Genomic DNA, 225595 nt, shown 5'->3' with positions numbered 1-225595 from the left:
CTCCTTGGAGAAGCGGATCAGGTCGGAGCCTTCGCGCATCGCCGGGGTGATGCCGATCAGTCGCTGGTCGACGGCGGCCATGTCGCACAGCCACTCGCCAAAGACATTGCAATACTTGGGCTTTTTCTTGACCGGCGCGACTGGCTTGCTGCTCGACACCTCACCATTCTTTTCCAGCTTGGTGATGGCATGGTAGCCGATGGGGTCAGCCTCGGCGGGCAGGAAGCCGCGCCCCTTGCAGGTCTTGACGTGCAGGAACTGCGGGCCGTCCAGGTCGCGAATGTTACGCAGGGTCTGGATCAGGTTGGGCAGGTCGTGGCCGTCGAGCGGGCCGATGTAATTGAAGCCCATCTCCTCGAACAGCGTGGCCGGGCTGACCATGCCCTTCATGTGCTCCTCGGTGCGCCTCGCCAGCTCCAGCGCTCCTGGCAAATGCGACAGCACCCGCTTGCCCTCTTCACGGAAGGCAAGGTAGGGCTTGCTGGAGAGGATGCCCGCCAGATAGCTGGCGATGCCACCGACGTTCTCCGAGATAGACATCTCGTTATCGTTGAGCACCACGAGCATGTTGGCATCGACATGGCCGGCATGCGCCAGCGCCTCGAAGGCCATGCCCGCGGTCAGCGCGCCGTCGCCGATTACCGCGCAGACGCGTCGTTTTTCACCACTCGTGGCACTGGCCAGCGCCATGCCCAGCGCCGCCGAGATCGATGTGCTGGAGTGCCCCACACCGAAGGTGTCGTAGGACGACTCGGCACGGCGCGGAAACGCCGCCAGGCCAGCGTACTGGCGAATGCTGGGCATGGCCTCGCGTCGACCGGTAAGAATCTTGTGCGGGTAGGCCTGGTGGCCGACGTCCCACACCAGGCGGTCGTGGGGCGTTTCCAGGGCTTGATGCAATGCCACGGTGAGTTCCACCACGCCCAGGCCGGCACCGAAGTGGCCGCCGCTGCGTCCTACGCTGTAAAGGAGGTAGGCACGCAGCTCGTCGGCTACCTGAAGCAGCTGAGCCTGGGTCATGGCCCGCAGCGCCGCCGGCGTATCCAGCGAGTCGAGCAGTGGAGTCACCGGGCGCTCTGCAGGAATTACGTCATAGAGCTTCATGTGCGATTCGGTCGTCCTGGCTGTCGTGCCATTTGGCGGCTAGTGGTCGCGCTCGATCATGTATCGGGCCAATTGGGCCAGCTGATAACCCGACTCGCCCAGCGGCGCCAGCGCGGCCAGCGCCTCCTCGGTCAGCTCGCTGGCCCGACGACGAGCGCCATCCAGCCCCAGCAGGGCCGGGTAGGTCGGCTTATCGCGGGCGGCATCGGCCCCCGATGTCTTGCCCAGGGTCTGGGTATCGCCGGTAACGTCGAGGACGTCATCGTGTATCTGAAATGCCAGCCCCAGCGCTTCGGCGTAGCGGTCCAGCGCCGCCACGCGAGGGTCCTGGTCGTCGACCGCCGTCAGTGCGCCCAGATGCACCGCCGCGCGGATCAAGGCGCCGGTCTTGTGCGCATGCATGGTGGCCAGTGCCTCGACATCAGGGTGGCCGCCAATGGCCGCCAGGTCCAATGCCTGTCCTCCCACCATGCCGTCACGGCCAGCAGCCGTGGCAAGGGTAAGGATCAGTGCCGGCAGACGCGGATGCGCGGCACGAGCCAGCGTTTCGAAGGCCAGGGTCTGCAGCGCATCACCGGCGAGTATCGCCGTGGCCTCGTCGAAGGCCCGGTGCACCGTAGGCTGGCCACGGCGCAGGTCGTCATCGTCCATGGCCGGCAGGTCGTCGTGCACCAGCGAGTAAGCGTGAATCAGTTCGACGGCAGCAGCGGGGGCATCCAGTGCCTCGTCACTGGCGCCCAGCGCACGTCCAGCGAGGTAGACCAGCAGCGGGCGCAGGCGCTTGCCTCCCACCAGCAGGGCATGATGCATGGCGGCGTCCAGGCGCGGCTCTGCCGACTGCCGCCGCTCGAATGCACGGGTCAGGAAGGCATCGACACGCGCCCGGTCGGCCGCCAGGCTGGTGGCGAGGGCGTCACTGTTCACTCTCATCCTCCGCTGCGGGGGCATCGAAAGGGGCGAAGTCGATACTGCCGTCGGGACGCTCGATGAGGGTGCGCACGCGCAGCTCGGCTTCATCCAGGCGGCGCTGGGCATCGCGGGTCAGGGCGACGCCCTGCTCGAAGGCCGCAAGCGAGCCTTCCAGCGAGAGTTCGCCAGACTCCAGCCGCTCTACCAGTTGCTCCAGTTTCTCTACGGTGGCGGCGAAATCGACCTCACTGCTCTCGCTCACAACCTCGCTCGCCGCCTGTTCGTCACGCTCGGCCATGACACCTCTAGCTCGTCGCCGCTGTTTCCGGAGGCATAGTATACACGCACTGCCCCCGGGGTCGTCTGCCTGGGCCATGCTACGTGCAGCCCGTTCATCTTCGCCACACAGCATTTTCATCTTGCACCGTATCGGCTGTGTTAAGATGAGCGCCCTGTTTCCAGCCTGAAACCGAAGGGCATCGTGCCGTTTCGTCCTCCGGTCTTCCAGCAAGCACGCGGCGCACCAAGAAGGGGTTGATTCGACCATGGCCAAAACGTCCCTGGACAAGAGCAAGATCAAGATCCTGCTGCTCGAGGGCGTCCACCAGAGCGCGGTGGACAATTTTCTGAATGCCGGTTACACCAACATTGAGCACCTGCCCACCTCGCTCGACGAGGCGTCGCTGATCGAGAAGATCAGCGACGTGCATTTCCTCGGCATTCGTTCCCGCACCCAGCTCAACGAGCGCGTGTTCGCCGCCGCCGAAAAGCTCAACGCCGTGGGCTGTTTCTGCATCGGCACCAATCAGGTCGACCTCAGCGCAGCGCTCGTGCGCGGCATTCCGGTATTCAACGCGCCCTACTCCAACACCCGCTCCGTGGCTGAGCTGGTGCTGGCCGAGGCCATCATGCTGCTGCGCGGCATTCCCGAGAAGAATGCCCGCGCCCATCAGGGCGGCTGGCTGAAAAGCGCCAAAAACTCCCACGAGGCACGTGGCAAGACCCTGGGCATCGTCGGCTACGGCAACATCGGCTCCCAGCTCTCGGTGCTGGCCGAATCTCTCGGCTTCAACGTCATCTTCTACGACGTGGTGACCAAGCTCGGCATGGGCAACGCCAGTCAGGTGGCCAGCCTCGAGGAGCTGCTGGCACGCTCCGACGTGGTCAGCCTCCACGTACCCGAGCTGCCCTCCACCAAGTGGATGATCGCCAAGGAACAACTCGCACTGATGAAGCCCAGCGGCATCCTGATCAACGCCTCTCGCGGCAGCGTGGTAGTGATCGAGGACCTGGCCGAGGCACTCGAAGCCGGCCGCCTCTACGGCGCCGCCATCGACGTCTTCCCGGTCGAGCCCAAGGGCAACGAAGAGGAGTTCGTCAGCCCGCTGCGCGGTATCCCCAACGTGATCCTGACCCCCCACGTGGGCGGCTCGACGCTGGAAGCGCAGGAGAACATCGGCATCGAGGTGTCCGAGAAACTGATCACCTACTCCGACAACGGCACCACGGTCACTGCGGTCAACTTCCCCGAGGTGGCACTGCCGGCACACCCGGACAAGCATCGCGTGCTGCACATCCACGACAACGTGCCCGGCGTACTCACCGAGATCAACCGGGTGCTGTCGGAGAGCGGCATCAATATCTCCGGCCAGTACCTGCAGACCAACGAGAAAGTGGGCTACGTGGTCATCGACGTGGACAAGGCCTACGGTGAGCAGGCACTCGAGGCGCTGCGCAGGGTGGAGCATACCCTGCGTGTTCGGGTTCTCTACTCGGAGACCAACTTCGAGGAGTGATGACAGCGCTCACACGCCGGAAACCTTGCCGTCGCGCTCATCGAGTGCGGCGGCTTCGTTTTGGCGTGCATGAAGCTTGCGCGAATCGACGCTGCCGATAGGATGTCACCGATTCCGGAGAGGTAGGCCGCTAAAGGCTCTGGATATCGATCACGTAGCCGATGATCGGATAGCCGGCCTGCTTGGCAGCTTTCTCGGCTTCCAGCTGGGCTTCCAGCTTGGAGATACTGGTGGAGCGGTGTTCGAAGACAGTGTCGGTCTCCAGCTTGCGGGTTCTCACGGCAAGCCGGACCAGGTGTCCCGTCTTGTAGGATTTAGCAGATTGGCCGGCGGCGGCCGGCTTGCCGCCCTTTTGCCTTGCCTCCTTGCCGCTCGTCAGCGGGCGTGACGGCGTTGACTCTTGGCCGGGCTTCATGAAGGCATCAATCTCGCGCTTGATGCTCTGTTCGAACTCGCTCAGTTCGTCGCTCATTCGTCCTCCAGTGAATGTATTTCCCGCCCCGCTCGGACCATAACAGGCCGGCTCGGGCAGCTCCCTTAACGCAGGTTATGGGCGGTATTGACGGGCAGGGCCCCACAAGATGCCAGAGTCTTGCTGCCATTTCACTCTCTTCGGCTCATGGCGCATCATCAGGCACGGCGCTTTCGATGCGAGGGTCGGTTCGACCCGCATCGCTTATTGTGCTAATGGTTTCTTTTCAAAGCACCGCCGCCTACCAAGGATAGACTGCATGCCGACCGCCGCCGCCTACCTGATTGTCGTGTTGGTATGGGCCACCACGCCATTGGCCATCAAGTGGAGCGCCGAGGCAGGGGCGCCGGTAGGCAGCGTGCTGCTCCGCATGGCGATCGCCTTACTGGCGGGGCTTCTGGTACTGGTGGCGTTGCGCCGTGGATTGCGCAGGGACCGGCACGCCATGAGAAGCTACGCAGCAGCGGTTCCAGGAGTGTTCGGTGCAATGGCCTTGAGCTATCACGCCTCGATGACGCTGCCCTCGGGAATGATGTCGGTGATATTCGGCATGGCACCCTTGATCTCCGGGCTGATATTGCAACTGTTGCCCAGCGCTGTAAAGCTGCGCCGCTGGCACTGGATCGGCTGCGTGCTTGGCCTCGCGGGCCTGGGACTGGTCTTCGCCGACAGCCTGGTGCTGGGCAGCGACCAGTTGCCGGCGCTGCTGATGATGCTCGGCGCCGTGACGCTGTTCAGCGCCAGCGGTATCGCCGTGCAGCGAGTGGCGGCAGGCCTCGGCCCACTGGAGCAGACCCTGGGCACCCTGGCCTTGTGCCTGCCGTGCTTCTTCATCCTGTGGCTGGCCAGCAGCGAGCCCATGGCGATACCGCTAAGCACCCGTGGCCTGTGGTCAGTGGTCTATCTGGCGCTGTTCGGTTCGTTGGTGGGCTTTCTCTGCTACTTCCTGATCCTGTCGCGGCTCTCGGCGGCCAGTGTGGCACTCGTCACGTTGATCACCCCGATCCTGGCCCTGGGCCTGGGCATGACGCTGAATCAGGAACAGCCATCATCCTCCATGTTGGCAGGAGCCGTGCTGATTCTGGTGGCGCTCGGTGCCTATCTGTTCGGCGATCGCCTGGCCCGCCTGAAGGATGAGCGCAAGGTTTCCTCTTCAGCCGAACATGAGTCCATCTGACTCAGAAGAAGGTCGGCATCACCTCGATGACCTCCAGCCGCTCATCGACGCGGCAGATCCGCCGCCACTTGTCGAAGGTCAGGCAGGGGTGTGAGGCGCCGAATGCCACGATGTCGCCCACCCGTACCCGGCCGTTGGCGCTGCCGGGCTCCTCTTCCTCCTCTGCCAGCCTGACGAAGGCGTGCTGATCCATCAGCTTGGTCACGCGCCAGCCCGCCACCGGAAGCGGTCGCCGGCGCTCGTCCCCCTCGCGATAGCGCCGCAGCGGCTCGGGCAGCTGGTCGTGGCCGATGTCGCGCTTGCCCAGGCCGACAATGGCCAATCCAGGCTCGGGAAGCGACTGGACCTGGGCAAACACTTCGAGGGCCGGCTGTAACCCACGCTCCAACTCCGGGCGGCGCTCGAGGATTTCATGCTGGGCCTGGCGATAGATGCCGTGGTCGTGGACCACGTAACAGCCGGGGCGCAGTACCGGTGCGAACTGCGGCCCCAGTCGCGCCTCGCGGAATACCTCGGCGATCAGGTCATACCAGGCCGAGCCGGAGGCGGTGATCAGCGGCTCCGGGCTCTCGATCAAGGCATCCTTGTCCAGGGCCTGAGCCGCTTCGACCAGTTGCCAGGCATAGGCGCGCACGGCCCGTTCGGGATCATTGCCATGCACTACCCCCTCGTAGCCCTCGAGCCCCGCCAGCACCAGCGCTTGCTCACTGTCGATACGCTCGGCAAGCGCCATCACCTCATCGGTATCGCGACAGCCGCAGCGCCCACCGGGTACCCCGAGCTCGATCAACACCTGAAGGCGCAGATCACGGGCCGTGAAATAGCGCACCAACTGATCGACGTTGGCGACGCTGTCTACCACGCAGTAGAAGTCGGCGCCGGCCTCGATCAGCTCAGCGACGATTGCCATGTTGGCCTCGCCGATCAGTTGGTTGGCCATGAGCAGACGCTGCACACCATGAGCAAAGGCGGCCCGACACTGCGACGCAGTGGCCAGGGTGATTCCCCAGGCACCTTCGGCAAGCTGGCGTTGAAACAGCGAAGGACACATGGTCGTCTTGCCATGGGGGGCCAGGCGCGCGCCGTGGCTCTCGCAGAAGCGCTGCATCCAGGCCAGGTTGTGGGCCAGCGGCGCTTCATGCACCACGGCGGCAGGCAGACTGACATCCGCCAGCAGCCGGTTTCCGGTTTGCGGCGTACCCTTTTCCAGGGCCTCGAGGTGGGGACGGTCATCGTACATGCTGCGCTCCCGCTGGATGAATGCCTGGCGACTCGACACACCGTCTTTGGTCGCAGGAATGACGAAAAATGCGCGCGACACGCTAGGCTGGTGGCGGGCACGTTTCTACAGGATACGACAATGATGACAAACGTCGACGAGCGTCCGGTGATCCGCCGCGACCAGCACGGCGTGGCCACCCTCACGCTTAACCGTCCGCGCCAGTTCAATGCACTGTCCGAGGAGGTACTCAAGGCCCTGAAAGGCGAGCTTTCCCGCCTGGCCACGGATGACTCGGTGCGCTGCGTGGTCATTGCCGCAGAGGGCCGTGCCTTCTGCGCCGGGCACGACCTCAAGGAGATGCGGGCCACACCCGACAAGGCCTACTACCAGGCGCTGTTTGCGCAGTGCGGGGAAGTGATGCAGCGCATCGTCAACCTGCCGGTGCCGGTGATCGCCCGGGTCCAGGGCCTGGCCACCGCGGCCGGCTGTCAGCTGGTCGCCAGCTGCGATCTCGCCGTGGCAGCCAGATCGGCGCGCTTTGCCGTCTCGGGCATCAACGTCGGGCTGTTCTGCTCCACGCCTGCAGTAGCGCTGTCCCGCAGCATCGGTCGCAAGCGGGCCATGGAAATGCTCTTCACCGGCGAGTTCATCGATGCCGAGCAGGCGCTGGAGTGGGGCTTGATCAATCGCGTGGCCGACGACGAGGCACTGGACGAGGTGCTCAATGCACTTACCGCCAGCATCTGTGCCAAGAGCGCCGTGGCACTGCGCACCGGGAAGGCGCTGTTTCAGCGCCAGCTGCAGATGCCGCTGCGTGAAGCCTACGCCCTGGCCGGCGAGACCATGGCCTGCAACATGATGGCAGAGGACGTCACCGAAGGGATCGATGCCTTCATCGAAAAACGCCAACCCAACTGGCGTCACCGCTGAGGAAGATGCCAGGCCCCTCATGTCAGCAGATAAAGTGGAAGGCATTTCCGCAATCGAGACAAGCCGGCATCGAGGGGGTATCCTGTCGGCAAGCCCCTACGGGAGGGCCAGACAGGTTAACCCAGAAGGAAGAAGCAGGTGAGTGAAGTCAAACGTAGAACGGCGGGCCGCCCGCCCGGTCCCGGCAAGAGTGCCAGTGGTCATAGCCAGTCGCTGGTGCGCGGGCTCAACCTGCTGGAGCGGCTGGCAGCCACACCGGGGGGACTGGCCCTGTCGGAATTGGCCGAGTCTGTCGACCTGGCACCTTCCACCACCCACCGCCTGCTGCAGGCACTGCAAGGCCAGGGGTTCATTTCCCAGGATGCGGAGCTTGGAGTATGGAAGATCGACGTCAAGACTTTCCGCATCGGCAACAGTTTCCTCGAGGCACGCGACTTCGTCGCCACCAGCCGTCCCTTCCTGCGTCGCCTGACTGCCCAGACCGGTGAAACGGCCAACCTGGGCATCCGCGACGGCGCCACCGCCGTGTTCCTGGCCCAGAGCGAGTCGTCGCAGATGATGCGCATGATCACCCGGCTTGGCTCACGCGCCCCCCTTCACGCCTCGGGGGTTGGCAAGGCGCTGATGGCCTGGCTGCCGGATGACGAGTTCGATCGGGTCGTGGCCGAACGTGGCCTGTCACGAGTCACCGAAAATACCCTGCACACGCCGGAATCGCTGCGCGCCAACCTGGCCGAAGTGCGTCGCCAGGGCTTCGCCTGCGACCGCGAGGAGCACGCCATCGGTCTGCACTGCGTGGCCTCCTGCCTGCACGACGAACACGGCATCCCGCTGGCGGCGATCTCGGTATCGGGACCGGTGGCACGCATTCCCGAGTCACGACTCCTCGAACTGGGCGAGCTGGTGCGCGATACCGCCGCCGAAATCACCGCCCGGCTGGGCGGGCGCATCCCCGACGTTACCGAGGCATCGGTAGAAGCATGAATCAGTACAGGGGGTGGGCTTCGCTGCTGGTGGGGATGTCCCTCAGCGGCAGCCTCCTGGCCGCCGACACCCCCTCTTACGACCTGAGCCACGAAGGCCTGGCCCTGGACACGCGCCAGCAGCTGGCCTGGATGCGCTGCAGCCTGGGTCAGCGCTTTGAAGAGGGTCGTTGCCTGGGCGAAGCCGAGCGCCTGAGCTGGAGCGAGGCCCAGGCACGCATCCAGGAGCTGGCGGGGCCCGAGTGCCCCTGGCGCCTGCCCCGCTTCCATGAGCTGCGCGGCCTGATGCAGCCCGCCCCCGGCCGTGACATGGCCATCGACCTGGAGGCCTTCCCCGATACCCCACCGGGCTGGTACTGGAACCAGGCCAGCGCCGGTGGTCACTCACAGCAGGATTGCTTCGTCGATTTCGGCGGCGAAGGGCGAACGCGCTGCAACATGGGCGGGCACTTCCACCTACGGCCAGTGATGCCGGACGCAAAGGCTGCCAGTTGCCTAGGCAACCATTAGCGATACGGAACTAGCAGCCACCCCTTCCACTCCGTAACGAAACATGCCTCAATTTTATCTTGTTCCAGCAGCGACTCGATTAGCTGTGGTATTCTATCTGCACCTGAATTCAGCCTTTTCTGTCCTGCAACAGTATCACAACCTCGGAAACCGGCTCTGACCATGTCCTCCGCTCACGATTGCGTTGTCTCGCTCGTCGACAACTTCCAGAAGCGCCACCCTATTCGTGCCGGCTCGTTGATCATCACGATATATGGTGACTCGATTGCCCCTCGAGGAGGCACGGTCTGGCTCGGCAGCCTGTCGAAGCTTGTCGCCCCCATTGGCATCAACGAGAGGTTGGTCCGCACCTCCGTTTACCGGTTGACCCAGGAAAGCTGGTTGCAGGGCGAGAAGGTTGGACGACGCAGCTATTACAGCCTCAGCGGCCCGGGGCGGCGACGCTTCGAACAGGCCTTCAAGCGTGTCTACCACGGTGCTCAGCCCTCCTGGAGCGGACAGTGGACCCTGGTCCTGCTGTCGCAGCTGGATACCGCGCGGCGCCAGAAAGTGCGCGAGGAGCTCGAATGGCTGGGCTTCGGCTATTTCGCCCAGGGGCTTCTGGCCCACCCCACCCTCAACCGCAGTGAAGCGATGGCAGCGCTGCAGGAAATGGATGCGGCCGACGATACCATCATCCTGCAGACCGAAGCCGTGGAGCCTCTCGCCAGCAAGCCGCTGCGCCGGCAGGTGAGGGAAAGCTGGAACCTGGAAAGCCTGGCCGAGAATTATCAGCGCTTCCTGACCCAGTTTCGCCCGCTGTGGAAGGCACTGGACGAGGAAAATCACCTGGGCGAGGAGGAGTGCTTCATTGCCCGTACGCTGCTGATTCACGAGTATCGCAAGGTGCAGCTACGCGACCCCCAGCTACCCGACGAGCTTCTGCCGACCGCCTGGGAAGGTCGCAATGCCTACCAGCTGTGCCGCAATATCTATCGCACGATCTACCAGCGTGCGGAGCGCTGGCTCGACCAGCACCTCGAGACGGCCGAAGGCCCCCTTCCGGCACCGGGGAACAGCTTCTATCAGCGCTTTGGCGGCCTGGAGTGAGTCTCCCACCTTGCGTGGATCTCGACGTCTATCGACTCCAGGCGGTTCACGCTACCTGGCGAGGGTCTGCTGCTTGGGTTGAGTGTCACCGGCTTTGAGCTTCGGTCGATCGGCATCGAGCTCGGCCAGCGGCTCACAGGGTTCCAGGCTGTCGCGGCAGCGCTCGGTCAGCCGCTGATACTCGCGGGTGCCTTGCTGCTTCCAGGCGAACTCCTGATCACTCAACTCACGCTTGACGCTGGCTGGCGCGCCTATCACCAGCGATTGGGGCGGACACTCGAACCCGGCCTTGACGAAGGCCGCCGCGGCGACGATGGAGCGAGTGCCGATCACGGCGTTATCCATCACCACGGCATTCATCCCCACCATGGCGTCTTGACCCACCACACAGCCGTGCAGCACGGCACCGTGACCGATATGGCCATCCTTCTCCACCTTGGTAACGCAGCCGGGAAAACCGTGCATCACGCAGGTGTCCTGAAGATTGGCCCCCTCCTCCAGCACCAGCTGGCCAAAGTCACCGCGCATCACCGCGCCGGGCCCCACATAGCAGCCCGGGCCAACGATGACATCGCCAATCAGCACCGCGGTGGGATGCACATAGGCGGTGGGGTGAACCACCGGCGTGACTCCCTCGAGTCGATAACAGGGCATGGATGAACCTCCTTAGTTCAGCTGGCCGTGACGGCGGCTCTGCACCACCACGAAGCGACGAGCCACGTAAGCCTGGTCGCACAACGAAGCGTTGGCCGCCGGATTGCCTCCGGTGGCGTGAAAGTCGCTGAAGGCCGCGGACTGGTTGACGAAGACGCCGCCGTCCAGGTTGAGCGACAGCGGGGCCGCCACCTCCATGGCCAGCTGCTCGAACTGCTCGGCCACGGCGTCGTCGGTGGTGTAGGCGCCCAGGGTGATGGCGCCCTTCGCGCCGATCACCTCACGAGCCAGCTGGATGCTGTGGGCGGTGCTGTCGGTGGCGATCACGAAGCTGATCGGGCCGAAGCGCTCCTCGCTGAAGGCGTCGCGCTGCCCGGCGTCCACCTTGAGCAGCAACGGGGTGTGGATGCGCGCCCTGGGGAACTGGGTGTGCTGTCGGGGTTCGCTGTCGAGAAGAATTTCCCCGAGGGCGCGACTCTTATCGATGCGTGCTTCGGTCGCTGGCGACTGGATGGCCCCCAGCACGGCGCAGGCGCGGTCGTTGTCGGAGAGGAACTTCTCGACGGCCTTGGCCAGGGTGTCGGCTACCTCGTCGAAGGAGAGCTGGCCCTCGGCGGTCTTGATGCCCTCCCTGGGCACATAGATCGCCTGGGGAGTCGTGCACATCTGACCGGAGTAGAGGCTCAGGGAGAAGGCGAGATTCTGGGCCACCGGCTTGATCTGCTCGACGCTGTCGATGATCACGCTGTTGATGCCCGCCTTCTCGGTAAACACCTGGGCCTGGGTGGCGTTCTGCTCGAGCCACTCGCCGAAGGCGTTGGAGCCGGTGAAATCGATCAGCTTGACGGCCGGGTCAAGGGCCAGCTCCTTGGTCACCGGAGCTTCGGCCGTGTCGGGCATCAGGCTCACCAGGCAGGGGTCGAAGCCGGCCTCTTCGAGCACCTCCTGGGCGACGCGAGCGGTCATGGCCACCGGCAGGATGGCGGCCGGGTGCGGCTTGAGGATCACCGGGTTGCCGGTGGCCAGGCTGGCAAACAGGCCCGGGTAGGTGTTCCAGGTGGGGAAGGTGGAGCAGGCCACCACCAGGGAGATGCCGCGGGGCACGATATGGTAGCGCTTATCGAGCACCAGGGGGTCATGCTTGCCCTGGGGCTTCACCCATTTGGCCGTCGCCGGTACCCGGGACATCGCCTGCCAGGCATAGGCCACGGCCTCGAGGCCGCGATCCTGGGCGTGAGGGCCACCCGCCTGAAAGGCCATCATCGGAGCCTGCCCGCTGGTATGGGTCACCGCCTGAGCGATGTCCGGGCTCAGGGCGTTGAGGCGCGCCAGGATCTCCAGGCACACCCCCACTCGCGCCTCGGCGCCGACATCGCGCCAGGCCGGCATGGCGGCCTGCATGGATGCGATCAGTGCGCCCTGCTCGGGCTGCGCGTAGGTGATCCCCAGCTCGAAGCCATAGGGAGAAACCTCGGCGCCGACCTGGCCGGCCACCTCGGTCACCTTGAGGGCAAAAGGCTGCTTGAGCAGGGCCTCGAAGCGCTGCGGGGCGCCCTTCACCGCCTCTTCCGGGTACTTCTTGAGGCTCTCCGGGTAGGGGCTCCAGACGCCTCGGGTGGAGATGGCCTCCACGGCCCGGTCCAGGGTTTCACGATGACGGTCGAGCAGCTGCTGGGCTTGCTGGGACATGCATGGCTCCTGCCATATTCGATACGAGATAGAACGAAAGACTATCCATAGCGTAACGAAACATCAAACCAACTGCCCACCGCCTCTCCCGCTGGAGCAGCCCGGGTGATCAACACAAAGCCTATTTCCATGGGCTGTTTATCGAGAATAGCGCCGCAGAATTCGGCAGTTTTCGACCATGGTATAACGCGCCCACGGCGGACCGCGCAAGAACGAGCCAACCCATTGAGCAACCAGCAAAAAACGACCCGGCTGCAATGAATGCGATACACTATTCCAAGACATCTAGATTTGATGCGTATCAAAAAAATTCTATACTCGACCTCATGCTTGCCCGTGACAGGCCGCGGGCCCTTGCCGCGCCAACCCGTGCCAAAGACGAGGAAACCATGCCAAGTCACCTGATCGTCGAGGAGCCGCAGAGAGGGGTGCTGCGCATCACCCTGCACCGCCCGGAAGCGCTGAACGCCCTCAACACCGCCCTGCTGGGAGAGCTGGCCGAGACCCTGACCGCTGCCGAGCAGGACGCCGAGGTCCGCGCGGTGGTGATCACCGGCAGCCAGCGCGCCTTCGCCGCCGGCGCCGACATCAAGGAGATGGCCGAGCGCGACCTGGTGGGCATCCTCGAGGATCCCCGCCAGCGCCACTGGGCCGCCATCGCCCACTTCAACAAGCCGATCGTCGCCGCAGTCAACGGCTTCTGCCTGGGTGGCGGCTGCGAGCTCGCCATGCACGCCGACATCCTGATCGCCGGCGAGGATGCCCGCTTCGGTCAGCCCGAGATCAACCTCGGCATCATGCCCGGCGCCGGCGGTACCCAGCGCCTGGTGCGCGCCGTGGGCAAGGCGCTGGCCACCCAGATGGTGCTCACCGGCGAGCCGATCTCCGCCCGCCGCGCCCTGGAGGCCGGTCTGGTCAGCGAGATCACCCAACCCGAGCTGACCGTTGAGCGCGCCGTCGCCGTGGCCGAGACCATCGCCACCAAGGCGCCGCTGGCCGTGCGTCTGGCCCGGGAGGCGCTGCACAAGGCCGAGGACACCGACCTGGCCACCGGCCTGCGCTTCGAGCGCCACGCCTTCACGCTGCTGGCCGGCACCGAAGACCGCGAGGAGGGCATCCGCGCCTTCCAGGAAAAACGCCCCGCCACCTTCAGCGGCCACTGATACACAGGAAACCGACCATGAGTGAAGCGCCCCTGCTCTATACCGTGGAAGACGGCGTCGCCCGCCTCACGCTGAACCGCCCCGACAGCCTCAACAGCTTCAATGCCGAGCTGCATGCCGAGATGCGCCAGGCCCTCAAGGCCGTGCGCCAGGACAAGAGCGTGCGCGCCCTGCTGCTGACCGGCAACGGCCGTGGCTTCTGCGCCGGCCAGGACCTCTCCGACCGCAACGTGGCCCCCGGCGCCGAGGCGCCGGACCTCGGCGAGTCCCTGGAGAAGCGCTACAACCCCATGCTGCGCGCCCTGCGCGACCTGCCCTTCCCCACCATCTGCGCGGTGAACGGTGTGGCCGCCGGCGCCGGGGCCAACATCGCCCTGGCCTGCGACATCGTGCTGGCGGCCCGCTCGGCCAGCTTCATTCAGGCCTTCTGCAAGATCGGCCTGGTGCCGGATTCGGGCGGCACCTGGAGCCTGCCGCGCCTGGTGGGCATGGCCCGCGCCAAGGGCCTGGCGATGCTGGGGGACAAGCTCAGCGCCGAGCAGGCCGAGCAGTGGGGAATGATCTGGAAGGTGGTGGACGACGAGTCGCTGCAGGATGAGGCCCTGACCCTGGCCCGCCACCTGGCCACCCAGCCGACCCGGGGCCTGGCGCTGATAAAGCGCGCCCTGCACGCCAGCGCCGACAACGACTTCGACGCCCAGCTCGACCTGGAGCGCGACCTGCAGCGCCTGGCCGGCCGCACCGATGACTACCGCGAGGGCGTGGCCGCCTTCATGGAAAAACGCAAGCCAAGCTTCAAGGGGGAGTGAGATGCCCGCCCTCGCAACCAGCGATATCATCGCCGTGATCGGCGCCGGCGCCATGGGCGCCGGCATCGCCCAGGTGGCGGCCCAGGCCGGCCACCCGGTGCGCCTCTACGACAACCGCGACGGCGCCGCCCAGGCCGGCATCGACGGCGTGCGCCGCCAGCTCGAGAAGCGCGTGGCCAGGGGCAAGGTGGCCCAGGCGGAGGTCGACGCCATCGTCAGCCGCATGACCCCGGCCGCCACCCTGGCGGAGCTTGCCGACAGCCGCCTGGTGGTCGAGGCGATCGTCGAGAACCTCGAGGTCAAGCGCGGCGTCTTCGCCGAGCTGGAAGCCCTCTGCGGGCCCGACACCCTGCTCGCCAGCAACACCTCGTCGCTCTCCATCACCTCCATCGCCGCCGGCCTCGAGCGCCCCGAACGCGTGGCCGGCCTGCACTTCTTCAACCCCGCCCCGGTGATGAAGCTGGTGGAGGTGATCTCGGGCCTGGCCACCGACGCCGAGGTGGCCGAGACCCTCTACGCCACCGCCGCGGCCTGGGGCAAGGTGCCGGTCCACGCCAGCTCCACGCCGGGCTTCATCGTCAACCGCGTCGCCCGCCCTTTCTACGCCGAGGCGCTGCGGCTGATGCAGGAGGGCGCTGCCGCCCCCGCCACCCTGGACGCCCTGCTGCGCCAGGCGGGCGGCTTCCGCATGGGCCCCTTCGAGCTGATGGATCTGATCGGCCACGACGTCAACTACGCCGTAACCCGTTCGGTGTTCGACGCCTACTACGGCGACACCCGCTTCGAGCCCTCCCTGGTACAGCAGGCGCTGGTCGAGGCAGGTCGACTGGGCCGCAAGAGCGGCCAGGGCTTCTACGATTATCGGGAAGGGGCCGAGCCCGTCGAACCCGACTTCGCCCCCGCCGTCGAGGCCACGCTGCCGCCCCTGGTGGCCGAGGGCCAGCTCGGCGCCATCGCCCCCCTGGTGGCCCGGGCCGAGGCGGCCGGCCTCGAGGTAGTGTGCCGGGAGAGCATCTCCGGCGAGGCGCGCCTGCGCCTGGGCGGCCTGACCCTGGCCCTGAGCGACGGCCGCTGCGCCGCCGAGCGCGCCCGGGACGAGGGCCTCGAGGCCCTGGTGCTCTTCGACCTCTGCCTGGATTACGAAACCACCAGCGCCATCGCCCTGGCATCAAGCCCAGGCGTCGACGCCGAGGCCCGCACGCTGGCCGCCGCTCTCTTTCAGCACCTGGGCCTGGGCGTCGCCTGGCTCACCGACACCCCCGGGCTTGCGGTGCTGCGCACCGTGGCCATGCTGGCCAACGAAGCCGCCGACGCCGTGCTGCAGTGCGTGTGCAGCGCCCGGGACGGCGATCTCGCCATGCAGGCCGGCGTCAACTACCCCCGCGGGCCGCTGGCCTGGGCCGATGCCCTGGGCCTGGCCTTCGTCCACCGCACCCTGACCCACCTGCAGCAGAGCTACGGCGAGGAGCGCTACCGCCCGTCCTTTCTGCTGCGCCGCAAGGCCCTCGCCGAGGAGAGCTTTCATGTCTGATACCGAGCTGACCGCTCAGCAGCTGGCCGAGGCCTGCGCTGACTCCATGTTCTCCCGGGACAAGGCCAGCCAGGGGCTGGGCATACGCATCGAAAGCGTGGCCCCCGGCCGGGCCGTGCTTACCATGACGGTGCGCGAGGAGATGGTCCAGGGCCATGGCAACTGCCACGGCGGCTTCATCTTTGCCCTGGCCGACTCCGCCTTCGCCTTCGCCTGCAACACCTACGACGAAGCCACCGTGGCCTCCGGTTGCAGCATCGACTACCTGGGCCCGGGCCAGCAGGGCGACGTGCTCACCGCCACCGCCGAGGAGCGCAGCCGCCGGGGGCGCACCGGCATCTACGACATCACCGTGCGCAACCAGCACGGCCACGATGTCGCCCTGTTCCGGGGCCGCTCCTACAAGATCCGCGGCACCGTACGCCGCCTGGAAGAGACTGCCGCAGAGAGCCAAGCATGAAAGACGCACTGATCATTGATGCCATTCGCACCCCTATCGGCCGCTACGGTGGCACCCTCTCCCCGGTTCGTGCCGATGACCTGGGCGCCGTACCCCTGCGCGCCCTGATGGAGCGCAACCCCTCGGTAGACTGGTCTCGGGTGGATGACCTCTTCTACGGCTGCGCCAACCAGGCCGGCGAGGACAACCGCAACGTGGCACGCATGTCGGCACTGCTGGCCGGCCTGCCGGTGGAGGTGCCCGGCACCACCCTGAACCGCCTGTGCGGTTCCGGCATGGACGCCATCGGCAACGCCGCCCGCGCCATCAAGGTAGGCGAGGCGGGGCTGATGATCGCCGGCGGCGTCGAGTCCATGTCCCGGGCGCCCTTCGTGATGGGCAAGGCCGAGCAGGCCTTCTCGCGCAGCGCCAATATCTACGACACCACCATCGGCTGGCGCTTCGTCAACCGCCAGATGAAGGCCCAGTTCGGCATCGACTCCATGCCGGAAACCGCCGAGAACGTCGCTGAACAATTCAATATCTCTCGAGCGGACCAGGATGCCTTCGCCCTGCGCAGCCAGCAGCGCACCGCCGCCGCCATGGAAGCCGGTCGCCTGGCCGAGGAGATCGTCCCCGTCGAGGTACCGCGGCGCAAGCAGGAGCCGCTGGTGGTCGATACCGACGAGCACCCCCGCGCTTCGACCACCCTGGAGCAGCTGGCCAAGTTGCCCACGCCTTTCCGCGAGGGCGGCAGCGTCACCGCCGGCAACGCCTCCGGGGTCAATGACGGCGCCTGCGCCCTGCTGCTCGCCTCGCCGGAGGCCGCCGAGCGCTACGGCCTCAAGGCCCGCGCCCGGGTGATTGGCATGGCCACCGCCGGCGTCGAGCCGCGCATCATGGGCTTCGGCCCGGCCCCGGCCAGCCGCAAGGTGCTCGAGCAGACCGGCCTGACCCTCGACCAGATGGACGTGATCGAGCTCAACGAGGCCTTCGCCGCCCAGGCGCTGGCCGTGACCCGCGACCTGGGCCTCGCCGACGACGCCGAGCACGTCAACCCCAACGGCGGTGCCATCGCCCTGGGTCACCCGCTCGGCATGAGCGGCGCCCGCCTGGTGACCACCGCCCTGCATGAACTGGAACGCCGGCAGGGACGCTATGCGCTGTGCACCATGTGTATCGGCGTGGGTCAGGGCATCGCCCTGATCATCGAACGCCTCTGATACCGTGAAGCGACTATAACAATCCTCCGACCGGAGAAGCCTGATGACACAGACCGTCGAACGCCTCAGCAACTCGGCTCTCGATCAGATGGAACTCGCCAGCATCGATGAACTTCGCGCCGCCCAGGTCAAACGGCTCAGGTGGAGCCTCAAGCACGCCTACGACAACGTGCCGTTTTATCGTCAATCCTTCGATAACGCCGGCGTGCATCCGGAGGATATCAAGCACCTCGATGACCTCGCCAAGCTGCCCTTTACCACCAAGGCCGATCTGCGCGACAACTACCCTTTCGGCATGTTCGCCACGCCGATGAGCGAGATCGTGCGGATTCACGCCTCCAGCGGCACTACCGGCCAGCCTACCGTGGTCGGCTATACCCAGAAGGACATCGACATCTGGGCCGACGTGGTGGCCCGCTCGATCCGCGCCGCCGGCGGCAGCCGCAACGACAAGGTGCACGTGGCCTACGGCTACGGTCTGTTCACCGGCGGGCTGGGCGCCCACTACGGCGCCGAGCGCCTCGGCTGCGCGGTGATCCCGATGTCCGGCGGCCAGACCGAGAAACAGGTCCAACTGATCCGCGACTTCCAGCCGGACATCATCATGGTCACCCCCTCCTACATGCTCAACATCGCCGACGAGATGGAGCGCCAGGGCATCGACCCGCACCAGCTGCCGCTGCGTGCCGGTATCTTCGGCGCCGAGCCCTGGACCAACGACATGCGCACCGCGCTGGAGAAGCGCCTGGGCATCGACGCCCTGGACATTTACGGACTCTCCGAGGTGATGGGTCCCGGCGTGGGCATGGAGTGCCTGGAGACCAAGGACGGCCCGACCATCTGGGAGGACCACTTCTACCCCGAGATCATCGACCCGGTCACCGGCGATGTGTTGCCGGACGGCGAGTACGGTGAGCTGGTCTTCACCACGCTGACCAAGGAGGCGCTGCCGGTAATCCGCTACCGCACCCGCGACCTCACCCGCCTTCTGCCGGGCACCGCTCGCCCCATGCGGCGCATCGACAAGATCACCGGCCGCAGCGACGACATGCTGATCATCCGCGGGGTCAACGTCTTCCCGACCCAGATCGAGGAGCAGCTGCTCAAGATCGACCGACTCTCGCCCCACTACGAGATCGAGGTCTCGCGCCAGGGCAACATGGATATGGTTCACGTGCGGGTGGAGGCGTGCAGCAACGATGTCGCCCGCGACCCCGTCACCTGCGAGCAGTTGGGTAGTGAGCTGCAGCACGCCATCAAGACCTACATCGGCATCAGCACCAGCGTGGAAGTCTGCGGGGTAGAGGAGGTGATGCGCTCGGTCGGCAAGGCCAAGCGAGTGAAGGACTCGCGTTGATGGGTAACCAGGCTGGCAATCCGCAACCGTCAAGGCTCTGACGGAACGCCAGCACCATGAAAGGAACCCGCCTGAAACAAAAGCTTACAGAAACAACCTGAATAGTGATACGAATTGAATATTGGAAATTGATTTTTCGTGTCGCTTTTCGGCGCCTTCTGCTATCCTGCAATGAATAGCAAGCAGTACCGGCTCAACCTGATTGGAGAGCATAACGATGTCTTCTGAAGAGCAAACTTCCCTGCAAGAACAGCAGTTCATGCAAAAGATCAACGCGGAAGAGAAGATCGAGCCCAAGGACTGGATGCCCGAGAAGTATCGCAAAAACTTGATTCGCCAGATTTCGCAGCATGCGCACTCAGAAGTCATTGGCATGCAGCCGGAAGGCAACTTCCTGACTCGCGCGCCTTCCCTGCGTCGCAAGGCGATCCTGTTATCAAAAATCCAGGACGAGGCAGGCCACGGACTTTATCTGTACAGCGCAGCAGAAACCCTGGGGATTTCCCGAGATGAGATGATCGAGGCGCTGCAGAGCGGCCGGGCCAAATACGCTTCAATCTTCAATTACCCGGCCCTGACGTGGGGCGACATGGGAGCGATTGGCTGGCTGGTGGATGGAGCGGCCATCGTCAACCAGGTATCTCTCCAGCGTACCTCTTATGGCCCCTACGCACGCGGCATGATTCGTATCTGTAAGGAAGAGAGTTTCCACCAGCGTCAGGGCTACGACATCATGCTGACACTGGCCAACGGGACTTCCGAACAGAAGGCCATGGCTCAGGACTCCCTGAACCGCTTTTACTGGCCGGCGTTGATGATGTTTGGCCCACACGACTCCGAATCCGCGCACTCCGCCAAATCCATGGAGTGGAAAATCAAGCGTGAGACCAACGATGACCTACGCCAGAAGTTCATCGACCAGACCGCCTCTCAGATCGAGTTCCTGGGGCTCGAACACCCCGACAAAGAGCTTAAGTGGAACGAAGAACGCGGCCACTACGATAGCGGTGAGATTGATTGGGAAGAATTCCACAATGTGATTGCCGGCAACGGCCACTGTAATCGTCAGCGCCTGGAACATCACATCAAGGCCCATGAGGAAGGCGCCTGGGTGCGTGAAGCACTGGTTGCCTACAACGCCAAAAAACAGGCTAAGCAAGCCGAAGTCGCTTAAGGAGCCACCGCCATGCAAGATAACGCTCTGGAACTCTTCGAGGTCTTTATCCGCTCCAAGCGAGGACTCGATCACAAGCATGTAGGCAGCCTGCATTCCGAAGATCACGCCCAGGCGCTGGAGTATGCCCGAGATGTCTACACTCGGCGCAGCGAAGGCGTGAGCATCTGGGTTGTCAAGTCAGCCGATATCTGCGCCTCTCAAGAGGACGATGCTGAGGATTTCTTCGATCCCAATGATGACAAACCTTATCGGCACGCGACTTATTACGTCCTCCCCGATGCCGTTAACAACATGTAGCTGCTGAGGAGACAACGTAATGAGTGACACCATCAAAGACGCCACCATCGAGTATGCGATCCGCCTGGGTGATGACGCCAATGTCCTGGGTCACCGAATCTCCGAATGGGTGAGCCGTGGCCCCTTTCTGGAAGAGGATATCGCCTATGCCAACGTGGCACTGGACTACATTGGGCGTGCCCGCATGTTCTACGGCTACGCGTCGGAGCTAACCAATGATGGACGTACGGAGGACGATTTCGCCTATATGCGCGACGATCGTCAGTACCGTAACCTGCTGCTGATGGAGTTACCGAAGGAAGATTTTGCCTACTCCCAGGTACGCCAGCTGTTCATCGATATCTATTACAGCTTGTTCCTGCCGGAGCTCGTCAAGTCCAAGGACGATACTCTGGCCGCCATTGCTGCAAAGGCGATCAAGGAAACCCGCTATCATCTCCGCCGTAGCCGCGACTGGGTGCTGCGCCTGGGCGATGGCACCGAGGAAAGCCATCGGCGCACGCAGCGCGCGGTCGATAGCTTGTGGGGTTATACCCACGAAATGTTCGAGCTGGACGATACCGAGCAGCTATTAGCCGACAGTGGCATCGGCGTCGATATCACCCAACTGCGAGACGAGTGGCATCGCCAGGTCAGCGCTATCCTCACTGAAGCGACACTGAACATACCTGAGGATGGCTGGGCGGTACGCGGTGGACGCATTGGTTACCACACCGAGAACCTGGGTCACTTGCTGACAGAGATGCAGTTTGTTCACCGCTCCTACCCTGGCTGCCAGTGGTAACCGAGCAAATTGGGTGATTTATCATGAACGAAATCCCATTAATGCCGGAGGAAGAGTACCACCGGTTGCAACAGCGATCCACATCCGAGATGAAGGAGCTGTGGGATCTTCTCGATGAGGTCAAGGATCCTGAAATTCCGGCGCTCAGCATCTGGGATCTCGGGATTCTGCGCGACATTGAGCGTCAGGGTGAACATATTATCGTCACGATCACTCCGACCTATTCCGGCTGCCCGGCGATGGATACCATTACCGAAGACGTCAAGGCCGCCCTGAATGCCAGGGGTTATGAAAGTGTTGAAGTGAAATTGCAATTGTCCCCGGCCTGGAGCTCCGAATGGATGTCGCCGGAGGGGCGTCGTAAATTGCGCGATTACGGTGTCGCCCCGCCGGAGGATGCCGCTGACTCCGAGGATGGCTTGACGCCCGACGCTCATACGCTTTGCCCCCACTGTGGTTCGCGTGACACCCGACTCATCAGCGAATTCGGCTCCACTGCCTGCAAGGCACTGTTTCAGTGCCAAGCATGCAAGGAGACCTTCGATTATTTCAAGAAAATATAGGCCACGTGATGTCTGACACGAATTTCTATACGTTAAGGATTGCCGACGTCCAGCCGGAGACAGATACCGCCATTTGCGTGACCTTTGATGTCCCGGATGAGCTCAAGGAAACATTCGACTTTATCCAGGGGCAGTTTTTGACGCTGCGAACCTGGATCGATAGTGAGGAAGTTCGTCGCTCCTACTCTATCTGCTCAGGCATCAATGACGGCCATATGCGCGTGGGTATCAAGCGCGTCAAGAACGGCAAGTTTTCCAATTACGCCAATGACAATTTCAAGCGCGGCATGGAGATCGATGTCATGCCGCCGCAGGGAAATTTCTATACCCAGCTCGACCCAAATAATGCCAAGCGTTATATGTGTATTGCAGCGGGCTCGGGAATCACACCGACTTTGTCTATCATCAAGTCGGTACTTGATGTTGAGCCAAAAAGCCATGTCACGTTGATCTATGGAAACCGGCGCACGAACTCCGTCATGTTCAAGGATGAGCTCAGCTTCGTAAAAAACCGCTTTATGGATCGCTTCCAATGGATCAACATCATGGACTACGAAGACCAAGGGGCTGACCTTCTCAATGGAAAAATAGACAACAGTAAGGGCTATGCCCTGCAGAAATGCGGATTAATCGACATCAAGAATACAGACGAAGCCTTTATCTGCGGCCCTGAAGCCATGATGGCAGAAGTGTCCCATGGCTTCCGCCTCGAAGGCTTGAGCAATGAGCAGATCCATTACGAACTTTTCGCAAAGTCTGCAGAAGATTCCAAGAAGATGCTCGAGAAAGCGCAGCAGCGTGTTGAGGAATACGGTGAGGAGAAGACCAGCAAGGTGACCGTGGTAGCGGATGGCCGCTCGGTGTTGTTCGACCTGGCCACGGTCGGCGAGAACATACTCGATGCAGGAATCGCCAACGGCATGGACCTTCCTTACTCCTGCAAGGCCGGCGTTTGCTCCACCTGCAAGTGCAAGCTGATCGTGGGCGAAGTGGATATGGACGTGACTCACGGCCTCGAGAAACACGAAATCGAAGCGGGCTATGTGCTGAGCTGTCAGGCTCATCCTCTGTCCGATGAGGTCACCCTCGATTTCGATCAGCGCTGATGATTGGCTGAACCACCTTATCCCTCTCGATGTGCACGCTCAGCATCTTGCTGTGGTCATGCGTGTGCGTCATCAAGCCAAATTTCACTGGGAGAACGCTTGATGCCAGTCCTTCAGAGTTACATTGCCGGTCAGTGGTTGGGTAGCACCGCGGCCAAGGCCCTGCCAAGCGCCATCAATGGCGACATCATTGCCCACACTCATGACGAATCCATCGACTTTTCACAGGTCGTCGACTACGGCCGCCACCAGGGCCTGAGCAGCCTGCTGGCACTCGATTTCCAGCAGCGCGCCGCCATTCTCAAGGCGCTGGCGGCTTATATCCAGGAGCGCAAGGAAGAGCTGTACGAGATTTCCCATCACACCGGCTGCACCCGCGCTGACTCCTGGATCGACATCGAGGGCGGCTTCGGTACCCTGTTTACCTACGCCTCCACCGGGCGCAAGGAGCTGCCTTCCGGCAACGTGGCCCATGAAGGTCCGGTAACCCAGCTGGGCAAGAACAACCACTTCAACGGCACGCACATCCTGGTGCCGCGCCGCGGCGTGTGCGTGCACATCAATGCCTTCAACTTCCCGATCTGGGGCATGTTGGAAAAATTCGCTCCTGCCTTCCTGGCAGGCATGCCCTGCATCGTCAAGCCGGCCACCGCCACCAGCTATGTGGCGGAGGCTGCAGTGCGCATCATCAACGATTCCGGCCTGCTGCCGGATGGTGCGTTGCAGCTGATCATTGGTGGCACCGGCGATCTTCTCGATCGCCTGGAAGAGCAGGATTTCGTCACTTTTACCGGCTCCGCCAATACCGCGCTGAAACTCAAGAGCCACCCCAACATCCTGGCGCGGAGCATTCCCTTCAATGCCGAAGCGGACTCCCTCAATAGCGCCATCCTGGCCCCGGATGTGACTCCCGACGATGAGGAGTTCGCGATCTTTGCCAAGGAGGTGGTCAAGGAGATGACCGCCAAGGCCGGCCAGAAGTGCACCGCCATCCGGCGAGTCCTGGTGCCTGACGAACACGTGGATGCCATGGCGGACAGGATCAAGGAGCGGCTGTCCAGGATCGTCGCGGGGGACCCAAAAGAGGAAGGCGTACGCATGGGTGCGCTGTCCTCCGACGACCAGCTGCGTGACGTCCGCGATGCCATCGGCCAACTGCTGGAGACGAGCGAGTGTGTCTTCGGCCGGAGCGAGGGGTTCAAGCCGGTGGGTAAGGGGGTGGAGAACGGTGCCTTTATCGCCCCTCATCTGTTGATCAACCGTAACCCGCGGCAAGACGGCGGCGCCCATGACATCGAAGCCTTCGGCCCCGTCGCCACCCTGATGCCCTACAACGGCATTGAAGAGGCCCTGCGCCTGGCCGCCAAGGGCAAGGGCAGCCTGGTCACCACCCTCACCACCAAAAACCCCGCCATCGCCGCGGAGATGATCCCGGTACTCGCCGCCCAGCACGGCCGCCTGCAGATTCTTGATGCAGAAGCCGCAAAGGAGTCCACCGGTCACGGTTCCCCTTTGCCCATGCTCAAGCACGGCGGCCCGGGTCGTGCCGGCGGCGGCGAGGAACTGGGTGGCATCCGGGCGGTACACCACTATCTGCAGCGCACCGCCATCCAGGGCTCCCCGACCATGGTGGCCGCCGTTACCCGTGAATACGTGCGGGGTGCCAAGGTCATCGAGAACGACGTCCACCCCTTCCGTCGTCATTTCGACGACCTGCAGGTAGGCGAGTCCCTGCTGACCCACCGCCGCACCGTCACCGAAGCCGACATCGTCAACTTCGGCTGCCTCTCCGGCGACCACTTCTACATGCACTTCGACGACATCGCCGCGCGCAAGACTCAGTTCGGCCAACGCATCGCCCACGGCTACTTCGTGCTATCGGCAGCGGCCGGACTCTTCGTCTACCCGGGGGAAGGTCCCGTACTGGCCAACTACGGCTTGGACACCCTGCGCTTCATTACCCCTGTTGCTCCCGGCGACACCATTCGTGCCCGTCTGACCTGCAAGCGCAAGATCGACCAGGGCCGAGCCTCTCCGGACGGACATCCCCAGGGGGTGGTGATGTGGGACGTTGCCGTGACCAACCAGGAAGACGAGCTGGTGGCCAGCTACGACATCCTGACCCTGGTGGCCAAGCAAAAGTAGCTCTGGCACCGGAGAAAATGAGGGGGCGCATCGCGCCCCCTTTTGCGTCTATTCGCCACGCGGCTCCACCTCGCCGCGATGCCGGATGAAGGCCTCGGCGTTGGGGCAGAAGTCGCGGCATGTCTCGGCATCGGCGTGACTGCGCATCGCCTGCCAGCAGCGCCCCACCGATTCACAGCGGTTGCAGCTAGCTTCCAGCTTTGCAAGCTCATCTCCTTCGATGCTGGCCCGGCTGACCGCGAAGGTCGTCATCATCGCCGGCATCAGCACCTCAGAAGAACGAAAATCGGCAACCCGCCGGTCATCGAGGCTACGTGCCAGAGCCCGCTCCAGCGGTGGGCTCAGCGGCTGCTGCAGGTCGCCGGCCATTTCCTCGAGTGCCTCGGGGGCGTGGCAGCGAAGCTCACGCACCACGCGCTCACCCTGAATATAATCCGATAGCCTTTCCATCTTCTCTCTCTCCGCCCGATATCCTTAATACTCACTTTCAAGATAGCGAAAAGGAGAAAACCCGATTTGACTGGAGTCAAATCGGGCTCACTCTAGACACGACAATTAATTTAGAAAGTATGTTTTTCGTATCATTTTACAGCTTGCCGGGATGAAGCTCGTGCTGTGCGACACTCAGCTCAATAGAGCAGCTGCGGCAGGAACAGCACGATACCCGGGAACACCAGCACCAGCAACGCACGCGCCGTGCCGGCCACCCAGAACGGTGTCACACCGCGGAAGATGGTCCCCGTGGAGACGTCCGGCAGCACCGCTCGCAATACGAACACGTTCATCCCCACCGGCGGCGTGATCAGGCTGATCTCGATCACGATCACCACCAGGATGCCGAACCACACCAGGTCGTAGCCCAGCCCCGCCACCACCGGGAAGAACACCGGCACGGTAAGCAACAGCATCGACATGCTCTCGAACACGCAGCCCAGCACCACGTAGATGGCGATAATGACCAGGATCACCATGAAGGGCGTCACGTCCATGGCGTTGACGAAGGCCAGCAGCTCGCCCGGCAGGCCCGCGCGGTTGATGAAATTGGCAAAGATCAGCGCGGTCAGTACCACGGCGAACAGCATGGCGGTGGTGCGCACGGTGTCCATCAGCACGTTCATCAGCACCTGCGGCGTCAACGCACGGCGGAACAGGGCGATCAGGAAGGCGCCCATGGCGCCGATGCCCGCCGCCTCGGTGGGCGTGAACACGCCCAGGTAGATGCCGCCGATCACCAGCACGAACAGCGCCAGGGTGCTGCCGACGCTCTTCAGCGCCGCCATGCGCTCGCTCCACGGCACCTTCTCGCCGGCGGGGCCGGCGTCCGGGTCGCGCCACATTACCCATTTCACCGCCAGCAGGTAAAGCACGATGCCCAGCATGCCGGGGATGAAGCCGGCGGCGAACAGCTCGCGAATACTGGTCTCGGTGAGGATGCCGTAGATCACCAGCATCACGCTGGGCGGGATCAGGATGCCCAAGGTGCCGCCGGCGGCGATGGAGGCCGAGGCCAGCGAATCCTTGTAGCCGTACTTGCGCATCTGCGGCATCGCCACACGCCCCATGGTGGCGCAGGTGGCAAGGCTCGAGCCGCAGATGGCGCTGAAGCCGCCACAGGCAACGATGGTGGCCATGGCCTGGCCGCCCTTGCGGTGGCCGAGAAAGCCGTTGGAGGCGCGGAACAGCGCGTCCGACAGTCCCGCATGGGAGACGAAGTTGCCCATCAGGATGAACAGCGGAATCACCGACAGCCCGTAGTCCATGGCGGTATCCACCACCCGCCGCGCGGCCATGGCCTCGGCGGCGTTCCAGTTGCCGGTAATGAAGTAGAACCCCAGGAAGCCGACGATGCCCATGGCAAACGCCAGCGGTACCCGCAGGAATGCCAGCAGCAGCAGGGCGGCGAACCCGTACAGCGCTTCAATCATTGTCGCCTCCCCGTTCGGTGGACGGACTCAGCGGACCGCCCTGTTTGATCACCTTGAGCCCTTCCAGCAGGTAGAGCACCGCCCGACCCAGGGTCAGCAGCGCCGACAGCGCCAGCATGGCGGCGATCAGAGCGATCAGGTAACCCCGCGGGATGCGCAGGAACTCGGTCACGTCGCCCCATTCGAAGGCGCGCTGGGCCAGCAGCCAGGCGCGCTGCGCCATGACCCACAGTGCGGCCGTCACCAAGAGATTGACGATCACCTCTCGCACCCACACCAGCCGTGCGGGAAAGATGGCATCGAGCAGGTCGACGCTGACGTGCTCCTGGCGCCAGCACACCACCGGCAAGGAGAGAAACACCAGCGCCGCCAGCATCAGCTGCGTCAGCTCGACGGTGCCAAGGATCGGCGTATTGAAGAAGTAGCGTCCGGTCACGTCCGCCGTGGTCAGCAGCATCATGGCGAAGAGGGTGGCGCCTGCCACCCCCTCCAACGTCAGCTGCATGACCCGGCCGACGCGCGTCGCACGCGTCGCACGCGTCGTCAGGGTTTGCATGGTCGCCCTCCAGGCGACAATCTCGCTTTAACGCAGCGTCTCAGGAACCAGGCTCTCGACGCTCTCGTCCTCGGCGGCGGCAGTGAGCTGCTCGCGGAAGTGCTCGATAGCTGCCATGCCATCAACGCCACGGTTCGCGGAGACCGAATCGGCCCACTCGGAAACCATGCTGTCGCTCATGCTACGCAGCGACTCGAGATCGTCGCCTCCGAGCTCGGTGAAGGTGTGGCCCTGCTCCTCGGCAAAGGCAACACCTCGCACATCCATGGTGTCCATCATGTAGCCGAACAGGCGCGACAGGCGCTCACCAGAAACTTCTTCGATGGCGGCTCGGTCTTCGTCAGAAACCTGGTCCCAGAACATCGGGTTCATGACGATGGTGAAGCTGCCACGATAGAAGCCGCCGTCCACTTTCAATGTGTAGGGAAAGATCTCGGCCACGCGGAAGCTGCGCAGACCCTCGGGCACCAGCATGGCGCCGTCGATGACCCCCTGCGAGCCAGCCTCGTAGACACCGGTGGGCGGCAGCGCAACGCCGGTCAGCTCCAGGGCGTTGGAAAGATCGCCCATCACACCACCACCCACACGAATGCGCTTGCCTCTCATGTCATCGAGGGTCTCGTACTGCTCGCTGCTGAAGATCCAGCCCGGGCCGTGCACGCCGGCTGCTACCACATCGACACCGCGATGCTCGCCGGCGCCAGCCAGGTGTTCCTGATGGGTGCGCCAGTAGGCGGCAGAGGCGTTCTCGGAGGAGAAGTCCTCGAAGGTGGGAAACTCGGGCAGCTTGGTCAGCTGGAAGCGGCCGGTGTTGTAGCCATGGAAAACCCAGGTGGCATCGGCGATGCCGTCGGCGACGATCTCCATCTGGGAGGCGGGCGGCCCCATGTCGTGGACGACTTCGACGGTGACACGGCCCTCGGTGGCCTCCTCGATCCAGGCCTTCCAAGTGGGCCATACCATCGTGTTGATGCCGTGGTTGGGACCCGCCCAGGTGCTGACCGTGATCGTGGTCTGGGCCAGGGCCGAAGTGCTCATGATGGCGGCGGTCAGGGTACCGATTACCAGGCCTGTCTTCTTGTGCATTGTGAGTTCCTCCATTGTCACAGGCGGGTGGCGCGCTTGCGTATGGTTGTTATGGGCAAAACGATACAACAAATGGCTCATCACACATGATATTGGAAACACGTTGGTTCTTACAATGCCTTTCTCTCTACCTCCTTCGCGACATAGACGCGACCATCATCTAACAACACCTAAGTCTAATCATGAATTTATTCTATATATATCAACAAGATATTACATAATTGACAATCCATCTCAAAATCGCCCCCACGCAGAAAAGCCAACCAAGGAAAAAAATCTTGTTACGGAATTTTCACGTCGCAAAAAAAACCGGCAACCAATGTTGCCGGCCTTGGGGAAACAGGGTGAAAGACCAAGTCAGCCAATCCGCTCCAGCTGGCGCTCCAGCTTGCGCATCACGTTGAGCAGGTCGCGGTACTCACCGGCGGTGAGGGTCGCCACCAGCTCCGCCTCCCACGCCTGGGCCTCGGGAATCAGCTTGGTCAGCAGCCGCTGCCCCTCCGGCGTGAGGTGAAGGTCCTGCAGCCGCTGGTCGGTGGGCGAAGGGGTGCGGCTTACCAGACCGCGATCTTCCAGCACCTGAATGGCCCGCGAGACCCGGGCCTTGTCCATGTTGGTGTAGGCGCAGATTTTCTTCGCCGTCATCTCGTCGCAGTGGCTGAGCCAGGCCAGCACCCGCCACTGGGCGATGTTGAGCTGGTAGCGCTCTTGATAGAGCTCGGCCAGCGCCTGGCTGATACGATCGGCCAGGCTGTTGAGCCGATAGGGCAGGAACTGGTTGAGATCCAGCTCCGGCTTGGTCGGCGCATCGGTCAGGCTCTTATCGCCTTCTCCGGCGAGGTCGACCTGACTCTCATCCATGTTCATCTCGATGACTCCTCACCTACGCTTGGCAGCATTCAATAGAGCAGCTGCGGCAGGAACAGCACGATACCCGGGAACACCAGCACCAGCAACGCACGCGCCGTGCCGGCCACCCAGAACGGTGTCACACCGCGGAAGATGGTCCCCGTGGAGACGTCCGGCAGCACCGCTCGCAATACGAACACGTTCATCCCCACCGGCGGCGTGATCAGGCTGATCTCGATCACGATCACCACCAGGATGCCGAACCACACCAGGTCGTAGCCCAGCCCCGCCACCACCGGGAAGAACACCGGCACGGTAAGCAACAGCATCGACATGCTCTCGAACACGCAGCCCAGCACCACGTAGATGGCGATAATGACCAGGATCACCATGAAGGGCGTCACGTCCATGGCGTTGACGAAGGCCAGCAGCTCGCCCGGCAGGCCCGCGCGGTTGATGAAATTGGCAAAGATCAGCGCGGTCAGTACCACGGCGAACAGCATGGCGGTGGTGCGCACGGTGTCCATCAGCACGTTCATCAGCACCTGCGGCGTCAACGCACGGCGGAACAGGGCGATCAGGAAGGCGCCCATGGCGCCGATGCCCGCCGCCTCGGTGGGCGTGAACACGCCCAGGTAGATGCCGCCGATCACCAGCACGAACAGCGCCAGGGTGCTGCCGACGCTCTTCAGCGCCGCCATGCGCTCGCTCCACGGCACCTTCTCGCCGGCGGGGCCGGCGTCCGGGTCGCGCCACATTACCCATTTCACCGCCAGCAGGTAAAGCACGATGCCCAGCATGCCGGGGATGAAGCCGGCGGCGAACAGCTCGCGAATACTGGTCTCGGTGAGGATGCCGTAGATCACCAGCATCACGCTGGGCGGGATCAGGATGCCCAAGGTGCCGCCGGCGGCGATGGAGGCCGAGGCCAGCGAATCCTTGTAGCCGTACTTGCGCATCTGCGGCATCGCCACACGCCCCATGGTGGCGCAGGTGGCAAGGCTCGAGCCGCAGATGGCGCTGAAGCCGCCACAGGCAACGATGGTGGCCATGGCCTGGCCGCCCTTGCGGTGGCCGAGAAAGCCGTTGGAGGCGCGGAACAGCGCGTCCGACAGTCCCGCATGGGAGACGAAGTTGCCCATCAGGATGAACAGCGGAATCACCGACAGCCCGTAGTCCATGGCGGTATCCACCACCCGCCGCGCGGCCATGGCCTCGGCGGCGTTCCAGTTGCCGGTAATGAAGTAGAACCCCAGGAAGCCGACGATGCCCATGGCAAACGCCAGCGGTACCCGCAGGAATGCCAGCAGCAGCAGGGCGGCGAACCCGTACAGCGCTTCAATCATTGTCGCCTCCCCGTTCGGTGGACGGACTCAGCGGACCGCCCTGTTTGATCACCTTGAGCCCTTCCAGCAGGTAGAGCACCGCCCGACCCAGGGTCAGCAGCGCCGACAGCGCCAGCATGGCGGCGATCAGAGCGATCAGGTAACCCCGCGGGATGCGCAGGAACTCGGTCACGTCGCCCCATTCGAAGGCGCGCTGGGCCAGCAGCCAGGCGCGCTGGGCCATGACCCACAGCGCCGCAGTGACGATCAGGTTGACCAGCACCTGGCGGATCCAGATCAGACCCGAGGGGAATACCGAATCGAGCAGGTCGACGCTGACGTGCTCCTCGCGCCAGCACACCACCGGCAGCGACAGGAACACCAGCGCTGCCAGCATCAGTTGCGTCAGCTCGACGGTGCCAAGGATGGGCGTATTGAAGAAGTAGCGTCCGGTCACGTCCGCCGTGGTCAGCAGCATCATGGCGAAGAGGGTAGCGCCTGCCACCCCCTCCAGCGTCAGCTGCATGACACGGCCGACCCGAAACCATAGTGTGGACGAGGTCGGCATGGTCAAGCCTCCACAGGTCGAAGCGGGTTACTGGCGCACGACGCGATCGGCAATGCCCTCGCTCTCGGCGGCCAGGGCCAGCTGCTCGCGGAAATGCTCCAGCGCGGTCTCGGCATCGATGCCGCGATCCGCCACGTCACTGGACCAGTTGGCGATCAGCTCCTCGGTCACGCCGCGCAGCTTCTCGATGTCCTCCTCGGAGACCTCGGTAAAGGTGGCGCCACGCTCCTTGCCGAACTCGACGCCGCTCTCGTCGGAGACATCCATCATGTAGCCGAACAGGCGCGACAGGTGCTCGCCGGAGACGCTCTCGATCGCCTCGCGATCCTCGGGCGAGATCTGATCCCAGAACAGCGGGTTCATGACGATGGCGAAGCTGCCGCGATAGAAGCCGCCGTCGACGGTGAGGGTGTGCGGCGCGACTTCGGCCACGCGGAAGCTGCGCAGGCTCTCCAGGGTGAGCATGGCGCCGTCGACCACGCCCTGGGAGGCGGCCTCGTAGACCCCGGTGGGAGGCACTGCCACGCCGGTCACGCCCATGGCATCGGCCAGGCCGCTCATCACGCCACCGCCCACCCGCAGGCGCTTGCCGCGCAGGTCATCCAGGGAGTCGACCTGACTGCGGGTGAAAATCTGCCCCGGACCGTGAACGCCCATGGCCAGCACGTCGACACCGCGATGCTCGTTGGCCTGGGCCAGGTGCTCCTGATGGGTGTGCCAGTAAGCTGCCGCGGCATCTTCGGAGGAGAACTCCTCGAAGGTGGGGAATTCAGGCAGCTGGGTGGCCAGGAAGCGACCGGCCATGTGGGCATGGAAGATCCAGCTGGCATCGGCGATGCCGTCGGCGACGATCTCCATCTGCGCGGCGGGGGGACCCATGTCGTGCACCACCTCGACGGTGACGCGACCCTCGGTGGCTTCTTCGATCCACGCCTTCCAGGTGGGCCAGACGATGGTGTTGACGCCATGGTTGGGGCCGCCCCAGGTGCTGACGGTGATAGTTTCCTGGGCCTGGGCAGCGGCGCCGAGGCTGACGCCGAACGCCGCCACGGCGCCAATCATGAGGCGATTTGTGATTTTCATTGCGTGCTCCTAGGTCGTCACGGGAGGCGAACTTGCGCCACGTTGAGTCCCTGAATTGTTGTATCGCGGCTTGGCGCTCGACGATGGGAAGTCATGAGGCGTGAGCGCAACCGCCTGATGTATCACGCTGCCACCATGCCCGACAGATAATCTCCCGTGCAACTAATTTGAAGGAGAAATGGATTAGACTTAGGTCGCAAAAAACCCAAAACCCCATGATCCAAGGCAAATTTTTGCCAATCTCTCCCCTCTTGCTTTGCCGTTTGGTCCGTGGTTTGCTGGACATATAGTTTCATTCACAACTATGCTGAACCTCATACGACGACCATCATGGCCAATTGCGGCCAGCGTCGCCCTGCATGCCGACCCTGACGAATCCTGGAGGAACCATGAGCAAGAAGTTCGCTTCCCACGCCGACACCGAAGAGAAGCAGGTCAGCTTCACCCAGCTGGCCGAGGGCCTGTATGCCTATACCGCCGAGGGCGACCCCAACACCGGCGTGGTGATCGGCGACGACAGCGTGATGGTGATCGACACCCAAGCCACCCCGATCATGGCCCAGGACGTGATTCGCCGAATCCGCGAAGTCACCGACCTGCCGATCAAGCACGTGGTGATGACCCATTACCATGCCGTACGCGTGCTGGGCGCCTCGGCCTACGACGCCGAGAACATCTACGCCAGCCAGAACACCTACGACCTGATCGTCGAGCGCGGCCAGCAGGACTACGAGTCCGAAGTCGGCCGCTTCCCGCGCCTGTTCAAGGGCGTCGACTCGGTGCCCGGCCTGACCTGGCCCAACATCGTGTTCCAGCAGGAGCTGACGGTGTTCATGGGCAAGCGCGAGGTGCGCATCATCCATCTGGGCCGCGGCCACACCAAGGGCGACACCATCGTCTGGCTACCCGAAGAGAAGGTGATGTTCTCCGGTGACCTGGTCGAGTACGGCGCCACCCCCTACACCGGCGACGCCTACCACGAGGACTGGCCGGCCACCCTCGACCGCCTGCAGGCGATGAATCCGCAGAAACTGGTACCAGGGCGTGGCGATGCGCTGCAGACGCCCGAGCAGTGCCAGGAAGCGATCCAGGGCACCCGTGACTTCCTCAACGACATGTACGAAAGCGTCAAGGCGGGCAAGGCCGCCGGCAAGCCGCTCTCCGAGTGCTACGCCGAGACCTACGCCAAGCTCAAGCCGAAGTACGGCCACTGGGTGATCTTCGATCACTGCCTGCCGTTCGATATCACCCGTTGCTACGACGAAGCCGGCGGCGAGCATCCCGACCCGCGCATCTGGACCGCCGAGCGCGACACCGCCATGTGGCACTCGCTGCAGGAAGTCGTCGAGAACCAGTAACACCACACCCAACCTTGCCGAAGCCATTACGGCGAGCGGTATCGCAGGCAGGCGCCAAGCGCCTGCCTGCGGCGCAGCCGCGGTCGGAGGAAGCATGCCAACTACCTACAACAATCCCGTCTACCCGTATCGACGCCCGCCGGAGCTCGACCGCGACGACATCCGCCACTGCCCGGTGGTGATCGTCGGCGCCGGCCCTACCGGCCTGGCCATGGCCATCGATCTGGCCCAGCAGGGCATCGAGAGCGTGGTGCTCGACGACAACAATACCGTCAGCGTCGGCTCGCGGGCGATCTGCTTCGCCAAGCGCACCCTGGAAATCCTCGACCGCCTGGGCTGTGCCCAGCCGATGGTCGACAAGGGCGTGACCTGGCAGCACGGCCGCGTCTTCTTTCAGGAGCGCGAGGTCTACGACTTCAACCTACTGCCGGAGGAGGGGCATCGCATGCCCGCCTTCATCAACCTGCAGCAGTACTACTTCGAGGAGTACCTGGTCGATCGGGCCAACCAGCTCGATGGCCTCATCGACCTGCGCTGGAAGCACAAGGTCACCGAGGTCGACGCCCAGGCCGAGCGCAGCGAGGTAATGGTCAGCACCGAGGACGGCGACTACCGCCTCTCCTGCGACTACCTGCTGGTGGCCGACGGCGCCAACAGCAAGATTCGCGACATGCTGGGCCTCGAGAGCCGTGGCCAGGTGTTCCAGGACCGCTTCCTGATCGCCGATGTGCTGATGAAGGCGGACTTCCCCACCGAGCGCTGGTTCTGGTTCGACCCGCCCTTCCACCCCAACCAGTCGGTGCTGCTGCACCGTCAGCCGGATAACGTCTGGCGCATCGACTTCCAGCTGGGCTGGGACGCCGACCCGGAGGAGGAGAAGAAGGAGGAGAACATCCGCCCCCGCGTGCAGGCGATGCTCGGCGAAGACGTGGAGTTCGAACTGGAGTGGGCCAGCGTCTACACCTTCCGCTGCCGCAAGATGGACAGCTACATCCACCACCGGGTGTTCTTCATGGGCGACGCCGCCCACCAGGTCTCGCCCTTCGGCGCGCGCGGCGCCAACGGCGCCCTGCAGAGCACCGAGAACCTGGCTTGGAAGCTGGCCCGGGTGCTCAAGGGCCAGGCTCCCGAAGCCCTGCTCGCCACCTACGACGACGAGCGCCAGCACGGCGCGGCGGAGAACATCCTCAACTCGACGCGGGCCACCGACTTCATCACGCCCAAGAGCCGCGTCAGCCGGCTGTTCCGCGACAGCGTGCTGGAACTGGCCGAGGACTACCCCTTCGCCCGCAGCCTGGTCAACAGCGGCCGCCTGTCCATGCCGTGCCGCTACGACGGCTCGCCGCTCAACGGCCATGAAGCAGAGGGATTGCCCCTGGAACTGCGCCCCGGCAGCCCGGCCAAGGACGCACCGATCGGCCTGGCCGGCGAGCGCGCCTGGCTGCTCAACCAGCTGGGCGAGCGTTTCACGCTGCTGCTCGACGGCCGCGTCGACAGTGCCGCCGCCGAGACCCTGCGTCGCGACCTGGCGCCGCTGCTCGACGGCCAGCCCGACCTCGACCTGCTGGTCGTCGGCCCTGCGCCCCACGCCCTGACCGAGCTGCCGCGCAGCCGCCAGCTCGAGGACGTGGAGAACCTGGTCGGCGAGCGCTACGGCCTCACCGCCGGCACCGGCTACCTGATCCGCCCCGACCAGCACGTCAGCGCACGCTGGAGTCGTGTCGATGCCGCCAGCGTGGGCGAAGCACTGGACTGCGCCCTGGGCGCGCACCTTGCCCCTTCCACCGTTCAGGGAGGCACCCATGCCACGGCTTGAGCTCAACCCCAACTTCACCGACCCGGATGCCTTCTACGCCGCGCTGACCGAGCTTCATCGCGAGCGCAGCGAGGCCGAGAGCGAGCGGATCAACGCCCGCCTGATCCTGCTGCTGGCCAACCACGTCGGCGACCAGCAGGTACTCGAGGAGGCCCTGGCCATCGCCGGCCAGGCAGCCTCGTCGCCAGGCGAGCAGCGTGCCGGCGAGTGATCGCAGGTACCCCGCGACAGGCCAGTGAACAACAAAGCCTCAACAGGACGTTGATAAAGAGGACCCCGACATGACGACCCAAGCGCTCGAGACCATGAGCGGTTTTCGCAACCACTTCGCCACCGAGGCGCTGCCCGGCGCCCTGCCTAAGGGCCAGAACTCGCCGCAGCGCTGCGCCTACGGCCTCTACGCCGAGCAGCTCACCGGCTCGGCCTTCACCGCCCCACGCCACCAGAACCTGCGCAGCTGGCTCTATCGCATCCGCCCCTCGGTGGTGCAGAGCGAGTACCGTCCGCTGGAGAACCCGCAGGTGGCGACCTCGCCGCTGACCAGGCCCGCCGCCGACCCCAACCAGATGCGCTGGGACCCGCTGCCGATTCCCGCCGAGCCCACCGACTTCATCGACGGCCTGCTCACCATCGCAGTCAACGGTGATGCCGGCACCCAGGCCGGCTGCGGTGTGCACGTCTACGCCTGCAACCGCGACATGACCGAGCGCTTCTTCTACGACGCCGACGGCGAGCTGTTGATCGTGCCGCAGCAGGGCACCCTGCGCCTGCGCACCGAGCTCGGCGAGCTGGAGGTCAAAGGCGGCGAGATCGCCGTGATTCCCCGCGGCATCAAGTTCCAGGTGCGCCTGGCCGAGGGCTGTGGCGCCGCCCGCGGCTACGTCTGCGAGAACTACGGCAGCCCCCTGGAGCTGCCCGGCCTCGGCCCCATCGGCGCCAACGGCCTGGCCAACCCGCGCGACTTCCTCTCGCCCGTGGCGGCCTACGAGGATGTAAAGGGCGACTTCGAGCTGGTGGCCAAGTTCTCCGGCCGCTTCTGGTCCACCCGGCTCGGCCACTCGCCGCTGGACGTGGTGGCCTGGCACGGCAATTACGCGCCCTACAAGTACGACCTGGCCAACTTCAACACCATCAACACGGTGAGTTTCGATCACCCTGACCCCTCGATCTTCACCGTGCTGACCTCGCCCTCCGACACCCCGGGCATGGCCAACCTCGACTTCGTGATCTTCCCGCCGCGCTGGATGGTGGCCGAGAACACCTTCCGCCCGCCCTACTTCCATCGCAACCTGATGAGCGAGTTCATGGGCCTGATCCACGGCGAGTACGACGCCAAGGCCGAGGGCTTCCTGCCCGGCGGCGCCAGCCTGCACAACTGCATGTCGCCCCACGGCCCCGACGCCGAAACCTTCGAGAAGGCATCGAATGCCGAGCTGACGCCGCAGCGCCTGGATGCGACCCTGGCCTTCATGTTCGAGAGCCGCTACGTCTACCATCCCACCGAGGCAGCGCTGAACGCCGACATTCGCCAGCGCGACTACGTGGATGTCTGGTCGACCCTGCGCTCGCACTTCGATCCGAAGCAGCCTTGAAGGCCGAGAGACGAAACGCTGAACCGGACGGGGCCGCCGAGCCCCGCCCCTGACGAAAAGGATTGAGACAAGATGAAACTCGCCACTTTGAAAAACGGCCGCGACGGTGAACTGCTGGTGGTCTCCCGCGACCTCACTCGCGCCGTCTCCGCCAGCGATATCGCGCCCACCCTGCAGCAGGCGATCGAGAACTGGGACGCGGTGAGCCCGAAACTGGAAGCACGCTACGCCGAGCTCAACGACGGCAGCGCCGAGGGCGCCTTCGCGCTGGACCAGAGCAAGCTGCACTCGCCGCTGCCGCGCAGCTACCACTGGGCCGACGGCTCCGCCTATCTCAACCACGTCAAGCTGGTGCGCCAGGCGCGCAACGCCGAGATGCCGGAAACCTTCTGGAGCGACCCGCTGATGTACCAGGGTGGCGGCGACAAGTTCCTTGCTCCCACCGAGGACATCGAGGCGGTCAGCGAAGAGCACGGCATCGACTTCGAGGGCGAGATCGCGGTGATCACCGACGACGTGCCCATGGCGGTCACCCCGGAACAGGCCGCCGGCCACATCAAGCTGATCATGCTGGTCAACGACGTCAGCCTGCGCGGCCTGATCCCCGGCGAGCTGGCCAAGGGCTTCGGCTTCTTCCAGGCCAAGCCGGCGTCGAGCTTCTCGCCGATCTGCGTCACCCCCGACGAGCTCGGCGACGCCTGGCAGGAGGGCAAGGTCCATCTGCCGCTGACCGTGCACCTCAACGGCGAGAAGTTCGGCGAGCCGGAGGCCGGCCCCGACATGATCTTCAGCTTCCCGCAGTTGGTCGCCCATGCGGCCAAGACCCGCTATCTGGGCGCCGGCGCCATCGTCGGCTCGGGCACCGTCTCCAACCCCGACCCCGACGGCGGCCCCGGAAAGCCGATCAATGAGGGTGGCGTGGGCTACAGCTGCCTGGCGGAGGTGCGCATGGTGGAGCAGATCCTGCACGGTGCGGCCAAGACCCCCTTCCTGCGCTTCGGTGACCGGGTGCGTATCGAGATGTTCGACCGCGAGGGCAACAGCATCTTCGGCACCATCGACCAGCAGGTGGTGCAGTACCAGCCCAAGTGAATCTGAGGAGTCCAGGCATGACCACGCTATATGGCTATTTCCGCTCCTCGGCGGCCTACCGGGTGCGCATCGCGCTGAACCTCAAGGGCCTGGACTACGCCCAGGCCCCGGTCAACCTGGTCAAGGGCGAGCAGCGCGGCGAGGAGAACCTCGCCCGCAATCCCCAGGGGCTGGTGCCGATCCTCGAGACCGACGAGGGCGCGCAGCTGACCCAGTCGCTGGCGATCTGCGAGTACCTCGACGAGCGCTACCCGGCGCCCGCGCTGCTGCCAGCCGACGCCGTGGGCCGCGCCCGGGTGCGCTCGCTGGCTCAGCTGGTGGCCTGCGAGATTCATCCGCTCAACAACCTCAAGGTGCTCAAGTACCTGGTAGGTGAGCTGAAGGTGGACGAGGAGGCCAAGCTGGCCTGGTACCGTCACTGGATCGCCGAGGGTTTCGCCGCCCTGGAGGCGAGGCTGGCCGGCGAGAGTGCCACCGGTGAGTTCTGCCACGGCGACAGTCCGACCCTGGCAGATCTCTGCCTGGTGCCGCAGCTGTTCAACGCCGAGCGCTTCGAGTGCGATCTCTCGGCGTATCCGACAATCCGGCGTATCGCCGAGCGCTGTCGCAGCCTGGAAGCCTTCGCCAAGGCCGCTCCGGGGGAGCAACCGGATGCCGGCTGAGCATTGCCAGGGTAAATAGGCTATATTAAGCAAGCTAACGACTAGCGGGCGCCGCCCTTCCCTGCTCCAACCAGGAGCGGGAAGAGCGGCGCCCGCTGGTCGTTGTTCGCCCTTCGAGGTGCCCTTCGAGGAGAGTTCAATGTGCTGAGGCTGAAGTCCCCCGCCACGGTAATCACCCTGGCGGCGCTGACCGCGCTGGGCCCGCTGGCCACCGACATGTACCTTCCCGCGATGCCGGCCATGGCCGCGGCGCTGGACACCGGCCCCGACCAGGTGCAGCTGACCCTGAGCCTGTACATGGCCGGCTTCGCCGCCGCGCAGCTGTTCTGCGGCCCGTTCTCCGATCGTTTCGGGCGCAAGCCGGTGATGATTTTCGGCTTCAGCCTGTTCCTGGTGGCGAGCCTGCTGTGCGCCTTCGCGCCCAGCATCGAGTGGCTGCTGGCCGGGCGTTTCCTGCAGGCGCTGGGCGGCGCCACCGGGCCGGTGCTGGGGCGTGCCGCGGTGCGCGACATCTACGGCCCCATCGAGGCCGGGCGCATCCTCTCCTACATGGCCAGCACCATGTCACTGGCCCCGGCACTGGCGCCTATCATCGGCGCCGGGCTGCTGCTGTTCTGGGGGTGGGAGTCGGTTTTCGTGCTGCTGGCGATCTACGCCGCGGCAATGCTACCGCTGCTGATCCTGGCACTGCCGGAGCCACTGCCGCCGGAGCGTCGCCAGTCGATCCACCCTGCGGCGATCCTGGCCAATTTCCGCATGCTGCTCGGCCAGCGCACCTTCATGGGCTATACCTTGACCAACGCGGCGGCCTTCTCGGGGCTGTTCGCCTACCTCTCGGGCTCGTCGTTCGTGCTGATCGACTTCCTCGGCGTCTCGCCCTTCCAATACGGCCTGTTCTTCACCCTGATCGTGGCCGGCTTCTTCGTCGGCACCCTGCTCAGCGGCCGCTACAGCCACCGTCTGGGCCGCGAGCGCCTGGTCGGCCTGGGTAGCCTCACCTGCGCACTGGGTGGCAGCCTCATGCTGATACTGGCGCTCGCCGGGGTATACACCACCTGGGCCGTGGTGGGCCCGCATGTGCTGTTCATGATCGGCATGGGCGTGCTGATGCCGCAGTCGATGACCGGCGCCCTGGCGCCCAACCCGCACTGCGCCGGCTCGGCATCGTCGCTGTTCGGCTTCCTGCAGATGAGCATCGCCGCGGTGGTAGGCAGCACGGTGGCGCAGCTGCACGATGGTACCTCGCAAACCATGGCCATCGTCGTGGCGCTGGGCGGCCTGCTGGCCGTGGCGAGCTTCCTGGGTCTGGTCCGTCCCGCCGAGCGGGCGATGAAGGCGCAGCAGGCCGAGGGGGGCGAACCGTGAGCGCCGCGTCGCCCCCCAGCCGGCTCGTCATCCTGCTGCTGGCCCTGGCCGGCTTTGCCAGCATGGCCTCGATGCGGGTCACCGATGCCATGCTGCCGGCGCTATCGCAGGCCTTCGCCCGTCCTGTGGCCGATGTGGCGCAGAACATCACCCTGTTCGCCATCGCCTACGGAGTGATGCAGCTCGCCTATGGCCCGCTGGGCGACCGCCACGGCACCCTGCGGGTGATTGGCCTGGCCACGCTGGCCTGCGCCCTGGGCGCGCTGGGGTCGGCGCTCTCCGACTCGCTGTCGATGCTGCTGCTGTTCCGCACCCTGACCGGTGCCACCGCCGCGGCCATCATCCCGCTCTCCATGGCCTGGGTGGGCGACAACGTACCCTATGAGCAGCGCCAGGTGACGCTGGCCCATATGCTTTCCGGGGCGGTGATGGGCTTGATCACCGGCCAGGTGGCGGGTGGCTTTCTGGCCGATACGCTGGGCTGGCAGGCCGCCTTCCTCCTGCTCACCCTGCTCTTCCTGGCCGCGGGCGGGTTGCTGCTGGAAGCCCTGCGTCGCCAGCCGGGGCTGTCACCGGCCAAGAGCGACCTGGGTCGCGTTGCCTTCGTCTCGCGCATCCGCGAGGTGCTGCTCATCTCCCGCGCCCGGCGCATCCTGGTGCTGGTGTTTCTCGAGGGTATCGCGGCCTTCGGTGCGCTGGCCTTCGTCGCCACGCATCTCTACGAGCGGCTCGACACCTCGCTGACCCGGGCCGGGCTGATGGTGGCGCTGTTCGGCGTGGGCGGGCTGCTCTTCGCCGCCCTGGCGCGACCGCTCGTCGCTCGTCTGGGCGAGCCGGGCCTGGCCACGGGCGGGGGCGTGCTGATGGGATTAGGCTTCCTCGGGCTGGCGCTGGCGACACTTCCGGCCCTGGCCACCGTCAGCGCCTTCTGTGCCGGCCTCGGTTTCTACATGATGCACAGCACCCTGCAGATCAACGCTACCCAGATGGCGCCCGCCGTCCGCGGCACCGCCATGGCAGTGTTCGCCGGCTGCCTGTTCCTCGGCCAGTCGGTGGGTGTCAGCCTGGGCGGGCTGATACTGCGCCTGGCCAACAGCACCTGGCTGCTGGTCGGCGCCGGGCTGTGGCTGCTGGCTCTGGGACTGATATTCGCCTGGCTGTTGCGGCAGTGGCACGGCAGCCGAGCCGCGGTCTCGCCGGCTTCATGAACCACTGTCGATCAGGTCGCTGCGAAACCCCGCCACCCAGCGCATGGCCTCCTCGAGCTCGCCGTGATGGAACACACGCATCTCGGTCGTGGGAAACAGCTTGTCGGCCAGCTTGGTGGTGTTCTCGATCCAGCGCTTGTCGGCGATCACCGCGGCACGCTTGAAACGGTGGTACTCGCCTAGCTTGCTCACGGCATAAACCAGGTCACGCCACAGGGCGGCGGGGGTCATGTGGTCGAACTCGGCCATGTCGGCCAGCACGCCGATGTGCTCGTTGTGCTCGAGCTTCGCCTCGATGGCCGGGATCAATACGTCGTAGTCCGCACTGTGCAGCGTGCCGGAGATGCGGAACGCGGCGACGTATTCCGGGGCGGGCAGTGTCTCGATCATGGCGGGCTCCTCCTTGGCGGCCAGATTCGGGTCTTGGCCTTCAGGGTAGCTGCCCTCGGTGACGCTGCCTGCCCGGGGCGACCAGCCCGTGCACGGCAGGGCAAGGGGTCAGCGCTGTTTCGATCGTTCCGTCCAGCGCTCGAGCGCCTCGGCATTGGGACAGAAGACCTGGCACTCTTCACGGGAGGCCTCCTGACGCAGCGCCAGCCAGCATCCCGCCACCTTGGGACAGGCGCTACAGACGGTGCGCAGGGAATGAATGGCCGGATCGCGGCCGCAGGTGGCCGGATCGAGGCCGAAACGACGCAGCATCACCGGCAGCAGGGTCTCGGCAGGCGTGAAGCCCGCCAGCTCACGGCCGGCCAGGCAGCGGGCGATGGCCTGCTCCAAGGACGGACTCATGGGCTGGGCCAGGTCATGGATGAGCGCGCTCAGCGCCTTCGGCTTGCAACAGCGCAGCTCGAGCAGGGCACGCTCGCCTTCGAGATAGGCGTCCAGCGCCTTCTCGTCACGCGGCTGACGCGCCTTGCGGGGTGGGCGAGGTCGACTCATCAGGGCATTCCTCTGCAGGCCTTTCTTACCCTAGCGCCTCCGGCTCACCTCGCCTTGATCCCGCTCAATTTAACGCCAATGAAGTGAGCCCTCGCTTACACCAGATCGGCTCTCATCGAGACGTCTCGTCCGTCACGCCTCGCCGGGCCTCCTCGATGGCCGTCATCACCCGCTCGACATCGCCCACGCGGTGGGCCAGTGCTAGCGCCAGTTGGGCCAGGAAGTGGTTCTCCTGCGCCTCGGGCAGGGCGTCGAGGGTCTCGGCGAGGTGCTCGTAGACCCGCTCCAGATCGGCGAAGGGCAATGTGATATCGGTCATGCGGCGTCTCCTCCCAGGGCAAGGGTGAGTGCGGTATCGAGGTCAGCGGGGTCGAGGTGCCTCCAGCGCGCCGCCACGTGGCGATCGGGACGCACCAGGTAGGCGCTGCCCGGCTCGGCGCCGTAGGCAGCAAACAGCTCGCCCGTGCCCTGCAATGCCCTTCCGGCCGGACGTTCGCTGGCAACGACGAGCAGGTCAATGCGCTGACCTTGCGCCCGCAGAGCAGAGAGTTTCGCCTCCAGTGCCGCATCGACTCGGCCATCCCGGCTGAAGGCCAGCAGGGTGAAACCGCTCCCCAGGTGATCGAGCAAGTAGTCGTCCTGGCCCAGGCGGCGGTTGACGAGCGGCGCCCCGGGAATCGGCCCAGCGGTGAAATCACCGGCGTCGGGACGGGTCAGCGGGCTTTCGGCATAGGTGTAGGGCGTGACCTGGCGCGGGTCGGCGAAACCGCTGGCGTAGGCGTTGCGGTAGGCCAGGGCCAGGGCGGCGTTGCGCATGCGCCGGTAGCCGCGGCTCGGCGGGGTCATGAAGCGGGTGCTCTTGCCAGCGTTGGCGAAGACGTCCAGCGTGGCGCCGCGGCGCTCCGGGCTGTAGCTGTCGAGCAATCGATCCGGCGCCAGTCCCTTGAGTACCCAGGCCAGCTTCCAGCCGGCGTTGGCGGCGTCGGCCAGGCCGCTGTTGAGACCGCGCACGCCGAAGATCGGCACCAGGTGGGCGCTGTCGCCGATGAACAGCACCCGTCCATGGCGATAATCGTCGAGGGCCAGGGTGTACGCCTTGTAGAGGCTCCACCACTCCAGCTCCCAGTCGCCGGCTTCGCCCAGCACCTCGCGCACGATCAGACCGACCCGCTCGCGAATGCTGGCCTCCTCCAACGCTTGGTCCGGGTCCTCGCCGGGGCCGAGCTGATAGTCGATACGCCAGATGTCGTCGGGCTGCCGGTGCACCAGGATGGTGGCGTCGGGCAGTGCCCGCGAGTGGAAGAAGGCGCGCCGCTCGGTGGGAAAGTCGCAGCGCAGGCGAATGTCGGCGATCACGTAGCGGCCCTCGTAGGCCTCGCCGTGCAGCGCCAGGTCGAAAGCCTTGCGCACCACGCTGCGTGCACCGTCGGCGGCCAGCAGGTAGTCGCATGCCAGGCGGTAGTCGCCCTCCGGGGTGGCTACCTCAAGGGTCACGCCGCTCTCATCCTGGCTCACGCCGGTCACCGCGCTCTGCCAGCGCAGCGCCACGAGCGGGCTCGCCGCGGCCTTGTCGATGAGAAACTGCTCGATGTACTGCTGCTGCAGGTTAACCATCGGCAGGAAGCGCTCCTGCTCGGAGTGGGGCATCCGGAAGCGGTAGATCTCGCGGTCGCGATAGTAGGTGCGTCCCTGGGTCCAGCCCAGCCCCTTGGCCACGAAGGCATCATCGACGCCGAGCTGCTGCAGGATCTCCAGGCTGTGGCGTGACAGGCAGATCGCCCGCGAGCCGTCGTTGACGCTGGCCTTGTCGTCGAGCACCACGCTCTCGATGCCATGGCGCGCCAGTTCCAGGGCCGCGGTGACGCCTACCGGGCCGGCGCCGACGATGGCCACCCGATGACGCAGCGCCTGCCCATCCAGCTCGGCGGGACGAACGAAGGGGAAATGCGGATAATCGAAATAGAGCGAGTCGGTCTCGGCGCGTCCGGCGGGTCGCATGGGCGGCTCCTGTTGGCGTTGTATCGACTCAGAGCCTAACCCGATAGTGCCAGGGTGGCTGTCCCGCAAAAGCCGGGACAACCCGTACAAGAGGTGAAGCAATGACCGCTATCCACAGCGAACCGCCCGACTGGCCCCGCCTGATGCCGGCCGTGGCCGAGTGCGTGGCGCAGCTGGGCGAGGCGGGCTTCGACGAGGCGCTGCTCGCCCTGCTGCGCCAGGCGGTGGGCATCGAGCAGTGCATGGTGTTCGCCTTCGATGGCCGTGACGAAGTCGACTGTCTGCTGGCCGACAACCGCCGCGCGCCACGGGTGGCCGGCCGCCTGGCCCAGCTCTACACCGGCGGCCTGTTTCGCCAGGATCCCAACTACCAGCGCCTGCGCCTGCGCATGGCGGAGGAGCACGAGAGCGGCGACACTGAAGTCACGCCGATGCAGGCCGACGCCATGCCGGAAGCCTATCGCAGCCATCTGTTCGCCTTCCCCGAGCTGGTCGACAAGGTCTCGCTGACCCTGCCCGGGGCGCAGAGCGTCTACTACCTCAACCTCTACCGCGGCAGCGAGGCCGGCCCGTTCGACCGCGACGACATGGCCCGGCTCGACGCCCTGGCTCCACTGCTGGCCAGCCTGATGCGTCGCCACTACGACCAGGCCCGGCCGCTGGACGCGCGCCCCAGCGCCGAGGAAGCCGCCGTGCTCGCCCCGCTGTCCGAACGCGAGCGCCAGCTCTGTCTCTACCTGCTGCGCGGGCATACCCTCAAGACCGCCGCCGCCGAGCTCGATATCGCCCTGTCCACCGCCGAGACCTACCGCAAGCGCGCCTACGCCAAGCTCGGCGTGCCCTCCAAGGCGCGGCTGGTGGCGCTGTGTCGCCGGCGCTGAGCGGACCGCGCCTGCATGAAGATGTCATCTGCTACGGGTATGATAGGCGCGCTGTCACCCCCTGACCGAGCGGAGAGCCCATGGCATCCCCCCTACCCCACGACGTTTCCTTCCGCGAGGCGGTCCGCGTCTGGCTGCGCATCGCCCTGCTCAGCTTCGGCGGCCCGGCGGGCCAGATCGCCGTGATGCACCGCATCCTGGTGGAGGAGAAGCGCTGGATCGGCGAGAAGCGCTTCTTGCATGCGCTCAACTACTGCATGCTGCTGCCGGGGCCGGAGGCGCAGCAGCTGGCGATCTACATCGGCTGGCTGATGCATCGCACCAAGGGTGGGCTGCTGGCCGGCACGCTGTTCGTGTTGCCCGGCTTCATCGCCATTCTGGCGCTCAGCTACCTGTATGCCGCGCTGGGCAACGTCGGCCTGGTGGAGGGGCTGTTCTTCGGACTCAAGGCGGCGGTGCTGGCAATCGTGGTCAACGCGGTGGTGCGCATCGGCAAGCGCGCCCTGGGCAACAGCGTCATGCTGGGCATCGCCGCGGCGGCGTTCGTGGCGATCTTCTTCTTCGACATCCCCTTTCCGCTGATCATCCTGGGGGCGGCGCTGATCGGCTTTCTCGGCGGCCGGGCCGATTCACCCCTGTTCCACGTCGGCGGCGGCCACGGAAGCAGCGGCGCCGAGGGGCTTGCCGATAGCGACTCGCTGCTGGGGGCCGAGCTGCCCGCCCATGCGCGGCCCAACCGCGCCTGGTCGCTGAAGGTGTCGGCGATTTTCCTGACGCTGTGGCTGACTCCGGTGGCCCTGCTGCTGCTGACGCTGGGCCCGGACAACGTGTTCAGCCAGATCGCCACCTTCTTCAGCCAGATGGCGGTGGTGACCTTCGGCGGCGCCTATGCGGTGCTGAGCTACGTGGCCCAGGCGGCGGTCCAGAGCTATGGCTGGCTGGCGCCGGGCGAGATGCTCGACGGCCTGGGCATGGCCGAAACCACACCCGGCCCACTGATCCAGGTGGTGCAGTTCGTGGGCTTCATGGGCGCCTTCCGCGACGCCGCTCCCCTCGACCCCTGGCTGGCCGCCACCCTGGCGGCGGTGCTCACCACCTGGGTCACCTTCGTGCCCTGCTTCCTGTGGATCTTTCTCGGCGCCCCCTACGTGGAGCGCCTGCGCGACAACGCCGCGCTGAGCGGCGCCATGACCGCAATCACCGCGGCAGTAGTGGGCGTGGTGCTGAACCTGGCGGTGTGGTTCGGCCTGCACGTGGTGTTCGCCGAGATCGGCGAGTGGCGCGGCGCGGGGCTGCGCCTGCTGGTTCCCGACCTTGCCAGCCTCGACCTGGCCGCCCTGCTCCTCACCGTGGCCGCCATCCTGGCGATCTTCCGCTACGGCGTGGGCATGCTCAAGGTGCTGGGGGCATGCGCCCTGGCCGGGATGCTGCTCTCGCTGCTGTGAGCCCGCCCGTAACTCAGGCGGACTCGGCCAGGCGCTCGAAGGCCGCGGCGTTGGGGCAGAAGGCACGGCACTCGTCGACGCCTGCCTCGCGGCGCATGGCACCCCAACAGTAGCCGGCCACCGGGCAGGCATTGCAGTTGCCGCGCAGGCTCTGGTAGCTGACGTGGGCCTCGACGCTGGCCTGCTCGATACCGAAGCGCTGCAGCATGGCCGGCATCAGGGTGTCGGCCGGGACGAAGGCGCGATAGCCGCCGCGATCGAGATGCCTGGCCACTTCACGCTCGAAGGCGGGCTCCAAGGGGATCTTCAGGTCCTGCAGCATCTCGCTGTAGACCTGTGGCGATTCCGCTTCGATCTCGCGGACCAGCCGCCGCGTGGAGGCTCGATAGCTGCCTTCACAGAGACGGTTCCACCAAGAGGTGTTAGGTGCCTGGTTCATGATGTCTCTCCTCGATTATTGCGTTTCCCCCAGTATCGTTGTTCAAGGCAAGCGCTGCTTTGACCGAGATCAAAATAGTTTCAACTGAAACTTATTTCGTGACAGCCGAAAATGCCACGAGCACGGCCGGGGGCCGTGCTCGTGACGGGAGAGCCAGGGAACAATCAGGCTTCGGGGTCGCTGACCTCATCGGCAGACAGCCCCTCTTCGCCCTCGGCCGCTTCGAGCTGTTCGAAGAAGTAGGCGTGAGCAGCCTCACCGTCAACGCCCTTGTCGCTAGCTGCTTCCTTCCACGCACCTGGCAGCTCGGCGGCCATCTGCTGGAAGCGCTCGACCTCTTCGGCCGGCAGCTCGATGAAGGTGTTGCCGCGCTCTTCGGCGAACTCGATGCCACGCACGTCGACCACGTCCATCATGTAGCCGAACAGCTGGGAAAGCTTCTCGCCGGAAACGCTCTCGATCGCCTCGCGGTCCTCGTCGGAGAGCGATGCCCAGGTGTCGGGGTTCATCACCAGCGAAAAACTGCCGCGATAGAAGCCACCCGGCATCTGCACCGTGTAGGGCAGCACCTCGGCCAGGCGGAAGCTACGCAGGCCTTCGAGGGTGAGCATGGCGCCGTCGATGACGCCCTGGGTGGCCGCCTCGTAGGTGCTGGCGGGCGGCAGCGCCACGCCGGTCAGCTCCAATGCGTTGGAGATGTCCGACATCACGCCGCCGCCGATGCGTACCCGCTTGCCGCGCAGATCGTCGAGGCTGTCGATGTTGTCCTTGAGGAACAGCGCCCCCGGCCCGTGCACGCCCATGCCGATCACCTCGACGCCACGGTGCTCACCGGCATCGGCGAAGTACTCGTTGTGGGTGCGCCAGTAGGCGACCGAGGCGGCCTCGGAGGAGAAGTCCTCGAAGGTAGGCAGCTCGGGCAACTTGGTCAGCTCGAAGCGCCCCGGCATCAGGCCGTGGAACAGCCAGGTGACGTCGGCCACGCCGTCGGCGATCAGCTCCATCTGGGCGTTGGGCGGGCCCATGTCGTGCACCACGTTGACGGTCACGCGGCCCTCGGTGGCCTCCTCCACCCAGTTGGCCCAGGTCGGCCAGACGATGGTGTTGACGCCGTGATTGGGACCGGCCCAGGTGCTCACCGTGAGCTCGGTGGCCGCGGCGCTGTGGAAGGCGCCCAGGGAGAGCGCGGTGAACGTGGTCAGTGTCGCGAGCTTGTGCATTTTCATTGTCGTTCCTCGTGAGTCCTGATGGTCAGGGGTTGCGTGCTTTTTTTCATTTGCTTTTGTGATCGGTCGTCGATGGCTGGCGTTAGAGAGCAAGCTTCAGCTTTTTGCCCTTGGCACGCGAGCAACAGCTCATCAGCCGGTCCTGTCCGGCCCGCTCGCTGGCGGTGAGCACCTTGTCGCGATGATCGATCTCCCCCTCGATCACCTCGACCTGGCAGGAGCCGCAAAGCCCCTCCTCGCAGTCGCTGGGCACGTCGACGCCGGCGGCGCGCAGGCTCTGCAGCAGGGTACGGTCCGCCGCCACCTCGACTACCAGCTCGGAGTCGGCCAGCTCCACCTCGAAGGCGTGCTCATGCTCGGGGTCGAGCAGCGCGCCTTCGGCGGTAAAGTGCTCCACGTGCAGGCTGCCTTCCGGCCAGTGCGCGCTGCCGGCCTCCAGCGCCGAGAGCAGGCGCTCGGGGCCGCAGCCGTAGAGCAGCGTCGACTCCCGCGGCGTCGCGAGTAGCGAGGCGAGGTCGAGCCGGGCGCCCTCCTCCTTGGAATAGAGGCGCAGGGCCTCGTCGTGGTCACGCTCGAGCCGCGCGAGCAGTGCCATGCTGGCGCGGGAGCGGCCGGCGTAGTGCAGCTCGTAGGACTTGCCCAGCTGTTTGAGGCGGTCGGCCATGGCGATGATCGGGGTGATGCCGATGCCGCCGGCGACCAGCACGTAGCGGTCAGCCGTCTCGTCGAGGCGAAAGTGGTTCTTGGGCCCGCGCACGCGCAGTTCGATACCCTCGCGCACCGTGTCGTGGACCCAGCGCGAGCCGCCACGACCGGCTTCCTCGCGCAGCACGGCCACCTGCCAGTCGCCCGACGTCGCCGGGCCGCACAGCGAGTACTTGCGTGCCTCGCCACTGGGCAGCACCACGTCGAGGTGCGAACCCGGCGACCAGGCGGGCAGGTCACGGCCGGCCGGATCGGCCAGGGTCACACCGAGCACCCCCTCGGCCTCGGTTTCGGCGCGGGTCACCCGGACCCGGCGCACGATGGTGCGCGCCTCCGGCGCTCCTACGGGGAAGTCGCGCTGGGCCTCGCGCACCGCCGGGTCGCGGCGCTCAGGGTTCTGCGCCGGGTCCCAGCGCACCCACAGCGCCTCGGGGCCGCGAAACGAGGTGTTGGGCAGGAAGGTGAATTCCTGCTCCTCGAGCTCCAGCTGCGGCAGGCGCCGGGTGAACTCCTCGAGGAAGATACGCATCTCCATGCGCCCCAGATTCTTGCCCATGCACTGGTGGCTGCCATAGCCGAAGGTGAGATGATCGACGGCGTTGTCGCGGTAGATGTCAAGCTCGTCGGGGTTCTCGAAGTGAGCCGGGTCGTGGTTGCCGGAGGCGGTGACCATGAGGATCCTGCCGCCTTCGGGAATGGTCACGCCGCCGACCTCGGCGTCGCGGGTGGCGATGCGACGCCAGGCCACCACCGAGCCGGAGTGGCGCAGGCACTCCTCGGCCGCGGCCGGGATCAACTCGGGGTTGTCGCACAGCTCGGCCCACACCGCGGGGCGCGAGAGCAGCTGGCGAAAGGCGTTGGCGGTGGCCAGGGCGGTGGTCTCGTGGGCGGCGACGATGATCGCCATCATCATCGAGTGCAGGTAGCTGTCGGTGACCACGTCCGGCTTCTGCCGGTTCTTCTCGATCATGTCGTACATCCAGCCGTGGCCACGCGGCTGACTCTGCATCTTCCTGAGCACCTGGCCGGAGTACTGCCAGAACTTGCCGACCCCTTCGGCCACCTCGACCTGCTGCTCCGGCGAGGGGCGACCCCAGGTATTGAGGGTGTGGGCCACCGAGAAGCGGCGCAGCTGCTCCATGTCCTCCTCGGGTACGCCGAGGAAGTGCAGCGCCACGGTGAGCGGCACCTCCCAGAACATCTCGGCCACCAGGTCGGCTCGGCCGCGGTCGATGATGGCATCGAGCTTTTCGCGCACGAGTTGGCGCACCATCGGCGCATGCGCCTCCAGCACCTCGGGGGTGAAGGCATCGAGCAGCTCCCGGCGCCGCGCCATGTGGGCCGGCTCGTCCTCGTTCACCAGGGTGCGATGCATGCCGTAGTCGTAGCGTTCGAGCACCGCCAGGGCCTCGTCGCTGGAGGGGGTGATCTTCTCCAGGGCGATCGACGGCGAGAAGGTGAGGTTGTCGCGAAAGATTGCCTTGATATCGGCGTAGCGACTCACCACCCAGTAGCCGAGCCGGGGGCTGTAGAACACCGGCTCCTGCTCGCGGGACCAGCGCAGCGCCTCCGCCGGGTCGAGCTGATAGGGACGGTCGAAGGGGTCGAAGCCCGCCGCCTGCGGCGAGACGGGGCAGCCGTTGGGCGCCACTGGCGGCTCACCGGCGGCGTGGAAGGGACAGCTGCCCGCGCCGCTCTGGTTGGGCTGTGTCGCTGTGGTCATGGGGCCTCCCGCTGGTCGATCGCCTGGAATCGTTGCTGTCGTGAATTGCATGCCTGAACTTACTTTTATCGCACAATCTTTATCTTTTATCGCTACACTTGAGCAACATAGGCAGTTTGTCCGGGGACGTCAATCCCCGCCGGCTGCGTTACCATTCATCGCCACCACCGACACGAGGGAGCCGCTCGATGGCCACCACCCTGCAAACCCTGGATCGCGGCCTGCGCGCGCTGGAGATCATCGCCGAGCACACCGAGGGCATCAGCGTCGCCGAGCTGGCAGAGCAGCTCGAGGTGCACCGCGCCATCGCTTACCGCATCGTCACCACTCTGGAACAGCATGCCCTGGTGGCGCGCTCCGCCGAGGGCCCGCTGCGCCTGGGGGCAGGCATATCCCTGCTGGCTTCACGTTTCGAGCCGCAGCTGCGCGCGGCGGCCCAGCCGCTGCTGCAGGCGCTGGCCAGGGCCACCCGAGCCACCGCTTTCGTTTCGGTGGCCCAGGGCGAGGAGTGCGTGGTGATTCTGGTGGCAGAGCCCGAGGAAGGAATGCTGCGGGTGGGTTACCGGGTCGGCAGTCGTCATCCACTCACGCTGGGGGCGGCGGGTATCGCCATCCTCTCCGCCCGCCCGGCGCGAGCCGACGACAGCGAGGCAGTCCGCCAGGCCCGCGCCGACGGCTACAGCCTGACCCGCGGCCAGCTGCAGCGCGGCGCGGTGGGCGTGGCCAGCCCCGTGGCCACGCCGCAGTTCCGCCCTGGCATCGAGGCCTGCGTGGGGGTGGTGGCAATGGACGACCTCGACACCCAGCGAGCGATCCGCGAAGTGCAGGCACACGCCCGCCAGCTGGCCGAACTGCTCGGCCGCTGAGCGACACGCCGTCGCGGCCCGTGAAGCCCGGCTCCGGTGGCGCTACACTACGCACCACCCTTCGCTGCCACTTTGAGGCCTTCGATGAGTCGCCACCTGCTCTCCGTCGATTCCCTGACCCGCGAAAGCGTCGACCACCTGATGCGCGTCGCCGCCCGCATGGAACCCATCGCCCAACGCCGCCAGGTGACCCGGGTACTCGAGGGAGCCGTGCTCGGCAACCTGTTCTTCGAGGCCAGCACCCGCACCCGGGTCAGTTTCAACGCCGCCTTTTGTCGCCTGGGCGGCAGCGTATGCGACACCACCGGCTTCACCTTCTCCTCCATGGCCAAGGGCGAATCGCTCTACGACACCAGCCGGGTGATGAGCGGCTACTGTGACGCCATCGTCATGCGCCACCCCGACCAGGGCTCGGTGGCGGAGTTCGCCGCCGCCACCCACGTACCGGTGATCAACGGCGGCGACGGCCCCGGCGAGCACCCCAGCCAGGCGCTGCTCGATTTCTATACCATCGACAAGGAGTTCACCCGGCTGGGCAAGCGGCTGGCCGACGCCCACGTGCTGCTCACCGGCGACCTCAAGTACGGCCGTACCGTGCACTCGCTGATCAAGCTGCTGTCGCTCTATGACCCCATGCGCATCACCCTGGTGGCCCCGCCCGGGCTGGAAATGCCCAGTCACCTGATCGACCTGGTGGCCTCGCGCGGACACCGGGTGGAGGAACGCAGCAGCCTGGCCGACGACTACGCCGATGTGGACGTGGTCTACACCACCCGCATCCAGAAGGAGCGCTTCACCGCCGAGATGAGCGAGGGCTTCAGCCTGTCGCGGGACTTCACCGTCGATCGCGCCTTCATGGACAAGCGCTGCGGCCGCGACACCATCGTCATGCACCCGCTGCCCCGCGACAGCCGCGCGGACGCCAACGACCTCGATGTGGACCTCAACGGCGACCCGCGTCTGGCGATCTTCCGCCAGACCGACAATGGCATCCCGGTGCGCATGGCGATCTTCGCCACCCTGCTGCAGGTGGACGAGCTGATCGAGAAAGAGCTGCGCCCGGTGCGCTGGTTCGTGCCCGAGCGGGTGGGAGTCGACGACCCTTCACTGTGACGGTGCAGCCAACGCTCGGCATCGCTATGCTGTTGACGTAAGGCGAGTGACTGAGGCTACCTCCACTCACTCGCCGCCGACCCCATGACGATGCGGCTCCCGGCGAGCCGCACACAGGAATGCAAGCTCGATAACAACAGCCTTGCCGCTAAGGCAACTGGTACAAAGGAGATGCGACGCATGACACTGGAACGCGCATATATTTTGCTGGCCGTATTTTACAGTGCCCTGGTGGCGATCGGGGCCATCGCCCTTCTGGGAGGCGGTGGCCCGGTATGGGCCGTGGCAATACTGCTGCTCGGCGCCCTGGTGGCAGCCGGCCTGTGGGGGCACACCTTGGGCAGGCCAGTGATGAACCCGCGCATGTGGCGCCCTTTGGCGGGCATTCTGGCAGTTGGCTGTCTGCTGCAGCTTTTCGCCGTGTTCACGTTCTCCCTCTCCGGAGCCGAGATTACCTGGCTGCTGACCGGCGCCATCTTCTCGGTGCTTCCCGCCATCCTGCTGTTTCAGTACGGCGAGCGTGACCAGGAGGTGTGGGCCACACCCGAGGAGCGTGAAGGCGGCAAGATGCTTGACGAGCTGCTCGCCAGGCAGCGTGAACTGGTGCTGGAAAAGCAGGAAACCGACCGCCAGGCCACGGTCAAGCTGACCAAGGAGGGCGACACCTACCGCGCCAGCGTTACTCGGGGTCGCGGCGCCCATGTGGAGCGCTTCGAGGAAAAGTTCACCTGCCCCGCCACTCTGACTTTCTTCGTCATCAAGTACACCTGCATCTCGGTGAACGACATCGCCGCTCAGTATGCCGAGGAGCGGGTGTTGACCACCTGAGCCTGCTGCTCTCTCCGCCTGCCTCACCTATCGCTGCGCACGGCCCCCTGGGGGGCCGTGCGCCTCGGCGACCGCGGCAACCCCGCTGCGACAGCCAACGCCTTGTGGTTTTTGGACATCGACAGGTGCGCTGTGACCATGGCGCCGCCACCCTCCCTTGTCAACACTGAGGCTGGCGGGCAAGACACGCCCGACGCCTCGATACCGACAACAACAATCGCGGAGCGCATGATGGCGGAGGCAATCATCGAGACCCGGCGGCTGACCAAGAGCTTCCGGGGCTTCAAGGCAGTCAATGACATATCCATCCGGGTCGAGCCCGGTACCATCCATGCCCTGATCGGCGCCAACGGCGCCGGCAAGACCACCTGTTTCAACCTGCTCACCAAGTTCCTCGAGCCGAGCGCAGGCAGCATCCTCTACAAGGGGCGTGACATCACCCGGCTCAAGCCGGACCAGGTGGCACGGCTAGGCATGGTGCGCTCGTTCCAGATCTCGGCGGTCTTCAGCCAGCTGCCGGCGCTCGAAAACGTCAAGCTGGCGCTGCAGCGCCGGCGCGGCGAGTCCTACGACTTCTGGGGCTCCCAGCGACGGCTCGAGGCGTATCACGAGCGCGCCATGAGCCTGCTCGAGGAGGTGGGCCTCGACGACTGGGCCGACACCCTCTCCGCCGAGCTTCCCTACGGCCGCAAGCGCGCCCTGGAACTCGCCACCACCCTGGCGCTGGACCCCGAGCTGATGCTGCTCGACGAGCCCCTGGCCGGCATGGGCACCGAGGATGTGGGCCGCACCGCCGAGCTGATCCGGCGTGTCGCTGCCGACCGCACGGTGCTGATGGTGGAGCACAACCTGGGCGTGGTCGCCGAGCTCTGCGACCGCATCACCGTACTGGCGCGCGGCGAGGTGCTGGTGGAGGGCGATTACGCCACCGTCTCGCGGGACCCGCGCGTGATCGAATCCTACATCGGGGGAGCGCACCATGACTGACGCCGCCATCGCTCAGGCCGTCGAGCCCATGCTGGCCATCCGCGACCTCCACGCCTGGTACGGCGAAAGCCACGTGCTGCATGGCATCGACCTGGACGTGATGCCGGGCCAGGTGGTCACGCTGCTGGGTCGCAACGGCGCCGGCAAGTCCACCACGCTGAAGTCGATCATGGGCATCGTGCCGCGTCGCCAGGGCCAGATCCGCCTGCAGGGCAGCGACACCATCGCCATGCGCCCCTTCCAGATCGCCCGCCATGGTGTGGCCTACTGCCCGGAGGATCGCGGCATCTACGCCACGCTCGACGTTCGCGAGCACCTCGAGCTGCCGCCCCTGGTCGACGACAGCGGGCTGAGCACCGAACAGGTGCTGAGCCTGTTTCCCAACCTGCGAGAACGGCTGCACAGCCCCGGCAGCAAGCTCTCCGGGGGCGAGCAGCAGATGCTGGCCATCGGCCGCACCCTGCGCACCGGCGCCAGGCTGCTGCTGCTCGATGAGCCCACCGAGGGGCTCGCGCCCAGCATCGTGGAACAGATCGGCGACACCATTCGTCAGCTCAAGGCGCAGGGCTACACGATCCTGCTGGTGGAGCAGAACCTGCGCTTCGCCATGAGCGTGGCCGACCATTTCTACCTCATCGATCACGGCCAGGTGGCCGCCCGCTACGACCGCCAGGGGGTCGAGCAGGATGCCAGCGAGCTGCTGGCCCGGCTGGGCGTCTAGCGATCGGTCGAATGCGACAGGCTGCTACCGGGTCAGCTACGCGAACGATGGCGAAAGTGCGACGGCGAGATACCGTTCATGCGCTTGAAGGTCTTGGAGAAGGCGAAGGCGCTGCGGTAGCCCACTCGCCCGGCGATCTCCTCGATCGGCAGGTCGCTGGTGGCCAGCAGGTGGGTCGCGTGCTGCATGCGCAGCTGGGTGAGCTGCTGCATCGGGCTGCGCCCGAAGACCTGGCGGCTGATGCGCCGCAGGTGCTCGGTGCTGACGTGGGCAATCTCGGCCATCTCCTCGATGGTCCAGTGCCGCTCCAGGGTTGGCATCACCGCCTCGAAGACCGCCACGATGCGGGCGTCCCGCCGCCAGGGGTCGGCGAAGCGCGAGATGTAGTTCTCGATGGTGTCGATCCACATCACGCAGCTGGCGGGGTCGGCCTGGCCGTGGAATACCTCGCTGTAGAGCCCCAGCACGGCGTGCTTCATCGGCCGGGGGTCGAAGTGCTGCATGATCGGGGCGATGGTGCCCACCAGCGAGCGCGGGGCGCTGGGGAGGTAGCGCAGCCAGCAATACTGCCAGCGCTGGTCGGCCACGGCGTGGAAGGCGTGCAGGGCGTGGGCCGGGGCGAAGGACATCATGCCGCCGCGCATGGTGCGCCAGCGTCCGTCGAGCAGCATGCGCCCCTCGCCGCCGAGGGAGCCATGGATGTAGGCGCCGCTGAGCCGGGTACGCACGATGCGGTAGGGCACCGCCGCGTCGCCCACGCCGACATGGGAAATGTGCCGCTGCTCGAGGGCAGCACACTCCTCGGCGCGTACGATCCACTGCCGGGTGTCGTCGCCCACGATGTGGGTTTCGGATAGCTTTTCGTGTTCTGCAGCCATGGCGCGTTCGTCCATGTTGGCTCTAACTGATAAAGGTCCCAACACGATACACCCTGCGAGTCAGAGCAAAACCAACAACAACAGCAAATAGAGGAACAGGAGACATAACAATGCCAGCCAAACCCTCCTTCAAGACCCTTGTCGTTTCTTCCGCCGTGCTGAGCCTGGGCAGCATCGCCAGCGCCATGGCCAGCGACGACTACTCCGACGGCGTGGTGCGCATCGGCGTGCTGACGGACATGTCGGGCATCTACACCGACCTCTCCGGCGAGGCCGCCGTGGAGGCGGTGCGCATGGCCGTCGAGGACTTCGGCGGCGAGGTCAACGGCGTGCCCATCGAGGTCATCTACGGCGACCACCGCAATCGCGCCGACACCGGCGCCAGCCGCGCCCGGGAATGGTACAACAACGACGGCGTCGACATGATCAACGATCTGTCCAACTCCGGGGTGGCGCTGGCGGTGGCGGCGGTGGCCGACGAGCAGCAGCGCCACGCCATCGTCAACTCCTCGTCCAACATCGGCCTGACCAACGACTACTGCTCGCCCTACGTCACTCACTACACCTACGATGCCTACTCCCTGGCGCAGGGCACCGGCCAGTCGATCGTCGAGGACGGCGGCGACACCTGGTTCTTCCTCACGGTGGACTTCGCCTTCGGCATCGGGCTCGAGGAGCAGGTCTCCGAGGTGGTGCGCGACGCCGGCGGCCAGGTCGTGGGGGCGGCGCGACACCCGCTCGACACCACCGACTTCTCCTCCTATGCGCTGCAGGCCCAGGCCTCGGGGGCGGAGATCATCGGCATCGCCTCCACCGGCGCCGATGCCATCAACGCCATCAACGCCCTGGCCGAGTTCGGCGTCACCCCCGACCAGCGCCCGGCGGCCCTGCTGCTGTGGTACGACGACATCGTCAGCCTGGGGCTGGACACCGCCCAGGGGCTGCTGCTGACCAACGCCTTCTACTGGGACGCCAACGACGAGACCCGGGAGTTCTCCCAGCGCTTCTACGAGCGTACCGGCCGCATGCCCAACATGGCACACGCCGGCAACTACTCCTCTACCATCCACTACCTGAACGCGGTCGAGGCCGCCGGCACCGATGCCCCGGACGCGGTTTCCGAGCAGATGCGTGAGCTCGAGATCAACGACTTCTTCGCCTCGGGCGGCTATATCCGCGACAACGGGCGCATGGTCCACGACCAGTACCTGTGGGAGGTGAAGTCCCCCGACGAATCGGAGTACGACTACGACTTCCTGCGCCTGGTCACCACCATTCCCGGCGAGGACGCCTTCCAGCCCCTCGACGAGAGTACCTGTCACCTGCTCAACGGCAACTGATGCCCTGTCGCGCACGCCGGGCCGGGCCCGGCGTGCGCCTCCCCTACTTCGTTAGCCTTGCGAGCAAGTGATCATGGACATTCTCGGGATTCCCCTTCAGGCCCTGCTGGGGCAACTCATGCTGGGCATCGTCAACGGCTCCTTCTATGCGGTGCTCAGCCTCGGCCTGGCGATCATCTTCGGCGTGCTGAAGATCGTCAATTTCGCCCATGGCGCCTTCTTCATGCTGGGCGCCTTCACCGCCTTCCTTCTCGCCCAGTACATGGGGCTCGACTACTGGGTCACCCTGATCGTCGCCCCGCTGCTCGTCGCCGCCTTCGGCATGCTGTTCGAGTTCCTGTTCCTGCGCCGGCTCTACGGGCTCGACCCGATCTACGGCCTGCTGCTGACCTTCAGCCTGGTGCTGGTGCTGGAGGGGGGCTTTCGGGTGGCCTTCGGCTCCTCGGGGCAACCCTTCGCCACCCCCGAGCAGCTGCGCGGCACCATCAACCTGGGCTTCATGATCCTACCGCTCTATCGCGGTTTCGTGATCGTCTCGGCGCTATTGCTGTGCCTGGTCACCTGGTTCATCATCGAACGCACCTCGCTGGGGGCCAGCCTGCGCGCCGCCACCGAGCGCTCGGAGCTGACCCAGGCCTTCGGCATCAACGTGCCGCGCCTGATCACCCTGACCTACGGCGTGGGGGTGGGGCTCGCCGCCTTCGCCGGAGTGCTGGCCGCGCCCATCTTCCACGTCAATCCCTCCATGGGCTCCAGCCTGGTCATCATCATCTTTGCCGTGGTGGTGATCGGCGGTCTGGGCTCGATCATGGGCGCAATCGTCACCGGCCTGGGGCTGGGCGTGGTGGAGGGCTTCACTCGAGTGTTCTACTCCGAGTTCTCCTCCACCATCGTCTTCCTGGTCATGGTGCTGGTGCTGCTGCTGCGCCCGGCCGGCCTCTTCGGCCGGGAGGAGGGCTGAGATGCGCACCCTCTCCTACACCGGCCTCGCGCTGCTGGCGCTGGCGCTGCTGGCCGTGCCCTTCGTGCCCCAGCTGGTCTACTCGGTCTTCGTCATGAAGACGCTGTGCTTCGTGCTCTTCGCCTGCGCCTTCAACCTGCTGCTGGGTCACACCGGGATTCTCTCCTTCGGCCACGCTGCCTTCTTCGGCACCGGGGCCTATGTGACCGGCCAACTGGTCAAGGCGTACGGCGTTCCCACCGACCTGGGCATCCTCGCCGGCGGCCTGGTGGCGGCGGCGCTGGGGGCGCTGATCGGCGCGCTGGCCATCCGCCGCAGCGGCATCTACCTGGCGATGATCACCCTGGCGCTGTCGCAGCTGGTCTACTTCTTCTTCCTCCAGGCCCCCTTCACCGGGGCCGAGGACGGCCTGCAGCGGATCCCCCGCGGCACCTTCCTGGGCGTAATCGACCTGCGCAGCGACACCGCGCTCTACTACGTGGTGCTGGGCATCGTCGCGGCCGGGCTGTGGCTGGTGTGGCGCACGGTCAACTCGCCCTTCGGCAACGTGCTGCGCGCCATTCGCGAGCATGAGCCGCGCGCGATCTCGCTGGGCTATCCCGTGGCCCGCTACAAGGTGCTGGTGTTCACCATCTCGGCCGGCCTTGCCGGTATCGCCGGCTCGCTCAAGGCCATCGTGTTTCAGCTGGCGGCCCTCTACGACGTGCACTGGCACACCTCGGGCGACGTCATCCTGATGACCCTGCTGGGCGGCATGAACACGGTCTTCGGCCCCGCGGTCGGCGCCGCCCTGGTCTCCGCCCTCAACCACTACATGGACCCCTTCGGCGCCTGGGTCACGGTCATCACCGGGCTGGTCTTCATGACCTGCGTGCTGACTTTCCGCCAGGGCGTGGTCGGCGAGCTCGGCCAGTGGCTGCGCTCACGTCGTGCCTCGCCGTCTGCGCCCAGGGCCCGGCCCCGCTCGCCTGCACAGCAACAATAACAAGGAGAACCGCATGTCCTCATTCGACCGCAAGACCCTGATGGCCCGCTTCCAGGAGATGACCACCCGCGGCCAGCCGATCATCGGCGGCGGTGCCGGCACCGGCATCTCGGCCAAGTGCGAGGAAGCCGGCGGCATCGACCTGATCGTGATCTACAACTCGGGCCGCTACCGCATGGCGGGCCGCGCCTCCTCCGCCGGCCTGCTGGCCTACGGCAACGCCAACCAGATCGTGCAGGAGATGGCGCTGGAGGTGCTGCCGGTGGTCAAGCACACCCCGGTGCTGGCAGGCGTCAACGGCACCGACCCCTTCGTGATCATGCCCAAGCTGCTGCGCGAGCTGAAGGAGCTGGGCTTCTCTGGGGTGCAGAACTTCCCCACCGTGGGTCTGATCGACGGCACCTTTCGCATCAGCCTCGAGGAGACCGGTATCACCTACGGCAGTGAAGTGGACATGATCCGCCAGGCCCATGAAATGGACATGCTGACCACGCCCTACGTGTTTTCGGCCGATGAGGCGGTAGCCATGACCGAGGCGGGCGCCGACATCATCGTGGCGCACATGGGCGTCACCGTGGGTGGCACCATCGGCGCCGAGTCGGCCAAGACGCTCGACGAGTCGGTGCGGCTGATCGACGAGTGGGCCGAAGCGGCCCGCCGCGTGCGAAAAGACGTGATCATCCTCTGCCACGGCGGCCCCATCGCCACCCCCGAGGATGCCACCTACGTGATGCGCGAGAGCGAGCACTGCAACGGCTTCTATGGCGCCAGCAGCATGGAGCGCCTGCCCACCGAGGTGGCTCTGACCGAGCAGATCCGCCGCTTCAAGGCCATCGCCTGATCACCCCCAGGAGGACACCATGACCCGAGTCTATGTCAGCGCCGTCATGCCCATCACGCTGGAGCAGGCCTGGCGCGTACTGCGCGATTTCAACGGCCTGCCCGATTATCACCCCTTCTTCGCCAGGAGTGAGATCGAGGGGGGCAAGCCGGCCGACCAGGTCGGCTGCGTGCGCCACTTCCACGACCACGACGGCAACTTCATCCGCGAGGAGCTGCTCACCCTGTCGGACCGCGAGCATCGCTGCTGCTACCGCATCCTCGAGGCCCCCGCGCTGCCGGTCCACGGCTACGTGGCGGAGATGTGCCTCAAGCCGATCACCACCTCGAACCAGTGCTTCGGCGAGTGGTGGGCCGAGTTCGAGGTGGCCGAGGCCGATCGCGAGGATGTCGTGCAGCGCGTCTCTGATACGTTTCGGCTGGCCTTCGAGGGCGCCGCCGGGCACTACGCCCGCTGACGTTCCCGCGGCACGCGTGCCGACGCAAGCCCCCCTGACCTCATGGCCAGGGGGGCGCCGCCGTTGCCAGGCTAGACCGAGACGCCGAGATAGCGGCCCAGAATGGTTTCATCGGCCATCGACTCGCCGTCGGCAGTCTCGTGGACGATGCGGCCTTCGGCCATGAAGTAGGCGCGATCCGCCGCCAGCACGGCGGCCTTGACGTTCTGCTCGATCAACAGCACCGCCACTCCTTCGCGGCTGAGCTCCCTGAGGCTCAGGGCAACGTCCTCGACCACCGCGGGCGCCAGCCCCTCGGTGGGTTCGTCGAGGATCAGGCAGCCCGGGTTGGTGACCAGGGCACGACCGATGGCCAGCATCGAGCGCTCGCCCCCGGAGATCTGGTCGCCGTAGGCCCGGCGCCTGCGCCCCAGGGAGGGGAACAGTTCGAACACGCGGCTGGTCGTCCAGCGCTGGCCTGCCGGCCCCTTGCGGGTGTTGAGCTGCAGGTGCTCATCGACGCTGAGCGAGGGAAACAGGCGGCGGCCCTGGGGCACGTAGCCCACGCCCAGCCGCGCGATGCGATGCGGCGACCAGCCCAGCACCTGCTGGCCGAGCAGCTCCACCGAGCCGCGCGCCTGGGGCGGGTCGAGCCCCATCAGCGCCCTCGCCAGGGTGGTCTTGCCCACCCCGTTGCGCCCCATCACCGCCACGCACTCCCGGCCCACGTGAAGGTTGAGCTGCTGCAGCGCGTGCCCGAGGCCATAGTGGGCCTCGAGCCCCTCGACACGTATCATCGTTTCAGCCATTGGCACGCCCCAGGTAGATGTCGCGCACGCCTTCGTGGGCGGCGATTTCGTCAGGACTGCCCTCGGCGAACATCTCGCCCTGGTGCAGCACGGATATCTGGTCGCTGAGCGCCAGCACCATCTCCATGTCGTGTTCGATCATCAGCAGGGTCACCTCCTGAGGCAGGTCACGCAGGATCCCCTGCAGCACCTGCCGCTCGGCATGGGAGAGGCCGGCGGCCGGCTCGTCGAGCAGCAGCAGCCGAGGCCGCTGCGCCATCACCATGGCGAGCTCCAGCTGGCGCAAGGTGCCATACGACAGGTTGGCCACCGTCTCGTCGAGCACCGGCGTCAGGCCGAGCTGGTCGGCCGTGCTCATCAGGTCGTCGTCCAGGCGCGACTGCCAGGGCTGCCACAGCGACGGCAGGCGGCCGTTGCCCCGGGCCAGGGCCAGGTTCTCCCTGACCGTGACCGAGGGCACCAGAGTGGAGACCTGATAGGTCCGCCCCAGCCCCTTGAGGGTGCGCTGGATCACGCTGTCCTCGCGGATCTCATCACCGAAGAAGTGGATCGTTCCGCGGTCGGGCTTGAGCTCGCCGGCGATCATGTTGAACAGGGTGGTCTTGCCGGCGCCGTTGACACCGATCAGCCCGCGCCGCTCGCCAGGCTGAACCCGCAGGTTAACGTCGCTGGCCACCGTCAGCGAGCCGAAGGACTTGGCCAGGCCGGCGACCTCCAGCGCCGGCACCAGGCTCATCGAGGGCTGAGCTTCAGTCATAGTAGGGATCCGAACAGTCGCCCGGGGGGAAGTCGCGGCTGTCGGGCTCGCCGGCGAGGTACTCCTCGGCGTCGAAGGGCCCGAACTGGCTGACCTCCTCGTAGGTCTTGATCGGCACATTGACCAGCCGGCCGTCCACTTCCTTGACCTCGTTGATGTAGATGTTCTGCACCGGGTTGCCGTACTCGTCGAGGTGGAACGGACCGCGCGGCGCGTCGGGCATCTCGGTCTCGCGCAGGGCGGCAATCACCGCATCGCGATCCCCGCCGTTGGCGCTCTCGAAGGCATTCACCGCCATCTTGAAGGCGACATAGCCGTGCTCGGCCGGCGCCAGCGGCATGACGTCGTCGCCGTGCATGTCCCAGAAGGCGTCGCGGAAGGCCACGAACTCGTCGGTCTCCAGCCCTTCGGCATACTGCAGCGCCGACAGCCCGCCGATGGCCTCCTCGCCCATCTCCGGCAGGTCGCCCACGGCGAAGAAGTTGGAGCCGCCGAGCAGCGGCATGCGCGCATCGATGCCGAAGTCGTGGTACTGCTGGAAGAACGCCAGGCCGTCGCTGCCGGCGCCGTTGTAGAGCACCGCATCGCCGTCCGGCAGGGTCGCCAGGATGGAGCTGTAGTCGGAGGTGCCGGTGGGGTGCCAGATGCGCTCCACCGACTCGCCGCCCGCGGCGCAGAAGCCCTTGAGGAAGCCGCCCAGCTGGTTGTAGGGGAAGGAGTAGTCCTGGCCCACCGCGATGATGCGCTGGTGGCCCAGCTCCTCGGCCACGTACTGGCCGAAGGCGAACATCGGCTGCGCCCCGGTCCAGCCGGCCCGCACCACGTTCTCGGCGCGGTCGCGCATGGTGATGTCCTCGGGCGCCGAATAGGAAATCACCATCGGCATGCCCGAGCCCTTGGCCCACTCCAGCCCGGCCAGGCCGGTGCCGCCCAGTACCGGGCCCACCACCAGGTCGACGTCGTCGCGCGACTCCATGGCCCGCAGGCGGTCCACGGTGGTCTCGGCATCGCCCTGGGAGTCGTAGAAACGCACCTCCAGGCCGAGCGCCTCGAGGCGGTCGGCATACTCCTCCATGGCCAGCTCAACGCCCATGCGCTGCTGCTCGCCGAAGAAGGAGAACACCCCGGTGGTGGGGCCGATCACCCCGACCCGCAGGCCGTCGTCAGCCTGAAGATGGGCGGCGGAGCCCACCGCCAGGGCGGACATGCCGCTGATGATGAGCGTCTTGGCGTGCTTCATGGCTCTTCTCCTCGGGTTGTTGTTGTCACGGAAGCCTGTGGCTTCGACTTGCGCTTGAAATACTGCTCGAACACCTCTGCCAGACCGCGCGGCATGAGGAGTATGGAGAGCAGCAGGACTAGACCGATCACCATCATGTGACGGTCGGTGTACTGGGAGACCAGGGTCTCCAGGGCGATCAGCACGGCCACCCCCAGGGCAGGGCCCAGCAGGGTGCGGTAGCCACCCAGCACTGCGGCGGTCAGCACCCACACGGCGTGCCCCAGCCCCAGCGGCGAAGGCGACATGATGCCCATGTCGTAGACCAGGAAGACCCCCGCCACGCCGCCGATCATCCCGGCCAGCACGAAGGCGGTGAAACGCGCCAGGTAGACGGGGTGGCCCAGGGCGCGCATGCGCTGTTCGTTCTCCTGGATGCCCAGCAGCAGCAGCCCGAAGGGCGAGCGATACAGCCGCCACACGGCGAGGAATATCGCCACCGTAACCGTGGCCACCAGGACGTAGAAAACCCGGGTATCGTTGAGGTTGAGGTCGCCGTAGACCGGCATGCGTACCCCGGCGATGCCGTTGTAGCCGCCGGTGACGTCGACCCACTGGAACGACAGCGCCCACACCATCTGCCCCAGCGCCAGTGTCAGCATCAGAAAGCTCACCTGGCGCGAGCGCACGGTGAGCAGGCCGAAGATGACCGCGCTCACCGCGGTGAACAGCAGCGCCAGGGTCACCAACAGCGGGAAGGGCAGGCCGTAGCGCACGCCGAGGATGGCGATGGTGTAGCCGCTGATGCCGGCGAAGGTGGTCTGGCACAGCGAGAACCAGCCCAGTCGCCCCGCCAGCAGCGAGAAGCTCAGCGCCGCCAGGGCGTAGATCATCGCCCGGTTGGCCTGGGAGACCGCATAGTTGCCCATCAGCAGCGGCCAGGCCACCAGCAGCGCGACGATTGCCAGAATGATCAGGTGCTCACGTTTCATGCGGTCCTCCCGAACAGTCCCTGGGGCCGGAAGACCAGGATCAGCGTCATGGGTAGAAACAGGAAGAAGAGGGCGAACTGCGGCAGATAGCCGGTGGCGAAGCTCGACACCATGCCGGTGATCAGCGCCCCCACGGCCGCGCCCTTGAGCGAGCCCATGCCGCCGATGATGATCACCACCAGCGAGAGCATCAGCACGCGCACGTCCAGCCCCTGGGTCAGCGACATGTAGGAGGTGCCCACCACGCCGGCGATCCCCGCCAGGAAACTGGCCACGGCGAAGACGCCGCCGAACAGCAGCGGCACGTTGATGCCCTGGGCCATGGCGGTCTCGCGGTCGTCGACCCCGGCGCGAATGGCCGCGCCGATGCGGGTGTAGGTCATCACCAGCCACAGCGCGATGCCCAGCAGCACGGCGAAGATCATGATCAGGACCCGGAAGTAGGGGTACATCATGACGCCGAGGTCCACCGGCGCGCGCAGCTCGCGCGGCAGCGGCAGGCTTACCGGCTGCCCGCCGTAGACCACCAGCAGGGCGTCGGCGATGATCAGGCCCACGGCGATGGTCAGCAGCGCCTCGGAGAGGTCCATACCGCGCACCCGCTGCAGCAGGAAGCGCTCCATCAGCAGTCCGCCGACCAGGGCGGCGAGGCCGCCGGCAAGGATGCCCAGCGTCAGACTGCCGGTGTCGCGAATCACCTGGACGCCGATATAGCCGCCCAGCAAGTAGAAGGCACCGTGGGCCAGGTTGACCACCCGCATCAGGCCGAAGGCCAGGGTCAGGCCGCTGGCCATGATGAACAGCAGTGCGGCCATGGTCAGGCCATTGAGGGCGAGAAAATAGAAGGTGTTCATGGGCTCACCTCCCGCTGAGTGGCGTGTGGCGCCGGCGTGCCGTTGTTGTCATTGGTGCACATGGCGGCTCAGCCTCGACGCACGTTCTTGAAGGCACGTGTCTGCTCGGTCAGGGCGCGCTCCGTGGGTAGCCTCTCCATGCTCGAGGCGCCGTAGAAACCATGACAGTGCGAGCAGCGCGCCAGCACGTATTCGGCATCCTCGGGGTCGGCGATGGGTCCGCCATGGCAGAGCACGATGACATCGTCACGCACCGCTCGGGCCGCCGCCGCCCACTCGTTGATGGCCGCGACGCAGTCGTCCAGGCTCATGGCGGTCTCGGCGCCGATGCTGCCCCCGGTGGTGAGGCCCATGTGGCAGACGATGATGTCGGCCCCGGCCTCGGTCATGGCCCGGGCATCCGCGGCGCTGAAGACGTAGGGCGTGGTGAGCAGTCCGGCCTGGCGCGCCAGGCGGATCATCTCCACCTCCTGGGCGTAGCTCATGCCGGTCTCTTCCAGGTTGGCGCGGAAGGTGCCGTCGATCAGGCCCACGGTGGGAAAGTTCTGCACCCCGGCAAAGCCCATCGCCTTGAGCTCGGCGAGAAACGGCTCCATGAAGACGAAGGGGTCGGTGCCGCAGACGCCTGCCAGCACCGGGGTCTTCTGGGTCACCGGGAGCACCTCCCGGGCCATCTCCTTGACGATCTCGTTGGCGTTGCCATAGGGCATGATGCCGGCCAGCGAGCCGCGCCCCGCCATGCGGTAGCGCCCCGAGTTGTAGATCACGATCAGGTCGATGCCACCGGCCTCCTCGCACTTGGCCGATAGCCCGGTGCCGGCTCCGCCGCCCACGATCACCTCACCGCGCTCCACCATGGCCTGAAACTGCGCCATCAGTTCTTCTCGATTCCACTTTCTCAAGGGTGCCTCCTGGGGTCTGTCGCCATGACTTCCTGAAAATGCTCGACCAGGGCGGCGGCAAATTCGGGATCGTTGATATGGAAGGGGTAACGGATCAGCCGACGCTCGGGAGTCTGCACCACGGTCTGCTCCAGCGCCTCGAACAGGGCGGCATCGGCGGCGGGGTCGTGAAAGGGCTGGCCGGGCGCGTCGAGCATCGAGACACCGCCTTCCGGCAGCAGAAAGCGCACCGGCCCCTGGCAGCGATTGAGCTTCTCGCCGATCCAGCGCCCCATGCGTGCATTCTCTTCCGGCGTGGTGCGCATCAGCGTGACCTGTGGGTTGTGTTCATAGAGCAGGCGCTGACGGTAGGCGGCCGGCACCGTGTCCAGGGCGCCGAAGTTGACCATGTCCAGCGCCCCCACCGAGCCGACATAGGGCACCGAGGTGCGCGCGACGACGTCGAGGCGCTCCTCGCCGGCGCTGAACACGCCGCCCATGAACAGGTCGCAGATCTCGGTGGTGGTGACGTCGAGCAGGCCGGCGACCATGCCGCTGGCGGCCAGCTTCTCCATCGATTGCCCGCCGGTGCCGGTGGCGTGGAACACCAGGCAGTCGAATGTCTCCTCGAGCGTGTCGGTGACCTGGGTGACGCACGCGGTAGTGACGCCGAACATGCTCAGGCCAATGGCCGGCTTACCGTCGTCCACTTCGGGTATCCGGCCCTGCAGCATGCCGGCCAGGGCGTTGGCGGCGTTGCCCAGGACCCGACGCGAGATGCGATTGATGCCGGCCACGTCGGTGACGGAGTAGATCATGGCGATATCGCTCGGCCCCACGTAGGGCGCGACGTTGCCGGAGGCTACCGTCGAGACCATGACCTTGGGCACTCCCACGTCCAGGTCGCGCATCGCCGGGGTGATTAGGGCCGTGCCCCCCGAGCCGCCGAGGCCGATGACGCCTCCCACGTCCTGGCGGCTGGCCAGCAGGCGGCGCAGGGCCTCGGCCATGGCAGCGACGGCGCGGCCACGGTCGTTGACGAACACTTCCTCGGGGCCGTCAGGGTGGCTGGCCGCCACGTCCGCGGCGCGGATATCCGCGATGTCGCTGTCCTCGCCTCGTGTGCTGACGTCGACGATGACGGTCTCGAGGCCCGGTGCCTGCAGCAGGCTGCGCACATAGCGCAGCTCGGCGGCTTTCGTATCGCAGGTGCCGATAATGTAAGCTTTCAAGCCCATGGCGTGTCTCCTTTGCAGCCGCCGTCGTGTCGCAGCGGCCTCCTTGTTATTAGCCTGTCTCTTGCAGCAAGCGTGCCAAGTGGCCCAGGCCCTGCGCCAGGCGGGTTTTGGCCCACCAGCCGTTTCACACAACGAGTAACATGGGGTAAGCGAATGCCCAGAATGACTCATAACGACCCATCGAGGTCGACATGACCCCCGCCATCGCCGGCCATCTGGTCGGCAGCCTCGAGGCCGCCTGGGCGCATGGCGGCACGCCCAGTCTGCTCAGCCCCTTCACCGCCCGGCTGCCGGCAAGCCTGGCCGATCTGGCCGGCAGCCTGCCGATCGGCGATGCCAACGGCGAGCTGCTGGCGTCGACCCGCGGCGAGACGCCGTTCCCCGAGCACGCCTTCGCCGGCGTGCTGGCGACCGACCCCTTCCGCCTCGCGGATGACCTGCTCGACATGCTCTCCCGACGCGGCTGCCGTGGGGTGGCCAACTGGCCCTCCAGCGCGCTGCTCGGCGGGACCATGGGCGAGGCGCTGAGCCATTCGAAGCTCGGCCATGACGAGGAGATGGCCTTCCTCGCCCTGGCCGGCGAGCGGGGCTTTCGCACCCTCGCCGTAATCGCCAGCGAGGCGCAGTTGGCTGCGGCACTGCCGGCCAGGCCAAGCCAGCTGCTGGTGGCAGTGAGTGTGTCCGTCAGCAAGAACCCGGCGACGGCGGGGGCGATGGTGGAGAGGCTGCTGGAGAAAGTGAGGGAGGCCGGCTACGCGCCCTGGCTCTACGAGCATGCCGGCGTCAAGGCACTGCTCGAGCCGCTGCAGACCCGGGCCGAGGTGATCCTCCGCCACCCGGGGCCTGGTGAGGTATAGCCTTGCCTAGAGCAGGCCGTAGCGTCGCATCTTGTTGTAGAGGGTCTTGCGCGCCAGGCCCAGCTCGGCTGCCGTGTCCTGGCGCCGAAAGCGGTTGCGCCGCAGCGCATCGAGGATCCAGTCGCGCTCGTTCTCGGGCAGGGCGAGCGGCTCGGCCGACGGCGCTGGGGCCGTCGTCGGGACCACCTCGGCGCGCGGCAGGCTGCCCTGCAGCGCAGGCAGGTCATCGAGGGTGACTACGTCGCGCTCGCACATCACCACGGCGCGCTCGAGCACGTTGCGCAGCTCCCGCACGTTGCCCGGCCAAGGGTGCTGCATCAGCAGGCGATAGGCCGAGGCATCCATCTCGCGCACCCGGGGGTTCACTTCGGCGGCGATGCGCGGCAGCAGGTGGCGCACCAGCAGGGGAATGTCCTCGATGCGCTCGCGCAGGGGCGGCAGGCGTATCTCCACGGCGTTGAGCCGGTAGAGCAGGTCCTCGCGGAAGCGGCCCTCGGCCACCAGGCCGCGCAGCGAGCGGTTGGTGGCACAGATCAGGCGGGCGTCGGTATGGCGCGGCGTATTGCTGCCCAGGCGCTCGAAGACACCATCCTCGAGCACCCGCAGCAGCTTGGCCTGCAGCGCCAGTTCCAGGTCGCCGATCTCGTCGAGCATCAGGGAGGTGCCGTGAGCCTGCTCGAAGCGTCCCACCCGCGCCTTGAGGGCCCCGGTGAAGGCGCCGGCCTCGTGGCCGAACAGCTCGCTCTCGAGCAGCTCACGGGGAATAGCGGCGCAGTTGACCGCCACCAGGCGCTGGTGGCGGCGCGAGCTGCTGAGGTGGATGGCGCGTGCCACCAGTTCCTTGCCGGTGCCGTTCTCTCCGGTCACCAGCACGGAGATGTCGCTCTCGGCCACCTTGCGAATCATCCGCACCACTTCGGTAATCGCCGCGGAGCGGCCGATGAGACCGAACTCGTGACCATCGCCCAGCCACTCGCTCTTGAGGTCGTGCAGGCGGCTCTGCAACTGGGCCACCGCCTTGTAGGCCGAGGTGGTCTCGGCCACTGCGGCTTCCAGCGGGATCCGGTCGATGGTCGAGCCGCCGATATAGCCGTTGGCGCCGGACACCTCCGCGACCTTCTTGGCCTCGTCCGGGGTCGTGATGGGCCCGCCCTCGACGGTACACAGCAGGCCGGGGTAGCGCGCCCTCACCGACTCGCAGATCACCCGCGCATGCTCGGCGGCCTCGTCCAGGCTGAAGCGGCTGGGCACGCCGCTGACACCGCCGGCGTTCCAGCCGTAGTTGATGCACAGCATGTCGACCCCGGCCTCGGCCATCTGCCTGGCCTCATCCAGCTCGCGCACATAGCCGCAGGTCTGCAGGCCGGCCTCGCGGGCCAGCCTCAGAAGCTGCACCTCCCGTCCCAGGCCGACGCCGCTGCGCTCGAGACGCGCGCGCATGGCACCATCGAAGTGGACCGCGGTGGGAAAGTTGCAGATGCCCTGGAAGCCGGCTTCGCCGACCTGGCTGACCAGCGCCTCGAGGTCGCAGCCGGGGTCGAACACACAGGCGCCGAAATAGACCGGCAGGGAGACCCGCGTGAGGATCTCGGCACGGGAAAATTGCATGACGGCACCGTTGTTGTCGGTGATCGGCAGCATGCAGGAGATGGAGGGACCGCCCTGTACACGCAGCCGGCCGGCATTGAGCGCCAGCAGGAAGTCCGCGCCCCCATGGGCAGCGGCCTTGGCCGTCATGCCGGTGCCGATGGCGGCACCCACCAGGAAGCGACGATTGTGGAGAGTCGATGCGTTGGACATGAGTGGCATTAGAGCCCGTCAGCGCCGTCATCACAAGGCTGCGGGAGGCCGGGCGCTCAACGCCCGGGCAAGCCCTCGCGGCGAGCGAACCAGCTCTCCAGGATCAGCACCGCGGCAATGCCGTCGACGCCGTCGTCACGGTAGCTCTTGGCGGGATTGCGCAGCAGCCCGGACTCCCGTGCGATGGCCTTGGCCTCGCGGGTGGAGCCGCGCTCGTCGACCATTTCGCAGGGTTTGCCGTAGCGCCCGTACAGGCGCTTGCCGAACTTGCGTGCCCGGGTGCTCATCGCCGACTCGCTGCCGTCCATGTTGAGCGGCAGCCCCACCACGAACAGGTCCGGCTGCCACTCTTCGACCAGCCGCGTGACGACGTTCCAGTCGGGGATGCCGTCGCGGGCCGGCAGCGGCTCGAGCTGACGGGCGCTGGCCAGCAGCTCGTTGCCCACCGCCACGCCGATACGGCGGGTGCCGAAGTCGAAGGCGAGGATCAGGCGCGTTCCCGCTGGGGTCATTACGAGTGTCCGGCCTCTCGCGACATCAGGTTGAGGTCGATGCCGAGAATGCCGGCAGCGGCGCTCAGGCGCTGCTCCGGCGGGACCTTGAACAGGATGTCCGCCTCCGCCTCGACGGTGAGCCAGGCGTTGTCCTTGAGCTCCTGCTCGAGCTGGCCTGCCTCCCAGCCGGCACAGCCCAGGCACACCAGGAACTCCTCGGGACCGCGACCGGCGGCCAGTGCCAGCAGGATATCCATCGAAGTGGTCAGGGCGATATCGTCATCCACCTGGATGCTGGAGTCCCAGGGTGTGCTGGAGCCACGGTGCAGGATGAAGCCGCGGTCCTTGTGGGTCGGGCCGCCGAAGTAGACCGGCGCGTCGCGATGTGGGCTCTCCTCACCGCCGAGTTCGAGCTGTTCGAACAGCGCTTCCAGGGTGATCTCCAGCGGCCGGTTGACGATCACGCCCATGGTGCCATTCTCGTCATGATCGCAGAGATAGCTGAGGCTGCCGGCAAAGTTGGGATCTTCCAGGTGCGGCATCGCCAGCAGAAAATGATGTCTCAAGCCAAGGTTTTGCACGGATTGCATGGGACTCCCGATGGCGGGTAGCAGGCCCTACCGAACGCCGAAATGATTACCTTGACCGAACCGCCAGACGCGGGTGATGGAGAGGCTGTCGAGATCCCCCATGGTGCTGTCGAAGGGCCGGTAGGGCCCGGCACCATGCACGGTGTCGAGTGCCGCCTGATCGAGTTCGGCATGTCCTGAGGATTGTATCACCTCCGCCTGGCGAAGCTGACCATCCCGTCCGATTACTACACGAATGCGCAGCTGGCCATGCAGATGGCTGGGTGCAGGGTGGACACGGTTGCCATAGTCCTCGACGCGCCGGGTCCAGTCGTCGATGTAGCGTGCCTCGGCGGCGCGCTGGGCCGCCGTTCGCGGAGACTCGTCGCTGGATCCGGCAAGGCTGGCATCGAGCCCCTGCTGGCGAATGCTGCTGGTGGCCTGGGCCAGCAGGTCGCGTCCCGACGCCGAGGATGCCGCAGCGGTGGGCGCCGAGGGGGCCTCCGAGGCCTGGGGAGCGCTTTCACGCGGCTCCTCCAGCGGCTGAGGCTCGCTTGCCTGCTCGGCCTCGGGCGGTGCCTCCAGCGAGGATTCAAGGGGAGCGTCAGACTGCTCGGCCGTCTCGGCCTCCGAGGGGGTGGCAGGATCCACGGCGCTATCCGGGGTCTCGAGGACCGGTAGCTCGTCCAGCGCGGCCGCTCGCTGCTCGGCAGGTTCTGCCTCGGTCGGCTCGCCGGCGGCCTGCTGATCCGCCTCGGCGATGGCCTCGGCCTCGCTTGGCGCCTCGGCCGGGCGTGTCACCAGCACCACGTCCAGGCTCGTGCGCTCGGCCGGCGCCGGGGAGAGCTGCCAGCTCGCCACTACGCCAATGATCAGCAGATGCAGCAGCAGCGCGGCGGACAGCGCCAGCCAGCGCCGATAGGGCCGCGTCACCGGCGCGTAATGGATCGGGTCGCTGATCGAGGCCACCATGGGCGGGAGTATCCCCCAAGAATTTCTCGTCGTTTAACTGCGTTGAGCCAGGCGCCGCGCGATGGCGTCCATCAGCAGGCCGGCGATATCGGTGCCGCGCTGGTCGTCGATCTCGCGCACGCAGGTGGGGCTGGTCACGTTGATCTCGGTGATGTAGTCGCCGATCACGTCGAGGCCGACGAACATCAGCCCCTTCTCGCGGATCATCGGCTGTACCTGCTCGATCAGCCAGTGGTCTCGCGAGGTCAGCTCGCGGCTGATGCCGGTGCCGCCGGCGGCCAGGTTGCCACGGGTCTCGCCGGCCATGGGCACCCGAGCGAGGCCATAGGGCACCGGCTCGCCCTCCACCAGCAGGATACGCGTGTCGCCATCCTTGATCTCGGGAATGTAGCGCTGGGCCATGATCTGGCGCTGCCCGTGTTCGGTCAGCATCTCGATGATGGCACCCAGATTGCGCCCCTCGGGCTGCACATGGAACACCCCGCTTCCGCCCATGCCGTCCAGCGGCTTGAAGATCACGTCCTGATGCTCGGCGTGGAAGTCGCGCAGCACCGGCTCGCTGCACGACACCAGCGTCGGGGTGCAGCACTGCGGGAACTGCTGGGCAAAGAGCTTCTCGTTGCATTCAAGCAGCGCCCGGGTGGGATTGACCACCAGCACGCCCTCGCGTTCCGCAAAACCCAGCAGATGCACGGCATTGAGGAAGTGGGCGTCGACCGGCGGATCCTTGCGCATCAGGACCACGTCGAGCTCGGCCAGCGGCCGGGTTTCCGGCGCTCCCAGGGCGTACCAGTCGTCGGGGTTGCGGAACGCGGTGAGGTCGCGCATTCGCGCATGAGCGCGTCCATCACGTAGGTAGAGGTCCTCCTGCTCCATGTAGTGCAGCGACCAGCCGCGCTCCTGGGCCGCCCACAGCATGGCCAGGGTGGTGTCCTTCTTGTAAGTGAGGTGGGCAATGGTGTCCATCACCACGCCCACCCGCAGGCAGCGTTCGCTCTTCGGTTGGCTCATTCGGCAGCGTTTCCAGAGTGGTACGGGAAGTGAACGCAGTATGACCCAGGGCAGCGGGCAACTCCAAGACGGCTTGACAAGGCCGGGGGCGGGCCTCTATTTTAGTTTCAAATGAAACTAAATGATCATCATCCTCCCACCACCGTGAGCCCCGTCATGATCGATATCCAGCAGATCCACCACGTCGCCTACCGCTGCCGCGATGCCAAGGAGACCGTCGAGTGGTACCAGGACAAGCTCGACATGGACTTCCTGGTCGCCATCGCTGAGGACCGCGTCCCTTCCACCAAGGCGCCCGACCCCTACATGCACCTGTTCCTGGATGCCGGTAACGGCAACATCCTGGCCTTCTTCGAGCTGCCCAACTCCCCCGAGATGGGACGCGATCCTAATACGCCGGAGTGGGTCCAGCACATCGCCTTCCAGGTCGCCGACGAGGCGGCGCTGCTGTCGGCCAAGGCGCAGCTGGAAAGCAAGGGGGTGGAGGTGGTCGGACCCACCGAGCACGGCATCATCCGCTCGATCTACTTCTTCGATCCCAACGGCCATCGCCTGGAGCTGACCTACGTGAAGGGCACGCCGGCACAGATGAAGCAGCTCAAGGAGGTGGCACCGGCGATGGTCGAGGAGTGGTCGAAGACCAAGCGCGCACCCAAGCACGCCGCCTGGCTGCACGAGGAGGAGTTCAAGGCGCTCGACTGAGCGCCTCAATCAACCCGAACTCGGGCCGGATCTGCAGTGGCCCCCGGCGCCAGCCGGATGCCGTGGGCCTCGATGACGATCAGGCGGCGTTTGTAGAGCCGCCCGATGGCCTGCTTGAAGGCGTTCTTGCTCACCCCCAGGCGCGACTTGATCTCGGCGGCATCGCTCTTGTCGCTCAGGGGCAGGTAGCCGCCGCTTTCACGCAGCGCCTTGAGCACCTGTTCGCCCACCACGTCGAGGCGCGCCGCCCCCGGCGGCAGCAGCGACAGGTCGAGTCGACCGTCGTCGCGCACCCGTTTGACGTAGCCCTGAGTGCGCTGCCCGCGACGCAGCGGCCGGGTGACGTCGTCGCGATAGAGCAGCCCCCAGTAGCGGTGGTTCACCACCGCCTTGTAGCCGAGATCGGTGGCGTCGGCGACGATGAGCTCCACTTCGTCGCCCGGCACCAGCCCCGTCGCCTCGTCCTGCACGAAGCGGTCGAGCTTCTGCGAGGCCACCGGACGCCCCTGCTGATCCTCGTAGAGCCGCACCAGCACCCGCTTGCCCGGCGTGGGCCGAAAGCGCTGCTCGCCGAAGGGCAGCAGCACGTCCCGTGGATGGCCCCAGTCGAGGAAGGCGCCGGTCTCGTTGACCGTGACCACCTCCAGATAGGCCACCTCGCCCACCTGCGCCCTGGGGGCACGTGGCCGGCGTTCACGCGGGCCGCTCGATGAGGGCCGTGAAACGGGTGGGTGACCCTGGCGACGGTCGCTGGGGGAAGAGGCCATAATGGAACTCCACGTCGATTTGCGCTTCATTATGGCGCTTGCCGGGGCATGAGCAAGCGCAGGGTCACAGGTCGCCGAAGCGATACTGCAGCAGCGTGAGCGCCACCACCGGGGCGGTTTCGGTGCGCAGGATGCGCGGACCGAGCGAGAGCGGAGAGAAGCCTGCCGCCATGGCGGCCTCGACCTCGGTCTCGGCCAGCCCGCCCTCGGGGCCGATCAGCAGGGCGGCATCGGCGGGCGCCTCACGGCGCTCGAGGGCGCCTGCAGCTGCGGGGTGCAGCACCAGCCGCAGCGCCTCGCTGCGCTCGGCGAGCCACTGGGTCAGGCCGGCGGGGGGATGGACGGTCGGCACCACGGCGCGGCCGCACTGCTCGCAGGCGCTGGCGGCCACCGCCTGCCAGTGAGCCTGCTTCTTTGCCTCACGCTCGCCCTTGAGGCGCACGTCGCCGTGCTCGCTGTAGAGCGGGGTGATGGCGGCCACGCCCAGCTCGACGGCCTTCTGGATGGCGTAGTCCATGCGATCGCCCTTGGAGATCGCCTGCCCCAGGTGCACCGCCAGCGGCGACTCGCCGCGGCCCGCCTCGACCGCCTCGATGCGCGCCACCACCTGCTTGCGGCCGGCCTCGACGAGTCGCGCCCGGGCCTCGCGGCCGGCGCCGTCGAACAGGATCAGGGGCGCGCCCTCGCCCAGGCGCAGCACCCGCGCCACATGGCGTGCCGGCCCTTCGGGCAGAACGACGTCGCCGCCGACGGTGAAGTCGGCGGCGACGTGGATGCGCGGCGCTTTCTTGATGCTCATCACGGCCAGCGGACAGCCCTTACTGGGTGGTCTGCTCGCCCTGCTGCTGGGCCTGCTCGGCCTCGCGCTTCTTCTTCTGGGCGTAGATCGCCTCGAAGTTGACCGGCGCCAGCATCAGGGGCGGGAAACCGCCGCGGTTGACCAGGTTGTCGATGCACTCGCGGGCGTAGGGGAACAGCACGTTGGGGCAGAAGGCACCCAGGGTGTGTTCGAGCTGTGCGCCCTCGATGCCGCTGATACGGAACAGGCCGGCCTGTTCGATCTCGGCGAGGAAGGAAGTGGTGCCCTCTTCGCTGTGGCGGACCTGGGCAGTGACCTTGATCGCCACCTCGTAGAGGTCATCACCCACCTTGCGGCTGCTGGTGTTCAGGTCCAGACCCACCTTGGGCTTGAACGGCTGCTGGAAGACCGCCGGGGAGTTGGGCGCCTCGAAGGAGATGTCCTTGACATAGATGCGCTGCACGGCGAACTGGAGCTGCTGCTTCTGCTGATCTGCCGCGGCCTGGTTGCCGCCGGCAGCGTTCTGGCTGTTCTCTTCGGCCATGGGAAAGCTTCCTTTTTGCGTTCTTGCGTCTTGTGTATTGGCTATTTCTTGACCACCGGCAGGCCATCGCCCTGCCACTGCATCATGCCGCCCTTGAGCTTGAAGACCCGGGAGAAGCCGGCCTTGGCCAGCTTGGCCACGGTGACGCCGGCAGATTGACCGCTCTTGCAGACCACGATGATCGGCTTCTCCTTCTGCTTCTCCAGCTCCTTCATGCGATCATCGATCTTGCTCTGGGGGATGTTGAGCGCCCCGGCGATATGACCGGCCTTGAAGTCACCCGTCTCCCGGGTATCCACCACGACGGCGTCCTCGCGGTTTATCAGCTGGGTTGCCTCGCTGGAGGTCACGCCGCTGGCGGCACTGTTACGGACCTCATAGATGATCCAGGCGGTAAGCACCATGAGAAAAGCGCCCACCAGAAGGGGGTGATTCTGCACGAATTCGAACAGCTGATCGATCATGAGTCCGGCACACTCTTTTTCGGAAATAGCGACAATATCGGTAGGGTAGGGCACCCGGAAGGCGAGAGTATACACCATGCGGCAAGAGCCCGCGGCATGCCTCTCGGCGGCATGTCGGAACCATGACGCTCGCCCGACCGTGCGTTATGATGCCGCAAGCCGACACAAGTCGCGACCCCCGTCGTCCAGGAGCCTGTCCCGAACGGCCTGAAATCGACGCTGGAGCCCGCCGCCGCGCCATCGCCAGGAAGCCAACCGGCGCGGGCAGCCTCCCGGACGGCCCGATGTCGCGCCCATTTCGATCAAGAGGCCCACGATCCCCATGACGACCGAGACACCTCCGCGCCCCGTTGCCCTGATCATTCTCGACGGCTACGGCCACAACCCCGACCCCACCGATAACGCCGTGGCTGCCGCACACACCCCGAACATGGATCGCCTGTGGCAGCAGCAGCCCCACGCCCTGCTGCACACCGACGGCAAGTACGTGGGCCTGCCCGAGGGGCAGATGGGCAATTCCGAGGTCGGTCACATGAACCTGGGGGCAGGCCGGGTCGTCTACCAGGAGCTCACGCGTATCTCGAAGGCGATCGAGGATGGCGATCTCGACGTCATCGCCGAGCTGACCGACGCCATCGACGCCGCCGTGAGCGCCGGCCGCGCCGTGCACCTGCTGGGCCTGCTTTCGCCCGGCGGCGTGCACAGCCACGAGGATCACATCCTGGCCATGGCCGAACTGGCCGCCCGACGCGGTGCCCAGCGCATCTATGTGCACGGCTTCCTCGACGGCCGCGACATGCCGCCGCGCAGCGCTCTGCCTTCCATCGAGCGCACCAACGCCCGGCTCTCGGAGCTGGTCGGCGCCGACAATGGCTTCGTCGCCTCTATCGTGGGCCGCTACTTCGCCATGGATCGCGATAACCGCTGGGATCGCGTGGAGAAGGCCTACCGTCTGCTTACCGAGGGCCTCGGCGAGTATGAAGCCACCAGCGCCGAGGAGGGCCTGCGCGCGGCCTACGATCGCGGCGAGAACGACGAATTCGTCGCCGCCACCGTGGTGCGTAACGGCGAGGGACCGGCAACCATCGACGACGGCGATGCCGCCATCTTCATGAACTTTCGCGCCGACCGCGCCCGCGAGCTGACCCGCGCCTTCGTCGAGGATGGCTTCGACGGCTTCGCGCGCCGCGTACGCCCCCAATTGGCCGGCGGCAGCCTGGTCACACTGACCCAGTACGCCGCCGACATCCCGGCGCCGGCCGCTTTCCCGCCGGCGGACCTGCACAACACCCTGGGCGAGGTGATGGAGCAACGCGGCCTGACCCAGCTGCGCATCGCCGAGACCGAGAAGTATGCCCACGTTACCTTCTTCTTCTCCGGCGGGCGTGAGGCCGAGTTCGAGGGCGAGACCCGGATCCTGGTGCCCTCGCCGCAGGAGGTCAAGACCTACGACGAGAAGCCCGAGATGAGCGCCGTGGAAGTCACCGACCGCCTGGTGGAGGCGATCGACTCGGGCGATTACGACCTGATCGTGTGCAACTACGCCAACGGCGACATGGTCGGCCATACCGGCGACTTCAGCGCCGCGGTGAAGGCCATCGAGGCAGTCGACGCCTGCGTTGGCCGCGTGGTGGAGGCCATCGAGCGCGCCGGTGGCGCCTGCCTGGTCACCGCCGACCACGGCAATGCCGAGCAGATGGTCAACCCCGATACCGGCGTGGCCCAGACCGCCCACACCACCTTCGAGGTACCGCTGATCTACGTCGGCCCCGACTCCGTCCGGCTGCTGGATGACGGCCGCCTGTGCGACATCGCGCCGACGCTGCTGACGATGATGAAGCAGCCGATTCCCGAGGAGATGAGCGGTCGGGTACTGATCGAACCGGCATGACCACCCTTCACGAGCCATCCCGGCCATGAACCGATTCCGCCAGCATTCGCCCCGGGTCCTGCTGGCGGCCCTGCTCCTGCTGCCGGGCCTGGCCATGCTCGGGCCCGGGCTGGGCAGCTCGCAGGCCCAGCCCAGCGAGCGCGAGGCACGCGAGCGCCTCGACGCCATCGGCAGCGAGATCCAGGGACTCAGCCGCCGCCTGGGCCAGACCCGCGAGGCCCAGGACGAGGCCAGCCGCGAGCTGCGCCAGGTCGAGACCGAGCTTGCCGAAACGCACCGCCGGCTGGATGAAATACAGGCCGATCGACGGCGCCTAGGCGACGAGATCGCTGCCCTCGAGGCTGCTCGCAGCGAGCTGCAGACTGAGCGTGCCGAGCAGGTCGAGATGCTCAACGTCCAGCTCGACGCCCTGTACCGGCTGGGCCACACGCCGCAGCTCAAGCTGCTGCTCAACCAGGACGACCCGGCCCGGCTCGACCGCCTGCAGGCCTACCTCAACCATCTGGCCCGGGCGCGCAACGAACGCCTCGATGACATCGCCCGGCTTGATACCGAGCTGAGCGAGAACCGCCGTGAGTTGCAGGCACGCGACGAGCGGATGGATACCCTTGCCGACGAGCTGGCAACCCGTAGCAGCGATCTCGCCAAGCGCATGGCCGAGCGTGAGAGCCTGGTGGCGGATCTCGGTGCACGCTATAGCGACGAGCAGTCGCGTCTGGAGCGCCTGAATCGCGACCGCAGCGACGCGGAGCGCATGCTCGAGCAGGTGCGCGAGGAACTCGCCAGGTTGGAGCGCCCGCCGCCCTCCACTGCCATCGAACGCACCCAGGGCGACCTGCCCTGGCCGGTTCAGGGTAACGTGGCCTCGCGCTATCGGCGCGACGACGGCGTGCACTACAACGGCATCCTGATCGAAGCCAGCGAGGGCACCCCGGTCAAGGCAGTGCATGCCGGGCGCGTGGTCTTTGCCGACTGGATGCGCGGCTTCGGCAACTTGCTGATCATCGACCACGGCGATAACGTCATGACCCTGTATGCCCACCTGCAGCGCTTCGACGCCACCGTTGGCCAGGCGGTCTCGGGCGGCGACACGCTGGGGGCGGTGGGCAACAGCGGTGGCCACACCACGGCGGCGCTCTACTTCGAGGTGCGCCGCAACGGCGACCCCATCGACCCCCAGGCCTGGATCGCACGGAGATGACGATGACAGGGATTTCACAACTCCAGGCCGTCGGGCTATGCTGGACTGCCTCGCCTCGCAACCGCGGAGTTCGCATGTCTTTCCGTTCCATCCGCCGACTGCCCACCCTGCTCGCCGCCGCGCTGCTGACGCTGGGACTCGCCTCACCGCCTGTCGCGGCCCAGGCGACTCCGGACGCCGACACGCTGCCGCTGGAGGACATCCAGACCTTTGCCGAGGTGTTCGAGCGGATCAAGCGGGCCTACGTGGATGAGGTCGACGACAGCACCCTGCTGCGCAACGCCATGCGCGGCATGCTCAGTGAGCTGGACCCGCACTCCGCCTACCTCGACCGGCGCGAATTCCAGAGCCTGCGGGAGTCTACCGAAGGCGAGTTCGGCGGCATCGGCATCGAGGTCGGCCTCGAGGAGGGACGCCTGACCATCATCACGCCGATCGACGACACTCCAGCCTCCCGCGCCGGCCTGCAAGCGCGCGACGTGATCCTGGAAATCGACGGCTCCTCCACCGAACGGCTGTCGCTGCAGGAATCGGTCAACCTGATGCGCGGCGAGCCCGGCAGCCAGATCGAGCTGATGATCCTGCGCAGCGGCGAAGAGGATGCGCTGGAAGTCACCCTCACCCGCGAGATCATCCGCACCGAGAGCGTACGCAGCGAGATGCTGGAGCCAGGCTATGGCTACCTGCGGGTCAGCCAGTTCCAGAGCCGCACCGGCGAGCAGGTCAATGCCGCCATCCGCCGCATGGAGCGCGACGGTGCCCTGCAGGGCCTGGTGCTGGATCTGCGCAACAACCCCGGCGGTGTGCTGCAGGCCGCGGTAGCCGTGGCCGATGCGTTCCTCGACAGTGGCCTGGTGGTGTACACCGAGGGGCGCCTGCCCGACACCCAGATGGAGTTTTCCGCTGGTCGAGAGACGGCCGCCCCGGACGTGCCCCTTGTCGTGCTGATCAACGGCGGCAGCGCCTCCGCCGCAGAAATCGTGGCAGGCGCACTGCAGGACCAGCGACGCGCGGTGATCATGGGCACCGAAAGCTTTGGCAAGGGCTCGGTGCAGCAGGTCATGCCGCTGGGTAACGGCGAAGGACTCAAGCTGACCACGGCGCTTTACTACACGCCGGACGGACGCTCGATCCAGGCGCTGGGTATCGAGCCCGATGTCAGGGTCGAGCGCGGCCGGCTCGAAGTGACCGAGAGCAGCCGCCAGCTGCGCGAAGCCGACCTGGAAGGGCACCTGCGTTCACGCAGCGAGCCACGTGTCTCCGCCGCCATGGCCGAGCGCCTGCGTGAGGATTACCAGCTCGGCGAAGCGCTCAATCTGCTCAAGGCGCTCAACGTCCTGGATCGGCGCGACCGCTGACGCTGCGTCTCGGCTCACTGCCGGCACACAGCGTCAGCGACAGGATGCCGGCAGCCGCCCCCGCTCGCCGATTGCCTGGCACATCAGCAGCCGCTTGATCGGTACCAGCCGGTCGACGCCGGAGAGCCCCAGATTGCGCGTCAGCGTGACGAGAGGGTTAGGCGTGCCGAACAGCAGGCGGAAACCATCCATCAGTGCCAGCATGGCGGCATTGTCACCGCGCCGACGCCTGGCGTAACGCTCCAGTATTCGCGGCTCGCCCAGGCCGATGCCACGCTGCCGCGCCGAGACCAGCTCCTCGGCCAGTACCGCCACATCCATGAGTCCCAGGTTCACGCCCTGGCCTGCCAGTGGATGAATGCTGTGCGCCGCGTCGCCCACCAGGGCAAAGCCGGGCTTGGTGTAGCACTCCGCATGCCGCTGGGTCAGCGGCACCGCCAGCGCCCGATCGACGACCGTCACTGCCCCCAGGCGCGCTTCGAAGGCCGTCTGCAGCTCATGTGCCAGGGCCTCCGGCGCCAACGCCGTGAGCCTCTCGGCCTCCTCGGGCGAGGTCGACCAGACGATCGAACAGAAGCGTGAGTCGCCCTCCACCGTCAGCGGCAGGAACGCCAGCGGACCGCTCTCACGAAATACCTGGCGCGCCACACCACCGTGCTCGAGTTCGGTGTGCACCGTCGTGACCACCGCGACATGTCCCGTCTCGCGGGCACGTACGGCAATACCCGCCATCTCGCGCAGCGGCGAGCGCGCGCCATCCGCCGCCACCACCAGCGGCGCCGACAGGCGGCGGCCATCGTCGAGTTCCACCACGCAACCCTCGGCGGCCTCATGCAGCGCGTTCACCCGGGACCCCAGCTGAACGGTCACCGTGGGCAGCTCGTCCAGGCGCCGCTCCAGCGCCGCAAGCACCACGTCGTTCTCGACGATATGACCGAGCAGCGGCACACCCGCCTGTTCGGCGGAAAAGTTGACCTCACCGCTACCTTCGCTGTCCCACACCTGCATATATCGATAGGGCGTCACCCGGCGCGCCGCCATCCAGGGCCAGACGGCCAACCGCTCCAGCAGGCGCTGGGAGACCGGGGTCAGGGCGCTGACCCGCATGGCCGGCTGGCCCTTGCCCACCTCATCGGCCGCCAGCGGCTCGGGGCGTGCATCGAGCAGGGCCACGGCCACTCCCGCCTGGCCCACCAGCGCCCCCAGCGCGGCACCTACCATGCCGCCTCCGACCACGATGACCTCGAAGTGCGATATCGGCTGTGCCGTTTCCGTCATGGCTCGCTCTCTCGTAACTGGCTGATTCCATGCCACTCTCCCGCGGCACAGGATTTTTGATCCATTGGGTCTCTGCCTTCAGCGCTCCAGGCCCATGGCACGGCGAGCCAGCCCGCGGCGCAGGGGACCGCAAAGGTTGAGCCCCACCAGGCCGGCCGCTCGTGCATGCGCCAGCAGGGCATTGTCGATGCCGAACAGGCGTACCAGGCCGTCGCTGAAACGAATTACCTGATGTCGGTCGACGATACGCCTGGCCTCGAAGTCACGCAGGGTCAGCATGCTACCCAGCGGCTCGCCCTCGGCAAGCGCCTGCTCCAGCGCAGCCACCAGGTCGGTCACACCACGCAGGGCGAGATTGAAGCCCTGTCCGGCCACCGGGTGGAGCGAATGGGCGGCATTGCCCAGTACCGCCAGGCCCGGCCGCACCGCCTCACGCGCCGTCACCAGGGTCAGAGGATAGGCATGACGACTGCCGACACGGCGAAAACGTCCGGCGCGATCGCCGAAGGCACGCTGTAGTTCAGCGAGAAAATCGCCGTCCCCGAGCCCCAGTCGGGCAGCTTCCCGCCCGACGGCATGGGTCCAGATCAAGGCCATCTGCTGTCCCGGCAGCGGCAGCAAGGCAATGGGCCCTTCGCGGGTGAAGCGCTCGTAGGCGACCCCATCGTGCGGGTGGCTCATCTCAACGTTGGCGATCAGCGCCACCTGATCGTACGGCGTCGCATCGCTGGCAATACCCAACTGCTCCTTGAGCCCGGAGCGCCCGCCATCGGCCAGCACCGCCAAGCCTGCCTGAAGCGTACAGCCATTGGAGAGAGCGAGTCGATAACCTTCACCCTCGGGAACGATGGATTCCACGTTGGCGGGGCAGTGCCACTCGATGGGCAGTTCGGCCAGACGCCGATGCAGCACACGCCCAATCCAGGCATTGGGAATGACATGACCCAGCGCCGGCTGGCCGAGCTCGGCAGCAGTCAGTCGAGTCACGCCCAGGCGACCCTTCTCGCTGACGTGGATGCGCTGGATCGTCGCAGCCTGCTCGGCCATTGCGTCCCACAGCCCCATGGCACGAAAACGCTCCGCCGAGCCCTGGGCAATGGCACTGGAGCGTGCATCGAAGCTGGGCTGCCAGGGTGTTGCCGCGACATCGAGCATGGGAGCGACTTCGACCACTGCCACAGACAGGCCATGGCGCTCGATCAGCGGTGCCAGGGCACAGGCCAGGCTGGCGCCAACCAGCCCGCCGCCGACGATGGCGACGTCCACCTGACGCGAGCTGACCGCCGTCATGAGGCCATACCCGTACTACAAAACGTCATTATGTAATGTAAATTACGTAATTTCATAGAAGCAGCATCCCTCACTGGTTACTCCTTAGCCATCAGCGCCTCGATCTCGGCCATCCGCTTGGGCACGTCGCCGGTCAGTACCTCCTGTCCCTCGGATGTCACCGCGACGTCATCCTCGATGCGGATGCCAATGCCGCGATACTGCTCGGGGATATCCTCATCGGTCGGGGTGTAGAGCCCGGGCTCTACCGTCAGCACCATGCCCGGCTCCAGCGGTCTTGGCTTGCCCTCGATGCGATAGTCCCCCACATCGTGCACGTCGAGCCCCAGCCAGTGGGAGGTCGAGTGAAGGTAAAAGCGCTTGTAGCTTTCGTCCTCGATGCGCGCTTCCACCTCGCCTTCGAGCAGTCCCAGCCGGATCAGGCCGGCCGTGAGGTCGCGCACCACGCCGTCATGAACCTCGACCAGGGTCACGCCGGGGCGAACAGCGGCCACGGCGCGCTCCTGGGCAGTCAGCACCACCTCGTACAGGTCGCGCTGGGCACCGCTGAAGCGACCACCCACCGGGAAGGTACGGGTGATGTCGCCGGCATAGAGCTCGAACTCAGCCCCGGCATCGATCAGCACCAGCTCGCCCTCACGTAACGGCTTGTTATTCTCGATGTAGTGCAGCACACAAGCATTGCCGCCGCCACCCACGATGCTGGCGTAAGCCGGGCCACTGCCGCCGTGCCAACGAAACTCATGCTCTAGCTCGGCCTGGAGCTGGTACTCGCCAAGCCCAGGGCGGGCGGCGCGCATGGCGCGCCGATGTGCCAGCGCCGAGATCCTCGCTGCGTGACGCATCAGGGCGAGCTCCCCCTCGCTCTTGAGCAGGCGCATCTCATTCAGCAGCGGGGCTAGATCGACATAGCGCTGGGGCGGGCAAGCGCCACGACGCACTCGCCCGGCCAGACGCTCGCGTACCTCTTCGGCCAGCGCCAGGCTCTCGGCGTCGCCGAGCATCAGGTACAGACTGGTCCGACCGTCGAGCAGGGTTTCCAGGCATTGATCACGTTCGGCATTCTCGAAGGCCTGATCGACACCGTGCTCGCGTATGGCGCCCTCGGCCCCCAGGCGGATGCCGGTCCAGGCCTCGAGGCTTGGATCGCGATCCTGGCAGAACAGCACGCTCTCGCCTTCGTCACGCCCCGGAAGCAGCAGCAGCAGGGCATCGGGCTCGGGAAATCCGGTGAGATAATGAAAGTCGCTGTTCTGACGGAAGGGGTGGTCGCTGTCACGCGAGCGGGTTACCAGGCCGGCACCGGGCAGCAACACGGCGCTGTGTGCCGGAAGCTGCTGCATCAGCGCCGCCCGGCGGGCGTGGTATTCGTCGTTGCCGATCGGCGCGGGGCGGGGCAGGGGGTCGGGCAGCATCATGGCTCCTTGTGTACTCCGGGTAAGGGGGGAGGGCGCAGCCTAATGGTGGGTCGGCTCGCTTGATTCCACCTGCGGCCGGCCGGGATGCTGCTCCGTGTATAGCAGCATGGCGGCCATGCGTGCATGTTCGGTCAAGGCGAAGAGATCATTTTCGTTCTCGGCATTATCGTCGAGGTCGGTCTCGATGGCAGTCAGGCCACCCAGGTCCTCAATGGCCTCGCGCAGCGCCTGGGACCAGCGTTCGCGCTTGGCCTCGCCGGCGTCGTCGATGACCTCGAGAAAACCGAGCGTCCACTCCTGCAGCCCCCGGGCCCGCTCGGACAGCGAGAAGAGTTCATCGGGCAGCAGCGGCTCGTAGTTGAGGCCGCTGTCGGCGAGCGCCTCCAGGGCCTGGCGACGCCAGCCCAGCAGGGTCTCGGCGCTGGCGCGGTCACGGGGCTGCTCGACGCCGAGCCCCAGGCAGACCTCTTCCAGCCAGGCCTCGGCGGCAAGGTCCTGCAGCGCCAGCTCGGCGCACAGCCGACCATCGAGAAAAGCCGGCGACTGCATGCTGCCATGGGAGAGGAAGAGGTCGGCCAGGGTGGAAAAGTCCAGTCGTTCGTCGATCGAAGACATGCGGGGAACCCCTATCGGTTACGGTGATGGACCTCTCGCCGACGGCGCTGCGTTGACCGCCTGCGAAAGGCTCTCTTATAGTGGATGATTGAATTGATGTGTCTTGTTTGGCTGGATGGTAACGCATCGGGACGACAAGCCAACACCGGAGCCCAGCATGAGCGATGACGCCACTCGCACCACCGCACAGGTGACCCTACTGGGAAGCCATTATGTATTCGCCTGCAAACCGGGCGAGGAGCGCAAGCTGGAGCGGGCCGCTCGCTATCTCGACCGCGCCATGCAGGGTATCCACTCGCAGAACAACCTGCTCGGCGGCGAACGAGTGGCGCTGATGGCCGCCCTGAACATCGCCCATGAACTGCTCGAAGTGCTGGATACACGGCGTGACGAGGAGCGCCAGCTGAGCCTGCTCAGCGAGCGCCTGGAGCAAGCCATGGCCAGCGCTGCACGCAGTAACACAACTCCTGCCGAATGAGATTGGACCTACCCCCCGCCTCTGATAGGATGAAGATGTTCCCTGGGGTGTTGGCCAGTCGTTGAAGTCCCTCGAGCCTATGAGCAATACCCAGGGCGGCCATTAGCTAGCCGGACCCGTGTGCATGTCCGTGCGTCGGAAAGCCTGACGGTTCGGCTGCGGCCACCCACCTTGAACCAAGGGTTCAAGGGCCAGAACGACAGCGGCACTCTGGGGAACCTTAGCGTATCATGCCTCTACTGCCCGACGCTCTTGTCGCCGACGACTTCGCTTCTCGCCGCCAGCTTCGCCAGGCTCTGCGCCAGCGACGGCGGTCCTTGAGCCCGAGCCAGCGCAAGCAAGCCGACCGTGCCCTGTGTCATCGCCTGAGGCAGCTGCCCGAGCTGCACCGCGCCAGGCGAGTCGCGCTATACCTTCCCAACGACGGCGAGATCGACCCCCGCCCGCTCATTCCCTGGCTGACCCAGCGCGGCGTACGAGTCTACCTTCCCGTGTTGAAGCCGCTTTCCGACAATACCCTGTGGTTCGTGCACTACCACCCGGGAACGCCCATGCGCCGCAACCGCTTTGGCATCCCTGAACCGCAGACCCGCCATGGCGCCCATCGTGCACGCCGGCAGGCAACCTGGGCACTGGACCTGATCCTGCTGCCCCTGGTCGGTTTTGACGACCAGGGCCAGCGCATGGGCATGGGCGGCGGTTTCTACGACCGCAGCCTGGCGTTCACCCGGCGACCGGGACCGCGGCCGACACTGATCGGGCTGGCCCACGACTGCCAGCGGGTAGACTGCCTGCCGGCGGCCCCCTGGGACGTACCGCTCGACGCCATCGTCAGCGACTCGCGGGTCGTGCGTCCCTGAGCCTCGCGATCTGCATATAAAAAAACCGGTCGAAGCCTGGCTTCGACCGGTTCCATCGCTTATCTGATCATGGCACTGCCTGCCGACTCAGCCGCCTGCCAGCGCCTGGGCGTAACCGGTGACGACGACGCCAATGCCAAATGCCAGCACCAGTGCCATGACCAGATCGGGCTTACGCTTCATTGTTACCAACTCCTGACGTTCCCGTGATTGAACCGTGACGGCGGCAGCCGTGACAGCGCCGACTATAGGGCTTGGCAGGCGTTGATGACAACCGCTGGAAGCGACGATTACAAAAAGAAACCCATGCCAGTTCTCGCCTTTGCCGTAAGTCAGCGCTCACCCATGGTTTTCGGGCGTCAGGCCATGAACAGCCGATAGGCGTCGTTGTCCGACTCCTTCCAATAGCGATAACCGATATCGTCGAAGTACTCCTCGACGTGGGAGCGATCACCGTTGGGAATCTGCATGCCGACCAGCACGCGACCGAAGGCGGCGCCGTGGTTGCGGTAGTGGAACAGCGAGATATTCCAGTCCTGGGGCAGGTGGGTGAGGAAATTCATCAGCGCTCCGGGACGCTCGGGGAACTCGAAGCGATACACCTCCTCGTCGAAGTGCTCCTTGGGCCGGCCTCCGCCCAGATGGCGAATATGCAGCTTGGCCAGCTCGTTGTCGGTAAGATCGACCACCGGATAGCCAGACTCGCGCAGCTTGTCGATTACCGCCTGGCGGTCCTCGCCGCCCGGTTTGACCTGCACGCCGACGAAGATGTGCGCTTCCTCGGGGTCGGCGTAGCGATAGTTGAACTCCGTCACCATGCGCTTGCCGACGATGCGGCAGAACTTCTTGAAGCTGCCGGGGCGCTCGGGAATGGTCACGGCCAGGATCGCCTCGCGCTGTTCGCCCAGCTCGGTGCGCTCGGCGATATGCTGCAGGCGGTCGAAATTGGTGTTGGCCCCCGAGTTGATGCACAGCAGGGTCTGCCCCTCGACGCCGGTCTGCTGGATGTATTTCTTGAGTCCGGCGAGCGACAGCGCCCCGGAGGTCTCCGACACGGCACGGGTGTCGTCGAAGATGTCCTTGACCGCCGCGCACATTTCGTCGGCATTGACCGTGATGACGTCGTCGATCAGGTCGCGCACGATCTTGAACGGCACCTTGCCGATCTGGGCGACCGCCACGCCCTCGGCGAAGACGCCGACCTGGGAAAGCGTCACCCGCTTGCCCGCCGCAAGCGCTGCCTTGAGACAGGCGCTGTCCTCTGCCTCCACGCCGATCACCTTGATGTCCGGACGCAGGTACTTGACGTAGGCCGCCACGCCGGCGATCAGCCCGCCGCCGCCCACCGGCACGAAGATCGCATCCAGCGGCCCGGTGTACTGACGCAGGATCTCCACCGCCACCGTGCCCTGGCCGGCGATGACGTCGATGTCATCGAAGGGCGGGATGTAGGTGTAGCCGTGCTCGGCCATCAGCTCCTGGGCATGCTCGGCGGCGGCGGCAAAGGCGTCGCCCTTGAGTACCACCTTGGCCCCCCTGGCACGTACTGCCTGGACCTTGATCTCCGGGGTAATGCGGGGCATGACGATGACTGCCTTGACGCCCATCAGCTTGGCCGCCATGGCCAGCCCCTGGGCGTGATTGCCGGCCGAGGCGGCGATCACGCCTTTGGCCTTCTGCTCCTCGGAGAGCTGGGCCATCTTGTTGTAGGCACCGCGAATCTTGAACGAATAGACGGGCTGCAGATCCTCACGCTTGATCAGGATCTGATTATTGAAGCGCCGTGAAAGGAAAGGTGCCGGGGAGATGGGTGTTTCGCGAGCAGCCTCATAGACATGAGCCTGGAGGATCTTCTTGACGGTGGCTTCGAGCATCCTGATTTCCAAGGGTGGCGCAATGGGGCCGCAGCGTTTGCTGCAATGCAGAGCGAACCCCTATAGGTAGCATTTCTGGCCCCTTGGCGTCCAGCGAACGCGTCGGCATCGCGCCCCTTCCTGGCTTATAATGGCGCGACATTCGCCACCCACTCACAGTGAGCAAGTGATGACCCAGGACGAACTCAAGGCCGCCGTGGCCGCCGCTGCCATTGCGGAAATCGAACCATGGCTCGAGCGCGATACCATCCTCGGCATCGGCACCGGTTCCACCGCCAATCTGTTCATCGACCGGCTGGCCCGGTTGCGAGATGACTTCAAGGGTGCCGTGGCCAGCTCCGACGCCAGCGCCGAGCGCCTGCGGCGTCATGGCATCGAGGTATTCGAGCTCAACGAAGTGGGCACCGTGCCTTTCTATATCGATGGCGCCGACGAAGTGAACGCTCACTTACACATGATCAAGGGCGGCGGCGCTGCGTTGACCCGTGAAAAGATCGTGGCGGCCTGCGCCGAGCGCTTCATCTGCATCGCCGACGGTTCGAAGAGGGTCGAGCGCCTGGGAGCCTTTCCGCTGCCGGTGGAGGTCATTCCCATGGCTCGCTCCTACGTGGCCCGCGAGCTGGTCAAGCTGGGCGCCGACCCGGTCTATCGCGAAGGGGTGGTGACCGACAACGGCAACCAGATCCTCGACTGCCATGACTTCATGATCGATGATCCGGTCACCATGGAAGCCCGCCTCAACGCCATCGTCGGGGTGGTCACCAACGGCCTGTTCGCCGCGCGCGGTGCCGACGTGCTGCTGCTGGGAACCGAGCAGGGTGTCGAGCGGCTGTCCCCGGCCTGACAGGTCAGCGACCGCTCACTTCACAGGAAGCAACCGCTCCAGGCCGTCCATGGTTCGCGCCAGCGCACCGCGATTGGCGGCCACCACGGCCAGGCCCGCCTCGGCCAGCCGGTGGCGCTCGCTCTCGTCGAGAAAGAGGGTGACCAGGGTATCGGCCAGGGCCGCACTGCTGGGCACCTCGACCAGAGCCCCGCCATGACGCAGCGTTTCGGCCACATCGACGAAGTTGGCCAGCTCGGGCCCGGTCAGCACCGGCACGCCCATGGCGGCCGGCTCGAGAAGGTTATGCCCACCTACCGGGACCAGGCTGCCGCCGACAAAGGCCAGGTCGGCGGCACCATAGAGGGTAAGCAGCTCGCCCATGGTGTCACCCAGGTAGACCGCCGTGCGCTCGCCGGGCCACTCGCCGAGCGAGCGGCGCGCCAGCGAGAAGCCGCGTTCACGGCACAGCTCGGCGACTGCCTCGAAGCGCTGGGGATGGCGTGGAACCAGGATCAGCAAGGCGTTGGGGTAGGGCTGACGCAGCGCGGCATGGGCCTGAAGCAGCGCTTCCTCCTCACCGGGGTGAGTGGAGCCGGCTACCCACACGGGACGTGAGCCCAGGCGTGTGCAAAGGCGCTTGCTGTCCGCGCAGGACGCCTCGTCCGGCGTCAGATCGTACTTGAGCGAGCCCACCACATCGGTCTGCGTGGCCGGCATGCCCAGGGCTCGGTAACGCTCGGCATCGCCTCGTGACTTGGCGGCCAGCCAGTCGACCTGCCCCAGGGCCTCGGCCATCAGCGGGCGAAGCCGGCGGTAGCCACGAAAGGCTCGAGGCGACAGACGGCCGTTGACCACCGCCGTGGGCACGCCGCGACGCCGGCAGGCGGCCAGCAGGTTGGGCCAGATCTCGGTTTCGAAAAAGATTGCCAGTGCAGGCGACAGGCGCGCGACGAAGCGGTTGGCAGCGCCAGGGTAATCGAGCGGTACGAATCGATGCACCAGGCGTTCAGGCTCGCCTGCCTGACGCCGTGCCTCCATCAGCGCGTGGACCCGCTCGGCGCCGGTGGCGGTCATGGTGGTGACCACCAGCTGGTGGGACGGATAGCGCTGCAGCAGCGCTTCGACGAGCGGGCGGGCGGCCTGTACTTCACCGACCGAAGCGCAGTGAAGCCACAGCCGGGGCGACTCGGTGGCAATGCGCGGTATCAGTCCAAGCCTTTCACGCCTCAGGTTAGTGAGCGCATGCTCACACCACACTCGCCTCCAGACGAAGGGGGCCAGCAGATAGAGCACCAGCGAATAGAGCCAACGAGGCCAACCCCGAGCTGCCCTGACCATCAGATCTCGCGATCGAGGATGGTGGCGATCATGGCGGTGGTCGAGACGCCATCCTCGAAGCCCAGCACCTTCACCTCACCGCCAGCGGCGCGGACGGCTTCGCCACCCGCGATCTCCTCCACGCGGTAGTCGCCGCCCTTGACCAGCACGTCGGGCAATACCGCCTCGATCAGGCGCTGCGGCGTGTCCTCGCCAAATGGCACCACCCAGTCCACCGCACCCAGGCCGGCCAGTACCTGCATGCGACGGGAAAGCGGATTGATCGGCCGCTTGGGCCCCTTGAGCCGGGCAATGGAGGCGTCATCATTGACCGCCACCACCAGTCGGTCGCCGAGCCGGCGCGCATGCTCAAGATAGGCCACGTGGCCGGCATGCAGGATGTCGAAGCAGCCATTGGTCATGACCACCCGCTCACCGCGCAGCTGCGCGGCACGCACTGCCTCGATCAGCGGCAGCTCGTCGATGACGCCGAACTCGGCCAGCTTGTCGCCGTGCACTGCGGTGTAGAGTTCTGCGATGGAGAGCGTGGCCGTGCCGGGCTTGGCCACCACCAGCCCGGCGGCCAGGTTGGCCAGGGTCATGGCTTCGGGGAAACCGTGGCCGGCCGCCAGCGCCAGCCCCAGCACACCGATCACGGTGTCGCCAGCGCCGGTGACGTCGAATACCTCGCGGGCACGAGTCGGCAAATGCAGCGGCTCGTGATCGGTACGAATCAGGGTCATGCCCTTCTCGCTGCGAGTGATCAACAGCGCCTCGAGCTCGAGTTCGGTGCAGAGTGCGGCGCCCTTGGATGCCAGCTCTGCATCATCGCGGCAGTGACCGACCACCGCCTCGAACTCGGTCAGGTTGGGCGTGATCACGCTGGCCCCGTGATACTTGGAGAAATCGCTGCCCTTGGGGTCGACCAGCACCCGCTTGCCCGCGCCGCGAACCAGCGCGATCAGCTCCTCGACCCGATTGAGCGTTCCCTTGCCGTAGTCGGAGAGGATCACCAGGTCGCAGTCGGCCAGCCCCTGCTCGACGCGCGCCAGCAGCCCTCGGGTATCGAGTTCACCCAGGCCATCCTCGAAATCGAGCCGAATCAACTGCTGGTTGCGACTCATCACACGCAGCTTGGTGATCGTGGGAATCCCCGGGCTGCTCTCGAAGTAGGTATCGACACCGGCCGCCTCCATGCGACTGACCAGCCGGCGGGCGTTGTCATCGTCGCCCACCATGCCGCTCAAGGCGGCATGGGCTCCTAGCGAGGCGATGTTGAGGGCCACGTTGGCCGCTCCGCCGGGGCGGTCTTCGCACTCCTCGACGCGAACAACCGGCACCGGGGCCTCAGGCGAGATACGTGAGGTGCCGCCATGCCAGTAGCGGTCGAGCATCACGTCCCCCACCACCAGCACATGCGCCTGCTCCAGCGCGGTCAGGTCTAGCTTCATCGGATCATTCCTTTTCCTTGTGGCTGTCGCGGCGCGCCAGCAGGGCATCAAGACGCTCGACCACGTCATCGATACGGATCAGCGACATGGCATCGGGATGACGGACACGCTCGCCCCAGGTGATTTCGTCGGGCTCGCGGTGCATGTAGGTACGCACCGCATCGGAGTAGCGATTCACCACGTAGTCGCGCCACAAATAGGGGGCCGCGCGATCCGGGTTGGTCGTGGCATACAGGCCGACGACCGGGGTGCCCATGGCGTTGGCCATGTGCACCGGCCCGGAATCCGGCGCTATGACCACCTGAGCGCGACCGATCAGCGCCAGCAAGCCCTTGAGCGATGTGGCGCCGATGGCGTCGACGACTGCCGCCGGCTGGCTCAGTGCAGCGATGCGCTCGCCCATTTCCCGCTCCAGGGTGCTGCCGCCGCCGGTGAGTACCGTTTTCAGGCCATACTGAGCCCAGGCATGCTCGATGACGGCGGCGTAGCCCTCCGCCGACCAGTTGCGGAAATTGCGCAGTCGTGGATTGGCACAGGGACTCATGAGCAGGTAGCCCGCCTCTCCGGTCAATGCCGCGGCCTCCTCGAATGCCGCATCGGGCACCGCCAGGTCCCAGGCCAGCGACAGGTCCTCCACTCCCAGCAGGCGGGCAAAGTCGAGGTAGGATTCCAACACATGCGCGTGCGGGTGCGGAGCCAGCTGCCGCTGGGTGAACCAGTGCTGGGCATCCTTGGCCCGAGCCTTGTCGTAGCCTACCCGCACATCGGCCTTGAGCCCCAGTGAAAGTACGCTGGCCCGCAGCGCCTGCTGCATGTGCAGCAACACGTCGAAACGGGTATCGCCGAGTTCGCGCCACAGCCGGCGCATGCCGGCCAGCCCCGTGGACTTGTCGTAGACCACGAACTCGACCCCCGACAGGCCGGCCAGTAGACTGTATTCCGCCTTGCCGACGATCCAGGTGATACGAGCGCCTGGCCACTGGCGCTGCAGCGCGCGAACGGTGGGCACCAGGTTGCATACGTCGCCGAGGGCGGAGAGTCGCAGCACGGCGATGTGGCGCGGTTGGTCAGGCAGAGGATGCTTCATGCACTTGGCAACATGTCAGACGGGAAAGACGTTCATTCTATATGATGCGGACAGTGTATGTGACGCCGAGTCGGCGCCACAAATCGCCCCGTCACTGTTCGCCCCGGACCACTGGCGTCAGGCAGGACGCGTAATCGGCGAAGCGCCGGGGCGTGGCAGCAGCCTGTTCCTCGACGCTGGCGGCGCGCAGTGGGTACTGCGGCCCTATCGCCGCGGCGGCTTGGTCGCCAGGCTCAGCGAGAGCGACTATCTGTGGACCGGCGTCGAGCGCACCCGCGCCTTTCGCGAAATGCGACTCACCGCCCGCCTCCATGAGCAAGGGCTGCCGGTGCCCAGACCGGTAGCCAGCTGCGTCACTCGCCGCGGCATCACCTACACGGCCGCCTTGATCACTGTACGCATTCCCGGCGCAAGCGCCCTCGCCGAGCGCCTCGTCGAAGCCGAGGCAACACTCCTCGAGCGGGTCGGCGCGGCCATACGCCGCTTCCACGAGGCCGGTCTCGACCATGTCGACCTCAACGCCCGCAATCTGCTGGTCGATGGCGCCGGGGAGGTGTGGCTGATCGACCTCGATCGCTGTCGGCTGCGCCGCCCCGGTCCGTGGCGAGAAGCCAACCTTGCGCGCCTCGAGCGCTCCCTGGCCAAGTTCGGCCACGCCGAGAAGATGGCGGCGGTCCGTCGAGGCTACAAGCCGTCCTCATCCGATGGGCGAGGCAGCTCCCGTTCCGGATAGAGCCGCAGCAGCAGCTCCTCCAGCCCGTGCAGAATATCCGCCTTGCCTGGCGTCGCCCCGTCACGCAGGAAGACGGCTTCATGGAAGTTCTCGTAGCGCGGCCAGTAGCGATACGGCAGGGTGCGAAAGAAGATTCCCAGGGTCGGCGTATGGGTTGCCAGCGCCAGGTTACGCACGCCCGTGTCTCCGCATACCAGCACCGAGACCCGAGTCATCCACTCGGCGAGGCGCTCCAGGTCCATGCGCGGCTGGACGCTGACATTGCCTTGCCTGGCCACGACTTCGGCAAGGAATTCGCCTCCCTCTTCCGCCTTGTGCCCTTCCAGCAGCACGTGCTGATAGTCGACATGTGTGCTTGCTGCGGCCTCGATGAGCTGCCGCCAGGCATCGAACGAGAGCGACTTGTCCGAGCTCGAGGCAAAGGGAAAGTAGGCGATGATGCGCTCGGCGTCGCTCCCCAGGTGGCAAGGCATGGCGAAATCGAGAGGATACCTTGGCTTGTGGCCCATCACCTTGAGGAAGTCGAGCAGCACCTCGGCTTCGTAGTGGTAGTTGGTGCGTCGCAGCCCGACATCGTAGAGCAGGCGATTGGAGAGCGAGCGGTAAGGAAAGCCGAGCTTGATCGAGGCGGAGGTCATGAAGGTCAGCAGCCGCGAACGGGCCGTGTCGGCCAGGTCAAACAGCATGTCGAAGGGAGTCAGGCTGCGCAACGAGCGCCACTGTGCGCCAAGGCCACCCTGCGTCTCCTGCACGAAGAGCTCGTCGATGAGATCCTCGGGCACGGCGTACCGATAGGTGCTCACCGTCGCCAGGGTGACATGGGCACCTGGAAACAGGCGACGCAGCTCGACCAGGAAGGGCCGCGTGGCCATGTAGTCGCCAAAGGCGCATTGTCGTATCACCAGGATACGCTGGACCTCACGCGACGGTGCGCGCTCCAGCCACTCACGCCCTCTGCGGCTCAGGTAGGCGCACTTATCCGTCCAGACTTTCATCGTTCCGTTGTCCTGAATACTCCTCGACCAGCGCTGTTACATGGCGGGAAATGGCAAATGTCGTCTCGGCGCGCTGCCTGGCAGCCTGACCGAGACGGGCTCGTAGCGCCGCATCCTGCCCCTGCTTGGCCATGGCATCGGCCCAGGCCAGCGGCTTCTGGGGGTCGGCAAGGTGCCCGCTGCCCGCCTCGAGCAGCTCGGGAATCGCTCCGCTGTCGGCACCGATGATCGCCTTGCCGGCGGCCATCGCTTCGACCACGGTCAAGCCAAAAGCCTCGTTTCGCGAAGGCACGCAGACGATATCCAGCGCCTCGAACAGGCGCGGCAGATCGGCGCGAAAGCCGGCGAATGTCACTCGACCTTCCAGCCCGAGCTCGGCCACTCGCCTGCGCAGTTGGGCCACATAGGCCTCATCGCTTCCCTCCCGGGCCGTCAGGCCGCCGATCAGCACACCGTGCCAGTCAAGTCCTGGCGCCCTCTCGTGCAGCAATGCCAGCCCTTCCAGCCACACCTCGTGGCCCTTGCCGTCGGTCAATCGCCCAGGCAGACCGATGGCCACCTGGCCGGGGGCAACGCTCAGCTCCCTGCGCTGGGTCTCGCGGGCCGGCTCATCCAGCCGTGGAGCATAGGGCGTCAGGTCGATGCCCAGGTAGAGCCGCCGGATGCGCTCGGGCGGCAGCGGGAAGGCGGCCAGGTTGCGCTGCCGGGTGGCTTCGCTGATGGAAAAGAGCCGCGTGACCCGGCCGTAGGCCCAGCGGTGATAGAGGTCCTTCTTCGGCCGGGTCACGCCCATGTGATCGGTGAAGAAAAGCTTGAGCCCCGGGCGCAGCGCTGCCAGCAGCGCTGCCAGGCGCAGATCACTGGACTTGTGACAGTGCAGGACATCGATGCCATGACGCCTGAGGTAGGCCAGGATACGACCCGCCTGCAGCAGCGCACGTCCACGTGAGGGTGTCGTCAGCGGTTCCACGCCGGCGACCGCCATGCTCTCGGCCACCCTGGAGCCGGCAAGGGCCAGACCGTGGGCTTCCCACCCCTGGCGTTGCAGCTCGGGTATAATCCGCGCAGGATACATTTCGAGGCCGCCCCAGCCATCCGAGAGGCAAATATGCATGACCTTGTGCGACAAGGCTGTCTCCTTCGTCGGTCAAGCGGGGCTCGGGAGCCCAGATGACGTCTTCTTCCACCGTGGCATGCCGCCACGCCAGGGATCAAATGCTGCGCATCCTGGTGGTGCGCAACGACAAGCTCGGCGACTTCATGCTCGCCTGGCCGGCACTCGCCTGTCTCAAGGCGACCGTCCCGGCTGCCAGGATCAGCGTTCTGGTGCCGAGCTACACGGCGCCCCTCGCACGCCTATGCCCCTGGGTCGATGAAGTCATCATCGACCCAGGCACCGGCAAGGCGGCGAAACAAGCGCTGCTCGACCGTCTGCGCCGGGAGCGCTTCTCGGCCATGCTGACCCTCTACTCCACACCCCGCATCGGCTGGCTGGGCTGGCGTGCAGGAATTCCCTGTCGTGTGGCGCCTGCCACCAAGTGGGCGCAGCTATTCTACAACCATCGGGTCATCCAGCGCAGGTCACGCTCCGCCAAGCCGGAATACCTCTACAACATCGAACTCGCCGAGGCGCTGCTCACCGCGCTGGGCCATACGCTCAAACCGCGCCCCAGCCCGCCCTTCTGGCCGCTGAAACCTGATAGCATCGAGGCCCAGCGAGAGGAAATTGCCAGCGAACTCGACCTCGATGCCTCGCGTCCCTGGCTGTTCCTGCATGCCGGCAGCGGCGGCTCGGCCGTCAACCTGAGCACGGCCCAGTATGCCAAGCTGGCCGCGGCGATTGATTCGCGGCTCACAGCCACGGGTATCCAGGCACACTGGGTGCTTACCGCTGGCCCCGGTGAAGAGCAAACCGCACTGTCACTCAGTAACACCCTGAGTACCGCCGGGCTGCACGCCGCGGTGCTGCCGTCACGCCAGCGCCTGGAGGATTTCGCCCTGGCCCTGGCCGCCGCCGACCTGTTCATTGCCGGCTCCACCGGGCCGCTGCATATCGCCGGCTGCCTGAACCGTCCAACGGCGGGCTTCTATCCTGCCCGCCGCTCGGCCACCTCGCTGCGCTGGCAGACATGCAACGAGGAAGCGTGCCGCCTCGCCTTCAGCCCGCCCGAGGGTGCCGGGGAGAGCGAAATGTCAGCCATCGACCTCGAGACCGCGGCCGCAACCATCAGTGACCTTGTGCGTCGTCGGGCGGCGGAGACGTGCGCGTCCTGATCCACAGGTCGGCATACTTGGCGAAGGTGGAGTGCGCCGAGAGCAGCGCCAGCAGCAGCCCCTGGCGGCCGTCGAGAAAGCCCGCCTTGAGAATGTACATGCGCAAAAAACACCCCAGGCCATGGACGATCCCGTCCAGCAGGCTGCCTTGCTTGCCTCGAGCGGCACGCTGCTCGGCCCATGCCTGGGCATAGTGGGCCGATTTCTCCAGGTAGTGGCGCAGGTCACGATAGGTATAGTGCAGCAAGTCCCCCTGCAGCGCCCTGACGGGCAAACCGTGCGGGTTCTGCAGCTTCTCATGGACCAGGGACGCGTCGTAGCCCGCCTTGCCTCGGGGATAGAGACGCGCGACGCGATCGGGATACCAGCCGGAGTGGCGGATGAAGTCGCCGAAGCACCAGGAAAGTCGTGGCAGGGTATGGATGGCCGGCTCGCCCGCGGCAACGGCAGCCTGGATGCTGGCACGCAGCTCGGGCGTCACCCGCTCATCGGCGTCGACCATCAGGATCCAATCACTCTCCACCATGGCCTCGGCCCGCTGGCGCTGCACGCCAAAGCCCTGCCAGTCGGATCTCACCGCCACCCTGTCGGTAAACTCGCCTGCGATATCGCAGGTGGCGTCGGTGCTGCCGGAATCGAGTACCACGATCTCGTCTGCCCAGCTCAGGGTCTCCAGGCAGGCGTGGAGATGGTGGGCCTCGTTCTTGACGATCAGTACCGCAGCCAGGCTCATCGGCATTTCCTAGTCGGTTCGTCGGCTGGCCAGTTTACTGGTGACCCATCAGGCCAGCAAATCGACCACCTGCAAGCCACTGGCCTATGCTTTTTGGTGCCAGGCGGGAAACCCTTGGTAAGCTAGCCAATGAACTCAAGGAATGATTCAGACCCATGCCAACTCCTACCAAGCTGTTCGAACTGGTTCACCCACGCTGGCTGTCACTGCTGGTCATCGGCTTATGCATTGGCTATGCGGTCACCTCCTTGACCCGTCTGCCGACCTGGGGCCTGCCGCTGATTGCCGCAATATGGATGGTCCCGGGAGCCTGGTTCAACTGGGGGGCTCCTCGAAATCAGATCAGAGCCCCGCGCCGCTGGCCCTGGAGCCTGTTGCCCATCGCCCTGTGGGGGCTCTATATCTACCTCTCCGAGAGCTTCGGCATCGTCGACCTGGCCGCGGTGTTCTTCCATCTCCAGGCCGGCATGGCCGACCATGGCGGGATCAGTCGCATCTGGGCGGCCACCGGCTATACCCTTTCCATGGCAGCGCTGCTGCTCTCGCTCACCTGGCTGGTGCGCAATGATCAACGCTGGCGCCGCGGCGAGCCCTTTCTCGCTCTGGTCCTGCTGGCCAGCAACCCCCTGCTGTACGGGGTCACCCAGCGCGGGGCGGCCATCGTCACCGATGATGGCGCCTGGCTCGACCGCCAGTACGTGCCACCCGTCATCCTCGAGGCCCCTGAGGAACCTCCCAATCTGCTGCTGTTGTATCTGGAGAGCATCGAGCGAACCTATGCCGATCGCGAGCGCTTCGGCGATGCCTACGCGGACCTGGATGCCATCGGCGAGCATGGTCTGGTCTATGAGGGCGTCTACCAGATCGACAATACCGGCTGGACCATGGCCGGCATGATTGCCAGCCAGTGCGGAAGCCCACTGATGCCCGCCGGCCTGCTGCACGACCGCCAGTTTTCGCCGCTGGAAAAAGTGGTGCCCGGAGTCGACTGCCTGGGAGACCTGCTCTCCGAACAGGGCTACCGGCTGAGCTACCTGGGTGGCGCCAGCACCGCCTTTGCTGGCAAGGGCATCTTCTACAAGGATCACGGCTTCGATACCGTGCTCGGCCGGGAGGACCTGCAGCCGCTGCTGGACGACCCCGAGTACGTCAACAACTGGGGGCTGTACGACGACTCGCTGTATGACTTTACCCTGGAAGAGATGCGCCGACTCGACGAGCAGCCAGGCCCCTGGGGCGTGGTCAATCTGACCATTGCCGGCCACGCCCCGCGAGGCTACCCCGCTCAGCGCTGCATCGACCGCCAGGGGGAGTTCGACGGCGTCGATATCCTCTACTCCGTAGAGTGTTCAGCCTGGCTGGCTCGTGATTTTCTCGAACGCGCCGACGCCGAGGGCCTGCTCGACAATACCGTGGTGATCATCGCCAGCGACCACCTGACCATGCGCGTGTCGGAATGGGAGCAGCTGATCCAGGGCGAGCGTGACAATACCTTCATGCTGCTGGGCCCCGGGATTCCCGTTGACCGCCAGACCCGGGAGGCTTCGATGGTGGATGTATTCCCCACCATCCTCGAGGCCATGGGGTTCACCATCGACTGGCACCGGGCCGGTCTGGGGGTCTCGCTGCTATCCGACGAGCCGACGCTGATCGAGGAGCACAGCATGACCGCCATCAATGCCCGTATGCGCGAAGAGAGAGCACTTCAGGAGCGCTTGTGGGATGGCCTCGCCCCCGAGCCGCAAACGGCTCCCGAAGAGGAGCAGGAGAAACAGGACCAGGTGCTGGAAAACCCAGTGGACGCCACCGGCGAGGAGCCCGCCACGGTACAGTAACGCCACCTGACACAAGCTTAGCTGCGTCCCCCTGCGCCGCCGCCGGCATTCGCCAGCACGGCTGCCAGGACTCGCTGGGGAGAAAGCTGTACCAGACAGTGGGTATGTCCCAGAGGACAGCTGCGCTCGAAGCAAGGCGAGCAGTTGAGCGCCAGGTAGTGAATCTCGGCGCTGGCGGTGAGTGGCGGCGTATAGGCCGGTGACGACGAGCCATAGAGCGCATGTACCCGGCAGCCAACCCCCGCAGCCACGTGCATCAGCCCGGAATCGTTGGTTACCACCTGCTGGCAGTCGGCCAGCAGATCCACCGCATCGGCCAGGCGGGTCTGCCCACAGAGGTTGTGCACTCCTGCCTGGCCCTCGGCAATCGCCGAACCGGCCGCGGCATCCTTGGGGCCGCCCAGTACCCGGACCTCGAACCCTTCCGCCGCCAGGCGTCCGGCCAGCTCGCGAAAGTGACCCAGCGGCCACTGCTTGGCCGGGCCGTACTCAGCGCCCGGCATCATGCCGATGGCGGGGCACGTCGCCAGCCCCAGCCGCTCGCGCTGTTGGGCCTGGTTGTCGGGATCGACCCTCAGTCGTGGCCGAGGAATGGAAAAGTCGCCGCGCCGCGCCGTTTCGGCATCGAGCCCCAGTGCCACGAAGCGCTTCACGGTCTGATCCAGCGCCGCCTTGTCGAGCGAACGCCGGTCGTTGATCAGGCCATAGCGCTGCTCGCCGGTAAAACCTGTACGTTGCGGAATACGGGCCAGAAACGGCACCAGGGCCGACTTCCAGGAGCGAGGCAGCACGATGGCCCTGTCAAAACGGCCGCGCAGCTCGCGGGCCAGGGCTCGGCGAGTCGACCAGCCGAACTCGCCATGGCCGACTTCCAGGCTGGCCACTTCATCGACCTCTTCCATGCGCTCGAGGATCGGCTTCGACCAGCCCGGCGCGACCACGCCAATCCGGCTGCCCGGCTCGCGCTGTTTGAGGGTCTTGAACAGGCTCTGGGCCATGACCATGTCGCCGACCCAGGAAGGACCGACGACAAGAATGCTGGACGGCGACGAGGCCGCCTGGCTCACCCCCTCGCTCCGCTCAGCCACGCCAGGTAATCCTTCACCCCTTCCGCCACGGTACGAAACTCGCGCTGATAGCCCGCCTCGCGCAGGCGCGAGATATCGGCACGCGTATAGCTCTGGTAGCGCCCCTTTAGCTCGTCGGGGAAGTCGATGTACTCGATCCGGCCGCGGCCGTGGAAGTCGATCACCGCCTCGCCGATGGCCTTGAACGGCTCGGCACGTCCTGTGCCTAGATTGAAGATGCCTGACTTGTCGGGGTTGTCCAGGAACCAGAGGTTGACGTCCACGACGTCGCCGACATAGATGAAGTCGCGGCTCTGCATGCCGGCCTCGTAGCCATCCCAAGCGCCGAACAGGCGCAGGTCCTGCCCGGCGGAGACCTGAGTGTGGTTGTGGTAGGCGACGCTGGCCATCTTGCCCTTGTGCTGCTCCCGTGGGCCGTAGACGTTGAAATAGCGGAACCCCACCACCTGGCTGGTCAGTTGGTCCCAGTGCTGGCGCACGTACTGGTCGAACAGCAGCTTGGAGTAGCCGTAGACATTGAGCGGCTTCTCGTGCTCGGGCTCCTCGCGGAATACCTCGCTACCGCCATAGGTGGCTGCCGATGAGGCATAGAGAAACGGGATACCCTGCTGCTGGCAAAAGTGCAGCAGCACCTTCGAGTACTCGAAGTTGTTATCCAACATGAAGCGGCCGTCCCACTCGGTGGTGTCCGAGCAGGCGCCCTCGTGAAAGATCGCCTCGATCGGCGGCAGGCGGGACGGCTCACCTCGCAACGCTGCCTCGACGCGCGAGCGGAACTCCTCCTTGTCGAGGTAATCGCCCAAGGTGCAGTCTGCCAGGTTGATAAACTTGGTGCCGTCGCTCAGGTCGTCGACCACCATTACCTCGTGCCCGCCGCGCTCGTTGAGGGCCTTGACCAGATTCGAGCCAACGAAGCCGGCACCGCCTGTCACTACGATCATTGTGAACCTCACTGGGGGCGCGTTGCTGCGCCTATAACCGATGTGTCTGTGATTGTATACTTGACGCCTTGTGAATTCATGGCCAACGGTGCATCGCAATGACTCTCTCGACAACCCCGTCGCCCTCAGGGTCGACGATAGACGTGAAGACCTTCCAGGGTTTGATCCTCGCCCTGCAGCAGTACTGGGCCGAGAAAGGCTGTGTCGTGCTCCAGCCGCTGGATATGGAGGTCGGGGCCGGCACCTTCCATCCCGCCACCTTCCTGCGCGCCATCGGTCCTGAGACCTGGAACGCCGCCTATGTGCAGCCGTCCCGCCGGCCCACCGACGGCCGCTACGGCGAGAATCCCAACCGCCTGCAGCATTATTACCAGTTTCAAGTGGTGATGAAGCCATCGCCGGCCGACCTGCAGGAACTCTATCTGGGCTCGCTCGCACGTCTCGGTATCGACCCGCTGGTCCATGACATTCGCTTCGTCGAGGATAACTGGGAGTCTCCCACCCTGGGCGCCTGGGGGCTTGGTTGGGAAGTCTGGCTCAACGGCATGGAGGTGACCCAGTTCACCTACTTCCAGCAGGCCGGCGGACTCGAGTGCTACCCGGTAACGGGCGAGCTGACCTACGGCCTCGAGCGTATTGCCATGTACCTGCAGGACGTCGACAGCGTCTACGACCTGATCTGGGCCGTTGCACCGGATGGCTCCAAGGTCACCTACGGGGATGTCTACCTGCAGAACGAACGCGAGCAGTCCGCCTTCAATTTCGAACATGCCGATGTTCCGGCCCTGTTCAATGCCTTCGATCATCAGGAGCGCGAATGCACCAAGTTGCTCGAAGCCGGCTTGCCGCTGCCGGCCTATGAGCAGGTGCTCAAGGCCTCGCACACCTTTAACCTGCTGGATGCCCGCCACGCCATTTCCGTGACCGAGCGCCAGCGCTTCATCCTGCGCGTTCGTACCATGGCCCGCGACGTGGCCCACGCCTACTTCGCCTCGCGCAAGGCCGCCGGTTTCCCGCTGGCCCCCGAGGCGCTGCGTCAGGAGCTGTTGGCCAAAGAGACTACCGCCGAACAGGGAGACACGTGATGGCTGCCAATACCCTCTTGATCGAACTGGGCGTCGAGGAGCTGCCGCCGGGCGCCATTGATTCGCTGGCCGATGCCCTGGCCGAGGGCCTCCGCCGCGGTCTCGCCGAGGCCGAGATTGCCTTCGGCGACATTCGCGCCTACGCCACGCCTCGCCGCCTGGCAGTGCAGGTTGCCGAACTCGCCGACAAGCAGCCCGACCGCGAGGTCGAGCGCCGTGGTCCCGCAGTGGCTGCCGCTTTCAAGGAGGGTCAGCCGACCAAGGCAGCGGAGGGCTTCGCCCGCTCCTGCGGCGTCGAGGTCAGCGAGCTGATTCACCTCGAGACCGACAAGGGCACTTGGCTGGGCTACCGTGAGCAGCAGCAGGGCGAAGCCACGACGAAGCTCCTGGCTGCCATCGTCGATAAGGCCATTGGCGCCCTGCCGGTACCCAAGAACATGCGCTGGGGAGCCTCCCGGGTGGAGTTCTCTCGCCCCGTGCACTGGCTGGTAATGCTCTACGGTAGCGACGTGGTCGAAGCCGACGTGCTGGGGCTGAAGGCCGGGCGCACCACTCGTGGCCATCGCTTCCATGCGCCGCAGCCCATCGAGCTAGCTCATGCCGACGATTACCTCGGCGCCCTCGAACAAGCCTGGGTTCTGGCCGATCGGCAGCGGCGCCGAGAGCGAATCCGCGAGCAAGTCCTGGCCGAAGCCGAAGTTCAGGAAGCCGAGGCGGTGATCGACGAGGAGCTGCTCACTGAGGTCAGCGGCCTGGTGGAATGGCCGGTGGCGCTGTCCGGCAGCTTCGATGAGCGCTTCCTCGACGTGCCGGCGGAGTGCCTCATCTCGTCGATGAAAGCCAACCAGAAGTACTTCCACCTGCTCGACGAGCAGGATCGGCTCAAGCCACGCTTCATCACCATCGCCAACATCGACAGCAACGACCCACAGCAGGTGATCGAAGGCAACGAAAAGGTGATTCGTCCACGCCTGGCCGATGCCGCGTTCTTCTACGACACCGACCGCAAGAAGCCTCTGAGCGACCGCATTGCGTCGCTCTCCGGCGTAGTCTTCCAGAAGCAGCTCGGCACTCTGGCGGACAAGGCCCATCGCAGCGCCGCCGTCGCGGCCTTCATCGCAGGCCGTATCGGCGGCGACGTGGCTCAGGCACGCCGTGCCGCTGAGTTGGCCAAGTGTGACCTGGTCACCGAGATGGTACTGGAGTTCCCCGAGCTGCAAGGCATCATGGGCCGCTACTACGCCACCCATGACGGCGAACCCGCAGAGGTCGCCCAGGCCCTCGAGGAGCAGTACCTGCCCCGCTTCGCCAGCGATGCGATCCCGGCCTGCCGCACCGGCCAGGCCCTGGCACTCGCTGATCGTCTCGACACTCTTACCGGCATCTTCGGCATTGGCCAACGTCCCACGGGAACCAAGGATCCCTTCGCCCTGCGCCGGGCCGCGATCGGCGTGCTTAACATCATGATCAAGGGCGAGTTGGATCTCGATCTGCGTGAGCTGCTCGAGCTGGCCGCCGCACAGCACCAGGAGCTGCCCTACGCCGAGCAACTGGTCGACGAAGTGCTAGGCTACATGCTCGATCGCTTCCGCGCCTGGGGGCAGGACGAAGGCATCCCCGCCGAGGTCTACCTGGCCGTCAGGGCTCGTCCGGTCACACGACCGCTGGACTTCGCCCGCCGCCTGCGTGCAGTGCATGCCTTCACCCAGCGTGAGGAAGCCGCTGCGCTGGCCGCTGCCAACAAGCGGGTCTCCAACATCCTGGCCAAGCAGGAAGGTACCACCAGCAGCCAGGCCGAAGCATCCTTGTTGCAAGAGCCGGCCGAAAAGGCGCTGCACGAGGCCCTATCAGCCAGTCATGACCTCGTCATGCCGCTGTTCGCCGAAGGGCGTTATCGCCAAGCCCTCGACCGCCTGGCCTCCTTGAGATCGCCGGTAGATGCCTTTTTCGATGACGTGATGGTCATGGCCGAGGATCCGGCAATACGCCAGAACCGCCTGGCCCTCCTCGCCGGACTGCAGGCGCTGTTTCTCGAAGTGGCCGATATTTCCCTGCTGCAGCAGTGAGCAGGTCATATCGAAGCCGGCCGGGGTGCTCCCGGCCGGCTTTTTCACGCCTGCTTTGCTGTGTTATCCAGGCGGCATCGCGCCAGTGTTTCACGTGAAACATCCCTCCCCCACGAGCATGCTTGGCATGGGGTGTTTCACGTGAAACACTTCCCCTTCACTCTTATTCTGCTCATGGTGCAAGATGCCTAACGCACCCCGTGTCGTGATTCTCGACCGCGACGGCGTCATCAATCACGACTCCGACGCCTACATCAAATCTCTCGAAGAGTGGATCCCCTACCCCTCTTCCATCGAAGCCATAGCCCGGCTGAGCCGAGCCGGCTGGCAAGTTGCCATCGCCACCAACCAGTCCGGTATCGCACGCGGCTACTATGACGAGGCCACCCTGGCCAAGATGCACGGCGAACTCGAACGACTGGTGGCCGCCGCAGGAGGCGAAATCGCCCATATCGCCTACTGTCCCCACGGTCCGGACGACGGCTGCACCTGCCGCAAGCCACTACCCGGCCTGCTGGAAGAGATCGGCACTGCACTGGGGCTTGATAGCCTGGAAGGCAGCTGGATGGTGGGCGACAGCCTGCGCGACCTGCAGGCGGGGGAGGCGATGGGCTGTCGTTCCGCCCTCGTGCGCACCGGCAAGGGCAACCATACCGAGGCGAAAGCGACGGGATTGGAAAACGCAAAGGTTTTCAATGATCTGGCTGCATTTGCCGATTGGCTGCTGGATCAGGCCTAGACGCTTTTCGTAAAAGCGTCGGGACAGCCCTACTGATCTGGGCACCCCGCATGAAAAAGCCGACCTTCGAAGGGTCGGCTTTTTACGCACTGCCAAGCAGCGCGGCGATGTTTCACGTGAAACATCACCGCGTTCTCATCACACGTCCAGATTCGCGACCAGGGCATTGCTTTCGATGAAGGCGCGACGCGGCTCGACTTCGTCACCCATTAGGGTGTTGAACATCATGTCCGCAGCCACGGCATCCTCAATCGACACACGCAGCAGACGCCGTGTTTCAGGATCCATGGTGGTCTCCCACAGCTGATCGGGGTTCATCTCACCAAGGCCCTTGTAGCGCTGGACCGACAGCCCGCGCTGTGCTTCAGCCATCAGCCACTCCAATGCCTGATAGAAAGTTGCCACCGTCTTCTGGCGCTCGCCGCGGGCGACATAAGACCCTTCCTCCAGCAGGCCATCCAGTGTCTCGCCGAGAGCCGCCATGGCGCGGTAGTCAGCGCTGGTGAAGAAGTCGATGCCCCAGACATAATCCGAACTGACACCATGGGCGGTAAGAGTGACTGCCGGAAGGAATAGCTCACGCTCGGTATCCTCCTCGAGGCGGAAGGTATAGCGCGGGCCACCCTCATAGGCGACCAAAGCGTCCATCTCCTGTTGGAGATAGGCGATCCAGTTCTGCATTGTGCCGCGATCCTTGAGGCTCGCCTCCCCCTCCAGACGAGCGGCATGCACCACTTTGCGCAGCACCTCGTTGGGATAAACCCGCGAAAGGCGATCGATTCGCTTCATGACGTCGCGATACTGGTTGACCAACGCCTCGAGCTGGGCGCCGGTTACCGGAGGCGCATCAGGGTTGACGTAGAGTCGGGCCCCATCCATCGCCGTGGTAGTGAGGTAATCGATCAGCGCCTGCTCGTCCTTGAGGTAGGTCTCCTGCTTGCCTCGCTTGATCTTGTACAGCGGGGGCTGCGCAATGAAAACATGCCCACGCTCGATCAGCTGCGACATCTGACGGAAGAAGAACGTCAGCAACAGCGTGCGGATGTGAGAGCCGTCGACGTCCGCATCGGTCATGATAATGATCGAGTGGTAGCGCAGCTTGTCGGGGTTGAACTCCTCACGTCCGATTCCGCAGCCGAGCGCGGTAATCAGCGTTCCCACTTCGGCGGAAGAGAGCATCTTGTCGAAGCGAGCTTTCTCGACGTTGAGGATCTTTCCCTTCAGCGGCAGAATCGCCTGGGTGCGGCGATCCCGGCCCTGCTTGGCGCTACCACCGGCCGAGTCGCCCTCGACCAGGAAAAGTTCTGAAAGGCTGGGGTCCTTTTCCTGACAATCGGCCAGCTTCCCGGGCAGGCCAGCGATATCGAGCGCGCCCTTGCGCCGCGTCATGTCGCGGGCCTTGCGCGCCGCCTCACGGGCTCTGGCGGCATCCAGCATCTTGTTGACGATGGCCTTGGCCTCGTTGGGCTTCTCGATCAGATAATCCGAGAACAGCCGCCCCATCTCCTGCTCTACCGCCGTTTTCACTTCGGACGAAACCAGCTTGTCCTTGGTCTGGGAAGAGAACTTGGGATCAGGCACCTTGACCGAAATAATGGCCGTCAGCCCTTCTCGGGCGTCATCACCTGAAGTGGCTACCTTGGTCTTCTTCAACAACCCTTCGGATTCGATATAACCGTTCAGGGTGCGGGTCAGCGCAGCACGAAAACCGGCAAGGTGCGTACCACCATCACGCTGCGGTATGTTGTTGGTATAGCAGAAGATATTCTCGGCAAACGAATCGCTCCACTGCATCGCCACCTCGACGACTACCCCATCCTCTCGCTCGGCCTCGAAGTGGAACACCGGGTTGAGCACGGTCTTGTTGCTGTTGAGGTGGTTGACGAAAGCCTTCAGGCCGCCTTCGTAGTGGAACAGCTCCTCCTTGCCACTGCGTTCATCGATCAGTCGAATCGCTACGCCGGAGTTCAGGAACGATAGCTCACGCAGGCGCTTTGCCAGAATGTCGTAGTGGTACTCGATATTGGCAAAAGTGTCAGGCGAAGGCTTGAAGTGGACCCGAGTACCGCTCTTCTCGGTCTTGCCAACGACTGCCAGCGGCGCCTGGGGCACCCCGTGATGGTAGACCTGTTCATGCACCTGGCCAGCCCGCCAGATAGTCAGTTTGAGCTCTTCCGAAAGCGCATTGACCACCGAGACCCCAACGCCGTGCAGCCCTCCGGACACCTTATAGGAGTTGTCGTCGAACTTGCCGCCGGCGTGCAGTACCGTCATGATCACTTCCGCCGCCGAGACTCCCTCCCCTTCGTGTATGTCGGTGGGAACGCCTCGACCATTATCACTGACGGTGATGGATTCATCGGGGTGGATCACGACACGTATTTCACTGCAGTATCCGGCCAGTGCCTCATCGATGGAGTTGTCCACCAGCTCGAACACCATGTGGTGCAGACCTGTCCCGTCATCGGTATCGCCGATATACATGCCGGGACGCTTGCGCACGGCGTCAAGGCCCTTCAGGACCTTGATGCTCGATGAGTCGTAAGCTTGCTCGCTCATTGACTACTCCGTCGTGAAGTCTATCTGTGCCTCAGGCACTAGCTGCCCGGCGCCGGAGGCGGATTGTTTCACGTGAAACATCGCCAGCGGCGTGTGGGACTTCCATGGCCCCACGAGGGCATCGTGTTCGACACTTGTGATGAAAGCCTGGCTGCCCATGGATTCCAGCAAGCGGCAAAAAATGCGGCGGTGCTCGATGTCCAGCTCTGCAGGCAGGTCGTCGACCAGGTACAGACAGCTGCGCCCCGTCGACTGCTCGAGTAATCTTCCTTGTGCCAGCTTGAGGGCACTCACTACCAGTTTCTGCTGCCCTCGCGACAGCACCTCTACGGCTGGACGCTTTCCCAGCCGAATGCGAAGATCGCCGCGCTGGGGCCCATGTTGGGTAAAGCCCATCTGGAAGTCAGTCGCCCGACTTTGCTCGAGGATTTCCAGTAAAGGGCGCTGCTTGTCCCAGCCACGGGAATAGCGCAAGCGTAGTTCCGGCAATGCGATCAACCGATCTAGCGTTTCCTCGAATACAGGAACGAAAGCTGCCATCCACTCCCGTCGCAGATCATCGACTCGCTCGCCCCAGTGGGCCAGCTCTTGCTCCCAGACGGCCAAGTTGTTGGCATCCATTCTATCATGCCTGAGAAGAGCATTCCGATGCTTCAGCGCGCGCTTGGCGCGACGCCAGGCGTCGAAGAAATCGTGTTTCACGTGAAACACGCCCCAGTCGAGAAATTCTCTCCGCCCTGCCGGAGCACCCTCCAGGAGCCGGAAGGCATCGGGGTTGATCAACTGAAGGGGAAGCGCTTCGATCAACTGCGCCAGGCGCGACACTCTCTGCCCGGCCAGGCGCATTTCAAGCTCAGCGGTGTCGCGTGCACGGCGTATTCCAATTGGCAGCGGGGGATCGCCATTGAGCCGTGCAAAGAGCGTAAGCTCGTCTGTTTCGTGGCCAATGGCATGTTTCAACTGGCGCGTGCGAAACGAACGCCCCATGCCAAGGATGTGTATACCCTCGAGAAGACTGGTTTTACCACTGCCGTTGCGGCCAACGAAAAGGTTGATGCCGGGGCATGGGGAGAAATCCAGGGCTCCCAGGTTTCTCAGGCCGGAAAATGCCAGACGGTCTATCAGCATGGGGCGACGTGATTGACGTGACCATACTCGTCCGCAGCGGGATGCGGACGAGTGCAGGCACAGAAGGTGAAGTCATACGGCGCCGCCAGAATGCAGCGATCATGGCGGCATACCCGGTGAAACGCAGACATCGGCGCCGAGCTCTCTTCGCTAGAGGCGCATCGGCATGACCACATAGAGGGCATCACCTCCGCCCGGCTCTTCCAGCAAGGCACTGCTGTTGGAATCGGCGAGCGTCATCTGCACGCGATCCTCGCCAATAACATTAAGCACATCAATGAGATAACCAACATTGAAGCCAATTTCGAGCGAGTCTCCGCCGTACTCTACCGCTACGTTTTCCTCAGCCTCTTCCTGTTCAGGATTATTGGCCATGACCTGAAGGTTGCCTTCCTGAAGGTGCAAGCGAACGCCACGGTACTTCTCGTTGGAGAGAATGGAGGTACGTGAGAGGACCTGGCGCAGTTCAGCGCGATCGGCAATGAAGACCTTGTCGCCGCCACGCGGAACCACGCGCTCGTAGTCGGGAAACTTTCCGTCGACCAGCTTCGAGGTAAAGGTGAAGTCACCGGTATGAGCTCGAACGTGGCTGGCACTCAGGGTCAGCGTCACCGGCTCGTCGCTGTCGTCGAGCAGGCGTACCAGCTCGAGCACGCCCTTGCGCGGGACGATCAGCTTGCGCGATGGCTCTACCTGTATCTCTGCCGGGCGCGAGCAGACCGCCAAACGGTGCCCATCGGTCGCCACGGTGCGAACCAGGTTGGAGCGCAACTCAAGCAACATGCCATTGAGGTAGTAGCGCACGTCCTGCTGGGCCATGGCAAAGGAAGTCGCATCGATCAGATGCTTCAGCGTTCCCCGTGGCAGGCTCAGCTCGACGTCCCCGGCGCTATCCTCGATATTGGGAAACTCGGCTACCGGCAGCGTCGACAGGGTAAAGCGTGAACGGCCGCTGCGCAGCACGGCTCGCCCATCCTCAAGACTGAACTGAAGCTCGGCCTGATCGGGCAGCGACTTGCAGATGTCCATCAGCTTACGCGCTGGTACGGTAGCGGCGCCTGGGACCTCCACCAGAGAGGCGGCCGTGCGTCCGATGAGTTCGACCTCGAGATCGGTTCCGGTGAGGGCCACCTGATCCTGGTCGACCTGAATCAGCACATTGGACAGCACCGGCAAGGTTTGACGGCGCTCGACCACACCGGCCACCAGTGCCAGCGGCCGTAGCAGCGCTTCGCGGGAAATGGAAAATCTCATGTCGGCTCCACGTCTAGTCCTGTAGATGGGTGTCGGGCATTGCTGACGTTCTGTGTACCTGCATCAGCTAGTCAGCAATCGCAGCAGGTTCTTGTAGTCCTCGCGGATATCCGCGCTCTCTTCCTGTAGCGCCTGAACCTTGCGGCAGGCATGCAGTACCGTGGTGTGGTCGCGCCCGCCGAAGGCGTCCCCGATCTCCGGCAGGCTGTGGTTGGTCAGCTCCTTGGCCAGGGCCATGGCCACCTGGCGAGGCCGCGCCACCGAGCGCGAGCGGCGCTTGGAGAGCAGGTCAGCCAGCTTGATCTTGTAGTACTCGGCGACAGTGCGCTGAATGTTGTCGACCCCCACCTGCTTGTCCTGGAGCGCAAGCAGATCCTTCAGTGACTCGCGGATGAAATCCTGGGTGATCGGCTTGCCCATGAAATGGGAATCGGCAATCACTTTCTTCAGCGCCCCCTCCAGCTCACGCACGTTGGAGCGGATTTTCTGGGCAATGAAAAAGGCCGCATCGTGAGGCAGGTCCACCTTGGCCTGGTCTGCCTTCTTCATCAGGATGGCGACACGCGTTTCGAGTTCGGGGGGCTCGATGGCCACGGTCAGTCCCCAGCCGAAGCGGGACTTGAGACGCTCCTCGACCCCGCTGATTTCCTTCGGATAGCGGTCCGAGGTAAGGATCATCTGCTGGCCGCCCTCGAGCAGGGCATTGAAAGTATGGAAGAACTCCTCCTGGGAGCGCTCCTTGCCGGCAAAGAACTGGATATCATCGATCAGCAGGGCATCCACGCTGCGATAGAAACGCTTGAAGTCATTGATGGCGTTGAGCTGCAGCGCCTTCACCATGTCTGCCACGAAGCGCTCCGAGTGCAGATAGACGACGCGTGCGTTTTCGCGACGTGACGCCAGCGCGTTGCCCACCGCGTGCATCAGGTGAGTCTTGCCAAGCCCTACCCCGCCATAGAGGAAAAGCGGATTATAGGCGCCACCGGGATTCTCGGAGACCTGTCGAGAAGCCGCCCTGGCAAGCTGGTTGGACTTACCCTCGACAAAGGTTTCGAAGGTGAAGCTTGGGTTGAGACCGCTGTTGTGCTTGAGACTGCCTTCAACCTGCACCTCGCGATCACTGCGGCGTGGAGAGGCGCCCTCTTCGCGCATCTGGTCGATTTCGCGCTCGTCACCGATATCGCCCCGCGGCGGCACCTGCACGGCGGGGGCCAGCGGGGAGTGAGGGTTCGCTGACACCGGGGCGCCCAGCTCACGCGGCTGTGGCTTGACCGCTGCCGCCTGGCGACTTCCGACCGTCAATACCACCCGGGGAGGCTTTGTCGGCGAGAGCTCTCTAAGCAGCTCGTTGATACGTTTGGCATACTTGTCACCCACCCAGTCGCGCACGAAGCGATTGGGCGCCAGCAAGCGCAGCTCGTTGGCTTCCCCTTCCTCGGCTTGGAGCGGACGAATCCAGGTGTTGAACTGCTGGGCGTTCAACTCGTCCTGCAGGTAATCCAGACACTGTTGCCAGAGAGCAAGAGACACTCGACCTCACCATACCCGTTGATGCGTGACCGGCCATTGTATCCTTCGACAGGCGGGTTATCCACACGCCCTTCACCACTCCGCCATCCTGTGGAAAACGTACGGACACCAGCAAGCCGGCCCGCGTTACCGGCTTTCCCTCCCAACGCCGGGATAGCCGGTGGCTCAGCGGAAGGGCACTGCTTGCAAACGGTTTTTCCACAAATCAGATATTCTATTACCCTGTTGTTTTATATGTATTTATGGAAGTTATGCACAGACACCATCCCCAGCATTGATCACAAGTAGGGCTAGTAAAGAAAGCCTTGTTGGAGTAGGACCCTCACGAACCCGGCCACGAACGACGCGCGTAATAATTGCGTCGGGAAGACGAAGTCTCTACAATTTCCGGTCTTGAACCGAATCTGCCCTTGGTTCCTCCCGGGAGCCAAGGCATTCCTGTAAGACGCACCGTCAACAAACCACGTGGGAATCGAGTGTTATGAAACGTACTTTTCAACCCAGCGTTCTGAAGCGCAAGCGTGTTCACGGCTTCCGTGCGCGCATGGCCACCAAGAATGGTCGCGCCGTTCTGGCTCGCCGCCGTGCCAAGGGCCGCAAGCGCCTGAGCGCCTGATAGCGGATCGCGCGTGTCCGGTCATGGTTTCTCCAAGCAGTTGCGCTTGTTGGCTGCGGGAGATTATCGATACGTTTTCGATCACGCTACATTCAAGGTACATGGCAAGGGGCTGATGGCCCTGGCGTGCCCCAATGGACTGGACCACCCCCGCCTTGGCCTGGTCATCAGCAAGAAGAACGTCCGCAAGGCCGTGGACCGCAACCGCCTCAAGCGGTTGGCTCGTGAATCCATTCGTCTCCAGCAATGCTCGCTTCCTGCCGTCGACATCGTCCTGCTGGCAAGGCGAGGCGCGAGCGAGCTGGACAAGGCCACGCTACATCGTCAGCTTCACGGCATGTGGCGTCGCCTTGAGCGTGATGTACGAAAAACGATGACCTCCTGACCGGATACGGTGCCTGTCGCCGCCTCGTCAGCCTGTCCCGACAGGCTGACGCCCTCTTTCACATGGCAGCGGATTTCGTTCCAGCGGCATGTTCACTACCCACCGGGCAGAACCCTCATGGACGTAAAACGACTCCTATTGCTGATTCCACTGGCCGTGCTGACCTATCTGCTGGTCGTGCAGTGGAACCAGGATTATGGCCAGGTTGCTCCTGAGCCAGAGGCTCCGACCATCACCGCACCGGCCGTCGACGACGCCCAGGCGCCTGATGACGATGACCTGGCGGTGCCCGCCGCACCCCAGGCGGAACAAGAGATGGCTGGTGAGATGCCGGCCGAGCCGGAGCAGCCGACGGGGACTCGCGACCTGATCGCGGTAGTCACCGATGTGCTCGACCTGCGCATCGACCCTCAAGGGGGCGACATCGTCTATGCTGCCCTGCCCCAGCATCGCATGAGGCTGGACTCCGACCGCCCCTACGTCCTGCTCTCGGACAATGAGACCCGCAGCTACGTGGCTCGATCGGGCCTGCAGGTCGATGGCCATGGGGGGCGTATTGGCTTCACTTCGGAAAGCACCAGCTATCGGCTGAGCGATGACGAGAGCCGCCTGGACGTCGACCTGCATGGCGAAGTCAACGGCATCGACGTGATCAAGCGTTTCTCCTTCGAGCGCGGCAGCTATGCGGTCGAGGTCAACTATTACCTGGCCAACAATACCGAAGCGCCTGTCACCGCGCGCTTCATCGGCCAGTTGGCTCGGGACAACAGTCCCGATCCCTCCACCGGCGTCGCCTTGGGCATGAGTTCCTACCTGGGTGCCGCCTACTCCTCACCGGACGAGCGCTATCAGAAGGTCGATTTCGACGACATCCAGCGCGGTCGCTTCAACAACCGTGACTCCCAGGGTGGCTGGGTCGCTATCCTCCAGCACTATTTCGTTTCGGCCTGGGCGCCACCGCAGAACCAGCAGACCCTGCAGTACGCCACCACCGATTCCCGCAATCGCAACGTGGCGGCCTTCGCCGGGCCGGTCACTACGGTGGCCGCCGAAGGGGAAGCCCGCCTCGGCGCGACGCTCTACATGGGCCCCAAGGTTCAGGATTATCTCGAGCAAGTGGCGCCCCACCTGCGCCTGACCGTGGACTATGGCTGGCTGTGGTTCATCGCCAACCCATTGTTCTGGCTGCTCGATCAGATCCATAGCGTGGTGGGCAACTGGGGCTGGTCCATCGTACTGCTGACCGTACTGGTCAAGCTGGCGATGTGGCCGCTCTCCGCCAAGGCCTACAAATCGATGGCCCGCATGCGCAAGCTGGGCCCGGAGATGCAGCGCCTCAAGGAGCAGTACGGCGACGATCGCCAGAAAATGTCCCAGGAGATGATGAAGTTCTACCAGAAGGAGAAGATCAATCCTCTGGGTGGCTGTCTGCCGATCCTGGTGCAGATGCCGGTCTTCATTGCCCTCTACTGGATGCTGCTGGAGTCGGTGGAGCTGCGCCACGCGCCCTTCATGTTCTGGATTCAGGACTTGTCGGTAAAGGATCCCTTCTTCGTGCTGCCGATCCTGATGGGCGTATCGATGTACATTCAACAGTTGCTCAACCCGACGCCGCCGGATCCCATGCAGGCGAAGATCATGAAGATGCTGCCGATCGTCTTCACCTTCTTCTTCCTGTGGTTCCCGGCCGGCCTGGTCATCTACTGGGTGGTCAACAACATCATCTCGATCGCACAGCAGTATGTGATTACCCGCAGGATCGAGAACGACCCCAGTGTTGGCAAGGGCTTGAAGACGAAATAAGCGTGAATCTCTGCGCAACGTACCCGGACCCCTGCCTCGGCAGGGGTCTGGCGTTTATGGCCAGCGAAACAGACAATCCTGCCTACCGAGCTTCCACCGCGAGAGAGCATGCTCATGCCTGACAGGCTGTATCACCAGGACACCATCGCCGCGCTTGCCACCCCGCCCGGGCGCGGCGGTGTCGGCATCATTCGTGTCTCGGGACCGCTGTGCGCGGCTGTTGCCGAGGCTGTGGTGGGCCAGTGCCCCGAGCCAAGGCACGCCCACTACGGCCCCTTTCGCGGCGCCAGCGCAGTGATCGATGAAGGCATCGCCCTCTACTTCGCCGGGCCTCACTCCTTCACCGGCGAGGATGTGCTGGAGCTGCAGGGCCATGGCGGTCCGGTGATCATGGACCTGTTGCTGGAGCGCTGCATGCAACTCGGCGCTCGCCTGGCCAGGCCGGGCGAATTCTCCGAGCGCGCCTTCCTCAACGACAAGCTCGACCTGGCCCAGGCCGAAGCCATCGCCGACCTGATCGAGGCAAGCTCCAGGGCCGCCGCCGAGAACGCCCTGCGCTCATTGCAGGGAGAGTTCTCGCGTCGGGTGGAAGCGCTGGTACAGCGGCTGATCGAGCTGCGCATGTACGTGGAGGCGGCCATCGATTTCCCCGAGGAGGAGATCGACTTCCTCGCTGACGGCAAGGTGGCCGAGATGCTTGCCGCAGTGCAGGCGGAACTCGCCGAGGTTCACGCCGCCGCGGGCCAGGGCGCACTGATGCGCGAAGGCATGAGCGTGGTGATCGCCGGACGTCCCAATGCCGGCAAGTCGAGCCTGCTCAACGCGCTTACCGAGCAGGAGACCGCCATCGTCACCGATATCGCCGGCACCACCCGAGACGTGTTGCGCGAGCACATCCACCTGGATGGGATGCCCTTGCATGTGATCGATACCGCCGGGCTGCGTGACACGCCGGATGCCGTCGAGCAGATCGGCGTGGCTCGCGCCTGGGCAGAGATCGAGAAAGCCGACCGAGTGCTGCTGCTGGTGGATGCCGCCACTACCGAGGCCACCGACCCCATGGCGATCTGGCCCGAGTTCGTCGAGCGTCTGCCCGATCCTGCACGCCTGACCCTGGTGCGCAACAAGATCGACGCCAGCCACGAAGCAGCGGACGCTGAGTTGTCCACAACCCCACCGGTCATCCGGCTTTCGGCGCGTACCGGTGAGGGTGTGGATAACCTGAAGGAGCACCTCAAGCGCGTGATGGGGTTCACCTCCACGACGGAGGGACGCTTCTCGGCCCGACGCCGCCACCTGGATGCACTCGACAGGGCGCAGCAAGCGCTCACTAACGGCGAGGCTCAGCTGTCTGGCTATGGTGCCGGAGAGCTGCTTGCCGAGGATCTGCGCGACGCCCAGCAGGTGCTGGGCGAAATTACCGGGGAATTCAGCGCCGATGACCTGCTGGGTGAAATCTTCGGGAGCTTTTGCATCGGCAAGTGAGGTGCCTCCCTGCCCGCCGCCGCTGCTACTCCTCCACCCACCAGTCGGCACGATAGCGACTGGCTTGACCCAGCAGCGGCGTGACCCGTGCCATGGCCGTAGCGAGGCGCTCACCAAGCCCCCAGGGAGGGTTGACCACCAGCATGCCGCTGCCGTACATGCCGCGCTCCTCCCCCGGCTCGTGCAGCGTCAGCTCGCTGCGCCAGACCTTGCGCAGACCGCCATCGCGCAGCCGCTCAAGCAGCTCGTGATGCCGCCCTGCGGGCAATAGCGGGTACCACACCAGCGCCACGCCGTGACGCGCCTTGCGCATCGCTGACAGCACGCAGTCCGCCACCTCGGCGTACTCGGCCTTGCGCTCATAGCTGGGATCGATCAACACGCACAGCCGCGGTGTCGCCGCAGGCAGGCTGGCGAGCAAGCCCGCCAGGCCGTCGGCGTGGATGTGCCTGACATTATCCGCAAGAGCCTGTCGGGCCAGGTAATCATGCTCTCCCGGGTGCAGCTCGAACAGCTTCAGCCGATCGTCCCGGCGCAGCCGCTGGCCCAGCCACCAGGGGGAGCCGGGGTAGTGCACGAGCCGCTGCGGATCGGGCTGCACACCGGTGATCGCTTCGAGCCAGCTTGCCAACAGCGGCTCGTCGGACAGATCAAGGCGCGCCTCCCAAAGCGGCAGCACACCCTGTCGATATTCAGCCAGGCGCTGGGTCTCGCTGGCATCCAGCGGGTAGAGGCCTCGCCCGGCATGGGTATCGACGAAACTGATCGGCGAAGCCTTGCGCAGCAGGTGATCGATGACCGCATGCAGGGTGAGATGCTTGTGGACATCGGCAAAGTTGCCGGCATGGTAGGCATGCTGATAGGAGAGCATGGCAGGTCAACCCAAGATTCATGGCCAGGAGCGAAAAGCGACGGGCCCGCCACAGCGCGGGTGGCGGGCCCTTGGGTAACGCCCTGTGCTTACTGGAACTGCGATTCGATCGGAGACAGCGTGATTTCCACACGACGGTTCTGGGCACGCCCCTCCTCGGTGGCGTTGGTCGCTACCGGCTGGCTCGGGCCGTAGCCGGTCATGTAGAGCCGGTTGCGGGCCACGCCGGCCTCGGTCAGGTAGTTGCCCACCGATTCGGCACGGCGCTCGGAGAGGCGCTGGTTGTAGCTCACGCTGCCGGTACTGTCGGTATGTCCGGCTATGTTCACCCGAGTGTCGGTGTACTGTGTCAACACGTTGGCCACGTCATTGAGCGCATTGCGCGCCGGCATGGTGAGTTCGTAGGAATCGAAGCCGAAGGTCACGCTGCTGGGCATGTTGAGCACGATGTCATCGCCGCGGCGCTCAACGTCAACGCCGGTGCCACGCATGCTCTCGCGCAATTGCTCCTCCTGACGGTCCATGTAGGCGCCGATACCGGCCCCTGCCGCAGCGCCGACAGCGGCACCGATCAAGGCACGGTCGCGCCGACTGGTGCTGCCACTACCAGACAGCGCCCCGGCGGCTGCGCCCACGGCCGCACCCACGCCGGCACCGGTCATGGTGCTGGAACGCTGGGTCTGGCCCGAATAAGGGTCCGTCGTTGCACAACCGACGAGCAGGACAGCGGCTGCCAAGGGGGCAACGAGTCGAGACGCTTTTAACATGGACACTCTCCGAATCAATACAGTCATTCCGAACTGGGCTCGCTGATGAGCGCCAGCAGTTCGTTCAAGAATAATAGACCTCGGGGCGAAGCCTGAAGCCTTTCTGCATCTTCCACGAGAAGTCCTTTATTGCGTGCCGCACCCAGCCGTTTTTCCAGCATGTCCCGCGGACGACCGGTATGGGCCTGCCAGTCGCTCATGCTCACACCCTCGACCAGGCGCAGCGCGTTCATGGCGAACTCCAGCGGCAGTTCATCCTCGTCGATACGCCCCCGTCCGGCAACGAACCCCCGTGGATCCTGTCGGCGGCGCAGATAGGCCTCGGGCTGGCGAGTCTTCCAGCGACGCTCGATAGACAGCCGCCGGGAATCATCGAGCGCACTTAGCTTGCCATGACTACCGGCACCGATGCCCAGGTAGTCGCCGAAGCGCCAGTAGTTGAGGTTGTGCCGTGAACGGCGTCCTGGTCGAGCATAGGCAGAGATCTCGTAGCGCGACAGCCCTGCCGCCTCGAGCCGCTCGTGACCCAGATCCTGGATATCCCACAGGATCTCTTCTTCAGGCAGCGCGGGTGGCCGGGCATGAAATTCGGTATTGGGCTCCAGGGTCAGCTGATACCAGGAGAGATGTTCCGGCGCCAGCGCCAGGGCCTGCTCCAGATCGGCCAGCGCGAGCTCGGGAGTCTGGCCAGGCAGGCCGTGCATCAGATCAAGGTTGAGATTGTCGAACCCCGCCGTTCGCGCCTCTTCTACCGCGGCGATTGCATCCTCACCGCTGTGGATGCGGCCCAGGGCCTCAAGCTGGGCCGACTGAAAACTCTGTACGCCAAGGGAGAGACGGTTGATGCCGGCCTGGCGGTAGGCATGAAAGCGTCCCCGCTCGAGCGTGCCCGGGTTGGCTTCCAGGGTGATCTCGATGTCATCGGCAAAGGAGAGCCGACGTAACAGCTCATCCAGCAAGCGCTGATAAAATCCACCCGACATCAAGCTAGGCGTACCGCCACCGATGAATATAGTGTCAAGCGGCCGGCCGGCCGCCAGCGGCAAATCGGCATCGAGATCCGCCAGCAAGGCATTCAGGTAGGCTTCTTCAGGCAGCTCGCTGCGACCAGCGCCATGCGAATTGAAATCGCAGTAGGGGCATTTGCGCACGCACCAGGGCACGTGCACGTAGAGCGCCAGAGGGGGCAGCACCGGCATCAGTGCTGCCGAGTCTCGCGCAGGGCGGCCAGCATGGCCTGCAGGGCTCGCCCGCGGTGGCCAAGGCGGTTCTTCTCCTCGGCAGAGAGTTCGGCCACACTCTTGCCAAGCGACGGTAGCCAGAACAACGGATCGTAGCCGAACCCACCCTCACCTTGCGGCTTCTCGAGAATCACTCCATCCCAGCGGCACTGGACGATGAGCGGCACCGGATCGTCGGCGTGACGCAGATAGACCAGCGCACACCAATAGCGCGCACTACGCCGGTCGCCCTCGACCCCCTCAAGGGATTCCAGCAGCTTGGCATTGTTGCGCGCATCGCTCTTGGGCTCGCCGGCAAAGCGCGCCGAATAGATGCCCGGCTTCCCCGACAGGGCATCGACCTCCAGCCCGGAGTCATCGGCCAACGACGGCAATCCGCTGATGCGGCTGGCCTCGCGAGCCTTGAGCAGCGCATTCTCGACGAAGGTGAGCCCGGTCTCCTCGACCTCCACTACGCCAAACTCGGATTGGGCCTTGATCCGTAACCCTAGGGGAGCGAAAAGTTGGCCAAACTCCCGAATCTTGCCGGGGTTGGCGCTGGCCAGAACCAGCTCATCTGTAGGGGACACGACAGCTCCTTGCGCTGCATTATGCATACCGACATGTTACACGAGCCAGAGGTCTGGCTGAACTAGTCCCGCCCTGGGAAGCAAGCGTATCGAAGCTGAAGAATGTAACCGGAATGCTGCCATCACACGATTGGGCACACTTCCAGAACGGGCTTGTTGAGAACCTTATTGTAACCTATCTTTACAACTTGCCACATACGCTTGAAACTCAAGTGGCGCGTTCAGCTGCAAGACACGGAGAGAGGCACCTTACCCTATACAGCAGAAATTAAATTAGAGTTTGGTGTTGATCAAGCCTTCTCGCAGAGAGCCAAAATCAGTGAATGGATTGATACTGAATAAAATTCACAAGGAAACGAATCCAGGTAAATAATGCAACTCATTGTTTTACTCTAAAGGGGTTCGAAAGGGATGCGGAAAATGGAGAATAAGGCAAGGCTCTTGATGGTTGGATCGATTCAAGGAAACCAGCAAGACTTCGTTGGAGGAATGGAAGACAGGGGATGGAAAATAAGCCCTGCCAAGGACCTCGTCCAGGCCACAGCCATGCTTGCCGATGCCGAGCACGATGCAGGTATTTACTGTCTCTCACAGGGTCGCACGAGCGACCTCAAGGCAATGGAAAAAATGATCATCCACTCGGATATGGAGTGGATGGCACTGGTCGACGAGGCTGAGCTTGAAGACCCAAGACTGTGCAAGTCGCTAAGCAAATTGTTCATGGCCTTTCAATCCAGGCCTGTCGAAATCGACCAGATAGACTGCTTGATGCAGCATGCAGCTGCCATGAAACAACTTCGGAAAGAGGGATCGTACTCAGCCCCCCATCAGGAGGCAGAATTCGAAATGGTTGGCACCGTGCCAGTCATGAAAAAGCTCTTCGATACCATCCGTCGCGTTGCCTCGGTAGATGCGCCAGTGTTCATCAACGGTGAGTCGGGAACGGGCAAGGAGCTCGCTGCCCGAGCCATTCATGAGCGCTCTCAACGGGCTTCTGCTCCCTTCGTCGCCGTCAACTGTGGTGCTCTGCCCAACAATTTGATCCAGTCCGAACTGTTTGGCCATGAAAAGGGAGCCTTCACTGGCGCCAGCCAGCAAAAAATCGGTCAGATCGAGGCGGCTGCAGGTGGAACGCTGTTCCTGGACGAGATCGGAGACCTGCCCCTGGAGCTACAGGTCAATCTGCTGCGTTTTCTGGAAGAGAAGACCATACAGCGTATCGGTGCCATCGAAGAAATTCATGTCGACGTTCGGGTGCTCTCGGCAACGCACGTCGATCTCGAGAAAGCCGTCGAGGAGGGCCGCTTCCGCGAGGACCTCTATCACAGGCTCAATGTGTTACAGGTCAGCATTCCCCCGCTTAGGGAAAGGCAGGAGGATATCGAGGTGCTGGCAAAATTCTTCTTCGACAAGTTCATTGAAGATAAATCGACCAACGTACGTGGATTCAGCCAGGACGCCCTCACGCTCATGCGGCAATATCACTGGCCAGGCAACATACGTGAACTGATCAATCGGGTACGCCGTGCCATGGTCATGTGTGACCAGCGACTGATCAAGCCCACCGATCTCGGGCTGGAACGCCGCTCCTCGAACCGTAGCATCATTACCCTGGAGCAAGCGCGTAACAACGCCGAGAAGGATGCGCTGATCAGCGCATTGTGCCGCAACAAGCACAATGTCAAGAAAGCAGCAGACGAACTGGGTGTTTCTCGCGTGACGCTTTATCGTCTGATGGAAAAGCATGAGCTGACGCGCAAAGGCGAGCAGACCGTGTCGCTCTCCACAGCATGATGAAGCTTGCGAGTTGACCCTCGCTCAACGTCATGCTGCCAGATCCAATGCCCACACCCTGGGAAGAGACAAGGTGTGGGCATTCATCAACTTACATCTGGAAAGGAAGGCGGAAGTTCAGAGCAATGTCCGGGGCATCATCGGTCAGCCCCACGCCGACGCTAGTCACTAGCGAAATGCGATCGGACATGGCGTAGGTAGCACCGAGATTCAGCGAGGCCGCGTTGGCTCCACTTCCGATCAAAGTACGACGCTCTTGGCCTTCTTGCGTAATTTTCGAATCGAAGGCGTGCTGATGACTGTAGGAGAGCGAGAGGCTAAAGCGTGGGTTGAGAGCAAAAGCCGTGCCGAAACCGAAGCGGATGGAGTCGCCCAGATCCACCTTACCGGGAATCTCACCTTCGTCACTGGAAATGTCGGAGAAGCTGCCCTCGAAGTTATGTGTATAGCCAAGATTGGCGAATACGATAGCAGGATCGAGAGTCTTCAGTACGGAAAAGCCCGTCGAAAGCCCCCAGACGCCGTTGCCTGTAGGTAGCGTCTCGGGAATGGAAAGATTCCCATCGGGTTCATCGACAGTGCGTACTGTAATGCCGTAGGGGTGCCTGCCGGTAGGAGCCCGGACGCCGACGTTCCATACCACATCGGGACGCTGCGCGGTTTCAGGCAACAAGCGATAATAGAGCGAACCGCTGATGTCACCGAGACGAGACTGGCTGACGCTCGCTTCGAGATAGTCTTCGGTGGAGCCGCCGGCCCCGATGGTCTGGTAGGTACTCGAGCGATACAGGTAAGGGACGTTCAGCTCCAGCTCCATACGATTGGAGAGGCCATAGCGAACACTGACATCAAAGGTGGTCGTATGACTCTCCACGGTGTCGACACTGATATCTCCAAGGAAGATGGCGTCGAGTATCAGGAACCCGCTAAGGGCCAGCTGGCTGCGATCGGAGTAAGTGTAGGAAATTCCAGGCTCTATTGTCAGGCGATCAGAAAAAAGGGTGTGCTCTTCGCGTAACACATCTCTTACACTCTGGCTGGGCTGGGCATCCGGATCTTGCTGAATGGGTGCCGTTTGCGCCAAGGCAGCCCCGCCGGGGGCGGCGACGAGCAATGCCAGCAGCATTCCCATGCTGGCCGGCATGAGTGCTGTTTTCCGTTCGTCGATGACCATTCTTTTCTCCTAGCAGCATCCCGCGCGAAATCTCGAACTCATGAACCTACTCACCTTACAAGGGTTTCGAACGAAAAGAAACGTAACAACGGGTCATCTAATACGATCCAAACCTTTCGCCGACTCTACCGCACGCCGCAGCCCCCCCGCTGAAATGGAACGAGCTTGTTGCTGGTTCAATTGAACATGCATTTCAGTCCGGTTTATCACTTCCTGGCGACTTCCTTCCAACCGTACGGCTTGATGCAACCCTTTACCCGAAACGACGCCTTGACTCACCTCACCCTGGCCAGGTACGGAAATACGCATTCCTAGCCCGCCCGAATTGCCATGAATGGACAATACCGCACCGGAGTCGGTACTCAGCTCCCGAGGGCCATGATCGGGGGCAGTACCAATGGAGTAGCCGTTATTGATATCCAGCTGAAAATCGTTGACTACAGAATTGTCATCTCCAGCTGCCTGAACGACCTGGACCACGCCTCGAGCATTGCCGGTACCCGCGTCTACAATGGCCGTACCACTTCCCGAGGGCCGCTGCTCGCGGTTATCTCGTACAGTAAGATTTGGAGTAAAGGTAACGACCGGTGAAGATCTAGATAGGTCGACCTGCAAGTCGACACTAGCGTATGCTTCGAAATCCCGGTAGTCCGATGAGAAATCCTGGTAGCCCGATGACCACTCTGTGGTCATCCTCATACCGAACAGCATGACCTTGTTACCCGAAACGAAACGTCCCCTTATTCCGGCCAGATCCTGTTTATCGAGAAGCCGAAAGTCACGGCTCTCGGCCGCCTGCTCGAATTGAGGCAACGCGGATGCTGCCATGACGGTCCCTGACATGAAACCGCTAAGCAGTAGGGCAAGACCGCCTGTGAATATGTGCGGTTTGCATACGCTCGGTGTTGAGCAAAACATGTCCAGCCCTCCTTGCAGCCATGCGCCACAGGTCAGAAGACTTCAGAGTGTCGGAACCCAAAGTCAAGTAGTTGTTGTTTGGGCACCGGTGAAAAGACGTCCGTCAAGCGACGTGCCGTCAACGGCTGGGCAGGATCGAGAAGTACCGTGGAGGGATCGAAGCCTTCCCCCACCACGGCAAATATGATGTCGTTCCAGGAATCCAGGAACTCATCCCGGTTCATCACCTTGTTGCCAAGGGCGGGATCGCCGATATAAACCCTGTCGCCAACCGCCTTTTTCATCACGACGAAATGGGAGTAGCCATCCAGATCGAGCAACACGATGACGGGTATCGAGACCTCATCGAGCATTTCCGGCTCAATCTCGTAGCCACGCCCCCTCAAGCCGATCTGCTCGACATAATTGCTCAGGTCCAGCAGGGAAAAGCCCAGCTTCATCACCTGCTCCTTGTCGACCACCTCCATCAAGCCTGCCAGCACCTTCTCTTCGGTGACGTCGGTCCAGCCATAGGCATATTTGAGGATGGTCGCCAGCGATGCCGCTCCGCAGGAATAGTCGGTCTCCTGCTCGACCAGGTGTTCGAATCGTCTTTCGCGAATGGACTGCACTTCCTTGGTCACCATCGTCCCCGGCACGACACCGCCGAACCGAACAGCAGCCGCTTCTGCAGCAGGTAGACCTGGCACTGCGAGAGCAGCCAGGCTTGCGCAAAGGCAGAGATTTCGATGAAACATGGTGGAGACCCCATCCCATCCCGAGGAACCCGGCCCAGAGGGCCGGGTTTACGTCTTGCCAAAGGCTAGTTACATGGCGCTACGGCCTGCCGCGACGGCCAGGCTGTTACGCTGCTGGTTGTTGTTGCCGGATGCCACGTTGGCCCCGATGTTGCCACTGGCGCCGCGCAGGGCGCTGCCATCGATGGAGGCCGTATTGTTCTGCATCTGGCTCACGGTGGTAGTCACCGATTGGGCGCCGGCACTCGAGCTAGCCATGGCCGATGCGCTGGCCGCTGCATAGGCAGGGTGGGACTTGGCTACAGCGCTGGAGGAGGAGGAGCTGGAAGACGAAGAGGTCAGAGTCGTCTCGGTGGTTTCAATGTCACCCGGCGCATTGTAGCTGAAGTTGCCCGAGGAACTCTGAACGCCACCGCCGGTAGCCGCGGCTGAGCCGTTGTTGGACACGGTCGCGGCAAAGCTGTTCTGCTGAGAGTTGCCCGCACCAGAGGCGACGTTGACACCGATGTTGCCGCTGGCACCGCGCAGCGCGCTGCCACCGAGGTTGGCATTGTTCTGCGTACCAGTGTTCACAGCAACATTGTTGGAGGACGACTGGGCTGAGTAAGCAGAGGCCTGTCCGAAGACGTGCTGAGCATCGCTGACGGCCAAGGCAGCGTCATTGGCCTGCTGATTGTTGTCGCCAGAGGCCACGTTGGCGCCGATGTTACCGCTGGAGCCACGCAGCGCACTGCCACCGACAGAAGCATCGTTCTCCACCAGGTCGTTGATCACGACATTGCCGTCCTGGAGCTGCTTGCTATCCACCGTGGCACCCGCATAGTTCCTGTTCTTGAACCCGGTATAGCCCCTGATGTGGAAGTTAGCGTCGGTGCTGACATCATGCTCCAGCGAGACATCGATGCTGTTATCGAAGGTGGAGTCGATGGTGCTGTTGGTCTCGAAGTCGTTCGAGGAACCGCCGCCCGCAGCAAGTGCATAGCCAGAGGCAAGCAGAGTGGCAAGGGCCAGGGCGATCGGTGCTTTCTTGAATTGTTTCATCTTCTTTCTCCTGAATGAACCAAACAGTCTCTGCGTTTACGAGGCTCACGCTCAGTCAGTTCGTCCCCATACGGAGGCCGAAACTGTTGCTTGTTGCGTTGCCAGTTCCTGCGGACTGGTTGACCTGAACGACTCCTGACGTGCCGCGAAATGCGGAGGATTCGACCTCTATCTTTCGCTGCGACGACCTGGAGCCCTCCGAGTCTTCCTGGGGCCCGCTACTTCCGGAAAGCACCTGACTGAGGTTGTCACTGGTCAGTGAGCTTCCCCGCACGCCCAGAGCAACGCTCATGCTGTTGCTCTGAACATTCTGTGACCCTGCTGCCTGGTTGATAGATATCCAGCCGCTCGCCTGGCTCAGGGCATCATCCCTGATCCTCACGCTGGTTCTATCAGGCTCAAGGTCGTTGTCTCCTCTTGTCTGCTGCACGACGATGTTATTGCCAAGGGCATGCGAACCGATGGCGATTGCGCCTGAGTTGCTTTGCAAGTTGTTATCACCCGCAGCAATGTTGATATTCACCACGCCGGTTACGCCTCGCAGTGCCTCTCCGCCAATCGATGAAGCTGCGCTGTAGGTCGTGGTGAATACCTGTTGTCGTGCCTCCCGGTCATTAGCTATGGACTGCGCCATGGCCAGGGGAGCCAGGATCAAGCCACCGAGCACGATACAAGCCGCCTTTGAAGAAAAGCCTGGCCATGAACTACGTGTCGCTCTGCTAATACTGATGGGCATGACAATCACCTGACCGTTGTAGTGCTCATGGACTGACGCTGCTGGTTGCTACCGGTTTGCGTCTGAGACGTTCCGGCTCCACTGCCGGTATGACTTCCCTTGCCCTCGTCCCAGAGAATGACTCCCCATGGCCTGTCCAGGTCGAGTTCCGCTGCTGATGCATAGCGCCCACGAACGTCATCCAGACGGTTCTCATCGAGCTGGCGCAGGCGGCCATCGGCAACACCCTCTGCCGTGAACAAGTCCAGACGCGGATCCTGCAGGTGAGCTTCCCCCGCCTGTGCTACATCAAGGCCATGCCAGGCCACACTGAGCAGTAGAAGGCTGAAGGGATGACACAAGGCTTTCAGGGCCCGGCCTTCTCTCCCGGTGCTGTTTCCTGCTGCCTTGCATGGCTTCATGGCATCACCCTCATCACGACTCGCCCTGAACGTAGCAAGAGGCATGCCAGTTTTATAAGTACTTGTTTCTAGTACTCTTTTAAAGAAGATCTATTAAGAAGGTTGTAAAGCGTGAGATACAAGACGGATAGCCATAGCGCGTAAAAAGCACGAATATCACACCAAGCAGTCGGTAACTTTCTAATACCATTAGAAAAAGAAGGTAACTGGAAACTTTGTGATACATTTATTTGGAACAGATCGCCCGGCGCACTCTAACTCATTGTTTTAAATAACATTTATTAGAAATGGAGAGAGTGAAAACAGCCAGCCCTGCCTTTTAACATGGATGACGAACCGCACTCCCGACATGAGGCGTTAGAACTGGATAGAATCAATCCCTCACTACTAATGCAAAGATGGTATTAACAAAACCGACACTTTTGTTCGAGACTAGTCATGGGTAGTTTTACACTTCTTTACATTTGAAAACATGAATAAAAGGAGGAGGGGAACATGGAGAGTAGGGAGACACGAGTTCTTCTCGTTACCGATATCAATCCGCAGTCCAAGCTCTTCATTGAACATCTTCAGCAGCAGCTTGGTCATGAAGTCGTTTCAGTCGATACAGGGATGATGCCGTCCCTGACGAATGAAGAAGCCATATTAGTGATTCTCGACCTGGACCACCTGAGCGAGGCCGAGATGCAGAAATGGCAGGAGGCCGTGGACGGCAAGGATAATATCAGCCTTGCCGCCTTCAACGTACGTGGTGAAGACCATGCCGTGGAGCTGCTTTCCGCACTGAACTTGCAGGGCATCTTCTATCGCAATGACAGCGTGGAGCTCATCTGCAAGGGGATCGATGCGCTGCAGAGCGGAAGCTTATGGATGTCACGAACCTTGATGTCAAGAATGATACAGCTTTTGCGGCGCCAGCAGATGAACTCTTATCGTCCTGCCTGTGGCTTGACTCAGCGTGAGCTCGAAATCATCGGTCTGCTGGGCACGGGCGCGACAAATTCCGAAATCGCAGAGAAGCTATTCGTCAGCGAGCACACCGTCAAGTCCCATCTCTACAACATTTTCAGGAAAATCAAGGTACATAACCGGCTCCAAGCCATGAACTGGGCAAGACGCAACCTGTTCAGTGTTCCTCCCAGTTATAAACGGGACGCGCGCCATTGAATTGACCAGGAGCGGTACTTTTCTGCAGCGCATCCATAGGGAATGTTGTCATGGAGACGCCACCCAACGTCATGCTGCTGGACCGTACTTTCGCAAAATCCAGCTGGCTGAGAGATGAATTACATTCAGAAGGCTATCTAGTATCGCTGTGTAAGGATCTAGAGCAAGCATTCGAACTCAAGGAAAGAAAGCATTTCGATGTAGGCGTCCTGATCATGGCAAAGAGCCTGCCGCCTTTGCTGGAGCTGGAGAGATTCATTCTCGACTGCAACTTCGACTGGGTAGCTCTACTCGAGCCGCAGCATTCCATGAGCGCGGAGATTCGGCATATGCTTGGGCAGTTGTTCCACAGCGTGGTCGACCCGAACCATCTTCCCGTTTTTTACTGCCTGCTCGGACATGCCGCCAGACGTCAGGCAATCGGCCTCGCTTCCAAGCGGAACGTCATGCTCAGTGTCAATGGCAAAAGGGTGATCAGCAGTTCGCCTTGCATGCAACGTATGGTAGAGCGGCTGGAAATCGTCGCCGACGTCGATGCGCCCGTATACATCAGCGGCGAGTCGGGCACGGGCAAGGAGCTTGCCGCGCGTGCCATCCATGAGTGCTCAGCTCGTGCCAAGGCACCCTTCATCGCCGTCAACTGCGGAGCCATCCCGACCAGTCTTATCCAATCCGAACTGTTCGGATACGAAAAAGGAGCCTTCACGGACGCCCACCGCCGCCGTACAGGAAAGATAGAGGCAGCAGATGGCGGCACATTGTTCCTGGACGAGATCAGCGAGCTGCCCTATGAGCTCCAAGTCAATTTCCTCAGGTTCATCGAAAGTCGCAGTATTTCTCGCCTTGGGAGTCATCGAGAGATCCTTGCCGATATACGAATCATTTCCGCATCAAACAAGCATATTGCTCAGCTCGTCGAAGACGGACGGTTCAGGGCCGATCTTTACTATCGGCTCAACGTACTGGAAATCAGAGTTCCACCATTACGGGAACGCAAGCAGGACATCGAGCCGCTGGTAAGGCTCTTTTTCGAACAGCTCAAACAGTATCAGCCACCCGGCCTCAAAGGGATCAGCCCCCAGGCGATGTCACTGCTGCATGAGCATGATTGGCCAGGAAATATACGTGAGCTGATGAATACCCTTTGCCGCGCCATGCTGATGTCGAACGGGCCATTCATCGAAGCTGACGACCTCCCTTTCGGCAACACAGACGAGCCACACCGACCACCAACCCTGGAGGAGATCCGACAGCAGGCGGAGCGTAGCACCATCATCAGTGCCCTGAAGAGAAACAGGTACAACGTAGCACGGGCATCGCGGGAGTTGGCGGTTTCCCGTGTCACGCTCTATCGCCTGATGGAGAAATACGACATCCAGCGTCTCGACAATTTTCCAGGACTTTCGCGGTCCAGCTCAACCTGACTTCCAGGGGAAATAACATGACGATGAGAAAAAAGGACCTGCTGTTGACTACCGCACTCGGCCTGGTACTGAGCCAAGCCGCCATTGCCCAGGAAACCGGCGCGCCGGCTGGCATCACGTCGCCGGTGGGACAGGCGCCGGTCGAGGAGCCACCCCAGCAGCCTGAGGTCCAGGCCATCGCCGATATCGGAGGTGTGCTGACACCCCGCGGTCGCCTGGTGCTCGAGCCTTCACTGCAATACTCCCATTCGGGTGTCAATCGCCTCACCTTTCGAGGCATCGAGATTCTCAGCACCTTGCTTATCGGTGTCTTCAGCGCCGAGGAGGCGGAGCGCGATATCTGGACAGCTGCGCTGACCGGTCGCCTGGGGGTCACCGACCGCCTCGAGCTGGAGCTGAAGGTACCTTACGTCTATCGCGATGATACCATCAGAGCGACAGTACCCACAGTGGGAGACGATAGCTTCGATATCGACCGTGACCTGTCTGGCGACGGTCTTGGAGACATTGAGGTCACCGCACGCTACCAGTTGAATCGCGGCCAGGACGGCTGGCCCTTCTTCGTCGGCAACCTGCGCTACAAGAGCACCACGGGAGATGGCCCCTTCGATATCGCCCGCGACTCGGACGGCATCGAACAGGAGCTGGCCACCGGCTCCGGCTTCCAGGCCATCGAGCCCAGTATTACGGCGCTGTTCCCCTCCGACCCGGCAGTGTTCTTCGCCAACCTGGGATATCTCTACAATATGAGCGACAACGTCAATACACAAATTACCGATGAGCTGCGTATCGGCAAGGTCGACCCAGGCGATGCGATTCGGCTCAGCTTTGGCATGGCTTATGCCATTAATCCGCGCGCTTCCTTTACTCTCGGTTACAAGAACGATTTTATCGAGAAGACCAGAACCGAATACTTCGGGAACACTGGCCAGACTACCCAAAGCTCCCGAACATTGAACGTCGGCTCGATGCTGCTGGGCTGGTCCTACCAGCTCAACCCCGATGTATCGGTCAATCTGGGATTGGAGCTGGGGATAACGGATGATGCACCAAATACCGTGCTGACACTGCGTGTGCCCTTCGGTATGAATGCCTTCTGAACCTGGCTGAAATAGAGGGGACGGATCGGTGCCAAGGCACCGATCCGTTGGAATACCAGCTCGACCGCTAGCGTGCCAGGGATTCGGTGATCGCGTGGCGCTGCTGTGCCGCTCTCATCGCCGGCATGTTGTTCACCTGCACCCCGATATTGAGCTGATGCTGGATATCCCGATCCGAGGCGTCGCTGACCACGCTGCCCAGGATGGCATCGCGAGTTACCGTGTGGAATACCGAGGTGAAACCCTTGCTGTCGTTGACCACCAGCCCTGAAAAGTCCTTCATGCCGGCCAGATTGATCCCGTTCGGCGTCAGTTCCATGATGGTCTGTCCACTGCCCTTGCCTACCTGACTGATTACCTGACCCTCGATCGCCGCCAATTCAGTCACCGTCTGCGAGACGATATCCGTTCCGCCTCGGTGGATAACGAAGACGGTATCCATGCGCACGTTATCCACCAGGGTCTGCAGGGTCGCACCAAAGCTCATGTCGAGTCCGGCGATCTGGAATCCCCCTCGCAGCGCTTCCATCTCCACTTCCTTCAACGGGTCCAGATGCGCGAAGTCGGCAGCATGCAGGCTGGCAGTGAACGCCACCAGCGACACCGCACACATTCGGCGAAGCAACCTCCCGACACACCTGTGCCTTGCTTCAAGATGCTCGCGGTAGGTAGGTTCTGACACAATATTTCGGCATGTGCTCATCTCTTATCGCCCCAGTTCATTGATCGCCGGCAGCTGCAGCAGCATGGAGGCCATATCGGTACGGTTGATCGCACTGCCGATCGGAGCCGAGGGCCGAATCCGCCAGTCACGCTCATGATTGAAATTGGTCTTGGCTAGCTCGGAATATGCGCGAGCCCCCAGCACCGTGCCGCTCCAGATCGACTCGAAATGTGCCTTGGGTACCGCCACGGTGCCCACGGCCGGATCGCCTACCAGCACGTCGCCGCGATCGATCCCCTTGATGACGACGAAGTGGCGATAGCCGCCGGTATTGATCAGGGTAATGGCAGGGATACCGATTCGAGCGAGATCATCGAGCTGCACGCGAAATCCGTCGGTCTGGAGTCCCTGGGCATCCAGGTACTGTTTCATGTCGAGCATGGAGAAGCCGAGCTCCTTGATCTGCTCGACATCTCCGGCCTGGATCATCCATTCGAAGACTTCGGCCTCAGTGGTCGGCCTGCCATAATGGTAGGTCAGCAGAGTCGCGACCGCCGCCGCGCCACAGCTATAGTCGTACTGCTGGGGCACCACGCCTTCCCAGCGCAGCTCTTCCACGCTCCTGGCCGGCACCGACACGCTGCCGAAGCCACCGTTAAGGGCAATCGTCACGCTTGATGCATAAAGCGGCAGTGCCTGCAGGCCAAACGCCAGGCAAACCGCTGAAACGACTGCCCTTTGCTTGCTTCTAGTCATACATCCCCCAGTAACATCAAGACCCAGGAATTGGCCCGGGACAGGTCTTTCCCGGGCAGTTCATTCGTTACTGAGGGGCGTAGATACTGATGCTCACTCCCGTCGAGACGGCATTGGCATGTCCCGTCATGAGATTCATCAAGGTAATACCGGAGATACGGTCCATGGCATTGGCCTCGATGTTGATATTCCCCGATATGATGGTCCCAGCCGTAAAGGACGCCCCCGTAGCTGCGGACTCCAGATTCTGGATACTTTGTACGTTGATCAGGTTCTTGAAGCCCTCCCGACCATGGATCGCTTCGAGCTCCCCGACTTCGACACGCTGGTAATCGTCGAACCCCACCATTGCCGGCTCTCCTGCCAGCGCCAGTGAGCACACACCACCCAGACCCACCAGCCAAGCCGTGCAAACCACCTGCCTCATACGTTTCATGGCACCGCTCCTTCGTTTCGGCTGCCTTTATTCGGTTCAAGGGATCGAGCAGGGCCGGTGGTCACACCACCGGCCCTCGGAGCTCAGCTCACGCCAGCAGCATCAGTTGCCGATGTGGACGTTGCTGTGTGCCGCCACGTTGGTACCTGCCAACTGGGAGTTGTAGATACCGGTGGAGAGGTTCATGTTGGCAATACCGCCAAAGGTGCCGGCGCCTGCCGCCATGGAGGCTCCGCCAGTAACCAGAGAGGCATTTCCACCCGCGCCCCCGTTACCGCCGTTGCCGCCATCGCCAGCGTAGGCATAGGCATTGCCGCTGGTGCCAGTGCCGCCACCGCCGCCACCGCCATTGCCAGTGGAGTTGCCGCCGTTGCCTGCCATGGCATCACCACCTGCGCCGCCATCACCGCCAACACCGGTACCGTTGCCGGTACCGCTGCCGGTACCGCTGCCATTGCCGCCAGTACCGCCGGCTACAGTGGGCGAGGCGTGCGCATTCCCGCTGCTGCTGCCACCTGCGTCGGCAGAAACACCGTTATTGTCGTCGATATCGTCCCCGGCGAAGTTGCCTGCCAAGCCACCGCTGGCATTGCTGCCGGCACCACCGCTCTGATTGCTGCCATTGGCATCACCGCCCTCGCCGGCCCCCAGGCCCAGGCCAAGGCCAAGCCCGGTGCCATCACCACCGTCGTCACCGTCGCCAGCATTCGCCATGGATTGGCCTCCGGTTCCGCCAGAGCCGGTACCGCCGCCGCCACCCACGCCAACGCCTGCACTGATGGCAAAGGCATCACCGCCATCGCCACCGCTCCGGCCGCTGGCACCATCACCTGCGTTGATATAGATACGTGCACCCGTCACGGTGGATTGCAGGTCCTGGATTGCCACTACGCTGGTGCTAGTATTGTAGGATTCGCTCATGGCCCAGGCATCGCCGCCACGGCCGGCAGGGCCGCCGGCGCCACCCGCACCGCCTGTGCCAGTACCACTCCAGGCATTGCTTTCAGCCTGCACGTTGTTGTCTTCGTCATCGATCTCGCCGAACAGATTGCCGGCCTGGGAGCTGGCATTGCTGGTACCTGCGCCGCCGGCGCCACCGTAGCTGCTGCCTCCGGTGCCACCAATCGCCATGGCAGTCGAGTTCACTTCCTGATCGACGGTTCCGGCCGCACCGGAGCTGGGGTTGGCATGGGCATGAGATATGGCCAGTACCAGTGCCAACAGCGAAGACCCTGCAATTACATAATGCTTTTTCATGTCCTTCTCCCTAATCATGCATGATGATTTATTCCAGAGAATGACCCTTGATGTCTCACAGTTATCGCCGGAATGTGGCCAGGAAATTCCTTCTTTTCTACCACCCCTTTCCTGACGATAAGCGAAGCATAACGGTCACAATGGATATGGCAGTGTTTGTGCCAATCATCTAATATTTATATAATTTACAATGAATTGCAGACGCCACTAGAGGAAGGAATCATAGATTTTGTAACAATAGGAAAAGAAAAAGGGCAAAAAAGGAAAGGAAAAGTATCGCCACATTTACAGCATGTTTTTTCCTTGTCAGTCGACAAAAAAGAGACAATGATTTCGATGACTTATAAAGATCCCATCTGTCTCTAATGTGTAACACATCATTTGGCAGAGCCGGTATAGCCACTATGAGACACACCGTTCTGGCTCGAATGTGACGAGGCAATGAAGTGTTCAGGGAACAAACACGCGCTGCTGAATCAACAAGGCCAGGGTGTCGGTGGCATTCTCAGCGGTGGTATCGAGGCGCAGCAGGTGCCGACGCTCCTCGTCGCTGAAGTCCTCGAACTGGGAACACTGGCGGTTCAGCACGGCAAGGCTTGCAGCAGGTTCCATGCCCTGTCGCCTGGCCCGCTTGACGATGCGCGCCTCGAGGGTCCTATCATCGGCCTCGAAGCTGACGATCAGAACAGGCAACCCTCGGGCCTCGCCCTGCTGGCGCAGCAGCTGGCGCTGCTCCCGTGTCAGACAGGTAGCATCGATACAAGTGGGAATACCCGCATTGAGCAGCACGCCGGCTAGATTGGCCAGGCAGCGATAGGTCTGCTTGGTGGCCTCTGCACCAAAGATATCCACAGGCGCTTCCGGTTCGACTGCCTGTGTATGAATTCCAAAGAGCCGGCGCCGCTCGGCGTCGGAGCAAAGTCGCACGGCCCCCAGCCGCTCGACAAGTTCGGCCATGAAGCGACTCTTGCCGCTGCCCGATACCCCAACGCCAATGATCAGCGGTGGGAAGCGGAAATTTGAGACCCGTTCGGCCAGGTCGAGATAGCGTCGACACTCCGTCATGACCTCGGCCAGGCGAAAGGAGGTGCCGCGCTCGGACTCCCAGCGCTGCAGGGCACGGCGTGCACCGGCCAGGCAGCGGCAGACGGCGAACACCGAGATGAGCCGGGAGAGAGAGTAGTCGCCTGACAGGCGCAGGTAACGATCCCACGCATAGTGCGCCAGGCGTGTCTCATCACGCACGTAGAGTCCCACCAGTAGCGACACCACGTCGAACCCAGGGTCGAGGCAGCGTTTGGCCAGCGGATCCCCGGGATCGAGGTCAAGGGCACTGGGCATGACGAGGCGCTGACGATCACACAGCGGTACCACCGGGCGCCCCACGACCCAACTGGGGCAAGGCTCACCGCGCTCCTCGAACCAGGGTGCGAGGCGCACCATTTCCTGTTCCAACCAGTCCTCCAGAAGGGACAAGCGCTTGCGATCCTCCTCGCCAGTCAGGCGCGAGTCGAGCTCGCCTATCTCATCGACGACCAGGCCCCGGGTGGAGGCCAGGCAGCCCGAGCTGCCTGAACAAGGCAGCTCGTCGACGAAGGAGCGGTGGGACGCCACCAATGAATCGATCAGTTCATCCAGGCCCAGGGCGGTGGAAGAAGCGCTCGTGCAAGTTGCTGAAGTGGCGTCCATGATCACTCCTGTTGGCGGTTGAGCCTCGTCAAGGCTGGTGCAGTTGGCCAAAGGCCTTTTCGGCAGCGTCCAGCGTCAGTTGAATGTCTTCCGGCGTATGGGCACTCGACATGAAGCCTGCCTCATACGCCGAAGGCGCCAGGTAGACGCCCTCGTCCAGCATCGCCGCAAAGAAACGACGGAAGGCATCGGCGTCACAGGCCGTAGCCTGGGCAAAGTTGTCGACCCGAGATTGCCCGGTGAAGAACAGCCCGAACATGCCTCCGGCGCGCTGGGTGAACATGTCCACGCCGGCTGCATCGGCACGCTCCTGCAGCCCATGACAGAGCGTCTCCACGCGTTGCGCCAAGGCATCATGGAAGCCGGGCTCACGCAGCTTGGTCAGCAGGGCGATGCCCGCAGCCATGGCCAGCGGGTTACCCGACAAGGTTCCCGCCTGATAGACCGGCCCCAGCGGCGAGATCTGCTCCATGATCTCGCGCTTGCCGCCGAAGGCCCCGACCGGCATGCCGCCACCGACGATCTTGCCCAGGCAGGTCAGGTCGGGCTCGATGCCGTAATGGGCCTGGGCGCCCCCCATGGCAACGCGAAAACCGGTCATCACCTCATCAAAGATCAGCACACTGCCGTGCTCGGTGCAAACCTGCCTCAGACACTCGAGAAATCCGGGCTGCGGGGGAATGCAGTTCATATTGCCCGCCACCGGTTCGACAATGATGCAGGCAATCTCGCTGCCGATCTCTTCGAAGCAGGCCTCCACGGCATCGAGATCATTGTACGACAGGGTAATGGTGTGCTCGGCCAGTGACGCCGGCACCCCGGGTGAGCTTGGTTCGCCATGGGTCAGGGCACCGGAGCCGGCCTTGACCAGCAGCGAGTCGGAGTGACCGTGGTAGTTGCCCTCGAACTTGACGATCTTGTCACGCCCGGTGAAACCACGCGCCAGGCGAATCGCCGACATGGTGGCCTCGGTCCCGGAGTTGACCATGCGCACCAGCTCGATCGTCGGAATCATCTTGCAGATGAGGTCGGCCATGGTGGTCTCGATCGCCGTCGGCGTGCCAAAGGAGAGACCATGGTCGAGCCGACCGCGTACGGCACCCAGGACATCGGGGTCGGCGTGGCCGGTGATCATCGGACCCCAGGAGCCGACATAATCGACATAGCGCTTGCCTTCCACGTCGAACAGGTAGGCACCCTGGGCACGCTCGATGAATACCGGCGGCCGGTGCAAGCCCTTGAAGGCACGCACCGGTGAGTTGACGCCACCGGGGATATGGCGGCAGGCCTGTTCGAAGAGCGTTGCGGAAGTGGTCATGTGAGCCTCTTTGCTGTCACGAATATGAGTTGAACCCGTCATGGGAGCTGCCAGGCTCATCCGGCCCGGTCTGTGGATAACTTCTTGGATAACCTTGGAGTCGCTAGTGAAGATACGGTGATCTTCGCTTATCGTCCCGCCTCGGGTCACGCCCGGTTCACCATCAGGCTGTCCGCCTCCGCGCAGCCAGCGGCAGGGCAAGGCCTGGCCGATGCCTGGCTGCCAGGCGGCTTCCAGAGCGTTCCAGGTGAAGCGCTGGGCCTGCACGCAGGCCTTGTGGAGCAGCTCACCGGCAGCGAGTCGCGCTGCCAGCGCTGAAGCGAGAGTACATCCCGAGCCGTGATAGCTGCCTTGAAGCCGCGGCCAGCGCCAGGCAAGACGATCTTCGCCTTGATAAAGCACCACCTCGACGACATCCTCAGGAACCTCTGTTTCCGGATCATCGCTGCCCGTCACCAGTATGGCCTTGCAGCCGTAGGTCATCAGCCGCCTGACACGCTCGCTGTCATTCTGCGCATCATCCCCGGCGAGGCGCGCCAGCTCGAGCCGATTAGGTGTCAGGATATCCACAAGGGGAAGCAGCCGAGATCGGTAGGCTTCCCTCAGTGCATTTGTGGATAACTCCTTGCCGCCACCTGCCTTGAGCACCGGGTCGACGACCACCGGTATGCCCGGATGCGCCCGAATGATATCGACCACCGCATCGAGGGACTCCCGGCTGGTTACCAGCCCGACCTTGATTGCCGCCAGGCGAAATCCCGACAGCCGCGCTGCCATTTCGCGTAGCGTCTCGACAGGCACCGGCACCACTCGGTGGACATTTTCACAATCCTGAACCGTCAGCGCCGTTGGCACTGTCAGCGCCCAACCTCCGCAGGCCGCCACAGCCTCGCTGTCGGCAAGGATGCCTGCGCCTCCCGTGGGATCGTGCCCGGCCAGCACCAGCACTACCGGGAACTGTCGTTGAGTATCGCTTGGCATGGTCAAAACGGCTTGAGCACAGCGAGGATAACGATGGCAAGCAGCGCGATTACCGGCATTTCATTGAACCAGCGAAAGAAGACGTGGCTGCGACGACAGCGGTCATCGGCGAATTGCTTGAGGTAGACCAGGCAGACATGGTGATAGGCCACCAGCAGCACGACCAGCAGCAGCTTGACGTGCATCCAGCCCATCCCGAGCCAGTGCGGCATCAGGTAAAGCAGCCAGATGCCGAACACCAGTACCGCGATCATCGACGGGGTCATGATGCCGCGATAGAGCTTGCGCTCCATCACCTTGAAGTAATCGATGGCCTGCTGCTCCCCCTTGTCGCGTGCCATGGCATGGTAAACGTAAAGACGCGGCAGGTAGAACAGCGCCGCAAACCAGGTCACTACGGCGACGATATGCAGGGCCTTGATCCAGAGATACATGCAGTCTCCTCAGGAGAAGAAAGGCGACTCGACCTGATCGTGGGCCGGTCCCTTGAGCAAATTACTTCAGCGAATAGTAGCGCTCGATGGCACCGCGCGTGATGATACCGGAAATCCGCTGAGGCTTCGGCGAGCGACCATGCTCGACGTACAGCGCGTCGACGGCCTGATCGTTGAGTCGTTCAAACGCTTCCGAAAGCGTCGCTTGCAGGTGGATCGGCGCCATCTCCAGACGCAGACCCGGCACCTCGAGCAGGTCGATCAACCTCTCTTCGCCTTCGATCAACGCCTCGTCTCCTTCCGCGACAAGGGCGCGGGCCAGGTCCGCCGCCTTGAGCGCCAGGGTAGGCTTGTCATCGCTGGAGCGCAGGATCAGGATCCAGCTCGGTCTGGCATCCAGCAGCGTCCAGGCCTGATCGCGGGTCACCATGCGCGAGGTGGTGATGAAGCTGCGCTCCATCACCGCCGGCACGGAGATCCGTGACAGCGCCTGCATCAGAGGCTGCTGCAGGGGATGCAGCCCGTGGCGGGTGACGCTGATAAAAAAACCGTCGCAGCGGCACAGCTGGCGCGTAGTGAGCCCCGATACCACCACGGCCAGCATGCCCGGCAGGATGATGTTGGGGTTGTGGGTCAGCTCCAGCAGGGCCATCAGCGCCGCCAGGGGAGCCTGCAGCACCGCCCCCATCATCGCGGCCATGCCGAGCATGGCATAGAAGCCGGGCTCGGCATCGAGCTGGGGAAACAGCCTGACGCCCACCAGCTCCGCCAACGCACCAGCCGCCGCCCCGACCACCAGTACCGGACCGATGATGCCAATGGGAATGCCGCTGGCAACGGTCATTGCCGTAAGCAGCAGCTTGGCCACCACCAGAGCCAGCAAGACTTCAGCGGCCAGGTTACCCACCAGTGCTGCCTCTATGCTGTCATAGCCGATACCCTGGACTTCGGGATACCACCATGCCACCGCCGCGGTGGCGATAGCCACCAGCGCCAGGCGCAGTACCACCGGCAGACCACGGATCCGCTCGCTTTGCGCCACATGGATGAACAGCCCCGCCAGCAGCCCGATGAACAGCGCCGTGACCACGATCCACGGCAGCTCCATCAGCGAGCCGAGGCTGACGCTGGGCACCTGGAACGCCGGCTCGGAGCCATAGACCAGCATCGCCACCAGCGCCCCCATGGTGGAGGCCAGGATCACCGGCATGAAACCGGCAATGGTGTACTCCATCATCACCACTTCCATGGCGAAGATGACGCCGGCAATGGGTGTATTGAACGAGGCCGAGATACCCGCCGCCGTGCCGCAGGCCACCAGCACCCGCAAGCTGTTATGCGGCAGTCGCAGCCGCTGACCCAGACCACTGGCGGCAGCGGCGCCAAGGTGGATCGCCGGACCCTCGCGGCCGGCGGAAAGCCCGCCCAGCACCGAGACTACCCCGACCCACCACTGGTTGATCCAGTTACGCAGCGGAAAGCGGCCTTGATGATAGGTAAGGCGCTCGATGACATGAGCGACACCCAGTTTGCGCGCGGCAGCCGGCTGCCGCCAGAGGAAGACGCCGATGATGGCAACGGCCAGCAGCGGCAGGCTCGAGCGCACCAACGGCGGCAGCCCCTCGAAGGCTTCATGATCTCCGCCGGGCATGAACAGCACGCCCCCCAGCTCCAGCAACAGCCGAAAGGCAACCATCACGGCACCGGTAAGCAGCCCCGATACCACGCCCAATACGCATAGTTGGGGCAAGGCATCGACGCTGGCCAGCTTGCGACGAAAACCCTCCAGGCTGAAGGTAAAAAGCGTGAAGCGTGGCACGGCAATTTCCTGTGGGTCCGTTGGCTTGATCACGATGGCATGGCGTTTGGGTCGCCACCCCCTCTCTTGTGTATCATATCCGGAAGGGACGGTCCCGTTGGCGGACCCATACCCTGCCTGGCAAACTTTGGAGGAGTCGCATAGTGATCAAGGTCGGAATCGTCGGCGGCACCGGGTATACCGGCGTCGAACTGCTCAGGCTGCTGGCCCAGCACCCCGAAGTCGAAGTCGAGGCGATCACCTCGCGCTCCGAGGCCGGCATGGGCGTCAGCGAGATGTACCCCAGCCTTCGCGGTCACTACGACAGCCTGGCTTTCAGCGAACCCGACGCCAACCGACTGGGCGCCTGCGATGCAGTATTTTTCGCTACCCCGCACGGCGTCGCCCATGCCCTGGCCGGCGAGCTGCTGGAAAAAGGGACTCGGATCATTGACCTCTCTGCCGACTTCCGCCTGCGTGACGCCAAGGAGTGGGCCGAGTGGTACGGCCAGCCTCACGGTGCCCCAGAGCTGCTCGAACAAGCCGTCTACGGTCTACCCGAGATGCACCGCGAGCGCATTCGCCAGGCGCAGCTCATTGCCGTACCCGGCTGCTACCCCACCGCGGTCCAGCTGGGTCTGCTGCCGCTGCTGGAAGCCGGCCTGATCGATGCCGACCACATCATCGCCGACTGCAAGTCGGGCGTCACCGGCGCCGGCCGCGGCGCCAAGGTGCCCTCGCTGCTGGCCGAAGCCAGCGAATCGATGAAGGCCTACGGCGCCAGCGGACACCGCCACCTGCCGGAAATCAGTCAGGGCCTTCGCGATGCGGCCCGTGGGCCGGTGGGCCTGACCTTCGTGCCGCACCTGACACCGATGATTCGCGGCATTCACGCCACTCTTTACGGGCGCTTGACCGGCGAGCCCGGCGATCTACAGGCGCTGTTCGAGCAACGCTTCGCCGACGAGCCCTTCGTCGACGTGATGCCCGCCGGCAGCCACCCCGAGACGCGCAGCGTCAAGGGCGCCAACGTCTGCCGCCTGGCCGTGCATCGCCCCGGCAACGGCGACACCGTGGTGGTGCTCTCGGTGATCGACAACCTGGTCAAGGGCGCTTCCGGCCAGGCGGTGCAGAACCTCAACCTGATGTTCGGATTCGACGAGCATTTTGGACTCGCCGCCCCTGCACTGATGCCCTGATGATTTCACCCGGGAGTATTGGGGCGCCTGAATAGTTGACCCTTTTGCTAGGAATTGAAGATAATCGACTGTTACTCATTCATTCGGCTCACGGGAGGATGCCCATGAGCGGCGCAGAATCTTTCGTTCCCACTCCCATGATGCTCTCTGATGCCGCCAGGAAGCGGCTCCAGGCGCTGATTGCGGAGGAGAACAAACCCGACCTCAAGCTGCGCGTCTACGTGACGGGCGGTGGCTGCTCCGGGTTCCAGTACGGCTTCGACTTCGCCGATGACATCGGCGAGGACGATACCGTCATCGAATTCGGTGATGTAGGTCTGGTAATCGACGAACTCTCCTACCAGTACCTGGTCGGCTCTACCGTCGATTATGAGGAAGGCTTGGCCGGAGCTCGCTTCCTGGTCCAGAACCCCAACGCCACGACCACCTGCGGTTGCGGCGCCTCCTTCATGGTGTGATTTCAGGCTTGCCCCACCGCAACCAGCCTTGTTCCAAGCCCTGTCGGCCACGACAGGGCTTTTTTTTGCTTGTGGATAACATTTTTCCACTTAGTGCCTATAATCCCTTCCCGGCCGCGCAGTGAGCGCCTCTGAGCTCGCTCACCACGGCTGTTCACAGCCATGGTGACAAGCCGGGTAGCCGGCAGTGGAAAAACGGTGTAGCGTTTGCTCTGTGGAAAAAGGCTGGTTTCATCCACAGCCTCGACACCGTTCGCCCTCAGCTCGCCCGCCGTTTCTTACCACAGGCATCAACAATCCATCCCATTGGAATTAAAGCTAATTCCTGGCTTATCCACTGTTTTTGTCCACACCAATAGTCACAACCACAACAGAACTTCTCTCTTTTAATCATTCTGTTTTGTTTAGTGACCAATGAAGATGCGGCTCGTGGCGGACACGGTGTGGAAAACCCCTGACGCTTACCCACAGGCGGTTTATACTGCCAGGCTGTTTTTCATCCCTTAGGCAATATCCGCGCGCAAGCGCAACGAGGTGTACCTTGGAGTATCCCGACCGCTTTGACGTCATCGTCATCGGCGGCGGCCATGCGGGAACCGAAGCCGCCTTGGCCTCCGCCCGCATGGGCTGTCAGACCCTGCTGCTGACCCACAACATCGAGACCCTGGGCCAGATGTCCTGCAATCCCGCCATTGGCGGGATCGGCAAGAGCCATCTGGTCAAGGAGATCGATGCACTGGGCGGTGCCATGGGCCTGGCCACCGATCTGGGAGGCATTCAGTTTCGCGTACTCAATGCCCGCAAGGGGCCGGCGGTTCGCGCCACCCGAGCGCAGGCCGATCGCGTGCGCTACAAGGCCGCCATCCGCAGCATGCTGGAAAACCAGCCGAACCTGACGATCTTCCAGCAGGCGGCCGGCGATCTGATCGTCGATGGTGACAGCGTGCACGGGGTAGTGACTGAAACCGGAATTCGCTTCCTGAGCGAAACCGTGGTGCTGTGTACCGGCACCTTCCTCGGCGGGGTGATTCACATCGGCCTCGACCGGAGCCGCGGTGGGCGCGCCGGTGACCCGCCTTCCAATGCCCTCGCCGAGCGGCTGCGCGCGTTGCCCTTCCGGGTCGACCGACTCAAGACCGGTACACCGCCACGACTGGACGCCAAGAGCGTCGATTTCAGCGTGCTCGAGGAGCAGCCCGGCGATTCGCCGACGCCGGTGATGTCGTACCTGGGCAGTCGTGACATGCATCCACGCCAGGTGAGCTGCCACATCGCCCACACCAACGAGCGTACCCACGAGATCATCTTCGCCAACCTGGACCGCTCGCCGATGTACTCCGGGGTGATCGAGGGCGTCGGGCCTCGCTATTGCCCGTCGATCGAGGACAAGGTGCACCGCTTCGCCGACAAGGCAAGTCACCAGATCTTCATCGAACCCGAGGGGCTGGAGACTCATGAGCTCTACCCCAACGGGATCTCGACTTCGCTCCCCTTCGACGTGCAGCTCGAGGTGGTGCGCTCGATCAAGGGGCTGGAAAACGCCCATATCACCCGGCCCGGCTATGCCATCGAGTACGATTTCTTCGACCCGCGTGACCTCAAGCACTCGTTGGAAACCAAATTTATCCACAACCTATTCTTTGCCGGTCAGATCAACGGCACCACCGGCTACGAGGAAGCCGGTGCCCAGGGGCTGCTGGCCGGGCTAAACGCCGCCCGTCGCGCCAAGGGGCTCGAGGCATGGTGGCCACGGCGCGACGAAGCCTACCTCGGCGTACTGGTCGACGACCTGATCACCCTGGGGACGAAAGAGCCCTACCGCATGTTCACCTCGCGGGCCGAGTACCGCCTGCTGCTGCGTGAGGATAACGCCGACCTGCGCCTCACCGAGGCCGGCCGTGAGCTGGGGCTGGTCGATGACGTGCGCTGGACTGCATTCAGCGTCAAGCGCGAGGCAATCGAGCGCGAGAGCGCCCGGCTCAAGGCCAGCTGGGTCCATCCCGGGACTGTGTCTGCCGCAGCCATCGAGGAGAAAACCGGGAAACCGTTGACCCGCGAATACAGCCTGCTCGACCTGCTCAAGCGGCCCGAACTCGGCTACGCCGACGTGGCACACCTCGCAGGCGAGCCGGTGAACGACGACGCGGTGGCCGAGCAGGTGCAGATCCAGGCCAAGTACCAGGGCTACATCGACCGTCAGCAGGACGAGATCGACAAGCTCAAGCGTCACGAAGCCACCCCGTTGCCGGCGGATCTCGACTATGCCCAGGTCGAGGGGCTGTCCCACGAGATTCGCCAGAAGCTCGCCGACGCGCGGCCCGATACCCTGGCTCAGGCCTCACGGATCTCCGGTGTGACCCCCGCAGCGGTGTCTATTCTTTTGATTCACTTGAAGAAACGCCGACTCCTCGACGATACGAAGGTGGCCAACGGATGAGGGAAACCATCACGGCCGAGGTGGAAGCACGTCTCGATGAGGGCCTGGCAGCACTGCAGATCGGCATCGATGCCGGACGCCGCGAACAGTTGCTGCGACTGGTTGCGTTGTTGCACAAGTGGAATCGCGCCTATAACCTCACCGCGATACGCTCACCGGAAGAGATGGTGGTCAGGCACCTGCTCGACAGCGCCGCCGTGCTGCCCTTCGTCGGCGATGGGCCGCTGCTCGATGCAGGGGCAGGCCCCGGTTTTCCAGGGCTGGTCCTGGCGATACTCGAGCCTCGGCTTGCGGTGACACTGCTCGACAGCAACGGCAAGAAGGTCCGCTTCCAACGGCAGGCCGTGATGGAACTCGGCCTGACCAATGTCACGCCGGTCCAGGCTCGGGTCGAGGCGTTTGGCGGCCCGCCGCAAGGTTACGCCCAGGTGATTTCGCGAGCCTTCGCCAGCCTGGCGGATTTCGTGCGGCTGACGGATCACCTGCTGGCGTCCGGCGGACACTGGCTGGCCATGAAAGGGCCGGCAGCCGAGGAGGAAGCGGCCGCGCTGGAACCCGGGATGAGCATACGCGAGCGACATGCTCTCGATGTACCGTTCACTCCTGAGGGCCGTCAGCTCTTGATTGTCGAGCGAACCGATTCCAATCCAGGCCGCCATTGAGCGTGCCTTCCATGCAAGGGAAGTCGCCTGTGAGCCAAATCATCGCCTTGACCAACCAGAAGGGCGGCGTGGGCAAGACCACCACCGCCGTCAACCTGGCCGCCAGCCTGGCGGCGCTGGATCGCCGCGTGCTGCTGGTCGACCTCGACCCCCAGGGCCATGCCACCATGGGCAGTGGCATCGACAAGCACCAGCTCGAGGGCAGCGTGCTCGACCTGTTGCTGGGCGACAAGAGCGCCCTCGAGGTGATGCTCGACTGCCCTACCGCCGGCTACTCGCTGTTGCCCGGCAATGGTGACCTGACCGCTGCCGAGGTGGAATTGCTCGACCGGGCCGAAGGCCGCGAGCGCAGCCTGACCGAGGCCTTGGCCAGCGTTGCCGCTGAGTACGACGTGGTGCTCATCGACTGCCCGCCCTCGCTCAACATGCTCACCGTCAACGCCCTGACCGCCGCCGATGGGGTACTGATCCCGCTGCAGTGTGAATTCTATGCCCTGGAAGGGCTTTCGGCGTTGCTCGACACCGTGGAGCAGATCAAGGACAGCGTGAACCCCGAGCTGGCGATCTATGGCATCCTGCGCACCATGTTCGATGGCCGCAACAGCCTGACCCGGGACGTCTCCAAGCAGCTGCGTGACTATTTCGGTGAAGCGCTGCTCAAGACCACGATTCCGCGCAACGTGCGGGTGGCCGAGGCACCGAGCCACGGCCTGCCGGTCACCAAGTACGCGCGCTTCTCGCGCGGCAGCCAGGCCCACCGGGTGCTGGCCAAGGAACTGATTCGTCGCCTGTCGCTCTAGTGCAGCGGGTGAAACCGTCTGTCGTGACCCGCTCGTCGTGATGAGGGAATGCTGATGACGCGAAAACGCGCCCTGGGCCGCGGCCTGGATGCCCTGATCGGTGCCGGCGCCCGCCGCCGCGAGAATCTCGAGCTGCCGGAAGTGGCAGCCCTGCCCGACGAGGCGGGCGAACCCGCCGAGACGGCCACCGGGGCTGCCGAGGAGCGGCTCGAGCGCCTGCCGCTGGGTCAGCTGTCGCGCGGCAAATACCAGCCACGCCGCGATATCCAGCCCGAAGCGCTGGAGGAGCTGGCCGACTCGATCCGTGCTCAGGGCGTGATGCAGCCCATCGTGGTGCGGCCCACCGGCGATGACCGCTATGAGATCATTGCCGGCGAGCGGCGCTGGCGTGCCGCCCAGCTGGCCGAGCTCGATACCATCCCGGCGGTGATTCGCGAGGTCAGCGACGAGGTTGCCCTGGCCCTGGCCCTGATCGAGAACATCCAGCGCGAGAACCTTAATCCGGTGGAAGAGGCGCTGGCGCTGAAGCGGCTTCTCGACGAGTTCGAACTCACCCAGCAGCAGGTGGCCGATGCGGTGGGCAAATCACGCGCCCAGGTGGCCAACCTGCTACGTTTGCTGGCGCTGGACCCGGAAGTGCAGACCCTGCTCGAGCGCGGGGATCTCGACATGGGTCATGCCCGTGCCCTGCTTGCCCTCTCCGGGGCCAAGCAGCGCCGTGCAGCACACGAGGTGGTCAACAAGGACCTCACCGTGCGTGATACCGAGGCCTTGGTGAAGCGCCTGGCTCAGGGCGAGCCGAAAAAGGCCGCTGCCGTCGCTCCCAGTCCTGACGTCGCGCGTCTGGAGACCCGCCTGGGCGAGCTGCTGGGCGCTCCGGTCAAGATCCAGCACGGCCGCGGTGGCAAGGGACGGGTCACCATACGCTATTCGAGTCTCGACGAGCTGGACGGCATTCTCGAGCACATCCGCTAAGCGATGTGACCCAGAATGTCGACAATGGCTTCCGCCTTTGGTCGCATAGCGACGTCCAATCGTAGCTAAAAGCGTCCTGGCTGGTTGAAGGGCCAAGGGCGCTTCCCTATAATCCGCCGTTGTTTGCCTGAGTGTCACGCTCGGCCAAGCCGGCACCCCAAACCCTGCCGAAGCAGGGCAGGAAATGTCGACAGGATGCACAGACACGCTGCCATGAGGCGCCGGCGCCCGGATTTCACCCGCCTCTTTCTGGCTCAAGGCGTTGCCACCTTGCTGGTAGCGCTGCTGGCTGGCCTGCGGCATGGCCATGAGGGGGTGTTGTCTGCCCTGATGGGGGGCCTGGTCAGCCTGCTGCCCACGCTCTACTTCGTCTGGCGCGGTATGCGCGTCAGGGATGGTCGGCGGCCCCGAGTCAGCGTGATGAACCTCTATCAGGCAGCGATGGGAAAGTTCGGTTTGACGGTGGCACTGTTCGTGATCGTGTTCATCGTAGCGCCCCCCTCAAACCCGGCTTTCTTCTTTGTCGCATATGTGGCGGCGCAGCTCATGCACTGGCTGACACCCTGGCTACTGCGTGACCGGCCGACCCAACGAACCTGAGGTAGCAGCGTATGGCAGCAGCAGATAATGAAATAACCGCCATTTATTACATACAGCACCACCTCCAAAACCTGACGTTCGGCAACCACCCCGAGCTCGGCTGGAAGTTCGCCAGTACCTCTACCGAGGCGGCAGAAATGGGCTTCTGGGCGATCCACGTCGACACCATGGGTTGGTCGATCGCCATGGGCGCACTGTTCCTGTGGCTGTTCCGCAAGGCCGGCCAGGTGGCGACCACCGGTGTCCCCGGCGGGCTGCAGAACGCCGTCGAGATGGTCATCGAATTCATCGAGAACCTCACCCGCTCCACTTTCCACGGCAAGAATCCCCACATCGCGCCCATCGCGCTGACGCTGTTCATGTGGATCCTGCTGATGAACACGCTGAAGATCATTCCGGTCGACTACTTCCCGGAGCTCTTTGGCCGCCTTGGCTTCGAATACATGAAGATCGTGCCGACCACCGACGTCAACGCCACCCTGGGCATGGCGCTGGGGGTGTTCTGCCTGATCGTCTACTACAGTTGCAAGGTCAAGGGTGTGGGCGGCTTCGCCAAGGAGCTCTCCCTGACGCCGTTCAACCATTGGCTGCTGATCCCGTTCAACCTGATCCTCGAAATCGTCGGCCTGATCGTCAAGCCCATCAGTCTCGCGCTGCGTCTGTTCGGCAACATGTTCGCCGGCGAGGTGATCTTCATCCTGATTGCGCTGCTGCCGTTCTGGGCGATCTGGGTGCTGGACGTGCCGTGGGCCATCTTCCACATCCTGGTGGTATCGCTGCAGGCCTTCATCTTCACGACGCTGACGCTCGTGTACCTGAGTGCCGCGCACGAACACCACTGAACCAAGCAACCCTTGCAAACGAAGTACTCAAACTGACCTCAACCTGACCTACTAGGAGCAACATCATGGAAATCGTTTACCTTGCCGCCGCCATCATCATCAGTGTCAGCGCCCTGGCTACCGGCATCGGCTTCGCCATGCTGGGCGGCAAGCTGCTCGAGTCCACTGCACGCCAGCCGGAGCTCGGTGACCAGCTGCAGACTCGTACCTTCATCATGGCCGGTCTGCTCGACGCCGTGCCGATGATCGGTGTCGGTATCGCGATGTACCTGATCTTCGTCGTTGCCGGTTAATGACAGCACCGAGCGCTGAGGCGCTCGGTTCGCTTCTATCCGGTTGCCACGAACCCGTCAGAGGTACATACCCGTGAATATCAACATGACGCTTATCGGGCAGACGATCGCCTTCGCGATCTTTGTCTGGTTCTGCATCAAGTACGTGTGGCCGCCGATCAGCACTGCGCTTCACGAGCGCCAGAAGAAGATCGCCGATGGCCTCGACGCGGCCAGCCGGGCTTCCCGCGACCTCGAGCTTGCTCAGGAGCAGGCCGCCCAGACGCTGCGCGAAAGCAAGGAGCAGGCCTCTCAGATTCTCGAGCAGGCCAACAAGCGCTCCAGCCAGATGATCGAGGAAGCGCGCGAGCAGGCCCGTGCCGAAGGCGAGCGTCTGGTGGCCAGCGCCCGTGCCGAGATCGATCAGGAAATCAATCGCGCCAAGGAAGAGCTTCGCGCCCAGGTGGCGAAACTCGCCATCGTCGGGGCCGAGCGTGTTCTGGAAGCCTCCATCGACGAGAAGGCACACCGCAAGCTGCTCGACAAGCTTGCCGCCGAACTGTGAAGGAGGTGACCCATGGCGGAAACGTCAACCGTCGCACGACCCTACGCCAAGGCGGCTTTCGAGTTTGCGCGTGACCACAAGGCGCTGGAAGCCTGGTCGGACATGCTGGTCAAGCTCGGCCAGGTCGTCGCGGAGCGTGATGCTCAGAAACTGTTCGCGAGCCCCAAGCTGACCGGCGAGCGCAAGGTCGAGCTGCTGCTCGAGCTGGCCGAGGCCAAGGTGGATGACGCCGGGCGTCGCTTCCTCGAGTCGCTGGCCGAGAAGGGGCGTCTGCCGGCACTGGATGCCATTGCCGAGCAGTTCGAACGCCTGCGCGCTGACCATGAACAACGTGTCGACGTCACCGTGGTCACGGCCTTCGCGCTCGACGACAAGCAGCAGAACAAGCTCGCCGGCGCGCTCAAGAAGCGCCTGAATCGCGAAATCTCCATTACCACTCAGGTGGATCCGAAGCTTATCGGGGGCGTCATCCTGCGCGCCGGCGACACCGTCATCGACGGGTCGGTGCGCGGTCGATTGAACCGCCTCTCCGAAGCCCTTACCGCCTGAGTCTGAGGGACATGGCATGCAGCAACTGAATCCTTCCGAGATCAGCGACATCATCAAGCAGCGTATCGAAAAGCTGGATGTCGCATCCGAAGCCCGCAATCAGGGCACCATCGTCAGCGTCTCCGACGGCATCGTGAAGATTCACGGCCTCGAGGACGCGATGTTCGGTGAGATGATCGAATTCCCCGGCAACATCTACGGCATGGTGCTCAACCTCGAGCGCGACTCCGTGGGCGCCGTGGTACTAGGCGACTACCTGCAGCTGGAAGAGGGCATGACGGCCAGCTGTACCGGCCGCATCCTCGAGGTGCCGGTGGGCCCCGAGCTGGTCGGGCGCGTGGTCGATCCGCTGGGTACCCCCATCGATGGCAAGGGCGACGTGGGCGCCAAGCTGAGCGATGCGGTGGAAAAGGTCGCTCCGGGCGTCATCACCCGCCAGTCGGTCGATCAGCCGATCCAGACCGGCCTCAAGGCGATCGACGCCATGGTGCCGATCGGTCGCGGCCAGCGTGAGCTGATCATCGGTGACCGCCAGATCGGTAAGTCGGCCATCGCCGTCGACGCCATCATCAACCAGAAAGGCAAGGGCGTCATCTGTATCTACGTGGCCATCGGTCAGAAGCAGTCGACCATCGCCAACGTGGTGCGCAAGCTCGAGGAGCACGGCGCGATGGATCACACCATCGTCGTTGCCTCCGGCGCCGCCGACCCGGCCCCGATGCAGTTCCTGGCACCCTACGCCGGCTGCACCATGGGCGAGTACTTCCGCGACCGCGGCCAGGACGCGCTGATCGTCTATGACGATCTGACCAAGCAGGCCTGGGCCTACCGTCAGGTATCCCTGCTGCTGCGTCGTCCGCCGGGCCGTGAAGCCTACCCGGGTGACGTCTTCTATCTCCACTCGCGTCTGCTCGAGCGCGCCGCGCGCGTCAACGCCGACTACGTCGAGAAGTTCACCAACGGTGAGGTCAAGGGCAAGACCGGTTCGCTGACCGCCCTGCCGATCATCGAGACCCAGGGTGGCGACGTTTCCGCGTTCGTTCCGACCAACGTGATCTCGATCACCGACGGCCAGATCTTCCTGGAAACGGACCAGTTCAACGCAGGTATCCGCCCGGCCATCAACGCCGGTCTGTCGGTATCCCGGGTGGGTGGCTCGGCCCAGACCAAGATCATCAAGAAGCTCGGCGGCGGCGTGCGTCTGGCACTCGCCCAGTACCGCGAGCTGGCGGCCTTCTCCCAGTTCGCCTCCGACCTGGACGAAGCCACCCGCAAGCAGCTGGAGCACGGTCAGCGCGTCACCGAGCTGATGAAGCAGAAGCAGTATTCGCCGCTGTCCGTGGCCGAAATGGGGGTGTCGCTGTATGCCGCCAACGAAGGCTTCCTGGATGACGTCGACGTGAGCAAGGTGCTGGACTTCGAGCGTGCCCTGCACGAGTACATGAAGTCCGAGCATGCCGAGCTGCTCGACAAGATCAACCAGACCGGCGACTACAACGACGAGATCCAGCAAGGGCTGAAGCAGGGTCTCGAGCAGTTCAAGGCCACTCAGAGCTGGTAATTCCGCCGGCCCGCCCGGCAAGGGCGGGCCCTGGAGCTTTCTGAGGGCCACGAACGGAGTAGATCGCTATGGCAGCTGCAAAAGAGATACGCACCCAGATCGGGAGCATCAAGAATACGCAGAAGATCACCAGCGCCATGGAAATGGTCGCTGCGTCGAAGATGCGTAAAGCGCAAGATCTGATGAAGGCCAGCCAGCCTTACGCCCGGCAGATCCGCAACGTGGTGGGCCATATCGCCGACGCCAACCCCGAGTACAAGCACGACTACATGGTCGAGCGCGACGAGGTGAAGCGAGTCGGTTACATCGTGGTCTCCACTGATCGCGGCCTGTGCGGCGGTCTGAACGTCAACCTGTTCAAGGCCGTCATCAAGGATGCCATGGTGTGGCGCAACGAGGGTGCGGAGCTCGACTTCTGCGCCCTGGGCAGCAAGGCCGGCGCCTTCTTCCGCAACTACGGCGGCAACCTGGTGGCAGCCAAGAGCGGCCTGGGCGAAGCGCCCGAGGTCGAGGCTCTGATCGGCAGCGTCAAGGTGATGCTCGACGCCTACGACGAGGGGCGGGTCGACCGCCTGTTCGTGGTGTACAACGAGTTCGTCAACACCATGACGCAGAAGCCGGTGGTTCGTCAGCTGTTGCCGCTCTCTCCCGACATGGGAGCCGATGCGGATGACGAGGACAACAAGCGTCCCGGTAGCTGGGACTACCTGTATGAGCCGGATGCCAAGGCGCTGTTGGATAGCCTGCTGGTTCGCTTCATCGAATCGCAGGTGTATCAGGCGGTGGTCGAGAACGGGGCCTGCGAGCAGGCGGCCCGGATGATCGCCATGAAGAACGCCACCGACAACGCCGGCGGACTGATCGACGATCTGGAGATGGTGTACAACAAGGCCCGCCAGGCCGCCATCACCCAGGAAATTTCCGAGATCGTCGGCGGTGCCGCCGCCGTATAGCGCCCGGGGAGAGCGACCGCGCTCTCCCGGCAAACAGGTTTCATTTGCAGGTTTTTGAGAGGATCGCAAGATGAGCGGACGTATCGTACAAATCATCGGCGCGGTGATTGACGTCGAGTTCCCGCGGGACTCGGTTCCCAAGGTCTACGACGCGCTCAACGTCGCCAACTCCGAGACCGTGCTCGAAGTCCAGCAGCAGCTGGGCGACGGCGTGGTGCGTACCATCGCCATGGGCTCCACCGAGGGCCTGAAGCGCGGCTTGGAAACCACCAACACCGGAGCACCAATCTCCGTACCGGTGGGCAAGGAGACCCTGGGTCGCATCATGGACGTGCTGGGTCGGCCGATCGACGAGGCTGGCGATATCGGTGAGCAGGAGCGCATGCCCATTCACCGTCCGGCACCCACCTATGCCGAGCAGGCGGCTTCCAACGAGCTGCTCGAGACCGGCATCAAGGTCATCGACCTGGTTTGCCCGTTCGCCAAGGGCGGCAAGGTCGGCCTGTTCGGCGGCGCCGGCGTGGGCAAGACCGTCAACATGATGGAGCTGATCCGCAACATCGCCATCGAGCACAGCGGTTATTCCGTGTTCGCCGGCGTGGGTGAGCGGACTCGTGAAGGTAACGACTTCTATCACGAGATGACCGAGTCGAACGTTATCGACAAGGTATCGCTGGTTTACGGTCAGATGAACGAGCCGCCGGGCAACCGTCTGCGCGTGGCCCTGACCGGCCTGACCATCGCCGAGAAGTTCCGTGATGAAGGCCGCGACGTACTGCTGTTCGTCGACAACATCTACCGCTACACCCTGGCCGGTACCGAGGTATCCGCACTGCTGGGCCGTATGCCCTCGGCGGTAGGCTACCAGCCGACCCTGGCCGAGGAGATGGGCGTTCTGCAGGAGCGCATCACCTCCACCAAGGTGGGCTCGATCACTTCCGTACAGGCCGTCTACGTGCCCGCGGACGACCTGACCGACCCGTCGCCGGCCACTACCTTCGCCCACCTGGACGCCACCGTGGTACTGGCGCGTTCGATCGCCGAACTGGGTATCTACCCGGCCATCGACCCGCTGGACTCCACGTCGCGCCAGCTCGACCCGCTGGTCGTCGGCGAAGAGCACTACAACACCGCTCGCGGCGTGCAGAACGTGCTGCAGCGCTACAAGGAGCTCAAGGACATCATCGCGATCCTGGGCATGGACGAGCTGTCCGACGAGGACAAGCAGACCGTGGCCCGCGCGCGTAGGATCCAGCGCTTCCTGTCGCAGCCGTTCTTCGTGGCCGAGGTATTCACCGGTGCACCCGGCAAGTACGTTTCGCTGAAGGACACCATTCGTGGTTTCCAGGGTATCCTCGAAGGCGAATACGACAACCTGCCGGAGCAGGCCTTCTACATGGTGGGCAGCATCGACGAGGCCGTCGAGAAAGCCAACCAGATGAAGTAAGGCCGTCCACCAGGGGGACTTCGCTATGGCGAACAGCTTCAAGTGCAATATCGTCAGCGCCGAAGAGGCGATCTTCTCGGGTGAGATCGAGCAGCTCGTCGCTTCCGGTATCATGGGTGACCTGGGCATTCTGCCCGGGCACGCCCCGCTGCTGACCGAGCTTCAGCCAGGTCCGGTCCGCGTCATTCGGGAAGGCGGTACGGAAGAGAACTTCTACGTCTCCGGCGGCTTCCTCGAAGTGCAGCCCGACGTGGTGACCGTGCTGGCTGACGCGGCCTCCCGCGCCGGCGACCTCGACGAGGCCGCCGCCGAGGAAGCCCGTCAGCATGCGCTGAAGGCGTTCAACGAGAAGTCGTCGGAGCTGGATTACACCCGCGCCGCCGCCGAACTCGCGGAAGCCGTGGCCCAGCTGCGTACCATCCAGCAGCTGCGCAAGAAGGCCGGCAAGGGCTGATCCTGCCCTCGATCTACGGTCGCAAGGCTAGCGACGCCCCTCGAACAGTGTTCGGGGGGCGTTTTCGTATCTGTTAAGCTGATAGCCAGTCTACTTCGGTCGACCCTGCGTCATCGTCGACCTCATTCAACCATTCTGCGGCGTCAGGAGGATGCCATGTCCTTGAACGAAACCCTGATCGAACAGAAAGACGCCCTGTTGGCGGCTCATCAGGCCGATGATCGCGAACGGCTCGAGTTACTCTTACCTGAGCTGAGGGCGGCAGACATTGCCGAGATCCTCGAGCAGATCGCCGAGGAGCAGGACCATCAAACCGTATTCGGCCTGCTGGATCGGTTACCGCTGGACCGACGTGCGCATATCATCGGCTATCTCCCCGAAGACCTGCAGGAAGAGCTCGCCCGGGAAATGAGCGACGAGTCGCTGCTGAGCGTGTTCGAAGAGATGAGCGCCGACGAAAGGGCGGATCTGTTCAACCTGCTCGACGAGGATCGTCGCGAGGGGTTGCTGCGGCGCATGGCGCGGCAGGAGCGCGAGGATCTCAAGCGCCTGGCAAGCTACGAGGAGGGCACGGCGGGGTCGATCATGACCTCCGACTACGTTGCCATTCCCAGCGGTATGACGGTATCCCAGGCGATGATGCGGGTGCGTCAGACCGCGCCGGATGCCGAAACCGTCTACCAGCTGTATGTTGTCGACCCCGAGGGTAAGCTGGCGGGCACCCTGTCGCTGCGTCAGCTGATGGTGGCCCGTCCCGGCGCCCAGGTCGATGACCTGATGATCAAGGACGTGATCAGCGTACCGGTGGACGAAGAGCAGGAGGAGGTCGCCCGCCTGGTGGCCCGCTACGATATGCTCGCCGTACCGGTCACCGATCATGAAGAGCGTTTGATCGGCATCATCACCCACGATGACGCCATGGACGTGGCCGAGGAGGAGGCCACCGAGGACATGCACAAGGGCATGTCGATCGGCAAGATCGAAGGCGGGCTGCGTAGCGCCAGCCTGTTCGACCTCTATCGCAAGCGGGTGGTGTGGCTGGTGCTGCTGGTGTTTGCCAACATCTTCTCCGGCGCCGGCATCGCCTACTTCGAGGAGACCATCGAGGCCTACATCGCACTGGTGTTCTTCCTGCCGCTGCTGGTCGACTCCGGCGGCAACGCCGGCTCCCAGGCCGCCACTCTGATGGTGCGCGGCATGGCCACCGGCGACGTGCGCAGTCGCGACTGGGCCAAGCTGCTGGGCCGGGAAGTGGCGGTGGCCATTGGCCTGGGCCTGACCATGGCGCTGGCGGTATCGGTGGTGGGGATCTTCCGCGCCGGGACCGAGATCGCCATGGTGGTGGCGATGAGCATGGTGCTGATCGTGATCGTCGGCAGCCTGATCGGGATGCTGCTGCCGTTCATTCTCAACCGCATCGGCTGGGACCCGGCCACCGCCTCGGCGCCGCTGGTGACCTCGATCGCCGACGCTTCGGGGGTGCTGATCTACTTCGCCATCGCCACCGCCGTGCTGGGCCTGCCAGGGGGCTAGGCGTGACCAGCGCTCAGGGTGCCGCGACGTGAGCAGCCCGCTGTGGCAGCGGTTACGTGAAGATCGGCTGCTGCAGGTGCTGCTGGTAGCCCTGCCACTGCTGCTGCTGGTCATGCCCGAGCAGGCCGGCAATCTGCACCGGATGGTGCACTGGGAGACGCTTGCCGCGCTTGCCGGGCTCATGGTGCTCTCACGCGGCCTTGAGGATAGCGGCGCCCTGACCCGAGCCGGCCGCCATCTGGTGGCGTTTGCCAGCAGCGAGCGCAGCCTGGCGGCAGTGCTGGTACTGTTGGCGGCCGCCCTATCGGCGGTGGTGACCAACGACGTGGCGTTGTTCATCGTAGTGCCGCTGACGCTGGGCCTGCGCCTGGTGGCCACCTTGCCGGTGGGGCGGCTGATCGTGTTCGAGGCGCTGGCGGTGAACGCCGGCTCGGCGGCAAGTCCCATCGGCAACCCACAGAATCTATTCTTGTGGCAGCAGGCGGAAGTTGGCTTCCTGGCCTTTCTGGGCGCCATGGCCCCCTTGTCCATCGCCCTGCTGGCCCTGCTGCTTGCTACCATTCCGCTTGCCTTTCCCGCCCATGCCATCCGTCTGGTGCCGGCTGGCTCCACCCCGCCGCTCAAGTCGGGATTGGCGGGATTGTCGCTGGCGTTATACCTCCCCCTGCTGCTGTTGATCGATGCCGGTCAGGCGCTGCCCGCGGCCCTGGCGATCGTAGGGCTCTACCTGGTCTTGCATCGGCGCGTGGTGCGCTACGTGGACTGGCTGCTGCTGCTGCTCTTCGTGCTGATGTTCATGGTATTGGGGCTCGCCGCGAGTCTCGATCCCGTAGTGACTCTCGTCGACTACCTGATGACCTGGCCTGGCGGAATACTGACGGCGGGCACGCTGCTGTCTCAGGGTATCTCCAACGTGCCGGCGGCCATCCTGCTGGAAGGCTTCACCGATGATTGGCGCACCCTGGCCTGGGGCGTCAACGTGGGGGGCTTCGGTCTTGCCATCGGTTCCATGGCCAATATCATTGCCCTGCGCCTGGCAAGGGAGCCTGGTCTGTGGCGCGATTTCCACCGCTGGTCGCTCCCCCTACTGCTGGTGAGCTGGGTGATTGCACTTTTGTTGATAAATATTTAAATATCGTCGTTGTTCTTGTTGACATGGAGTAGGGGCTGATTTAAGGTTCGCCGCGTAGTCAAACATTCACCCAGGCAAGGAAGAAGGCCATGGAAGATCCCAGTAGTCGATTATCCAAGCGCGGGACTTTTCGCCTGGCGGAGATGACCCAGCTTCCCCCCTGCCTGTAAAACCTGCCTCTTCGGATGCAGTCTTTCCAGGCAGAGTGAGCCTGGAATCATCGCACTTCCCTCCAAGCGTCTATCCTCGCGCCATTCGTGGCCTTGCGAGGCGTCGTCGTGTCTGCGATACGGCCTGACCCGCCCTGCATGAGCGCCACTGACAATCTGCTGTCATCGAGACTTTAATAGTTAAAGTCTCGTGGGTTCTTGTTGCCGAAATAAATCTTTATTTATTTCGGGTATGGCACTCTTTTGCCTGAATAAAGCAAAAGGAAAAGACGATGGCGACTCAAGTTCTGACATTGGAAAAAGCAGCTGGCGGTGAAAAGTTGGTTCACCCGATTTCCAACTCCATGCGCCAGACCTTCCTGCGGGTCAATCGCGCTACGCCGGCAACCGACGTGCTGGACATGGTCAAGTGGTCGGAGCTGCCGGAGGAGATGCTGAGCCTCATCTTCGTGCATGGCGATGACGGCAAGCACCTCGGATTCGTGCGGCTGACGGCGCTGCTGCGCGCCAAGCCCGATCTGCCGGTCCACTACCTGCTGCAGGGCGAGTCCCTGTTCGCAAGCGAGACCACTGACCAGGAGGAGGCCGCCCGCCTGCTGCAGAAGCATGACATCGCCCTGCTGCCGATCCTCGGCGAGAGCGGTGCCATGCGCGGCGTACTGACCTTCGACGACGCCATGGATATCCTCGATGAGGAAACCTCGGAGGACATCTACTGGAAGGCGGGGGTCGGCGACGTGACCCATCTCCAGGACGCCGTGCGCAGCGAGAAGCTCACCTCCGGCGGCATCGGCTATCCGGTCAAGGTGCGGCTGATGTTCCTGATGGTAACCCTGGCCGGCGGCATGCTGGTGGGTGGGGTGATCGACCACTTCGAGGGCGTGCTGGAGTCGCTGGTGGCGCTGGCGATCTTCATTCCGCTGGTGATGGACATGGGCGGCAATGTCGGCACTCAGTCCACCACCATCTTTGCCCGCGGGCTGGCGCTGGGCCATATCGACCTCAAGCAGTTCTTCCGCAAGCACCTGCTGCGCGAGCTGCGCGTCGGCCTGGTCATGGGCGTGCTGTTGGCAACCCTGGCCGGGATCATCGCCTGGGCCTGGCAGGGGGCGCCCAACGGCATTCCGATGCTGGGAGTCGTGGTCGGTGTGTCACTGTTCGTCTCGGTGGTCACTGCCAGCGTGCTGGGCTTCCTGCTGCCCTACATCATGCTGAAGATCGGCGTCGACCATGCGCCGGGTGCAGATCCCTTCATCACCACCATCAAGGACTTCACTGGCCTGGCCGTGTACTTCCTGATGGCCGGCTGGCTGCTGGGCATTTCGGGCTGAGGCGTTACCGTGGCGTCCGGCAGGACGCCACTTTCCGCTCGCGTCTGTCCACCTCCCTTCGATCACGAGGTGACCGTCATGAACGACTCTATCCACAACCCCGCAGTGCTGCTTCGTGCCGCCAAGGCCGCCAACATCCAGGGCCGTTGGGATGCCCGCCGTCGCTGTCTCGTGCGCCATGGCGAGCATGGTGAAGCGCCTGGCTGGCAGCCCCTGGAAGACGGCAGTGCCGCCAGCCAGCTCCAGGCCCGCCTGGGCCTGCGGGTCAGCCTCTGCAAGCGTGTCCAGCGAGTGCGCGTCGAGGAACCCGCCCTGCTCGAGCCGCGTTTCGTCGAGGTCGACTACGACGACGCCACCCTGGGGGCCGCCACTCGCAAGGCCATCGTGTTGATGGCAGCGCGCCTGGCCGACCCAGAATCCTAGAGCTGGAAAAGAAGGGAAGTAAAAAGGAGACGGCTTCGTCAGCCGTCTCCTTTTTCTTGGGAATCAGAAATTGCGCGAGTTTCCCGCTTGGGCTTGGAAGGTATCAGTTTCTGCGCTGAAAGAACGAACGAATGGCGACGAACAGGATGACCGTCAGCAGCAGCGAAAAGGGAATGAGAATGAGGGATACGGCGGGCACGATCATGTCGGCGGCCATGGCTGACTCCTGTATGGATCTGCAAGGGGGAGTGCCGGCACGGGGGCGTCGAGCAGGGGGTATTGTCGTACAGGCTTTTAAGCCTCTTATTGTAGGCGCTTCACTACCCGCACGCCACCCAGCCAGTCGATATCGGCAATTCGGTCGTCGAGCTCGGTGGGCAAGCGGCGCAAGGCAGTGTCATCGATATTGTGATCGACATGCACCTCGATCAGGATGGTGCCCTCGAGGTAGTGCAGCCGGTACTCTGCGAGGTGTTCCCAGCCGGGCAGGTCGGACCAGCGTTCAGCCAGCACTCGATCCACCTCGGGGCGCAGCGGCAGGCCGGGGAAGCGGCTGGGATCGCCTTCACCGGCATCGTCTTCCGGGTCGATATGAAAGGTCACGTCACTGAGAGAGGGATAGGCCCGGCGTAGCCGGCGGCTCACTTCGTTGCCAATCTCGTGGGCCTCGGAGACGCTGATGCGCGGACCCACCACCACGTGCAGGTCAACGAAGGCATGGCCCGCCGACTGCCGGGTGCGCAGGTCGTGGACACCCTCCACGCCGGGGACCTCGAGCGCCACCTGGTGCATGCGCTGCTGGGCGTCGGCCGGCAGGGCGGTATCGACCAGCTCCCGGGCCGAATCCCACAGCAGGTCCCAGCCCACCTTGCCCACCAGCAGGCCGACGATCACCGCGGCGATGGCGTCCAGCCAGCCGGCACCGAACTGGGCGCCAAGGAGTGCCACCAGGACCACGGCGGTGGAGAGCACGTCGGTGCGCGAGTGCCAGGCGTTGGCCTCGAGCAGCTTCGACTTCACCCGTTTGGCAATGCGCATGGTGTAGTGGAACAGCCACTCCTTTGCCAGCAGGGCGGCCAGTGCCAGCAGCATGGCCCAGACCCCGGGCGCGCTGATCTCGGTACCGCCGAGCAGCCGCTGCAGGCTCGACCAGGCGATGGCGCCGGCGACGAAGATCAGCACGCTGCCCAGCATCAGGGTGGCCAGGGTCTCGATGCGACCGTGGCCGTAGTGGTGGTCATGATCGGGGCCCTGGCGGCCGTAGTGGGTCGCCGCCAGCACGAAGCCGTCGGTGACCAGATCGGAGAAGGAGTGGATGCCGTCGGCCACCAGCGCCGCTGAGCCCACCAGGGTGCCGACGACCACCTTGGCCAGCCCCAGCACCCCGTCGAGCCAGGCGGCGATGTAGGTGGCGCGCTTTGCATCGCGGCTGTGTACTGCCTGATCGTCGGTCGAGATCATGGTCGTTCAAGCTCCCAGCATCCAACTGTTATATGTTCTCATTTACACCGAGCCAGTTGAAGCGCCTAGACCGGCAGGCCCAGCACGGCGGTGGCAATGGCAAAGTAGATCAGCACCCCTGAGGCGTCGGCGATCGAGGTCACCAGCGGCGCCGAGGCGGTGGCCGGATCCCAGCCCAGTCGGTTGAGAATGAACGGCAGAATCATGCCGATCAGGCTGCCGACGATCACGATCAGCACCATGCTCATCGCCACCACCATGGCGATCTCGGTCCCGGCGCGAAACACCCCCACCACCGATACCGCTAGTGCCATGGTCAGGCCCAGGCCGATGGCCACCGCCACTTCCCGGCCCAGCAGCTTGGCCCAGTCGCGGGTGCGCACGTCGCCGGTGGCCATGCCGCGTACCATCAGGGTGGCGGCCTGGGAGCCGGCGTTGCCGCCGGAGTCGACCAGCAGCGGCAGGAAGAACACCAGTGCGATGTAGGCCTCGATGGTCTCCTCGAAGTAGGCGATGCCGGCGCCGGAGAAGATATTGGCGAACACCAGCAGCACCAGCCATACCACCCGCTTGCGGTAGAGCTCGAACAGGCTGGCGGTGCGCAGGCTGCCACCGAGTTTGCCGATCGACATGCCCTTGTGCATGTCCTCGGTGGCCTCCTCCTCGGCCACGTCCATGGCATCGTCGTAGGTGATGATGCCCACCAGCCGTTCGCCTTCCAGAACGGGCAGGGCCAGTAGATCGTAGCGCGCGATCAGTCTGGCCACCTCTTCCTGGGGCGTGTCGACGGCGACCCAGATGACCTCTTCGGTCATCAATTCGGCAAGCTGTGTGTCGCTGCTGGCCAGGATCAGTTCGCGCAGCGACAGGGTGCCGAGAAAGAGACCCGAGGTGTCGATGCAATAAATCTGATAGATGGTTTCGACGTCGGCTCCCTTGAGCCGCAGCGTCTGCATGGCTCGCGCCACACTGTAGTAGGCGGGAATGGCCATGAATGATGAGGTCATCATGGCCCCCGCTGTGCCTTCCGCATGGCGTGCCAGTTTTTTCAGATCGTCGCGCACTGCCGACGGCAGCGCCTTGAGCAGTGGCTGCTGGCGGTCCTTGTCGAGTCGCTTGTAGTAGTCGACACGCTCATCGGCGCTCATGTGAGCGACCAGCTCGGCCAGTTCTTCCACGGGCATGTCGGCGGTAGCAGCCAACTGCTCCTGAGGCTCCAGGTAACCCAGCGTAGCGGCCCGCTTGTCGAGCGGCAGGCATGATAGCAGCGATGCCAGCCTGGTATTCGGTTCATGCCCGCCGATCAGGGCGATATCGGCCGGAGTGAGTTCGCTGGCCAGGGTCTGGACCAGGTCGGTGTCCTGGTCCAGCAGGGCCTTGTGCAGTTCGGCGGCGATGATGCTGTAGCTCATGGCAGCTCTCCCGAAAAGCCAGGGCCGAAGCCTCTGGCTGTGGTACCGCGGGTTCATTGAAGGGAGATGGCACCGCTGGCGACGGCCAGCGGGCATGGCTAGATCGTCGGCAAGCCTAGCACCGCGGTGGCGATGGCGAAGTAGATCAGCACGCCCACGCCGTCGGCGATCGAGGTCACCAGCGGCGCCGAGGCAGTGGCTGGGTCGAAGCGCAGGCGCTGGAGCAGGAACGGCAGCAGCATGCCGATCAGGCTGCCCATGATCACGATCAGCACCATGCTCATCGCCACCACCATGGCGATCTCGGTCCCGGCGCGGAAGATCCCTACCACCGATACCGCCAGCGCCATGGTCAGGCCCAGGCCGATGGCCACCGCCACTTCCCGGCCCAGCAGCTTGGCCCAGTCGCGGGTGCGCACGTCGCCGGTGGCCATGCCGCGTACCATCAGGGTGGCGGCCTGGGAGCCGGCGTTGCCGCCGGAGTCGACCAGCAGCGGCAGGAAGAACACCAGTGCGATGTAGGCCTCGATGGTCTCCTCGAAGTAGGCGATGCCGGCGCCGGAGAAGATATTGGCGAACACCAGCAGCACCAGCCATACCACACGCTTGCGGTAGAGCTCGAACAGGCTGGCGGTGCGCAGGCTGCCACCGAGTTTGCCGATCGACATGCCCTTGTGCATGTCCTCGGTGGCCTCCTCCTCGGCCACGTCCATGGCATCGTCATAGGTGACGATGCCCACCAGCCGTTCACCGCCATTGATCACGGGCAGTGCCAGCAGGTCGTAGCGGGCGATCAGCTTGGCCACTTCCTCCTGGGGGGTCTCGACATTGGCCCAGACGATTTCCTCGGTGATGAGGTCGCGTACCAGGGCGTCCGGTGCGGCGAGAATCAGCTCGCGCAGGGAGATGGTACCGATCAGTCGCTCGTCTTCGTCGACGCAGTAGATCTGATAGATGGTCTCGGCGTCGGGCCCCTTGGTGCGGACCTGGTTCAAGGCCTCCGCGACCGGGATGCCGACCGGCACGGCCATGTAATCCGAGGTCATGACTGCCCCGGCGGTTCCCTCTTCATAGCTGGCCAGCCGGCGCAGGTCCTCCCGCTCTTCCTTGGCCAAGGTACGTAGCAGGGCCTGCTGACGGTCGTCATCGAGCAGCTTGAACAGATCCGCCCGCTCGTCGGCGTTCATGTGCTGCAGCAGCTCGGCGAGCTTGCTGTCGGTCAGCGTGGCGGCAATCTCTTCCTGCAGCGCCACGCTGAGGTAGCCGAACGCCACCGCACGCTGATCGAGCGGCAGGTGCTGTAGGAGGGAGAGCACGGTGTCGGTGTGCTCGTGCTGGACGAATTCGGCCAGGTCGGCCGGCTGCATTTCGGCGATCAGGCGCTCGATGGCTTCCTGGTCGTTGCGCTGCATGGCGCTGCGCAGGGAGGCAGCAAGGATGGCATAGCTCATGGTCGGTCTCCTGGGCGCGCTTCGGGCACGGCGCGCAGGAGCCGGGACCTAGACCTGAGGTGTCAGGTAGGGCACGGGTCGTTGCGCGCAGGTGAAGGCTGCGCCGACGGTGAAAAAGTGAGTCGTGCTAGGTCGACTTGGAGGTTCCATATCGTCCTCGGGTCATGGGTAGCGCCACCATTCGGCAGCGGGCGCATTCTAGGCTTGACGTCGCTGCCATGCAACAACCGGATGCGACTGACACCCAATTGTCACCTGACGCGGCGGACAACGGGAAAGGGGCCGTGTATCCTCATTTGCGTCCTGTCGTGCCCCGCGCACGCCCCGTGTTTTTGTTGGAGAGCGCCATACATGGATTGGCTGCAGGTCGTCGTGCTGTCGGTGGTCCAGGGCCTGACCGAATTCCTGCCCATTTCGAGTTCCGCCCACTTGATCCTGGTGCCGGTGCTCACCGAGTGGGAAGATCAGGGGCTGACCTTCGACGTGGCGGTTCATCTTGGCAGCCTGATTGCCGTGATCCTCTATTTTCGGCACGACCTGCGGCGCATGGCGGCCAGCTGGACCCTGTCGCTGCGCAATCGTTCGCTGCATCAGGGGGGCGATGATCCCGATGCCCGCCTGGCCTGGTGGGTACTGCTGGCCACGATTCCGGTGTGCGTCATCGGCTTCGCCTTGCATGAAACCATTAGCGTGAGCCTGCGTTCGCCGGTCCTGATCGGCTTTTCCCTGATCGGCTTTGGCCTGGTGCTTGGGTATGCTGACTGGCACAAGCGCGAGGGGCGAAGCGAGTACCAACTTACCCTGCGTGATGCACTATTCATTGGCCTGGCCCAGGCACTGGCGCTGATTCCGGGGACTTCGCGCTCCGGTATCACCATTACCGCAGCACTGCTGCTGGGAATGAGCCGTGAAGGCGCAGCGCGCTTCTCCTTCCTGCTGTCGATCCCGGTCACTGCCCTGGCTTCGGGCCTGGAAATTCATGGTGTGCTGCAAGCGCCTCAGGAGATCGACTGGCAGGCGATGGCCGTTGGCGTGGTGCTATCGGGGGTGAGTGCCTACCTCTGCATCCACTACTTCATCGCTTTCATCAAGCGGATCGGCATGCAGCCCTTCGTTGTCTATCGTATCGTTCTTGGGTTATGGCTGCTTTGGATCTTCTGGTGATCACGCTGGCATGCAATATTCGTTCAAGGAGTCCTGATATCATGATCGCTGTCCCACGCCCGGTAGTGGCTGTCGTACTGAGCCTGGGAATTCTGCTGGCCGGCTGCTCAGAGAGCGACCGCCCGCTGGATTCACCGGTGCGCTTCGAAGGTGCCATCTTCGGCTCCTACTATCAGGTCACCATTGCCGACAGCCTGACCCAGGGCCAGGCACAAGAACTCGAGGAAGGTGTGCTCGATGCACTCGAGTCGGTGGATGCGGCGATGTCGATCTACCGTGAGGACTCTGAGCTGATGGCCTTCAACCAGTCGCCGGTGGGAGAATGGCAGCCGCTCTCCAATGAGCTGATCGAGGTGCTGGCGATAAGCCGGTCGGTTGCCGAGGCCAGTAACGGGGCCTTCGACGTGACCATTGGTGGGCTGGTGAACCTGTGGAGCTTCGGCTCGGAGGCTCGGCCAAGGGAAGTGCCCGACGAGGAGACCTTGCAGACGCGGCTTGCCGAGGTCGGCCCCGACAGCATCGAAGTGGATGAGAATGCCATGCAGGCGCGGCGGCTGCGCGATGTGTTCGTCGATCTTGGTGGCGTTGCCAAGGGGCACGCCACCGACCGTGTCGCCGCCTTCCTGGATGGCCAGGGCATCGAGCATCATCTGGTCAACCTGGGCGGCGACCTTATCGCACGCGGTTACCGTGATACCGAAAGCGAGCCCTGGCGCATCGGCATCGAGGCACCGCTCGACGATCGGCAGGAAGCCACGCAGGTCATCCCCGTGCATGACGTCTCGGTGGCGACTTCCGGCGATTACCGCAACTATTTCGAAGCCGAGGGGCAGCGTTATTCGCATACCATCGACCCGCGCACCGGCCGTCCCATCGAGCATCGTGTCGCTTCGGTGACGGTGGCACATCCCTCCAATGCCTGGGCCGATGCCTGGGCCACGGCAATGCTGGTGATGGGAGAGGAGGAGAGCCTGGCACTGGCCCGTGAGCAGGGCCTCAAGGTCCTGCTGCTGGTACGTGAGGATGAAGGCTGGAGTAGCCTGGCGAGCCCGGCCTTCGCGGATCACTTCGGTGGGGAACTGATAGAAGAGATGGGCCTGGAGGTGCGTTGAGCCTCGCCAGTGCATGGCCCATGTAAAGTTAGCGGGCGTGCCGCACGGCCCCCGAATGAACTGGAGCCAATCGAATGGACAAGGAGTCTTCGATGACCCTGGATGTGGTGATCCTTGCTGCCGGGCAGGGGACGCGGATGCGCTCGACCCTGCCCAAGGTGCTGCATCGCCTGGCCGGCAAGCCGATGGTGGGCCATGTGCTAGATACCGCCCGCAAGCTCGAGGCGGAGCGACTGCACGTGGTGGTCGGGCACGGCGCCGAGCGGGTACGTGAGGCGCTGGCCGACTTTCCCGTGCGCTTCGCCCTGCAGGCCGAACAGAAGGGCACCGGGCATGCCGTGGCCCAGGCGCTGGAGGGTCTGGGAAACGGCAAGGTGCTGGTGCTGTATGGCGACGTGCCGCTGATACGACGCGAGACACTCGCCAAGCTGCTGGACCAAGTCAGTGAGTCACGCATGGGCCTGCTCACCGTGGTCTTGGACGATCCGACCGGCTATGGACGCATCCTGCGCAACGCCGAGGGCCAGGCTGTTGCCATCGTCGAGCAGAAGGATGCCAGTGAGCGGGAGTTGGAAATCCGCGAGTGCAATACCGGCATCATGGCCATGACCGCAGCCCAGCTTAAGCGCTGGCTGCCGCGGCTCTCTGCCGACAATGCCCAGGGCGAGTATTACCTGACTGACGTCATCGCCATGGCGGCTGCCGAAGGGATCACCATTGCCACCGCCCAGCCCGGCGACGCGATGGAGGTGGAAGGGGTCAACAACCGGCTGCAGATGGCCCGCCTGGAGCGTGCGTATCAGTCGCGAATCGCCGAAGAGCTCATGCTTCAGGGGGTGGCGCTGATCGACCCGGCACGCATCGACGTGCGCGGCAGCCTCACCTGTGGGCACGACGTGGAGATCGATGTCGGCTGCGTGTTCGAAGGCGAGGTGGAGCTGGGTGAAGGGGTGCGCATCGGACCCCACTGCGTGATACGCGATAGCCATATCGGTGCCGAGACCGTCATCGAGCCCCACAGCGTGATTGAGGGCGCCGTAGCGGCCGGTCACAACCGCATCGGGCCCTTTGCCCGGCTGCGCCCCGGAACACGCCTGGCAGTTGGCGCCAAGGTGGGCAACTTCGTCGAGACCAAGAATGCCGAGGTGGGCGAGGGCAGCAAGATCAACCATCTGAGCTATGTGGGCGATGCGCGACTGGGTCGTGGCGTCAACGTCGGCGCCGGCACCATCACCTGCAATTACGATGGCGCCAACAAGCACCGTACCGAGATCGGTGACGACGCCTTCATCGGCTCCAATACGGCCCTGGTGGCGCCGGTCAGCGTGGGGCGTAGCGCTACGGTGGGGGCCGGTTCGACCATCAGCAAGGACGTGCCCGACAATGCCCTGGCCGTTTCCCGTGGGCGCCAGATCGGCAAGGCCGATTGGGTGCGCCCGACCAAGAAGACCCGAGACTGATAATCGCGCGAGGAATCGTCATGTGTGGAATCGTGGGCGCCGTTGCCCAGCGCAATGTGGAAGGTATCCTGCTCGAGGGCCTCAGGCGGCTGGAGTATCGCGGCTACGATTCGGCCGGCATGGCCGTCATATCGCCTTCCGGCGAACTGCAGCGTCGCCGGGCGCTGGGCAAGGTGGCTGCGCTCGAGGCCATGCTCGATGAGTCTGCCCTGCCCGGGCGCTGCGGGATTGCCCATACGCGCTGGGCCACTCATGGTAAACCGAGTGAAGATAATGCCCACCCCCATCAGTCGGGAAGCCGGCTGGCGCTGGTACACAACGGCATCATCGAGAATCATGAGCCGCTGCGCCGCGAGCTGGAAGCCGACGGCTATGTCTTTTCATCACAGACCGATACCGAAGTGGTGGCACACCTGCTGGAAAGCGAGTACCGCCAGGGCGGCGGCCTGCTGGCCGCCGTACAGCGAGTGCTCGCTCGCCTGGAAGGTGCCTATGCCCTGGCCGTGGTACATGCTGACGAGCCCGATGTCGTGGTGGGTGCGCGCAAGGGCAGCCCGCTGGTGGTGGGGGTGGGAATCGATGAAGCCTTCCTCGGCTCCGACCCGCTGGCGCTGCTGCAGGTCACCGACCGTTTCATCTATCTGCAGGAGGGTGACGTGGTCCGGCTCTCCGATGGTGGCCGGATCGAGATCCACGATGCTCAGGGGCAAGCCGCGCAGCGTGAGACGCATACCTTCGAACATGGCGACGGCGCCGCCAGCAAGGGCGAATACCGTCACTACATGTTGAAGGAGATTTTCGAGCAGCCTGCGGTGATTGCGGCTGCGCTGGAAGGGCGCCTGGGCGAGCGCGCGGTACCGGTCGAGTGCTTCGGTCCCGATGCCGAGGTGCTGTTCGAGCGGGTCAAGCAGGTGCATATCGTCGCCTGCGGCACCAGCTATCATGCCGGTCTGGTGGCGCGCTACTGGCTGGAGCGCTATGCCGGCATCCCCGTACAGGTGGAAGTCGCCTCGGAGTACCGCTACCGTACGGTGGTGGTGCCGGACGACACCCTGTTCGTCACGTTGTCGCAGTCCGGCGAGACGGCCGACACCCTGGCGGCGCTGCGTTTCGCCCGCGAACGGGGCTATCTCGGCAGCTTGGCCATCTGCAATGTGCCGGGAAGCTCCCTGGTACGGGAGTCCGACCTCTCCCTGATGACCCAAGCCGGCCCCGAGATCGGCGTGGCCTCGACCAAGGCCTTCACTACCCAGCTCACCGCCCTGATGCTGCTCACGCTGGCGCTTGGGCGGGTCAAGGGGCTGGCGGCCGAGACCCAGGCAGAGCTGGTGGCCGGGCTGCGTTCGTTGCCGCAGCTGGTGGACCAGGTGCTGAAACTGGATGACGCCATCGAGTGGCTATCGACCGCTTTTGCCGAGAAGCATCATGCCCTTTTCCTCGGCCGTGGGGCGCACTTCCCCATCGCGCTGGAGGGTGCCTTGAAGCTCAAGGAGATCTCCTATATCCACGCCGAGGCCTATCCCGCCGGCGAACTCAAGCATGGACCATTGGCGCTGGTCGACAGCGAGATGCCGGTCATTTCCGTCGCTCCCAACGATGAACTGCTCGATAAGCTCAAGTCCAACCTGCAGGAGGTGCGTGCTCGTGGCGGCGAGCTCTTCGTCTTCGCCGATGAGCAGGTCGGTATCGAGGAGGAAGACGGCGTCAGGGTGTTGCTGTTACCCCACGTGCACGACGCTCTGGCGCCGATCCTTTATACCGTACCGCTGCAGCTGTTGAGTTATCACGTGGCGGTACTCAAGGGCACTGACGTCGATCAGCCGCGTAATCTGGCCAAGTCGGTAACGGTGGAGTAGCGACAGCCGGTGGAGCGCTCAGCGCTCCACCCAGCCGCGGCGGATCAGCGGGGCGAACAGCAGGCGGTAGAGCCGCATGGCCACGTGGTGGTAGAAGGGCAGGATCAACCAGCTACGGCTGGCGCCGACCAGCGTGGCCATGGCCGCGGCCAGCAGCAGGGCGCCAAGCATGTCCTGGGGGAAATGCACGCCGAGAAAGACTCTGGCCCAGGCCACAGGCAGCGCGAGCAGCAGCAAGTAGCGTCCGATGCGACGGGTTCCGGCATGCAGCAGCAGGCTAAAGGCCATGGTCAGCATGATCGTGGCATGATTGCTGGGAAACGCCGGGGTGGGGGCATGCTCCAGAAAGGTCTGGCCGACCGGTATCATGAAAGGGCGCGGCGTTGGCCATAGCCATCCCATCATCCAGCTTGCCGCCAGGGCCAACATGGTGGCGATGAATGCTTCAAGCAGCGGGCGCTTCAGGCGCTCGCTTCCGCGCAGCCAGCCAATCACCAGTAGAGCCGGCACCAGCCAGATCAGGTAGACGGCAAGGATTTCCGCCATCAACAGCATTCGAGGGTCGCTGTCAGGTGCTGCATTGAGCTGGGCGAAAAGGGCAAGATTGAGGCTCGTTTCCATGGGTGCAGCACGCCCTGTGGCGCGTCTTCCTTGTTTCGTTGGGGAGAACGCAATGCTGCCATTGACCAGGCAGGGTTTCCGATGAATTTTGTTACATTAAGATGACAGGCTTGTCTGGAGTGTATCTGGGTTTGCCCATGTGGGCCAATCCCGAGTGGTGTGGCTCACTTTACCCCCCGTACGGTAGTCAGCAGGGCTTGTTGGCCGACTATGCCCGGGTCTTTTCCGCGGTGGAGGGAAACACGACCTTCTATAGCGGTGCGCCCAAGCCCGAGACGGTGGCCGGCTGGGCGCGCCTTGCGCCGCCTGATTTCCGGTTCTGTTTCAAGCTTCCGGCCAGCTTGACCCATGAGTTACGGCTTGAGGGAATCGAAGCGGCCTTCGATGCCTTCGTCGAATCGCTCGCGCCGCTGCATGATCGACTGGGCCCTCTCATGGTTCAGCTGCCACGGGATTTCGGCTATGCCGAACTGCCCCGCCTCGAGGCGCTGCTGGCGCGCTGGCCTGTCGGATTGCCATGTGGCGTGGAGGTGCGCCATCCCGAGTTTTTCCACAAGGGGATGGCCGAAGTTGCCTTGAACCGCCTGTTGATAACTCACGGCGCCAACCGCATCCTCCTCGATGTACGCCCGCTGTTCTCGACCTCTTCGGTAGGCAGCCCGGCCCTGGCACATGCCCAGCGTGAAAAGCCGAAATGTCCGTTACACGTGCTTTCCACGGGCGACCAGCCGCTGGTTCGCTTCATTGGCCATCTTGATGAAGTGATCAATCGTCATTACTTCCAGCCCTGGATCCCTCAGCTCAGACTGTGGATAAAACAGGGGAAAACCCCTTTTTTGTTTGTGCATACCGCGGACAACCGACAAGCCCCTCAGCTTGCCCGGAAGCTCTACCAGGCGCTTGCCGACGACAGCGACCTGCCGGCTCTTGCAGCGTTCCCGGGCGAGTGCCAAGTATCGCTTTTCTAAGGTCGGGCATCTTTACGCTGTGGCCTCCCAGTTCGTAGGAGATATGTTTCAGCTTGGTGTTGTTGCTGGCCATCGAGCCTATGATCGGATAGATTTCCCGGCATTCAGGTCAAGATCCATGCAAACTGCTGCATTTTTGACTTGAGCCAGCTCAACAATCGGATACACAACAACAGGTGATGCATGTCTAAACTCGTCCACGCGCAGTGGTCATCGAAGATGACCTTCGTGCTTGCGGCCGCCGGTTCGGCCGTGGGGCTAGGCAACATCTGGCGTTTCTCCTATATGGTGGGAGACAACGGTGGTGCCGCCTTCGTACTTGTCTACCTCGCCTGCGTGGCGCTGGTAGGCCTTCCCGTGCTGGTCGCCGAGTGGTTAATCGGTCGTCGCGGACAGAAAAACCCCATCAATGCCATGGCGGAACTTGCCGCCAATAATTCCCAGCCAAAAGCCTGGGCCCTGGTAGGCGCTAGCGGGGTGCTGGCTGCGTTTCTGATCCTTTCCTTCTATAGCGTGATTGGTGGCTGGTCGCTCTCCTACACCCTGAACTCCGTCACCGGCACCTTCACCGGGCAAGATGCCGATGGCGTGGGCGCCATCTTCGAGGGTCTGCTGGGCAGCCCTGGCCTGCTGCTGCTGTGGCATACGGCTTTCATGGCACTGGTGGTGTGGATCGTGGCCCGTGGCGTGACCAAGGGGTTGGAGGGTGCGGTACGCACCTTGATGCCGGCGCTGGTGGTGCTGATGGTGGTGCTGGTGGGCTACGGCATGACCACCGGTCACTTCGGCGAGGCGCTGGCCTTCATGTTCCGTCCCGACTGGGGTGCGCTCTCCGGCGATGTGGTGCTGGCCGCCATGGGGCAGGCCTTCTTCACCCTGTCGCTGGGCATGGGCATCATGATGGCCTACGGCTCCTATCTGGGCGAAGACGTCAATCTGCTCGGCACCGCGCGGACGGTGATCATCCTGGATACCGGCATTGCACTGCTGGCCGGTCTGGCGATCTTCCCCATCGTCTTCGCCAACGGGCTGAGCGCCGGTGAGGGCCCGGGGTTGATCTTCGTTACCCTGCCGCTGGCTTTCGGCAACATTACCGGTGGCATGCTGCTGGGGCTGATGTTCTTCCTGCTATTGACCTTCGCCGCCCTGACCTCGGCCATCTCGCTGCTCGAGCCGGTGGTGGAGTTCGTCGAGGAGCGCACTCCGCTGACGCGGGGCATGGCCACCCTGGCGAGTGCGGCGGCGGTGTGGCTGCTGGGTATTGCGGCGCTGATGTCGTTCAACGTCTGGCCCCAACCCGTGATGCTGGGCCTCAACGTGTTCGACCTGCTGGATACCTTCACCAGCAAGATATTGCTGCCACTGACCGGCCTGGGGGCCATCGTTTTCGTGGCCTGGTGCCTGGATCGACAGAGCGTGGCTGCCGAGCTGAATGTCTCGGGTACCAGCGAGCAGCTCTGGCTCGCGGTGGCTCGCTACGTGGCCCCGCTGGGCGTGATATTGGTCTTCCTCAACACGCTGCTGGGTTGAGGTCCCGACAAGCCTCGCCCTGCGGGGCTTGTGTTCTTCTGAGCCGGCCGCGTCGCGGCCGGCTCAGTGTTTTTCGTCGTCGAGCAGGTCGGCGATGTTGCGTTCCAGCTCCTTGAACTCCTGGTGTAGCTCGATGCCGCGACGTGCGCGCAGGTTACGCTGGGCAGCACTTCGCGAGCGCTTCTCGTGCTCGGCGACGTTAATGCCCATGAAGATGTCGAGAAGTTCGTTCTTGACCGAAGTGACGCGTTCGACCTTGCTCATGATCGACTCTCCCTTCTTCTCTTCGTTTCGTTACCGGGCCCTCGCCCGGCAAATCACATCCGGTTTCAATGTGTCGTTGTTCAGGCCGCATGGCGACGCTGAATTTTTACTATACCCTACTTGACAGAAATATGACGATGTGGGCTATTCCACGGTGACGGGGAAACTCCCCCAAACCGAACGGGATCAGGCATACTGAGTACCAGCGTTCCTCAACCAAGGAGTCCAGCGTGAGCCGCGCCCTGTTCGATGAAATGAGACGCCGCATGGAGCATTTCCGCCGCTCCGAGCAGAAAGTGGCGCGCTTCGTGCTGCGTAATCCCGAGGAAGTCATCCACATGCGTATCGTTGACCTGGCTACCGAGGCCAAGGTCAGCGAACCGACCGTAGTGCGGTTCTGTCGTGCCCTGGGTTGCAACGGCTTCCAGGACTTCAAGCTCAAGCTGGCTCAGATGCTGGCCTCGGGCAGCCAGTTCGCTCAGTTCTCGATGAACGACGACGACTCCGTCGCCGAGTTTTCCCAGAGTATCTTCGACTCCACCGTGGGGACCCTGCTCTCGGTGCGCGACCGCCTCGACAATGACGCCTTGAGCCGGGCGATCCAGGCCCTGGCCATGGCCAATCGGGTCGAGTTCTACGGCTTCGGCGCCTCCGGTGCGGTGGCCTTCGACGCCCAGCACAAGTTCTTCCGCCTGCAGATCTCTACCGCGGCCTACGCCGACCCTCACATGCAGAACATGTCGGCGGTGACCCTCAAGGAGGGCGACGTGGTGGTGGCGATCTCCCAGACCGGCCGCACCCGCGCCCTGGTGGCCAGCGTGCGCCTGGCCCGCGAAGCCGGCGCCACGGTGATCGGCCTGTGCCCCAGCGGTTCGCCGCTCGCCGAGGAGGTGTCCCTGCCGCTCTACATCGACGTGCATGAGGACACCGAGATCTATACGCCGATGAGCTCGCGCATCGCCCATCTGGTGCTGATCGACGTACTCGCCGTGGGTGTGGCCAAGACCCGCGGACCGAAGCTCGCCGAACAGCTCAAGGCGGTCAAGAAGAGCCTGACGCCATTGAGGTTTCCCGAACAGGAAGGCAAACCCTGAGGAAAGGCTGATTTATTGCTGCGCTCGGGCCCTTGTGAAGACAGCTGGCCGCCGCTCATGTCGAGGCGGGCGGATATGCTAAGCTAGGCGCTCATTTTTTCCAGCGGCAGACCCCTTCCATGGATGACGTCACGGCGATTCTCGACCAGTTGAACCCGGCCCAGCGCGAGGCGGTGAGCGGCCCCCAGGGCAACATGCTGGTGCTGGCCGGAGCCGGCTCCGGCAAGACCCGGGTACTGGTACATCGCATCGCCTGGCTGATGCAGGCCGAGGGGCTCTCGCCTTATGCCGTGCTCGCCGTGACCTTTACCAACAAGGCGGCACGCGAGATGCGCACACGCCTGGAGGCACTGCTCGGGCTGTCGCTGCGCAACGTCTGGGTCGGCACCTTCCACTCCATTGCCCACCGCCTGCTGCGTACCCACTGGCAGGATGCGCGGCTGCCGCAGCACTTCCAGATCATCGACTCCGACGACCAGTTGCGTCTGGTCAAGCGCCTGCTCAAGGATCACCAGGTCGACGACGAGCGTTACCCGCCGCGCCAGGTGCAGTACTTCATTTCCGGCTGCAAGGAAGAGGGGCTGCGCCCGCACCAGGTCGACGTCCAGGGCGATGCCTACATGGCCCAGATGGTCGAACTCTACGAGCGCTACCAGCTCACCTGTGAGCGCGGCGGGCTGGTCGACTTCGGCGAGCTGCTGCTCAGGAGCCTCGAGCTGCTGCGCGACAACCCGGCGCTGCTGGCCCACTATCAGGAGCGCTTCGCTCACGTGCTGGTCGACGAGTTTCAGGACACCAACACCCTGCAATACGCCTGGCTCAAGCTGCTTACCGGCATGAAGACCCCGATGACCGTGGTGGGTGACGACGACCAGTCGATCTACGGCTGGCGCGGGGCGCGGATCGAGAACATCCGCCGCTTCGAACAGGAATTTCCGTCCACCCATACGGTACGGCTGGAGCAGAACTACCGCTCCACCAGCGCCATTCTCGATGCCGCCAACGCCTTGATCAGCCACAATGCCGAGCGCATGGGCAAGGAGCTGTGGACGGCCGGCGCCCGCGGCGAGCCGATTTCGGTCTACGCCGGCTTCAATGACCTCGACGAGGCGCGCTTCATCGTCGACACCATCAAGGAGAAGGTCGATGAGGGCTACCGTCGCTGCGACGTGGCCATCCTCTACCGCTCCAACGCCCAGTCGCGGGTGCTCGAGGAGACCCTGATCCGCCAAGGCATGCCCTATCGCATCTACGGAGGACATCGCTTCTACGAGCGCCTGGAGATCAAGAACGCCCTGGCCTATCTGCGCCTGTTGCTCAACCGCGACGACGACGCTTCGCTGGAGCGCATCATCAACGTGCCGCCGCGGGGCATCGGTACCCGTACCGTGGAGCAAGTGCGCGAGCGGGCGCGTGTGGCCGGCGTCTCGCTGTGGCAGGCGCTTCACGACGGCCTGGTGGATGGCTCGCTGAAGGGCCGTGCCGGTACGGCGCTGCAGGCGTTCGCCGACCTCGTCGAAGGGCTCGATAACGACACCGCCGGCCTGTCGCTGCACGAGATCATCGATCACGTGAACGAGCGCTCCGGCCTGGTCGAGCATCATCGCAACGAGAAGGGCGAGAAGGGTCAAGCCCGGGTCGAGAACCTGGAAGAGCTGATCAACGCCGCCCGCGCCTTTACCCAGGGCGAATCCTTCGATCCGCCCGAGGCTGGCGAGGGCGCCGTGGCGCTGGAGGCTTTCCTGGCCGAGGCGGCGCTCAACGCCGGCGAGCACGAGGCCGACGAGTTCGAGGACAGCGTGCAGTTGATGACGCTGCACTCGGCCAAGGGGCTGGAATTCCCGGTGGTGTTCATCGCCGGGGTCGAGGAGGGGTTGTTTCCGCACAAGATGTCGATGGAGGAGCCCGGCCGACTCGAGGAGGAGCGTCGGCTCTGCTATGTCGGCCTGACCCGCGCCATGCGCAAGCTCTACCTCACTCACTCGGAGATTCGCCGCCTGCACGGCAAGGAGACCTTCCAGCGGCCGTCGCGTTTTCTACGCGAAATTCCCGCCGAATACCTCGAGGAGGTGAGGCTGCGCGGGCAGATCTCGCGCCCGGTGACGGCCACGCGTCCGGCCGTGGGACTGTCGCGTCAGCCCTCGGTCGACGGCGGCGAAGACCTGCCCAGCTTGAGCCTCGGCCAGCGGGTGCATCATCCCGTCTTCGGCGAGGGGGTGATTCTCAATGCCGAGGGAGAGGGCGCTCGCGCGCGGGTACAGGTCAGCTTCGAAGGCGAGGGTGACAAGTGGCTGGTGCTTGGGTTCGCCAAGCTCACCCCTCTCTGACCCTACGTTGACGTCTACGTCAAAAGGCGTGCTTGCTGGCTAAATTACCATTCCGCATACTCTCTGGCGGACACATCGCATAGTGACAATCTGCGACACAGAATAACCACCTGGAGTCATGCCAGCCATGCAACGCCGTAAATTCCTCAAGACCGTCGGCATCGGTGCCGCCGGCGTCGCCGCCGCGCCTTTCGTTTCCACTGCCAAGGCGCAGGACACCATCACCTGGGACATGGTCACTTCCTGGCCGACCAATTTCCCGGCTCTGGGTACCGGGGCCAACGACTTCGCCCAGCGCATCGAACAGCTCTCCAACGGTCGCATGCGCGTTCGTGTGCATGGCGCGGGCGAGCTGGTACCCGCCATGGAAGTCTTCGATGCCGTGGCCGCCGGCACCGCCGAGATGGGGCACTCAGCCGCCTACTACTGGCGCGGCAAGGTGGCCGCCTCGCAGTTCTTCACTGCCGTGCCTTTCGGCATGAACACCACCGAAAAGAACGCCTGGCTGTATCATGGCGGTGGCCAGGAGCTGTGGGACGAGGTCTACGCCAAGCACAACCTCAAGCCGTTTGCCGTGGGCAACACCGGTGCCCAGATGGCTGGCTGGTTCAAGAAGGAGATCAACTCCCTGGCCGACATGCAGGGCATTCGCCTGCGCCTGCCGGGCCTGGCCGGCGAAGCGATGAACGGCATCGGGGTGACCACCGTCAACATGCCGGGTGGCGAGATCTTCACCTCCATGCAGACCGGTGTGCTCGACGCCGCCGACTGGGTTGGCCCCTACAACGACATGGCCTTCGGCCTGTACCAGGTGGCCGACTACTACTACACCTCGGTGTGGAACGAGCCGACTGCCGTGCTTGAAGGCACCGTCAACCTGGACGCCTGGAACGCCCTGCCGGACGACCTCAAGGATGTGGTGCGCGAAGCCGCCAAGGCTTCCAACCTGGCCATGATCAGCGAATTCGCCTACCGCAACGCCCAGGCGCTGGAAACCCTGGTGGATGAGCATGGCGTGCAGCTGCGTGAATTCCCTCAGGACGTCATGGAGGCCCTCTTCGAATCGTCCAAGCAGGTCATCCAGGAGCAAGTCGACCGCGACCCGGAATCGGCCAAGGTCTACGAGTCCTACCTGGCGTTCCAGAAGCTGGTTCGCCCGTTCAGCGACATCGGCGAGTATGCGTACCTGAAGGGACGCGATAACGTCGGCGCCTGATTGGCTTGGGCCAAGAGTGCAACAGGGGCGCCGTATGGCGCCCCTGTTGCTTGCAGGGGATTTGCACCTCAGCTCGTCTGGCGCACTGCGCGGATGCGCCCCTTGTCGTCGAGGGCCACCATCACGAAGCGAGCCTCGGTGACCTTGTGCAGTTCACTGGATTCGCGCTCGTGAGGTTGGCGAATCCATACCTCGACGTCGATCTTGACCGAGCTGTGGCCGATTTCGCGTACGGCCGTGAAGATGTTGACCATCGAGCCGACGCGTACCGGAGACAGGAAGTCCATGGTCTCGATGGCGACCGTCGCCGTGCGGCCGTGCGCCTCGCGGCCTGCTGCCAGCTCGGCGGCCTGGTCCATGTGACGTACCAGCCAGCCACCGGGGATGTCGCCGTACAGGTTGGTATCCTGGCGGTTGGCCAATAGCTTCAGGGTAAGTTGACCCTGGGGGGAGGGAACATCGTCGAGGTCAGTCATGAAATTCCGTAAGCTCGGCTTGTTGTTGTGAGTGGTGATATTGCATTGCAGCGCCTGCTGGGGCCATCTTATACATCAAGGCTGGCCCTCACCAGCGCTGCGACAAGCTGTCACTCGAGAGTTTAGCTTCAGCCACTTCAAAGGGGCCGCATGATCACTTGGGGTAATTCACCTGGCTGGCATCGGCTAAGGCAGGCGTGCCTTGGCGTGATTCTGGTGCTGCTGGCAGCGTCGGCCCGCTCGGAGATGCCGGCCGGAACCTTGGGTATCGTGGGTTCGGACACCATGGCCGGGCTGATGCTGCGCTGGGGGGAGCAGCTGAGCGACCGCCATCCCGGCATCCGCCTGCAGCTTCAGGCCAGCGGCTCCGCCAGCGCAGTGCCGGCACTGACGGCTGGCACCACGCGGCTCGGGCCGATGTCCAGACCCATGAGTGAAGCGGAACGCAGGGCCTTTCAGGAGCGCCATGGCTATGCGGTGGTGGAGGTCGAAGTGGCGCGGGATGCCCTGGCTGTCATCGTCCATCGCCACCTTGAGCTGGCGACACTGAGCCTGGAAGCGCTGGATGCGATCTTCTCCACCACCCGACACTGCGGCGCGAGCCAGGCCATTACCCGCTGGGATCAATTGGGGGTAGCGAGCCGGGTCGGTCGTATCGAGCTGCACGGGCGCAACCCCGCCTCCGGTAGCCATGGGCTGTTCCTTCAACGCGCCCTGTGCGCAGGGGAATACAGTCCACGTCTCAATGAGCACCCCGGCTCGGCTGCCGTGGTGGCTGCGGTGACGGAGAACCGCGCGGCGATCGGCTATGCGGGCCTCAATCATCTGACTCCCGGGGTGAAGGCGATCGCCCTCAAGGACGAGTACGGGCAGCGGCACGAGCCCGATGCCGAGCAGGTTCGTGGCGGTGACTACCCGCTGAGCCGCTCGCTGTTCGTCTACGTCAACCTGCCCCCGGGCAAAGCGATTACCGGGCCGGAGGGCGCCCTGCTCGACCTGATCCTTTCGCCCGAGGGGCAGCGTACGGTGGCGGGACAGGGCTTCATTACCCTGGCGGATGAGGTGCTTGCCGCTCAGCGACAGCGCCTTGGTCTCGACGTGGCAGCGCCGTGATGCTGTCATCCAACTGTCATCAAGGTGTTCTACGCTTCAGGCCATGATAGAGCCCCCCCATCCTTTTTCCCCTTCCCGGTCCCGCTGGCGCCGTCAGCGTGATCGGTTGGCCACCGGGCTGATTGCGTTGGGTGGCATCGTGGTGGTGCTCGCGGTATTGGCGATCGGTGTGTTCCTGGTGGTGGAGGTTCTGCCCGCGCTGTTAGGTGGGCAGCTGGACACACAGCGGGTTTTCGCCTCGCTCACGCCCATGGCCTGGGGTACGCTCAAAGCGGCCTTGTGGGCCATGCTGTTTTCCGTGCCCCTGGCCCTGGGGGCGGCCATACACTCCTCGATGTTCATGTCGCAGCGCTTGCGCAGCCGGATGAAGCCGACGCTCGAGCTGATGGAAGCACTCCCGGGCGTGGTCGTCGGCTTCATTGCCGGCCTGGTCATGGCCCCCTGGGTGGAGCGACACCTGGCCGGTACCCTCACGCTGCTGCTGTTACTGCCGTTGGGGGTACTGCTCGCCGGCGGGGTATGGCGTCGCCTGTCGCCGGCGTGGCGGCGCTGGTTCTCCCTGTCGCGTGCGGGACTGTGGCTGGTGCCCTGGCTGGCGCTGCTGGTCATGGCGGCCTTCGCGCTCTCGCCCTGGTTGGAGCGACTGCTCGTCGACGGAGACCTGCGGGTCTGGCTGGACCGCGAGATGGGCATCGACTATGCCTCGCGCAATGCCATGATCGTGGGCGTGGCCATGGGCTTTGCCGTGATTCCCAGCATCTACGCCCTGGCCGAGGATGCACTTTCCGGGGTGCCCGGTGGGCTGGGCGAGGGTGCACACGCCCTGGGTGCGACGCGCTGGCAGACCCTGTGGAAGGTGGTGCTGCCGGCCGCTGCCCCGGGTATCTTCGCGGCGGTAATGATCGGTGCCGGGCGTGCAGTCGGCGAAACCATGATCGTGCTGATGGCCAGCGGCAATACGGCCTTGATGAGCCTGAGCCCGTTTGAGGGCATGCGCAGCATGGCGGCGGGCATCGTCGTCGAGCTGCCCGAAGCCGTGCCGGGTAGCGAAGCCTACGTGATGCTGATGCTGGCGGCCCTGCTGCTGTTCCTTTTCACCTTCCTGGTCAATACGCTGGCCGAAGTGGTGCGTAGCCGATTGAGGCGCCGCTATCGCTGGCTTGGGGTGGCGCCATGACGGGGGCGGCGTCGTGAGTGCCTGGTCCGAGCTGGCGAGCCAGCGCCTGCCGCGCTCGGAGGGCCCCTGGGCCTGGCTGGCCGCCGGCAGTGTGGCACTGTCGCTGCTGATGCTGGGTGGACTGCTGCTGCTCATCGCCGTACGTGGACTGGGGCATTTCTGGCCGGCAGGCGTCGTGCAGCTGGAGCTGGAAGACGGCCGGGCGCTGGCCGGGCGTGTCGTGCGTGAGCTGCCGCTGGAGCAGGGCGAGCGTGAGCGACTTTATTACACCGCCAACCGAGATCTCGACGGCCAGGTGTGGCACTGGCTGGCGGTCTCCGACATCGTCGCCAGCGAACGTCCACGGGACCTGCTGGTACTCGAGCGCCGCTTCCACGGCGAGTTCATCGGCCGGCTGGTGGAGGTGGGAAGTGTCGACTTCCCCGATCCGACATCAACGGCGACGGCGGACTGGAACGCGCTTCAGGCAAGTCTGGCGGAGCTGCAAGCGTTGCGCAGCGAACGTGATCGACTGCGGCGCGAGCAGCTACGGCCGCTGATCCAGCAACTGGATGCCGATCCTCGGGACGCGCAGGCTCGACGAGAACTGGCGGCGGTCAATGAGCGGGTGCGAGCCCTGCAGCACGCCATGCAAGGCAAGGTGGCGATCCTCGAAAGCGCCGATGGGCGACGCCTGGTCCAGCCCCTTGACGAGATTCTGCGTGCCTGGCGGCCCAACGCGATGACCACTGGCGAGAAGCTGACGGCCTGGGCACGGGGCGTGTGGCGCTTTCTCTCCGAGGGACCGCGGGACGGCAATACGGCAGGCGGCGTGTGGCCGGCGATCTTCGGCACCGTGCTGATGGTGCTGCTGATGTCGCTGCTGGTCGCCCCCTTCGGGGTGCTGGCGGCGGTCTACCTCAATGAGGTGGCCCACCAGGGCCGGCTGACGAACCTCGTGCGTATCTCCGTGCGCAATCTGGCGGGGGTGCCTTCCATCGTCTACGGTGTGTTCGGCCTTGGAGTGTTCGTCTATGGAGTCGGCGGCTCGCTTGACGAGTGGTTCTTCAGCGATGAGCTACCCTCGCCCACCTTTGGCACCGGGGGATTGCTTTGGGCATCCCTCACTCTGGCGCTGTTGACCCTGCCAGTGGTGATCGTGGCCACCGAAGAGGGCCTGGCGCGGATACCGGTGCAGCAGCGGGAGGGTGCCCTGGCGCTGGGCGCCACTCGATTCGAGACACTGACCCGGGTCATCCTGCCGATGACGGTACCCGCCATGCTGACCGGGGTCATCCTGGCGATTGCCCGTGCCGCCGGCGAAGTGGCACCGCTGATGCTGGTGGGCGTCGCCAAGCTGGCGCCCCAGGTGCCGGTGGACGCCGAGTTTCCGTTCCTGCATCTTGAACGTAAGTTCATGCATCTGGGCTACCACATCTATGACACGGCCTTCCATGGCAACGATGTCCAGGCGGCACTGCCGCTGGTGTATGCCACGGCCTTGCTGCTGATAGGGGTGATCCTGGTGCTTAACCTGACTGCCATATTCCTGCGTCATTATTTCCGTACGCGTCACGGCTATGTGCCGCGTCAGTAATGAGGTCGACGTTGCCGATATCCATACCGTCCCGATTCCAACCAGCCGCTTCGGGCTCGATCATCGACTTTCCCGCTGAGGCCAGCTGCTTCCAGGTTGAGGCGCTAAGCCTGGCCTACGGGGGAAAGCCGGCGCTGCAGGAGATTTCTCTGCGCGTGCCGCGTCACCGGGTCACGGCCTTCATCGGCCCTTCCGGCTGCGGCAAGTCGACCCTGCTGCGGGCGCTCAATCGGCTTCACGACCTCAACGAGAATGTCAGCCACGAGGGGCGGATCCTGCTTGAAGGGCAGGATATCCACGCCCCGGAAGTGGCGGTGGACGAGCTGCGTCGTCGCGTCGGCATGGTGTTCCAGGTGCCCAACCCCTTCCCCATGTCGATCTACGAGAACGTGGCCTTCGGCCTGCGTCTGCAGGGGGGGCTGACGCGACGACGCATGGACGACATCGTGGAGTGGGCGCTGCAGGCCGCGGCGCTGTGGGATGAGGTGAAGGATCGCCTGCGTGCCTCGGCCTGGTCGCTCTCCGGTGGCCAACAGCAGCGCCTGGTGATCGCCCGCTCGCTGGCGGTGCGCCCCGAGGTGCTGCTGCTCGACGAGCCGGCCTCGGCATTGGATCCGATCTCGACGCTGAAGATCGAGGAGCTGATTCGTGGGCTGAAATCGCAGCTCACGCTGATCCTGGTAACCCACAACATGCAGCAGGCGGCGCGGGTTTCCGACTACACCGCTTTCCTGCAGGAGGGTGAGCTGGTGGAGTACGCCCCCACCGACATCCTGTTCACCAACCCCACGCTGCGGCGTACCGAAAACTACATTACCGGCCGCATGGCCTGACGGGCTGGCCTGAGCGGCCCGAGGAGAGAACGATGGAGATCACCAGCGAGACCCACAGCCAGCACATTTCCCGCCAGTTCAACCAGGAGCTGGAGGCGCTGAAGACCCACTTGATGACCATGGGAGGACTGGTCGAACAGCAGGTCCAGGAGGCGATCCAGGCGCTGCTCGAAGGCGACAGCCGCCTGGCAGAGAAGGTGCGTGACCGCGATCGCGACGTCAATGCCATGCAGCTCAGGATCGACGACGAATGCACCCGGGTCCTGGCGCGCCGCCAGCCGGCCGCCTCCGACCTTCGGCTGGTGCTGGCGGTGATTCGCGCCACCGCCGACCTGGAGCGCATCGGCGACGAAGCGAGCAAGATCGCGCGCAATGCGCTGACCTTGATCGACAACGGCAACAACGTTCGCGGCCTGGTCGAGGTGCGCCACATCAGCGAGCATGTTCGGCGCATGCTGCGCGACGCTCTGACCGCTTTTGCCCGCTTCGACACCGAGCTGGCGTTGCGTGTGGTGCACGAGGACGAGTCGGTGGACGACGAGTACGGCAGCGCCATGCGTTCGCTGATGACCTTCATGATGGAGGATAGCCGTGCCATCGGCCCGGTGCTCAACGTCATGTGGATCCTGCGTGCGCTGGAACGCGTCGGCGACCATGCTGACAACCTCGCCGAGTACGTCATCTATCTGGTCAAGGGGCTCGACATCCGCCACATGGACACCGACCAGCTCGACGAGGAAGCCCTCACTCGCAAGGAGTGACACCGAGAGCTACGGAATCCCTTTTCGGCACTCACCCGCGGGACACGGCTGGTCTACCGCCGCGGCCTGCGGGGCTACTTCCCTGGATCTACCATGGCGAGTGGGGTCTTCCCGGCGGAAGGGAGTCAGCCGGTGGCTTGTTCGATTCCGGGATGGGTCACCAGCCGCGAGGCAGGAAAGACGCAGCGGAACAGGGCACCGCGGCCCGGGAGGGATTCGATCTCCAGATGCGCGTCGTGGCGCAGCAGCACATGCTTGACGATGGCCAGTCCCAGACCGGTGCCGCCGGTCTCGCTGCTGCGGCCCTTGTCGACGCGGTAGAAGCGCTCCGTCAGCCGGGGGATGTGGGCGGGGTCGATGCCTTCGCCGTCATCTTCCACTTCCAGGCAGGCTCCCTTCACGTGCGGCTTCCAGCGCAGCGTGATGTGGCAGCCTTCGGCGCTGTAGCGCACCGCATTGGAGGCGAGATTGGAAAGCGCGCTGTGGACCTCCGGGTCGCTGCCCAACAGCCAACGGTTTTCGTCGACCTCGATGGCAATTCGATGGCGCCCCGCGGAGAGCGCCTCGGCGTCCTGGCGGACTTCCTCGAGGATGGATGTCATCTCCAGCGCACAGTGATCATCGCCGCCCTGGTCGATCTCCAGCCGCGAAAGCAGCAGCAGGTCATTGACCAGGTTCTGCATGCGCTGGGTCTGCTCCTGCATGCGGGCAAGTCCCCCGGCCAGGCGCGGCGGCAACTGCTCGGCATAGGTGGCGTAGGTCTCGAGGTAGCCTGCCAGTACCGTCAGCGGCGTTCGCAGTTCATGGGAGACATTGGCGACGAAGTCCCGGCGCATCTCCTCCAGGCGATGCAGGCGAGTGATGTCGCGGGCCATCAGCAGCCGCTCGTCGTCGCCGTAGAGGGTGATCTGGAACTGCAGCACCTGATGTTCGTCCACCGGCGAGGGCAGCGTGAGCGGCTCGCGGTAGTCGCGGGCGGTGAAGTAGGCGACAAAGCGCGGGTCGCGGATCAGGTTGGTGATGTGCTGGCCGCGATCATGTGCAGCCTCGAGCCCCAGCATGCGCTCGGCGGCACTGTTCCACCACTCCAGGTCGCCCTGCTGGTCGAGCATCACCACGCTGTCGCGCATCGCCTCCGAAGACTCCTGGATGCGCTTCAGCGTTGCCTGCAGCCGCTGCTGGGTCTGGCGCTGCCCTTTCTGGTAGCGATACAGCCTGTCGAATAGCTCACCCCACAGCCCCTGGGCAGCGGGCGGTTCGTCATGCGGGTGGCGCGTCAGCCAGCGGCGCAGCGCGTGGAGCTGCTTGAGATGGTAGGCCAGGCGCATGGCAAGGGCGGCGGCGAGGCCCAGGCCGGGGGAGCCCAGCAGCCAGCCGAGCAGGACGCCGGCGGCGATGAGCAGGCCGAGGCGCCAGAGTTCATGTCGCCAGGCGCGCACGTCAGCCCTTGTTGGAGAAGCGGTAGCCGGTGCCGCGCACGGTCTGGACCAGGTGCTGGTGGGCGTCGCCCAGGGCCTTGCGCAGGCGGCGGATATGCACGTCCACGGTACGTTCCTCGACGTAGACATTGCCGCCCCAGACCTGGTCGAGCAGCTGGCTGCGGGTGTAGGCGCGCTCCTGATGGGTCATGAAGAACTGCAGCAGCCGGTACTCGGTGGGGCCCATCTCCAGCGGCGCACCGTGGGCGCTGACCCGGTGGCTGATGGGATCAAGTACCAGTCCATCCACCTCCACCGGCTCCTCGACGCCCTTGGGGGTGGTGCGGCGCAGTACCGCCTTGAGCCGGGCCACCAGCTCGCGGGGCGAAAAGGGCTTGGTGATGTAGTCGTCGGCGCCGGCTTCCAGGCCCTGGATCTTGTTGTCTTCCTCGCTCTTGGCGGTGAGCATGATGATCGGCAGCTCGCGAGTGGCTTCCTCGCGCTTGAGCCGGCGTGCCAGTTCGATGCCGCTAGTGCCGGGCATCATCCAGTCGAGCAGGACCAGGTCAGGTTGGTGGTCGACGATGATGGCGTGGGCGCTCTGGGCATTGGCGGCCTCGAGCACACGATAGTCGGCCATCTCCAACGCCACCGCGATCATCTCGCGGATCGGCGCTTCGTCATCAACGATCAGAACGGTCTTGGCGGTCATCCCGAAGCCTCGCGGTCAGTAACGGGTCGGTGACGATCTGACCACGACATGATGACAGTTGCGTGACATGGCCGCCATAGCGCCTTCAGGCACCGACCTCCGGCCACAGGCTCAGGGCGATGCCGGCGAAGACCAGCAGGCCAGACCAGTGGTTGTTGAGAAAGGCCTGGAAGCAGGGCTCGCGCTCACGAGAGCGAATCAGAAACTGCTGATGGATGAAGGTGGCCGCCATGCCTGCCAGGCCCAGCCAGAAGAACGCGCCAAGGCCCAGGCGCACACCGACCCAGCCCAGTAGGCCAAGGGTCACCAGCTGGAGTATGCCGATGGCGATCTTGTCGGCGCGGCCCAGCAGCACCGCGGTGGACTTGATGCCGATCTTGAGGTCGTCGTCGCGATCGACCATGGCGTACTCGGTGTCGTAGGCCACGGTCCAGGCCACATTGGCGGCGAACAGCAGCCACGCCTCGAGGGGGATGTGGCCAAGCACCGCGCCGAAGGCCATGGGAATGGCCCAGGAGAAGGCTGCGCCGAGGAACAGCTGCGGCAGGTGGGTATAGCGCTTCATGAACGGATAGATGAAGGCCAGTGCCACGCCCACCAGTGACAGCATGACGGTGAAGAGGTTGGTGAAGAGCACCAGCACGAAGGCGCTTGCGACCAGGCTGGCGAACAGCACTTTGGCCTCTTGCTCGCTGATGCGTCCGGTGGCCAGCGGGCGATGCTTGGTGCGTTTCACATGCCCGTCGAAGTGGCGGTCGGCATAGTCGTTGATCACGCAGCCGGCGGCGCGCATCAGGTAGACACCCGCCACGAAGATCAGTACCAAGTGTCGCTCGGGAATACCGGCAGCGGCCACCCACAGCGCCCAGAATGTGGGCCACATCAGCAGCCAGGTGCCGATGGGACGATCCAGGCGCATCAGCTGCAGGAAGTCGGGCAGACGTGCCAGCCCCTTGGGGCGCATCAGCGAGCGATCCATCGGTATCTCCTCATTCGATGGGGTCCATCCTAGCGTGATGGCAGGCCCAATTCATCCGTCATGGTATCGAGGAAGAACTCCTGCACCAGCACCGCGAAGCGGCCGTGACGGAACACCGAGCGACGGCCCCAAGGGCCTGCCAGGGGGTGGAAGGGGGCCGGAGTGGCCGTGACTTCGATGGGGCTGCGCTCGAGGTCGGGCTGGCGAAACAGCCAGCTTCCCAGTGAGCGCTCGCCTAGTCGCTCGAGGCGCTGGCCGCGCAGATGTGCCAGCGGTGCCACCGAGCGGGCCACCACCCAGGGCCGTTCGTCCAGGCAGAGGGCCACTTCGCGCAGCCAGGCAAGGCGGTCGAGAGGCAGCCGCAGGGCGTGAGCCTCGTCGGCTCGCGGTTTACCCAGGCCCTGGCCGAGCAGGCGAACGCGAAAGGTGCGGCCGGTTCCGGCCGAAATCAGTCGTGACGTGAGCGAGTCCCGCGAGGCGACCCAGCTCCACCAGGCCGGGCTCATCGCGGGGCGTCCCGCGGCCAGGGGGCGCCAGGTGGGGGTATGGGGTGGCTTGGCTTGGCGCTCCGCATGGTTCCGGTTCACCGGCACTCTCCGGGTCTCACTTGGGGCGCATAGTGTAACATGCTGAACTGACCTACTTCTTCGTGCCGGCAGGCGAGTTTCCGCCTCTTAAGGGAGTCTCATGAGTCGACCTCTCACCATTATCGGTTCAGGTATGGCCGGCTTCGGCCTGCTCAAGCAGCTGCGTCAACGGGATGCCGAACGTCAGGTGACCCTGATCACTGCCGACAGCGGTGACGACTATTCCAAGCCGATGCTCTCCTCCGGCTTTGCCAAGCGCCTGGCGCCTGAACGCCTGGCGATGCGCTCTGCCCTCGAACTGGCCGATCAACTGGGCGCGGTGGTGCGCACTCATACCCGGGTTGATGCCATCGACACGCACGCGCGATGCCTGCACATCGGTGAGGAGAGCCTGCCTTTCGGCGAGCTGGTGCTGGCCACGGGGGCCGCCCCCAGCGTGCCGTTTGCCGTTCCCGAGCCGCTTGCGGGCCGTGTCTTCAGCGTCAACGATCTGGACGACTATCGGCGCTTTTCCGCCGCCCTCGAGTCCCTTGGCCGGCCAGCCCGCGTGGCCATCGTCGGTGCCGGACTGGTGGGCTGCGAATTCGCCAACGACCTGGCGGCAGGCGGCCATGCGGTGACTCTGGTTGCTCCCGAGGATGCCCCGCTCCCCCGGCTGTTGCCGGAGCCGCTGGGGCGTGCCCTCGGCGACGCCTTCGCCGAGGCCGGCATCGCGCTGAATCTGGGACGCAGCCTCCTGCGTCTGGAAGAAACCGGTGGCGACATCGGCCTGTCGCTCGACGATGGCCGCCAGCTCGAGGCCGACCTGGTGCTCGTCGCAACCGGCCTGCGTCCGCGAACCGAGCTGGCCGAGGCAGCCGGGCTGGCCGTGGGCTCTGCCGGTATTCACGTCGATCGCTATCTGGCTGCCTCCGTACCAGGCATCCACGCGTTGGGGGACGTGGCCTGCGTCGATGGGGTCAATGCCATGTACGTGCAGCCGCTGCAGGCTAGCGCCAAGGCGCTGGCCTGCACGCTGGCTGGCACGCCTACTCAAGTGAGCTACGGTGCTTGGCCTGTGCTGGTCAAGACGCCTCTGCTGCCGGTGGTGGCACTGCCCCCGCTGCAGGCGCCGGTGCGCTGGCGCATCGAGGGAGAGGGATGGAACCTGAGTGCTCTTGCCGAAGATCGAGACGAACGTTTGATTGGCTTTGCGTTGACAGGAGGCCGCGTGAAGCGGAAAGTTGAGCTGGCGCGGGCAATGCCGCCATTGCTAGGCTAGTCACGTCATCGTCATGACCGGCTTCATCAGCATGGGGTACGCGGTGATAACCGCGCTTGAAGCTTCAGGAGCAAGGGAAGAACCCAGTCAAGGGGACGGGCTCTCCCGGGGAAGAAGTGACAGGCGATACCTTCGTGATTCGTTCATGATAACAACTCACCGGCTTCGTGGCCGGGATAAAAGCCAATACCAGGAGGGCTGTATGCGTAAGCCAGAACTCGCCGCGGCAATTGCCGAGCGTGCGGAACTTTCCAAGGACAAGGCCAGCCAGGTGCTCAACGTCATTCTCGACGAGATCACCGGCAGCGTGGCCCAGGGGCAGGATGTCTCCCTGATCGGTTTCGGTACCTTTACCGTGCGCGAGCGCGCCGCGCGTACCGGCAAGAACCCGCAGACCGGCCAGCCGCTGGCCATTCCGGCCAGCAAGACCGTTGCCTTCAAGCCGGGCAAAGGGCTCAAGGACGCCGTCGGCAAGGGCTGACCGTCGCTGTGACCCTTCGTGGCGCGGCCTGCACTGTCAGGCCGCGATACCCTTCCACCTGATCGAATCGGACTCGACATGAAGCTGCGACTCATGCTGTGGCTGCTTGGGTGGATGCTCAAACGCGCCCTGCGCCGCAAGCCTGCCTTCCGTGAGACCCTGTCGGAGATACGCCGTCTCGACTGGGGTATTGCCACGGAAGATCTTTCCATTGCCCGCCATTACCTGATGTCGCCCCAAGGGATTCAGGCCGGCGCCGGGTTGCCGGTGGATCTCGACCTGGAGCTGCGCTTCGATGACGAGGCCACTGCGATAAGAGTACTGCGCAAGCCGACCCAGCAGGCCTTTCTCGACGGCATGATGGCCGGCAAGGTGCGCCTGGTGGGCGATTCGGGCGATCTGCAGAAGCTGCAGAAGCTGCTCAAGCATCTCTGAGTCCGCACCATTTCACGAATTATCATGCCTTTAGTCGGCGGAATAGGACGTGGACATACCCCACCAGCGTCTGGTCTATTTCAGAGTCACCCTGGAGTCGGGCTCGGTGCGCCAGGCCGCCGCTCGCCTCGATATCGCGCCGTCGGCAGTGAGCCGGCAACTCAACCTGCTGGAAGAGGCTCTGGGCGCCACGCTGCTTGAGCGCAAGCGGACGGGGATCCGGCCCACGCCGGTGGGCGAGATGCTGCTCGAATACTGCGAGCGCCGCGGCGCCCTGGACGAGAGTTTCATTGCTTCGCTGGAAGCCTATCAGCGGATGGAGACCGGCACCGTGGCGCTGGTGGTGGGCGAAGGCTTCGTCGGCGACCTGGTGGCCAAGCCGCTGCGTGAATTCACCGAGCGATATACCGGTATTCAGATCGATATCCACCTGGCCGGTACCTCGGGCATCATCGAGGCAGTCATCGATGAGCAGGCGCATATTGGCCTGATGTTTCATGAGCGGACCCATCACCAGCTGCGTTTCTGGGTTTCGAGCCCGCAGCCGCTGATGGCCATATTGCCGCCCGATCATCCTCTGGCCGAAGAGGCTCAGCCTCTGACCCTGGCGCAGCTGAGCGAGGCGCCCATGGCGATGTGGGACCCCAGCCATCAGGTGCGCCACATGGTGGACGAGGCATTTCTGCAGGCCCGGCTGCGGCCGCGCATGGCCATGAACACCAACTCCATGGCCATCCTGGCCCAGTACGTGCGCAGCGGCATGGGCATCACTCTGCTGCCGGCCTTTGCCGTGGCGGGTGACCTGGCCGAGGGGCGACTGGTGGCTCGCTCCGTTGACGACCCGCTGTTCCAGCGCTCCCAGGCGCACATGGTGACCCGCATCGGCCGCCAGCAGCCCAAGGCCAGTATCCTGCTCCTGCGCCACCTGCAGCGCTGGATGCAGGCCTTCCAGAACGTCGATTCGACCTCTATCCGTTAACCCACGCCGCTGCCGTAGCCCATGGCCACGCTGGCTTCGCTGGCGGTCTCTACCCATACGCTCTGAGGCAGGGTGTACTCGCGCAGGCCGTCGAGGCCGCTGGAACGGCCGAAGCCGCTGTCGCCGAAGCCGCCGAAGGGCGACATCACGCTGATTGCCTTGTAGCCGTTGATCCACACCGTGCCGGCGCGCAGCTGAGCGGCCACCCGATGCGCGCGGGCCGGGTCCTGGGTCCACACCGCACCGGCCAGGCCGAAGCGGGTGGCGTTGGCCAGGCGTACGGCATCCGCCTCGTCGTCGAAGGGCATCGCCACCAGCACCGGGCCGAACACCTCCTCGCGGGCGATCTCCATTTCCGGGGTGACGTCGACCAGTACGGTGGGGGCCAGGAAGTAGCCCTGTGCCTCCTCGGGCAAGCCTGCCGGGCGGCTGCCGCCGACGATCACCCGCGCGCCGGCGGCCACGGCGTCCTCGATCATGCGCGTCACGTGTGCGTACTGGCGGGCGTTCTGCAGCGGCCCCATGCGGGTCGCCTCGTCGGCGGGCAGGCCGACGGTGATCTCGGCTGCGGCACGCGCCAGCCGCTCGGTCACCTCCGCGAAGGCCTCGCGCTGGACCAGCAGTCGCGAGCCGGCCACGCAGCTCTGTCCCGCCGCGGCGAAGATCGCCGCCTGGGCGCCTGCCACGGCGGCGTCGAGGCTGGCGTCGGCGAAGACGATGTTGGCCGACTTGCCGCCCAGTTCCAGCACGCTCGGCACCAGGCGCCGGGCGCCGGCCTCGGCGATCAGGCGCCCGCTCTGGGGCGAGCCGACGAACACCAGCTTGCTGATGCCTTCGCTGCCGGTGAGCGCCGCGCCGGTGCTCGGGCCCAGGCCGTTGACGATGTTGACCAGCCCCTTGGGCAGGCCGCCCTGCTCCAGCAGCCGGGCGATCGTCACCGAGGTGAAGGGGGTGAGCTCCGAGGGCTTGAGCACCACGCCGTTGCCGGCGGCGATGGCCGGGGCGAGCTGCCAGGCACAGGTGAACATCGGCGCGTTCCACGGCGTGATCTGGCCCACTACCCCATAGGGCACGTGGCGTACGTAGTTGAGGTGGCTGGTGGGTACCGGGATCACCTCACCGTGCTGCTTGTCGCACCAGCCGGCGTAGTACTCGAACATCTCGCGCACCTTGCCGACCTCGCCGCGGCAGTCGCGGATCGGCTTGCCGGCTACCACGCTCTCGAGCTGGGCCAGCGCCTCCTCGTGGCCTTCGAGGCCGCGCACGGCGGCGTTCATGCGCCGGCCGCGCTCGCTGGCAGTGAGCGCCATCCACGCCTGCTGTGCCCGGGTGGCGGCGGCAACGGCGCGCTCGACCGGAGCCGGGCCGGCGTCGCGGTAGCCGAGCAACGTCTCGCCGGTGGCGGGATCGATCAACGTGATCGCCTCGCCTTCGCCCGGGCAGGGCGCGCCGTCGACCCAGTTGGACAGCGGCGTTGCGCCCTGCAGGCCGAAGCCATCGAGCAGCGCCGAGAGATGCTCCCGGGCCTGGTTATTGAGGTGGTTCATGATGCGTTCTCCTCGGTAGCAGCGGCCAGCAGCGCACCGGCGATACGGTTGAAGTCGTCGCTATCAGCGGGGGACTCGGGATCGGCGTGCCACGCCTCGACTACGGCTTGGAGCAGGCCCGGCGGCATGTCGAGGCGCTCGGCGGCGTCGCGGGCCAGGCGTAGGTCCTTGCGCATCAGGCCGGTGGTGAAGCCAGAATCGAAGCGCCCGGAGAGAATCCACTCGGGGAAATTGACCTCGCTGACCGCACTGCGTCCCGAACCGCTGTTGAGCCCGGCCAGGCAGGCCGCAGGATCGACCCCGGCTCGAGCGGCCATGGCCACTGCCTCGGCGGTGGTCAGCAGGTGGGCGGCACAGAGATAGTTATTGGCCAGCTTGACCACATGGCCACTGCCCGGCCCGCCGACGTGGGTGTAGCGGGCCGACATCGCGTCGAGCATCGGTGCCAGACGCTCGATGGTGGCCGACTCGCCGCCGAGCAGCATGCCGAGCTTGCCCGTCGCCGCCCCCTTGGGGCCGCCGCTGACCGGGGCGTCGAGCCACGCCAGCCCGGCGGCCTGAACCTTGGCGGCCAGCTCTCGACTGACCACCGGATCCGAGGTCGAGGTATCGACGATGACGCTGCCCTTCGGCGCCAGGCCGAGCAGACCGGGCGAAGTTTCGATCACCTCCCGCACCTGTGCGGAGGTGGGCAGCGACAGCAGGTAGACGTCGCACGGCGGCAGCTGGTCGGGGGCGACCGCCGGCAACCCCTGCTCCGCCAGGCACAGGCGGGCGCTGTCGAACAGGTCGCTGCCGGTGACGTCGAAGCCGGCGGCTTGCAGGGTCAGGGCCATGTTGCCGCCCATCTGGCCGAGGCCGATAACGCAGATTTTCATGGTTGTTCCTCAAGAAGATGCAGAATGTCGTGTCTGGCAGGCGCGTCGATCCGGACCGCAGCGACGCTGCGGCCATGGAAGCCGTGGCGAAAAGCGCCGTCAGTCGTCGAGCAGGGTCGTGACCAGCGCCTGCCAGTACGCCACGCCTAGCGGGGCGATGGCGTCGTTGAAGTCGTAGAGTGGATTGTGCAGGGCGGCGCTCTCGACTCCGTTGCCGAGCCAGATGTAAGCGCCGGGGCAGGCCTCGAGCATGAAGGCGAAGTCTTCGGAGGCCATGCTGGGCGGCAGGTCGCGATGTACGCGGGTGATACCCGGCAGCGTCTCGAGCACCCCGGCGCAGCGTGCCGCATGCTCGGGTGCGTTGATCGTGGCGGGGTAGCGCGACTGATAGTCGAGCTCGACCCTGAGGTCGTGGAATCCGGCCAGCGCCTCGATTGCCTGGCGCAAGCGTCGCTCCAGGTAGGCGCGCAGCTCGCCGTCGAAGCAGCGCAGGGTGCCGCGCAGCTCCACCGTCTCCGGGATCACGTTGAAGGCGTCGCCGGCGTGGAACTGGGTGATGCTGAGCACCGCGCTCTGGTGTGGCGGCGTTTCGCGGCTGATCAACCCCTGCAGCTGGCTGGCCAGCTGACAGGCGGCCAGTATGGTGTCGCTGCCCAGGTGGGGCATGGCGGCATGACAGCCGCGCCCGCTGAGCTTCAGGGTGAAGACGTCGAAGGCGGCCATCACTGCGCCGTCGTGTACCGCCGCCTCGCCCACGGCGAGCCCCGGCCAGTTGTGCAGGCCATAGACGGCTTCCATGGGGAAGCGCTCGAAGAGCCCCTCCTCGACCATCACGCGGCCGCCGCCCTCGCTCTCCTCCGCCGGCTGGAAGATGAAGTACACCCGCCCGGCGAAGTCCGGGTCGGCGGCCAGCGCATAGGCCGCCCCCAGCAGCATGGTGGTGTGTCCATCGTGGCCGCAGGCGTGCATCTTGCCCGGCACCTGGGAGGCGTGGGCAAAGCGGTTGGCCTCCTCGACGTCGAGCGCATCGATGTCAGCCCGCAGCCCGATGGCATGCCCGGGGCCGCGCCTGCCGTCGAGAATCGCCACTACACCGGTACCCCTCCCCAGCCCGGCGACGACCTCGAGCCCGGCCTGACGCAGCAGCTCGGCAATACGGGCGCCGGTGCGGTGCTCCTCGAAGGCGGTCTCCGGGTGGCGGTGGAAGTCGTGGCGCCAGGCAGAGAGGCGTTCCGGCGTCGGCAGCAGGCTGTCATCCATGAGCGGCTCCTCAGATAATCAAATGGGCAATGAATGCCGAAGCGACGAAGGTACCGGTGAAGACCAGCAGCGAGACGATCACCAGTTTCCAGCCGGTCTGACGGAACATGGTGAACTCGCGGCCGGTCAGCGCCAGGCCGGCATAGGCCAGCACCGGGGTCACCACGGCGAGAAAGTTCACATGGGAGAGCTGGCCGACGATCCAGCCATTGCCGGGAAAGAAGGGCAGCGTCATGACGATGCTGATCAGCGAGACCCAGGCCACGCTAGGCAGGTAGAACGGCGCGAAGCGACCGATGAGCAGGCCGATCATGACCATGACGTAGAGCAGCACCATGCCGGGCAGCGCCTGGTGCAGCGGGGCGCCATGCACGATGTTGGCGATCCACGCCGCGACGCATACCACGGCCAGCAGCAGAGCGGTCTTGCCGAGCTGCTGCTCGGGCCGCAGTTCCTGCAGGGCGGAAGCATCGAAACCGTTGTCGGGTGCAGTCGTATCAGAGGGTTTCATTGTGGGCCTCCTTGAGCTTGGCGCCGCCGAGGCGCTTGTACAGCCACTCTGCCGTGGGCAGGGCGATGAACAGGGAAACGTAAAGACCGGTGGCGTAGGTCAGCAGATTACTGGCGCCGGAGAAGGCCAGCAGGTCGTCGCGCAGGTGCGGAGCGGCTTCGGCCAGGGCACCCGAGCAGGCTGCAACCATGCTGCCGCTGCCTACGCCGCAGGCCATGGCCAGGGCACGAATGTCGATGATGTCCAGCGAGGCGAGATAGCCGGCCATCAGCGCGAAGTAGAGGGTGCCGAACATGGTGCCCACCACGTAGACGCCCATGATGCCGATGCCCTCGGGGCTTCTCAGGCCGTACTTGTCCGAGATGATGGCGATGTTGGGCTCGCGGGCGATGGAGTAGGTGGCGCCGATGGCCTCGCGCCCCATGCGCAGTACCAGCACGGCGAAGGGCAGTGCCAGCAGCATGGTGCCGAGATTGCCCAGCTCCTGCAGGATCAGTGCCGGCCCGGCGGCGATGATCTGCTCGATGGCCGGTCCGATGGTGGAGCCGAACTTGGCGATGAAGGGCAGGATCGAGATCATGATCAGCGGTCCGGCGGCGTTGCTGACCGGCTTGGGAATCACCCGCTGCATGCTCGAGAACAGGTGCGGGTTGAACAAAACGCCAATGATGAAGGCGTAGAACAGCGGCAGCAGCAGTAGCGTGCCGGGGCCGAGGGGAATGCGCAGAATGCCGATCCACTCGGCGAGAAGCGACGCTAGTATCACCGTCAGGTGCAGGCGCCAGTTGAGCAGCAACTTCATGTCCATTGGATTGTCCTTGTCGTGTTGGGGGACATCTTGAGTATCGAAATGAGGGTGTTCCAATGATAGGCGCTAGGTGTTCTGCTTTTTGCTACGCAGGCCGTGATGCCGCACCCTGCGGGGCGCCACGAGATGTCGGTTTCCGAAGGGAGGTTTGGCTTTATACGAAAGTCTAATGTCAGTAGACTGAGCATGTCTCACCAACAATAAGCCGAACACCATGCCGACCTCGCTCTCCCTGTCGCTGCGGCGCTTGTGGACCCTGGACAAGTTCGCTTACAGCCTGCGCGTCTTCCTCGCCTTCAGTGGCGCATTGCTGCTCAGCTGGGTGGCCGGGGACATCGCGCTGATGATCCCGCTGTTCCTCGGCATCATCGCCAGTGCCCTGTCGGAAACCGACGACAGCTGGCAGGGTCGCCTGCAGGCGCTCGTGGTTACGCTGATCTGCTTCGCGGTGGCCTCTCTCGTGGTGCTGTGGCTGTTTCCCTGGCCGTGGCTGTTCGCTGCAGGGCTTGGTGTGGCCACCTTCGTGCTGATCATGCTGGGCGCCGTGGGGCAGCGCTACGCCACCATCGCCTCCGGCACCCTGATCCTCGCCATCTATACCATGATCAACATCGAACACCATGGAGGCGTGCCGCAGGAAGGCGATTGGAGCCAGACGCTGCTGATCCTGTCGGGTGCGGCCTGGTATGGTGCGATCTCGGTGGTCTGGTGTGCTCTCTTTTCGCGCCAACCGCTCAAGCAGAGCATGGCCGAGCTCTATCGTGAACTGGGCAAATATCTGATACTGAAGGCCACGCTGTTCGAGCCACTGAGAGGGGTGGATATCGAGGCGCGGCGCCTGGCGCTGGCGCGGCAGAACGGCAGGGTGGTGGGTGCGATGAACCAGGCCAAGGAGATGATCTTTCGCCGGCTCGAGGGGCAGCGTGGCAGCCGCAAGCTGAACCGCTACTTGCGGATCTACTTCATTGCCCAGGACATCCATGAGCGGGCCAGTTCGTCTCACTATCCCTATGCTCAGCTGACCGAGGCCTTTTTCCACCACGACGTGCTGTTCCGCTGCCAGCGCCTGCTCGACCAGCAGGGCCTTGCGTGCAAGCGGCTGGGCAAGGCGCTATTGCTCAATCGCTCCTTCGAGCATGACCAGAGCGAACAGGCCCTTGCCGACCTGCATGCCTCCATCGCCAACCTGCGAGACATGCGCAACCCAGCGTGGCGGGAGCTCTTGCCTGCCCTTAACGCACTGGCCGATAACCTCGCCAGCCTGGAGGAGCAGTTGGCCACGGCACACAATCCCGATGCCGCCGACGAGGCCCCGGGTGATACCAGCCTGTTCGACCGCTCCCCGGGCAGCTTCAAGGAGGCGTGGGAACGTATCCGGCTCAACCTGACGGTGACGTCCCCCACCTTTCGGCATGCCGTCCGACTGCCCCTCGCGCTGCTGGCTGGCTACGGGTTGCTTCACCTGCTGCCACCCGCCCAGAGCTTCTGGATCCTGCTCACCACGCTGTTCGTGTGCCGTCCCAACTTTGGCGCCACCCGGCGCTTCCTCAGCCAGCGTATCGTCGGCACCGTGCTGGGCCTGGTGGTCGGCTGGGCCTCGATCACGCTGTTTCCCGGTGCCCTGCTGCAGACGGCAATCGCGGTCATTGCCGGGGTGACCTTCTTCGCCACGCGGGAGCGGCATTACGTGATCGCCACTGCGGCGATCACGCTGCTGGTGCTGTGCAGCTTCAACCAGATAGGGGACGGCTTCGACCTGATCTGGCCGCGGCTCTTCGATACGCTGATCGGCGCCCTGGCCGCTGGCCTTGCCGTCCTGGTGGTCCTGCCCGACTGGCAGGCAAGGCGCCTGCATCGCCAGGCGGCCAGCACCCTGGCGGCGAGCCATCGCTACCTGCAGGAGATCCTGCACCAGTACCGCAGCGGCAAGCAGGACGACCTGGCCTATCGGCTGGCGCGGCGCAACGCCCACAATGCCGATGCCGAGTTGTCGACGGTGCTCTCCAACATGCTGCAGGAGCCCCATACGTATCGTCGCCGGGTGGCCGACGACGGCTTTCGCTTCCTGGTGCACTCGCACACGCTGCTGAGCTATCTCTCGGCGCTGGGTGCCCACCGGCAGCGCCTCGAGCCGAAAGAGAGCGACTGGCGCCTGCTGACGGCGGCGGAGGGCATCGCCGACTACCTCAAGCGGCTGGCCGACTGCCTGGCCCGGCGTGAACCGCTGGCGGGGGGAGCCGCCGCCCGTGAGGCGCTGCAGGCGGAGCTGACGGCACTACCGCCGGTGTGGGAAGAGGAGGGGGCAGGCCTGCATACCCAGCTTGGGCTGATCGTGCGACAGCTGGAGCCCTTGACCGAGGCCGCCAGCCGCCTGGCGGGCGCCCCGCTGGCACCGGGTGAGCCGGGCGCCGGGCCGGCCGCGGCCTGAGCCGCGCTCACACCTGGCCGTAGCGCCCGGCTTCCTCGCCCAGCCAGCGGCGGATCAGCGGCCGGCTCGCCTCGGGGTGGCGGGCCAGCAGGGCCTCGGCCAGCGGGGCCACTCGCTCGAGCAGATCGGCGTCGCGCTCCAGGTCGGCGATCTTCATCTGCGCCAGCCCCGTCTGACGGGTGCCGAGTACCTCGCCGGGGCCGCGCAGCTCGAGATCCTTCTCGGCGATGCGAAAACCGTCGTTGGTTTCGCGCATCACCGCCAGCCGTTCGCGGGAGTGGGCCGACAGCGGCCCGTGATAGAGCAATACGCAGAAGCTCTCGCTGGTGCCGCGCCCGACCCGTCCGCGCAGCTGGTGCAGCTGCGACAGGCCCAGGCGTTCGGGGTTCTCGATGATCATCAGGCTGGCGTTGGGTACGTCGACGCCCACCTCGATCACCGTGGTGGCCACCAGCAGATCGAGTTCGCCGCTCTTGAAGGCATCCATCATCGCCGCTTTCTCGGCAGGCTTCATGCGCCCGTGGACGAGGCCGATGGCCAGCTCCGGCAGCGCCTCGGTGAGCTCGTCACGAGCCGCCTCGGCGGCCTGGCACTGCAGCGCGTCGGACTCCTCGATCAGGGTACAGACCCAGTAGGCCTGGCGCCCCTCGGTGCAGGCGTGGCGGATGCGCTCGACCACTTCGGGACGGCGCTCGTCAGGCACCACCACCGTCTTCACTGGCGTGCGCCCGGGGGGGAGCTCGTCGATGATCGAGACATCGAGGTCGGCATAGGCGCTCATCGCCAGGGTGCGTGGAATCGGCGTGGCGGTCATCACCAACTGGTGGGGCGTGAGTCCGCCTGCCTCGCCCTTCTCGCGCAGCGCCAGCCGCTGGTGCACGCCGAAGCGGTGCTGCTCATCGACGATGGCCAGCCCCAGACGCTGGAAATGCACGTCACCCTGGAACAGGGCATGAGTGCCCACCACCATGCGAGCACGGCCATCGAGGATGGCGGCCTTGGTGTCGAGCCGCGCCTTGCCCTTGAGCTTGCCCGAGAGCCATGCCACCTCGATCCCGAGCGGCTCGAACCATGCCTTGAGCGTACGGTAGTGCTGCTCGGCAAGTATTTCGGTGGGTGCCATCATCGCCGCCTGGCAGTCGCCGGCAATGGCTGACAGGGCAGCCATGGCGGCCACCACCGTCTTGCCCGAACCGACATCGCCCTGCACCAGGCGCAGCATGGGCAGCTCGCGGCCCAGGTCCGCTGCGATCTCGTCGAGCACGCGGCGCTGGGCGCCGGTCAGCGAGAACGGCAGCTGGGTCAGAAAGCGCGCCTGCAGCCCGCGCCCGCTGGGCAGTGCCGGGGCGCCGTCCTCCTGAATCTTCAGCCGCACCTGCTGCAGGCTGAGGCGATGGGCAAGCAGTTCTTCCAGGGCCAGGCGTCGAGCCGTCGGGTGCATGCCGCTGGCGAGGCGCTCGGGGTCGACATCGGGGGGCGGCTGATGCAGTACGTGTAGGCAGTGGTGCAGCTCCGGCAGTTGGAAGCGCTCTCGCAGGTCGGGGCCAAGCCAGTCGGGTAGCGCTTCGGGATCTTCGTCGAGGCGGACCAGGGCCTGCTCGATCAGCGCCCGCAGGCGTGCCTGGTTGAGGCCCTCGGTGGTGGGATAGATCGGCGTCAGGTGATCCTCCACCGGCGGGGCGTCGGCGCTGAGCAGGCGGTATTCGGGATGGTAGATCTCGAGCCCGGTGGCGCCGGCGCGCGCCTCGCCGAAGCAGCGCACCCGCGTGCCGGGACGGAACTGCTGCTGCTGGGCCGGGGAAAAATGGAAGAAGCGCAGGCTGATGATGCCGGAGCCGTCGCGCAGCCTCACCAGCAGGCTGCGCCGGCGCCCCTTGACCACGTCGCTGGCCGAGACCTCGCCCTCTACCACCGCCTCGTGTCCGGCCCGCAGGGTGCCGATGGGAGTGATGCGGGTGCGGTCCTGGTAGCGCAGCGGCAGGTGAAATAGCAGATCGGCCACGCTGTCGACGCGCAGCCTTGCCAGCTTCACCGCAACCGCTTCCCCGACGCCCTTCAGGGAGGTGACCGGCGCGTCGAGCTCATTCATGCCGGTTCGGGAAGCGCCTCATGACACTGGGCGATGGCTTCAGTCACCGCATCTATCGCCTTGGGCCGCGGGAAGCTGGCCCGCCAGGCAATTGCCACGGTGCGCGAAGGGGCTGGGGACTTGAACGGCCGGCTGGTGAGCAGCCCGCTTTCGTAGTGTCCGGTGCCGATGGCCGACTGCGGCAGCACGGTGATGCCCAACTTGGAGGCCACCATGTGACGGATGGTCTCCAAGGAGCCCCCTTCGGCGGTGAGGGTGTTGTGCGGGCTGTTGAGCTGATGGCTGATGGCGGGGCAGGCCTCGAGGATCTGGTCGCGGAAGCAATGGCCTTCGCCGAGCAGCAGCAGGCGCTCCTTGAGCAGGTCCTCCTTTTCGATGAATTCCCGCTCGGCCCAGGCGTGATCGGCCGGGATCAGCACCTCGAACTCCTCTTCGTAGAGGGGTTTGGTGACCACATCTGTCTCGGTGAACGGCAGGGCGATGAGGATGGCATCCAACTCGCCGCTGCGCAGCTTGCGTCGCAGGTTGGCGGTGAAGCCCTCTTCGATGTAGAGCGGCATCTGTGGCGCGCTGCGCGTCAAGGCCGGCACCAGATGCGGGAAAAGGTAGGGGCCGATGGTGTAGATGGCGCCGATGCGCAGGGGGCTGGCGAGCTGGTCCTTGCCGGCATTGGCCAGCTCCTTGATCACGCTGCTCTGCTCCAGCACGCGCTGGGCCTGCTCGACGATCTTCTCGCCCAGCGGTGTTACCTGCACGGTCGACTTGGAGCGCTCGAACAGCGCCACGCCGAGCTCCTCCTCGAGTTTCTTGACGGCGACCGACAGCGTGGGCTGGGAAACGAAGCAGCGCTCTGCCGCTCGGCCGAAGTGGCGCTCCTGCGCCAAGGTTACGATGTAGCGAAGTTCTGTTAGAGTCATGTCTGGTGCCCCGTGGGCATCCTCTCGGACGATAGATGACTTTCAATAGGGACTTTTTATCAGGGGGCGAGAGAAAGGTGAAGAAAACCACACTAATTCTGGGCTGCGGCGACATCGGCATGGTGCTGGGCAAGTTGTTGCTGGAGGCCGGCCATCGGGTGATCGGTGCCCGCCGAAGCGTGGCGGCACTGGAGAATAGCGGTATCGAGCCCTTGCCGCTGGACCTGAACGACGAGGCCGCACTCGCGGCATTGCCCGACGCGGACTACGTGGTCTATATCCTCAGCGCCGATCGTTTCGACGAAGCCGCCTATCGGGCCGCCTATCCCGATGGCCTCAAGGCCGTGCTGCGTACCTACGAGGCACGGGACGCCACACCGAAACGGCTGATCTTCGTCTCTTCGACCAGCGTCTATGGCCAGAAAGAGGGCGAGCAAGTCGATGAGTCGGCCGCTGCCGAGTCCACCGGCTTTGCCGGCATGCTGCTGCGCGAGGCCGAACGGGCGCTGTGGGACAGCCCGCTGACGGGCACGGCGGTACGCTTCTCCGGAATCTACGGTCCGGGTCGTGATCGCTTGATCCGTCAGGTACTGGAGGGACGTATCGCTCCCAAGACCCCGCCGATGTACTCCAACCGCATCCATCGCGACGACTGCGCAGGCGTTCTGTCCCACCTGATCGGCCTCGATGTGGCAGGCAAGGCCCTCGAGGCGCTTTACCTTGCCAGCGACTGTGCACCGGAGCCGCTGCACGATGTCATGGCCTGGCTTGCCAGCCAGCTCAAGGTGGAACCGACCGAAGTGATCCAGGCCCCGCTGCGCAAGCGCTCCAGCAAGCGCTGTGACAACTCCCGCCTGCTCCAGACGGGCTACGACTTTCGCTATCCCAGCTATCGAGAGGGCTATGCCCAGGTCATGCAGGAGGGGGGCTTTCTCGCCGAACCGGTCTGAAGCCTAGAGTGCCGAAACGGCCAGGCTACGGTAGCATGCGCCATTTTCATCGGTGATCGAATGGATCAGTTCGATGCGCTGATACGGCCATGTGAGCTTGACCTGTGGAAGTTCCTCCAGGCATAGCCTGGCCGCGCGCCGCAGCAGGGTGACATGCGGAATGAACCGGGCAGGAGCCGGCCCCAGCCCCAGTGGCTCGAGGGTATCCCAGACCTTGCCCTGCAGCCGCTCCAGGGCAAGGTCGGGTTCCTGGCCACCGATCCAGATGATGCCGGGGCGCCGAAAGCTGCCCCAGCTGTCGGGGCGCCATTCGCCGGGCTGGATGGCCAGGTCCTGGACCCATGCGGCGAGCTCGGTGGCCTTCGCGGGCTCCACCTCGCCGAGAAAGGCCAGCGTCAAGTGCAGGCTCTCATCGGGCATGCGGCGCCCGCCGCAGCGGGCGTGGGCGGCATCCGCCAGCGATCCGAGCCGCTCACGCAGCTCGGGGGGTGGCATCAGCGCCAGGAACAGTCGCACGCTCCCCTCAGTCTCCTATTACCATGACGGCTTCCGCCTCGAACTGGGCGCCCTTGGGTAGCGCCTTGACGCCCACCGCAGCACGGGCCGGGTAGGGCTTGGCGAAGAACTCCTCCATCACCTTGTTGACCACCGCGAAGTTGTCCAGGTCGACCAGGTAGAGGTTGAGCTTGACGATCTCACCCAGCGAGCCGGCGGCTTCCTCGCAGACAGCCTGCAGGTTGGTGAAGACCTGGCGCGCCTGTGCCTCGAAATCGTCGGAGACCAGCTCCATGGTGGCAGGATCGAGAGGGATCTGGCCGGAAAGGTAGACGGTATTGCCGGCCTTGATGGCCTGGGAGTAGGGGCCGATGGCGGCAGGTGCCTTGTCGGTACTGATGACGGCCTTGTTGCTCATGACGGTCTCCTTGCGCTTGTTGATAGGTAACCAGGTTCAATGAAAGGCCCGTTCGCCGCGGCGGGCGGCGAACGGGCCGTTGACGGGTTCAATTGCCGACGCGATTGATCTTGCCGACGTGGGACAGGTTGCGGATGCGCTTGATGATGCGTGCCAGGTGGACACGGTCGCGCACTGCCAGGGTCAGGTGCACGATGGAGAGCCGAGCATCGCGCTCCTCGATGCCGATGCGCTCGATATTGGCCTCGGCATCGGTAACCAGGCTGGCGAGCTCGGCCACCAGCCCGCGACGACTCTCGATCTCGATGCGCAGGGCCACCGGAAAGTCTTCGGCGATTTCCTCGGACCACTCGAGGGCAAACAGCTTGTCGGGGTCGCCCTTGAGCTCGTCGAGATTGCGACACTCGGTGCGGTGAACCACGATGCCTTTGCCCACCGACAGGTGGCCGACCACAGGATCGCCGGGCAGCGGATGGCAGCAGCGGGCAAACTTGATCACCATGCCCTCGCCGCCGCTGATGACGATGGGGCCCTGGGGAGCAAGCTCACGCTCGCTGGGCTCGGCCATGTCGCCATGCAGGAGGTCGATCAGGCGCCGGGCCACTACGTGGGCCACGCGGGTGCCCAGGCCGATCGACTCCAGCAGGCTCTCCTCGTCCTTGAGCGACAGCTCGTCCAGCAGCTCCGGTAGCACGGTGTCCGGCAGCTCCTCCAGGCTGGTCTCGAAATCGGCCAGGGCTTTGTTGAGCAGCCGTCGGCCGAGCTGAACCGCCTCGGTCTGCTGCTGATGCTTCAGTGCGTGGCGGATCGCCGAGCGCGCCTTGGCGGTGACCACGAAGTTGAGCCAGGCCAGGTTGGGGCGTGCCCCGGGGGCGGTGATGATCTCCAGCGTCTGGCCACTCTCGAGGCGGGTCGAGAGGGGGGCCAGATGGCGGTCGATGCGACAGGCGATGCAGCTGTTGCCGATGTCGGTGTGCACGGCGTAGGCGAAGTCAATCACCGTCGCGCCCTGAGGCAGCTCCATGATGTCGCCGCGGGGCGTGAACACGTAGATATCGTCGGGGAACAGGTCGTTCTTGACGTGCTCGATGAACTCCAGCGAGTCGCCGGCGTGGCGCTGCATCTCGAGCAGCCCCTTGACCCACTCCCTGGCCCGGGCGTGGCTGCCTTCGGCGATGGGGTGATCGGTCTGACCCGCCTTGTAGAGCCAGTGCGCGGCAATGCCGTTGTTGGCCATGGCCTCCATCTCGCGGGTGCGAATCTGCACCTCGATGGGCATGCCGCCGCTGCCGAACAGGGTAGTGTGCAGGCTCTGGTAGCCGTTGGCCTTGGGAATGGCGATGTAGTCCTTGAAGCGCCCCGGCACCGGCTTGTAGAGGTTGTGCACCACGCCGAGGATGCGATAGCAGCTGTCGACGTCCTCGGTGATGATGCGAAAGCCGAACACATCCATGATCTCGGCGAAGGGCTTGCGCTGGTCGCGCATCTTCTTGTAGATCGACAGCAGATGCTTCTGGCGACCGACCACGGTGCCGGCCAGGCCTTCGTCGTCGAGGCTCTTCTGCAGCGTGGTCTGGATCTGGCGAATCGCCGAACGGCGGTGGCCGCGGGCGCTGGAGACGGCGCGCTTGATGCGCTCGGCGCGCATCGGGTGCAGTGCCTGGAAGGAGAGATCCTCGAGCTCCACGCGGATGGTGTTGATGCCCAGACGACTGGCGATGCGGGCGTAGATCTCCAGCGTCTCGCGGGCGATGCGACGCTTTTTCTCGGGACGCAGTGCACCGAGGGTGCGCATGTTGTGCAAGCGGTCGGCGAGCTTGACGATGATGACCCGGATGTCCCGGGACATCGCCAGCACCATCTTCTGGAAGTTCTCGGCCTGGGCGACGGCCTTGTCCTCGAAGGTGATCTGGGTCAGCTTCGAGACGCCGTCGACCAGCTCCGCTACCGGCTTGCCGAACTGCTCGGCGAGGGCTTCCTTGGAGACGCCTGTATCCTCGATCACGTCATGCAGCATGGCGGACATCAGGCTCTGATGGTCCATGTGCATGTTGGCCAGGATGTTGGCTACCGCCAGCGGATGGGTGACGTAGGGCTCGCCGGAGCGCCGCTGCTGACCGTCGTGGGCCTGCTCGGCGTAGTAGAAGGCGCGCTTGACCTGCTGAATCTCGTCGGGAGGAAGGTAGCCGCCCAAACGGTCGGCCAGGTCGTCGATGGTGAACATGAGCGCGCCTTGAGTGACAGCCTTACTCCTCGATGGCGATACCTGGCTCGCCTTCACGGCGAATCCTGACCGGCGCCTCGATCGGCTCGTCCAGCACACTCTCGTCGACCAGGCCGGCGGCGATTTCGCGCAGCGCCATCACGGTGGGCTTGTCATTCTCCCACGGCAGCTGGGCGTCGCGGGAGCCACGCGAGAGCTGACGAGCGCGCTGGGTGGAAATCATCACCAGCTTGAAGCGGTTTTCGACATTATCCAGACAATCTTCGACGGTGACACGCGCCATATGGGGTCTTCTCGAAAGCGTTTGGGGAATTCCGCCAAGGGAATTCCGAGTGGAACAGGACAGTCTAGAGTACTCGACGTCCGGCAGCCGTGACAAGCGCCCGCGGCCGGGGCAGGACCCTGGTCAAGGCCCTGGATTCAAGACAGCAGCCCTTGCAGCAAAGGGCCATGGGCCTCGCGCATCCGCTCCAGGCTCAGGCGTCGACTGATCACCAGCGACTGCAGCTCGCGCAGGGCGGTGGTGAAGTCGTCGTTGATCACCAGGTAGTCGTACTCGTCATAGTGCGACATCTCGCTGACCGCGTCTCGCATGCGCCGGGCGATGATGGCGTGTTCGTCGGTACCGCGGCTGGCCAGGCGCCGCTCCAGCTCGTCTCGCGACGGCGGCAGGATAAAGATCGACACCGCGTCGGGCATCTGCTCGCGCACCTGGCGCGCCCCCTGCCAGTCGATCTCCAGGATCACGTCCTGGCCGGCACCGAGCAGGGCTTCCACTGCCGGCCGCGCGGTGCCGTAGAAGTTGTCGAAGACGCGCGCATGCTCGAAGAATTCGCCGCGGGCAATCATCGCCTCAAACTCGGCGACCGCCACGAAGTGGTAGTTGACGCCGTCCACCTCGCCCTCCCGCTGAGCCCGGGTGGTATGCGACACCGAGACCTGGATGCCGTCGAGACTCTCGATCAGCTCGCGTACCAGCGTGGTTTTTCCGGCACCGGAGGGCGCGGAAACGATGAAGAGGGTACCTTGGGGCATGGTCGGCATCCCAGTTGACAGCTTTACGAAGCGGCGTGGGCCGTAGAAAGCGCGAAGTATCGCATGAATTAAAGGCGCGCTGCAGGGGAGATCATCCTCACCAGCGATAGCACCCCAATATAGCCCTCGGCACCACTCCTCCGGCTTGGTGGACATCAGCTCGTCATAAAAGCTGCATATGCTGCTTGTCAACGTCACTTAAGCTCACGGCGTGTCATGTCGCCGAGGGTGGGTCATGCTGCAGCGGGGGGAGGCCATGCCGGAACAACAGAGTGCCATGGAGGAGAAACGAAGCCAGGAGACGATACCGGCAGCGCTCCCCGAGCCTTTGACGCCCGCCGCCGAGACGCCTGACGAACCACTGCTGCGGGTCAATCACACCCGTACCGGGGTCCGGGCCAAGCCGACCTCTGCCACATCCGAGCTCGATCTGAAGACTCCCAGCCTCTACTTCAATCGCGAGCTGTCGACCCTGCAGTTTCATATCCGCGTGCTCGAGCAGGCGCTGGACATGTCCCACCCGCTGGTCAATCGATTGATGTTCCTGCTCATCTTCTCTGCCAACCTGGATGAGTTCTTCGAGATTCGCGTGGCGGGTATCCAGCGGCATATTGCCCTGCATCCCGACGAGGTGGGGAGCGACGGCTTGCGACCTACGGAGCTGCTCGACGAGATTTCTCGCGTAGTGCATGAGCAGGTGGAGCGTCAGTACCGCATTCTCAACGAGACGCTGATTCCTGAGCTGGCCCGGCAGAATATCTTCTTCCTGCGCCGTGAGAGCTGGACCGCACCCCAGCGGGAGTGGGTCAGGGAATATTTCGACGAAGAGATCATGCCGGTGATCAGCCCGATCGGGCTCGATCCCTCCCACCCTTTTCCTCGCCTGGTCAACAAGAGCCTGAACTTCATCGTCGAGCTGGAGGGGCAGGATGCATTCGGCCGCGAGGGCGGACTGGCGATCCTGCCCGTACCACGACCGCTGCCGCGCCTGATTCGCTTGCCCGCGCACCTGAGCCGTCCGGGCTGCGACGAGTTTGTCTTTCTTTCCTCCATTGTCCATGCCCATGCCGAGGAGCTGTTTCCCGGCATGAAGATCATCGGCTGTTATCAGTTTCGTCTGACCCGCAACGCCGACTTCTCGGTGGATACGGAGGAGATCTCCGATCTCGCCTCGGCCCTCAAGGGGGAACTTCTGGCGCGACGCTACGGCGATGGTGTGCGCCTGGAGGTGGTCAACGACTGCCCGGCCCATCTCACCGACTTTCTGCTCAACCAGTTCAACCTCGCGCCCCGTGACCTCTACCTAGTGGATGGCCCGGTCAACTTGAGCCGGTTGATGACGCTGCTGGGAGATTTCGAGCGCCACGATCTGCTCTACAAGCCCTTCATTCCCGGGCTGCCCAAGGTGCTCAACAATCGCAATGAAAGCCTGTTCAGCCTGATCGCTCAGGGCGATATCCTGCTCCACCATCCCTTTCAGTCGTTCACGCCTATCGAGAGCCTGCTGGCCGAGGCGGCCAACGATCCCGGCGTGCTGGCCATCAAGCAGACGCTGTATCGTACTGGTGCCGACTCGGCCATCGTCAGTGCGCTGGTCGAGGCCGCTCGCAATGGCAAGGAGGTCACGGTGGTGATCGAGCTGCGCGCGCGCTTCGACGAGGCGGACAACCTATTGCTCGCGGCCAGGCTCCAGGAGGCGGGGGCCATCGTGATCTATGGCGTGATGGCCTACAAGACCCACGCCAAGATGCTGCATATCGTGCGCCGCGAGAAGGGGGGGCTGCGCTATTATGCCCACCTGGGCACCGGCAACTATCACTCGCGCACGGCCAAGCTCTACACTGATTATAGTCTGCTGACCGCTAACGAGCGGCTGTGCGAGGACGTGCATCTGGTCTTCCAGCAGCTGTCGGGGATGGGCAAGCCGAGGGTGATCGAGACCCTGCTCCATGCGCCATTCGTGCTCCATGACCGGCTGGTGAAGATGATAGAGCGCGAGGCCAGGCACGCCGAGAAAGGCAAGAAGGCCCATCTGATCATCAAGTGCAATTCGCTGACTGAGCCTCAGCTCATCCGTGCGCTCTATCGTGCCTCGCAGGCGGGGGTGCGCTGTGACCTGATCATTCGCGGCATGTGCTGCCTGCGGCCCGGTGTGGCGGGCGTCTCGGAGAACATCCAGGTGCGCTCGATCGTGGGGCGCTTCCTGGAGCATACCCGAGTCTTCACCTTCCACAACGATGGCAAGCCGGAAGTGTGGGCCTCGAGCGCCGACTTCATGGAGCGCAACATGTTCCAGCGCGTGGAAACCTGCTTCCCCATCCTCGACAAGAAGCTGGCCCAGCAGGTACGCAAGGACCTGGAGACCTACCTGGTCGACAACTGCCAGGCCTGGGTGCTGACCACCGACGGTCGCTACGTGAAGCAGGTGCCCGCAGAGGACGTCCCGGCCATCAGTGCCCAGGAAACGCTACTCTATGCCTATGCGGCCAAGGCCTGAGCGCCCATTACCTTAGCCGGTGGACACCGTGCCCAGCACCACTTTTCCTGCCTGCTCCGGCAGGCTTCTGAAGGAAGGATGACCGCAGCGACCTATGATCACATCGACTCATGACGAGCCGCGACGCCTGGCGGCGATCGATCTGGGCTCCAACAGTTTCCATCTGCTAGTCGCCAACTATCAGCACGAACGTTTCCAGGTGACAACCAAGTTCGGTGAGAAGGTACAGCTGGCCGCCGGGCTCGACGGCGACCTCAGGCTGAGCGACGCGGCCATGCAGCGCGCCATGGAGTGCCTGGCCCGGTTCGCGCCGTTCGTTGCCGACATTGACCCCAGGCACCTGCGTATCGTCGGTACCCATGCTCTGCGCATGGCCAGCAACGGCCAGGCGCTGCTCGCCCGTGCCGAAGCCCTGCTCGGCCATGAGGTGGAGATCGTTTCCGGCCGCGAGGAGGCTCGCCTGATCTATCTGGGCGTGGCTCATTCGCTGGCCGACGTGCATGGCCGCCGCTTTATTCTCGACATCGGCGGTGGCTCGACAGAGTTCATCATCGGTGAGCGGTTCGAACCCCAGGCCCTGGAGAGTTTGGAGATGGGCTGCGTCTCCTATACCCGGCGTTTCTTTGCCGAGGGCAAAATCGACGAGCGTCGCTTCCGCCAGGCCGAAACCGCAGCGCTGTACGAAATGGAGAGCATCCGCCAGCCATTCCTGCAGTTGGGCTGGTCGGATCCGGTGGGCACCAGCGGTACCATCCGCAACGTGGCGGCCATCCTCTCCGCCGAAGAGATGAGTGATGGCATCATTCGTCGCGATGCGCTGTTTCGGTTGCGCCAGCAGTTGATAGACTATGGCCATCTCGACCAACTCGCCGTGGTTGGGCTCAAGCCTGATCGCGCCCGGGTGTTTCCGGCTGGCGTGGCGGTGCTGTGCGCGGTTTTCGAAGCCTTCGAGCTGCCGTTTCTGCGCTATTCGGACGGCGCGTTGCGTGAGGGTATACTCTACGATCTGATCGGCCGTAACACCCCGGAGGATTCGCGGCTGAAAACGCTCGATGGTCTGGATCTGCGCTATGTCACCGACAGGCGCCAGGCTGGCAATGTGGTTGCAAGTGCCATGGCGGCCTTCGACCAGGTGGCCGAGGCCTGGCAGCTCGGCGACGAACAGCGCCAATTGCTGGCTTGGGCAGCCAGGTTGCACGAGATAGGATTGGCCGTTTCGCATAGCCAGTTCCATCGGCATGGCGCCTACCTGCTCGAGCATTCCGACCTGCCGGGCTTTTCGCGCACGGAGCAGCGCGGCCTAGCTTTCCTGGTGCGGGCGCACCGGCGCAAGTTCCCGATCAAGGAGCTCAAGGAGCTCCCGGCGACGGTACGCCAGCGCTATGCGCGGCTGGCGCGACTGCTGCGTCTGGCGGCGATACTCAACCACTCCCGACCTGAAGCGCCGCCCGATGGCGTTACTCTGGGCGTCGAGGGCGACGTTCTCCGCGTGAGATTGACCGGCGACTTGCCCGGTGACGCCCTGCTGTTCGGTGCCTTTGAGCAGGAGAGAAACTATCAGCTCGCCGCCGGCTATCAGCTAGATGTGATCAAGAAAGCACGCTGACGTCCAGCGGGTCGCGTCAGCGTCGGTGGTTTTCCTAGGGGCAGGCCTATTCGATGTTCTGGATCTGCTCCCTCATCTGCTCGATCAGCACCTTGAGCTCCACCGCGCAGCGGGTGGTGCTGGCCACCGCCGACTTGGAGGAGAGGGTGTTGGCCTCGCGGTTGAGCTCCTGCATCAGGAAGTCGAGGCGGCGCCCCTTGGGGCCCTTCTGGCCGAGCTGACGCTCCACTTCGCCGACATGGGCCACGAGCCGGTCGAGCTCCTCGTCGACGTCGGCCTTCTGCGCGAGCAGCACCAGCTCGGCCTCCAGGCGCTGGGGATCGAGTTCCGCCTTGACCGCTTCCAGGCGCTCCAGCAGCTGGGCACGCTGACGCTCGAGGATGGTCGGCATCAGGCGGCGGACTTCGGCGACCTGCTCTCCAACCCCGGTCAAGCGCTCACGGATCAGCCCCGCCAGCTTCTCGCCTTCACGAGCGCGAGCCTCGATCAACTCGTTCAGGGCGGCTTCGAACAGGGCCGTGGCCTCGGCCTTCACCACGTCGAGATCGACACCCTGGGACTCGAGCACGCCGGGGTGGTCCAGCAGTGACAAGGCGTCGGGCATGGCGACCTGGGGCAGCGCCTCGCGGACTTCTCCCAGCGCTGCGGCGAGGGCGGTCAGTCGGCTGTGGTTGACGGCCAGGGTCTCGCTGACGTCGGTGGGCTCGAAGCGCAGGTGGCACTCCACCTTCCCCCGTGCCAGGCGCGTGCGCAGCGCCTCGCGGAAGGCGGGCTCCAGATCGCGCAGGGCCTCGGGCAGCCGGAAGAAGGGTTCCAGGTAGCGCTGATTCACCGAGCGCAGCTCCAGCTGCAGGCTGCCCCAGTCGTCCTCACGGCTCTGGCGGGCAAAGGCGGTCATGCTGTGAACCTTGCTTTGGTCAACCATGGGAACTCCTTGTTGGGTCGTCGGCACTTCAGGCAGCGCGGACAGGATGTGAGACAAGGAGTTTAACCGATTACCCGCCCCGACCGTGTAGAATGGCCAGCCATTCGACGCCGATGCCCGGGCTGCCAGCCCGCCCCGGCGTCACCCAGTTCGTATCGATTCGAGAGGTAACATGGCTTCCGACCTGAAACGCTCGAGCGGGCGCCGCCCCGACCAGCCCCGCGAAATTCGCCTGACCCGTGACTACACCCGGCACGCCGAGGGCTCGGTGCTGGTGGAGTTCGGCGACACCAAGGTGCTGTGCAACGCCAGCGTCGAAGCCGGCGTGCCGCGCTGGCTGCGCGGCAAGGGGCAGGGTTGGGTCACCGCCGAATACGGCATGCTGCCACGCGCTACCCACACCCGCGGCGGCCGTGAGGCGACCCGGGGCAAGCAGGGCGGGCGCACGCTGGAGATCCAGCGCCTGATCGGCCGCTCGCTGCGGGCGTCGGTCAACCTCAAGAAACTGGGCGAGTTCACCATCACCGTGGACTGCGATGTAATCCAGGCCGATGGCGGCACCCGCACCGCCTCGATCACCGGCGGCTGCGTGGCGCTGGTGGATGCCATTCGCTATCTGCAGCGCAAGAAGCTGATCAAGGCGGATCCATTCGTGCAGCTGGTCAGCTCGGTCTCGGTCGGGCTGTTCAAGGGCGTGCCGGTGGTAGACCTCGACTACCCCGAGGACAGCGGCGCCGATACCGACATGAACGTGGTGATGGCCGAATCGGGCGGGCTGATCGAGGTGCAGGGCACCGCTGAGGCGGGGGTAATCTCCCGCGAGCAGCTCAACGCCATGCTGGAGCTGGCCGAAAGCGCCGGCGCCCAGCTCTTCGATCACCAGCGCGAGGCCCTGGGTATTCGCCGCTGAACCAAAACGCAGTGCGCCGGCATCAATGCCGGCGCACTGCAGCCCGAGTCGGGCGCGACGAAGGGGCGTGCTTACAGCGTCAGGTCGTACTCGACGAACAGCGGGGCGTACTCGCTGAAGGTGGCGTCGTAGTCGATCCAGGCGTCGACCACGTGGCGACGCAGGTTGGGTCCGACGATCTGATAGTCGATCCGCCAGCCCTCCTGGCGTGAGCGCGGTACATCCTGATCGAGTTTGGGCCAGTAGGTGTACTCACCAGCGTCGCGGTTGATCTCGCGGAAGGTGTCGATGAAGCCGGTGGGGCCGAATACCTGGTCCATCCAGGCCCGCTCTTCGGGCTTGAAGCCCGGCGTGGTCTGGTTGTCGGCCCAGTTCTCCAGGTCGATGGTCTTGTGGGCAATGTGCCAGGTGCCGCAGATGATGTACTCGCGACGCTTGCGTGCCATCTTGTTCAGGTATTCCTGATACTGGGCCATGAAGGCCTGCTTGGCGGCGTAGTCGCTGCCGTCGGGCATCAGGAAGCTGGCGATGCTGAAGCGATCGTAGTCGGCCTGCAGGAAGCGAGCCTCATGGTCGCACTGGGGGAAGCCGAGGCCGTACATGATCGCCTTGGGGATCTTGCGGCAATAGATTCCCACGCCGGAGAAGCCGTCCTCTTCGGCGTCGAGGAAGTAGCCTTCGTAGCCCTCAGGGTACAGAATGCTGTCGTCGAGTTCGAAGCTCTTGGCCTTGAGGTTCTGAACGCAGATGACATCGGCGTCCTGCTCGGCCAGCCAGTCGAGGAAACCTCGCCCGACGGCTTCGCGGATGCCGTTGACATTGATGGTGGCAATTTTCATACATGGTCCCTTTGTCGTCGCGCGTGTATGATACCCGACGTTTCGACGTTTGGGTAAATGGCCCGCATGGATATTCGTGTTAGTTACACGCTATTCGATCTCCATGAAGCCTATGAATAGCAGGGGGAGCGCCGTGTCGGCCAGCATGCAAGCCTACCAGCGAGAGTTCATCGAGTTCGCTATCCAACAGGGCGTGCTGAAATTCGGCAAGTTCACCTTGAAGTCGGGCCGTGTCAGCCCCTATTTCTTCAATGCCGGCCTGTTTCGTACCGGCGCTGCCCTGGCCCGCCTCGGCCGCTTCTATGCCGATGCCATCGAAGCCAGTGGATTGCCGTTCGACGTGCTGTTTGGCCCCGCCTACAAGGGCATTCCGCTCGCGGCCACCACCGCCGTGGCACTTGCCGACCAGCATGGCCGCGATCTGCCCTTTGCCTTCAACCGCAAGGAGGCGAAGGATCACGGCGAGGGCGGACACATCGTCGGCGCCGAGCTTGCCGGGCGTATCCTGATCATCGACGACGTGATTACCGCGGGTACTGCCATCCGCGAGGTAATGACCCTGATCGAGGGTGCCGGGGCCGAGGCAGCGGGCGTGGTCATTGCACTGGATCGCCAGGAGCGAGGCCAGGCAGGGGACGATATCAAGCGCCAAAGCGCGATTCAGGAGGTCGAGTCGCGCTATGGCATGCCGGTGATCAGCATCGTCACGCTGGACATGGTGCTGGACTATCTCGAGCAGCAATCGAACCAGGAATTGCAGGGGCATGCGGCAGCCATACGCGATTATCGCGCCCGCTATGGCATCGCTGCCGAGTGAATTGTGAAGCGCGCTTCAAGCGCATCTGTTGAGGAGTCGTCGATGAATACCCTTGGACACTTCGCCAAGGCCGCGCTGGCCGCCGGCATTCTCTTCGCTGCCACCGGTGCCCATGCGGCGGGTAGCCTGGATCTCAACCTCGGCCCGGACGCCGTGCAATTCGAGGCGGCCGGTGAGATCGCCCATGGCGTGGCCCTGGGCGGCGGCGTCCTGCACAGCGACTATCGCCGGGACGCCACGATCTATCATGCCCAGCTGCTCGGCACCCAGCGCACCCGCGAGCGCGACGTGGGCATCGGTGCCCGCTGGACCCAGTTCGACACCGACTACGGCAACGGCGGCGGCCTGGGCCTGGGTGGCTATGGCTACGTCTACCTGCCCCAGGCGCCGGCCGTCTCCGTGGGCGGCTACGGCTTCTATACCCCCGGCGTGGTGACCAGCGGCGACCTGGACGATGGCTACGAGTTCGGCGTGCGCGCCCGCTACGCCTTCACGCCCAACGTCGACGGCTACGTCGGCCTGCGTCAGGCGGCGGCCGACTTCGACAACCGCCATGGCAACCGCACCCTGGATCGCGGCGCCCAGGTCGGCGTCCGCCTGAGCTTCTGATCGCTCGTTCACCGAGCCAGCGGGCCCCTGCGGGGGCCCGCACGCGTTCCAGCAGGCCACCCCATGCTTGACGTCGTGCTGTTCGAACCCGAGATTCCGCCCAATACCGGCAACCTGATCCGGCTGTGTGCCAACAGCGGCTTTCGTCTGCACCTGATCGAGCCGCTGGGCTTCGTGCTCGACGACAAGCGCCTGCGCCGCGCCGGGCTCGATTACCATGAGTGGGCTGCCGTGCGGGTGCACCGCGACTGGCCGGCCTTCGTCGAGGCAGCCAAGCCAGAGCGCGTGTTTGCCGTCTCGACCCGGGGCCGCACCGGCTACCACGAGCCCAGCTACCGCCCCGGCGACGTGCTGCTGTTCGGCCCCGAGACCCGCGGGCTGCCCCAGCCCATGCTCGACGCCCTGCCGCCGGAGCAGCGCCTGCGCATCCCCATGCTGCCCGATAGCCGCAGCCTCAACCTTTCCAACGCCTGCGCCATCCTGGTGTTCGAGGCCTGGCGTCAGCTGGGCTTTGCCGGTGCGGCAGAGCTCGACAGGCCAGCCGAGGCACGTCCATGAGCATTCAGCAGCGCCTGGCCAAGCTCAACCCCCGTCAGCAGGAGGCGGTGCGCTACATCGACGGCCCCTGCCTGGTGCTAGCCGGTGCCGGCTCCGGCAAGACCAGCGTGATCACCACCAAGATCGCCTACCTGGTGCAGGTCTGCGGCATGAGCGCCCGGCGCATCGCCGCGGTGACCTTTACCAACAAGGCGGCCCGCGAGATGAAGGAGCGGGTGGGGCAGATGCTCAAGGGCAAGGAGGGCCACGGGCTCACCGTCTCGACTTTCCACACCCTGGGGCTGAACATCATCCGCGGCGAGCTCAAGGCGCTGGGCTACAAGCCGGGCTTCTCGCTGTTCGACCCCGAGGACGCCAAGGCGCTGCTGCGCGACCTGATGAACAAGGACGCCCAGGTCGACGCCGAGCAGATCAATGCCGTGCAGCACCAGATTTCGGAATGGAAGAATGACCTGGTGCTGCCGGGCCAGGCGCTGTCCCACGCCGGCAGCGACGACGAGCACTACGCCGCGCGCGTCTACGAGGCCTACGTGCGCCACCTCAAGGCCTACAACGCAGTAGACTTCGACGACCTGATTCTGCTGCCGGTGGTGCTGCTCAAGGACAACCCTGAGGTGCTGGCGCGCTGGCGGCGCAAGATCCACTACATGCTGGTGGACGAGTACCAGGACACCAACGTCTCCCAGTACCTGCTGGTCAAGCTGCTGATGGAGGAGCGCAGGACCTTCACCGTGGTGGGCGACGATGACCAGTCGATCTACGCCTGGCGCGGCGCTCGTCCCGAGAACCTGGTGACCCTGGGTGAGGATTTCCCGCGCCTCAACGTGATCAAGCTGGAGCAGAACTACCGCTCCACCGGCACCATCCTGCGGGCGGCCAATACGCTGATTGCCAACAACCCCCACGTCTACGAGAAGACCCTATGGTCGGAGATGGGTCAGGGGGCGCCGATCCGCGTGGTGGTCAACCGCCACGAGGAGGCCGAGGCCGAGCGGGTGGCCAGTGAGATCCTCACCCGGCGCATCAAGGAGCGGACTGAATGGCGCGACTTCGCGGTGCTCTACCGCGGCAACTTCCAGGCCCGGCTGCTCGAGCTCAAGCTTCAGCACTACCAGATTCCCTACAAGCTTTCCGGCGGTACCTCGTTCTTCTCGCGTAATGAGATCAAGGACGCCATGGCCTACCTGCGCCTGCTGATCAACCCGGCCGACGATAACGCCTTCCTGCGCATCGTCAACGTGCCGCGCCGTGAGATCGGCCCCGGCACCCTGGAGAAATTGGCCAACTACGCCACCCAGCGCGGCGTCTCGCTGTTCGACGCCTGCCACGAACTGGGGCTAGCCGAGCAGCTGCCGGCGCGGGCGGTGGAGCGGCTGTCGCGTTTCACCCACTTCATTGACGGCGTGCGCCGGCGCATGGACCAGGGCGATTCCCTGGCGGCGATCCGCGGCATGTTGCACGAGATGGACTACGAAGCGTGGCTCTACCAGAACGCCAGCGCGCCGACCATCGCCGAGCGGCGCATGGCCAACGTCTGGACCCTGATCGACCAGCTCGAGAAGTCGATGAGACGCGACCCGGAGGAGGTCGAAGCCGAAGAGAGCGCTGAGGCCGACGACGTGGAAGCGGCCATCTCGCGGCTGGTGCTGCGCGATATTCTCGAGCAGCAGGCCGAGGAGGACGACACCGACCGGGTGCAGCTGCTGACCATGCATGCCTCCAAGGGGCTGGAGTTTCCCCACGTCTACCTGATGGGACTGGAAGAGGAGCTCTTGCCTCACCGCAACGCCATCGAGGCAGGCACCGTGGAGGAGGAGCGGCGCCTGGCCTATGTCGGCATCACCCGGGCGCGCCAGACCCTGACCCTGACCCTGGCGCGCCAGCGCAAGGCCTTCGGCGAGCTGATGGACTGTGTGCCGAGCCGCTTCCTCGACGAGCTGCCGCCGGATGATCTCGAGTGGGAAGGGCGTGCGGACAAGGAGGATCCCGAAAGGAAACAGGCGCGTGGCCAGGACGCCATTGCCGGGCTGCGTTCATTGTTGGGCTGAGGGCTCTCTGCTGGGCTGAAGGCTCTCTATTTTAGGCTGAAGGCTTTCCTCTGAGCTGAGGGCTCCTGCCACCAACGCAAACGGGGCGCCAATGGCGCCCCGTTTGTATTACCGCGACTCTTGAATCAGCGAGTCGGCTCGACCAGGTAGTCGGTCGCCGCACGCACCTCGTCGTCGGAGAGGTTGGCGTGGCCACCCTTGGGCGGCATGGCGCCAATGCCGGTAATGGAGTTTTCGTAGAGGGTCTCCATGCCCTTCTCCATACGCTCGGCCCAGTGGTCATCGTTGCCACGGATCGGTGCACCGGCAGCGCCGGTCATGTGGCAGGCCATGCACGCCTGGTTGTAGATCGCCTCGCCGTCGATATCGGCCCATGCCGGCTCGTCATCGGTAGCAGCTGCCTCTTCGGTAGCCGCCTCTTCCACGGCTTCGTCCTCGACCGCTTCTTCGGCCGCCACGGCCGCCGCTTCGGCTTCGTCTTCCACCGGACCTTCCTCGGTCACGGCTTCTTCGTCGGCCGCAGCTTCCTCGGCGGGGGCTTCGTCAGCTGCGGGCTCTTCCTCGGCTGCCTCTTCGCCACCAACCTCCGGTACATCCATCACCGGTTCGAGCAGGTAGGCGGTAGAAGCGGCGACTTCCTCGTCGGAGAGGTTAGGGTTGCCACCGCGGGCCGGCATGGCGCCGATGCCGTTGATGGAGTTGGCCAGCAGTTCGTCCCAGCCCTTGTCGATGCGGTCGGCCCACTCATCTACGTTGCCGTGGCGCGGAGCACCGGCGGCGCCGGTGTCGTGGCAAGCCATGCAGACACGCTGATAGATAGCACCGCCATCGATGCCGTTGGCTTCGGTCTCGGCGACGTCATTGCCGTTGGCTGCCGCTGCAGCAGTCCCGCAGTCTTCACCCACCAGGCAGAGCTGGCCGATGGGCTTGATGCGCTCGGCGATGGCATCGCGGTCCACTTCGGCCTGAACGGACGTAGCGCCCGCGGTCAGGCCCATGGTGGCCAGACACCCCAAGATCAGTTTGCTGGATTTCACTCTCACCACCTCTCGACGGTCCTGTAATCGTAATCTTCTGGCGACGCCGGCACGCGACAGTCGTAGCGCCATGATCCTTGCAATGGGCAGTAGTATACCGATATCACCAAGCGCTGGAAAACGCCGTTGCGCACGCCTTTGGCATGAAGGCCGGTCGGCTGGCTGGCAAGCCCATGGCGCCAAGAGTATCGTATTGACGACCCTCCGGTGTGTTTCCCTGGCGACGCGAGGCCCGCGTGTACGACTTCATCATCCTCGGTGGCGGCATTCTCGGCCTTTCCACCGCCATGCAGCTCATCGAGCGCTATCCCGACAAGAAAATGCTTCTGCTGGAAAAGGAAAGCGGCCCCGCACGGCATCAGAGCGGCCACAACAGCGGAGTGATCCATGCAGGGGTCTATTATGCACCGGGCAGTCTCAAGTCGCGCTTCTGCCTCGAGGGTAATCGAGCCACCCGAGAGTTCTGCGATCGTCACGCCATACCCTACGAAATTTGCGGCAAGCTGCTGGTAGCAACCAGCCAGCAGGAAATGCAGCGTATGCAAGCGCTGTGGGAGCGAACGGGAGCCAATGGGCTCGAACGAGAGTGGCTTTCCAAAGATCAGCTCAAGGAGCGCGAGCCGCACATTTCCGGAATCGGCGCCATCTTCGTGCCTTCGAGCGGTATCGTCAGCTATGCCCGAGTGGCCGAGGCCATGGCCGGCGAGTTCCAGTGCCGTGGTGGCCAGATTCGCTACGAGCATCATGTCACCGGCATCGATGAGCGTACCGGAGAGGTGATCCTCAGCACATCGCAGGGCGAACTCGCCAGTCGCTATCTGGTGACCTGCTCCGGCCTGATGGCCGACCGTATCGTGCGCCTGCTGGGGCGCGACCCCGGCTTCACCATCTGCCCGTTCCGCGGCGAGTATTACCGTCTCCCCGATCGTCACAGCGAAATCGTCAAACATCTGATCTACCCCATTCCCGACCCCTCGATGCCGTTCCTGGGAGTGCACCTGACCCGCATGATCGATGGTTCGGTCACCGTCGGGCCCAATGCCGTGCTGGCTTTCAAGCGCGAGGGGTACCGCAAGGGGGACATTTCACTCATCGACATGGCGAGAATGTTCAGCGACCCCGGCATCCTCAAGGTGCTGGCTCGCAACCTGAGGCCGGGCCTGCATGAGATGAAGAGCTCGCTGTGGCGTCGCGGCTACCTCGAGGAGGTACGCAAGTACTGCCCCAGCCTGACGCTGGACGACCTCGAGCCGTGGCCAGCCGGGGTGCGGGCCCAGGCGGTCTCCCGCGATGGCCGTCTGGTTGATGACTTTCTCTTCGTCAACACTCGGCGTACCGTCAACGTTTGCAATGCACCCTCGCCAGCGGCCACCTCGGCGTTGCCCATAGGCCGGCATATTCTGAAGAAAGTCGGTGAAATGGTGCAGCCAAGCTGATCCCAGCCCTATGCGCTGGTATCGCGATATCTGACGACCCCGGAGCAGCGGGGCAAGGCCATGGCCATGCGAATTCTCCTTGGATGGTGTCGTGATCGGTACGGGCATGTCGCTCTCGCCACAGGCCTACTGGCGCTATGGTCTCTGCTGGGGCCAGGCCTTGCCGCGACTCTGTTGCTGCCGGCCTGGGTGATTGCGGCACAGTTGATCTTTACCGGCAGCTTCGAGGCGGCACGTTTGCGCCGACGTGCCTGGCTGGGGCAGTACCTGCTCGTCGGCTCGCCCTGGCATTGCTGGCTACGTGGCGGTCTACTGATGGTGCTTTGGCATCAAGGTCTCGCCATCGTTCTGGCGCTGCTGTTGCTGGTGAAACTACGGCTTCTCTCGCTGGTCTATTGGCCTGTACTGCTGGTGTCCCTGGCGATGCTGGGGCTGATTCAGCTCGCCCTTCACCGGCAGGTGCAGCGTAATGTCATTGCCGAGTACTCAGCCGCTCTCACACGGCGGCTGCTGGTGTGGCCGGCGGGCGCGCTGCTGGCGATCATGCTGGTGCTCTTCGCACTATGGCTCCCGCAACCCTACCTGGTTGGACTGGGCTGGGAGGAGGCCCTGACTCGTCACATCTCGACGGCATCCGGTGACAGCCTGTTGGGAGGGTTCGAGCGCTTTGGCCAGGCCCTCGAACTGACCCAGTACTGGGCCATGCAGAATGCCCTGGAGCAGAGCGGGATCGGCCAGGGGCTGGCGCTGCTGGGCTGGCTCCTGTTGCTGTTCACTCAGTGCGCTTTCGCCTGGGCTTTCGTCAGGCTGGTGATCGGCGCCGATGCCCTGCGCGATGCGGTCGGACGCTTTCGCAACGCTGGATGGAAGGATTCACCATGACCCGAATAGGGGAGACCCTGCGGCGTTATCCAGCCTTCTCTTGGGGGCTGACCCTGCTGCTTGTGCTGCTGCTGATGGTCGCTCTCGGCTATGGCTATCGACAGCTGCAGGAGCGCAGCGAAGCACCGCTTTTCCGGGTCGTCATCAATGGCGAAGCGCTGGTTCTGGACGGCGAGAGCCATGCTGCCCTGGGAAAGGAGTTCAGCGTGCTCGCCGGCAGGCTCGATCTCTATCTGCGTGACGAGATGCAACCGTGGCTGGATGCGCGTCTCGATACGGCTTTTTCACCGCTCCAGGCCGCCATACCGGACTACCTCGACTGGCACTTTTCACTGCGCGGCAGCTATCTTCGTCTGGCAGTGGCGCTGGGTGGCGATCTCGACGAGTGGCTCGAGGCACAGCTGACCGAAAGGCTGATCGAGCGTAGCGGAATTGCAGCGTCGCTCGAGGCGCTGGAGTCCGACTTTGGCGTGCGCCTTGAGCAGGTACAGCAGCGAGTCGTCACGGAAATCGGTAGCAAGCTGCATTCGCGCTACGCTAATCGCCAAACCACGGTGGCAAGCGGGACTGAGCTGCCCACCATCGACCTCGATCTGTTACTCGAGCGTACACTGCAGGGGCACTGGGACGAAGCGCGCTGGGGGTCGTCGGGGGCCGGTGGGGTCGTCGGCTTCGCCGCCGGGCGCGCACTGACGCAGCGGCTGGTGGCCGGCACGGCCATGCAGGGCTCGCGTGCCCTGATGGCCCGTATCGCGCCACGCCTGGGCATGCACGCGGCTCGCTCGGTGGGAACCGGTGCGGCAACCACGGCTGCAACAGCCCCCACTGGCCCTGCAGCGCTGATGGCCGGCACTGTTGCGGCGGGAATGACGCTGGCCGGCTTTGCCGGCACCGAGTATGCCCTCCTCAAGGCCGAGGAGAGCCGCTATCGCAATGACATGCACGCTGAACTGGAGGTCGAGCTGACCCGGGTCAAGGCCGAGGTGCGTCAAACATTCGAGACCGTCGCAACCGACAGGGCACAGGCCCTGGAGAGGGAATTTCAGGCGGGTATGCGGCATGCCGAAGACTCGGGTCAGGTGCCGTCGCAGTACCGCATCCTGGGTGGCCGGTAAGCACCGCCCGGGCTGGACAGCCAGGGCGGTGACGGTTACGATGTTGGCCGCTTCTCAGCAAGCAAAGCGCCCGTAGCTCAGTTGGGCGTAGCCGGATTAGCAGAAGCGCAGCTTCTGCCCGGCGAAGCGACCGGTGCTATGCAGCGCACCGGGCCGGACCCGTAGGCGAAGCCGAAGGGGAGTGTTGTGCAGCGCAACGCGCTGCCGGTAGGCGGAAGCCAAAGAGGCTAGCGTAAACCACCCAAAGCGCCCGTAGCTCAGTTGGATAGAGTGTTGGCCTCCGAAGCCAAAGGTCGCAGGTTCGAATCCTGCCGGGCGCGCCATGATTTCAAGGGCTTACGACACTGTCGTAGGCCCTTTCTTATTTCTGTGACCATTCTGTGACCATAGTGTGGCCATGATGAGTTGCTGAAGAATTAAATCTGTCATTGCTAAATGACAGGTGGCCAAAATTGGACTCATTTTTGGTCACAGATAGCAGCTAACCATCACCGAGCGCGACCGGGACCGCGGTCAGGCCGGCGATCGTGAAACCAGTCCAGCCAGTCAACTTCGAAAGCGACCGGCCCCGTCTCACCATCAACGACAGGCATGGCTGCGCCACGTAAATAGCGCATGAAGTCATCCTGATACATTTCCGGGATGTCTCGAATCCGCACATAAGGCGGCCCTGTTGATGTATGGTGCACTTTGACGTTTGGCTCACCTTCTTCGCGTGGTGCTTGACGCAGCGTGCGTCGACCATCACCCAACGTCTTTTGCATTTCCCAGAGTTCATGTGCAATAGCGAGCATGGCACGAGACGCATTAGGATCCACAGCTTCCAGCCGTAAGCCGTGCTCTTGCAACAAAGAGGCATGATCATTGAGATCATCAACTAGGATCTGGATGTCATGATCGGAGAAGACAACCATCAGATACTCCTAAGCTATTTGCTATTCAGCGTCATGAGAATTCGCCGCATTCGATTTTTCCCAATGCCTCGCGTATCGCCTGTCGCCCTCTAGATGAACCGAGCAGATCCAAGGGCCGCGAGTCAGATAGCGCCGGCGCCTCGCAGTGCAGCCACTCGCGAGCGATGTCGGCATCCTCGAACACTTTAGCGGCGTAATCCAGCACAGCCTGAGCATCGAGCACCTCAGCGACGGGGTGGCCACGTTCGGTCATTTGCTTGATGGCTTCGACCTTGAATTCTTCCGTGTTTCGTTGACGGCTCATGGGACCTCCTGGGTGCCTTCAGTATAAGACCTGGAGGTGACCACGAAACTCGGGGCGATTCAGCGCCGTGGAATCCATAGAAACTGCGCCGTGGAATCCATAGAAAAGCAGCCCCTAGACTTCTCGCCCCACAGACGGCGCATCCTGCCATGATCGCAGCTCTTCCAGCTCGGGCGCGTCAGGATCGCACTCTGCCAGCAACTGCTCGAGCTTAGGATGGTTTGCAGCCTTGGCTAGGCCTTCACGCTCCAGGGTCCGCTCCCGGATCAGGCTATGCTCGAACTCCGCCAGTGCCCCGAAGATGTGGAACACCAGCTTGCCGCCGGCGCTTGTGGTATCGATCGCCTCGGTGAGGGACCGGAAGCCCACACCGCGCTCGTTCAGCTCATGGATCAGCTCTACCAGGTCCTTGAGCGAGCGAGCCAACCGATCGAGCTTCCACACCACCAGGGTGTCGCCGTCACGCAGGGCTCGCAGGCAGGCCTGCAGTTCGGGGCGTTCTCGCTTGGTGCCAGTGACACGCTCCTCGAAAACCTGCTCGCAGCCAGCCTCCTCGAGGGCATCACGCTGCAATTGGGGATTCTGGTCCTGGGTACTGACGCGGGCGTAGCCGATGATCATGCGCTACCTCCCGACGTGTCCGAGTCATCCTCAAGGTTCAGCGCCTCCCAGTCCTCGATGCCCACCGGCTCGAACGGTGCGATGTACTCGCTCACCGAAGCCCTTAAGCGCTCCAGAGGGCCGCTATCGGCAGCCCTGGGCGCCTGTTCTTCACTTGCTCCTGTCATCGTGCCCCCTTGTCACCCACCACTCTCAGCCACGCCCTCAACGGATGTCAGGTCAGGTATGAACTCCATGCTCGATCCTGCCTATCAGGTCCAGCACCTGCTGAGGGTCTGCGCGCATCACGTCGACGGGGCGCTTCCCTCCAAGCCCCACAACAGCGATCCGCCGCTGCGCGATCCCCCTCAAACAACCCGATAGCCGCCCGCCAGACAGCGACCGCATGGTGCTCCTCTGGATCAACGGTTTCAGGCATTGGCAGCCTCTCATGCGGCGTATCGCTTCGCCTGGTCATTACCGCCTCCATTGATCAATGAAAAACGCTGGTTTTCTTGACATCATGATCTCAAGTCAGTGGCCATGCCAGAGGGGCTGTGACAAATTTCCCCGAGTAGGCCCGGCCGGAAAGTCTGCTGTTCCGAGTCGCCGAGGGCCGTCAGGTGTCATACTGAGTACAGCAACCTCTAATCGTCGGTAGAGGTCAATTACCGGAGGCGCACCATGGTTGAGACATCAGTGACGACCCAGTCCGTAGTCCGCCTCGCTGAAGAAACCTTTGAGGAAAGGGACAAGGCTATCACTTGGCTGACTCGGCCCAATGAGGCGCTAGGAGGTCATCCGCCAATCATGCTCTGTGGTACAGAGCCTGGAGCCAAGCAAGTCAAACGCATCCTTCGGGCTCTTGAGTGGGGCGGGGTCGTGTGATGGAGATGCTGAACCAAGACAAGGCCACCACGGGACTACGGGTCGCCGTCACGATCTTAGATAAGTGGGATGCCACCGTTGAGCAAGGTACAGCCATCTTGCGTGTCTCACCTGAGACCTATGTGCGTGCCCAGCGGCACGATTCAAAATGGCAGGTGTCTTTGGATGAAGACCAGCTCACCCGCATCAGCTACGTGCTGAACATCCACGCAGCGCTCCGTGTGATCTTCGATAATCCCGAGAACCTGTATGGTTTCATGAGAATGGCCAATTACAACGAAGGCTTCGATGGTCGGTCACCGCTGGAAGTCATCGCTACCGGCGACATTGGTACGCTACGCGAGACGTGGCTGCGCGTGAACATGGAGCGCCCGACGGTCATCGGTGATGAAGGTCGGGTAAGGCTGTAGCCCTTCTCCCGCCTGACCTTGACCCTCGCCAGGCCATCGACGATAGGCGCTTACGCTTTGTTCGGCATCCTCTGGAGGGGCCAAGCCGTGATGGCCACCCCCCGTTGTGAGGTCAGGGCGACGATCGAACTTGACCTGCCGTCCGTCACCTAGGCTTTTCTGAACCTCCCAAAGCTCCTGCGCGACAGCCAGTGCGGTGATAGCCGTTTCGGGGCTGTGTCCATCAGCCGAAGCCTGCCGGTGGCCGTACCCAGGTTAGGTGTGAGCTCCATGAGCTTCTCAATCCAGGAGTATCCCATGACAGAACCCAGCGCTATCGAGGAGGACACAGCGGCAGTACTGGACGCCGCTGAGTGGGTTTGCGGCTCGAGGGACCAAGCCCGCACCTGGTTCCACAACGAGCCAATTGACGTTTTTGACTACCAGACCGCCGAGCAGCTGGTGAGCGCTGGGCGCACCAACGATCTACTGCGCTATCTGCGGTCACTGGAAGCAGGCCCAGCCGGCTAGCGGATGCACGAAAGAAAACCTTGGTTTTCTTTACATAGTGAGCCAAGTAGATGTCCCGGCCAAGGGTGGCAGTACACAGCGCCACCAAGAAGAACCGAATTTATGTGAGAGAGGGGCTAGAATGAAAAATCTATCACTCTGTGAATTTTTGTAAAAAAAAGGTAGCCTGGAAGGAAGCGTCGCTCCAGCAGGCTAGGGAAGGATCACGATGAAGCCAAAGATGGTAAATGAACTGATTTTGATGGATCACCACCATACTATAAAAATCACAAAGCATCAAAAAGGCGCTGCATTAATTGTGGTGCTTTCACTACTAACTATTACATTAGCGCTAGGCTTTTCAGCATTTAATATTTCTCTAACCAGCGAACGTCTGGCAGGAAATTACAGACTTCAGGCGCAGTCTGAAATGAACTCAGAGTCTGCTGCTTCAAAAATGTTGAATTTCATTGTTGATAACAACAGGTTTGAAACTAGCTTCTCTAGCGATGAATTTATCGACTGCCCCAGATGGGTTGATTTCGAACAGATTAGTAAAAACAACTTAACAGACTGCCAGAAATACCAGATCAGTACCCAAGGAAATGTGGGTGTTGCGTGTCATATGAATGTGACTAATGGGTTGTGTGGTTTGGAAAGCGGGAGGTACATACTCTCGATAGGAGCAGTTGTAGACGGGGGGGGCGCGCTCTCCGAAGGGAGCCTAGTCGCCGTTGGACTAACAAATAGCAATGGTTATACACCTCATGAGCCTGTACACGGCTGTGAAGGGGTGAGCCTGACAGGAAGTACAACAATCACTGGTGGAGTGGTGTCTGGTGGGGACATAACAATATCCGGCGGTGGAGTTCCACCAGACAATGCTAGAGCGCATGGTGCGGTTATATATCCTGACTGGTGGATATGGGACAGTGGGAAAATGGAATATGTGGAAAACTATGAAAATAACATTGATTACAACCATGATCTTTCCAGCCCTAACTCTTCATGTGATCCGCTAAGGGTCGATGATATTTATCAAAGAGTAAACAATTTAACTTCTGAAGCGATGTCAAGAGATGTTAGAATTGGATCATGGCCAAGGGTCAATGGAATTATTGACCACAGAGGTGTTTCTGTAGAAAATTTGGCAAATGGTGAGACTGAAATTTTAGCAGATGCAGTGGACGTGAGCCCAGTTTCAGGCATAGAAGGAATGGATGACATTTCGTTTCACATCATTAGAACAGGAGATTTTAATGATCATAATGGCTCTATAAGGGTTACTGGAAATAACGATTACTTGCTTTTTGTTGATGGTGATCTCAGTCTAGGTGAGGGTGGTCATGGGAGTCTTATGATAGAGGAGGGCAGCACATTAACGATTATCGTTTCAGGTAAAACCTATATGCATACTTCTCTTGACATGCTCGATACTCCTCTTACCACGAATGGAAAGCCGACTTTTTCGATTTATTCAACTAGCCGAGACACGGCAGGCCAAAGTACATTTGAAATATCTGATGGCACTCATGTTACCGGGAATTTTTATGCCCCATACTCCAACATCAAAATAACCGGCTCCAGTACAAAAAGAGGAGCAATAAGAGGAAAGACTATCTCCATTTCAGGAGGCGGCCATATCACTAATGAAAGCAATAGCATGGAAGATGAACCGAAAGGCGAAGATAATACAGTTACATCTTGGATTTTGAAACCATAATCAGCAAATGTCTGCAGGATGCAAGACTCATCGCATCCCGCTTGATAGCACCAAGTCTGAAAAACGCGCTTTCATTTTAATCAGTAGATTACGATTATAACTGTCAAGCCAGGTGGAGATAGATCAATGTTTCTTTGGTTGGCGGTCTCAATGACCAAGTGCAACACCTGACCCATCAGGTATCGTGTTGCCATGCCTCATTGCTATCGCCACCTCA

Annotated in this window: 216 protein-coding genes, 1 tRNA gene, 1 other RNA gene and 1 pseudogene (1 of these 219 cut by a window edge); 115 read left to right on the top strand and 104 right to left on the bottom strand. The window is 64.1% G+C overall.

The genetic code is table 11. The features are described 5' to 3' along the window. The 3 genes in view from dxs to H1D44_RS03615 are tightly spaced (at most 39 nt apart) and all read right to left on the bottom strand, a layout consistent with a single transcriptional unit that may run on beyond the window. On the bottom strand, window positions 1-1104 hold the 5' portion of the coding sequence (gene dxs, locus H1D44_RS03625) for a 1-deoxy-D-xylulose-5-phosphate synthase (protein ID WP_181513478.1). It extends 804 nt beyond the left edge of the window; only the first 1104 of its 1908 coding nucleotides appear in the window; the start codon lies at window positions 1102-1104; its stop codon lies off the left edge, out of view. Window positions 1105-1143: 39 nt separating this feature from the next. Beyond that, complete coding sequence (ispA, locus tag H1D44_RS03620) at window positions 1144-2034, bottom strand: (2E,6E)-farnesyl diphosphate synthase (protein ID WP_181513477.1); 891 nt, start codon at window positions 2032-2034, stop codon at window positions 1144-1146. Then, window positions 2018-2311 carry an exodeoxyribonuclease VII small subunit gene (locus H1D44_RS03615; RefSeq protein ID WP_181513476.1) on the bottom strand — a complete coding sequence of 98 codons (294 nt, stop codon included), beginning with the start codon at window positions 2309-2311 and terminating at the stop codon, window positions 2018-2020. The genes ispA and H1D44_RS03615 overlap by 17 nt, the downstream gene beginning before the upstream one ends. 247 nt (window positions 2312-2558) lie before the next feature. On the opposite strand from H1D44_RS03615, the gene serA reads away from it, so the two are divergent. Next, window positions 2559-3809, top strand: a complete 1251-nt coding sequence (gene serA, locus H1D44_RS03610) for a phosphoglycerate dehydrogenase (RefSeq protein ID WP_181513475.1) — start codon at window positions 2559-2561, stop codon at window positions 3807-3809. A gap of 130 nt (window positions 3810-3939) precedes the next feature. Here the strand turns inward: serA and H1D44_RS03605 are convergent, their stop codons facing one another. Next, window positions 3940-4281 carry a hypothetical protein gene (locus tag H1D44_RS03605; RefSeq protein ID WP_181513474.1) on the bottom strand — a complete coding sequence of 114 codons (342 nt, stop codon included), beginning with the start codon at window positions 4279-4281 and terminating at the stop codon, window positions 3940-3942. A 259-nt stretch (window positions 4282-4540) separates the two neighbouring features. Here H1D44_RS03605 and H1D44_RS03600 point away from each other — a divergent pair, with 259 nt between their 5' ends. Then, window positions 4541-5458: a DMT family transporter gene (locus tag H1D44_RS03600; protein WP_181513473.1), complete on the top strand. Its 918-nt coding sequence runs from the start codon at window positions 4541-4543 to the stop codon at window positions 5456-5458. Window position 5459: 1 nt separating this feature from the next. Here H1D44_RS03600 and H1D44_RS03595 read toward each other — a convergent pair whose 3' ends face one another. Next, on the bottom strand, window positions 5460-6698 hold the full coding sequence (locus H1D44_RS03595) for an amino acid deaminase (RefSeq protein WP_181513472.1): 1239 nt from the start codon (window positions 6696-6698) through the stop codon (window positions 5460-5462). A gap of 120 nt (window positions 6699-6818) precedes the next feature. Between H1D44_RS03595 and H1D44_RS03590 the strand changes: the two genes are divergently transcribed. The 4 genes from H1D44_RS03590 (at window position 6819) to paaX (ending at window position 10192) form a co-directional block, all read left to right on the top strand. After that, entirely contained in the window at window positions 6819-7610 is a 792-nt protein-coding gene (locus H1D44_RS03590) for an enoyl-CoA hydratase (protein WP_181513471.1), read from the top strand. 138 nt (window positions 7611-7748) lie between these two features. After that, on the top strand, window positions 7749-8594 hold the full coding sequence (locus H1D44_RS03585; RefSeq protein WP_181513470.1) for an IclR family transcriptional regulator domain-containing protein: 846 nt from the start codon (window positions 7749-7751) through the stop codon (window positions 8592-8594). Continuing rightward, entirely contained in the window at window positions 8591-9103 is a 513-nt protein-coding gene (locus H1D44_RS03580) for an Lcl C-terminal domain-containing protein (RefSeq protein WP_181513469.1), read from the top strand. The genes H1D44_RS03585 and H1D44_RS03580 overlap by 4 nt, the downstream gene beginning before the upstream one ends. 162 nt (window positions 9104-9265) lie before the next feature. Then, on the top strand, window positions 9266-10192 hold the full coding sequence (gene paaX, locus H1D44_RS03575) for a phenylacetic acid degradation operon negative regulatory protein PaaX (protein WP_181513468.1): 927 nt from the start codon (window positions 9266-9268) through the stop codon (window positions 10190-10192). A gap of 51 nt (window positions 10193-10243) precedes the next feature. Here paaX and paaY read toward each other — a convergent pair whose 3' ends face one another. Both paaY and paaN read right to left on the bottom strand, forming a co-directional pair. Further along, window positions 10244-10846: a phenylacetic acid degradation protein PaaY gene (gene paaY / locus H1D44_RS03570; RefSeq protein ID WP_181513467.1), complete on the bottom strand. Its 603-nt coding sequence runs from the start codon at window positions 10844-10846 to the stop codon at window positions 10244-10246. Window positions 10847-10858: 12 nt separating this feature from the next. Further along, window positions 10859-12535 carry a phenylacetic acid degradation protein PaaN gene (gene paaN, locus H1D44_RS03565; protein ID WP_181513466.1) on the bottom strand — a complete coding sequence of 559 codons (1677 nt, stop codon included), beginning with the start codon at window positions 12533-12535 and terminating at the stop codon, window positions 10859-10861. A gap of 389 nt (window positions 12536-12924) precedes the next feature. Here paaN and paaF point away from each other — a divergent pair, with 389 nt between their 5' ends. The 12 genes from paaF (at window position 12925) to paaZ (ending at window position 25129) form a co-directional block, all read left to right on the top strand. Next, window positions 12925-13698, top strand: a complete 774-nt coding sequence (gene paaF, locus H1D44_RS03560; RefSeq protein WP_181513465.1) for a 2,3-dehydroadipyl-CoA hydratase PaaF — start codon at window positions 12925-12927, stop codon at window positions 13696-13698. A 17-nt stretch (window positions 13699-13715) separates the two neighbouring features. Then, window positions 13716-14507 carry a 2-(1,2-epoxy-1,2-dihydrophenyl)acetyl-CoA isomerase PaaG gene (gene paaG / locus H1D44_RS03555; protein ID WP_181513464.1) on the top strand — a complete coding sequence of 264 codons (792 nt, stop codon included), beginning with the start codon at window positions 13716-13718 and terminating at the stop codon, window positions 14505-14507. 1 nt (window position 14508) lies between these two features. Then, complete coding sequence (paaH, locus tag H1D44_RS03550; RefSeq protein ID WP_181513463.1) at window positions 14509-16038, top strand: 3-hydroxyacyl-CoA dehydrogenase PaaH; 1530 nt, start codon at window positions 14509-14511, stop codon at window positions 16036-16038. Beyond that, on the top strand, window positions 16031-16498 hold the full coding sequence (gene paaI / locus H1D44_RS03545) for a hydroxyphenylacetyl-CoA thioesterase PaaI (protein ID WP_181513462.1): 468 nt from the start codon (window positions 16031-16033) through the stop codon (window positions 16496-16498). The genes paaH and paaI overlap by 8 nt, the downstream gene beginning before the upstream one ends. Next, window positions 16495-17700 (top strand): 3-oxoadipyl-CoA thiolase, encoded by a 1206-nt coding sequence (pcaF, locus tag H1D44_RS03540; RefSeq protein WP_181513461.1) that lies wholly within the window; start codon window positions 16495-16497, stop codon window positions 17698-17700. The genes paaI and pcaF overlap by 4 nt, the downstream gene beginning before the upstream one ends. 43 nt (window positions 17701-17743) lie before the next feature. Continuing rightward, entirely contained in the window at window positions 17744-19057 is a 1314-nt protein-coding gene (gene paaK / locus H1D44_RS03535; protein WP_181513460.1) for a phenylacetate--CoA ligase PaaK, read from the top strand. A 217-nt stretch (window positions 19058-19274) separates the two neighbouring features. Continuing rightward, complete coding sequence (gene paaA, locus H1D44_RS03530; protein WP_181513459.1) at window positions 19275-20231, top strand: 1,2-phenylacetyl-CoA epoxidase subunit PaaA; 957 nt, start codon at window positions 19275-19277, stop codon at window positions 20229-20231. 12 nt (window positions 20232-20243) lie between these two features. Beyond that, complete coding sequence (paaB, locus tag H1D44_RS03525) at window positions 20244-20531, top strand: 1,2-phenylacetyl-CoA epoxidase subunit PaaB (RefSeq protein WP_181513458.1); 288 nt, start codon at window positions 20244-20246, stop codon at window positions 20529-20531. A 19-nt stretch (window positions 20532-20550) separates the two neighbouring features. After that, a complete protein-coding gene (paaC, locus tag H1D44_RS03520) occupies window positions 20551-21315 on the top strand; it encodes a 1,2-phenylacetyl-CoA epoxidase subunit PaaC (protein WP_181513457.1) in 765 nt (254 codons plus the stop codon). Between the two features lie 23 nt (window positions 21316-21338). Then, a complete protein-coding gene (gene paaD / locus H1D44_RS03515; protein ID WP_181513456.1) occupies window positions 21339-21878 on the top strand; it encodes a 1,2-phenylacetyl-CoA epoxidase subunit PaaD in 540 nt (179 codons plus the stop codon). Window positions 21879-21886: 8 nt separating this feature from the next. Next, window positions 21887-22984 (top strand): 2Fe-2S iron-sulfur cluster-binding protein, encoded by a 1098-nt coding sequence (locus H1D44_RS21140; protein ID WP_181513455.1) that lies wholly within the window; start codon window positions 21887-21889, stop codon window positions 22982-22984. Window positions 22985-23086: 102 nt separating this feature from the next. Beyond that, window positions 23087-25129 (top strand): phenylacetic acid degradation bifunctional protein PaaZ, encoded by a 2043-nt coding sequence (gene paaZ, locus H1D44_RS03505; protein ID WP_181513454.1) that lies wholly within the window; start codon window positions 23087-23089, stop codon window positions 25127-25129. 48 nt (window positions 25130-25177) lie between these two features. On the opposite strand, the gene H1D44_RS03500 is transcribed toward paaZ, so the two are convergent. From H1D44_RS03500 to H1D44_RS03465, 8 genes are all read right to left on the bottom strand, one after another. Further along, complete coding sequence (locus H1D44_RS03500) at window positions 25178-25579, bottom strand: DUF6455 family protein (protein WP_181513453.1); 402 nt, start codon at window positions 25577-25579, stop codon at window positions 25178-25180. A gap of 179 nt (window positions 25580-25758) precedes the next feature. Then, window positions 25759-27054, bottom strand: a complete 1296-nt coding sequence (locus H1D44_RS03495; protein WP_181513450.1) for a TRAP transporter large permease — start codon at window positions 27052-27054, stop codon at window positions 25759-25761. Then, window positions 27047-27610, bottom strand: coding sequence for a TRAP transporter small permease (locus tag H1D44_RS03490; RefSeq protein WP_238984406.1), 564 nt, complete (start codon window positions 27608-27610; stop codon window positions 27047-27049). Before H1D44_RS03490 ends, H1D44_RS03495 begins: the two co-directional genes overlap by 8 nt. Window positions 27611-27637: 27 nt before the next feature. Beyond that, the gene (locus tag H1D44_RS03485; RefSeq protein WP_181513452.1) at window positions 27638-28696 is read right to left on the bottom strand and encodes a TRAP transporter substrate-binding protein; all 1059 of its coding nucleotides are present in this window, start codon (window positions 28694-28696) and stop codon (window positions 27638-27640) included. 357 nt (window positions 28697-29053) lie between these two features. Continuing rightward, window positions 29054-29563 (bottom strand): MarR family winged helix-turn-helix transcriptional regulator, encoded by a 510-nt coding sequence (locus tag H1D44_RS03480; protein WP_181513451.1) that lies wholly within the window; start codon window positions 29561-29563, stop codon window positions 29054-29056. A gap of 32 nt (window positions 29564-29595) precedes the next feature. Continuing rightward, entirely contained in the window at window positions 29596-30891 is a 1296-nt protein-coding gene (locus tag H1D44_RS03475) for a TRAP transporter large permease (RefSeq protein WP_181513450.1), read from the bottom strand. After that, on the bottom strand, window positions 30884-31438 hold the full coding sequence (locus H1D44_RS03470) for a TRAP transporter small permease (RefSeq protein ID WP_181513449.1): 555 nt from the start codon (window positions 31436-31438) through the stop codon (window positions 30884-30886). The genes H1D44_RS03475 and H1D44_RS03470 overlap by 8 nt, the downstream gene beginning before the upstream one ends. A gap of 27 nt (window positions 31439-31465) precedes the next feature. Next, window positions 31466-32521 (bottom strand): TRAP transporter substrate-binding protein, encoded by a 1056-nt coding sequence (locus tag H1D44_RS03465; RefSeq protein WP_181513448.1) that lies wholly within the window; start codon window positions 32519-32521, stop codon window positions 31466-31468. Window positions 32522-32910: 389 nt separating this feature from the next. Here H1D44_RS03465 and H1D44_RS03460 point away from each other — a divergent pair, with 389 nt between their 5' ends. The 8 genes from H1D44_RS03460 to H1D44_RS03425 all read left to right on the top strand — a co-directional run bounded on the left by H1D44_RS03460 (window position 32911) and on the right by H1D44_RS03425 (window position 41614). Continuing rightward, window positions 32911-33879: an MBL fold metallo-hydrolase gene (locus H1D44_RS03460; protein WP_181513447.1), complete on the top strand. Its 969-nt coding sequence runs from the start codon at window positions 32911-32913 to the stop codon at window positions 33877-33879. A gap of 94 nt (window positions 33880-33973) precedes the next feature. After that, window positions 33974-35695, top strand: a complete 1722-nt coding sequence (locus H1D44_RS03455) for an FAD-dependent oxidoreductase (RefSeq protein ID WP_181513446.1) — start codon at window positions 33974-33976, stop codon at window positions 35693-35695. Beyond that, window positions 35682-35906, top strand: coding sequence for a DUF2783 domain-containing protein (locus H1D44_RS03450; protein ID WP_181513445.1), 225 nt, complete (start codon window positions 35682-35684; stop codon window positions 35904-35906). The genes H1D44_RS03455 and H1D44_RS03450 overlap by 14 nt, the downstream gene beginning before the upstream one ends. 70 nt (window positions 35907-35976) lie before the next feature. Beyond that, the gene (hmgA, locus tag H1D44_RS03445; protein ID WP_181513444.1) at window positions 35977-37287 is read left to right on the top strand and encodes a homogentisate 1,2-dioxygenase; all 1311 of its coding nucleotides are present in this window, start codon (window positions 35977-35979) and stop codon (window positions 37285-37287) included. Window positions 37288-37359: 72 nt separating this feature from the next. Continuing rightward, window positions 37360-38379: a fumarylacetoacetate hydrolase family protein gene (locus H1D44_RS03440; protein ID WP_181513443.1), complete on the top strand. Its 1020-nt coding sequence runs from the start codon at window positions 37360-37362 to the stop codon at window positions 38377-38379. Window positions 38380-38396: 17 nt separating this feature from the next. Then, window positions 38397-39041, top strand: coding sequence for a maleylacetoacetate isomerase (gene maiA, locus H1D44_RS03435; protein WP_181513442.1), 645 nt, complete (start codon window positions 38397-38399; stop codon window positions 39039-39041). A 141-nt stretch (window positions 39042-39182) separates the two neighbouring features. After that, on the top strand, window positions 39183-40406 hold the full coding sequence (locus H1D44_RS03430) for a Bcr/CflA family efflux MFS transporter (protein WP_181513441.1): 1224 nt from the start codon (window positions 39183-39185) through the stop codon (window positions 40404-40406). After that, window positions 40403-41614: an MFS transporter gene (locus tag H1D44_RS03425; protein WP_181513440.1), complete on the top strand. Its 1212-nt coding sequence runs from the start codon at window positions 40403-40405 to the stop codon at window positions 41612-41614. Before H1D44_RS03430 ends, H1D44_RS03425 begins: the two co-directional genes overlap by 4 nt. On the opposite strand, the gene H1D44_RS03420 is transcribed toward H1D44_RS03425, so the two are convergent. From H1D44_RS03420 to H1D44_RS03405, 4 genes are all read right to left on the bottom strand, one after another. Next, complete coding sequence (locus H1D44_RS03420) at window positions 41609-42004, bottom strand: SpoIIAA family protein (protein WP_181513439.1); 396 nt, start codon at window positions 42002-42004, stop codon at window positions 41609-41611. The two genes, H1D44_RS03425 and H1D44_RS03420, sit on opposite strands and share 6 nt — an antisense overlap. Window positions 42005-42112: 108 nt before the next feature. Continuing rightward, window positions 42113-42556 carry a hypothetical protein gene (locus H1D44_RS03415; protein WP_181513438.1) on the bottom strand — a complete coding sequence of 148 codons (444 nt, stop codon included), beginning with the start codon at window positions 42554-42556 and terminating at the stop codon, window positions 42113-42115. 112 nt (window positions 42557-42668) lie between these two features. Then, a complete protein-coding gene (locus H1D44_RS03410; protein WP_181513437.1) occupies window positions 42669-42875 on the bottom strand; it encodes a DUF2783 domain-containing protein in 207 nt (68 codons plus the stop codon). Beyond that, the gene (locus H1D44_RS03405; protein ID WP_181513436.1) at window positions 42872-44554 is read right to left on the bottom strand and encodes an FAD-dependent monooxygenase; all 1683 of its coding nucleotides are present in this window, start codon (window positions 44552-44554) and stop codon (window positions 42872-42874) included. Before H1D44_RS03405 ends, H1D44_RS03410 begins: the two co-directional genes overlap by 4 nt. A 101-nt stretch (window positions 44555-44655) precedes the next feature. Here H1D44_RS03405 and H1D44_RS03400 point away from each other — a divergent pair, with 101 nt between their 5' ends. Further along, window positions 44656-45435 carry a LuxR C-terminal-related transcriptional regulator gene (locus H1D44_RS03400; protein ID WP_181513435.1) on the top strand — a complete coding sequence of 260 codons (780 nt, stop codon included), beginning with the start codon at window positions 44656-44658 and terminating at the stop codon, window positions 45433-45435. An 80-nt stretch (window positions 45436-45515) separates the two neighbouring features. Continuing rightward, window positions 45516-46880 (top strand): chromate efflux transporter, encoded by a 1365-nt coding sequence (gene chrA / locus H1D44_RS03395; protein WP_181513434.1) that lies wholly within the window; start codon window positions 45516-45518, stop codon window positions 46878-46880. 13 nt (window positions 46881-46893) lie between these two features. Here the strand turns inward: chrA and H1D44_RS03390 are convergent, their stop codons facing one another. The 3 genes from H1D44_RS03390 to H1D44_RS03380 form a co-directional block, all read right to left on the bottom strand. Further along, window positions 46894-47319, bottom strand: coding sequence for a hypothetical protein (locus H1D44_RS03390; RefSeq protein WP_181513433.1), 426 nt, complete (start codon window positions 47317-47319; stop codon window positions 46894-46896). A 164-nt stretch (window positions 47320-47483) separates the two neighbouring features. After that, on the bottom strand, window positions 47484-48539 hold the full coding sequence (locus H1D44_RS03385) for a TRAP transporter substrate-binding protein (RefSeq protein ID WP_181513535.1): 1056 nt from the start codon (window positions 48537-48539) through the stop codon (window positions 47484-47486). Between the two features lie 88 nt (window positions 48540-48627). Next, window positions 48628-50973, bottom strand: coding sequence for a cytochrome P450/oxidoreductase (locus H1D44_RS03380; RefSeq protein ID WP_181513432.1), 2346 nt, complete (start codon window positions 50971-50973; stop codon window positions 48628-48630). A 188-nt stretch (window positions 50974-51161) separates the two neighbouring features. Between H1D44_RS03380 and H1D44_RS03375 the strand changes: the two genes are divergently transcribed. The 5 genes from H1D44_RS03375 to H1D44_RS03355 all read left to right on the top strand — a co-directional run bounded on the left by H1D44_RS03375 (window position 51162) and on the right by H1D44_RS03355 (window position 55488). Then, a complete protein-coding gene (locus tag H1D44_RS03375; RefSeq protein WP_181513431.1) occupies window positions 51162-51839 on the top strand; it encodes an IclR family transcriptional regulator in 678 nt (225 codons plus the stop codon). 84 nt (window positions 51840-51923) lie between these two features. Further along, entirely contained in the window at window positions 51924-52952 is a 1029-nt protein-coding gene (gene pyrB, locus H1D44_RS03370; RefSeq protein WP_181513430.1) for an aspartate carbamoyltransferase, read from the top strand. Between the two features lie 180 nt (window positions 52953-53132). Continuing rightward, entirely contained in the window at window positions 53133-53780 is a 648-nt protein-coding gene (locus tag H1D44_RS03365) for a hypothetical protein (RefSeq protein WP_181513429.1), read from the top strand. Between the two features lie 228 nt (window positions 53781-54008). Beyond that, window positions 54009-54767, top strand: a complete 759-nt coding sequence (locus H1D44_RS03360) for an ABC transporter ATP-binding protein (protein ID WP_181513428.1) — start codon at window positions 54009-54011, stop codon at window positions 54765-54767. After that, complete coding sequence (locus H1D44_RS03355) at window positions 54760-55488, top strand: ABC transporter ATP-binding protein (protein ID WP_181513427.1); 729 nt, start codon at window positions 54760-54762, stop codon at window positions 55486-55488. Before H1D44_RS03360 ends, H1D44_RS03355 begins: the two co-directional genes overlap by 8 nt. Before the next feature lie 32 nt (window positions 55489-55520). On the opposite strand, the gene H1D44_RS03350 is transcribed toward H1D44_RS03355, so the two are convergent. Beyond that, entirely contained in the window at window positions 55521-56381 is an 861-nt protein-coding gene (locus tag H1D44_RS03350) for a helix-turn-helix transcriptional regulator (RefSeq protein ID WP_181513426.1), read from the bottom strand. Window positions 56382-56476: 95 nt separating this feature from the next. Between H1D44_RS03350 and H1D44_RS03345 the strand changes: the two genes are divergently transcribed. From H1D44_RS03345 to H1D44_RS03325, 5 genes are all read left to right on the top strand, one after another. Beyond that, on the top strand, window positions 56477-57706 hold the full coding sequence (locus tag H1D44_RS03345; RefSeq protein ID WP_181513425.1) for an ABC transporter substrate-binding protein: 1230 nt from the start codon (window positions 56477-56479) through the stop codon (window positions 57704-57706). A gap of 73 nt (window positions 57707-57779) precedes the next feature. Further along, window positions 57780-58667, top strand: a complete 888-nt coding sequence (locus tag H1D44_RS03340) for a branched-chain amino acid ABC transporter permease (RefSeq protein WP_220127951.1) — start codon at window positions 57780-57782, stop codon at window positions 58665-58667. Between the two features lies 1 nt (window position 58668). Further along, window positions 58669-59652, top strand: a complete 984-nt coding sequence (locus H1D44_RS03335; RefSeq protein WP_181513424.1) for a branched-chain amino acid ABC transporter permease — start codon at window positions 58669-58671, stop codon at window positions 59650-59652. A gap of 13 nt (window positions 59653-59665) precedes the next feature. Beyond that, window positions 59666-60493 carry a phosphoenolpyruvate hydrolase family protein gene (locus tag H1D44_RS03330; protein ID WP_181513423.1) on the top strand — a complete coding sequence of 276 codons (828 nt, stop codon included), beginning with the start codon at window positions 59666-59668 and terminating at the stop codon, window positions 60491-60493. 19 nt (window positions 60494-60512) lie between these two features. Continuing rightward, on the top strand, window positions 60513-60950 hold the full coding sequence (locus tag H1D44_RS03325) for an SRPBCC family protein (RefSeq protein ID WP_181513422.1): 438 nt from the start codon (window positions 60513-60515) through the stop codon (window positions 60948-60950). A 71-nt stretch (window positions 60951-61021) separates the two neighbouring features. On the opposite strand, the gene H1D44_RS03320 is transcribed toward H1D44_RS03325, so the two are convergent. From H1D44_RS03320 to H1D44_RS03290, 7 genes are all read right to left on the bottom strand, one after another. Beyond that, complete coding sequence (locus tag H1D44_RS03320) at window positions 61022-61738, bottom strand: ABC transporter ATP-binding protein (RefSeq protein ID WP_220127950.1); 717 nt, start codon at window positions 61736-61738, stop codon at window positions 61022-61024. Continuing rightward, on the bottom strand, window positions 61731-62495 hold the full coding sequence (locus tag H1D44_RS03315) for an ABC transporter ATP-binding protein (RefSeq protein ID WP_220127949.1): 765 nt from the start codon (window positions 62493-62495) through the stop codon (window positions 61731-61733). Before H1D44_RS03315 ends, H1D44_RS03320 begins: the two co-directional genes overlap by 8 nt. Next, window positions 62488-63735: an ABC transporter substrate-binding protein gene (locus H1D44_RS03310; protein WP_181513421.1), complete on the bottom strand. Its 1248-nt coding sequence runs from the start codon at window positions 63733-63735 to the stop codon at window positions 62488-62490. Before H1D44_RS03310 ends, H1D44_RS03315 begins: the two co-directional genes overlap by 8 nt. Further along, on the bottom strand, window positions 63732-64706 hold the full coding sequence (locus tag H1D44_RS03305) for a branched-chain amino acid ABC transporter permease (RefSeq protein ID WP_181513420.1): 975 nt from the start codon (window positions 64704-64706) through the stop codon (window positions 63732-63734). Before H1D44_RS03305 ends, H1D44_RS03310 begins: the two co-directional genes overlap by 4 nt. Next, entirely contained in the window at window positions 64703-65560 is an 858-nt protein-coding gene (locus tag H1D44_RS03300; RefSeq protein ID WP_181513419.1) for a branched-chain amino acid ABC transporter permease, read from the bottom strand. The genes H1D44_RS03305 and H1D44_RS03300 overlap by 4 nt, the downstream gene beginning before the upstream one ends. Window positions 65561-65628: 68 nt before the next feature. After that, window positions 65629-66462, bottom strand: a complete 834-nt coding sequence (locus tag H1D44_RS03295; protein ID WP_220127948.1) for a phosphoenolpyruvate hydrolase family protein — start codon at window positions 66460-66462, stop codon at window positions 65629-65631. Then, on the bottom strand, window positions 66459-67679 hold the full coding sequence (locus H1D44_RS03290; protein ID WP_181513418.1) for a Tm-1-like ATP-binding domain-containing protein: 1221 nt from the start codon (window positions 67677-67679) through the stop codon (window positions 66459-66461). The genes H1D44_RS03295 and H1D44_RS03290 overlap by 4 nt, the downstream gene beginning before the upstream one ends. 191 nt (window positions 67680-67870) lie before the next feature. Between H1D44_RS03290 and H1D44_RS03285 the strand changes: the two genes are divergently transcribed. After that, window positions 67871-68536 carry a phosphoenolpyruvate hydrolase family protein gene (locus H1D44_RS03285; RefSeq protein ID WP_181513417.1) on the top strand — a complete coding sequence of 222 codons (666 nt, stop codon included), beginning with the start codon at window positions 67871-67873 and terminating at the stop codon, window positions 68534-68536. A 6-nt stretch (window positions 68537-68542) separates the two neighbouring features. Here the strand turns inward: H1D44_RS03285 and H1D44_RS03280 are convergent, their stop codons facing one another. Genes H1D44_RS03280 through gshB form a run of 5 tightly spaced genes read right to left on the bottom strand, consistent with a single transcriptional unit; the run spans window position 68543 to window position 73382 of the window. Beyond that, window positions 68543-70345, bottom strand: coding sequence for a phosphoenolpyruvate hydrolase family protein (locus H1D44_RS03280; RefSeq protein ID WP_181513416.1), 1803 nt, complete (start codon window positions 70343-70345; stop codon window positions 68543-68545). Between the two features lie 47 nt (window positions 70346-70392). Continuing rightward, window positions 70393-70848: a Holliday junction resolvase RuvX gene (gene ruvX / locus H1D44_RS03275; RefSeq protein ID WP_181513415.1), complete on the bottom strand. Its 456-nt coding sequence runs from the start codon at window positions 70846-70848 to the stop codon at window positions 70393-70395. Beyond that, window positions 70848-71420: a YqgE/AlgH family protein gene (locus H1D44_RS03270; protein ID WP_181513414.1), complete on the bottom strand. Its 573-nt coding sequence runs from the start codon at window positions 71418-71420 to the stop codon at window positions 70848-70850. Before H1D44_RS03270 ends, ruvX begins: the two co-directional genes overlap by 1 nt. Before the next feature lie 27 nt (window positions 71421-71447). Continuing rightward, entirely contained in the window at window positions 71448-72371 is a 924-nt protein-coding gene (locus H1D44_RS03265) for a TonB family protein (protein ID WP_181513413.1), read from the bottom strand. Window positions 72372-72404: 33 nt separating this feature from the next. Further along, entirely contained in the window at window positions 72405-73382 is a 978-nt protein-coding gene (gene gshB, locus H1D44_RS03260; RefSeq protein WP_181513412.1) for a glutathione synthase, read from the bottom strand. Window positions 73383-73538: 156 nt separating this feature from the next. Between gshB and H1D44_RS03255 the strand changes: the two genes are divergently transcribed. Next, window positions 73539-74084: a VOC family protein gene (locus tag H1D44_RS03255; RefSeq protein WP_181513411.1), complete on the top strand. Its 546-nt coding sequence runs from the start codon at window positions 73539-73541 to the stop codon at window positions 74082-74084. A 5-nt stretch (window positions 74085-74089) separates the two neighbouring features. On the opposite strand, the gene H1D44_RS03250 is transcribed toward H1D44_RS03255, so the two are convergent. The 4 genes from H1D44_RS03250 to H1D44_RS03235 all read right to left on the bottom strand — a co-directional run bounded on the left by H1D44_RS03250 (window position 74090) and on the right by H1D44_RS03235 (window position 76658). Continuing rightward, window positions 74090-74851: a CvfB family protein gene (locus H1D44_RS03250; RefSeq protein WP_220127947.1), complete on the bottom strand. Its 762-nt coding sequence runs from the start codon at window positions 74849-74851 to the stop codon at window positions 74090-74092. A gap of 64 nt (window positions 74852-74915) precedes the next feature. Further along, complete coding sequence (locus tag H1D44_RS03245; RefSeq protein ID WP_181513410.1) at window positions 74916-75650, bottom strand: 16S rRNA (uracil(1498)-N(3))-methyltransferase; 735 nt, start codon at window positions 75648-75650, stop codon at window positions 74916-74918. A 19-nt stretch (window positions 75651-75669) separates the two neighbouring features. Continuing rightward, window positions 75670-76194 (bottom strand): protein-export chaperone SecB, encoded by a 525-nt coding sequence (secB, locus tag H1D44_RS03240; protein ID WP_181513409.1) that lies wholly within the window; start codon window positions 76192-76194, stop codon window positions 75670-75672. A 41-nt stretch (window positions 76195-76235) separates the two neighbouring features. Continuing rightward, window positions 76236-76658: a rhodanese-like domain-containing protein gene (locus H1D44_RS03235; RefSeq protein ID WP_181513408.1), complete on the bottom strand. Its 423-nt coding sequence runs from the start codon at window positions 76656-76658 to the stop codon at window positions 76236-76238. Window positions 76659-76980: 322 nt separating this feature from the next. Here H1D44_RS03235 and gpmI point away from each other — a divergent pair, with 322 nt between their 5' ends. The 3 genes from gpmI to H1D44_RS03220 all read left to right on the top strand — a co-directional run bounded on the left by gpmI (window position 76981) and on the right by H1D44_RS03220 (window position 81108). Further along, window positions 76981-78549: a 2,3-bisphosphoglycerate-independent phosphoglycerate mutase gene (gpmI, locus tag H1D44_RS03230; RefSeq protein WP_181513407.1), complete on the top strand. Its 1569-nt coding sequence runs from the start codon at window positions 76981-76983 to the stop codon at window positions 78547-78549. Between the two features lie 25 nt (window positions 78550-78574). Further along, complete coding sequence (locus H1D44_RS03225) at window positions 78575-79750, top strand: murein hydrolase activator EnvC family protein (protein WP_181513406.1); 1176 nt, start codon at window positions 78575-78577, stop codon at window positions 79748-79750. 74 nt (window positions 79751-79824) lie between these two features. Next, on the top strand, window positions 79825-81108 hold the full coding sequence (locus tag H1D44_RS03220; RefSeq protein WP_181513405.1) for a S41 family peptidase: 1284 nt from the start codon (window positions 79825-79827) through the stop codon (window positions 81106-81108). A 33-nt stretch (window positions 81109-81141) separates the two neighbouring features. On the opposite strand, the gene H1D44_RS03215 is transcribed toward H1D44_RS03220, so the two are convergent. The 4 genes from H1D44_RS03215 to H1D44_RS03200 form a co-directional block, all read right to left on the bottom strand. Then, complete coding sequence (locus H1D44_RS03215) at window positions 81142-82386, bottom strand: UbiH/UbiF/VisC/COQ6 family ubiquinone biosynthesis hydroxylase (RefSeq protein WP_181513404.1); 1245 nt, start codon at window positions 82384-82386, stop codon at window positions 81142-81144. A 78-nt stretch (window positions 82387-82464) separates the two neighbouring features. Then, entirely contained in the window at window positions 82465-83676 is a 1212-nt protein-coding gene (ubiH, locus tag H1D44_RS03210; protein ID WP_181513403.1) for a 2-octaprenyl-6-methoxyphenyl hydroxylase, read from the bottom strand. A 77-nt stretch (window positions 83677-83753) separates the two neighbouring features. Continuing rightward, on the bottom strand, window positions 83754-85091 hold the full coding sequence (gene pepP / locus H1D44_RS03205) for a Xaa-Pro aminopeptidase (protein WP_181513402.1): 1338 nt from the start codon (window positions 85089-85091) through the stop codon (window positions 83754-83756). Between the two features lie 42 nt (window positions 85092-85133). After that, on the bottom strand, window positions 85134-85709 hold the full coding sequence (locus tag H1D44_RS03200) for a UPF0149 family protein (RefSeq protein ID WP_181513401.1): 576 nt from the start codon (window positions 85707-85709) through the stop codon (window positions 85134-85136). A gap of 157 nt (window positions 85710-85866) precedes the next feature. Between H1D44_RS03200 and H1D44_RS03195 the strand changes: the two genes are divergently transcribed. From H1D44_RS03195 to H1D44_RS03185, 3 genes are all read left to right on the top strand, one after another. Then, entirely contained in the window at window positions 85867-86187 is a 321-nt protein-coding gene (locus tag H1D44_RS03195; RefSeq protein WP_181513400.1) for a cell division protein ZapA, read from the top strand. A gap of 36 nt (window positions 86188-86223) precedes the next feature. Beyond that, window positions 86224-86408, top strand: a non-coding RNA gene (gene ssrS, locus H1D44_RS03190) — 6S RNA. A 9-nt stretch (window positions 86409-86417) separates the two neighbouring features. Continuing rightward, on the top strand, window positions 86418-87047 hold the full coding sequence (locus H1D44_RS03185; protein ID WP_181513399.1) for a 5-formyltetrahydrofolate cyclo-ligase: 630 nt from the start codon (window positions 86418-86420) through the stop codon (window positions 87045-87047). A gap of 359 nt (window positions 87048-87406) precedes the next feature. Here the strand turns inward: H1D44_RS03185 and ilvA are convergent, their stop codons facing one another. Continuing rightward, a complete protein-coding gene (gene ilvA, locus H1D44_RS03180) occupies window positions 87407-88921 on the bottom strand; it encodes a threonine ammonia-lyase, biosynthetic (protein WP_181513398.1) in 1515 nt (504 codons plus the stop codon). Window positions 88922-89090: 169 nt separating this feature from the next. Here ilvA and rpiA point away from each other — a divergent pair, with 169 nt between their 5' ends. Continuing rightward, window positions 89091-89765: a ribose-5-phosphate isomerase RpiA gene (gene rpiA, locus H1D44_RS03175; protein WP_181513397.1), complete on the top strand. Its 675-nt coding sequence runs from the start codon at window positions 89091-89093 to the stop codon at window positions 89763-89765. Window positions 89766-89780: 15 nt separating this feature from the next. Here rpiA and waaA read toward each other — a convergent pair whose 3' ends face one another. The 3 genes from waaA to H1D44_RS03160 are packed head-to-tail and all read right to left on the bottom strand — an operon-like array spanning window position 89781 to window position 93602. Beyond that, window positions 89781-91085, bottom strand: coding sequence for a lipid IV(A) 3-deoxy-D-manno-octulosonic acid transferase (waaA, locus tag H1D44_RS03170; RefSeq protein ID WP_181513396.1), 1305 nt, complete (start codon window positions 91083-91085; stop codon window positions 89781-89783). Then, window positions 91085-92515: a bifunctional D-glycero-beta-D-manno-heptose-7-phosphate kinase/D-glycero-beta-D-manno-heptose 1-phosphate adenylyltransferase HldE gene (hldE, locus tag H1D44_RS03165; RefSeq protein ID WP_181513395.1), complete on the bottom strand. Its 1431-nt coding sequence runs from the start codon at window positions 92513-92515 to the stop codon at window positions 91085-91087. Before hldE ends, waaA begins: the two co-directional genes overlap by 1 nt. 4 nt (window positions 92516-92519) lie before the next feature. Next, window positions 92520-93602, bottom strand: coding sequence for a glycosyltransferase family 9 protein (locus H1D44_RS03160; protein ID WP_181513394.1), 1083 nt, complete (start codon window positions 93600-93602; stop codon window positions 92520-92522). Here H1D44_RS03160 and H1D44_RS03155 point away from each other — a divergent pair. Next, window positions 93601-94335 (top strand): 3-deoxy-D-manno-octulosonic acid kinase, encoded by a 735-nt coding sequence (locus H1D44_RS03155; RefSeq protein ID WP_181513393.1) that lies wholly within the window; start codon window positions 93601-93603, stop codon window positions 94333-94335. The two genes, H1D44_RS03160 and H1D44_RS03155, sit on opposite strands and share 2 nt — an antisense overlap. Here H1D44_RS03155 and H1D44_RS03150 read toward each other — a convergent pair. After that, on the bottom strand, window positions 94287-95330 hold the full coding sequence (locus tag H1D44_RS03150) for a glycosyltransferase family 9 protein (RefSeq protein ID WP_181513392.1): 1044 nt from the start codon (window positions 95328-95330) through the stop codon (window positions 94287-94289). The two genes, H1D44_RS03155 and H1D44_RS03150, sit on opposite strands and share 49 nt — an antisense overlap. Continuing rightward, the gene (locus tag H1D44_RS03145; RefSeq protein WP_238984405.1) at window positions 95311-96459 is read right to left on the bottom strand and encodes a glycosyltransferase family 4 protein; all 1149 of its coding nucleotides are present in this window, start codon (window positions 96457-96459) and stop codon (window positions 95311-95313) included. The genes H1D44_RS03150 and H1D44_RS03145 overlap by 20 nt, the downstream gene beginning before the upstream one ends. Window positions 96460-96500: 41 nt before the next feature. Here H1D44_RS03145 and H1D44_RS03140 point away from each other — a divergent pair, with 41 nt between their 5' ends. After that, window positions 96501-97604 carry a glycosyltransferase family 9 protein gene (locus H1D44_RS03140; RefSeq protein WP_181513391.1) on the top strand — a complete coding sequence of 368 codons (1104 nt, stop codon included), beginning with the start codon at window positions 96501-96503 and terminating at the stop codon, window positions 97602-97604. Here the strand turns inward: H1D44_RS03140 and H1D44_RS03135 are convergent. Beyond that, on the bottom strand, window positions 97558-98337 hold the full coding sequence (locus H1D44_RS03135; protein WP_220127946.1) for a glycosyltransferase family 2 protein: 780 nt from the start codon (window positions 98335-98337) through the stop codon (window positions 97558-97560). The two genes, H1D44_RS03140 and H1D44_RS03135, sit on opposite strands and share 47 nt — an antisense overlap. A gap of 155 nt (window positions 98338-98492) precedes the next feature. Here H1D44_RS03135 and H1D44_RS03130 point away from each other — a divergent pair, with 155 nt between their 5' ends. Beyond that, a complete protein-coding gene (locus H1D44_RS03130; RefSeq protein WP_181513389.1) occupies window positions 98493-100172 on the top strand; it encodes a sulfatase-like hydrolase/transferase in 1680 nt (559 codons plus the stop codon). 17 nt (window positions 100173-100189) lie between these two features. Here the strand turns inward: H1D44_RS03130 and waaF are convergent, their stop codons facing one another. Together waaF and rfaD are read right to left on the bottom strand one after the other, a co-directional pair. Continuing rightward, window positions 100190-101260, bottom strand: a complete 1071-nt coding sequence (gene waaF, locus H1D44_RS03125) for a lipopolysaccharide heptosyltransferase II (protein WP_338073461.1) — start codon at window positions 101258-101260, stop codon at window positions 100190-100192. Then, complete coding sequence (rfaD, locus tag H1D44_RS03120) at window positions 101236-102201, bottom strand: ADP-glyceromanno-heptose 6-epimerase (protein ID WP_181513388.1); 966 nt, start codon at window positions 102199-102201, stop codon at window positions 101236-101238. Before rfaD ends, waaF begins: the two co-directional genes overlap by 25 nt. Before the next feature lie 98 nt (window positions 102202-102299). Between rfaD and glyQ the strand changes: the two genes are divergently transcribed. The 3 genes from glyQ (at window position 102300) to gmhB (ending at window position 106091) form a co-directional block, all read left to right on the top strand. Next, window positions 102300-103286 carry a glycine--tRNA ligase subunit alpha gene (gene glyQ, locus H1D44_RS03115; protein WP_181513387.1) on the top strand — a complete coding sequence of 329 codons (987 nt, stop codon included), beginning with the start codon at window positions 102300-102302 and terminating at the stop codon, window positions 103284-103286. Then, the gene (glyS, locus tag H1D44_RS03110) at window positions 103286-105352 is read left to right on the top strand and encodes a glycine--tRNA ligase subunit beta (RefSeq protein ID WP_181513386.1); all 2067 of its coding nucleotides are present in this window, start codon (window positions 103286-103288) and stop codon (window positions 105350-105352) included. Before glyQ ends, glyS begins: the two co-directional genes overlap by 1 nt. 184 nt (window positions 105353-105536) lie before the next feature. After that, the gene (gene gmhB / locus H1D44_RS03105) at window positions 105537-106091 is read left to right on the top strand and encodes a D-glycero-beta-D-manno-heptose 1,7-bisphosphate 7-phosphatase (protein WP_181513385.1); all 555 of its coding nucleotides are present in this window, start codon (window positions 105537-105539) and stop codon (window positions 106089-106091) included. 138 nt (window positions 106092-106229) lie between these two features. Here gmhB and gyrB read toward each other — a convergent pair whose 3' ends face one another. The 4 genes from gyrB to dnaA all read right to left on the bottom strand — a co-directional run bounded on the left by gyrB (window position 106230) and on the right by dnaA (window position 112562). Continuing rightward, the gene (gyrB, locus tag H1D44_RS03100) at window positions 106230-108650 is read right to left on the bottom strand and encodes a DNA topoisomerase (ATP-hydrolyzing) subunit B (RefSeq protein WP_181513384.1); all 2421 of its coding nucleotides are present in this window, start codon (window positions 108648-108650) and stop codon (window positions 106230-106232) included. Between the two features lie 3 nt (window positions 108651-108653). Next, window positions 108654-109778, bottom strand: a complete 1125-nt coding sequence (recF, locus tag H1D44_RS03095) for a DNA replication/repair protein RecF (RefSeq protein WP_181513383.1) — start codon at window positions 109776-109778, stop codon at window positions 108654-108656. Between the two features lie 150 nt (window positions 109779-109928). Then, entirely contained in the window at window positions 109929-111032 is a 1104-nt protein-coding gene (gene dnaN / locus H1D44_RS03090) for a DNA polymerase III subunit beta (protein WP_181513382.1), read from the bottom strand. A gap of 63 nt (window positions 111033-111095) precedes the next feature. Continuing rightward, window positions 111096-112562, bottom strand: a complete 1467-nt coding sequence (gene dnaA / locus H1D44_RS03085; RefSeq protein ID WP_181513381.1) for a chromosomal replication initiator protein DnaA — start codon at window positions 112560-112562, stop codon at window positions 111096-111098. A 481-nt stretch (window positions 112563-113043) separates the two neighbouring features. On the opposite strand from dnaA, the gene rpmH reads away from it, so the two are divergent. The 4 genes from rpmH (at window position 113044) to mnmE (ending at window position 116851) form a co-directional block, all read left to right on the top strand. After that, window positions 113044-113178 carry a 50S ribosomal protein L34 gene (gene rpmH / locus H1D44_RS03080; RefSeq protein WP_010626003.1) on the top strand — a complete coding sequence of 45 codons (135 nt, stop codon included), beginning with the start codon at window positions 113044-113046 and terminating at the stop codon, window positions 113176-113178. A 13-nt stretch (window positions 113179-113191) separates the two neighbouring features. After that, the gene (gene rnpA / locus H1D44_RS03075) at window positions 113192-113563 is read left to right on the top strand and encodes a ribonuclease P protein component (RefSeq protein ID WP_181513380.1); all 372 of its coding nucleotides are present in this window, start codon (window positions 113192-113194) and stop codon (window positions 113561-113563) included. A 117-nt stretch (window positions 113564-113680) separates the two neighbouring features. After that, window positions 113681-115366 carry a membrane protein insertase YidC gene (gene yidC / locus H1D44_RS03070; RefSeq protein ID WP_181513379.1) on the top strand — a complete coding sequence of 562 codons (1686 nt, stop codon included), beginning with the start codon at window positions 113681-113683 and terminating at the stop codon, window positions 115364-115366. Between the two features lie 114 nt (window positions 115367-115480). Next, a complete protein-coding gene (mnmE, locus tag H1D44_RS03065) occupies window positions 115481-116851 on the top strand; it encodes a tRNA uridine-5-carboxymethylaminomethyl(34) synthesis GTPase MnmE (protein WP_181513378.1) in 1371 nt (456 codons plus the stop codon). A 25-nt stretch (window positions 116852-116876) separates the two neighbouring features. On the opposite strand, the gene H1D44_RS03060 is transcribed toward mnmE, so the two are convergent. The 4 genes from H1D44_RS03060 to rdgB form a co-directional block, all read right to left on the bottom strand. Further along, window positions 116877-117722, bottom strand: coding sequence for a 23S rRNA (adenine(2030)-N(6))-methyltransferase RlmJ (locus H1D44_RS03060; protein WP_181513377.1), 846 nt, complete (start codon window positions 117720-117722; stop codon window positions 116877-116879). Window positions 117723-117811: 89 nt separating this feature from the next. Then, a complete protein-coding gene (locus H1D44_RS03055; RefSeq protein WP_181513376.1) occupies window positions 117812-118489 on the bottom strand; it encodes a YiaD family glycine zipper/OmpA-like lipoprotein in 678 nt (225 codons plus the stop codon). A 23-nt stretch (window positions 118490-118512) separates the two neighbouring features. After that, entirely contained in the window at window positions 118513-119688 is a 1176-nt protein-coding gene (gene hemW / locus H1D44_RS03050; RefSeq protein ID WP_181513375.1) for a radical SAM family heme chaperone HemW, read from the bottom strand. Next, entirely contained in the window at window positions 119688-120299 is a 612-nt protein-coding gene (gene rdgB / locus H1D44_RS03045) for an RdgB/HAM1 family non-canonical purine NTP pyrophosphatase (RefSeq protein ID WP_181513374.1), read from the bottom strand. Before rdgB ends, hemW begins: the two co-directional genes overlap by 1 nt. A 420-nt stretch (window positions 120300-120719) precedes the next feature. On the opposite strand from rdgB, the gene H1D44_RS03040 reads away from it, so the two are divergent. Beyond that, complete coding sequence (locus H1D44_RS03040; protein WP_181513373.1) at window positions 120720-122093, top strand: sigma-54 dependent transcriptional regulator; 1374 nt, start codon at window positions 120720-120722, stop codon at window positions 122091-122093. Window positions 122094-122184: 91 nt separating this feature from the next. Here H1D44_RS03040 and H1D44_RS03035 read toward each other — a convergent pair whose 3' ends face one another. The 6 genes from H1D44_RS03035 to H1D44_RS03010 form a co-directional block, all read right to left on the bottom strand. Then, window positions 122185-123267 (bottom strand): transporter family protein, encoded by a 1083-nt coding sequence (locus H1D44_RS03035; RefSeq protein WP_238984404.1) that lies wholly within the window; start codon window positions 123265-123267, stop codon window positions 122185-122187. Window positions 123268-123360: 93 nt separating this feature from the next. Then, window positions 123361-124095, bottom strand: coding sequence for a hypothetical protein (locus H1D44_RS03030; RefSeq protein ID WP_181513372.1), 735 nt, complete (start codon window positions 124093-124095; stop codon window positions 123361-123363). A gap of 122 nt (window positions 124096-124217) precedes the next feature. Then, window positions 124218-124922, bottom strand: a complete 705-nt coding sequence (locus tag H1D44_RS03025) for a C39 family peptidase (protein ID WP_181513371.1) — start codon at window positions 124920-124922, stop codon at window positions 124218-124220. 69 nt (window positions 124923-124991) lie between these two features. Further along, window positions 124992-125963: a heme utilization protein gene (locus H1D44_RS03020; RefSeq protein ID WP_181513370.1), complete on the bottom strand. Its 972-nt coding sequence runs from the start codon at window positions 125961-125963 to the stop codon at window positions 124992-124994. Window positions 125964-126018: 55 nt separating this feature from the next. Continuing rightward, window positions 126019-126699, bottom strand: a complete 681-nt coding sequence (locus H1D44_RS03015; RefSeq protein WP_181513369.1) for a hypothetical protein — start codon at window positions 126697-126699, stop codon at window positions 126019-126021. A gap of 5 nt (window positions 126700-126704) precedes the next feature. Continuing rightward, window positions 126705-127100 carry a hypothetical protein gene (locus tag H1D44_RS03010; RefSeq protein WP_181513368.1) on the bottom strand — a complete coding sequence of 132 codons (396 nt, stop codon included), beginning with the start codon at window positions 127098-127100 and terminating at the stop codon, window positions 126705-126707. Between the two features lie 495 nt (window positions 127101-127595). Here H1D44_RS03010 and H1D44_RS03005 point away from each other — a divergent pair, with 495 nt between their 5' ends. Genes H1D44_RS03005 through H1D44_RS02995 form a run of 3 tightly spaced genes read left to right on the top strand, consistent with a single transcriptional unit; the run spans window position 127596 to window position 130791 of the window. Continuing rightward, entirely contained in the window at window positions 127596-128267 is a 672-nt protein-coding gene (locus tag H1D44_RS03005) for a LuxR C-terminal-related transcriptional regulator (RefSeq protein WP_181513367.1), read from the top strand. Between the two features lie 50 nt (window positions 128268-128317). Next, window positions 128318-129691 carry a sigma-54 interaction domain-containing protein gene (locus H1D44_RS03000; protein WP_181513366.1) on the top strand — a complete coding sequence of 458 codons (1374 nt, stop codon included), beginning with the start codon at window positions 128318-128320 and terminating at the stop codon, window positions 129689-129691. Between the two features lie 17 nt (window positions 129692-129708). Further along, on the top strand, window positions 129709-130791 hold the full coding sequence (locus tag H1D44_RS02995) for a transporter (protein WP_238984403.1): 1083 nt from the start codon (window positions 129709-129711) through the stop codon (window positions 130789-130791). A 67-nt stretch (window positions 130792-130858) separates the two neighbouring features. Here H1D44_RS02995 and H1D44_RS02990 read toward each other — a convergent pair whose 3' ends face one another. The 9 genes and pseudogenes from H1D44_RS02990 to H1D44_RS02955 form a co-directional block, all read right to left on the bottom strand. Next, window positions 130859-131404: a hypothetical protein gene (locus H1D44_RS02990; RefSeq protein WP_181513365.1), complete on the bottom strand. Its 546-nt coding sequence runs from the start codon at window positions 131402-131404 to the stop codon at window positions 130859-130861. 93 nt (window positions 131405-131497) lie between these two features. Next, entirely contained in the window at window positions 131498-132127 is a 630-nt protein-coding gene (locus tag H1D44_RS02985; RefSeq protein WP_238984402.1) for a C39 family peptidase, read from the bottom strand. 151 nt (window positions 132128-132278) lie between these two features. Continuing rightward, on the bottom strand, window positions 132279-132647 hold the full coding sequence (locus H1D44_RS02980; protein ID WP_181513363.1) for a hypothetical protein: 369 nt from the start codon (window positions 132645-132647) through the stop codon (window positions 132279-132281). Between the two features lie 102 nt (window positions 132648-132749). Beyond that, window positions 132750-133904 (bottom strand): hypothetical protein, encoded by a 1155-nt coding sequence (locus H1D44_RS02975; protein WP_181513362.1) that lies wholly within the window; start codon window positions 133902-133904, stop codon window positions 132750-132752. Window positions 133905-134354: 450 nt separating this feature from the next. Beyond that, window positions 134355-135593 carry a P-loop nucleotide/nucleoside kinase family protein gene (locus H1D44_RS02970; protein WP_181513361.1) on the bottom strand — a complete coding sequence of 413 codons (1239 nt, stop codon included), beginning with the start codon at window positions 135591-135593 and terminating at the stop codon, window positions 134355-134357. A 28-nt stretch (window positions 135594-135621) separates the two neighbouring features. Beyond that, on the bottom strand, window positions 135622-136911 hold the full coding sequence (gene hemL, locus H1D44_RS20800) for a glutamate-1-semialdehyde 2,1-aminomutase (protein WP_220127963.1): 1290 nt from the start codon (window positions 136909-136911) through the stop codon (window positions 135622-135624). A 219-nt stretch (window positions 136912-137130) separates the two neighbouring features. After that, window positions 137131-137892 (bottom strand): annotated as a pseudogene (thiD, locus tag H1D44_RS20795) (bifunctional hydroxymethylpyrimidine kinase/phosphomethylpyrimidine kinase); the annotation flags it as partial. 2 nt (window positions 137893-137894) lie between these two features. Further along, window positions 137895-138326, bottom strand: coding sequence for a protoporphyrinogen oxidase HemJ (gene hemJ / locus H1D44_RS02960; protein ID WP_181513359.1), 432 nt, complete (start codon window positions 138324-138326; stop codon window positions 137895-137897). Between the two features lie 61 nt (window positions 138327-138387). After that, window positions 138388-140145, bottom strand: a complete 1758-nt coding sequence (locus H1D44_RS02955) for a chloride channel protein (RefSeq protein WP_181513358.1) — start codon at window positions 140143-140145, stop codon at window positions 138388-138390. 143 nt (window positions 140146-140288) lie between these two features. On the opposite strand from H1D44_RS02955, the gene argC reads away from it, so the two are divergent. The 19 genes from argC (at window position 140289) to H1D44_RS02860 (ending at window position 158487) form a co-directional block, all read left to right on the top strand. Continuing rightward, window positions 140289-141323, top strand: a complete 1035-nt coding sequence (gene argC, locus H1D44_RS02950) for an N-acetyl-gamma-glutamyl-phosphate reductase (RefSeq protein ID WP_181513357.1) — start codon at window positions 140289-140291, stop codon at window positions 141321-141323. 104 nt (window positions 141324-141427) lie between these two features. Continuing rightward, window positions 141428-141781: an iron-sulfur cluster insertion protein ErpA gene (gene erpA, locus H1D44_RS02945; protein ID WP_181513356.1), complete on the top strand. Its 354-nt coding sequence runs from the start codon at window positions 141428-141430 to the stop codon at window positions 141779-141781. A gap of 541 nt (window positions 141782-142322) precedes the next feature. Then, window positions 142323-144218 (top strand): tRNA uridine-5-carboxymethylaminomethyl(34) synthesis enzyme MnmG, encoded by a 1896-nt coding sequence (gene mnmG / locus H1D44_RS02940; RefSeq protein WP_181513355.1) that lies wholly within the window; start codon window positions 142323-142325, stop codon window positions 144216-144218. Then, window positions 144215-144880, top strand: coding sequence for a 16S rRNA (guanine(527)-N(7))-methyltransferase RsmG (gene rsmG / locus H1D44_RS02935; protein WP_181513354.1), 666 nt, complete (start codon window positions 144215-144217; stop codon window positions 144878-144880). Before mnmG ends, rsmG begins: the two co-directional genes overlap by 4 nt. A 29-nt stretch (window positions 144881-144909) precedes the next feature. Next, the gene (locus H1D44_RS02930) at window positions 144910-145680 is read left to right on the top strand and encodes an AAA family ATPase (protein ID WP_181513353.1); all 771 of its coding nucleotides are present in this window, start codon (window positions 144910-144912) and stop codon (window positions 145678-145680) included. A 54-nt stretch (window positions 145681-145734) separates the two neighbouring features. Further along, window positions 145735-146655, top strand: coding sequence for a ParB/RepB/Spo0J family partition protein (locus H1D44_RS02925; protein WP_181513352.1), 921 nt, complete (start codon window positions 145735-145737; stop codon window positions 146653-146655). A gap of 195 nt (window positions 146656-146850) precedes the next feature. Then, window positions 146851-147255 carry an ATP synthase subunit I gene (locus tag H1D44_RS02920; protein WP_181513351.1) on the top strand — a complete coding sequence of 135 codons (405 nt, stop codon included), beginning with the start codon at window positions 146851-146853 and terminating at the stop codon, window positions 147253-147255. A gap of 11 nt (window positions 147256-147266) precedes the next feature. Next, window positions 147267-148097, top strand: a complete 831-nt coding sequence (gene atpB, locus H1D44_RS02915) for a F0F1 ATP synthase subunit A (protein WP_181513350.1) — start codon at window positions 147267-147269, stop codon at window positions 148095-148097. A gap of 65 nt (window positions 148098-148162) precedes the next feature. Next, window positions 148163-148390 (top strand): F0F1 ATP synthase subunit C, encoded by a 228-nt coding sequence (gene atpE, locus H1D44_RS02910; protein ID WP_010625958.1) that lies wholly within the window; start codon window positions 148163-148165, stop codon window positions 148388-148390. Window positions 148391-148463: 73 nt separating this feature from the next. Next, window positions 148464-148934, top strand: a complete 471-nt coding sequence (locus H1D44_RS02905; protein ID WP_181513349.1) for a F0F1 ATP synthase subunit B — start codon at window positions 148464-148466, stop codon at window positions 148932-148934. A gap of 12 nt (window positions 148935-148946) precedes the next feature. After that, on the top strand, window positions 148947-149483 hold the full coding sequence (locus H1D44_RS02900; protein ID WP_181513348.1) for a F0F1 ATP synthase subunit delta: 537 nt from the start codon (window positions 148947-148949) through the stop codon (window positions 149481-149483). Window positions 149484-149499: 16 nt separating this feature from the next. After that, on the top strand, window positions 149500-151044 hold the full coding sequence (gene atpA / locus H1D44_RS02895) for a F0F1 ATP synthase subunit alpha (RefSeq protein WP_181513347.1): 1545 nt from the start codon (window positions 149500-149502) through the stop codon (window positions 151042-151044). Between the two features lie 68 nt (window positions 151045-151112). Next, window positions 151113-151997: a F0F1 ATP synthase subunit gamma gene (gene atpG / locus H1D44_RS02890; RefSeq protein ID WP_181513346.1), complete on the top strand. Its 885-nt coding sequence runs from the start codon at window positions 151113-151115 to the stop codon at window positions 151995-151997. Between the two features lie 70 nt (window positions 151998-152067). Further along, window positions 152068-153444 (top strand): F0F1 ATP synthase subunit beta, encoded by a 1377-nt coding sequence (gene atpD / locus H1D44_RS02885; protein WP_181513345.1) that lies wholly within the window; start codon window positions 152068-152070, stop codon window positions 153442-153444. A gap of 25 nt (window positions 153445-153469) precedes the next feature. Continuing rightward, entirely contained in the window at window positions 153470-153898 is a 429-nt protein-coding gene (locus tag H1D44_RS02880) for a F0F1 ATP synthase subunit epsilon (RefSeq protein WP_181513344.1), read from the top strand. A 156-nt stretch (window positions 153899-154054) separates the two neighbouring features. After that, window positions 154055-155431, top strand: a complete 1377-nt coding sequence (mgtE, locus tag H1D44_RS02875; RefSeq protein ID WP_181513343.1) for a magnesium transporter — start codon at window positions 154055-154057, stop codon at window positions 155429-155431. A gap of 28 nt (window positions 155432-155459) precedes the next feature. Continuing rightward, on the top strand, window positions 155460-156563 hold the full coding sequence (locus tag H1D44_RS02870) for an SLC13 family permease (protein ID WP_238984401.1): 1104 nt from the start codon (window positions 155460-155462) through the stop codon (window positions 156561-156563). A 442-nt stretch (window positions 156564-157005) separates the two neighbouring features. Beyond that, window positions 157006-158064, top strand: coding sequence for a magnesium transporter (locus H1D44_RS02865; RefSeq protein ID WP_181513342.1), 1059 nt, complete (start codon window positions 157006-157008; stop codon window positions 158062-158064). Window positions 158065-158142: 78 nt separating this feature from the next. Continuing rightward, entirely contained in the window at window positions 158143-158487 is a 345-nt protein-coding gene (locus H1D44_RS02860) for a hypothetical protein (protein ID WP_181513341.1), read from the top strand. Window positions 158488-158790: 303 nt separating this feature from the next. Here H1D44_RS02860 and H1D44_RS02855 read toward each other — a convergent pair whose 3' ends face one another. From H1D44_RS02855 to mgtE (H1D44_RS02845), 3 genes are all read right to left on the bottom strand, one after another. Continuing rightward, entirely contained in the window at window positions 158791-159948 is a 1158-nt protein-coding gene (locus H1D44_RS02855) for a cation diffusion facilitator family transporter (RefSeq protein ID WP_181513340.1), read from the bottom strand. Between the two features lie 65 nt (window positions 159949-160013). Beyond that, window positions 160014-161360, bottom strand: coding sequence for a magnesium transporter (gene mgtE / locus H1D44_RS02850; RefSeq protein WP_181513339.1), 1347 nt, complete (start codon window positions 161358-161360; stop codon window positions 160014-160016). Window positions 161361-161458: 98 nt separating this feature from the next. Beyond that, the gene (mgtE, locus tag H1D44_RS02845; RefSeq protein WP_181513338.1) at window positions 161459-162811 is read right to left on the bottom strand and encodes a magnesium transporter; all 1353 of its coding nucleotides are present in this window, start codon (window positions 162809-162811) and stop codon (window positions 161459-161461) included. Window positions 162812-163162: 351 nt separating this feature from the next. Here mgtE (H1D44_RS02845) and H1D44_RS02840 point away from each other — a divergent pair, with 351 nt between their 5' ends. From H1D44_RS02840 to glmS, 4 genes are all read left to right on the top strand, one after another. Further along, window positions 163163-163975, top strand: coding sequence for an undecaprenyl-diphosphate phosphatase (locus tag H1D44_RS02840; RefSeq protein ID WP_181513337.1), 813 nt, complete (start codon window positions 163163-163165; stop codon window positions 163973-163975). Between the two features lie 41 nt (window positions 163976-164016). After that, a complete protein-coding gene (locus tag H1D44_RS02835) occupies window positions 164017-165087 on the top strand; it encodes an FAD:protein FMN transferase (RefSeq protein ID WP_181513336.1) in 1071 nt (356 codons plus the stop codon). 92 nt (window positions 165088-165179) lie between these two features. After that, window positions 165180-166547: a bifunctional UDP-N-acetylglucosamine diphosphorylase/glucosamine-1-phosphate N-acetyltransferase GlmU gene (gene glmU, locus H1D44_RS02830; protein ID WP_181513524.1), complete on the top strand. Its 1368-nt coding sequence runs from the start codon at window positions 165180-165182 to the stop codon at window positions 166545-166547. A gap of 20 nt (window positions 166548-166567) precedes the next feature. Then, complete coding sequence (gene glmS, locus H1D44_RS02825; RefSeq protein WP_181513335.1) at window positions 166568-168403, top strand: glutamine--fructose-6-phosphate transaminase (isomerizing); 1836 nt, start codon at window positions 166568-166570, stop codon at window positions 168401-168403. An 18-nt stretch (window positions 168404-168421) separates the two neighbouring features. On the opposite strand, the gene H1D44_RS02820 is transcribed toward glmS, so the two are convergent. Then, window positions 168422-169024, bottom strand: a complete 603-nt coding sequence (locus H1D44_RS02820) for a phosphatase PAP2 family protein (RefSeq protein WP_181513334.1) — start codon at window positions 169022-169024, stop codon at window positions 168422-168424. Window positions 169025-169125: 101 nt separating this feature from the next. Here H1D44_RS02820 and H1D44_RS02815 point away from each other — a divergent pair, with 101 nt between their 5' ends. Continuing rightward, entirely contained in the window at window positions 169126-169992 is an 867-nt protein-coding gene (locus tag H1D44_RS02815) for a DUF72 domain-containing protein (RefSeq protein ID WP_181513333.1), read from the top strand. Window positions 169993-170175: 183 nt separating this feature from the next. Beyond that, window positions 170176-171522, top strand: coding sequence for a sodium-dependent transporter (locus H1D44_RS02810; protein ID WP_181513332.1), 1347 nt, complete (start codon window positions 170176-170178; stop codon window positions 171520-171522). A gap of 63 nt (window positions 171523-171585) precedes the next feature. Here H1D44_RS02810 and H1D44_RS02805 read toward each other — a convergent pair whose 3' ends face one another. Next, window positions 171586-171786 carry a PA3496 family putative envelope integrity protein gene (locus H1D44_RS02805; RefSeq protein WP_181513331.1) on the bottom strand — a complete coding sequence of 67 codons (201 nt, stop codon included), beginning with the start codon at window positions 171784-171786 and terminating at the stop codon, window positions 171586-171588. A gap of 230 nt (window positions 171787-172016) precedes the next feature. Between H1D44_RS02805 and hexR the strand changes: the two genes are divergently transcribed. The 3 genes from hexR to H1D44_RS02790 all read left to right on the top strand — a co-directional run bounded on the left by hexR (window position 172017) and on the right by H1D44_RS02790 (window position 176423). Beyond that, window positions 172017-172880 (top strand): transcriptional regulator HexR, encoded by an 864-nt coding sequence (gene hexR / locus H1D44_RS02800; protein ID WP_181513330.1) that lies wholly within the window; start codon window positions 172017-172019, stop codon window positions 172878-172880. A 119-nt stretch (window positions 172881-172999) separates the two neighbouring features. Then, on the top strand, window positions 173000-175207 hold the full coding sequence (gene uvrD / locus H1D44_RS02795) for a DNA helicase II (protein WP_181513329.1): 2208 nt from the start codon (window positions 173000-173002) through the stop codon (window positions 175205-175207). Window positions 175208-175334: 127 nt separating this feature from the next. Beyond that, window positions 175335-176423, top strand: a complete 1089-nt coding sequence (locus H1D44_RS02790; RefSeq protein WP_181513328.1) for a TRAP transporter substrate-binding protein — start codon at window positions 175335-175337, stop codon at window positions 176421-176423. A 68-nt stretch (window positions 176424-176491) separates the two neighbouring features. Here H1D44_RS02790 and H1D44_RS02785 read toward each other — a convergent pair whose 3' ends face one another. Then, on the bottom strand, window positions 176492-176899 hold the full coding sequence (locus H1D44_RS02785; protein WP_181513327.1) for an acyl-CoA thioesterase: 408 nt from the start codon (window positions 176897-176899) through the stop codon (window positions 176492-176494). Window positions 176900-177049: 150 nt separating this feature from the next. On the opposite strand from H1D44_RS02785, the gene H1D44_RS02780 reads away from it, so the two are divergent. From H1D44_RS02780 to phoU, 5 genes are all read left to right on the top strand, one after another. Further along, a complete protein-coding gene (locus H1D44_RS02780; protein ID WP_181513326.1) occupies window positions 177050-178012 on the top strand; it encodes a PstS family phosphate ABC transporter substrate-binding protein in 963 nt (320 codons plus the stop codon). A gap of 43 nt (window positions 178013-178055) precedes the next feature. Further along, the gene (locus H1D44_RS02775; RefSeq protein WP_181513325.1) at window positions 178056-179189 is read left to right on the top strand and encodes an ABC transporter permease subunit; all 1134 of its coding nucleotides are present in this window, start codon (window positions 178056-178058) and stop codon (window positions 179187-179189) included. Window positions 179190-179298: 109 nt separating this feature from the next. Further along, entirely contained in the window at window positions 179299-180765 is a 1467-nt protein-coding gene (gene pstA / locus H1D44_RS02770) for a phosphate ABC transporter permease PstA (RefSeq protein ID WP_238984414.1), read from the top strand. Window positions 180766-180824: 59 nt separating this feature from the next. Continuing rightward, a complete protein-coding gene (gene pstB, locus H1D44_RS02765; protein WP_238984413.1) occupies window positions 180825-181598 on the top strand; it encodes a phosphate ABC transporter ATP-binding protein PstB in 774 nt (257 codons plus the stop codon). A gap of 32 nt (window positions 181599-181630) precedes the next feature. Continuing rightward, window positions 181631-182359 (top strand): phosphate signaling complex protein PhoU, encoded by a 729-nt coding sequence (phoU, locus tag H1D44_RS02760; protein WP_181513323.1) that lies wholly within the window; start codon window positions 181631-181633, stop codon window positions 182357-182359. Between the two features lie 125 nt (window positions 182360-182484). Here phoU and phoR read toward each other — a convergent pair whose 3' ends face one another. From phoR to H1D44_RS02740, 4 genes are all read right to left on the bottom strand, one after another. Then, window positions 182485-183798, bottom strand: coding sequence for a phosphate regulon sensor histidine kinase PhoR (gene phoR, locus H1D44_RS02755; RefSeq protein WP_181513322.1), 1314 nt, complete (start codon window positions 183796-183798; stop codon window positions 182485-182487). Window position 183799: 1 nt separating this feature from the next. After that, on the bottom strand, window positions 183800-184489 hold the full coding sequence (gene phoB / locus H1D44_RS02750; protein ID WP_181513321.1) for a phosphate regulon transcriptional regulator PhoB: 690 nt from the start codon (window positions 184487-184489) through the stop codon (window positions 183800-183802). Window positions 184490-184574: 85 nt separating this feature from the next. Beyond that, window positions 184575-185468 carry a 4-hydroxybenzoate octaprenyltransferase gene (ubiA, locus tag H1D44_RS02745; RefSeq protein WP_181513320.1) on the bottom strand — a complete coding sequence of 298 codons (894 nt, stop codon included), beginning with the start codon at window positions 185466-185468 and terminating at the stop codon, window positions 184575-184577. A gap of 29 nt (window positions 185469-185497) precedes the next feature. Continuing rightward, window positions 185498-186055, bottom strand: coding sequence for a chorismate--pyruvate lyase family protein (locus H1D44_RS02740; protein WP_238984400.1), 558 nt, complete (start codon window positions 186053-186055; stop codon window positions 185498-185500). 100 nt (window positions 186056-186155) lie between these two features. Here H1D44_RS02740 and H1D44_RS02735 point away from each other — a divergent pair, with 100 nt between their 5' ends. The 4 genes from H1D44_RS02735 (at window position 186156) to H1D44_RS02720 (ending at window position 189211) form a co-directional block, all read left to right on the top strand. Further along, window positions 186156-187316, top strand: a complete 1161-nt coding sequence (locus H1D44_RS02735) for an FAD-dependent oxidoreductase (RefSeq protein WP_181513319.1) — start codon at window positions 186156-186158, stop codon at window positions 187314-187316. Between the two features lie 202 nt (window positions 187317-187518). Continuing rightward, on the top strand, window positions 187519-187797 hold the full coding sequence (locus H1D44_RS02730) for an HU family DNA-binding protein (RefSeq protein WP_010625919.1): 279 nt from the start codon (window positions 187519-187521) through the stop codon (window positions 187795-187797). Window positions 187798-187875: 78 nt separating this feature from the next. Then, the gene (locus tag H1D44_RS02725; RefSeq protein WP_181513318.1) at window positions 187876-188232 is read left to right on the top strand and encodes a hypothetical protein; all 357 of its coding nucleotides are present in this window, start codon (window positions 187876-187878) and stop codon (window positions 188230-188232) included. A gap of 49 nt (window positions 188233-188281) precedes the next feature. Beyond that, complete coding sequence (locus tag H1D44_RS02720; RefSeq protein WP_181513317.1) at window positions 188282-189211, top strand: LysR substrate-binding domain-containing protein; 930 nt, start codon at window positions 188282-188284, stop codon at window positions 189209-189211. Here the strand turns inward: H1D44_RS02720 and H1D44_RS02715 are convergent. The 5 genes from H1D44_RS02715 to H1D44_RS02695 form a co-directional block, all read right to left on the bottom strand. Beyond that, window positions 189208-190758: an aldehyde dehydrogenase family protein gene (locus H1D44_RS02715; protein WP_181513316.1), complete on the bottom strand. Its 1551-nt coding sequence runs from the start codon at window positions 190756-190758 to the stop codon at window positions 189208-189210. The genes H1D44_RS02720 and H1D44_RS02715 overlap by 4 nt on opposite strands. Beyond that, complete coding sequence (locus H1D44_RS02710; protein WP_181513315.1) at window positions 190755-191636, bottom strand: NAD(P)-dependent oxidoreductase; 882 nt, start codon at window positions 191634-191636, stop codon at window positions 190755-190757. The genes H1D44_RS02715 and H1D44_RS02710 overlap by 4 nt, the downstream gene beginning before the upstream one ends. Before the next feature lie 99 nt (window positions 191637-191735). After that, window positions 191736-192896, bottom strand: coding sequence for a M20 aminoacylase family protein (locus H1D44_RS02705; protein ID WP_181513314.1), 1161 nt, complete (start codon window positions 192894-192896; stop codon window positions 191736-191738). A gap of 10 nt (window positions 192897-192906) precedes the next feature. Next, window positions 192907-193407, bottom strand: a complete 501-nt coding sequence (locus tag H1D44_RS02700; RefSeq protein ID WP_181513313.1) for a hypothetical protein — start codon at window positions 193405-193407, stop codon at window positions 192907-192909. Beyond that, window positions 193394-194215, bottom strand: a complete 822-nt coding sequence (locus tag H1D44_RS02695; protein WP_181513312.1) for a DUF3100 domain-containing protein — start codon at window positions 194213-194215, stop codon at window positions 193394-193396. The genes H1D44_RS02700 and H1D44_RS02695 overlap by 14 nt, the downstream gene beginning before the upstream one ends. Before the next feature lie 214 nt (window positions 194216-194429). Here H1D44_RS02695 and yccS point away from each other — a divergent pair, with 214 nt between their 5' ends. Then, window positions 194430-196643, top strand: coding sequence for a YccS family putative transporter (yccS, locus tag H1D44_RS02690; protein WP_181513311.1), 2214 nt, complete (start codon window positions 194430-194432; stop codon window positions 196641-196643). 7 nt (window positions 196644-196650) lie between these two features. Here yccS and recG read toward each other — a convergent pair whose 3' ends face one another. Next, the gene (gene recG, locus H1D44_RS02685; protein ID WP_181513310.1) at window positions 196651-198732 is read right to left on the bottom strand and encodes an ATP-dependent DNA helicase RecG; all 2082 of its coding nucleotides are present in this window, start codon (window positions 198730-198732) and stop codon (window positions 196651-196653) included. Next, window positions 198729-199649 carry a hydrogen peroxide-inducible genes activator gene (locus tag H1D44_RS02680; RefSeq protein WP_181513309.1) on the bottom strand — a complete coding sequence of 307 codons (921 nt, stop codon included), beginning with the start codon at window positions 199647-199649 and terminating at the stop codon, window positions 198729-198731. Before H1D44_RS02680 ends, recG begins: the two co-directional genes overlap by 4 nt. Before the next feature lie 77 nt (window positions 199650-199726). Here H1D44_RS02680 and H1D44_RS02675 point away from each other — a divergent pair, with 77 nt between their 5' ends. Continuing rightward, on the top strand, window positions 199727-200599 hold the full coding sequence (locus H1D44_RS02675) for an NAD(P)H-binding protein (protein WP_181513308.1): 873 nt from the start codon (window positions 199727-199729) through the stop codon (window positions 200597-200599). A gap of 3 nt (window positions 200600-200602) precedes the next feature. Here H1D44_RS02675 and thpR read toward each other — a convergent pair whose 3' ends face one another. The 5 genes from thpR to gmk all read right to left on the bottom strand — a co-directional run bounded on the left by thpR (window position 200603) and on the right by gmk (window position 204771). Continuing rightward, entirely contained in the window at window positions 200603-201115 is a 513-nt protein-coding gene (gene thpR / locus H1D44_RS02670; RefSeq protein ID WP_181513307.1) for an RNA 2',3'-cyclic phosphodiesterase, read from the bottom strand. A gap of 7 nt (window positions 201116-201122) precedes the next feature. Next, complete coding sequence (locus H1D44_RS02665) at window positions 201123-201512, bottom strand: RidA family protein (protein WP_181513306.1); 390 nt, start codon at window positions 201510-201512, stop codon at window positions 201123-201125. Window positions 201513-201600: 88 nt separating this feature from the next. Next, the gene (locus H1D44_RS02660) at window positions 201601-203736 is read right to left on the bottom strand and encodes a RelA/SpoT family protein (protein ID WP_181513305.1); all 2136 of its coding nucleotides are present in this window, start codon (window positions 203734-203736) and stop codon (window positions 201601-201603) included. A 22-nt stretch (window positions 203737-203758) separates the two neighbouring features. After that, complete coding sequence (gene rpoZ / locus H1D44_RS02655) at window positions 203759-204019, bottom strand: DNA-directed RNA polymerase subunit omega (RefSeq protein ID WP_181513304.1); 261 nt, start codon at window positions 204017-204019, stop codon at window positions 203759-203761. Between the two features lie 137 nt (window positions 204020-204156). After that, on the bottom strand, window positions 204157-204771 hold the full coding sequence (gmk, locus tag H1D44_RS02650) for a guanylate kinase (RefSeq protein ID WP_181513303.1): 615 nt from the start codon (window positions 204769-204771) through the stop codon (window positions 204157-204159). A gap of 256 nt (window positions 204772-205027) precedes the next feature. Between gmk and ppk1 the strand changes: the two genes are divergently transcribed. Then, window positions 205028-207268: a polyphosphate kinase 1 gene (ppk1, locus tag H1D44_RS02645; protein ID WP_238984399.1), complete on the top strand. Its 2241-nt coding sequence runs from the start codon at window positions 205028-205030 to the stop codon at window positions 207266-207268. A 94-nt stretch (window positions 207269-207362) separates the two neighbouring features. Continuing rightward, window positions 207363-208874 carry a Ppx/GppA phosphatase family protein gene (locus H1D44_RS02640; protein WP_181513302.1) on the top strand — a complete coding sequence of 504 codons (1512 nt, stop codon included), beginning with the start codon at window positions 207363-207365 and terminating at the stop codon, window positions 208872-208874. A gap of 46 nt (window positions 208875-208920) precedes the next feature. On the opposite strand, the gene H1D44_RS02635 is transcribed toward H1D44_RS02640, so the two are convergent. Further along, complete coding sequence (locus H1D44_RS02635; protein ID WP_181513301.1) at window positions 208921-209799, bottom strand: YicC/YloC family endoribonuclease; 879 nt, start codon at window positions 209797-209799, stop codon at window positions 208921-208923. Window positions 209800-209971: 172 nt separating this feature from the next. Here H1D44_RS02635 and rph point away from each other — a divergent pair, with 172 nt between their 5' ends. Beyond that, a complete protein-coding gene (rph, locus tag H1D44_RS02630) occupies window positions 209972-210709 on the top strand; it encodes a ribonuclease PH (RefSeq protein ID WP_181513300.1) in 738 nt (245 codons plus the stop codon). Between the two features lie 71 nt (window positions 210710-210780). On the opposite strand, the gene H1D44_RS02625 is transcribed toward rph, so the two are convergent. Continuing rightward, window positions 210781-211548, bottom strand: coding sequence for an exodeoxyribonuclease III (locus H1D44_RS02625; RefSeq protein WP_010625890.1), 768 nt, complete (start codon window positions 211546-211548; stop codon window positions 210781-210783). A 145-nt stretch (window positions 211549-211693) separates the two neighbouring features. Here H1D44_RS02625 and pyrE point away from each other — a divergent pair, with 145 nt between their 5' ends. The 4 genes from pyrE (at window position 211694) to rep (ending at window position 215580) form a co-directional block, all read left to right on the top strand. Beyond that, window positions 211694-212365 carry an orotate phosphoribosyltransferase gene (gene pyrE / locus H1D44_RS02620; protein WP_181513520.1) on the top strand — a complete coding sequence of 224 codons (672 nt, stop codon included), beginning with the start codon at window positions 211694-211696 and terminating at the stop codon, window positions 212363-212365. A gap of 42 nt (window positions 212366-212407) precedes the next feature. After that, window positions 212408-212974 (top strand): YfaZ family outer membrane protein, encoded by a 567-nt coding sequence (locus H1D44_RS02615; protein WP_181513299.1) that lies wholly within the window; start codon window positions 212408-212410, stop codon window positions 212972-212974. 63 nt (window positions 212975-213037) lie between these two features. Then, window positions 213038-213532: a tRNA (uridine(34)/cytosine(34)/5-carboxymethylaminomethyluridine(34)-2'-O)-methyltransferase TrmL gene (trmL, locus tag H1D44_RS02610; protein WP_181513298.1), complete on the top strand. Its 495-nt coding sequence runs from the start codon at window positions 213038-213040 to the stop codon at window positions 213530-213532. After that, complete coding sequence (gene rep, locus H1D44_RS02605) at window positions 213529-215580, top strand: DNA helicase Rep (protein ID WP_181513297.1); 2052 nt, start codon at window positions 213529-213531, stop codon at window positions 215578-215580. The genes trmL and rep overlap by 4 nt, the downstream gene beginning before the upstream one ends. A gap of 125 nt (window positions 215581-215705) precedes the next feature. Here rep and H1D44_RS02600 read toward each other — a convergent pair whose 3' ends face one another. After that, window positions 215706-216617 carry a c-type cytochrome gene (locus H1D44_RS02600; RefSeq protein ID WP_181513296.1) on the bottom strand — a complete coding sequence of 304 codons (912 nt, stop codon included), beginning with the start codon at window positions 216615-216617 and terminating at the stop codon, window positions 215706-215708. A gap of 236 nt (window positions 216618-216853) precedes the next feature. On the opposite strand from H1D44_RS02600, the gene lhgO reads away from it, so the two are divergent. From lhgO to H1D44_RS02580, 4 genes are all read left to right on the top strand, one after another. Next, window positions 216854-218053 carry an L-2-hydroxyglutarate oxidase gene (gene lhgO / locus H1D44_RS02595; protein WP_181513295.1) on the top strand — a complete coding sequence of 400 codons (1200 nt, stop codon included), beginning with the start codon at window positions 216854-216856 and terminating at the stop codon, window positions 218051-218053. A gap of 66 nt (window positions 218054-218119) precedes the next feature. Next, entirely contained in the window at window positions 218120-218935 is an 816-nt protein-coding gene (locus H1D44_RS02590) for a hypothetical protein (protein WP_181513294.1), read from the top strand. Further along, window positions 218932-220050, top strand: a complete 1119-nt coding sequence (locus H1D44_RS02585) for a hypothetical protein (protein WP_181513293.1) — start codon at window positions 218932-218934, stop codon at window positions 220048-220050. The genes H1D44_RS02590 and H1D44_RS02585 overlap by 4 nt, the downstream gene beginning before the upstream one ends. Before the next feature lie 246 nt (window positions 220051-220296). Further along, window positions 220297-220373, top strand: a tRNA-Arg gene (locus H1D44_RS02580). A 165-nt stretch (window positions 220374-220538) separates the two neighbouring features. Here H1D44_RS02580 and H1D44_RS02575 read toward each other — a convergent pair. The 4 genes from H1D44_RS02575 to H1D44_RS02560 all read right to left on the bottom strand — a co-directional run bounded on the left by H1D44_RS02575 (window position 220539) and on the right by H1D44_RS02560 (window position 222056). Continuing rightward, window positions 220539-220964: a hypothetical protein gene (locus H1D44_RS02575; protein WP_181513292.1), complete on the bottom strand. Its 426-nt coding sequence runs from the start codon at window positions 220962-220964 to the stop codon at window positions 220539-220541. Between the two features lie 31 nt (window positions 220965-220995). Next, entirely contained in the window at window positions 220996-221148 is a 153-nt protein-coding gene (locus H1D44_RS20930; protein WP_238984412.1) for an antitoxin Xre/MbcA/ParS toxin-binding domain-containing protein, read from the bottom strand. Window positions 221149-221382: 234 nt separating this feature from the next. Beyond that, window positions 221383-221889: a recombinase family protein gene (locus H1D44_RS02565; RefSeq protein ID WP_181513290.1), complete on the bottom strand. Its 507-nt coding sequence runs from the start codon at window positions 221887-221889 to the stop codon at window positions 221383-221385. After that, window positions 221886-222056, bottom strand: coding sequence for a hypothetical protein (locus H1D44_RS02560; RefSeq protein WP_181513540.1), 171 nt, complete (start codon window positions 222054-222056; stop codon window positions 221886-221888). Before H1D44_RS02560 ends, H1D44_RS02565 begins: the two co-directional genes overlap by 4 nt. Before the next feature lie 496 nt (window positions 222057-222552). Here H1D44_RS02560 and H1D44_RS21290 point away from each other — a divergent pair, with 496 nt between their 5' ends. From H1D44_RS21290 to H1D44_RS02535, 4 genes are all read left to right on the top strand, one after another. Then, complete coding sequence (locus H1D44_RS21290) at window positions 222553-222756, top strand: antitoxin Xre/MbcA/ParS toxin-binding domain-containing protein (protein WP_181513288.1); 204 nt, start codon at window positions 222553-222555, stop codon at window positions 222754-222756. After that, window positions 222756-223166 (top strand): antitoxin Xre/MbcA/ParS toxin-binding domain-containing protein, encoded by a 411-nt coding sequence (locus tag H1D44_RS02545; RefSeq protein ID WP_181513287.1) that lies wholly within the window; start codon window positions 222756-222758, stop codon window positions 223164-223166. The genes H1D44_RS21290 and H1D44_RS02545 overlap by 1 nt, the downstream gene beginning before the upstream one ends. Before the next feature lie 297 nt (window positions 223167-223463). Then, the gene (locus tag H1D44_RS20790; RefSeq protein ID WP_220127941.1) at window positions 223464-223676 is read left to right on the top strand and encodes a hypothetical protein; all 213 of its coding nucleotides are present in this window, start codon (window positions 223464-223466) and stop codon (window positions 223674-223676) included. A 208-nt stretch (window positions 223677-223884) separates the two neighbouring features. Further along, window positions 223885-225378, top strand: coding sequence for a pilus assembly PilX family protein (locus H1D44_RS02535; RefSeq protein WP_181513286.1), 1494 nt, complete (start codon window positions 223885-223887; stop codon window positions 225376-225378). Window positions 225379-225595 lie beyond the last annotated feature (217 nt).

This window comes from Billgrantia kenyensis (genome assembly GCF_013697085.1).
Classification (GTDB): Bacteria; Pseudomonadota; Gammaproteobacteria; order Pseudomonadales; family Halomonadaceae; genus Halomonas; species Halomonas kenyensis.
The sequence above is the reverse complement of the archived record's forward strand: the minus strand, read 5'-3'. Positions and strand labels throughout refer to the sequence as shown.

Bases quoted from the DNA above. Each gene is read 5' to 3' on its own strand.
- H1D44_RS02730 (WP_010625919.1), top strand. From the start codon at position 187,519: ATGCGTAAGCCAGAACTCGCCGCGGCAATTGCCGAGCGTGCGGAACTT.
- paaD (WP_181513456.1), top strand. From the start codon at position 21,339: ATGAACGAAATCCCATTAATGCCGGAGGAAGAGTACCACCGGTTGCAA.
- H1D44_RS03470 (WP_181513449.1), bottom strand. From the start codon at position 31,438: ATGCCGACCTCGTCCACACTATGGTTTCGGGTCGGCCGTGTCATGCAG.
- H1D44_RS03325 (WP_181513422.1), top strand. From the start codon at position 60,513: ATGACCCGAGTCTATGTCAGCGCCGTCATGCCCATCACGCTGGAGCAG.
- H1D44_RS21290 (WP_181513288.1), top strand. From the start codon at position 222,553: ATGGTTGAGACATCAGTGACGACCCAGTCCGTAGTCCGCCTCGCTGAA.
- H1D44_RS03130 (WP_181513389.1), top strand. From the start codon at position 98,493: ATGCCAACTCCTACCAAGCTGTTCGAACTGGTTCACCCACGCTGGCTG.
- H1D44_RS02810 (WP_181513332.1), top strand. From the start codon at position 170,176: ATGTCTAAACTCGTCCACGCGCAGTGGTCATCGAAGATGACCTTCGTG.
- H1D44_RS03150 (WP_181513392.1), bottom strand. From the start codon at position 95,330: ATGAAAGTCTGGACGGATAAGTGCGCCTACCTGAGCCGCAGAGGGCGT.
- H1D44_RS02735 (WP_181513319.1), top strand. From the start codon at position 186,156: ATGAGTCGACCTCTCACCATTATCGGTTCAGGTATGGCCGGCTTCGGC.
- H1D44_RS03490 (WP_238984406.1), bottom strand. From the start codon at position 27,610: ATGCAAACCCTGACGACGCGTGCGACGCGTGCGACGCGCGTCGGCCGG.
- pepP (WP_181513402.1), bottom strand. From the start codon at position 85,091: ATGCTGCCCGACCCCCTGCCCCGCCCCGCGCCGATCGGCAACGACGAA.
- H1D44_RS03285 (WP_181513417.1), top strand. From the start codon at position 67,871: ATGACCCCCGCCATCGCCGGCCATCTGGTCGGCAGCCTCGAGGCCGCC.
- H1D44_RS02565 (WP_181513290.1), bottom strand. From the start codon at position 221,889: ATGATCATCGGCTACGCCCGCGTCAGTACCCAGGACCAGAATCCCCAA.
- H1D44_RS02545 (WP_181513287.1), top strand. From the start codon at position 222,756: ATGGAGATGCTGAACCAAGACAAGGCCACCACGGGACTACGGGTCGCC.
- H1D44_RS03460 (WP_181513447.1), top strand. From the start codon at position 32,911: ATGAGCAAGAAGTTCGCTTCCCACGCCGACACCGAAGAGAAGCAGGTC.
- H1D44_RS03480 (WP_181513451.1), bottom strand. From the start codon at position 29,563: ATGAACATGGATGAGAGTCAGGTCGACCTCGCCGGAGAAGGCGATAAG.
- H1D44_RS03140 (WP_181513391.1), top strand. From the start codon at position 96,501: ATGACGTCTTCTTCCACCGTGGCATGCCGCCACGCCAGGGATCAAATG.
- H1D44_RS03495 (WP_181513450.1), bottom strand. From the start codon at position 27,054: ATGATTGAAGCGCTGTACGGGTTCGCCGCCCTGCTGCTGCTGGCATTC.
- ilvA (WP_181513398.1), bottom strand. From the start codon at position 88,921: ATGCTCGAAGCCACCGTCAAGAAGATCCTCCAGGCTCATGTCTATGAG.
- H1D44_RS02840 (WP_181513337.1), top strand. From the start codon at position 163,163: ATGGATTGGCTGCAGGTCGTCGTGCTGTCGGTGGTCCAGGGCCTGACC.
- H1D44_RS03060 (WP_181513377.1), bottom strand. From the start codon at position 117,722: ATGCTCTCCTATCAGCATGCCTACCATGCCGGCAACTTTGCCGATGTC.
- paaA (WP_181513459.1), top strand. From the start codon at position 19,275: ATGTCTTCTGAAGAGCAAACTTCCCTGCAAGAACAGCAGTTCATGCAA.
- pcaF (WP_181513461.1), top strand. From the start codon at position 16,495: ATGAAAGACGCACTGATCATTGATGCCATTCGCACCCCTATCGGCCGC.
- H1D44_RS03030 (WP_181513372.1), bottom strand. From the start codon at position 124,095: ATGGCAGCATCCGCGTTGCCTCAATTCGAGCAGGCGGCCGAGAGCCGT.
- paaG (WP_181513464.1), top strand. From the start codon at position 13,716: ATGAGTGAAGCGCCCCTGCTCTATACCGTGGAAGACGGCGTCGCCCGC.
- H1D44_RS03600 (WP_181513473.1), top strand. From the start codon at position 4,541: ATGCCGACCGCCGCCGCCTACCTGATTGTCGTGTTGGTATGGGCCACC.
- yccS (WP_181513311.1), top strand. From the start codon at position 194,430: ATGCCGACCTCGCTCTCCCTGTCGCTGCGGCGCTTGTGGACCCTGGAC.
- H1D44_RS02855 (WP_181513340.1), bottom strand. From the start codon at position 159,948: ATGATCTCGACCGACGATCAGGCAGTACACAGCCGCGATGCAAAGCGC.
- H1D44_RS03015 (WP_181513369.1), bottom strand. From the start codon at position 126,699: ATGCCCATCAGTATTAGCAGAGCGACACGTAGTTCATGGCCAGGCTTT.
- rpoZ (WP_181513304.1), bottom strand. From the start codon at position 204,019: ATGGCGCGTGTCACCGTCGAAGATTGTCTGGATAATGTCGAAAACCGC.
- H1D44_RS02980 (WP_181513363.1), bottom strand. From the start codon at position 132,647: ATGAAACGTATGAGGCAGGTGGTTTGCACGGCTTGGCTGGTGGGTCTG.
- H1D44_RS02775 (WP_181513325.1), top strand. From the start codon at position 178,056: ATGATAGAGCCCCCCCATCCTTTTTCCCCTTCCCGGTCCCGCTGGCGC.
- H1D44_RS02590 (WP_181513294.1), top strand. From the start codon at position 218,120: ATGCGAATTCTCCTTGGATGGTGTCGTGATCGGTACGGGCATGTCGCT.
- atpG (WP_181513346.1), top strand. From the start codon at position 151,113: ATGGCAGCTGCAAAAGAGATACGCACCCAGATCGGGAGCATCAAGAAT.
- H1D44_RS03280 (WP_181513416.1), bottom strand. From the start codon at position 70,345: ATGCCACTCATGTCCAACGCATCGACTCTCCACAATCGTCGCTTCCTG.
- rep (WP_181513297.1), top strand. From the start codon at position 213,529: ATGAGCATTCAGCAGCGCCTGGCCAAGCTCAACCCCCGTCAGCAGGAG.
- H1D44_RS03225 (WP_181513406.1), top strand. From the start codon at position 78,575: ATGAACCGATTCCGCCAGCATTCGCCCCGGGTCCTGCTGGCGGCCCTG.
- H1D44_RS03310 (WP_181513421.1), bottom strand. From the start codon at position 63,735: ATGAAGCACGCCAAGACGCTCATCATCAGCGGCATGTCCGCCCTGGCG.
- H1D44_RS03220 (WP_181513405.1), top strand. From the start codon at position 79,825: ATGTCTTTCCGTTCCATCCGCCGACTGCCCACCCTGCTCGCCGCCGCG.
- H1D44_RS03605 (WP_181513474.1), bottom strand. From the start codon at position 4,281: ATGAGCGACGAACTGAGCGAGTTCGAACAGAGCATCAAGCGCGAGATT.
- atpA (WP_181513347.1), top strand. From the start codon at position 149,500: ATGCAGCAACTGAATCCTTCCGAGATCAGCGACATCATCAAGCAGCGT.
- H1D44_RS03400 (WP_181513435.1), top strand. From the start codon at position 44,656: ATGACCGCTATCCACAGCGAACCGCCCGACTGGCCCCGCCTGATGCCG.
- H1D44_RS02785 (WP_181513327.1), bottom strand. From the start codon at position 176,899: ATGACTGACCTCGACGATGTTCCCTCCCCCCAGGGTCAACTTACCCTG.
- H1D44_RS03020 (WP_181513370.1), bottom strand. From the start codon at position 125,963: ATGAAACAATTCAAGAAAGCACCGATCGCCCTGGCCCTTGCCACTCTG.
- ubiA (WP_181513320.1), bottom strand. From the start codon at position 185,468: ATGGATCGCTCGCTGATGCGCCCCAAGGGGCTGGCACGTCTGCCCGAC.
- gshB (WP_181513412.1), bottom strand. From the start codon at position 73,382: ATGAGCCAACCGAAGAGCGAACGCTGCCTGCGGGTGGGCGTGGTGATG.
- H1D44_RS02920 (WP_181513351.1), top strand. From the start codon at position 146,851: ATGCACAGACACGCTGCCATGAGGCGCCGGCGCCCGGATTTCACCCGC.
- gmk (WP_181513303.1), bottom strand. From the start codon at position 204,771: ATGCCCCAAGGTACCCTCTTCATCGTTTCCGCGCCCTCCGGTGCCGGA.
- hemL (WP_220127963.1), bottom strand. From the start codon at position 136,911: ATGACCACTTCCGCAACGCTCTTCGAACAGGCCTGCCGCCATATCCCC.
- paaC (WP_181513457.1), top strand. From the start codon at position 20,551: ATGAGTGACACCATCAAAGACGCCACCATCGAGTATGCGATCCGCCTG.
- recF (WP_181513383.1), bottom strand. From the start codon at position 109,778: ATGCTGATAGACCGTCTGGCATTTTCCGGCCTGAGAAACCTGGGAGCC.
- glmU (WP_181513524.1), top strand. From the start codon at position 165,180: ATGACCCTGGATGTGGTGATCCTTGCTGCCGGGCAGGGGACGCGGATG.
- H1D44_RS21140 (WP_181513455.1), top strand. From the start codon at position 21,887: ATGTCTGACACGAATTTCTATACGTTAAGGATTGCCGACGTCCAGCCG.
- H1D44_RS03235 (WP_181513408.1), bottom strand. From the start codon at position 76,658: ATGATCGATCAGCTGTTCGAATTCGTGCAGAATCACCCCCTTCTGGTG.
- H1D44_RS03215 (WP_181513404.1), bottom strand. From the start codon at position 82,386: ATGACGGAAACGGCACAGCCGATATCGCACTTCGAGGTCATCGTGGTC.
- H1D44_RS03415 (WP_181513438.1), bottom strand. From the start codon at position 42,556: ATGAGTCGACCTCGCCCACCCCGCAAGGCGCGTCAGCCGCGTGACGAG.
- pstA (WP_238984414.1), top strand. From the start codon at position 179,299: ATGCTGGGTGGACTGCTGCTGCTCATCGCCGTACGTGGACTGGGGCAT.
- H1D44_RS03405 (WP_181513436.1), bottom strand. From the start codon at position 44,554: ATGCGACCCGCCGGACGCGCCGAGACCGACTCGCTCTATTTCGATTAT.
- H1D44_RS03245 (WP_181513410.1), bottom strand. From the start codon at position 75,650: ATGAGCATCAAGAAAGCGCCGCGCATCCACGTCGCCGCCGACTTCACC.
- H1D44_RS02640 (WP_181513302.1), top strand. From the start codon at position 207,363: ATGATCACATCGACTCATGACGAGCCGCGACGCCTGGCGGCGATCGAT.
- hldE (WP_181513395.1), bottom strand. From the start codon at position 92,515: ATGAAGCTAGACCTGACCGCGCTGGAGCAGGCGCATGTGCTGGTGGTG.
- erpA (WP_181513356.1), top strand. From the start codon at position 141,428: ATGAGCGGCGCAGAATCTTTCGTTCCCACTCCCATGATGCTCTCTGAT.
- rsmG (WP_181513354.1), top strand. From the start codon at position 144,215: ATGAGGGAAACCATCACGGCCGAGGTGGAAGCACGTCTCGATGAGGGC.
- H1D44_RS03615 (WP_181513476.1), bottom strand. From the start codon at position 2,311: ATGGCCGAGCGTGACGAACAGGCGGCGAGCGAGGTTGTGAGCGAGAGC.
- dnaN (WP_181513382.1), bottom strand. From the start codon at position 111,032: ATGAGATTTTCCATTTCCCGCGAAGCGCTGCTACGGCCGCTGGCACTG.
- H1D44_RS03255 (WP_181513411.1), top strand. From the start codon at position 73,539: ATGATCGATATCCAGCAGATCCACCACGTCGCCTACCGCTGCCGCGAT.
- H1D44_RS03340 (WP_220127951.1), top strand. From the start codon at position 57,780: ATGGACATTCTCGGGATTCCCCTTCAGGCCCTGCTGGGGCAACTCATG.
- phoU (WP_181513323.1), top strand. From the start codon at position 181,631: ATGGAGATCACCAGCGAGACCCACAGCCAGCACATTTCCCGCCAGTTC.
- H1D44_RS03320 (WP_220127950.1), bottom strand. From the start codon at position 61,738: ATGGCTGAAACGATGATACGTGTCGAGGGGCTCGAGGCCCACTATGGC.
- H1D44_RS03000 (WP_181513366.1), top strand. From the start codon at position 128,318: ATGGAGACGCCACCCAACGTCATGCTGCTGGACCGTACTTTCGCAAAA.
- paaF (WP_181513465.1), top strand. From the start codon at position 12,925: ATGCCAAGTCACCTGATCGTCGAGGAGCCGCAGAGAGGGGTGCTGCGC.
- H1D44_RS03360 (WP_181513428.1), top strand. From the start codon at position 54,009: ATGATGGCGGAGGCAATCATCGAGACCCGGCGGCTGACCAAGAGCTTC.
- ppk1 (WP_238984399.1), top strand. From the start codon at position 205,028: ATGCCGGAACAACAGAGTGCCATGGAGGAGAAACGAAGCCAGGAGACG.
- H1D44_RS02865 (WP_181513342.1), top strand. From the start codon at position 157,006: ATGGCGACTCAAGTTCTGACATTGGAAAAAGCAGCTGGCGGTGAAAAG.
- H1D44_RS03290 (WP_181513418.1), bottom strand. From the start codon at position 67,679: ATGGGCTTGAAAGCTTACATTATCGGCACCTGCGATACGAAAGCCGCC.
- hemW (WP_181513375.1), bottom strand. From the start codon at position 119,688: ATGCCGGTGCTGCCCCCTCTGGCGCTCTACGTGCACGTGCCCTGGTGC.
- H1D44_RS02665 (WP_181513306.1), bottom strand. From the start codon at position 201,512: ATGAGCAACAAGGCCGTCATCAGTACCGACAAGGCACCTGCCGCCATC.
- rfaD (WP_181513388.1), bottom strand. From the start codon at position 102,201: ATGATCGTAGTGACAGGCGGTGCCGGCTTCGTTGGCTCGAATCTGGTC.
- H1D44_RS03185 (WP_181513399.1), top strand. From the start codon at position 86,418: ATGCCTCTACTGCCCGACGCTCTTGTCGCCGACGACTTCGCTTCTCGC.
- H1D44_RS02535 (WP_181513286.1), top strand. From the start codon at position 223,885: ATGAAGCCAAAGATGGTAAATGAACTGATTTTGATGGATCACCACCAT.
- uvrD (WP_181513329.1), top strand. From the start codon at position 173,000: ATGGATGACGTCACGGCGATTCTCGACCAGTTGAACCCGGCCCAGCGC.
- H1D44_RS02660 (WP_181513305.1), bottom strand. From the start codon at position 203,736: ATGTTCACCATCGACGACCTGGCCGACCGTTTGGGCGGCTACCTTCCT.
- rph (WP_181513300.1), top strand. From the start codon at position 209,972: ATGGCTTCCGACCTGAAACGCTCGAGCGGGCGCCGCCCCGACCAGCCC.
- H1D44_RS02615 (WP_181513299.1), top strand. From the start codon at position 212,408: ATGAATACCCTTGGACACTTCGCCAAGGCCGCGCTGGCCGCCGGCATT.
- paaB (WP_181513458.1), top strand. From the start codon at position 20,244: ATGCAAGATAACGCTCTGGAACTCTTCGAGGTCTTTATCCGCTCCAAG.
- H1D44_RS03335 (WP_181513424.1), top strand. From the start codon at position 58,669: ATGCGCACCCTCTCCTACACCGGCCTCGCGCTGCTGGCGCTGGCGCTG.
- H1D44_RS02715 (WP_181513316.1), bottom strand. From the start codon at position 190,758: ATGAACCACCTCAATAACCAGGCCCGGGAGCATCTCTCGGCGCTGCTC.
- mgtE (WP_181513343.1), top strand. From the start codon at position 154,055: ATGTCCTTGAACGAAACCCTGATCGAACAGAAAGACGCCCTGTTGGCG.
- H1D44_RS03315 (WP_220127949.1), bottom strand. From the start codon at position 62,495: ATGACTGAAGCTCAGCCCTCGATGAGCCTGGTGCCGGCGCTGGAGGTC.
- H1D44_RS02725 (WP_181513318.1), top strand. From the start codon at position 187,876: ATGAAGCTGCGACTCATGCTGTGGCTGCTTGGGTGGATGCTCAAACGC.
- maiA (WP_181513442.1), top strand. From the start codon at position 38,397: ATGACCACGCTATATGGCTATTTCCGCTCCTCGGCGGCCTACCGGGTG.
- H1D44_RS02990 (WP_181513365.1), bottom strand. From the start codon at position 131,404: ATGTGTGCGGTGTCGCTGGTGGCGTTCACTGCCAGCCTGCATGCTGCC.
- H1D44_RS02710 (WP_181513315.1), bottom strand. From the start codon at position 191,636: ATGAAAATCTGCGTTATCGGCCTCGGCCAGATGGGCGGCAACATGGCC.
- rpmH (WP_010626003.1), top strand. From the start codon at position 113,044: ATGAAACGTACTTTTCAACCCAGCGTTCTGAAGCGCAAGCGTGTTCAC.
- H1D44_RS02575 (WP_181513292.1), bottom strand. From the start codon at position 220,964: ATGGTTGTCTTCTCCGATCATGACATCCAGATCCTAGTTGATGATCTC.
- H1D44_RS02805 (WP_181513331.1), bottom strand. From the start codon at position 171,786: ATGAGCAAGGTCGAACGCGTCACTTCGGTCAAGAACGAACTTCTCGAC.
- H1D44_RS02790 (WP_181513328.1), top strand. From the start codon at position 175,335: ATGCAACGCCGTAAATTCCTCAAGACCGTCGGCATCGGTGCCGCCGGC.
- H1D44_RS02970 (WP_181513361.1), bottom strand. From the start codon at position 135,593: ATGGACGCCACTTCAGCAACTTGCACGAGCGCTTCTTCCACCGCCCTG.
- H1D44_RS20790 (WP_220127941.1), top strand. From the start codon at position 223,464: ATGACAGAACCCAGCGCTATCGAGGAGGACACAGCGGCAGTACTGGAC.
- H1D44_RS03390 (WP_181513433.1), bottom strand. From the start codon at position 47,319: ATGAACCAGGCACCTAACACCTCTTGGTGGAACCGTCTCTGTGAAGGC.
- mnmE (WP_181513378.1), top strand. From the start codon at position 115,481: ATGCCTGACAGGCTGTATCACCAGGACACCATCGCCGCGCTTGCCACC.
- recG (WP_181513310.1), bottom strand. From the start codon at position 198,732: ATGAATGAGCTCGACGCGCCGGTCACCTCCCTGAAGGGCGTCGGGGAA.
- H1D44_RS03590 (WP_181513471.1), top strand. From the start codon at position 6,819: ATGATGACAAACGTCGACGAGCGTCCGGTGATCCGCCGCGACCAGCAC.
- hmgA (WP_181513444.1), top strand. From the start codon at position 35,977: ATGACGACCCAAGCGCTCGAGACCATGAGCGGTTTTCGCAACCACTTC.
- H1D44_RS03380 (WP_181513432.1), bottom strand. From the start codon at position 50,973: ATGACCACAGCGACACAGCCCAACCAGAGCGGCGCGGGCAGCTGTCCC.
- H1D44_RS03005 (WP_181513367.1), top strand. From the start codon at position 127,596: ATGGAGAGTAGGGAGACACGAGTTCTTCTCGTTACCGATATCAATCCG.
- H1D44_RS03475 (WP_181513450.1), bottom strand. From the start codon at position 30,891: ATGATTGAAGCGCTGTACGGGTTCGCCGCCCTGCTGCTGCTGGCATTC.
- H1D44_RS03365 (WP_181513429.1), top strand. From the start codon at position 53,133: ATGACACTGGAACGCGCATATATTTTGCTGGCCGTATTTTACAGTGCC.
- H1D44_RS02820 (WP_181513334.1), bottom strand. From the start codon at position 169,024: ATGGAAACGAGCCTCAATCTTGCCCTTTTCGCCCAGCTCAATGCAGCA.
- H1D44_RS03350 (WP_181513426.1), bottom strand. From the start codon at position 56,381: ATGGACGAACGCGCCATGGCTGCAGAACACGAAAAGCTATCCGAAACC.
- H1D44_RS02860 (WP_181513341.1), top strand. From the start codon at position 158,143: ATGAACGACTCTATCCACAACCCCGCAGTGCTGCTTCGTGCCGCCAAG.
- H1D44_RS03375 (WP_181513431.1), top strand. From the start codon at position 51,162: ATGGCCACCACCCTGCAAACCCTGGATCGCGGCCTGCGCGCGCTGGAG.
- H1D44_RS02625 (WP_010625890.1), bottom strand. From the start codon at position 211,548: ATGAAAATTGCCACCATCAATGTCAACGGCATCCGCGAAGCCGTCGGG.
- H1D44_RS03450 (WP_181513445.1), top strand. From the start codon at position 35,682: ATGCCACGGCTTGAGCTCAACCCCAACTTCACCGACCCGGATGCCTTC.
- paaZ (WP_181513454.1), top strand. From the start codon at position 23,087: ATGCCAGTCCTTCAGAGTTACATTGCCGGTCAGTGGTTGGGTAGCACC.
- H1D44_RS03345 (WP_181513425.1), top strand. From the start codon at position 56,477: ATGCCAGCCAAACCCTCCTTCAAGACCCTTGTCGTTTCTTCCGCCGTG.
- H1D44_RS03410 (WP_181513437.1), bottom strand. From the start codon at position 42,875: ATGACCGATATCACATTGCCCTTCGCCGATCTGGAGCGGGTCTACGAG.
- H1D44_RS02705 (WP_181513314.1), bottom strand. From the start codon at position 192,896: ATGGATGACAGCCTGCTGCCGACGCCGGAACGCCTCTCTGCCTGGCGC.
- H1D44_RS02635 (WP_181513301.1), bottom strand. From the start codon at position 209,799: ATGGTTGACCAAAGCAAGGTTCACAGCATGACCGCCTTTGCCCGCCAG.
- hemJ (WP_181513359.1), bottom strand. From the start codon at position 138,326: ATGTATCTCTGGATCAAGGCCCTGCATATCGTCGCCGTAGTGACCTGG.
- H1D44_RS03455 (WP_181513446.1), top strand. From the start codon at position 33,974: ATGCCAACTACCTACAACAATCCCGTCTACCCGTATCGACGCCCGCCG.
- H1D44_RS03355 (WP_181513427.1), top strand. From the start codon at position 54,760: ATGACTGACGCCGCCATCGCTCAGGCCGTCGAGCCCATGCTGGCCATC.
- H1D44_RS03500 (WP_181513453.1), bottom strand. From the start codon at position 25,579: ATGGAAAGGCTATCGGATTATATTCAGGGTGAGCGCGTGGTGCGTGAG.
- H1D44_RS03025 (WP_181513371.1), bottom strand. From the start codon at position 124,922: ATGTTTCATCGAAATCTCTGCCTTTGCGCAAGCCTGGCTGCTCTCGCA.
- paaX (WP_181513468.1), top strand. From the start codon at position 9,266: ATGTCCTCCGCTCACGATTGCGTTGTCTCGCTCGTCGACAACTTCCAG.
- H1D44_RS02880 (WP_181513344.1), top strand. From the start codon at position 153,470: ATGGCGAACAGCTTCAAGTGCAATATCGTCAGCGCCGAAGAGGCGATC.
- H1D44_RS03270 (WP_181513414.1), bottom strand. From the start codon at position 71,420: ATGCAATCCGTGCAAAACCTTGGCTTGAGACATCATTTTCTGCTGGCG.
- paaK (WP_181513460.1), top strand. From the start codon at position 17,744: ATGACACAGACCGTCGAACGCCTCAGCAACTCGGCTCTCGATCAGATG.
- yidC (WP_181513379.1), top strand. From the start codon at position 113,681: ATGGACGTAAAACGACTCCTATTGCTGATTCCACTGGCCGTGCTGACC.
- H1D44_RS03440 (WP_181513443.1), top strand. From the start codon at position 37,360: ATGAAACTCGCCACTTTGAAAAACGGCCGCGACGGTGAACTGCTGGTG.
- paaI (WP_181513462.1), top strand. From the start codon at position 16,031: ATGTCTGATACCGAGCTGACCGCTCAGCAGCTGGCCGAGGCCTGCGCT.
- H1D44_RS03300 (WP_181513419.1), bottom strand. From the start codon at position 65,560: ATGAACACCTTCTATTTTCTCGCCCTCAATGGCCTGACCATGGCCGCA.
- H1D44_RS03305 (WP_181513420.1), bottom strand. From the start codon at position 64,706: ATGAAACGTGAGCACCTGATCATTCTGGCAATCGTCGCGCTGCTGGTG.
- mgtE (WP_181513338.1), bottom strand. From the start codon at position 162,811: ATGAGCTATGCCATCCTTGCTGCCTCCCTGCGCAGCGCCATGCAGCGC.
- H1D44_RS03040 (WP_181513373.1), top strand. From the start codon at position 120,720: ATGGAGAATAAGGCAAGGCTCTTGATGGTTGGATCGATTCAAGGAAAC.
- chrA (WP_181513434.1), top strand. From the start codon at position 45,516: ATGGCATCCCCCCTACCCCACGACGTTTCCTTCCGCGAGGCGGTCCGC.
- phoB (WP_181513321.1), bottom strand. From the start codon at position 184,489: ATGACCGCCAAGACCGTTCTGATCGTTGATGACGAAGCGCCGATCCGC.
- H1D44_RS02695 (WP_181513312.1), bottom strand. From the start codon at position 194,215: ATGGACATGAAGTTGCTGCTCAACTGGCGCCTGCACCTGACGGTGATA.
- H1D44_RS03200 (WP_181513401.1), bottom strand. From the start codon at position 85,709: ATGTCTTCGATCGACGAACGACTGGACTTTTCCACCCTGGCCGACCTC.
- H1D44_RS02815 (WP_181513333.1), top strand. From the start codon at position 169,126: ATGACAGGCTTGTCTGGAGTGTATCTGGGTTTGCCCATGTGGGCCAAT.
- serA (WP_181513475.1), top strand. From the start codon at position 2,559: ATGGCCAAAACGTCCCTGGACAAGAGCAAGATCAAGATCCTGCTGCTC.
- H1D44_RS03265 (WP_181513413.1), bottom strand. From the start codon at position 72,371: ATGGTGGCCTCGATCAGCGACCCGATCCATTACGCGCCGGTGACGCGG.
- H1D44_RS02975 (WP_181513362.1), bottom strand. From the start codon at position 133,904: ATGAAAAAGCATTATGTAATTGCAGGGTCTTCGCTGTTGGCACTGGTA.
- gyrB (WP_181513384.1), bottom strand. From the start codon at position 108,650: ATGAGCGAGCAAGCTTACGACTCATCGAGCATCAAGGTCCTGAAGGGC.
- H1D44_RS03195 (WP_181513400.1), top strand. From the start codon at position 85,867: ATGAGCGATGACGCCACTCGCACCACCGCACAGGTGACCCTACTGGGA.
- H1D44_RS02585 (WP_181513293.1), top strand. From the start codon at position 218,932: ATGACCCGAATAGGGGAGACCCTGCGGCGTTATCCAGCCTTCTCTTGG.
- H1D44_RS02835 (WP_181513336.1), top strand. From the start codon at position 164,017: ATGATCGCTGTCCCACGCCCGGTAGTGGCTGTCGTACTGAGCCTGGGA.
- rpiA (WP_181513397.1), top strand. From the start codon at position 89,091: ATGACCCAGGACGAACTCAAGGCCGCCGTGGCCGCCGCTGCCATTGCG.
- ubiH (WP_181513403.1), bottom strand. From the start codon at position 83,676: ATGACGGCGGTCAGCTCGCGTCAGGTGGACGTCGCCATCGTCGGCGGC.
- gpmI (WP_181513407.1), top strand. From the start codon at position 76,981: ATGACGACCGAGACACCTCCGCGCCCCGTTGCCCTGATCATTCTCGAC.
- atpD (WP_181513345.1), top strand. From the start codon at position 152,068: ATGAGCGGACGTATCGTACAAATCATCGGCGCGGTGATTGACGTCGAG.
- glyQ (WP_181513387.1), top strand. From the start codon at position 102,300: ATGACTCTCTCGACAACCCCGTCGCCCTCAGGGTCGACGATAGACGTG.
- paaN (WP_181513466.1), bottom strand. From the start codon at position 12,535: ATGTCCCAGCAAGCCCAGCAGCTGCTCGACCGTCATCGTGAAACCCTG.
- H1D44_RS03055 (WP_181513376.1), bottom strand. From the start codon at position 118,489: ATGTTAAAAGCGTCTCGACTCGTTGCCCCCTTGGCAGCCGCTGTCCTG.
- H1D44_RS02780 (WP_181513326.1), top strand. From the start codon at position 177,050: ATGATCACTTGGGGTAATTCACCTGGCTGGCATCGGCTAAGGCAGGCG.
- H1D44_RS02995 (WP_238984403.1), top strand. From the start codon at position 129,709: ATGACGATGAGAAAAAAGGACCTGCTGTTGACTACCGCACTCGGCCTG.
- H1D44_RS03135 (WP_220127946.1), bottom strand. From the start codon at position 98,337: ATGAGCCTGGCTGCGGTACTGATCGTCAAGAACGAGGCCCACCATCTC.
- atpE (WP_010625958.1), top strand. From the start codon at position 148,163: ATGGAAATCGTTTACCTTGCCGCCGCCATCATCATCAGTGTCAGCGCC.
- H1D44_RS03595 (WP_181513472.1), bottom strand. From the start codon at position 6,698: ATGTACGATGACCGTCCCCACCTCGAGGCCCTGGAAAAGGGTACGCCG.
- glyS (WP_181513386.1), top strand. From the start codon at position 103,286: ATGGCTGCCAATACCCTCTTGATCGAACTGGGCGTCGAGGAGCTGCCG.
- H1D44_RS03250 (WP_220127947.1), bottom strand. From the start codon at position 74,851: ATGGCCTCTTCCCCCAGCGACCGTCGCCAGGGTCACCCACCCGTTTCA.
- paaY (WP_181513467.1), bottom strand. From the start codon at position 10,846: ATGCCCTGTTATCGACTCGAGGGAGTCACGCCGGTGGTTCACCCCACC.
- paaH (WP_181513463.1), top strand. From the start codon at position 14,509: ATGCCCGCCCTCGCAACCAGCGATATCATCGCCGTGATCGGCGCCGGC.
- ispA (WP_181513477.1), bottom strand. From the start codon at position 2,034: ATGAGAGTGAACAGTGACGCCCTCGCCACCAGCCTGGCGGCCGACCGG.
- H1D44_RS03010 (WP_181513368.1), bottom strand. From the start codon at position 127,100: ATGAAGCCATGCAAGGCAGCAGGAAACAGCACCGGGAGAGAAGGCCGG.
- H1D44_RS02560 (WP_181513540.1), bottom strand. From the start codon at position 222,056: ATGACAGGAGCAAGTGAAGAACAGGCGCCCAGGGCTGCCGATAGCGGC.
- waaA (WP_181513396.1), bottom strand. From the start codon at position 91,085: ATGGTCAGGGCAGCTCGGGGTTGGCCTCGTTGGCTCTATTCGCTGGTG.
- H1D44_RS02900 (WP_181513348.1), top strand. From the start codon at position 148,947: ATGGCGGAAACGTCAACCGTCGCACGACCCTACGCCAAGGCGGCTTTC.
- pyrB (WP_181513430.1), top strand. From the start codon at position 51,924: ATGAGTCGCCACCTGCTCTCCGTCGATTCCCTGACCCGCGAAAGCGTC.
- H1D44_RS02680 (WP_181513309.1), bottom strand. From the start codon at position 199,649: ATGACTCTAACAGAACTTCGCTACATCGTAACCTTGGCGCAGGAGCGC.
- trmL (WP_181513298.1), top strand. From the start codon at position 213,038: ATGCTTGACGTCGTGCTGTTCGAACCCGAGATTCCGCCCAATACCGGC.
- H1D44_RS02700 (WP_181513313.1), bottom strand. From the start codon at position 193,407: ATGAAACCCTCTGATACGACTGCACCCGACAACGGTTTCGATGCTTCC.
- H1D44_RS03035 (WP_238984404.1), bottom strand. From the start codon at position 123,267: ATGGTCATCGACGAACGGAAAACAGCACTCATGCCGGCCAGCATGGGA.
- mgtE (WP_181513339.1), bottom strand. From the start codon at position 161,360: ATGAGCTACAGCATCATCGCCGCCGAACTGCACAAGGCCCTGCTGGAC.
- atpB (WP_181513350.1), top strand. From the start codon at position 147,267: ATGGCAGCAGCAGATAATGAAATAACCGCCATTTATTACATACAGCAC.
- H1D44_RS03420 (WP_181513439.1), bottom strand. From the start codon at position 42,004: ATGATCGAGACACTGCCCGCCCCGGAATACGTCGCCGCGTTCCGCATC.
- H1D44_RS03160 (WP_181513394.1), bottom strand. From the start codon at position 93,602: ATGAAGCATCCTCTGCCTGACCAACCGCGCCACATCGCCGTGCTGCGA.
- H1D44_RS03465 (WP_181513448.1), bottom strand. From the start codon at position 32,521: ATGAAAATCACAAATCGCCTCATGATTGGCGCCGTGGCGGCGTTCGGC.
- H1D44_RS03485 (WP_181513452.1), bottom strand. From the start codon at position 28,696: ATGCACAAGAAGACAGGCCTGGTAATCGGTACCCTGACCGCCGCCATC.
- H1D44_RS02925 (WP_181513352.1), top strand. From the start codon at position 145,735: ATGACGCGAAAACGCGCCCTGGGCCGCGGCCTGGATGCCCTGATCGGT.
- pyrE (WP_181513520.1), top strand. From the start codon at position 211,694: ATGCAAGCCTACCAGCGAGAGTTCATCGAGTTCGCTATCCAACAGGGC.
- H1D44_RS03155 (WP_181513393.1), top strand. From the start codon at position 93,601: ATGCACTTGGCAACATGTCAGACGGGAAAGACGTTCATTCTATATGAT.
- gmhB (WP_181513385.1), top strand. From the start codon at position 105,537: ATGCCTAACGCACCCCGTGTCGTGATTCTCGACCGCGACGGCGTCATC.
- ruvX (WP_181513415.1), bottom strand. From the start codon at position 70,848: ATGACCCCAGCGGGAACGCGCCTGATCCTCGCCTTCGACTTCGGCACC.
- secB (WP_181513409.1), bottom strand. From the start codon at position 76,194: ATGGCCGAAGAGAACAGCCAGAACGCTGCCGGCGGCAACCAGGCCGCG.
- H1D44_RS03385 (WP_181513535.1), bottom strand. From the start codon at position 48,539: ATGCACAAGCTCGCGACACTGACCACGTTCACCGCGCTCTCCCTGGGC.
- H1D44_RS03330 (WP_181513423.1), top strand. From the start codon at position 59,666: ATGTCCTCATTCGACCGCAAGACCCTGATGGCCCGCTTCCAGGAGATG.
- glmS (WP_181513335.1), top strand. From the start codon at position 166,568: ATGTGTGGAATCGTGGGCGCCGTTGCCCAGCGCAATGTGGAAGGTATC.
- H1D44_RS03580 (WP_181513469.1), top strand. From the start codon at position 8,591: ATGAATCAGTACAGGGGGTGGGCTTCGCTGCTGGTGGGGATGTCCCTC.